Source organism: Candidatus Blochmannia americanus (nom. nud.), assembly GCF_059934915.1.
Window position 1 is genome coordinate 230,686 of sequence record NZ_CP011792.1, and the last position, 230,686, is coordinate 461,371.

199 protein-coding genes, 10 tRNA genes, 1 rRNA gene, 1 other RNA gene and 1 pseudogene (2 of these 212 running past the window's edge) are annotated in these 230,686 nt (G+C 29.1%); 141 read left to right on the forward strand and 71 right to left on the reverse strand.

All coding sequences use genetic code 11. The annotated features are described in order from the left end of the window. Window positions 1–435, forward strand: partial view of a bifunctional chorismate mutase/prephenate dehydrogenase gene (tyrA, locus tag Bamer462_RS00920; protein WP_500837836.1) — the end only. It extends 693 nt beyond the left edge of the window; only the last 435 of its 1,128 coding nucleotides appear in the window; the start codon falls outside the window, past its left edge; the stop codon is at window positions 433–435. A 246-nt stretch (window positions 436–681) separates the two neighbouring features. Here tyrA and Bamer462_RS00925 read toward each other — a convergent pair whose 3' ends face one another. Beyond that, a complete protein-coding gene (locus tag Bamer462_RS00925; RefSeq protein WP_500837837.1) occupies window positions 682–1,623 on the reverse strand; it encodes a prephenate dehydratase domain-containing protein in 942 nt (313 codons plus the stop codon). Between the two features lie 204 nt (window positions 1,624–1,827). Next, window positions 1,828–2,532: an outer membrane protein assembly factor BamD gene (gene bamD / locus Bamer462_RS00930; protein ID WP_500837838.1), complete on the reverse strand. Its 705-nt coding sequence runs from the start codon at window positions 2,530–2,532 to the stop codon at window positions 1,828–1,830. Between the two features lie 121 nt (window positions 2,533–2,653). On the opposite strand from bamD, the gene rluD reads away from it, so the two are divergent. From rluD to Bamer462_RS00950, 4 genes are all read left to right on the forward strand, one after another. After that, a complete protein-coding gene (gene rluD, locus Bamer462_RS00935; RefSeq protein WP_500837839.1) occupies window positions 2,654–3,628 on the forward strand; it encodes a 23S rRNA pseudouridine(1911/1915/1917) synthase RluD in 975 nt (324 codons plus the stop codon). Between the two features lie 290 nt (window positions 3,629–3,918). Next, window positions 3,919–6,492, forward strand: coding sequence for an ATP-dependent chaperone ClpB (clpB, locus tag Bamer462_RS00940; protein WP_500837840.1), 2,574 nt, complete (start codon window positions 3,919–3,921; stop codon window positions 6,490–6,492). Between the two features lie 382 nt (window positions 6,493–6,874). Beyond that, a complete protein-coding gene (gene murB / locus Bamer462_RS00945) occupies window positions 6,875–7,924 on the forward strand; it encodes a UDP-N-acetylmuramate dehydrogenase (RefSeq protein ID WP_500837841.1) in 1,050 nt (349 codons plus the stop codon). A 243-nt stretch (window positions 7,925–8,167) separates the two neighbouring features. Next, window positions 8,168–8,890: a biotin--[acetyl-CoA-carboxylase] ligase gene (locus tag Bamer462_RS00950; RefSeq protein ID WP_500837842.1), complete on the forward strand. Its 723-nt coding sequence runs from the start codon at window positions 8,168–8,170 to the stop codon at window positions 8,888–8,890. Window positions 8,891–8,943: 53 nt separating this feature from the next. Here Bamer462_RS00950 and coaA read toward each other — a convergent pair whose 3' ends face one another. Then, entirely contained in the window at window positions 8,944–9,885 is a 942-nt protein-coding gene (gene coaA / locus Bamer462_RS00955) for a type I pantothenate kinase (protein WP_500837843.1), read from the reverse strand. Between the two features lie 291 nt (window positions 9,886–10,176). Between coaA and Bamer462_RS00960 the strand changes: the two genes are divergently transcribed. From Bamer462_RS00960 to rplQ, 33 genes are all read left to right on the forward strand, one after another. Then, a tRNA-Thr gene (locus Bamer462_RS00960) sits at window positions 10,177–10,249 on the forward strand. A gap of 13 nt (window positions 10,250–10,262) precedes the next feature. Beyond that, window positions 10,263–10,344, forward strand: a tRNA-Tyr gene (locus Bamer462_RS00965). A 68-nt stretch (window positions 10,345–10,412) separates the two neighbouring features. After that, a tRNA-Gly gene (locus tag Bamer462_RS00970) sits at window positions 10,413–10,484 on the forward strand. 25 nt (window positions 10,485–10,509) lie between these two features. After that, a tRNA-Thr gene (locus Bamer462_RS00975) sits at window positions 10,510–10,582 on the forward strand. A 132-nt stretch (window positions 10,583–10,714) separates the two neighbouring features. Beyond that, window positions 10,715–11,185: a bacterioferritin gene (bfr, locus tag Bamer462_RS00980; protein ID WP_500837844.1), complete on the forward strand. Its 471-nt coding sequence runs from the start codon at window positions 10,715–10,717 to the stop codon at window positions 11,183–11,185. Window positions 11,186–11,515: 330 nt separating this feature from the next. Next, on the forward strand, window positions 11,516–11,827 hold the full coding sequence (gene rpsJ, locus Bamer462_RS00985; RefSeq protein ID WP_500836735.1) for a 30S ribosomal protein S10: 312 nt from the start codon (window positions 11,516–11,518) through the stop codon (window positions 11,825–11,827). Window positions 11,828–11,911: 84 nt separating this feature from the next. Continuing rightward, a complete protein-coding gene (gene rplC / locus Bamer462_RS00990) occupies window positions 11,912–12,547 on the forward strand; it encodes a 50S ribosomal protein L3 (protein ID WP_500837845.1) in 636 nt (211 codons plus the stop codon). A 13-nt stretch (window positions 12,548–12,560) separates the two neighbouring features. Beyond that, on the forward strand, window positions 12,561–13,193 hold the full coding sequence (rplD, locus tag Bamer462_RS00995; RefSeq protein ID WP_500837846.1) for a 50S ribosomal protein L4: 633 nt from the start codon (window positions 12,561–12,563) through the stop codon (window positions 13,191–13,193). After that, window positions 13,190–13,492 carry a 50S ribosomal protein L23 gene (gene rplW, locus Bamer462_RS01000; protein WP_500837847.1) on the forward strand — a complete coding sequence of 101 codons (303 nt, stop codon included), beginning with the start codon at window positions 13,190–13,192 and terminating at the stop codon, window positions 13,490–13,492. Before rplD ends, rplW begins: the two co-directional genes overlap by 4 nt. Window positions 13,493–13,515: 23 nt before the next feature. Further along, window positions 13,516–14,340, forward strand: coding sequence for a 50S ribosomal protein L2 (gene rplB / locus Bamer462_RS01005; RefSeq protein WP_500837848.1), 825 nt, complete (start codon window positions 13,516–13,518; stop codon window positions 14,338–14,340). 26 nt (window positions 14,341–14,366) lie between these two features. Beyond that, window positions 14,367–14,648 carry a 30S ribosomal protein S19 gene (rpsS, locus tag Bamer462_RS01010; protein ID WP_500837849.1) on the forward strand — a complete coding sequence of 94 codons (282 nt, stop codon included), beginning with the start codon at window positions 14,367–14,369 and terminating at the stop codon, window positions 14,646–14,648. A 53-nt stretch (window positions 14,649–14,701) separates the two neighbouring features. Further along, complete coding sequence (gene rplV, locus Bamer462_RS01015) at window positions 14,702–15,031, forward strand: 50S ribosomal protein L22 (RefSeq protein WP_500837975.1); 330 nt, start codon at window positions 14,702–14,704, stop codon at window positions 15,029–15,031. 33 nt (window positions 15,032–15,064) lie between these two features. After that, complete coding sequence (gene rpsC, locus Bamer462_RS01020; protein ID WP_500837850.1) at window positions 15,065–15,772, forward strand: 30S ribosomal protein S3; 708 nt, start codon at window positions 15,065–15,067, stop codon at window positions 15,770–15,772. 14 nt (window positions 15,773–15,786) lie between these two features. Next, window positions 15,787–16,188 (forward strand): 50S ribosomal protein L16, encoded by a 402-nt coding sequence (rplP, locus tag Bamer462_RS01025; RefSeq protein WP_500837976.1) that lies wholly within the window; start codon window positions 15,787–15,789, stop codon window positions 16,186–16,188. Next, window positions 16,188–16,394 (forward strand): 50S ribosomal protein L29, encoded by a 207-nt coding sequence (gene rpmC, locus Bamer462_RS01030; protein ID WP_500837851.1) that lies wholly within the window; start codon window positions 16,188–16,190, stop codon window positions 16,392–16,394. Before rplP ends, rpmC begins: the two co-directional genes overlap by 1 nt. A 13-nt stretch (window positions 16,395–16,407) precedes the next feature. Further along, complete coding sequence (gene rpsQ, locus Bamer462_RS01035) at window positions 16,408–16,662, forward strand: 30S ribosomal protein S17 (RefSeq protein ID WP_500837852.1); 255 nt, start codon at window positions 16,408–16,410, stop codon at window positions 16,660–16,662. A 119-nt stretch (window positions 16,663–16,781) separates the two neighbouring features. Next, on the forward strand, window positions 16,782–17,153 hold the full coding sequence (gene rplN, locus Bamer462_RS01040; protein WP_500837853.1) for a 50S ribosomal protein L14: 372 nt from the start codon (window positions 16,782–16,784) through the stop codon (window positions 17,151–17,153). A 15-nt stretch (window positions 17,154–17,168) separates the two neighbouring features. Beyond that, window positions 17,169–17,489: a 50S ribosomal protein L24 gene (gene rplX, locus Bamer462_RS01045; RefSeq protein WP_500837854.1), complete on the forward strand. Its 321-nt coding sequence runs from the start codon at window positions 17,169–17,171 to the stop codon at window positions 17,487–17,489. A gap of 12 nt (window positions 17,490–17,501) precedes the next feature. Continuing rightward, window positions 17,502–18,041 (forward strand): 50S ribosomal protein L5, encoded by a 540-nt coding sequence (rplE, locus tag Bamer462_RS01050; protein ID WP_500837855.1) that lies wholly within the window; start codon window positions 17,502–17,504, stop codon window positions 18,039–18,041. A gap of 32 nt (window positions 18,042–18,073) precedes the next feature. Beyond that, window positions 18,074–18,379 carry a 30S ribosomal protein S14 gene (gene rpsN / locus Bamer462_RS01055; protein WP_500837856.1) on the forward strand — a complete coding sequence of 102 codons (306 nt, stop codon included), beginning with the start codon at window positions 18,074–18,076 and terminating at the stop codon, window positions 18,377–18,379. A gap of 31 nt (window positions 18,380–18,410) precedes the next feature. Further along, the gene (gene rpsH / locus Bamer462_RS01060; RefSeq protein WP_500837857.1) at window positions 18,411–18,806 is read left to right on the forward strand and encodes a 30S ribosomal protein S8; all 396 of its coding nucleotides are present in this window, start codon (window positions 18,411–18,413) and stop codon (window positions 18,804–18,806) included. After that, window positions 18,796–19,356, forward strand: a complete 561-nt coding sequence (gene rplF / locus Bamer462_RS01065) for a 50S ribosomal protein L6 (protein WP_500837858.1) — start codon at window positions 18,796–18,798, stop codon at window positions 19,354–19,356. The genes rpsH and rplF overlap by 11 nt, the downstream gene beginning before the upstream one ends. A 34-nt stretch (window positions 19,357–19,390) precedes the next feature. Continuing rightward, window positions 19,391–19,744, forward strand: coding sequence for a 50S ribosomal protein L18 (rplR, locus tag Bamer462_RS01070; RefSeq protein WP_500837859.1), 354 nt, complete (start codon window positions 19,391–19,393; stop codon window positions 19,742–19,744). 15 nt (window positions 19,745–19,759) lie between these two features. Beyond that, window positions 19,760–20,284: a 30S ribosomal protein S5 gene (rpsE, locus tag Bamer462_RS01075; protein WP_500837860.1), complete on the forward strand. Its 525-nt coding sequence runs from the start codon at window positions 19,760–19,762 to the stop codon at window positions 20,282–20,284. Continuing rightward, entirely contained in the window at window positions 20,268–20,447 is a 180-nt protein-coding gene (gene rpmD / locus Bamer462_RS01080; protein ID WP_500837861.1) for a 50S ribosomal protein L30, read from the forward strand. Before rpsE ends, rpmD begins: the two co-directional genes overlap by 17 nt. A gap of 3 nt (window positions 20,448–20,450) precedes the next feature. Further along, on the forward strand, window positions 20,451–20,894 hold the full coding sequence (rplO, locus tag Bamer462_RS01085; protein ID WP_500837862.1) for a 50S ribosomal protein L15: 444 nt from the start codon (window positions 20,451–20,453) through the stop codon (window positions 20,892–20,894). Between the two features lie 9 nt (window positions 20,895–20,903). Beyond that, a complete protein-coding gene (gene secY, locus Bamer462_RS01090; protein ID WP_500837977.1) occupies window positions 20,904–22,235 on the forward strand; it encodes a preprotein translocase subunit SecY in 1,332 nt (443 codons plus the stop codon). Between the two features lie 41 nt (window positions 22,236–22,276). Continuing rightward, on the forward strand, window positions 22,277–22,393 hold the full coding sequence (gene rpmJ, locus Bamer462_RS01095; RefSeq protein WP_250242145.1) for a 50S ribosomal protein L36: 117 nt from the start codon (window positions 22,277–22,279) through the stop codon (window positions 22,391–22,393). A gap of 45 nt (window positions 22,394–22,438) precedes the next feature. Then, entirely contained in the window at window positions 22,439–22,795 is a 357-nt protein-coding gene (rpsM, locus tag Bamer462_RS01100; RefSeq protein ID WP_500837863.1) for a 30S ribosomal protein S13, read from the forward strand. A gap of 41 nt (window positions 22,796–22,836) precedes the next feature. Beyond that, the gene (gene rpsK / locus Bamer462_RS01105; RefSeq protein ID WP_500837864.1) at window positions 22,837–23,229 is read left to right on the forward strand and encodes a 30S ribosomal protein S11; all 393 of its coding nucleotides are present in this window, start codon (window positions 22,837–22,839) and stop codon (window positions 23,227–23,229) included. A gap of 37 nt (window positions 23,230–23,266) precedes the next feature. Further along, window positions 23,267–23,890 (forward strand): 30S ribosomal protein S4, encoded by a 624-nt coding sequence (gene rpsD / locus Bamer462_RS01110; protein WP_500837865.1) that lies wholly within the window; start codon window positions 23,267–23,269, stop codon window positions 23,888–23,890. A gap of 34 nt (window positions 23,891–23,924) precedes the next feature. Then, the gene (locus Bamer462_RS01115) at window positions 23,925–24,917 is read left to right on the forward strand and encodes a DNA-directed RNA polymerase subunit alpha (RefSeq protein WP_500837978.1); all 993 of its coding nucleotides are present in this window, start codon (window positions 23,925–23,927) and stop codon (window positions 24,915–24,917) included. A gap of 44 nt (window positions 24,918–24,961) precedes the next feature. Continuing rightward, window positions 24,962–25,336 (forward strand): 50S ribosomal protein L17, encoded by a 375-nt coding sequence (gene rplQ / locus Bamer462_RS01120; RefSeq protein WP_500837866.1) that lies wholly within the window; start codon window positions 24,962–24,964, stop codon window positions 25,334–25,336. Window positions 25,337–25,420: 84 nt separating this feature from the next. On the opposite strand, the gene fmt is transcribed toward rplQ, so the two are convergent. Together fmt and def are read right to left on the reverse strand one after the other, a co-directional pair. After that, window positions 25,421–26,386, reverse strand: coding sequence for a methionyl-tRNA formyltransferase (gene fmt / locus Bamer462_RS01125; RefSeq protein WP_500837867.1), 966 nt, complete (start codon window positions 26,384–26,386; stop codon window positions 25,421–25,423). A 32-nt stretch (window positions 26,387–26,418) separates the two neighbouring features. Further along, complete coding sequence (gene def / locus Bamer462_RS01130; protein WP_500837868.1) at window positions 26,419–26,919, reverse strand: peptide deformylase; 501 nt, start codon at window positions 26,917–26,919, stop codon at window positions 26,419–26,421. Window positions 26,920–27,390: 471 nt separating this feature from the next. Here def and tsaC point away from each other — a divergent pair, with 471 nt between their 5' ends. The 3 genes from tsaC (at window position 27,391) to rrf (ending at window position 29,143) form a co-directional block, all read left to right on the forward strand. After that, on the forward strand, window positions 27,391–27,933 hold the full coding sequence (gene tsaC, locus Bamer462_RS01135; protein ID WP_500837869.1) for an L-threonylcarbamoyladenylate synthase type 1 TsaC: 543 nt from the start codon (window positions 27,391–27,393) through the stop codon (window positions 27,931–27,933). 26 nt (window positions 27,934–27,959) lie between these two features. Continuing rightward, a complete protein-coding gene (gene aroE / locus Bamer462_RS01140) occupies window positions 27,960–28,826 on the forward strand; it encodes a shikimate dehydrogenase (RefSeq protein ID WP_500837870.1) in 867 nt (288 codons plus the stop codon). A gap of 201 nt (window positions 28,827–29,027) precedes the next feature. Further along, window positions 29,028–29,143: ribosomal RNA gene (gene rrf / locus Bamer462_RS01145) — 5S ribosomal RNA — on the forward strand. 377 nt (window positions 29,144–29,520) lie between these two features. Here the strand turns inward: rrf and gloB are convergent. Beyond that, window positions 29,521–30,276 (reverse strand): hydroxyacylglutathione hydrolase, encoded by a 756-nt coding sequence (gloB, locus tag Bamer462_RS01150; protein WP_500837871.1) that lies wholly within the window; start codon window positions 30,274–30,276, stop codon window positions 29,521–29,523. Window positions 30,277–30,585: 309 nt separating this feature from the next. Next, on the reverse strand, window positions 30,586–31,041 hold the full coding sequence (gene rnhA, locus Bamer462_RS01155) for a ribonuclease HI (protein ID WP_500837872.1): 456 nt from the start codon (window positions 31,039–31,041) through the stop codon (window positions 30,586–30,588). A 58-nt stretch (window positions 31,042–31,099) separates the two neighbouring features. Here rnhA and dnaQ point away from each other — a divergent pair, with 58 nt between their 5' ends. The 3 genes from dnaQ to Bamer462_RS01170 all read left to right on the forward strand — a co-directional run bounded on the left by dnaQ (window position 31,100) and on the right by Bamer462_RS01170 (window position 32,920). After that, window positions 31,100–31,849, forward strand: a complete 750-nt coding sequence (gene dnaQ, locus Bamer462_RS01160; protein WP_500837873.1) for a DNA polymerase III subunit epsilon — start codon at window positions 31,100–31,102, stop codon at window positions 31,847–31,849. A gap of 222 nt (window positions 31,850–32,071) precedes the next feature. Then, window positions 32,072–32,689, forward strand: a complete 618-nt coding sequence (gene lpcA / locus Bamer462_RS01165; RefSeq protein WP_500837874.1) for a D-sedoheptulose 7-phosphate isomerase — start codon at window positions 32,072–32,074, stop codon at window positions 32,687–32,689. A 157-nt stretch (window positions 32,690–32,846) separates the two neighbouring features. Beyond that, window positions 32,847–32,920: transfer RNA gene (locus Bamer462_RS01170), tRNA-Thr, on the forward strand. A gap of 99 nt (window positions 32,921–33,019) precedes the next feature. Here the strand turns inward: Bamer462_RS01170 and Bamer462_RS01175 are convergent. Then, window positions 33,020–33,622 (reverse strand): peroxiredoxin C, encoded by a 603-nt coding sequence (locus tag Bamer462_RS01175; RefSeq protein WP_500837875.1) that lies wholly within the window; start codon window positions 33,620–33,622, stop codon window positions 33,020–33,022. A gap of 1,342 nt (window positions 33,623–34,964) precedes the next feature. Between Bamer462_RS01175 and tgt the strand changes: the two genes are divergently transcribed. The 8 genes from tgt (at window position 34,965) to Bamer462_RS01215 (ending at window position 42,603) form a co-directional block, all read left to right on the forward strand. Continuing rightward, window positions 34,965–36,071, forward strand: a complete 1,107-nt coding sequence (gene tgt / locus Bamer462_RS01180) for a tRNA guanosine(34) transglycosylase Tgt (RefSeq protein WP_500837876.1) — start codon at window positions 34,965–34,967, stop codon at window positions 36,069–36,071. Window positions 36,072–36,141: 70 nt separating this feature from the next. Then, a complete protein-coding gene (gene yajC, locus Bamer462_RS01185) occupies window positions 36,142–36,489 on the forward strand; it encodes a preprotein translocase subunit YajC (RefSeq protein WP_500837877.1) in 348 nt (115 codons plus the stop codon). 34 nt (window positions 36,490–36,523) lie between these two features. Further along, entirely contained in the window at window positions 36,524–38,383 is a 1,860-nt protein-coding gene (secD, locus tag Bamer462_RS01190; protein WP_500837878.1) for a protein translocase subunit SecD, read from the forward strand. A 56-nt stretch (window positions 38,384–38,439) separates the two neighbouring features. Beyond that, on the forward strand, window positions 38,440–39,375 hold the full coding sequence (gene secF, locus Bamer462_RS01195) for a protein translocase subunit SecF (protein WP_500837879.1): 936 nt from the start codon (window positions 38,440–38,442) through the stop codon (window positions 39,373–39,375). Between the two features lie 471 nt (window positions 39,376–39,846). Next, window positions 39,847–40,989 (forward strand): bifunctional diaminohydroxyphosphoribosylaminopyrimidine deaminase/5-amino-6-(5-phosphoribosylamino)uracil reductase RibD, encoded by a 1,143-nt coding sequence (gene ribD / locus Bamer462_RS01200; RefSeq protein ID WP_500837880.1) that lies wholly within the window; start codon window positions 39,847–39,849, stop codon window positions 40,987–40,989. Between the two features lie 100 nt (window positions 40,990–41,089). After that, the gene (gene ribH / locus Bamer462_RS01205) at window positions 41,090–41,560 is read left to right on the forward strand and encodes a 6,7-dimethyl-8-ribityllumazine synthase (protein WP_500837881.1); all 471 of its coding nucleotides are present in this window, start codon (window positions 41,090–41,092) and stop codon (window positions 41,558–41,560) included. Between the two features lie 31 nt (window positions 41,561–41,591). Further along, entirely contained in the window at window positions 41,592–42,029 is a 438-nt protein-coding gene (gene nusB, locus Bamer462_RS01210; RefSeq protein WP_500837882.1) for a transcription antitermination factor NusB, read from the forward strand. A 100-nt stretch (window positions 42,030–42,129) separates the two neighbouring features. Then, window positions 42,130–42,603 (forward strand): phosphatidylglycerophosphatase A family protein, encoded by a 474-nt coding sequence (locus Bamer462_RS01215; RefSeq protein WP_500837883.1) that lies wholly within the window; start codon window positions 42,130–42,132, stop codon window positions 42,601–42,603. A 24-nt stretch (window positions 42,604–42,627) separates the two neighbouring features. Here the strand turns inward: Bamer462_RS01215 and dxs are convergent, their stop codons facing one another. Both dxs and ispA read right to left on the reverse strand, forming a co-directional pair. Continuing rightward, the gene (gene dxs, locus Bamer462_RS01220) at window positions 42,628–44,445 is read right to left on the reverse strand and encodes a 1-deoxy-D-xylulose-5-phosphate synthase (protein WP_500837884.1); all 1,818 of its coding nucleotides are present in this window, start codon (window positions 44,443–44,445) and stop codon (window positions 42,628–42,630) included. 31 nt (window positions 44,446–44,476) lie between these two features. Further along, a complete protein-coding gene (gene ispA, locus Bamer462_RS01225) occupies window positions 44,477–45,391 on the reverse strand; it encodes a (2E,6E)-farnesyl diphosphate synthase (RefSeq protein ID WP_500837885.1) in 915 nt (304 codons plus the stop codon). 302 nt (window positions 45,392–45,693) lie between these two features. Here ispA and thiI point away from each other — a divergent pair, with 302 nt between their 5' ends. After that, the gene (gene thiI, locus Bamer462_RS01230; protein ID WP_500837886.1) at window positions 45,694–47,148 is read left to right on the forward strand and encodes a tRNA uracil 4-sulfurtransferase ThiI; all 1,455 of its coding nucleotides are present in this window, start codon (window positions 45,694–45,696) and stop codon (window positions 47,146–47,148) included. Between the two features lie 334 nt (window positions 47,149–47,482). On the opposite strand, the gene Bamer462_RS01235 is transcribed toward thiI, so the two are convergent. The 6 genes from Bamer462_RS01235 to cyoA all read right to left on the reverse strand — a co-directional run bounded on the left by Bamer462_RS01235 (window position 47,483) and on the right by cyoA (window position 53,492). Next, window positions 47,483–48,640 (reverse strand): MFS transporter, encoded by a 1,158-nt coding sequence (locus tag Bamer462_RS01235; protein WP_500837887.1) that lies wholly within the window; start codon window positions 48,638–48,640, stop codon window positions 47,483–47,485. A gap of 172 nt (window positions 48,641–48,812) precedes the next feature. Continuing rightward, window positions 48,813–49,682, reverse strand: coding sequence for a heme o synthase (cyoE, locus tag Bamer462_RS01240; protein ID WP_500837888.1), 870 nt, complete (start codon window positions 49,680–49,682; stop codon window positions 48,813–48,815). 18 nt (window positions 49,683–49,700) lie between these two features. Next, window positions 49,701–50,003 carry a cytochrome o ubiquinol oxidase subunit IV gene (gene cyoD / locus Bamer462_RS01245; protein ID WP_500837889.1) on the reverse strand — a complete coding sequence of 101 codons (303 nt, stop codon included), beginning with the start codon at window positions 50,001–50,003 and terminating at the stop codon, window positions 49,701–49,703. 3 nt (window positions 50,004–50,006) lie between these two features. Further along, window positions 50,007–50,588 (reverse strand): cytochrome o ubiquinol oxidase subunit III, encoded by a 582-nt coding sequence (gene cyoC / locus Bamer462_RS01250; protein WP_500837890.1) that lies wholly within the window; start codon window positions 50,586–50,588, stop codon window positions 50,007–50,009. Continuing rightward, on the reverse strand, window positions 50,566–52,533 hold the full coding sequence (gene cyoB, locus Bamer462_RS01255; protein ID WP_500837891.1) for a cytochrome o ubiquinol oxidase subunit I: 1,968 nt from the start codon (window positions 52,531–52,533) through the stop codon (window positions 50,566–50,568). Before cyoB ends, cyoC begins: the two co-directional genes overlap by 23 nt. 74 nt (window positions 52,534–52,607) lie before the next feature. Further along, window positions 52,608–53,492, reverse strand: a complete 885-nt coding sequence (gene cyoA, locus Bamer462_RS01260; RefSeq protein ID WP_500837979.1) for a ubiquinol oxidase subunit II — start codon at window positions 53,490–53,492, stop codon at window positions 52,608–52,610. A gap of 2,120 nt (window positions 53,493–55,612) precedes the next feature. Between cyoA and clpP the strand changes: the two genes are divergently transcribed. Then, on the forward strand, window positions 55,613–56,197 hold the full coding sequence (gene clpP, locus Bamer462_RS01265) for an ATP-dependent Clp endopeptidase proteolytic subunit ClpP (protein ID WP_500837980.1): 585 nt from the start codon (window positions 55,613–55,615) through the stop codon (window positions 56,195–56,197). Window positions 56,198–56,326: 129 nt separating this feature from the next. Further along, window positions 56,327–57,604: an ATP-dependent Clp protease ATP-binding subunit ClpX gene (gene clpX / locus Bamer462_RS01270; protein WP_500837892.1), complete on the forward strand. Its 1,278-nt coding sequence runs from the start codon at window positions 56,327–56,329 to the stop codon at window positions 57,602–57,604. 222 nt (window positions 57,605–57,826) lie between these two features. Here the strand turns inward: clpX and Bamer462_RS01275 are convergent, their stop codons facing one another. The 5 genes from Bamer462_RS01275 to metK all read right to left on the reverse strand — a co-directional run bounded on the left by Bamer462_RS01275 (window position 57,827) and on the right by metK (window position 63,119). Further along, window positions 57,827–58,081: an oxidative damage protection protein gene (locus tag Bamer462_RS01275; protein ID WP_500837893.1), complete on the reverse strand. Its 255-nt coding sequence runs from the start codon at window positions 58,079–58,081 to the stop codon at window positions 57,827–57,829. 67 nt (window positions 58,082–58,148) lie between these two features. After that, entirely contained in the window at window positions 58,149–59,204 is a 1,056-nt protein-coding gene (gene mutY / locus Bamer462_RS01280; protein ID WP_500837894.1) for an A/G-specific adenine glycosylase, read from the reverse strand. A 1,034-nt stretch (window positions 59,205–60,238) separates the two neighbouring features. After that, the gene (gene ruvX / locus Bamer462_RS01285; RefSeq protein WP_500837895.1) at window positions 60,239–60,667 is read right to left on the reverse strand and encodes a Holliday junction resolvase RuvX; all 429 of its coding nucleotides are present in this window, start codon (window positions 60,665–60,667) and stop codon (window positions 60,239–60,241) included. Further along, window positions 60,667–61,254, reverse strand: coding sequence for a YqgE/AlgH family protein (locus Bamer462_RS01290; RefSeq protein ID WP_500837896.1), 588 nt, complete (start codon window positions 61,252–61,254; stop codon window positions 60,667–60,669). The genes ruvX and Bamer462_RS01290 overlap by 1 nt, the downstream gene beginning before the upstream one ends. Before the next feature lie 698 nt (window positions 61,255–61,952). Then, window positions 61,953–63,119, reverse strand: a complete 1,167-nt coding sequence (gene metK, locus Bamer462_RS01295) for a methionine adenosyltransferase (RefSeq protein WP_500837897.1) — start codon at window positions 63,117–63,119, stop codon at window positions 61,953–61,955. 691 nt (window positions 63,120–63,810) lie between these two features. Between metK and speB the strand changes: the two genes are divergently transcribed. The 4 genes from speB to rpiA all read left to right on the forward strand — a co-directional run bounded on the left by speB (window position 63,811) and on the right by rpiA (window position 68,577). Further along, window positions 63,811–64,731 carry an agmatinase gene (gene speB, locus Bamer462_RS01300; protein WP_500837898.1) on the forward strand — a complete coding sequence of 307 codons (921 nt, stop codon included), beginning with the start codon at window positions 63,811–63,813 and terminating at the stop codon, window positions 64,729–64,731. A 479-nt stretch (window positions 64,732–65,210) separates the two neighbouring features. Further along, window positions 65,211–66,389 carry a phosphoglycerate kinase gene (locus Bamer462_RS01305; protein ID WP_500837899.1) on the forward strand — a complete coding sequence of 393 codons (1,179 nt, stop codon included), beginning with the start codon at window positions 65,211–65,213 and terminating at the stop codon, window positions 66,387–66,389. Window positions 66,390–66,499: 110 nt separating this feature from the next. After that, window positions 66,500–67,582, forward strand: a complete 1,083-nt coding sequence (fbaA, locus tag Bamer462_RS01310; protein ID WP_500837900.1) for a class II fructose-bisphosphate aldolase — start codon at window positions 66,500–66,502, stop codon at window positions 67,580–67,582. A gap of 338 nt (window positions 67,583–67,920) precedes the next feature. Beyond that, complete coding sequence (gene rpiA / locus Bamer462_RS01315) at window positions 67,921–68,577, forward strand: ribose-5-phosphate isomerase RpiA (RefSeq protein ID WP_500837901.1); 657 nt, start codon at window positions 67,921–67,923, stop codon at window positions 68,575–68,577. A gap of 223 nt (window positions 68,578–68,800) precedes the next feature. Here rpiA and Bamer462_RS01320 read toward each other — a convergent pair whose 3' ends face one another. Together Bamer462_RS01320 and zapA are read right to left on the reverse strand one after the other, a co-directional pair. Then, complete coding sequence (locus tag Bamer462_RS01320; RefSeq protein WP_500837902.1) at window positions 68,801–69,409, reverse strand: 5-formyltetrahydrofolate cyclo-ligase; 609 nt, start codon at window positions 69,407–69,409, stop codon at window positions 68,801–68,803. A gap of 152 nt (window positions 69,410–69,561) precedes the next feature. Continuing rightward, a complete protein-coding gene (gene zapA / locus Bamer462_RS01325) occupies window positions 69,562–69,906 on the reverse strand; it encodes a cell division protein ZapA (RefSeq protein ID WP_500837903.1) in 345 nt (114 codons plus the stop codon). 914 nt (window positions 69,907–70,820) lie between these two features. On the opposite strand from zapA, the gene ubiH reads away from it, so the two are divergent. Continuing rightward, window positions 70,821–72,011 carry a 2-octaprenyl-6-methoxyphenyl hydroxylase gene (ubiH, locus tag Bamer462_RS01330; protein ID WP_500837904.1) on the forward strand — a complete coding sequence of 397 codons (1,191 nt, stop codon included), beginning with the start codon at window positions 70,821–70,823 and terminating at the stop codon, window positions 72,009–72,011. Window positions 72,012–72,022: 11 nt separating this feature from the next. Then, entirely contained in the window at window positions 72,023–73,258 is a 1,236-nt protein-coding gene (locus tag Bamer462_RS01335) for an FAD-dependent monooxygenase (RefSeq protein WP_500837905.1), read from the forward strand. Window positions 73,259–73,296: 38 nt separating this feature from the next. On the opposite strand, the gene ygfZ is transcribed toward Bamer462_RS01335, so the two are convergent. After that, window positions 73,297–74,301 (reverse strand): tRNA-modifying protein YgfZ, encoded by a 1,005-nt coding sequence (gene ygfZ, locus Bamer462_RS01340; protein WP_500837906.1) that lies wholly within the window; start codon window positions 74,299–74,301, stop codon window positions 73,297–73,299. Between the two features lie 533 nt (window positions 74,302–74,834). Between ygfZ and prfB the strand changes: the two genes are divergently transcribed. From prfB to recC, 6 genes are all read left to right on the forward strand, one after another. Next, a protein-coding gene (prfB, locus tag Bamer462_RS01345) for a peptide chain release factor 2 (RefSeq protein WP_500837907.1) occupies window positions 74,835–75,951 on the forward strand; the annotation gives its coding sequence in 2 pieces (ribosomal slippage) (window positions 74,835–74,888 and window positions 74,890–75,951; 1,116 coding nt in all). Continuing rightward, the gene (gene lysS / locus Bamer462_RS01350) at window positions 75,944–77,470 is read left to right on the forward strand and encodes a lysine--tRNA ligase (protein WP_500837908.1); all 1,527 of its coding nucleotides are present in this window, start codon (window positions 75,944–75,946) and stop codon (window positions 77,468–77,470) included. Before prfB ends, lysS begins: the two co-directional genes overlap by 8 nt. A gap of 186 nt (window positions 77,471–77,656) precedes the next feature. After that, window positions 77,657–78,925, forward strand: a complete 1,269-nt coding sequence (gene lysA / locus Bamer462_RS01355; protein ID WP_500837909.1) for a diaminopimelate decarboxylase — start codon at window positions 77,657–77,659, stop codon at window positions 78,923–78,925. Between the two features lie 633 nt (window positions 78,926–79,558). Beyond that, window positions 79,559–80,035: an RNA pyrophosphohydrolase gene (gene rppH / locus Bamer462_RS01360; RefSeq protein WP_500837910.1), complete on the forward strand. Its 477-nt coding sequence runs from the start codon at window positions 79,559–79,561 to the stop codon at window positions 80,033–80,035. A gap of 194 nt (window positions 80,036–80,229) precedes the next feature. Further along, window positions 80,230–81,075 carry a prolipoprotein diacylglyceryl transferase gene (gene lgt, locus Bamer462_RS01365; RefSeq protein WP_500837911.1) on the forward strand — a complete coding sequence of 282 codons (846 nt, stop codon included), beginning with the start codon at window positions 80,230–80,232 and terminating at the stop codon, window positions 81,073–81,075. 284 nt (window positions 81,076–81,359) lie between these two features. After that, window positions 81,360–84,773: an exodeoxyribonuclease V subunit gamma gene (recC, locus tag Bamer462_RS01370; protein ID WP_500837912.1), complete on the forward strand. Its 3,414-nt coding sequence runs from the start codon at window positions 81,360–81,362 to the stop codon at window positions 84,771–84,773. Between the two features lie 164 nt (window positions 84,774–84,937). Here recC and recD read toward each other — a convergent pair whose 3' ends face one another. The 4 genes from recD to map all read right to left on the reverse strand — a co-directional run bounded on the left by recD (window position 84,938) and on the right by map (window position 93,159). Then, a complete protein-coding gene (gene recD, locus Bamer462_RS01375) occupies window positions 84,938–86,830 on the reverse strand; it encodes an exodeoxyribonuclease V subunit alpha (protein WP_500837913.1) in 1,893 nt (630 codons plus the stop codon). A gap of 349 nt (window positions 86,831–87,179) precedes the next feature. Next, window positions 87,180–90,713 carry an exodeoxyribonuclease V subunit beta gene (gene recB / locus Bamer462_RS01380; RefSeq protein ID WP_500837914.1) on the reverse strand — a complete coding sequence of 1,178 codons (3,534 nt, stop codon included), beginning with the start codon at window positions 90,711–90,713 and terminating at the stop codon, window positions 87,180–87,182. 365 nt (window positions 90,714–91,078) lie between these two features. Next, the gene (gene dapD / locus Bamer462_RS01385) at window positions 91,079–91,900 is read right to left on the reverse strand and encodes a 2,3,4,5-tetrahydropyridine-2,6-dicarboxylate N-succinyltransferase (RefSeq protein ID WP_500837915.1); all 822 of its coding nucleotides are present in this window, start codon (window positions 91,898–91,900) and stop codon (window positions 91,079–91,081) included. Between the two features lie 461 nt (window positions 91,901–92,361). After that, on the reverse strand, window positions 92,362–93,159 hold the full coding sequence (gene map, locus Bamer462_RS01390; RefSeq protein ID WP_500837916.1) for a type I methionyl aminopeptidase: 798 nt from the start codon (window positions 93,157–93,159) through the stop codon (window positions 92,362–92,364). A gap of 320 nt (window positions 93,160–93,479) precedes the next feature. On the opposite strand from map, the gene rpsB reads away from it, so the two are divergent. The 19 genes from rpsB to tilS all read left to right on the forward strand — a co-directional run bounded on the left by rpsB (window position 93,480) and on the right by tilS (window position 114,602). Further along, the gene (gene rpsB, locus Bamer462_RS01395; protein ID WP_500837917.1) at window positions 93,480–94,172 is read left to right on the forward strand and encodes a 30S ribosomal protein S2; all 693 of its coding nucleotides are present in this window, start codon (window positions 93,480–93,482) and stop codon (window positions 94,170–94,172) included. 82 nt (window positions 94,173–94,254) lie between these two features. After that, entirely contained in the window at window positions 94,255–95,073 is an 819-nt protein-coding gene (tsf, locus tag Bamer462_RS01400; RefSeq protein ID WP_500837918.1) for a translation elongation factor Ts, read from the forward strand. Window positions 95,074–95,288: 215 nt separating this feature from the next. Next, window positions 95,289–96,014 carry a UMP kinase gene (gene pyrH / locus Bamer462_RS01405; protein ID WP_500837919.1) on the forward strand — a complete coding sequence of 242 codons (726 nt, stop codon included), beginning with the start codon at window positions 95,289–95,291 and terminating at the stop codon, window positions 96,012–96,014. Between the two features lie 87 nt (window positions 96,015–96,101). Further along, on the forward strand, window positions 96,102–96,668 hold the full coding sequence (gene frr, locus Bamer462_RS01410; protein WP_500837920.1) for a ribosome recycling factor: 567 nt from the start codon (window positions 96,102–96,104) through the stop codon (window positions 96,666–96,668). Window positions 96,669–96,772: 104 nt separating this feature from the next. Next, window positions 96,773–97,966, forward strand: a complete 1,194-nt coding sequence (gene ispC, locus Bamer462_RS01415; protein ID WP_500837921.1) for a 1-deoxy-D-xylulose-5-phosphate reductoisomerase — start codon at window positions 96,773–96,775, stop codon at window positions 97,964–97,966. A gap of 153 nt (window positions 97,967–98,119) precedes the next feature. Further along, window positions 98,120–98,872: a polyprenyl diphosphate synthase gene (gene uppS / locus Bamer462_RS01420; RefSeq protein WP_500837922.1), complete on the forward strand. Its 753-nt coding sequence runs from the start codon at window positions 98,120–98,122 to the stop codon at window positions 98,870–98,872. A gap of 38 nt (window positions 98,873–98,910) precedes the next feature. Next, window positions 98,911–99,771, forward strand: a complete 861-nt coding sequence (locus tag Bamer462_RS01425) for a phosphatidate cytidylyltransferase (RefSeq protein ID WP_500837923.1) — start codon at window positions 98,911–98,913, stop codon at window positions 99,769–99,771. 33 nt (window positions 99,772–99,804) lie between these two features. Continuing rightward, a complete protein-coding gene (gene rseP, locus Bamer462_RS01430; RefSeq protein WP_500837924.1) occupies window positions 99,805–101,178 on the forward strand; it encodes a sigma E protease regulator RseP in 1,374 nt (457 codons plus the stop codon). 42 nt (window positions 101,179–101,220) lie between these two features. Then, window positions 101,221–103,644: an outer membrane protein assembly factor BamA gene (bamA, locus tag Bamer462_RS01435; RefSeq protein ID WP_500837925.1), complete on the forward strand. Its 2,424-nt coding sequence runs from the start codon at window positions 101,221–101,223 to the stop codon at window positions 103,642–103,644. 78 nt (window positions 103,645–103,722) lie between these two features. Next, entirely contained in the window at window positions 103,723–104,223 is a 501-nt protein-coding gene (locus Bamer462_RS01440; RefSeq protein WP_500837926.1) for an OmpH family outer membrane protein, read from the forward strand. A gap of 3 nt (window positions 104,224–104,226) precedes the next feature. Then, a complete protein-coding gene (gene lpxD, locus Bamer462_RS01445) occupies window positions 104,227–105,258 on the forward strand; it encodes a UDP-3-O-(3-hydroxymyristoyl)glucosamine N-acyltransferase (RefSeq protein WP_500837927.1) in 1,032 nt (343 codons plus the stop codon). Window positions 105,259–105,359: 101 nt separating this feature from the next. Further along, entirely contained in the window at window positions 105,360–105,815 is a 456-nt protein-coding gene (fabZ, locus tag Bamer462_RS01450; protein ID WP_500837928.1) for a 3-hydroxyacyl-ACP dehydratase FabZ, read from the forward strand. A 4-nt stretch (window positions 105,816–105,819) separates the two neighbouring features. Then, window positions 105,820–106,608, forward strand: a complete 789-nt coding sequence (gene lpxA / locus Bamer462_RS01455) for an acyl-ACP--UDP-N-acetylglucosamine O-acyltransferase (protein ID WP_500837929.1) — start codon at window positions 105,820–105,822, stop codon at window positions 106,606–106,608. Between the two features lie 8 nt (window positions 106,609–106,616). After that, window positions 106,617–107,768 carry a lipid-A-disaccharide synthase gene (lpxB, locus tag Bamer462_RS01460; protein ID WP_500837981.1) on the forward strand — a complete coding sequence of 384 codons (1,152 nt, stop codon included), beginning with the start codon at window positions 106,617–106,619 and terminating at the stop codon, window positions 107,766–107,768. A gap of 28 nt (window positions 107,769–107,796) precedes the next feature. Beyond that, window positions 107,797–107,919, forward strand: a complete 123-nt coding sequence (locus Bamer462_RS01465; RefSeq protein WP_500837930.1) for a hypothetical protein — start codon at window positions 107,797–107,799, stop codon at window positions 107,917–107,919. Between the two features lie 160 nt (window positions 107,920–108,079). Continuing rightward, the gene (locus Bamer462_RS01470; RefSeq protein ID WP_500837931.1) at window positions 108,080–108,412 is read left to right on the forward strand and encodes a ribonuclease HII; all 333 of its coding nucleotides are present in this window, start codon (window positions 108,080–108,082) and stop codon (window positions 108,410–108,412) included. Window positions 108,413–108,456: 44 nt separating this feature from the next. Continuing rightward, window positions 108,457–111,945, forward strand: a complete 3,489-nt coding sequence (gene dnaE, locus Bamer462_RS01475) for a DNA polymerase III subunit alpha (RefSeq protein WP_500837932.1) — start codon at window positions 108,457–108,459, stop codon at window positions 111,943–111,945. Window positions 111,946–111,963: 18 nt separating this feature from the next. After that, window positions 111,964–112,923 (forward strand): acetyl-CoA carboxylase carboxyl transferase subunit alpha, encoded by a 960-nt coding sequence (accA, locus tag Bamer462_RS01480; RefSeq protein WP_500837933.1) that lies wholly within the window; start codon window positions 111,964–111,966, stop codon window positions 112,921–112,923. 113 nt (window positions 112,924–113,036) lie between these two features. Continuing rightward, window positions 113,037–114,602: a tRNA lysidine(34) synthetase TilS gene (gene tilS / locus Bamer462_RS01485; RefSeq protein WP_500837934.1), complete on the forward strand. Its 1,566-nt coding sequence runs from the start codon at window positions 113,037–113,039 to the stop codon at window positions 114,600–114,602. A gap of 198 nt (window positions 114,603–114,800) precedes the next feature. On the opposite strand, the gene Bamer462_RS01490 is transcribed toward tilS, so the two are convergent. Beyond that, the gene (locus tag Bamer462_RS01490) at window positions 114,801–116,552 is read right to left on the reverse strand and encodes a proline--tRNA ligase (RefSeq protein ID WP_500837935.1); all 1,752 of its coding nucleotides are present in this window, start codon (window positions 116,550–116,552) and stop codon (window positions 114,801–114,803) included. Window positions 116,553–116,930: 378 nt separating this feature from the next. Here Bamer462_RS01490 and gmhB point away from each other — a divergent pair, with 378 nt between their 5' ends. Then, entirely contained in the window at window positions 116,931–117,560 is a 630-nt protein-coding gene (gene gmhB / locus Bamer462_RS01495; protein ID WP_500837936.1) for a D-glycero-beta-D-manno-heptose 1,7-bisphosphate 7-phosphatase, read from the forward strand. A 111-nt stretch (window positions 117,561–117,671) separates the two neighbouring features. Here gmhB and accC read toward each other — a convergent pair whose 3' ends face one another. From accC to aroQ, 3 genes are read right to left on the reverse strand one after another with little or no spacing between them, the layout of a single operon-like run. Beyond that, complete coding sequence (accC, locus tag Bamer462_RS01500; RefSeq protein ID WP_500837937.1) at window positions 117,672–119,027, reverse strand: acetyl-CoA carboxylase biotin carboxylase subunit; 1,356 nt, start codon at window positions 119,025–119,027, stop codon at window positions 117,672–117,674. 10 nt (window positions 119,028–119,037) lie between these two features. Further along, the gene (gene accB, locus Bamer462_RS01505; protein ID WP_500837938.1) at window positions 119,038–119,490 is read right to left on the reverse strand and encodes an acetyl-CoA carboxylase biotin carboxyl carrier protein; all 453 of its coding nucleotides are present in this window, start codon (window positions 119,488–119,490) and stop codon (window positions 119,038–119,040) included. Window positions 119,491–119,506: 16 nt separating this feature from the next. Further along, entirely contained in the window at window positions 119,507–119,971 is a 465-nt protein-coding gene (gene aroQ, locus Bamer462_RS01510) for a type II 3-dehydroquinate dehydratase (RefSeq protein WP_500837939.1), read from the reverse strand. Window positions 119,972–120,596: 625 nt separating this feature from the next. Here aroQ and Bamer462_RS01515 point away from each other — a divergent pair. From Bamer462_RS01515 to adk, 10 genes are all read left to right on the forward strand, one after another. Next, complete coding sequence (locus Bamer462_RS01515) at window positions 120,597–121,640, forward strand: rod shape-determining protein (protein WP_500837940.1); 1,044 nt, start codon at window positions 120,597–120,599, stop codon at window positions 121,638–121,640. A 120-nt stretch (window positions 121,641–121,760) separates the two neighbouring features. After that, window positions 121,761–122,576 (forward strand): rod shape-determining protein MreC, encoded by an 816-nt coding sequence (gene mreC / locus Bamer462_RS01520; protein ID WP_500837941.1) that lies wholly within the window; start codon window positions 121,761–121,763, stop codon window positions 122,574–122,576. A gap of 139 nt (window positions 122,577–122,715) precedes the next feature. After that, complete coding sequence (gene mreD / locus Bamer462_RS01525; protein WP_500837942.1) at window positions 122,716–123,162, forward strand: rod shape-determining protein MreD; 447 nt, start codon at window positions 122,716–122,718, stop codon at window positions 123,160–123,162. A 580-nt stretch (window positions 123,163–123,742) separates the two neighbouring features. Next, window positions 123,743–125,230, forward strand: coding sequence for a metalloprotease TldD (gene tldD / locus Bamer462_RS01530; protein ID WP_500837943.1), 1,488 nt, complete (start codon window positions 123,743–123,745; stop codon window positions 125,228–125,230). 420 nt (window positions 125,231–125,650) lie between these two features. Beyond that, entirely contained in the window at window positions 125,651–126,994 is a 1,344-nt protein-coding gene (gene pmbA / locus Bamer462_RS01535; RefSeq protein ID WP_500837944.1) for a metalloprotease PmbA, read from the forward strand. Between the two features lie 1,340 nt (window positions 126,995–128,334). Further along, entirely contained in the window at window positions 128,335–130,701 is a 2,367-nt protein-coding gene (gene lon / locus Bamer462_RS01540; RefSeq protein ID WP_500837945.1) for an endopeptidase La, read from the forward strand. Between the two features lie 683 nt (window positions 130,702–131,384). Beyond that, window positions 131,385–131,476: signal recognition particle sRNA small type (gene ffs, locus Bamer462_RS01545), an RNA gene on the forward strand. Window positions 131,477–132,463: 987 nt separating this feature from the next. Continuing rightward, the gene (apt, locus tag Bamer462_RS01550) at window positions 132,464–133,015 is read left to right on the forward strand and encodes an adenine phosphoribosyltransferase (protein WP_500837982.1); all 552 of its coding nucleotides are present in this window, start codon (window positions 132,464–132,466) and stop codon (window positions 133,013–133,015) included. Between the two features lie 68 nt (window positions 133,016–133,083). Continuing rightward, complete coding sequence (dnaX, locus tag Bamer462_RS01555; protein ID WP_500837946.1) at window positions 133,084–135,168, forward strand: DNA polymerase III subunit gamma/tau; 2,085 nt, start codon at window positions 133,084–133,086, stop codon at window positions 135,166–135,168. A 720-nt stretch (window positions 135,169–135,888) separates the two neighbouring features. Next, window positions 135,889–136,548, forward strand: a complete 660-nt coding sequence (adk, locus tag Bamer462_RS01560; protein ID WP_500837983.1) for an adenylate kinase — start codon at window positions 135,889–135,891, stop codon at window positions 136,546–136,548. 649 nt (window positions 136,549–137,197) lie between these two features. Here adk and Bamer462_RS01565 read toward each other — a convergent pair. Further along, on the reverse strand, window positions 137,198–137,932 hold the full coding sequence (locus Bamer462_RS01565; protein WP_500837947.1) for a UDP-2,3-diacylglucosamine diphosphatase: 735 nt from the start codon (window positions 137,930–137,932) through the stop codon (window positions 137,198–137,200). Window positions 137,933–138,338: 406 nt separating this feature from the next. On the opposite strand from Bamer462_RS01565, the gene cysS reads away from it, so the two are divergent. Next, complete coding sequence (cysS, locus tag Bamer462_RS01570) at window positions 138,339–139,745, forward strand: cysteine--tRNA ligase (protein WP_500837948.1); 1,407 nt, start codon at window positions 138,339–138,341, stop codon at window positions 139,743–139,745. A gap of 35 nt (window positions 139,746–139,780) precedes the next feature. Here cysS and folD read toward each other — a convergent pair whose 3' ends face one another. Beyond that, on the reverse strand, window positions 139,781–140,641 hold the full coding sequence (folD, locus tag Bamer462_RS01575; protein WP_500837949.1) for a bifunctional methylenetetrahydrofolate dehydrogenase/methenyltetrahydrofolate cyclohydrolase FolD: 861 nt from the start codon (window positions 140,639–140,641) through the stop codon (window positions 139,781–139,783). Window positions 140,642–140,822: 181 nt separating this feature from the next. On the opposite strand from folD, the gene Bamer462_RS01580 reads away from it, so the two are divergent. Then, window positions 140,823–140,896 (forward strand) — tRNA-Arg (locus tag Bamer462_RS01580). Window positions 140,897–141,085: 189 nt separating this feature from the next. After that, the gene (locus Bamer462_RS01585) at window positions 141,086–142,030 is read left to right on the forward strand and encodes a DMT family transporter (RefSeq protein WP_500837950.1); all 945 of its coding nucleotides are present in this window, start codon (window positions 141,086–141,088) and stop codon (window positions 142,028–142,030) included. Window positions 142,031–142,370: 340 nt separating this feature from the next. Here Bamer462_RS01585 and rodA read toward each other — a convergent pair whose 3' ends face one another. The 10 genes from rodA to Bamer462_RS01635 all read right to left on the reverse strand — a co-directional run bounded on the left by rodA (window position 142,371) and on the right by Bamer462_RS01635 (window position 154,886). After that, complete coding sequence (gene rodA, locus Bamer462_RS01590; RefSeq protein ID WP_500837951.1) at window positions 142,371–143,483, reverse strand: rod shape-determining protein RodA; 1,113 nt, start codon at window positions 143,481–143,483, stop codon at window positions 142,371–142,373. Window positions 143,484–143,546: 63 nt separating this feature from the next. Next, entirely contained in the window at window positions 143,547–145,397 is a 1,851-nt protein-coding gene (gene mrdA / locus Bamer462_RS01595) for a peptidoglycan DD-transpeptidase MrdA (RefSeq protein WP_500837984.1), read from the reverse strand. Between the two features lie 119 nt (window positions 145,398–145,516). Next, window positions 145,517–145,834, reverse strand: a complete 318-nt coding sequence (gene rsfS, locus Bamer462_RS01600) for a ribosome silencing factor (protein ID WP_500837952.1) — start codon at window positions 145,832–145,834, stop codon at window positions 145,517–145,519. Between the two features lie 465 nt (window positions 145,835–146,299). After that, window positions 146,300–147,343: a DNA polymerase III subunit delta gene (gene holA / locus Bamer462_RS01605; protein ID WP_500837953.1), complete on the reverse strand. Its 1,044-nt coding sequence runs from the start codon at window positions 147,341–147,343 to the stop codon at window positions 146,300–146,302. Window positions 147,344–147,413: 70 nt separating this feature from the next. Continuing rightward, window positions 147,414–147,914 carry an LPS-assembly lipoprotein LptE gene (locus Bamer462_RS01610; RefSeq protein WP_500837954.1) on the reverse strand — a complete coding sequence of 167 codons (501 nt, stop codon included), beginning with the start codon at window positions 147,912–147,914 and terminating at the stop codon, window positions 147,414–147,416. Window positions 147,915–147,965: 51 nt separating this feature from the next. Beyond that, window positions 147,966–150,581, reverse strand: coding sequence for a leucine--tRNA ligase (gene leuS, locus Bamer462_RS01615; protein ID WP_500837955.1), 2,616 nt, complete (start codon window positions 150,579–150,581; stop codon window positions 147,966–147,968). A gap of 286 nt (window positions 150,582–150,867) precedes the next feature. After that, window positions 150,868–152,403 carry an apolipoprotein N-acyltransferase gene (lnt, locus tag Bamer462_RS01620; RefSeq protein WP_500837956.1) on the reverse strand — a complete coding sequence of 512 codons (1,536 nt, stop codon included), beginning with the start codon at window positions 152,401–152,403 and terminating at the stop codon, window positions 150,868–150,870. Further along, window positions 152,400–153,290 carry a CNNM family magnesium/cobalt transport protein CorC gene (corC, locus tag Bamer462_RS01625; RefSeq protein WP_500837957.1) on the reverse strand — a complete coding sequence of 297 codons (891 nt, stop codon included), beginning with the start codon at window positions 153,288–153,290 and terminating at the stop codon, window positions 152,400–152,402. The genes lnt and corC overlap by 4 nt, the downstream gene beginning before the upstream one ends. Window positions 153,291–153,323: 33 nt before the next feature. Then, on the reverse strand, window positions 153,324–153,797 hold the full coding sequence (ybeY, locus tag Bamer462_RS01630) for an rRNA maturation RNase YbeY (RefSeq protein ID WP_500837958.1): 474 nt from the start codon (window positions 153,795–153,797) through the stop codon (window positions 153,324–153,326). A 3-nt stretch (window positions 153,798–153,800) separates the two neighbouring features. Beyond that, window positions 153,801–154,886 carry a PhoH family protein gene (locus tag Bamer462_RS01635; RefSeq protein ID WP_500837959.1) on the reverse strand — a complete coding sequence of 362 codons (1,086 nt, stop codon included), beginning with the start codon at window positions 154,884–154,886 and terminating at the stop codon, window positions 153,801–153,803. 463 nt (window positions 154,887–155,349) lie between these two features. Between Bamer462_RS01635 and Bamer462_RS01640 the strand changes: the two genes are divergently transcribed. Beyond that, window positions 155,350–156,525: an FAD-dependent monooxygenase gene (locus Bamer462_RS01640; protein ID WP_500837960.1), complete on the forward strand. Its 1,176-nt coding sequence runs from the start codon at window positions 155,350–155,352 to the stop codon at window positions 156,523–156,525. Window positions 156,526–156,807: 282 nt separating this feature from the next. On the opposite strand, the gene Bamer462_RS01645 is transcribed toward Bamer462_RS01640, so the two are convergent. From Bamer462_RS01645 to nagB, 5 genes are all read right to left on the reverse strand, one after another. Then, a tRNA-Gln gene (locus tag Bamer462_RS01645) sits at window positions 156,808–156,879 on the reverse strand. A gap of 76 nt (window positions 156,880–156,955) precedes the next feature. Further along, window positions 156,956–157,037, reverse strand: a tRNA-Leu gene (locus tag Bamer462_RS01650). 24 nt (window positions 157,038–157,061) lie between these two features. Next, window positions 157,062–157,135, reverse strand: a tRNA-Met gene (locus tag Bamer462_RS01655). Between the two features lie 440 nt (window positions 157,136–157,575). After that, window positions 157,576–158,736: an N-acetylglucosamine-6-phosphate deacetylase gene (nagA, locus tag Bamer462_RS01660; RefSeq protein ID WP_500837961.1), complete on the reverse strand. Its 1,161-nt coding sequence runs from the start codon at window positions 158,734–158,736 to the stop codon at window positions 157,576–157,578. 11 nt (window positions 158,737–158,747) lie between these two features. Next, window positions 158,748–159,551: a glucosamine-6-phosphate deaminase gene (nagB, locus tag Bamer462_RS01665; RefSeq protein ID WP_500837962.1), complete on the reverse strand. Its 804-nt coding sequence runs from the start codon at window positions 159,549–159,551 to the stop codon at window positions 158,748–158,750. An 888-nt stretch (window positions 159,552–160,439) separates the two neighbouring features. Between nagB and glnS the strand changes: the two genes are divergently transcribed. Then, the gene (gene glnS, locus Bamer462_RS01670) at window positions 160,440–162,110 is read left to right on the forward strand and encodes a glutamine--tRNA ligase (RefSeq protein WP_500837963.1); all 1,671 of its coding nucleotides are present in this window, start codon (window positions 160,440–160,442) and stop codon (window positions 162,108–162,110) included. A 192-nt stretch (window positions 162,111–162,302) separates the two neighbouring features. Here the strand turns inward: glnS and fldA are convergent, their stop codons facing one another. Both fldA and Bamer462_RS01680 read right to left on the reverse strand, forming a co-directional pair. Beyond that, window positions 162,303–162,824, reverse strand: coding sequence for a flavodoxin FldA (gene fldA / locus Bamer462_RS01675; protein WP_500837964.1), 522 nt, complete (start codon window positions 162,822–162,824; stop codon window positions 162,303–162,305). Between the two features lie 223 nt (window positions 162,825–163,047). Beyond that, on the reverse strand, window positions 163,048–163,812 hold the full coding sequence (locus Bamer462_RS01680) for an alpha/beta fold hydrolase (RefSeq protein ID WP_500837965.1): 765 nt from the start codon (window positions 163,810–163,812) through the stop codon (window positions 163,048–163,050). Window positions 163,813–164,000: 188 nt separating this feature from the next. On the opposite strand from Bamer462_RS01680, the gene Bamer462_RS01685 reads away from it, so the two are divergent. The 15 genes from Bamer462_RS01685 (at window position 164,001) to ybgF (ending at window position 182,888) form a co-directional block, all read left to right on the forward strand. Further along, complete coding sequence (locus tag Bamer462_RS01685) at window positions 164,001–165,659, forward strand: phosphohexomutase domain-containing protein (protein ID WP_500837966.1); 1,659 nt, start codon at window positions 164,001–164,003, stop codon at window positions 165,657–165,659. A gap of 1,106 nt (window positions 165,660–166,765) precedes the next feature. Continuing rightward, window positions 166,766–167,173: a succinate dehydrogenase, cytochrome b556 subunit gene (gene sdhC, locus Bamer462_RS01690; RefSeq protein ID WP_500837409.1), complete on the forward strand. Its 408-nt coding sequence runs from the start codon at window positions 166,766–166,768 to the stop codon at window positions 167,171–167,173. Beyond that, entirely contained in the window at window positions 167,149–167,496 is a 348-nt protein-coding gene (gene sdhD, locus Bamer462_RS01695) for a succinate dehydrogenase, hydrophobic membrane anchor protein (RefSeq protein ID WP_500837410.1), read from the forward strand. Before sdhC ends, sdhD begins: the two co-directional genes overlap by 25 nt. Continuing rightward, on the forward strand, window positions 167,497–169,275 hold the full coding sequence (gene sdhA, locus Bamer462_RS01700) for a succinate dehydrogenase flavoprotein subunit (RefSeq protein ID WP_500837411.1): 1,779 nt from the start codon (window positions 167,497–167,499) through the stop codon (window positions 169,273–169,275). 18 nt (window positions 169,276–169,293) lie between these two features. Continuing rightward, the gene (locus tag Bamer462_RS01705) at window positions 169,294–170,043 is read left to right on the forward strand and encodes a succinate dehydrogenase iron-sulfur subunit (protein ID WP_500837412.1); all 750 of its coding nucleotides are present in this window, start codon (window positions 169,294–169,296) and stop codon (window positions 170,041–170,043) included. A gap of 210 nt (window positions 170,044–170,253) precedes the next feature. Further along, entirely contained in the window at window positions 170,254–173,118 is a 2,865-nt protein-coding gene (locus tag Bamer462_RS01710) for a 2-oxoglutarate dehydrogenase E1 component (protein WP_500837413.1), read from the forward strand. Window positions 173,119–173,142: 24 nt separating this feature from the next. Then, entirely contained in the window at window positions 173,143–174,387 is a 1,245-nt protein-coding gene (gene odhB / locus Bamer462_RS01715) for a 2-oxoglutarate dehydrogenase complex dihydrolipoyllysine-residue succinyltransferase (RefSeq protein ID WP_500837414.1), read from the forward strand. Between the two features lie 123 nt (window positions 174,388–174,510). Next, complete coding sequence (sucC, locus tag Bamer462_RS01720; protein ID WP_500837415.1) at window positions 174,511–175,701, forward strand: ADP-forming succinate--CoA ligase subunit beta; 1,191 nt, start codon at window positions 174,511–174,513, stop codon at window positions 175,699–175,701. Then, window positions 175,685–176,554, forward strand: coding sequence for a succinate--CoA ligase subunit alpha (sucD, locus tag Bamer462_RS01725; protein WP_500837416.1), 870 nt, complete (start codon window positions 175,685–175,687; stop codon window positions 176,552–176,554). The genes sucC and sucD overlap by 17 nt, the downstream gene beginning before the upstream one ends. Window positions 176,555–176,960: 406 nt before the next feature. Next, the gene (tolQ, locus tag Bamer462_RS01730; protein ID WP_500837417.1) at window positions 176,961–177,710 is read left to right on the forward strand and encodes a protein TolQ; all 750 of its coding nucleotides are present in this window, start codon (window positions 176,961–176,963) and stop codon (window positions 177,708–177,710) included. Next, entirely contained in the window at window positions 177,679–178,104 is a 426-nt protein-coding gene (locus Bamer462_RS01735; protein WP_500837418.1) for a biopolymer transporter ExbD, read from the forward strand. Before tolQ ends, Bamer462_RS01735 begins: the two co-directional genes overlap by 32 nt. A gap of 82 nt (window positions 178,105–178,186) precedes the next feature. After that, window positions 178,187–180,067, forward strand: coding sequence for a cell envelope integrity protein TolA (tolA, locus tag Bamer462_RS01740; protein ID WP_500837419.1), 1,881 nt, complete (start codon window positions 178,187–178,189; stop codon window positions 180,065–180,067). A 118-nt stretch (window positions 180,068–180,185) separates the two neighbouring features. Then, the gene (gene tolB, locus Bamer462_RS01745; RefSeq protein WP_500837985.1) at window positions 180,186–181,502 is read left to right on the forward strand and encodes a Tol-Pal system beta propeller repeat protein TolB; all 1,317 of its coding nucleotides are present in this window, start codon (window positions 180,186–180,188) and stop codon (window positions 181,500–181,502) included. 59 nt (window positions 181,503–181,561) lie between these two features. Next, a complete protein-coding gene (gene pal, locus Bamer462_RS01750) occupies window positions 181,562–182,095 on the forward strand; it encodes a peptidoglycan-associated lipoprotein Pal (protein WP_500837420.1) in 534 nt (177 codons plus the stop codon). A gap of 55 nt (window positions 182,096–182,150) precedes the next feature. After that, on the forward strand, window positions 182,151–182,888 hold the full coding sequence (gene ybgF / locus Bamer462_RS01755) for a tol-pal system protein YbgF (protein WP_500837421.1): 738 nt from the start codon (window positions 182,151–182,153) through the stop codon (window positions 182,886–182,888). 102 nt (window positions 182,889–182,990) lie between these two features. On the opposite strand, the gene pgl is transcribed toward ybgF, so the two are convergent. After that, window positions 182,991–183,998, reverse strand: coding sequence for a 6-phosphogluconolactonase (pgl, locus tag Bamer462_RS01760; RefSeq protein ID WP_500837422.1), 1,008 nt, complete (start codon window positions 183,996–183,998; stop codon window positions 182,991–182,993). A gap of 143 nt (window positions 183,999–184,141) precedes the next feature. On the opposite strand from pgl, the gene gpmA reads away from it, so the two are divergent. Beyond that, window positions 184,142–184,840: a 2,3-diphosphoglycerate-dependent phosphoglycerate mutase gene (gpmA, locus tag Bamer462_RS01765; RefSeq protein WP_500837423.1), complete on the forward strand. Its 699-nt coding sequence runs from the start codon at window positions 184,142–184,144 to the stop codon at window positions 184,838–184,840. 180 nt (window positions 184,841–185,020) lie between these two features. Beyond that, window positions 185,021–185,731 carry a Bax inhibitor-1/YccA family protein gene (locus Bamer462_RS01770; protein WP_500837424.1) on the forward strand — a complete coding sequence of 237 codons (711 nt, stop codon included), beginning with the start codon at window positions 185,021–185,023 and terminating at the stop codon, window positions 185,729–185,731. 81 nt (window positions 185,732–185,812) lie between these two features. On the opposite strand, the gene ychF is transcribed toward Bamer462_RS01770, so the two are convergent. From ychF to lolB, 5 genes are all read right to left on the reverse strand, one after another. Further along, entirely contained in the window at window positions 185,813–186,889 is a 1,077-nt protein-coding gene (gene ychF, locus Bamer462_RS01775; protein ID WP_500837425.1) for a redox-regulated ATPase YchF, read from the reverse strand. 71 nt (window positions 186,890–186,960) lie between these two features. Then, complete coding sequence (pth, locus tag Bamer462_RS01780) at window positions 186,961–187,551, reverse strand: aminoacyl-tRNA hydrolase (protein WP_500837426.1); 591 nt, start codon at window positions 187,549–187,551, stop codon at window positions 186,961–186,963. A 268-nt stretch (window positions 187,552–187,819) separates the two neighbouring features. Further along, the gene (locus tag Bamer462_RS01785; protein WP_500837427.1) at window positions 187,820–188,758 is read right to left on the reverse strand and encodes a ribose-phosphate pyrophosphokinase; all 939 of its coding nucleotides are present in this window, start codon (window positions 188,756–188,758) and stop codon (window positions 187,820–187,822) included. Window positions 188,759–188,857: 99 nt separating this feature from the next. Next, window positions 188,858–189,721, reverse strand: a complete 864-nt coding sequence (gene ispE / locus Bamer462_RS01790; protein WP_500837428.1) for a 4-(cytidine 5'-diphospho)-2-C-methyl-D-erythritol kinase — start codon at window positions 189,719–189,721, stop codon at window positions 188,858–188,860. Further along, window positions 189,718–190,332: a lipoprotein insertase outer membrane protein LolB gene (gene lolB / locus Bamer462_RS01795; protein ID WP_500837429.1), complete on the reverse strand. Its 615-nt coding sequence runs from the start codon at window positions 190,330–190,332 to the stop codon at window positions 189,718–189,720. The genes ispE and lolB overlap by 4 nt, the downstream gene beginning before the upstream one ends. Before the next feature lie 624 nt (window positions 190,333–190,956). Here lolB and prfA point away from each other — a divergent pair. The 16 genes and pseudogenes from prfA (at window position 190,957) to Bamer462_RS01875 (ending at window position 209,742) form a co-directional block, all read left to right on the forward strand. After that, entirely contained in the window at window positions 190,957–192,039 is a 1,083-nt protein-coding gene (gene prfA / locus Bamer462_RS01800; protein WP_500837430.1) for a peptide chain release factor 1, read from the forward strand. After that, window positions 192,039–192,875 (forward strand): peptide chain release factor N(5)-glutamine methyltransferase, encoded by an 837-nt coding sequence (gene prmC, locus Bamer462_RS01805; protein ID WP_500837431.1) that lies wholly within the window; start codon window positions 192,039–192,041, stop codon window positions 192,873–192,875. Before prfA ends, prmC begins: the two co-directional genes overlap by 1 nt. A 321-nt stretch (window positions 192,876–193,196) precedes the next feature. Continuing rightward, window positions 193,197–194,030, forward strand: a complete 834-nt coding sequence (gene kdsA / locus Bamer462_RS01810) for a 3-deoxy-8-phosphooctulonate synthase (protein WP_500837432.1) — start codon at window positions 193,197–193,199, stop codon at window positions 194,028–194,030. A gap of 2,023 nt (window positions 194,031–196,053) precedes the next feature. Beyond that, window positions 196,054–197,363: pseudogene (gene thrS, locus Bamer462_RS01815) on the forward strand (threonine--tRNA ligase); the annotation flags it as partial. A gap of 6 nt (window positions 197,364–197,369) precedes the next feature. Beyond that, window positions 197,370–197,909, forward strand: coding sequence for a translation initiation factor IF-3 (gene infC / locus Bamer462_RS01820; protein ID WP_500837986.1), 540 nt, complete (start codon window positions 197,370–197,372; stop codon window positions 197,907–197,909). Between the two features lie 94 nt (window positions 197,910–198,003). Further along, on the forward strand, window positions 198,004–198,201 hold the full coding sequence (gene rpmI, locus Bamer462_RS01825) for a 50S ribosomal protein L35 (protein ID WP_500837433.1): 198 nt from the start codon (window positions 198,004–198,006) through the stop codon (window positions 198,199–198,201). Between the two features lie 76 nt (window positions 198,202–198,277). Further along, window positions 198,278–198,640, forward strand: a complete 363-nt coding sequence (gene rplT, locus Bamer462_RS01830; protein WP_500837434.1) for a 50S ribosomal protein L20 — start codon at window positions 198,278–198,280, stop codon at window positions 198,638–198,640. Between the two features lie 155 nt (window positions 198,641–198,795). Next, window positions 198,796–199,788, forward strand: a complete 993-nt coding sequence (gene pheS, locus Bamer462_RS01835) for a phenylalanine--tRNA ligase subunit alpha (protein WP_500837435.1) — start codon at window positions 198,796–198,798, stop codon at window positions 199,786–199,788. Window positions 199,789–199,803: 15 nt separating this feature from the next. Beyond that, the gene (gene pheT, locus Bamer462_RS01840; RefSeq protein WP_500837436.1) at window positions 199,804–202,197 is read left to right on the forward strand and encodes a phenylalanine--tRNA ligase subunit beta; all 2,394 of its coding nucleotides are present in this window, start codon (window positions 199,804–199,806) and stop codon (window positions 202,195–202,197) included. A gap of 557 nt (window positions 202,198–202,754) precedes the next feature. After that, complete coding sequence (lplA, locus tag Bamer462_RS01845; RefSeq protein ID WP_500837987.1) at window positions 202,755–203,771, forward strand: lipoate--protein ligase; 1,017 nt, start codon at window positions 202,755–202,757, stop codon at window positions 203,769–203,771. 322 nt (window positions 203,772–204,093) lie between these two features. Next, window positions 204,094–204,474, forward strand: a complete 381-nt coding sequence (sufA, locus tag Bamer462_RS01850) for a Fe-S cluster assembly scaffold SufA (protein ID WP_500837437.1) — start codon at window positions 204,094–204,096, stop codon at window positions 204,472–204,474. A 14-nt stretch (window positions 204,475–204,488) separates the two neighbouring features. Then, window positions 204,489–205,985 carry a Fe-S cluster assembly protein SufB gene (sufB, locus tag Bamer462_RS01855; protein ID WP_500837438.1) on the forward strand — a complete coding sequence of 499 codons (1,497 nt, stop codon included), beginning with the start codon at window positions 204,489–204,491 and terminating at the stop codon, window positions 205,983–205,985. Between the two features lie 57 nt (window positions 205,986–206,042). Next, window positions 206,043–206,783, forward strand: coding sequence for a Fe-S cluster assembly ATPase SufC (gene sufC / locus Bamer462_RS01860; RefSeq protein WP_500837988.1), 741 nt, complete (start codon window positions 206,043–206,045; stop codon window positions 206,781–206,783). After that, window positions 206,749–208,053 (forward strand): Fe-S cluster assembly protein SufD, encoded by a 1,305-nt coding sequence (gene sufD / locus Bamer462_RS01865; protein WP_500837439.1) that lies wholly within the window; start codon window positions 206,749–206,751, stop codon window positions 208,051–208,053. The genes sufC and sufD overlap by 35 nt, the downstream gene beginning before the upstream one ends. Before the next feature lie 2 nt (window positions 208,054–208,055). After that, a complete protein-coding gene (sufS, locus tag Bamer462_RS01870; RefSeq protein WP_500837989.1) occupies window positions 208,056–209,279 on the forward strand; it encodes a cysteine desulfurase SufS in 1,224 nt (407 codons plus the stop codon). A gap of 22 nt (window positions 209,280–209,301) precedes the next feature. Further along, window positions 209,302–209,742: a SufE family protein gene (locus tag Bamer462_RS01875; protein WP_500837440.1), complete on the forward strand. Its 441-nt coding sequence runs from the start codon at window positions 209,302–209,304 to the stop codon at window positions 209,740–209,742. Window positions 209,743–209,912: 170 nt separating this feature from the next. On the opposite strand, the gene Bamer462_RS01880 is transcribed toward Bamer462_RS01875, so the two are convergent. Further along, window positions 209,913–210,149 (reverse strand): LPP leucine zipper domain-containing protein, encoded by a 237-nt coding sequence (locus Bamer462_RS01880; protein WP_500837441.1) that lies wholly within the window; start codon window positions 210,147–210,149, stop codon window positions 209,913–209,915. A 288-nt stretch (window positions 210,150–210,437) separates the two neighbouring features. Further along, window positions 210,438–210,511: transfer RNA gene (locus Bamer462_RS01885), tRNA-Val, on the reverse strand. 305 nt (window positions 210,512–210,816) lie between these two features. On the opposite strand from Bamer462_RS01885, the gene Bamer462_RS01890 reads away from it, so the two are divergent. Beyond that, window positions 210,817–211,437, forward strand: coding sequence for a riboflavin synthase subunit alpha (locus tag Bamer462_RS01890; RefSeq protein WP_500837442.1), 621 nt, complete (start codon window positions 210,817–210,819; stop codon window positions 211,435–211,437). A gap of 162 nt (window positions 211,438–211,599) precedes the next feature. Beyond that, complete coding sequence (gene grxD / locus Bamer462_RS01895; protein WP_500837443.1) at window positions 211,600–211,929, forward strand: Grx4 family monothiol glutaredoxin; 330 nt, start codon at window positions 211,600–211,602, stop codon at window positions 211,927–211,929. 164 nt (window positions 211,930–212,093) lie between these two features. Here grxD and rnt read toward each other — a convergent pair whose 3' ends face one another. Then, complete coding sequence (gene rnt, locus Bamer462_RS01900) at window positions 212,094–212,747, reverse strand: ribonuclease T (RefSeq protein WP_500837444.1); 654 nt, start codon at window positions 212,745–212,747, stop codon at window positions 212,094–212,096. Window positions 212,748–213,546: 799 nt separating this feature from the next. Between rnt and slyA the strand changes: the two genes are divergently transcribed. The 3 genes from slyA (at window position 213,547) to tyrS (ending at window position 216,344) form a co-directional block, all read left to right on the forward strand. Next, window positions 213,547–213,981 carry a transcriptional regulator SlyA gene (slyA, locus tag Bamer462_RS01905; protein ID WP_500837445.1) on the forward strand — a complete coding sequence of 145 codons (435 nt, stop codon included), beginning with the start codon at window positions 213,547–213,549 and terminating at the stop codon, window positions 213,979–213,981. A gap of 311 nt (window positions 213,982–214,292) precedes the next feature. Beyond that, window positions 214,293–214,943 carry a pyridoxamine 5'-phosphate oxidase gene (gene pdxH, locus Bamer462_RS01910; protein WP_500837990.1) on the forward strand — a complete coding sequence of 217 codons (651 nt, stop codon included), beginning with the start codon at window positions 214,293–214,295 and terminating at the stop codon, window positions 214,941–214,943. Between the two features lie 117 nt (window positions 214,944–215,060). Further along, the gene (tyrS, locus tag Bamer462_RS01915; protein ID WP_500837446.1) at window positions 215,061–216,344 is read left to right on the forward strand and encodes a tyrosine--tRNA ligase; all 1,284 of its coding nucleotides are present in this window, start codon (window positions 215,061–215,063) and stop codon (window positions 216,342–216,344) included. A 108-nt stretch (window positions 216,345–216,452) separates the two neighbouring features. Here tyrS and nth read toward each other — a convergent pair whose 3' ends face one another. Both nth and fumC read right to left on the reverse strand, forming a co-directional pair. After that, window positions 216,453–217,094 carry an endonuclease III gene (gene nth, locus Bamer462_RS01920; protein WP_500837447.1) on the reverse strand — a complete coding sequence of 214 codons (642 nt, stop codon included), beginning with the start codon at window positions 217,092–217,094 and terminating at the stop codon, window positions 216,453–216,455. A gap of 95 nt (window positions 217,095–217,189) precedes the next feature. Then, window positions 217,190–218,593: a class II fumarate hydratase gene (gene fumC / locus Bamer462_RS01925; protein WP_500837991.1), complete on the reverse strand. Its 1,404-nt coding sequence runs from the start codon at window positions 218,591–218,593 to the stop codon at window positions 217,190–217,192. 237 nt (window positions 218,594–218,830) lie between these two features. Between fumC and Bamer462_RS01930 the strand changes: the two genes are divergently transcribed. Next, window positions 218,831–220,786 carry an inverse autotransporter beta domain-containing protein gene (locus tag Bamer462_RS01930; RefSeq protein WP_500837448.1) on the forward strand — a complete coding sequence of 652 codons (1,956 nt, stop codon included), beginning with the start codon at window positions 218,831–218,833 and terminating at the stop codon, window positions 220,784–220,786. Between the two features lie 83 nt (window positions 220,787–220,869). Here Bamer462_RS01930 and Bamer462_RS01935 read toward each other — a convergent pair whose 3' ends face one another. From Bamer462_RS01935 to serC, 9 genes are all read right to left on the reverse strand, one after another. Next, window positions 220,870–221,481, reverse strand: a complete 612-nt coding sequence (locus Bamer462_RS01935) for a UbiX family flavin prenyltransferase (protein ID WP_500837449.1) — start codon at window positions 221,479–221,481, stop codon at window positions 220,870–220,872. Window positions 221,482–221,853: 372 nt separating this feature from the next. Beyond that, a complete protein-coding gene (kdsB, locus tag Bamer462_RS01940) occupies window positions 221,854–222,624 on the reverse strand; it encodes a 3-deoxy-manno-octulosonate cytidylyltransferase (RefSeq protein WP_500837450.1) in 771 nt (256 codons plus the stop codon). Between the two features lie 10 nt (window positions 222,625–222,634). Next, on the reverse strand, window positions 222,635–222,802 hold the full coding sequence (locus tag Bamer462_RS01945) for a Trm112 family protein (RefSeq protein WP_500837992.1): 168 nt from the start codon (window positions 222,800–222,802) through the stop codon (window positions 222,635–222,637). 200 nt (window positions 222,803–223,002) lie between these two features. After that, a complete protein-coding gene (gene lpxK, locus Bamer462_RS01950; RefSeq protein ID WP_500837451.1) occupies window positions 223,003–224,031 on the reverse strand; it encodes a tetraacyldisaccharide 4'-kinase in 1,029 nt (342 codons plus the stop codon). Next, on the reverse strand, window positions 224,031–225,782 hold the full coding sequence (gene msbA / locus Bamer462_RS01955; RefSeq protein WP_500837452.1) for a lipid A ABC transporter ATP-binding protein/permease MsbA: 1,752 nt from the start codon (window positions 225,780–225,782) through the stop codon (window positions 224,031–224,033). Before msbA ends, lpxK begins: the two co-directional genes overlap by 1 nt. A gap of 570 nt (window positions 225,783–226,352) precedes the next feature. Next, entirely contained in the window at window positions 226,353–228,047 is a 1,695-nt protein-coding gene (gene rpsA, locus Bamer462_RS01960; RefSeq protein WP_500837453.1) for a 30S ribosomal protein S1, read from the reverse strand. A 75-nt stretch (window positions 228,048–228,122) separates the two neighbouring features. After that, entirely contained in the window at window positions 228,123–228,842 is a 720-nt protein-coding gene (gene cmk / locus Bamer462_RS01965) for a (d)CMP kinase (protein WP_500837454.1), read from the reverse strand. Between the two features lie 132 nt (window positions 228,843–228,974). Next, window positions 228,975–230,273: a 3-phosphoshikimate 1-carboxyvinyltransferase gene (aroA, locus tag Bamer462_RS01970; RefSeq protein WP_500837455.1), complete on the reverse strand. Its 1,299-nt coding sequence runs from the start codon at window positions 230,271–230,273 to the stop codon at window positions 228,975–228,977. Window positions 230,274–230,405: 132 nt separating this feature from the next. After that, on the reverse strand, window positions 230,406–230,686 hold the final stretch of the coding sequence (serC, locus tag Bamer462_RS01975) for a 3-phosphoserine/phosphohydroxythreonine transaminase (RefSeq protein ID WP_500837456.1). Its footprint extends 808 nt past the window's final position; only the last 281 of its 1,089 coding nucleotides appear in the window; its start codon lies off the right edge, out of view — the gene reads right to left on this strand; the stop codon is at window positions 230,406–230,408.

Below are 230,686 nucleotides of genomic sequence, written 5' to 3' on the forward strand. Positions count from 1 at the left end.
TTATGGGGCGCAAAGTTACATTGCTGTAATACAATAGAACATGATCAATATATGAGTATTATGCAAGGATTATGTCATTTTATTACCTTTGCAACCGGATATCATTTATCACAAGAAAACATTAATTTAAAGAAAATGTTATCTCTTGCTTCGCCAACATTTAGATTGAAATTAATAACAATAGGGAGATTATTTGCTCAAGATCCTCAATTATATGCAGATATTATTATGACTTCTAAAAATAATCTTATATTAATTAAACGTTATTATAGAAGATTAGGTAGGATTCTGATGTTATTAGAACGAAATAAAAAACAAGAATTTATCGATCATTTTAAAAAAATTCAAAATTGGTTTGGTTTATACACCGATCTTTTTTTTAAAGAAAGTCGTAAAATATTACGTCAAATTAATAATTATAAAAATAATATATAGTATGAATCATGGCCTGAATAGTATTCAGGGTTAATCCGATCATTTTTACAAAATTATGTTTATTTAGATTAAAGAGCGTCTTATATAATATTAATGTTTTTTAAATTTTTCATATTGTTGTGTATATACAAAATTTGTTTTATTTGATATATGCTACTCAGCATATATGCGATCATAATTATCTGTTATTTGATATATTTAACTTAAAAGCGATACATGTACTATCATAATTCAAATAATATTTAATTAAATATTATTAAGATAACGATATAGATCGTTTTTATTATAATTTTTAATTATATTAGCAGTTGGTTTAATCTGATAACAACCTAATATTTTGAATGAGTGAGCAATATTTTGTAATTCTATCAGAATCTGTTGTATGTATGTATCGTTGATATGTGCCATCATTTCAATAATAATAATAACCATGTTTTTTGATGTACTATATGATAAGTAACGTGGTTTTAAATAAGTTGTTTTAATATTGTAAAATTGTAATATTTTTAATATTTCATATAATTTTTCTGATCGTTGCTTAATTGAAAGAATAAGTATAGTTTTTATGGCTACGGAGTTATTGATAATTTCGATATTTTTATTTTTTAACACAATAAATCTGGTCGTGTTGTTATGAGAATTAGATAAATTGTATCTCAATAATGAGCGTAACCCATAGCATTTACCTCCTTGTATACTTCCTAAAGCTGCTAAATTGGATTGATTCAATTTAGATACTGTTTCCATAGCAACTGCGCTGCTTTCGCATAATATGATTTTCCATGTTGAAAAATTTTTTAAAAATTTACTGCATTGTTGGACAGGTTGAGGGTGACTATATATAATCTGAATTTGATTTATATCAGTACAATTATTAACTAAAATACAATGTTTTATGGGAATAGTAATCTCGTCTACTAACAGCAATCGGGTATTTAGTAATAAATCGCATACTTCGTCAATTAATCCAGAATTGGAATTTTCAATGGGAACTACGCCATATTCTGCGCGATGACATTCCACTAAAGTGAAAATATCGTTAAATTTTTGACAACTATATTCAATTATTCGATCAAAATGACGAATATTAGCATACCGTATAGCAGCAATATGAGAATATGAACCTTTAGGACCCAAAAATGCCATATGAACTATAGATTTATAAATTGTAATGAAATTCATTGCCATAATATTTTAATATTTAATATAATATTCGCATGATAATTGCAGTTACTGTAATTTTGATAGCTTTATTGAAATTAATATTTATTTGTATGAATATATATCATAATTTTTATGTATACTATATGATACTTCGTATTAATATGCTTTTAATCATTGCATCTAATATGAAGTTTGCAACGTAGTTACATATTTATAAAGTATATTGAATTAATATATTGGATTAGTAGCGATAATGTGTGTTACTTTTTCAGTTTGGTCCGTCAAGTGTATATTTTGATAAGCATGTTTCATATGATATAGCGCTTTACGAGTTGCTTGAGTATCTGGAAATTGATATAACATTTTTTCTACACGATTTATTACGGATATGTAAGCATCTTTATTAGAATAAAATTTTATAATAGAAAGTTCATATTCGGCTATTCTATTTTTTAAAAAAATTAAACGTTTGTAAGAATCTGCAGAAAATTGGCTATTCGGGTATTTACGTATAAGTTTCACAAAACTATGAAACGCTATGCGTGCATACATTGGATTACGATCAAACCAGTGTATGTTTAGATATTTTATTAATGTTTTATTATCTTCGTCTAAACGCATGTTGATTATACCATGCATATATAATACATAATCGCAATGCTTATGATTAGGATACAATTTAAAAAAATGTTTTATATAATTGTTTGCTAATTTTAAATCATTTAATTTGTAATAGGCATAAATTAAATCTAAATAAATTTGTTGCGGGAAAGGGTCAAATAAATGTAAATTTTTTAAATTTATTAAATCTTGAGTAGCTCCTTTATAATCAGAGTTATATAGTTTGTTTTGAGCGGATTTATAAAGATTATAAGTAGAATAATCTAAAGTATTAATAGAAGCATTGGCATAGGAAAAAATAATGATACTCATGATTAATGTAGTTGTTATATAGTGTTGAATATATTTCATAAAACTTTTATTAATACTCCGCGCAGCATATAAATATATTATAAATATTATTTGAGTTTTTAGTATCTCACTGTATATTAATATGATAACACCTGAATGTTATGTTATAAAGCCTATGATTGTGCCGATCTCTCAATCTGGAAAAAGGCTAGATTGTGTGCTTTCTGAATTATTGCCCAATTATTCACGGTCTAAAATAAAATGTTGGATTCTTTCTAAAAAAGTAAACGTTAATAATCAAATAGTTATTATTCCTAAAAAAAAAATGATAGGCGGTGAATTTATTGAAATAAAAGATATTGTTAATATTAATAATAGCATGATTCCTCAAGATATTCCTCTTGAGATTGTATATGAAGACACTGATATCGTGGTGATAAATAAAGCGAAGAATATGGTAGTTCATCCTGGTGCTGGTAATTATTCAGGTACTATACTAAATGCTTTGTTATATAGATATCCATCTATTATAGAAGTATTGCGAGCCGGTATTGTTCAACGTTTAGATAAAGATACTACCGGGTTAATGGTTGTCGCTAAAAATGTTATTGCATATCATAGTTTATTACAATTATTTAAAGAAAGAAAAATTGTTAGGGAATATGAAGCGGTAGTTCTCGGAAATTTATTTCATAATGAGGGAACAATAAATCAACCAATTCGAAGGCATACTATTCATCGCACCCGCATGACAGTAAACCCTATGGGCAAATCGGCCGTAACTCATTATTTCGTCACAGAATCATTTAAAATGCATACCAGAATTCGTGTGCGCCTTGAAACTGGGAGGACTCATCAAATTCGTGTGCATATGGCTTATATTCATCATCCATTATTAGGGGACCAGAAATACGGCAAATTAATTGACTCTATTAAAGGCGCATCTGATGAACTAAATGATTATTTGCATGTTTTTAATCGCCAAGCATTACATGCGGCTACATTACAATTATATCATCCTATTACTAAAATAAAAATGAAATGGGATATACCTTTGCCACAAGATATATTACACTTAATAAGTGTATTGAGAAAAAATGAAAGATGTTTTAAATAGAATATTGTTATAACGAATATTGTATGTTTTGATAATAATTATTATGAAATATAGCCGATTATTATCATATATTTTGTTATGCATGTAATGTTATAAATTGACTTCGAATAATATATATTGTTTATAAGCCATAATGTGTTATGTATTTAGGTGTATTAAAATATGCTTTATATTTCAATAGTTTTAGATGTTGAATTTTGAGTATTTAATATCCATTATCATCGGATACATATTGATTATGTGTGCTGATTAATATCTTATTTTACTATTATAATAGGAAAATGAATATTATGCGATTAGATCGTTTTACTCATAATTTTCAATTGGTTATTTCTGATGCTCAGTCTATAGCACTTAGAAAAGATAATCAGTTTCTTGAACCTATTCATGTGATGCTTGCTTTTTTAAAAGAAAACAGTGGATCGGTATATCAGATATTGATGCATGCTGGATTTAATGTTTCTCGGCTGACTATATTGGTTGAACAGGCATGTGATTGTTTGCCAAAAGTAGAAGGTGTTGGTGGAGATATTCAATGTTCTTACGATTTAATTAGAATGTTGAATTTATGTGATAAATTAGCGCAAAAATATAATGATACTTTTATTGCATCAGAAATGTTTATTTTAGCAGCTATGGAATCTCGTGGAGAATTGAATGATTTATTAAAAAAATTTGGATTAACTCTAGAAAACATAAAAAAGTCAATAGACTACGTACGTAATGATCGTTCAGTTAATGATCAAAAATCAGAATCCCAACGACAAGCATTGCAAAAATTTACTGTGGATATAACTAAATTTGCAGAACAAGGTAATCTTGATCCTGTTATTGGTCGTGATGAAGAAATTCGTCGCACCATTCAAGTATTACAGAGGCGTACTAAAAATAATCCTGTTCTTATAGGACAACCTGGCGTGGGAAAGACTGCTATCGTAGAAGGATTAGCTCAACGTATTATTAATGGTGAAGTTCCGGAAGGATTGAAAAATAGTCGTATATTAGCTTTAGATATAGGGTCATTATTAGCGGGATCGAAATATAGAGGGGAGTTTGAAGAGCGTTTAAAAAGTGTATTAAATGATGTATCTAAAGAGAATAATAATGTCATTTTGTTTATTGATGAATTACATATTATGGTCGGAGCTGGTAAATCGGATGGAGCAATGGATGCAAGCAATATGTTAAAACCAAGATTAGCTAGGGGTGAATTACATTGCGTAGGAGCAACTACATTTGACGAATATAGTAAATATATTGAAAAGGATGCGGCTTTAGAAAGACGTTTTCAAAAAATATTTGTTGCTGAACCTAGCGTTGAGGATACTATAGCTATTCTGCGTGGATTGAAAGAACGTTATGAATTACACCACAATGTTCATATTACTGATCCAGCAATAGTAGCTTCCGCAATTTTATCACATCGGTATGTTTCTGATCGTCAATTACCAGACAAAGCGATTGATTTGATTGATGAGGCTGCTTCTAGCATTCGTATACAAATAGATTCTAAACCAGAAGAATTAGATAGATTAGAACGACGTATTATGCAGTTGAAATCGGAACAGCAAGCATTAAAAAAGGAATCAGATAATGCTAGTGTGAAACGGTTAGAAGTATTAACTACTGAATTAATGAAAAAAGAACAAGATTATATTTGTCTTGAAAAAGAATGGAAAAATGAAAAAGTTTCGTTATCTAATACTCAAAGTATTAAGTCTGATTTAGAACAAGCAAAAATTTCTATTGATCAAGCGCGTCGTATTGGAGATTTAGCTTATATGTCTGAATTGCAATATGGTAGGATTCCAGAACTAGAAAAAAAGCTTGCTATAATATTAGAATCTAACAAAAAAATACGTCTTTTACGAAATTGTGTTACTGATATAGAAATTGCCTCAGTATTGTCTCGGTGGACTGGTATTCCTGTTTCTCGAATGCTAGCTAGTGAAAAAGATAAATTATTACATATGGAAGATACTTTACATCAATTAGTTGTTGGGCAACATGAAGCAGTAAAAGCAATATCTAATGCTATTCGTCGGAGTCGCTCTGGGTTATCCGATCTTAAACGTCCAATTGGTTCTTTTATGTTTTTAGGGCCCACTGGGGTAGGTAAAACTGAATTATGCAAGGCATTATCTGTATTTTTATTTGATACTAATAACGCAATAGTTCGTATTGATATGTCTGAATTTATGGAGAAACATTCTATATCAAGATTATTAGGAGCTCCTCCTGGTTACATTGGGTATGAATCAGGTGGATATTTGACCGAATCAATACGTCGTCGACCATATTCTGTTATTTTATTAGACGAAATAGAAAAAGCGCATGCGGAAATTTTTAATGTATTATTACAAGTCTTGGATGATGGGAGATTAACAGATGGGCATGGCCGTACGGTAAATTTCAATAATACTGTTATTATTATGACATCTAATTTGGGGTCAGATTTGATTCAAAAACGCTTCGGAGTCATAGATTATCAAGAAGTTAAAATTGTAGTATTAGATATAGTGCATCAACATTTTCGTCCAGAATTTGTTAATAGAATAGATGAAATAGTGGTATTTCATCCTCTGAGCCCTGAAAATCTTATTAAAATTGCTAATATTCAATTACAGTATTTGTGCGATCGTTTAGCAGAAAAAGGATATCTTAATACTCATGTTACTAACAAAGTCTTAGTATTTTTATCAAAAGTTGGTTTCGACCCGATGTATGGTGCGCGACCATTAAAACGTGCTATACAACAATATATTGAAAATCCGTTATCTCAAAAGATAATATCTGGACAATTGTTGCCAGGTAAGAAAATTACTTTAGATATTGCAAATAATACTATCGTCTTTGTTCAATGAAATGAATAGCAAAAATTGCTGAAAATTAAATTATTTAAAGCTTTCAATGCTAATATCTTGAATATTAGCATTGAAAGCTTCATTCATACTCAATATGCTATGCGTGTTACGATTGATTATACTTGTTGTTTTTATGTTACTGATTGATTCAGTATATATCTGAAGTGGGTGCTTCATATCAAAGGTTTATGCATTAAATAATTATTTTTTTATCATCATAAAAAGATAGGTACCGATATTATATAATATTTGAAAAAAATAAAATAGCGCGCATATGTATTTTATTCCTATAATTTGAATTTCTAATGATATGGAAAGATAGAATTCAACATTTGTTATAGGGATATATATCTAATATTTTTTATTAAAAATAAATAAATATATGAAGCATCATATTCGATTAAAATCGTTAAATACTTTTTCAGTGAATGTATTTGCTAACCGTATAGCCACAGTACATAATGAACGTACATTGTTAAAATTTTGGAGAGAAACTTATAATAAAGGTAACTCTGTTCTCATTTTAGGAGAGGGTAGTAATATTTTATTTTTAGCAAATTATACTGGTACAATATTATTAAACAGGATAAAAGGTATTTTTATTACTGAAAATAAAATGGCATGGCAACTCCATGTTGGAGCTGGAGAAAAATGGGATAAATTGGTGGCTTATACTATTAAAAAAAATATACCGGGATTAGAAAATTTAGCATGTATTCCAGGATATGTAGGGGCTGCTCCAATTCAAAACATTGGGGCTTATGGGATTGAGTTATCTCAGGTATGTGAGTACGTAGATGCTATAGACTTATATAATGGAAAAAAAATTCGCTTCACTTGTGCTGAGTGTGATTTCAAATATAGAGATAGTATTTTTAGAAATTGTTTAGAGAGATATGCTATTGTGTTTGTGGGATTGAGATTACGCAAACAGTGGAAACCTATATTAGATTATCATGAATTAACTCATTTAAATAAACGTTATATTACCCCTCGTCAAGTTTTTAATTTCATTAATATGATTAGACGTAAAAAATTACCAGATCCTATTTTAGTAGGGAATGCTGGTAGTTTTTTTAAAAATCCAATAATAGATGCTAAAATAGCGCATTGTTTATTGAAAATTTACCCAAACATGCCTTATTTTTATCAAAAAGATGGAAGAATAAAATTGTCAGCGGGGTGGTTAATAGAATATTGTCAATTAAAAGGTTGTGTTTTTGGGGAGGCATCGGTGCATTCTCAGCAGGCACTAGTATTGATAAATAGCAGGAAAATAGCTACTGGAACTGAAATTGCAGCGCTAGCTCTGTATATATATAATAAGGTTGCAGATCAGTTCAATATTTATTTAGAACCTGAAGTGAGATTAATTGGTAATTACGGAGAAATAGATCCACAAAAACTGTTTACTACATACATAAACAGTTAAATATGTGTATTTTATTTGAAAAAATTAAGTCGGATGCATTTTGAGCGCTTGTTATATTTAACGTAATTTATAAATTAATCTGGGATTATAAGGATTTGATAGGAATCAAAACATAAATATTGATTTATTTTTGGAGATTTGAAAATTTTGTTAAGGTATAATAAAAATTTTAATTTTACCAGATGTTCTTCTGGCTTAAATGAATCTCAGATTTTAGCACAATTATCCTGTCCTCGGATAATTGTGCTACGTGAAATTAATTCAACTAATCAATATATAATAGATAACATTCCATATATAAGACCCGGTGATGCTTGCGTTACAGAATATCAAACACGAGGCAGAGGAAGACGTGATAAAATTTGGGTCACGCCTTTTGGAGAAGGTATTTGTTTATCTATTTATTGGCAATTAAATCAGACTCCCCCAACAATTATTGCATTTAGTTTAATGGTAAGTGTGGTTGTAGCGAGAATATTAAAGAATTTCGGTGTATCTCAGATTAAAGTTAAATGGCCTAATGATTTATATATTCATGGACGAAAATTAGCAGGAATTTTAATTGAAATTATAACAAGAACTAATAGCATGACTCATATAATAATAGGTATTGGTATTAATTTATCTATGCGTACTCATACCACATTAAATGCTAAAATTGGTAGAAACTGGATTGATCTAAAAGATATTGGAGTCATGCTGGATCGAAATATTTTGGTGGCAACACTTGTTAATGTATTGCGTAAGGAATTAAAAGATTTTATGATTTTAGGATTTGCACCGTTTATTTATTATTGGAAGATTTTTGATTGTTTATGTCATAAACGGGTCACATTATTAATTGATGACCGTGAAATATATGATGGTACAGTTATTGGAGTAAACATGCATGGAGCGTTAATAGTAGAGCAGGCAGGTTCAATATGTTATTATTTAGGTGATAATATTTCTGTTTATGTGTCTTGAAACACATAAATTTGTTAAATTTTAGAAAAATATTTTGGATAGATGAATCATTGTTATTTTCTTAATTGAACGTTATTTATTGTGTGATTCACGCCTTTTTTTAAAATTAAATTTGCGCGTTCCCGAGTAGGTAAAATGTTTTCTTGCAAATTGAGTCCATTTATTTTAGTCCATAATTGTGAAGCTATGGACATTACTTTGTTTTTAGATAATTGAGCATAACGATAAAAATAAGAATTAGGGTAAGAAAAAGTAGTGTAACAAAATTTTAAAAATCTATCGATATACCATTCTTGTAGTAAATATTCTGGAGCATCAACATAAATAGAAAAATCAACAAAATCAGAGATAAAAATACAAGGTGAACGATAACAATAATCGTGATGAGTTTGTAGGATATTTAATCCTTCTAAAATAAGAATATCTGGTTTGTAAATTATCTGATGAACATTAGGAACAATATCATATATCATGTGGGAATACACAGGAATTGTTGTTGATTGAACTCCAGATTTAATTTTAGAAATAAAATTCACTAGACTAGTGATATCATAAGATTGGGGAAAACCTTTTTTTTTCATTAAATGGCGTTTCTTTAGTATTTTATTAGAATGTAAGAAACCATCAGTTGTGACTAATTCTACAATACGGTGTTCAGGCCATCTACTAAGTAGTGCTTGCAATACTCTTGCCGTAGTGCTTTTTCCTACGGCAACACTACCAGCAATACCTATAACATATGGTATGTGTTGCGCTTGAGTGCTTAAAAATTGTTTTAAAATATTTTGCCGTCTTATATTTGCACAAATATATAGGTTAATTAATTTAGATAAGGGTAAGTAAATTTCTATTACTTCATTCATAGAAAGATTATTATTTATTTCTCTTAAATTTAGAATTTCTCTCCGAGATAATGTTAATGGTACATTATCTCGGAGAGATGCCCATTCTTTACGATTAAAAGTTAAAAATGGCGGAGATGAAGCATGTAACATATTGTTTTACTATCATAGATAAACGTTTATTTTATAGAACAAATTTCCATATAAATACTGGATCAAAAAAAGGATTTAATTATTATAAATAATAATTATGCATTATAGTAGTAGCGTTATTAAATGAATAATAATTTCTGTGTTATTAAAAAATAATATTAATTTTTTCATATAAATGTTTTGAATAATTTTATTATCTCAAATACAATAGTGTAATAGAAGTTGCGTTTAAACATATATATTATTAATATAAGTTAAGTCGGCATTATTTTTTACATAACGTTGATGTGTGCCGGTGTAGCTCAATAGGAAGAGCAACTGATTTGTAATCAGTAGATCAAAGGTTCGAATCCTTTTGCCGGCATCTATAATTTTTTGATGGGGTTCCCGAGTGGCTAAAGGGAGCAGACTGTAAATCTGTCGTCGTAGACTTCGAAGGTTCAAATCCTTCCCCCATCATTTTTAATCATGCGAAATAAGCGACCTATTGTTTTAAAACATAGGTATTATGCAATTTTTATTATATAGCGGGCATCGTATAATGGCTATTACCTCAACCTTCCAAGTTGATGATGTGGGTTCAATTCCCGCTGTCCGCTTATACAGCAGGGTATGCTGGGCTATGCTGATATAGCTCAGACGGTAGAGCACATCCTTGGTAAGGGTGAGGCCAGCAGTTCGAATCTGCTTATCAGCACAACATATAACCGATTTTTATAAAGGGCGAAAAGCAAGTATGTTTACAGCGATACTGATTTTGATAACAATTTAATTTTTAATTAAAAAAATTAATACATATAAATATGTACAACATAATTTAGGAGATTTTATGAAAGGAGATGATCATATTATTATTCATCTTAATAATTTGTTGAGCGATGAGTTGATCGCTGTAAACCAATATTTTTTACATGCCAAAATTTTTAAAAATTGGGGATTAGAACGTCTTGACAATATAGAGTATCAAGAATGTATGGATGAATTAGATCATGCGGATTTGTACGCAAAACGTATTTTATTTTTAGAAGGCATGCCTACCTTAAGAAAATTTGATCCATTAAATATTAAAAAAAATATTGAAGATATTTTCCGCACTGATCTTAGTTTAGAATATCATAGCATTGACAATTTACGAAAAGGTATTAAATATGCCGATTCAATACAAGACTATATATCTAAAGATATAATGATACAAATTCTTAAAGACGAAGAAAAACATATTGATTTTTTAGAAACAGAACTAAATCTCATGATAAAGATTGGTATGCATAATTATATACAATCTCAGCTGAAAAAATAATCTTGATATCATCTGAATATTATACGTTATTTGTATGGTTTTGATGTTGAGAATTTTTCTGCTAAGCGTGTAAATTTTATTTCAAATTGATCTTGTTTTTTATTTGTTTACTGATACACTCTAGTATAGTGATATTTTTTTACAGAAAATAAGAAAAGTTGATTGGCATATTCGATTACGGAAAGAAAAAGATTTTTACATGTTATAAAGTACCCAAAATAGGAGTGTTTTATCTATTAATTTTGTATTATTCAATTATTAAAAAAATAACATGAAGATTATATGTAAAGTTATTTATGAATTATTAATTTTGGAGTTCTATATTCAAATATGCAGAATCAAAGGATCCGTATTCGTTTAAAAGCATTTGATCATCGGTTGATAGATAAGTCAACCGTAGAGATTGTGGAGACTGCCAAGCGTACTGGGGCGCAAGTACATGGGCCCATTCCATTGCCAACTAAAAAAGAACGATTTACTGTTTTAATTTCTCCGCATGTCAATAAAGACGCAAGAGATCAATATGAGATAAGAACTCATAAACGTTTAATAGATATCGTGGAACCTACTGATAAAACAGTAGATGCTTTAATGCGATTAGATTTAGCGGCGGGAGTAGATGTACAAATTAGTCTTGGTTAATGTAGTAGTACGTAGACTTTAATATACACATAGAGATAAAAAAGAAATTTTTAAGTAAAAACAAGAGGGGTTATATCTGTAATCATGCAAGGTCTAATTGGTCGCAAATTGGGCATGACTCGATTGTTTGATAAAGATGGTGTATCTATTCCTGTAACTATGATTGAAATCATACCGAATCGTGTAACACAAATAAAGAATGTCGAAAGTGATAGATATTGTGCTATTCAAGTCACTACTGGTGTCAAAAATTTTAATCGTATTAACAGACCAACAGCAGGGCATATGATAAAATCAGGAACTGATGCTGGGCGTGGGCTGTGGGAGTTTCGTTGTGCGATTGGAACTAAGGTATTAGTGGGGGATATTATTACTATACAAGTTTTTGAGAATATCAGAAAAGTCGATATTACAGGAATTTCCAAAGGAAAAGGTTTTTCAGGTACAGTAAAACGTTGGAACTTTCATATGCAAGATGCAAGTCATGGTAATTCTCTATCTCATAGAGCTCCTGGGTCTATTGGTCAGAATCAGACTCCTGGTAAAGTCTTCAAAGGTAAGAAAATGGCGGGTCAATTAGGCAATTATAAGGTTACAGTACAAAATTTAGACGTTATTAACGTCGATATAAAACGTAATTTATTATTAATTAAAGGCGCTGTTCCAGGAACAATTGGTGGTAATTTAATTATTAAAAAATCTATTAAAATACAACATTAGAGAGAAAATATAAATGGAATTAGAAGTGAAGGATTTTTCGACAGAAATTAGTGTGTCAGAGTTAATTAAGATTTCTGTATCTGATGAAATTTTTAGGTGCCCTTTTAATCCGGAATTGATACATCAAGTTGTTTCTTCTTATTTGACTAATTCTCGTCAAGGTACTCGGTCTCAAAAAAGTCGATCTGAAGTTTCAGGTTCTAATAAAAAACCTTGGCGTCAAAAAGGTACTGGGCGTGCACGTTCTGGATCAGTGAACAGCCCTATTTGGCGTTCTGGGGGGGTAACATTTGCAGCTAAGCCTAAATTATATAAACAAAAAATAAATAAAAAAATGTATAGAGGGGCAATAAAAAGTATTTTATCTAAATTAGTCAATGATAATCGTCTGTTTTTGATAAGAAATTTATTTATAGAAGAACCAAAAACTAAATTATTATTAAAAAGATTGCATACAATAACATCAAAAAGAAGTATATTGATTTTTACCGATGTTTTGGATAAAAATTTGTTTTTAGCATCACGTAATATTTACAAAATAGAAGTACGTACTGCAACACATATAGATCCAGTAAGTTTAATAAATTTTAATATTACTTTATTTGATGATAGTGTTATCAAAAAAATTGAGCATCAATTGGTATGATTTATCAAGAGCGTTTATTAAAGATATTGCGATCTACGCATATTTCTGAAAAAACATCTATCAAATCAGATCGGCATAATACTGTTGTTTTTAAAGTAGCAAAAGACGCAACTAAAACAGATATTAAAAATGCTGTAAATATGTTGTTTTCTGTAAAAGTAGATACTATAAACACTATAGTAGTCTCAGGAAAATCTAAAGGTAAGGCTAATAAGATTGGTCGTCGTAGTAACTGGAAAAAAGCATATGTTGTTTTAGAAAAAGGCCAAAAAATAGATTTTATTGATAAAGTAGAATAGATAAATACGGAAAATCAAAAGAGATGCCTATTATTAAATGTGATCCGACTTCTCCGGGTAGACGACATGCGAATAAATTAGTTAACTTTGGATTATATAAAGGACATCCCTATTCCTCATTGTTATCTAATAAAAATAATAAATCAGGAGGGCGTAATAATTACGGTCGTATTACTGTGCGTCATATCGGGGGGGGGCATAAAAAACGTTATCGAATACTTGATTTTAAACGCAATAAAGACGGGATTCCAGCTGTAATAAAACGTTTAGAATATGATCCCAATCGTTCGGCAAATATAGCATTGCTGTCATACAGAGATGGGGAGTATCGTTATATTTTAGCTCCAAAAGATATAAAAATAGGAGATGTCATCAGTTCTGGAGTAAACGTTCCAATAAAACCAGGAAATGCTTTGCCTATGAGTAATATTCCAATAGGATCTATTATTCATAATGTAGAAATGAAATTAGGAAAAGGGGGGCAATTAGCGCGCTCTGCAGGATCTTACGTACAAATTGTGGCTCGGGATGGAGGATATATGATACTTCGTTTGCGGTCTGGTGAAATAAGAAAGATTCGTTGTGAATGCCGAGCAACCGTGGGAGAAGTTGGTAATTCTGAGCATATGTTGCGTATGTTAGGTAAAGCTGGTGCTAATAGATGGCGCGGTACTCGTCCTACTGTTCGTGGCACAGCCATGAATCCAATTGATCATCCTCATGGAGGTGGAGAAGGTAAAAATTTCGGGAAACATCCCGTATCTCCTTGGGGAATGCAAACTAAAGGAAAAAAAACACGTAGTAACAAGCGTACAAATAGGTTTATATTGTCTCATCGTAGTAAATAAAATTTGAAAGATTAGGAAGGAAGTTTATGTCGCGTTCTATTAAGAAAGGACCGTTTATTGACCTGCATCTTCTAAAAAAAGTGGAGAAAGCAATAGAAACAGGCGATAAAAAACCTATTAAAACTTGGTCACGGCGATCAACGATATTTCCAAGAATGATCGGGTTAACTGTGTCAGTGCATAACGGACGTCAACACATACCTATATTCATATTAGATGAAATGGTTGGGCATAAATTAGGTGAATTCGCTCCAACTCGCACGTATCGTGGTCATTCGGTTGATAAGAAAATAAAAAAACATTATTAAATAATATAAGATTGTCATCTTAAAATAAGATGTACTATAAAGGATTTTCTGGTATGCAAACAATTGCGAGATGTTGTTATATTCGTTCTTCCGCTCAAAAACTTCGTTTAGTAATTAATACGGTACGAGGAAAAAAAGTATCACAGGCATTGAATATTTTAAAGTATACCAATAAAAAATCCGCTGAATTAGTAAAAAAGACTTTAGAGTCTGCTATTGCTAATGCGGAACATAACGATGGTTCGAATATTAATAACTTAAAAGTTATTAAAATTTTTGTAGATAATGGTCCTACTATTAAAAGAGTTATGCCACGTGCTAAAGGAAGATCAGATAAAATTATGAAACGAACAAGTCATCTTACTATAGTAGTATCTAATTAAAAAAATTAGATTTAAATGGACGGAGTGTTTAAAATGGGTCAAAAGGTACATCCAAATGGTGTGCGTTTGGGTATTACCAAGGCGTGGCATTCTACTTGGTATGCAAATAACAAAGATTTTTCTGATAATTTAGATAGTGATTTTAAGGTACGTCAGTTTTTGATGCAGAAACTTTCAAAAGCTTTAGTATCTCGTATAATTATTGAACGTCCTGCCAAGAGCATAAGAGTAACTGTTTATACAGCTAGGCCTGGTCTTATAATTGGAAAGAAAGGGGAGGATATTGAAAAATTACGTAAAAATATAGCAAAGATTTCTGGTGTTCCAACGCAACTTAATATTGCTGAGGTTCGTAAGCCAGAATTAGATGCTAAGTTGTTAGCTGATAATATTGCATCTCAATTAGAACGTAGAGTAATTTTCAGGCGAGCAATGAAACGTGTCGTTCAAAGCGCTATGCGCTTAGGTGCTAAAGGAATTAAAGTAGAAGTAAGCGGAAGATTAAGCGGAGCTGAGATCGCTCGTACTGAATGGTATAGAGAAGGACGTGTTCCATTACATACTTTGCGTGCTGATATTGATTATAGTTTTGCAGAAGCACATACTACATATGGTGTGATTGGCATTAAAGTATGGATATTTAAAGGTGAAATTTTAGGAGATGTATTACTTAATGCAGGGTATTTATTGGATCAATCGATTAATAATGTTGTCAAAAAAAAACATAAAACTCGCACATAAAGGATAATACGATGTTGCTGCAACCAAAGCGCACAAAGTTTCGTAAAATGCATAAAGGGCGTAACCGAGGAATAAAAGTAAACGACAATATTAGTTTTGGTGAATTTGCTTTAAAAGCTGTTAGTCGCGGACGACTAAAATCTTGTCAAATAGAAGCAGCACGGCGCGCCATAAGTCGTGCTGTAAAGCGTCAAGGAAAAATATGGATTCGTGTATTTCCAGATAAACCTATTACTAAAAAACCTCTCGAGGTACGCATGGGGAAAGGAAAAGGTAACGTGGAATATTGGGTTGCATTAATTCAACCGGGAAAAATATTATATGAAATAAACGGAGTATCGCAAGAGTTGGCATACAATGCTTTTAAATTAGGCGCATCAAAGTTACCTGTAAAAACTACTTTAATAGGAAGATAATGAATAACATTATGAAATCATCAAATCAAAAAAAAAATAATATTGTTACGTCGTTCCCATCAGAATTAATAAATGTGTTACGTGAACATTTTAATTTACGTGTGCAAGCAAAATTAGGTCAGTTAAAGCAGTTGCATTTATTAAAAAAGGTGCGTCGTAATATAGCATCTATCAAAAATTATATATCTAAAAATAAAAAAATATAAAGGAGAGTATTCCATGGGTGATAGGATTCATATCCAATTAGGTCATATAGTTAGCAAAAAAATGAACAAATCTGTTATTATATCCATAGAACGATTGATTAAACATTCAACATATAAAAAATTTATTAAACGTACCACTAAACTGCATGTGCATGATCCTAATAATGAGTCCGATGTTGGGGATCTTGTTGAAGTACAAGAATGTCGTCCTATGTCTAAAACAAAATCTTGGATATTAACTTCTATTATCAAAAAATCAGATTTTTAAAAAAAATAATAATTGTATGAATTAATAACAGATTTTATTAAAAATAACTAATAAATTAAAATATATTACATGCATGTAATATATTAAAATTTAAATTAATTACTATTATGGGGTGTTGTGTGATTCAAGAACGCACTATTTTAAATGTTGCTGATAATTCTGGAGCGCGGTACGCAATGTGTATTAAGGTATTAGGGGGTTCTGGTCGTCGTTATGCAGCTATAGGAGACGTCATTAAAGTTGCTATTAAAGAAGCAGTACCACGTGCTAAAGTGAAAAAAGGCGATGTATTAAAAGCTGTTGTAGTCCGTACAAAAAAAGGTGTACGTCGCTCAGATGGATCTGTTATTAGATTTGATAATAATGCCTGCGTATTGTTAAATGATGCGAATATCCAACCCGTTGGTACTCGTATTTTTGGTCCAGTAACTCGTGAATTACGCAATGAAAAATTTATGAAAATTATTTCTTTAGCTCCTGAAGTACTTTAATGGAGATGATTATATATGGCAGCAGCGAAAATTAAGCGTAACGATGAAGTTATGGTATTAAGTGGAAAAGATAAAGGGAAGAAAGGTATAGTACAGCGTGTTTTTTACGATACCGGTAGAGTTATAGTGACAGGAATAAATTTGGTAAAAAAACACCAAAAACCTATTCCTAATAAAAATCAACCAGGAGGTGTTATTGAAAAAGAAGCATCTATTGATGTATCCAACGTTGCGATATTTAATACTACTTTAAATAAAGTAGATCGTGTAGGATTTAAAATACAAAATGGAAAAAAAGTACGTATTTTTAAGTCTAGTGGGGATATTATCAAATGATCGGAATAGTATATGGCTAACTTATATAATTATTATAAAAATCATATAATAAAGAATTTAATGCATAAATTTCAGTATCAATCTATTATGCAAGTTCCTATAATTAAAAAAATTACTATTAATATGGGAGTTGGTAAATCTGTTATTAATAAAAAGCTTTTGGAAAAAGCAGCGGGAGATTTAATGGTAATTTCAGGGCAAAAACCAGTAATTACTAAAGCACGTAAATCTATTTCTAGTTTTAAAATTCGTCAGGGTCAACCTATTGGTTGCAAGGTAACTTTACGAAGCATGCGCATGTGGGAATTTCTTGAAAGATTTCTCTCTATTGCTATGCCTCGTATTCGCGATTTTCGCGGATTATCTGTTAACTCTTTTGATGGCCATGGTAATTATACTATTGGAATTCGTGAACAAATTATTTTTCCAGAAATTGATTACGATACTGTTGATGATATGCGAGGAATGGACATTACTATCACTACTAGCGCTATTTCTGACGATGAAGCATATGCTTTATTAAGTGATTTTCGCTTTCCATTTAGAAAATAATTGTATTACTTCAAGTAGAAGGAGCGTTGATCATGACTAAAGAATCTATAAAAGCACGTGAAACAAAGCGTTTAAAGTTAGTGAATAAGTATTATGCGCAACGTATTTCTCTTAAAAAAATTATTATTAATCAACGTATTCCTAAAGAGGAGCGTTGGAATGCTGTTTTAAAATTACAAACTTTACCACGTGATTCTAGTCCATCTAGACGACGTAATCGGTGTCGTCATACTGGACGTCCTCACGCTTTTTTAAGAAAATTTGGATTGAGCCGTATGAAGGTACGCGAAGCTGCTATGCGAGGCGAAATACCTGGTTTAAGAAAAGCTAGTTGGTAATTGTAATAATATTTTTATTGCTGGAGTTATAATGAGTATGCAAGATTCGATCGCAGAGATGTTAACAACTATACGTAATGGACAAATTGCTAAAAAAGAAAAAATTTGTATTCCTTCTTCTACAATGAAGGTGGCAATTGTTCATGTATTACTAGAAGAGGGATTCATAAAAAGATATAACATTAAAGATAGCATTAAACCTATTTTAGAAGTATTTTTAAAATATTATCAAAAAAGAAAGCCTGTCATAGATACTATACAGCGCATTAGTCGACCCGGACTACGTATCTATAAAAAGACGAAGGAATTACCTCAGGTAATGTCTGGTATGGGTGTTGTTATAGTTTCTACCTCTAAAGGTGTCATTACAGATAATAAAGCTCGGAAGCTTAATGTTGGTGGGGAGATCATATGTTATGTGTCTTAATACCAAAATATCACCACACCATGTATGTAAAACAATGATTTTTATCCCTAATAAAATAACAATAAAAATTAAAGACCATTGCATTCGTATTACAGGTGAGCTTGGTACGTTGACTTGCATATTACACAAATTGGTTGATGTTCAATTATATGAGACATCAAAACTGTTAGTATATACCGATAGTATTAATGTTAAAAACAAAGCTTTAATAGGAACAACACGAGCATTAATTCATGGTATGATTACTGGTGTTACGATTGGTTTCACTAAGAAATTACAACTCATAGGAATTGGTTATCGTGTGTCTATTCAAGGTAATATTATCAACTTAATCATAGGGTTATCTCATTCTATTAATTATATATTACCTGTAGGAATTACAGCAACATGTCCAAGTTATACCGAGATTGTTTTAACAGGCATGAATAAACAACTTGTTGGTCAGGTTGCAGCAGATTTAAGGGCACTGCGTCCTCCCGAGCCTTTTAAGGGCAAAGGTATTCGTTATATAAATGAGATAGTACATAGTAAAAATGCTAAGAAAAGATGATGATGATTATCAATCATATAGAGAATAATATAATATGAATAAAAAAGATGCTCGTATCAGAAGAGCTATGAAAACACGAAAAAAGTTATGTAAATTAGGTGTTATTAGATTAGTGGTGCATCGGACTTGCCGGCATATTTATGCTCAAGTAATTGCAAAGAATAATTCTGATGTTTTAGTTACAGCTTCTACGACGGAAAAATTAATTTCTAGTCAATTGAAAACAACTAGTAATAAACAAGCTGCAGCCATAGTAGGAAAAATTGTTGCAGAACGTGCAATAAAAAAAGGTATCATAGATGTGTCCTTTGATCGTTCTGGATTTAAATATCATGGTAGGGTAAAGATTTTAGCTGATTGTGCTAGACAAGCTGGGTTAAGCTTTTAAAGCAAGGTAAATGACATGAAATATATCGACAAACAGCCTGGTGAATTGCAAGAAAAATTGATTACGGTAAATCGAGTATCCAAGACGGTAAAAGGTGGTCGTGTGTTTAGTTTTACAGCTCTAACTGTGGTAGGAGATGCAAATGGTCGTGTAGGATTTGGTTACGGTAAGGCTCGTGAAGTTCCTTCAGCAATTCAAAAATCTATGGAAAAAGCGCGTCGTAATATGGTAGTTATTTCTTTATATAAAGGTACTTTACAGCACGCAGTTCAAGGGGTATATACAGGTTCTCGTATTTATATGCAACCCGCTTCCGAAGGGACTGGAATCATTGCTGGAACTACAATGCGTGCGATTTTAGAAGTAGTTGGAATACATAATGTATTAGCAAAGGCTTATGGTTCTACAAATCCGATCAATATAGTACGTGCGACTATGCATGCGTTGCAGAATATGAAATCTCCTGCAATGATTGCAGAAAAACGAGGAAAATCTATTAAAGAAATTTTAGGTTGTTATAATTATGTTAAAAATTATTAAACTTACTCAGATTAAAAGTTCTATTGGGTGTAAACCAAAACATAAGGCAACTTTGCATGGGTTAGGTTTGCGTCATATCAGAAATACTGTTGAAAGAATTGATACGCCTGCCATTCGTGGTATGATTAGATTAATCAATTACATGATCAAAGTGGAGCAGTAAATCATGTATCTTAATACTATTTCTCCGTCTAGAGGAGCTAAGCATTTAAGTAAACGAGTGGGTCGAGGTATAGGATCTGGATTAGGTAAAACAGGGGGTCGTGGGCATAAAGGACAAAAATCTCGTTCTGGAGGGAAGATTCGTCTTGGATTTGAAGGAGGTCAGACTCCTTTATATCGTAGATTACCAAAATTTGGATTTGTATCTCGAAAAGCTATGGTTACTCAAGAAATTAGATTATCTGATCTATCTTGTGTTTCAGATAAAGTAATAGATTTAAATATTTTAAAAACATATAATATTATTAAACATAAAATTAAGTTTGTTAAAATTATAATGTCTGGAGAAATTAAATGTCCTATCACAATAAGTAGCTTATTAGGCATAAGCAAAGGCGCGCGAACTGCAATTCGAGCGATAGGTGGTCAAATAGTAGAGGATAATTAAATTAAAATGATGACAATTACTAATATACGACGACGATCTACATCTACTTTTCAAAGCGTAAAAGGTGGGTTGAACGAATTAAAACGTAGGATTATGTTTGTGATTGGTGCCTTAATTATTTTCCGTATAGGATCATTTATCCCAATCCCGGGGGTGGATTTAATTATTTTAGCAAAAATTCTTGAACAACAACAGGGTACTATTATTGAAATGTTTAATATGTTTTCTGGAGGGTCCTTAAGTCGTGCTTCTATCTTTAGTTTAGGAATCATGCCATATATTTCAGCTTCAATTATTGTGCAATTATTAACCGCAGTACACCCTGTTTTAATAGAAATTAAAAAAGAAGGAGAAAGCGGAAGGAGAGTGATTAATCAATACATTCGCTATGGAACTTTAATACTGGGAATATTGCAGTCGGTAGGCATTGTTACTAGTTTACCTAGTGTGTCGGGGTTAGTGATTAATCCAGGATTTACTTTTTATTGCATAGCAATTATTAGTCTTGTTTGTGGCACTGTTTTTTTAATGTGGTTAGGTGATCAAATTACTAATAGAGGTATAGGAAATGGTATTTCAATTATTATTTTTTCAGGGATAGTTGCTGGGTTGCCACTTGCCATAGGACATACCATAGAACAAGTGCGACAAGATGAATTACATTTCTTTATATTAATTTTAGTTATTTGCCTAGTATTTAGTATTACTTTTTTCGTTGTATTTATGGAGAGAGGACAACGTCGTATTTTAGTGCATTATGCTCAACGTCAGCAAGGTCGTCGTATTTATGCTGCCCAAAGTACACACTTACCACTGAAAGTAAATATGGCTGGTGTTATTCCTGCTATTTTTGCTTCTAGTGTAATCCTGTTCCCAGGCACTGTTGTTTCTTGGTTTAGCAGTAGCACCAGTTGGCAATGGCTAATTATGATTTCTTTGTATCTACAACCAGGTCAACCACTATATATTTTGCTGTATGCAGCAGCAGTTATTTTTTTCTGTTTTTTTTATACATCTTTAGTTTTTAATCCGAGAGAAACAGCTGAAAATTTAAAAAAATCCGGAGCGTTTGTTCCTGGAATTAGACCGGGGGATCAGACTGCTAAATATATTAATAAAATTATGATTCGTTTGACTTTTATTGGCGCAATATATGTTACATTCATTTGCTTAGTACCAGAGTTTATGAGAATTGCAATGAAAGTCCCTTTTTATTTTGGGGGAACATCTTTACTCATTGTAGTTGTAGTAATTATGGATTTCATGGCCCAAATACAAACTTTAATGATGTCTAGTCAATATGAATCTGTGTTGAAAAAAAGCAAATTTAAAACATTTTAATCGTTGATTAAAAATATTATATTTTGCATATAGGGAAAATTATGAAAGTACGTACGTCAGTGAAAAAATTATGTCGTTATTGTGAAATTGTGAAGAGACACAATGTTATTCGTGTAGTTTGTCGTGTAGATCCGAAACATAAACAGAGACAAGGATGATTGTTATTAAACGTAGAATAATTAATTTTTAGGAGTATAAAAATAGTGGTACGTATAGCAGGTGTTAATGTACCTGATCGAAAACATGCCTTTGTTGCTTTAACGTCAATTTATGGCATTGGGAAATCTCGTGCTCGTTTGATTTGTTTGCATATAGGCATAAATGAACATATACAACTTTGTAAGTTATCTGAAATACACATAGATAAATTACGTGATGCGGTTGGTAAATATATTGTAGAAGGGGATTTACGTCGTGAAGTAACTTTAAACATCAAACGTTTGATAGATCTTGGTACTTACCGAGGATTACGTCATCGCCGTAATTTACCAGTACGTGGACAAAGAACGCGAACAAATGCAAGAACCCGTAAGGGGCCTCGTAAATCTATACATAAATAACTTAAGTAATAAATAAAAAAAGAAAGTGTATAAAATATAAAATGATTAAATCATCCAATCTTAGAGCGCGCAGGCGGCTTAAAAAACAAATTTTAGATGGTGTGGCGCACATACATGCATCTTTTAATAATACTATTATTACCATTAGCGATAGGCAAGGTAATACTTTAGGATGGGCTACAGCAGGAGGCTCTGGGTTTCGAGGGTCTCGTAAATCTACACCATTTGCTGCTCAAATAGCGGCAGAACGTTGCGCTGAAATAGTGCAAGAATATGGAATAAAAAATTTAGAAGTTATGGTGAAAGGGCCGGGACCAGGACGAGAATCTGCAGTGCGAGCGTTAAACGCAGTAGGATTCCACATTACTAGCATTACTGATGTTACTCCGATTCCTCATAATGGGTGTCGTCCTTCCAAAAAACGCCGTGTCTAAAGAATATGTATTGGTTATTTTTAAGGAAATAAAGTATATGGCAAAATATTTAGGACCTAAACTTAAACTCAGTCGTCGAGAAGGTACGGACCTTTTTTTAAAATCCGGAATTCGTTCAATCGATTCTAAATGTAAACTTGAACAACCTCCAGGACAGCATAGTATGCGTAAATCTCGGTTTTCAGATTATGGAGTACAGCTACGAGAAAAACAAAAAGTTAGACGCATATATGGAATTTTAGAACGTCAATTCTCTAATTATTATAAGAAAGCTACCCGTATTAAAGGTAATACGGGCGAAAATTTATTAAAATTGCTAGAAAGTAGATTAGATAATATTGTATATCGTATGGGGTTTGGGGCAACACGCGCTGAGGCACGACAGTTAGTTAGCCATAAGTCTGTTGTTGTTGGTAACCATATTGTGAATATAGCTTCATATCAAGTTGTTCCTAATACTGTTATTAAGATACATAGCGGATCACATAAGCAATCCAGGATTCGTGCTTCTTTAGAACTCGCTGAGCAACAAAAAGAAAAATTAGGGTGGATTGAAGTTGATCCTATTAGGCTACAAGGTTTATTTAAACGTTATCCAGAGCGTAATGAATTATCTGCAAATATCGATGAACACTTAATCGTTGAGTTATATTCAAAGTAAGTAAAATTGTAAAATCATGAAAAGAGAGGCAATAATGCAGAGCTCTGTAATAGAATTTTTAAAGCCCCGTTTAGTAGATATTGAACAAATTACTAAAACACATGCTAAAGTTACTTTAGAGCCATTGGAACGAGGATTTGGTCATACATTGGGGAATGCCCTGCGTCGTATCTTACTTTCTTCAATGCCCGGGTATGCTATAACGGAGGTCGAAATTGATGGAGTATTGCATGAGTATAGCACGAAAGAAGGCATACAAGAAGATATTTTAGAAATTTTACTCAACTTAAAGAAATTAGCTATCAGAATTGAAGGAAAAGATCATATTACTTTAATTTTAAAAAAATCTGGTATCGGGCCTGTAGTTGCAAATGATATATCACGTGATAGTAACAGTGTAAAAATTATTACGCCAGAACATATTATATGCCATATAACTGATAAGAATACATCTATTAATATGCGTATTAAAGTACAGCGTGGAAGAGGTTATGTGCCGGCTTCTTCTAGGTTTAATCCTGAATCAGATGTCTTGCCAATTGGTCGATTATTATTAGATGCATGCTATAGCCCGGTAGAAAGAATTTCTTATAATGTAGAAGCTGCTCGTGTTGAACAACGCACAGATTTAGATAAATTAATTATTGATATGGAAACTGATGGCACTATAGAACCAGAAGAAGCAATTAGGCGTGCCGCAACAATTTTGTCTGAACAACTTGAAGCGTTCATTGATTTAAGAGATATACGTCAACCAGAACATAAAGAAGAAAAACCGGAATTTGATCCAATTTTGTTACGTCTTGTTGATGATTTGGAACTTACTGTGCGTTCTGCTAATTGTCTAAAAGCAGAATCTATTCATTATATTGGAGATTTAGTACAACGAACAGAAGTAGAATTATTAAAGACCCCTAATTTAGGAAAAAAATCTTTGACAGAAATAAAGGATGTATTAGCATCTCGTGGATTATCTTTGGGAACACGGTTAGAAAATTGGCCTCCGGAAAGTATTTTAGATAGTTAATATATTTATAACTAACTTAGTATTATAAATTCAGGTAATTTATTATGCGTCATAGAAAAAGTGGTTTTAAATTAAATCGAACCAGTGCTCATCGTAGATCTATGTTTAGAAATATGGTTGTATCATTGACCACTCATCATATTATAAAAACTACGTTGTCTAAAGCTAAAGCACTGCGTCTCGTTATTGAACCGTTGATTACGTGTTGTAAAGTGGATACGATTGCGAATCGTCGTTTAGTTTTTTCTAAAATCAGAAACAATAATATTGTTACAAAATTATTTACACAAATTAGCCCACATTTCTGTAATCGTCCTGGAGGATATACTCGCATACTAAAATGTGGGTTACGTAAAGGAGATAGCGCTCCTATGGCATATATAGAATTAGTAGAACGATCTAAAATTAAAATAGAATAAGAAATATAATAATATTTCTAGTATAGGAGAGGTTATTATAGGGAAGAATAATTAAACTTAGTTAGATAAAATATTGAGTGTATTTTATTTTAGTACAGAGTAGGGCCTGAACCATTCCTTATGCCCATTGATAATATCTCGTATGGATGTTTTCTTTTTTCCTGCAATTTGTAGTATAGTAAGTATTAATATTCCAGAACCAGTACTCACATAAATACCATTTGAATTAATTGTCAATATGGTGCCTGGCAGTACGGGTAATGTCAAATAATTAGGCATATCTGGATTACTAACTTCAGCATCCCATACTTTAATACGATGATTTTTTATTTGAAAATAACTAATTGGCCATGGATTAAAAGCCCGGATACATCGTTCTAGTTGGATAGCTGATAAATTCCAATTAATGCGTGCTTCTTGTTTATCTAATTTATATGCATATGTAGCATAAGTTGAGTCTTGAGATATTGCAGTGTTTATTCCTAATGTAAGTTGATCAAGTACTTGGGATAGCATAGCCGATCCAATATTTGATAATCTATTAGAAAGGGTATAACTGGTATCTTTTGGAAAAATTTTGCAAGGCATAATATGCAGAATATCTCCAGTATCGATACCTACATCCATTTGAATGATGGTTATTCCCGTAATGGAATCACCATGTTCTAATGCACGTTGAATTGGCGCTGGACCGCGCCAACGAGGTAATAATGAACCATGTACGTTAATACAACCTAATCGTGGAATATTTAATATTTCTTGTGGTAGAATAAATCCGTAGGATACAACTACTATTAGATCCACATTAAGTTTTTTTATAATATCAATAATATCCGCAACGGATAAAATATTGGACTGGAAAAAAGATATATTGTGCTTTTTTGATATCTCATATAAAGATAAAGAGGAGTTATACCGAGATAGTTTCATTTCTTGAGAAAAAATTGCTGTTATCTTATGGGTAGACAAGTGAGTCAATGCATGTAAATGCCATGCTGAGAAACTTGTAGTTCCAAAAAAAGCGATACGTAATGATTTCAAGTGTACCATAATATATATATTGAAGAAGAAATTGGGTATTTTTAAAATATTTTAGATAGTTTTTTTATTTTTTTGTGAATTTTTTTAATTTTTAATGGAGATAAATAATCAATAAAAAGTTTACCAAATAAGTGATCTATTTCGTGTTGAATGCAAATTGATAATAGATTGTTTGCCTCCATTTCGAATCTATTACCATTTTGGTCTAACGATTGAATAATGATCCTTTCTGAACGCGGAATAATCTCATGTATTTGGGGAATAGATAGACAACTTTCAGAGATACTGATAGTACCTATTTTTTTTGTAATAACAGGATTAATAAAAACTAAACGTTGTTTGTTTTTCATACATAGGTCTACAACAACAATTTGTTGATGAACATTAACCTGTGTTGCAGCTAGTCCAATACCTTTTTTAAAATACATAGTATCAAACATATCACTTATGATTTGTCTCGTATCATCAGATACCGCAATAACAGGATCAGCAATTATTCTAAGACGTTTATCAGGATAAAGTAATATTTCTAATATTGACATAAAATAAAAAATTATTTAATTAAATTTAAAAAAATTATATATTATTTGATGATTTATGGAAATAGTTAAGATAAAACACGGATATTTTATCTTCATATCAAAAAGGTATTGGAAAAATTATTTGAATTAGATGATATTTTTGATTATCTTTGATTTTTTTTTTTGGAATGTATTGTCTAATGGAATGATTAGATAAATATTTGGTGCGTTTTCAACACACACAAAGTATTGCAAGGATTATCTTACAAAATATTTTTGATATGATAATTTAATCACATTTTTTGATAAAAATAATTGATATATCAAAACTTGAAATATCGTATATTTCATATATGACTTAAAAGTCATATAATCAATAATGTAAAAAATGTTAGTTTTAAATATCGATTTCAGTAAAATAATATTGTATGATGTTTCATCAGATAATTGATTAGATAATGGTTTATGATCAGGATATATCATTTGATAAGCATGAAAAATCTACTGACACAATTATATCAAGGTAAGGTGATTGGTTATCCAACGGAATCAGTGTTTGGATTAGGATGTGATCCTGATAGTAAAAATGCGATATTAACTTTGTTAAAAATCAAAAATAGATCATGGAAAAAAGGTTTAATTTTAATTGCTGCTAGCTATACACAATTGCTGAAGTATATTGATGATAGTTGCTTAAATAAAAAACAACAATCACAAGTTTTTTCTACTTGGCCTGGACCGGTAACGTGGGTGTTCCCAGTAAGAGCTAATAGCCCATATTGGTTAACAGGGCGATTTTGTTCCATAGCAGTACGAATTAGTCATTTTGAACCAGTTCAGCGTCTTTGCTTGGCTTTTGGAAAACCTTTAGTGTCTACTAGCGCAAACGTATCTGGACAACCCCCTGCGCGTACTGTTACAGAAGTATATCAACAATTTGGATATAGTATACCCATCATGAAAGAAGATGTACTCGGAAGACCTAATCCTTCAGAAATTAGAGATGTTATGACTGGAAAATTAATTCGTGGATGATTTTTGTTATTAAGAGAGATAAATAGATGAGTTCTTTTGCTGTTTTTGGTAATCCAATCAAACATAGTAAATCGGCAGAAATTTACGCATTATTTGCAAATGAAATTGGAATATCAAAAAAATATGATCTAAAATTGGCATTACAAGATAACTTTAATTATTTATTATATAATTTTTTTGAATTAGGTGGATTGGGAGCAAATGTCACCTCCCCGTTTAAAGAGAATGCATATTTATTATGCAATCAATTAACTGAACGAGCTGAAATAGCTCGTTCAGTTAATACGATAAAAAAACTAAAAAATGGTATTTTGCTAGGAGATAATACTGATGGTATGGGATTGATTAGTGATTTAAAACGTCTTAATTGGTTAGACAGCAATAATAATATCACCGATAATAAATCTATGATAGCAAATGTTTTATTAATTGGCGCCGGGGGTGCTGCAAAGGGAATTGTTCCTATTTTATCCACTACTATAGCAAAATGTTCTATTCACATAGTGAATAGAACATTCTCTAAAGCACAAGAGTTAACTTCTTATTATCATAAGATAGGATATAAAAATATATCATGTATGCCTTGGAATAGATTATATGGTGATACCAATACATATAGTTTAATTATTAATGCTACAAATAGTAGCATGTGCCATGCTATTCCAGAAATACCATCATCTTTTATTGCTCCTATAACTAAATGTTATGATTTATTTTACCAAAAGCAGGACACATCATTCATAACATGGTGTAAAGAAAACGGATCAGATTATTGTTCAGACGGATTAGGTATGTTAGTAGGGCAAGCGGCTTATGCATTTTTTTTGTGGCATAATTTATTACCTTCTATTGATCCTGTATTAGATCATTTAAGATCTGTACTATATGTGTAAAATTATTTTGATTGTTTTTAAAATAGTAAATGTAGATTATTACATAATACTAAATTTTTAGACATTATTATCTGTAATATATATATATATAGATAGATGAGTTTGATGTTGTTTAAATCTATTTAAATTTGTAAAAAATTAAAATAATATAAAATATTAAATTGATTATTTAATACTATAGTGCTAGTATATAGCGCTATACTTGGCGGCGTTAGCGCGATAGAACCACCTGATTCCATTTCGAACTCAGAAGTGAAATGTCGTAGTACCGATGGTAGTGTGGGGTTTCCTCATGCGAGAGTAGGGGGCTGCCAGGTATTTTACTTTTAATTAATTTTAATAACTAAAATTAAAAAATAATTAAAATAAACAATACGGATGAATTAATTTTTTTTATTACTAATTTAATTGATCATTGTAGTTATAATGAGTATTATGTATATATAAAAACATATTATGTTCGGTCTAAATATACGATAAAGCGTCTCTTATGATATAATTACAGAATTATAAAAGTAATTACGATTGTAATTAAAATTAATATTTATATAAATATAGAATATAAATTGGAATTTTTGATGGTTAATGAGATAAGTTTTATTAAAGTAAAAATATCATTCAGGTAATGACTATTGCCTGGCTCCCTGAGCAACAGGGGGTTAGTAATTATATAATATATGTTAGAACAGAAAAATTAAAACGAATCTTTTTTTTTGCGTAATTCAGAAAAGAATTGCCATTCTTCTTTTATGTCAGGAGATAAATTTAGTGATTTTTTTACATTTAAATTATTGCAACGAAAGAAAGGGTTAACTTGTAGTTCCAAATTTAATGTTGTTGGTACAGTAGGTTGGTTGTGTTTACGTAATTTAATAACATTATTACGATAGTTGATAATAAACTGATCTTGAGGAAAAATAGAAATAGCGAAATTAAGATTAGATAAGGTATATTCGTGTCCTCCAAAAATTAAAGTATTATAAGGAAGATGCTTAATTTTTATAAAAGACGCATACATATGCTGAGAAAGCCCTGAGTGGATTTTACCGCAACCTGCAGAAAATACTGTGTCTCCACAAAACAACCAAGGCTTGCTATAAAAGCCAATATGTCCTGGTGTATGGCCAGGTAAATTAAGAACTTTAAATTTTTTCTGTAATAATGTAAAATCATCTCCTTCTGATATTAAGCAGTTAGAGCCGTTGTTTTTAGTTTCCATAGGACCATAAACAATTGTTTTTGGAAAATGTTGAACCAATGCGCTCACTCCGTTAACATGATCAGCATGATTATGAGTCAATAAAATTGATCGTAATGTCAATTGAAATCTCTTTAAAACATTCATTATTTTTATTGTTTCTCCTGGATCGATAATTATACATTCATTGCTGTGATTATATAGCAGCCAAATATAATTAGTATTTAATGCTGGAATTCTAATGATATTCATGATTAATATCGTCATTTTGTAATAGTTTAAAGTGTTTATTTTAAAATTTTCTTAATAATATGCAATGGATAAAAATTATTATTTAGTACTAAAATTATTTTTTTTTAGATATACATATAGATTAGAGGGGGGTTCAAATAATTGTTGTGACTAGTATTAGCATTACTACATAGCAAAATGTTAGATGTAGCTTGATTTATAAAAATTTGATATAAAGGTTTTATATACTGACATTACTTATATTGATAATATATATATATTTTTTCATATAATAAAATATTAATATTGATTGTGACAATATTATTGTCATTAGTAAAAATCTTCATTTATAGGATGTTTGGCAGCTAGTCGAGCTAATTGATCGCATCGTTCATTATCTGGATGGCCAGTATGGCTTTTTAGCCAATTCCAATGCATAATATTATGAATTTGTATTGCTGTGTCTAGACGTTGCCATAAATCAATATTTTTTACTAATTTTTCTTCAGAGGTTTTCCAATGATGTTTTTTCCATATATGAATCCATTGAGTGATTCCGTGTAATAAATATTGGCTATCAGTATTCAAAGTAATTTGACATGGATTTTTAAGTGATTCTAAGGCAATAATGGCGGCCATCAATTCCATACGATTATTAGTAGTTAATCGGTATCCGAGACTGAATTCTTTCTTATGTTGTTTATATCGTAATATTGCAGCACAACCACCTGGACCTGGGTTGCCAAGACATGAGCCATCCGTGAAAATTTCTATTTTTTTATACATATTATCAGGTATATTATAATGTCAATTAAAACAAGTAGTGTGACACAAATGAGAAGTTATGAGCACTAATATTGTACGGCAAATTGCTTTAGATACTGAAACTACTGGTATGAACAAATTTGGAATTCATTATGAGGGACATAGGGTTATTGAAATTGGTGCGGTAGAAATAATAAACCGTCATTTAACTGGCAAGAACTTCCATGTTTATCTGAAACCAAATCGCACAGTTGATATTGAGGCTTTCCAGGTTCATGGAATTAGCGATCAATTTTTAAAAAACCAACCAGCTTTTTCAGAAGTAGTAAATGAATTTTTAACATTTATTCGTGATAGTGATTTAATTATTCACAACGCTCCGTTTGATTTAGGTTTTCTTAACCAAGAATTACGGATGTATAATGTAAATTCAAAAAAAATAGAATCTTGTTGTACTATAATTGATAGTTTAAGATTAGCTCGCAAAACATTTCCAGGACAACGTAATAATTTAGATGCATTATGCGAACGTTATTTTATTAATAATGATAAACGACGAAATCTACATAGCGCTTTAATTGATGCGCAACTTTTGGCTAATGTATTTTTGTCTATGAGTGGAGGACAGACAAAAATGGAATTCATGGAAATAACGAATAGAAATATGGCAGATAATAAAATTAATAATGTAATACGCTTGAATAGTATGAAATGTATAAATTCAACATCGTTGAAAATCATTTACGCCAATGAACAAGAAAGATTAGCTCATGAAGAATGTTTAGATCATATACAACAGATAAATAAACATTATATATGGCGGAAGTAATGATATATCGGGTGATGATTTTTTTTAAGTTATTTTTTATAAAAAATGATATGGTTATGCGTTTATTTATATAAATATGTTATATTACAGATCAGTTAAGATCTGTAATAAATGTATTTATTATGAATAATTGTTAAATAGATTTATATATTCATATTGTGTCATCACCATGATGATATCCCATATTCTGTATATATTTTTTGTTATTTTGCAGGAGTGATCATGTATCATGATTTAATTTGTAATGAATTTAATGAAACTGTAAAAATGATGGAGATTTTTTCTCGAGAAAAGCACAATATTCATGTAGTTGAATCCTCTGCAAAGATCATTGCTAATATTTTCAAAATAGGAGGAAAAGTGTTGTCTTGTGGCAATGGTGGTTCGCATTGTAATGCTATGCACTTATCGGAAGAATTAACTGGACGTTATAGAAAGAACCGCGTAGGTTATGCAGCAATTGCTATTTCTGATCCGTCATATCTATCATGTGTCAGTAATGATTTTGGATATGAATATGTTTTCTCCCGTTATATTGAGTCTATCGGAAACGAGAAAGATTTGCTTTTTGCTATATCTACTTCTGGGCAATCGACTAATATTTTATATGCTATAGAAGCAGCGTACAAACGAAGTATGAAAATAATTTTTTTAACTGGAGCAAAAAAAGAAAATGAATTTTCTAATTACATAGATATAGAAATTTGTACGCCATATTCAAGTTATCTTGATCATATTCAAGAAATTCATATTAAAATAATCCATGTACTTATTCTGCTCATAGAGAAAGAAATGGCATCTATCCCCGAGAAAATAATGCAAACTAATAATAATATGTAATACTGAATATATATGGTATATAAATAGAAAACGAAATTTGTTATTTGTTTTTTATTATAATCTAAATGGGCTTAAGATCATTAGTGTGTAATAACGACCAAGATAAAAATATCTTTAAAATATGTAAAGATATATTGAAAATATTGTAACTAACTATGCCGATATAGCTCATATGGGTAGAGCAGCGCATTCGTAATGCGAAGGATATAGGTTCAAATCCTATTATCGGCAACAATATGCGATTGAAGAAGACATTTATTTTCTATTTAAGATAGAATTTACGTAAATGAGTTAGTCAGCCAGTAAGACTCATCCTTATAATATTTTATTTTATAATTGCGATGCATGATCTTTTAGATAATTCATCACTCCTGTCTGAGATGCTTCTAGTCCTTTTTTGTTTTTGTTCCATTGCGCGGGACAAAGAAGACCATGCGCTTCATGAAACTGCAATGCGTCTACCATACGAATCATCTCATCAAAATTTCTACCAAAAGGTAGATCATTAACTACTTGATGTCGTATAATTCCTAATTTGTCTATTAAAAAAGAAGCTCGTAAAGCAACTCCTTTATTTGAGTGTTCAATGCCATATTTTTTAATAATTTCACGTTTTATGTCAGAAACCATAACATACTTCAACAACCCAACGCCACCTTGATTTATAGAAATTTGTCTCCAAGCGTTGTGCACGAACACTGAATCTATGGAAATTCCAATAACTTCTACATTTCGTTTCTGAAATTCAACATAACGTTTATCACAAGCAATCAATTCTGATGGGCAAACAAAAGTAAAATCCATAGGCCAAAAAAATATTATTGCTTCTTTTTTATTAATATAACTTAATAAATTAAAATTATCCACAATTTCACCGCTTCCTAATACGGCAGAAGAAGTAAAATCTGGAGCATAACGACTGACTAACACCATATTTGGTTCCTCATTTTTTTGTAATATATTTAAAATATTAACATATTCCATATATAAACAGTCATATTAATGATCAATATTTTTATCTTACTGCTGAAATCAAGTTTATGCAAATAAATACTATGTTAAATTTTTTTTAAATGAAAATAACTACCTGTTTAAATAGGATGATTATAAAATTTTAATTATTTTATCTAAGTTAATAGTTTAATAATTTATTGTATATTTTGTGCAAGTATTATACCTATACATAGTATACTTCGAAAATAAAATTTCATTTTTTATTATTAGCATTCCAATTGTCATGAGTTGTATTGTATGCAATTTATTTGGGTGTTTGTTTTCAGAATAAAATTATAGATTAAAAAATTTAATATTTTTACTGATCTTGATCAAAGATGAAATTTTTGATATTTAGAGTTAAATAAATTTGTGTCAATTACGACAATGTGATGTAAAGGAAATGGATATATATGTATTCAATTCTTTAGATCTTCTAAAAAAATTAGAGCCAGAAGATTTATGGTATTTTTAATGATATTAAAATGATATCAATGAATATTATTCATGTAAATATTGGTTATATTGATATATAAGTACCCATGTAGTTTAATGTTATCGGTAAGTATTTATATATATAATTGATAAATCAATAGGATTAGTATCTGATATATTATTATTAGATAATAAAACACAACATATATATATTAGATAATTACAGCTCGTATCCAGATGCAAATAAATATTTTAACAGCTGAATGATATTTTGGGTAATATTTTATTGGGTAAATTATGTAATGTAAAAAATAATGATTTTTGTAACTTTACATATAGATTTACTAACTTTAAATTAATGTAAATTATCAAAATAAAAATATCATATTACATGAACTAAATATATATAAATATTTATCTTAATTATAGACAATATTCATGAAAATATAAAAAATATACGACCAAATAATTGATTTGTAACAACTATTATAAAATTATTAAATATTGCATCAATGCATATATATGCATCAAAATAGCATAATTATTGCAAATTGTTTTTTAGATGCGTATAAAAATCTGTATTTTATTAATGTATATTAAATATCCTTAACGATATGGTTATTAATTTTTTTATATCAATATTAATTATGTCATAAAAAATATAGATATTGTCATGTATTTATTCAAGATAACAATCTATATTATATAGATATAGATTTACAGTTATGAAAATTATTTTTCATTCATAATATGTATAAACACAAATTAAAATGATAGCAAACTTATAGTTGCTCCTTATTATATTTGTATTTGATGATAAACATATTTATTAAATTGGGATAAAGTTATGCCATTTCAATTATTACAAACAGATGGCGACGCTCGCCTTGGTAAACTTATTTGTAACCGAGGAATAGTAGAGACACCTACTTTTATGCCAGTAGGAACCTATGGATCGATAAAAGCGTTAACCTCAGAAGATATTGAGGGAAGTGGAACGCAAATTATTTTAAGTAATACTTTTCATTTATGGTTACGTCCTGGTTTAAATATCATAAAATTACATGGTAGCTTACATAAATTCATGAATTGGACGGGTCCTATAATTACAGATTCTGGGGGATTTCAGATATTTAGTTTAAGTAAAATGTGTACGGTTACAAGAGAGGGAGTATACTTTAAAAGTCCTATCGATGGTCAGATTGTGTTTTTAACCCCGGAGAAATCCATAGAAATTCAACATGGTTTTCAATCTGATATAGTTATGATATTTGATGAATGTATATCTTATCCTTCCACTTGGAATGATGTAAAAAAATCAGTAAATATATCCTTAAATTGGGCTGAGCGTAGTCGTTTACATTTTAATACATTATATAATTCAAATATGTTGTTTGCTATCATTCAAGGAGGTATGTATGAAGATTTAAGAGATATATCAGCAAAAGAATTAATCAATATTGGTTTTGATGGATATGCGATAGGGGGATTATCAGTAGGTGAACCAAAAAAAGAAATGTATCGTATTTTATCTCATATATGTAAAATAATTCCTAAAAATAAACCACGTTATTTAATGGGTGCCGGAAAACCAGAAGATTTGTTAGAGGCTGTGCGGCAGGGCGTTGATATGTTTGATTGTGTTATACCAACTCGCAATGCTCGTAATGGATATTTGTTTGTTTCTGATGGAATAATTAAAATTCGTAATGCACAATACAAACAAGACATTTCTCCAGTAGATAAAAACTGTGATTGTTATACTTGTCAGAATTATAGTCGTTCGTATTTACATCATTTAGATCGTTGTAAAGAAATTCTTGGTGTGCGTTTAAATACTATTCATAATTTAAGATATTACCAACGTTTAATGGAGGCATTGCGTCAAGCTATAAAAATGAAATCGTTACAAAATTTTATTGATGTCTTTTATAAGCGTGTTGATTGTATGTAACACTAATTTATAAATTTAATATTTTTATATTATACTAGCAACAAAACTATTCTATAAATGGGAAATAGAAATGAATATATTTATTAATGCTGCTTGGGCAAGCGTCAATTCCAATTCTCAAGGTAATCCATATTCCTTAGTAATCATGTTAACAGTATTTGCTGGAATTTTTTATTTTATGATTTTTAGACCGCAACAAAAACGTAATAAAATTCATAAAGAATTATTAAGTTCTATCTCTAAAGGAGATGAAGTTTTAACTAATGGGGGATTAGTGGGTCTTGTAGTTAAAGTTACAGAAACAGGTTATATATTTATTATTCTGAATGAAAAGAATGATGGCAGTGGTAATGAAGTATTAATTAAGCGTGATTGCGTTACTGCTATTTTACCTAAAGGTACTATGAAAGTATTATAATTTATAATTTTTATCTAGTTTGAGATCAAATCTGGTGTTAAATAATTATCCGTTATGGAAGTATCTTGTAGTTATGTTAATATTTATTATTAGCATGATTTATGCTTTGCCAAGTTTATATAGATATCACCCTACAATATACATTACTCAATGTGTTCCAGAAACAGTCCATCAAAAATTTGATAATATTGTGTTATGTCAAATTAAAAAAATATTGGAAAGCGCAGAGATAATTAATAAGTCTATTGCGTTACAATCAGATAAAATTTTGATACAATTTTTGTATGAACAAGATCAACTTCAGGCGTATCAAAAATTATCAACTATTTTTTCAAAAAAATATCAGATTTTCCTTTGTACTACTCCGGCTATACCGCATTGGTTGTCTGTAATAAAAGCTAAGCCTATAAAATTAGGATTAGATTTGTGCGGTGGGATATATTTTATAATACACGTAAATACGGAAACTATATTGGATAAATTACAATCACAATATATTGATTCTTTAAGAACGACTTTATTTGAAAAAAAAATTCCTTATATGACAGTATGTAAAATTGAAAATCACGGAATTGAAATTAATTTTCAAAACTCTAATTATAGAAATAAAGCAATTGCACCATTATCTAAAATAGATAATGATTTAATTTTACATAAGATAGAAACTAACAAACTACATGTGATTTTTTCTGAAAGAAAAAAATACACAATGTGTGAATATGCAATGCAGCAAAACTCTACTATTTTACGTCATCGTATACACCAGTTAGGAATTGCCGATCCATTAGTACAACGTCATGGAACTGATCATATTATTATAGAATTGCCTGGCTTTCAAGATATTGAAAAAGTTAAAGGGATACTTGGTACAACTGCAAGTCTGGAATTTCGATTAATTAATTCAGCAATAAGCGAATTTGAAATAAATAATAATTTAATTCCAGAAGATTCTGAAATAAAATTAAGTAACAATGGATATTTGGTGCCGTTATATAAACGGATAATTTTATCTGGAGATAACATTGTTAATTCTAGTATTAGTTTAGATGAATACAATCGTCCTCAGGTAAATATTACTTTAGATAAAACAGGTAGCACCATAATTTCTAATTTTACTAAAGATAATATTGGCAAATCAATAGCTACTTTATTTGTCGAATACAAAGATAGTGGAAAAAAGGATTTTAAAGGCCATACTATATTCACTAAATATGAACAAGTTATTAATATTGCTACTATTCAATCTCAATTAAGTAATAATTTTCGTATTATTGGTATTAGCAATTTTAATGAAGCGCGTCATCTTGCGTTGTTATTACGTATGGGAACTTTAGTGACACCTATTTATGTTGAAGAAGAACGAGTCATTGGTCCTGTGCTCGGTAAACAAAATATTGAGCAAGGATTTACCGCATGTGCTTTAGGGATATTAACTTCTGTATGTTTTATGATTTTATGGTATCGTTATTTTGGATTAATCGCTAGTGTTGCCCTCATTGCTAATTTAGTACTTATAATCAGTGCAATGTCTGTAATTCCAGGAATAGTATTGACTATGCCAAGTATAGCAGGGATAATATTAACTTTATCTGTAGCTGTAGATGCAAACGTATTAATCAACGAAAGAATTAAAGAGGAAATAAAACAAGGTAAACCAGTACAATATGCGATATATACAGGATATCGCAAAGCACTTACTAGTATTGTAGACGCAAATATTACGACTATTATTACTTCTATTATATTATATTTAATTGGTACAGGACCAATTAAAGGGTTCTCTATTACTACTATTATTGGAGTGGGGACGTCAATGTTTACATCTGTTGTTGGAACTCGCGCTATTGTTAATTTAGTTTATGGAAAAAGACGCATGAGTAAGTTATCTATTTAATTATTTAAGTTTTTAAACTATATATTAATTAATACATTTTAATTAAATTTCTTAAAATGCATAACACTTGTTATAAAATTTATGATTTTCTTGCATGGAAACGCGCAGTATTATTTTTGTCTGTATTTTTATTTTTGATCTCATGCTGTACTGTAATAACTCGTGGTTTTAACTGGGGATTAGAATTTACCGGAGGTATGTTAGTTGAAATTGTTGTAGAAAAAGATATTGATCTTACTAATATTTACAATATTTTAGTTCAATCAGGATTCAAAAAACCTATAGTACACCATTTTGGTTCTTCTCAAAATATAATGATTCAATTACCATTAGATCCTAATGAAAACAAGGGCAATCAAAATATCATTAATAATATCATACATGTCTTAAGACAAGGAATTGTTCAAAATTTTTTTATTAAACAAGTGAATTGGATTGGTCCGAGTGTTAGTAGTAAATTAATAAATACAGGAGTAATAGCTTTATTAGTTGCATTAATATGTATTTTAATCTATATAACGCTTCGTTTTGAATGGAGGTTAGCAACTGGAGTGGTTATATCTTTAATACATGATATAATAATCATTATAGGTGTATTATCTTTACTTTCTACAAAAATAGATTCGACTATTATCGCTGCTTTAATGTCGGCAATCGGTTACTCTATTAATGATAAAATTGTTATTTTTGATAGAATTCGAGAAAATTTTTGTCGTATATCCGGAGTAAAATCTGTAGATATATTTAATATTTCATTGAGTCAAGTACTAAGCAGAACTGTCATAACTTCGGTGACAACTGTTATAGTATTGTTAATATTACTGATTTTCGGGGGGGCTATGTTACGCGGATTTGCAGTAACTTTATTATTTGGTACTATTATTGGCACAGTATCTTCTATATATATAGCCTCTATCTTAGCGTTTCAATTTGGTACTGCACGTGATCATTTTATAAAAATAAATAAACCAAACAAAATATATTATTACTAATATTTATATATTTAGTTAATGAACACTGAAAGTATAATAACATTTTGCAGTTATAGTAGCAATTGGTAGGTGCTGTTGCTTATATAAGTGTGTTTCAAAATACAGTTTATAATACATGTATGATTATATTTTAAATATAAATATAAATTGTATCCGTAATAATGTTATACATGCATTACGCTAAATATATATAAATATAATCATCAATAAAAATTATTATCACAACATATAAACAAGTGTTCTTTAATATATTATCTTGCGATCAAGAATTAGCTGTGATTATTTTATATTATATAAGTATCGCATGTATGATTGTAATCTTAATATTCACTAAATAAATTATAGTATCATGATGTGATTAATAGATTAAAAGAATAGTACTTTCTTAATATTGAATTAAATTATTGTTGTTTTTAATAATAAAAGTCAGTTCATATAAAAATATATTTAGTTTCACTACTTCATGATGCTATGACAGATAATATCATATCACACGACAAAATATTTTTGACACGAGCTTTGCAATTAGCACGGAAAGGACGTTTTACCACAATGCCGAATCCTAATGTAGGGTGTGTTATAGTGCATAATAGTAAAATCGTAGGAGAAGGATATCATATACGAGCTGGAGAAGCGCATGCTGAGATAAATGCTTTGCGTGTTGCTGGAAATTTATCACAAGGAGCAACTGCTTATATTACTTTAGAACCATGCAGTCATTATGGGCGTACTCCTCCTTGTACTACTGCATTGATTAATGCGGGAATTAGACGCGTTGTTGTAGCTATGTTAGATCCTCATTTTTACGCAAGAGGGCGCGGGTTATATGTGCTGAGGCAAGCAGGTATTGAAGTGCATCATCATAACTTGATGTTACCTGAGGCTGAATTGATAAATCAAGGGTTCCTTAAACGCATACGCACTGGATTGCCATGGGTTAAATTAAAATTAGCAGCATCTCTCGATGGTAGAACAGCTATGTCTTCTGGAGAAAGTAAATGGATTACGTCTATTCAATCACGTCAAGATGTACAACATTTCCGCGCAGAAAGTGATGTTATTCTTTCTACTGCTAGTACTGTTTTAGCGGATAATCCAAAATTAAATGTACGTCGGGCATGTTTTTCAAAGAAGATGAAACGTATTTATGCTAATCATCAAATTAGACAACCATTGCGTGTTATTATTGATAGTACAAATAGAATTCTTCCTTCGCATCGTACAGTACGATGCGAAGGAAGAATTCTGCTTGCTCGTTTAAAAAAAGACCATCGAAATTGGCCCCCATCAGTAGAACAATTATTATTATCATCAATTAATTACCATGGCCATTATCAAATTAACTTAAAAGAACTTATGCAGCATCTTGCATGTCGTGAAATTAATAATATTTGGGTAGAAGCAGGAGCTACTTTTTCAGGAATATTACTAGATATTGGATTGGTAGATGAACTTGTTTTATACCAAGCTATAAAATTTTTAGGGTCTGATGCACGACCTTTATGTTTCTTACCAAATATCAAATGTCTTAATGATAGTAAATCTTTTAAGTTAATTGATATAAAAAATATTGGACCAGACATTCGTTTAAGATTAATACCAAAGGATATGTGATATTATTTTATTTATTCAGTGTATTAATGGTATATTACAATATGTTTATCTGTAAATATGAATAGTATAATTATATAGTAGCTAAATAATAAGGATTATCATGAAAGTTATTGAGAGTGATATTACTGCAAATACAGCGAAAATTGCTATTGCTGTTGTTCGGTTTAATCGTTTTGTTAATAATAATTTACTTGAAGGGGCTTTAGATATTTTAAAGAGAATCGGGCATGTACACGATGAAAATATAACTATAATTTGGGTCCCAGGTGCTTATGAATTGCCATTAATCGCAAAGGCATTAGCTGTGAGTCGTAAATATGACGGAATAATAGCCTTAGGCACAGTTATTCGTGGGCTTACTGCTCATTTTGAATTTATCTCAAAAGAATGCAGCTCTGGTTTATCTAATGTTTCTATGGAAAATACCTTACCTATTGGATTCGGATTACTTACTACAGATAATATTAGTCAAGCTATAGAACGTTCAGGTATTAAATCTAACAATAAGGGATCAGATGCTGCTTTGGCTGTTTTAGAAATGATTAATTTATTGAAAATGATTGAAAAATAGTTGTCTTATATAGGTTTATAAAAGGAATGATGTGAAAGAAATTAGTAGAAGACGTGCTCGGGAGTGTGCATTACAAGCGTTGTATTCCTGGCAATTATCTAAAAATAATGCTAAAGAAATAGAGAATTATATTATAACAGAACAAAAGATTCAAGGTTTCAATATTTCCTATTTTCATGAATTATATGTTGGAGTAATAAGTTGTGCTGAAGAACTGGACAAATTAATGATACCATATTTGTCCAGAAGTTTGGAAAAATTAGGTTATATTGAACATTCGGTGTTGCGCATTGCATTATTTGAGCTTACTAAATGTAGTGATATACCATATAAAGTTGCTATTAATGAGGCAATTGAGCTTGTAAAAATTTTTGGGGCTGAGAAAAGCCATACGTTTATTAATGGAGTACTAGATAAAGTAGCTGCTCAAATTTGTGTTCAAAAAAATCATTATACTATTAGTAAATAACATGTTTTTTATAGAATAAAAACTAAATTTAAAAGTGTAATAATTGTTTTTCATTAATTAATAAACTAATAGATGTGTACCAATATTAATATGATTAAATATGATTAAAAATGTGAAATTATCTCGAATATGGTATTTATTTGCTACTGGTTTTGGGTTAGGACCAATTTCTTGGTTACCAGTAGGGACTGCAGCGTCATTATTAGCAATACCAATATGGTGGATATTAATGTATTTATTTTCATATCAGTTTTATTTTTTGTTCTTAATTTTTGCAATAGGGATAGGTATATTTTTTTGCGATCAAGCTAATCAAATAATTGGCGTCCATGATCATAAATCGATTGTATGGGATGAATTTGTTGGAATGTGGACTACATTAATTATAGTACCGATACATAGTTGGTCATGGACAATTATCGCATTTTTTTTATTTAGAATATTAGATATAATAAAACCTTGGCCAATTTCCTGGTGTGATCGTAAAATAAAAGGTGGATTTGGAATTATTATTGATGATGTATTATCAGGAGTTATGTCAGCTTGCATTATTTTAATCTTAATGATTTTATAGCATTAAAACGCTATGCATAGCGTTTTAATGCATCCATTTTATAATTTTTCTATAAATGCCTATACTATCTAATCCAAGATCAGAAAGTATTTCTGATTGTGAACCTTGAGAAATAAAAAAATCGGGTAAACCAATATTTAAAACAGGAATTGATAACTTATTCTTCATGACAAATTCATTTACTCCGCTTCCTGCGCCACCTATTATTGTATTTTCTTCTAATGTAATTAGAACTTGATGATTTTTAGCAAGGTTTTTTATTAATTTTTCATCTAATGGCTTAACAAATCTCATATCTACTAATGTCGCATTTAATTCAGATGCAACATTATAAGCTGACTGCAACAAAGTTCCGAAATTAAGAATAGCGATATAATTGCCTTGACGACGTATCACACCTTTACTTAATGGTAATACATATAATTTGTTTACATTTGAATTGCCAGGCGCAGCATATCCTTTAGGATAACGTACAACACTAGGTCCATATCGATAGCGATATCCTGTATACAACATAAGTTTGCATTCATATGCATCGCTTGGAGTCATGATAATCATATTTGGGATACAACGTAAATATGATAAATCAAAAGCACCTTGATGAGTTTGTCCATCTGCCCCCACAATACCTCCTCGATCGACAGCAAATAGCACGGGTAAATTTTGAATTGCTACATCATGAATTACTTGATCATATGCACGTTGTAAAAATGTTGAGTAAATAGCGACAACAGGTTTATAACCTGCTATAGCTAGTCCAGCGGCAAAAGTCACAGCATGTTGTTCAGCAATCGCAACATCGAAATATTGTTTTGGGTTTTTCTGAGAAAACATACTCATTCCAGAACCTTCTCGCATCGCGGGCGTAATCCCTATAATTTTATTGTCATGAGCTGCAATTTGGCATAACCAATCACCAAAAATTGCAGAATAAGTTGTATTTTTAGGGTTTTCTATAGGTAACGATCCGATTTTAGGGTCAAATTTGGGTACTGCATGCCATTTAATGGGATCTTTTTCCGCAGGTTTATATCCATAACCTTTTTTAGTAATAATATGTAAAAATTGAGGGCCTTTCATATTGCGCATATTTTTTAAAGTATAGACTAATTCTAATACATTATGCCCATTGATAGGTCCAATATAATTAAAACCAAGTTGTGAAAATAATGAACTTGATGCGCTAAAATTTTCAATTTTGTTATTATTATTTAATTTTACAGTGGAATATATTTTTTTTGAAAAAATATGTGCATGATGATTATTTAATGCTCCTACATTTTCTGAAATCGACATTTCATTATCATTTAAAATAATTAATAAATCAGATTTCATAGACCCAGCATGATTCATTGCTTCAAAAGCCATACCAGCAGTTATTGCCCCGTCTCCTATCACGCATACTGTTCGACGTCCTAACATTTCTCGTTCTGCGGCTACTGCTAATCCTAACCCTGCGCTAATAGAAGTAGAAGAATGTCCTACTGATAATACATCGTATTCGCTTTCATCGCGACAAGGGAATGGATGTAATCCATTCCGCTGTCTAATACTAAAAATACGTTCACGTCTCCCCGTAAGAATTTTATGTGGATATGCTTGATGCCCAACGTCCCAAATTAAATAATCAAATGGAGTATTATATACATAATGCAATGCTACAGTCAGTTCGATAGTTCCTAATCCCGACGCAAAATGTCCACTAGATCTGCTAACACTAGTTAAAAGATATAGACGTAATTCATGACATAATGCTATTAAATTATCTTCAGATAATTGTCGTAGTTCTTTGGGAGTATTGATTAAACCTAATAGAGGATATTTATTTAAATTACAGTTCATTTTAAATTTATTTAATATTATATGCGTAATATTAATTGTTATGTGTAATGATATAACGTGAAAATTCGGATAAAGTATTAATGTTGTAACCTAATTTTGAAATGTATTTTAAAGATGTTAGTGACTCACAATATAAATCTTGAGCTTTAGTGCGAGCGGTTCTTAATCCTAATGATTTGGGATAAGTATTTGTATCATCATATTTTGATTGTATACTATGCGTTTTTTTTTCTTTTTTATTATATGCATGTGAAATGTCAATAATGTCGTCTTGTATTTGAAAAGCTAAACCTATAGTTGTGGCGTAATGATCTAGATGTGCTAATACGTCGTAGCTTTTATTTCCAGCGGCTAAAGCTCCAATACGAACCGCAGCTCGGATTAATGAACTTGTTTTATATTGATATATAGTTTCTAATTGTGTGGCTGATATATTTTTATTATTTTTATTGATCAGATCTAAAGACTGTCCTAAGCACATTCCGTTAGCCCCGCTGGCAGAGGCTAATGTAGCTATCATTTTTAAACGATCCCGATCTGGGATGGTTGGCATATGAGCTTCTGTAAGAATAGTAAAAGCCAATGCATGTAGAGCATTTCCTGCTAAAATAGCGATATCTTCACCAAACTTTACATGACAGGCAGGATGGCCTCTGCGCAATTTATCGTTATCCATAACAGGTAAATCGTCATGAATTAAAGAATAAGCATGCATGCATTCAACAGCTGCGGCTGGAGCGTTGAGATTGGACGATCTGATGCCAAATAATTTTCCTGTTTGATAAACTAAAAAAGGCCTCAATCGCTTTCCTCCTAATAAAACGCTATAACGTATTGCTTTCATAAGAAGAGACGTATCCTGTTTGAGAAACATAAACAGATAACGTTTGATAGCGTTATCCACTTGTTTATGACTATTACGTAACTTATTAACAAAATTAATCATAAATTTGGCTTATTACTGTACCATAAAAACAAGGTACTATGTAGTAGTGTGTATTTGAATGACACGCGTACACATCAATGATATTATACGATAAAAATATCCATATGCTATTATAATTATAATTATTTTACAAATTTGTATATTGATTATGTATGTATGATAATACAATATAAACAGTTTATTATGATTTTCACGCATTGACATAAAGAAATTGACTATAAATAGTAATATTTATTTAGTCTAAATAGATATTTAATGCATTGTGGTTTGTCATGCGTTTTGTTAGTGTTTAAAACACGTATATGAAAATAATCATTAAATTTTCACCAGAAATTACAATAAAAAGTCGTACTGTGCGAATTTTTTTCATAAAAATTCTTATTAAAAATATTAGAACTATTTTCAAAAAAAATAATGAATTAGCATCAATTATACGTCATTGGGATTATCTTGAAATAGAATGTAGCAATAACCAAAAAATATATACTATTTTAATGAATGTTCCTGGTATTCATCATTTTTTATTGGTTAAAGAGAATATATTTAATTCTTTGCAAGATATTTATGAAAGAATTATATTTAGCCTGCATCATGATTTTAAATTATCAGGAAAAAGCTTTTGCGTACGAGTTAAACGTCGGGGTAAACATGATTTTACTTCTCAAGAAGCTGAACGTTATCTAGGGAATAAATTATGTCAAAACATAAGTAATCTTAGGGTTAATTTAACAAAACCTGATAATACTGTGAATTTGGAAATTAAGGATAATAAACTTTTTGTGGTTATTAAGCGTTGCGCAGGATTAGGAGGATTGCCGATAGGTACGCAACAAGAGCTTTTATCTTTAATTTCAGGGGGATTTGATTCAGCTGTTGCTAGCTATATGTTAATCCGTCGGGGATGTAAAGTTAATTATTGTTTTTTTAATTTGGGCGGAACTATGCATACTATTGAAGTATGTAGAGTGATATATTTTTTATGGAATAAATTTAGTAGTTCTCATAAAATAAAATTTATTTCTATTGATTTTTCAGAAGTAATTAAAGAGATTATCTCTAAAATAAAAGATAACCAAATAGGAGTAGTGTTAAAACGTATGATGATACGTTCTGCTTCATTGATAGCTAATCGTTGGAGAATTACTGCATTAATAACAGGTGAAGCGCTAGGACAGGTATCTAGTCAAACTTTAAGTAATTTAACATTAATTAATAGCGTATCTGATCGTGTAATATTGCGTCCTTTGATTTCTTATGATAAAGAAAAAATTATCGATTTAGCTCGAAAAATAGGTACTGAAATATATTCAAAATCTGTTCCGGAATACTGCGGAATAATATCAAAAAAATCAACTATAAAAACAACAAAACAACGCATCGAATTAGAAGAAAGTAATTTTGATTTTAATATATTAGATCAAGCAATATCTCAATCTTATGTAATAGACGTACAAGATATTCCAGAAAAAATAATAAATCAACATTTATATGAAGTAGAAACTAAAAAAATATTAAATTGCAATGATATAGTATTAGATATACGTACAGAAATTGAACAAAAAAGAAATCCTCTTTATTTAATTGATATAGAAATAAAAAAAATACCTTTTTATAAGTTGATTGATCAATTTGCTGAATTAGATCCAAACAAAATATATTTGTTGTATTGTGATCATGGCATAATGAGTCGATTACAGGCGATGTATTTATATAAACAAGGATTCCGTAATGTAAAGATTTATCGACCAATACGTTAATGTTATGGTTCTATTATGTTATAAAAAAATATTTTAATAGAAAAATTTTAATTAATAGTGAGCATGTTTAACTTAGTTTAAGAATAAATTATTAATAAAAATATGCTATTTTGTAGTAGAGATTGTAATATTACTTTTAGTATTTTTAATACTAAAAGTAGGTTTTAATTTGTTAATTACAGTTAACATAACCATAAAAAAATTTATGGTGATGATGTAAAAAGAAATAACACAGTTTATTTGATATTTATCATAATATTTTATGTGTTGTATTAGTAATAGTACATGCGATTCTGTTCTGATTATGAATCTAATTCCATCGTATTAAAAATGATTAATGTAGTGTATGGGTGATAACCATACATAATGAAGATATAATTAACGCAAAAAATAGAACCAACCATATTCCTTTTATTTCTAATAAAAATCCGCCTAAAGTTCCTCCGAATCCTACTCCTAAAAATTGACCAATGGAATAAATACTAATGGTAGTGCCTTTGTATTTATTTGGTGATTCTTTACTAATCAAAGTAGGTAATATTGTTTCTATTAAACTGAATGCTATAAAAAATAATTGCATTCCAAATAAAAATATACACAAATGCATATTTGTTAGCATAATTAATTCAGATAAAAATAAAGTATTCATGCAAACAATTAATGTTTTTTTTGCGCAATTTTTACCCTTGGAGTAGACAATATATATTAATACTGTGATTACAGATATTATCATAATAATACTATAAATTTTCCAATGTATACTAAGGGGGAATCCTAAGTTAATTATTGCTTTAGGTAAGGCAAAAAAATTTAACATTAAAATAGTATGTACAAAAAATATCCCAACATTTAATTTTATTAGTTGCGTATGAGTTAGTATTTGTTTAATATTGCGAAATATAATAAATAAATTTTCATTATTTTTTTTAGTATTAGAAGGAATCGGCGGTATAATAATATAGGTTAAAAATATAGCTAATATAGCTAATATAGTAATACTATGAAATAATCCATGTAATCCAAACATATCAGTAATAATTGGACCGAAAATCATAGAAGTAGCAAAAGTTACACCAAAACTCATTCCAATTGAAGCCATAGCTTTTATGTGATGTTGTTCTTGTACTGAATTTAATAATAAAGCTATCAGTGAGCTACTAATAGCCCCTGATCCTTGTAGAGCTCTCCCAATAATAAGCCCCCAAATATTATTGGTAGTTGCCGCTATCTCACTGCCGAGAGCAAATAAAACTAACCCCATGATAATAACAAATTTATAACCAATTTTATCAGACATTAATCCAAACGGTAATTGAAAAATTATCTGCATTAAACCATATATTCCAATAGCTATACCTAGCAAACTACCATTTACTCCTTGTAAGGAAGTAGCGTGAATAGTTAAAACGGGTAGAATCATAAATATTCCGGCCATTCGAAATGCGAATATTATGCTGAGCCCCAGTATAAAATGTAATTCTTTTTTAGTCATGATTTCTTTATAATGTGTAAATATTTTGAAAATATATTGAGTGTACTACCGTACAAGTAATGATTACATGAATATTTTAAATAGAAATTTTTCAATATTTATAAATTTCGTACTATTATTATTCATTTAAATCTGATAATTTCTAAATATAGTGTAATCATAATGATATTGTTTAGACTGAAAATAAAATATGATCTAAGGATAAAAGTAAATTTAAAGATACCACGATGATAATAGATAATAAAAACATTTTCTTTGCCCATAAACTATCATTATTGATTATTTTATAACCATAATATCCCATGTATAACCACCACAAGTTCATAATGCTGATGATTATTAAAAAGATATAACTAGCATACCCCATAGTGGTAAATAATATAGTAGCTATAATAAATCCTATAATATACATAACTATATGGTTTCTAGTCAACTCTACTCCTTTTTTAAAAGGAAAAGTTGGAACGAAAGCTGCTTTGTAGTCATGAAAATTCAAGATAGCGATGGAATAAGAATGCGGAATTTGCCATAAACTAAAAATTATTAATAATATTACAGCTCCTATATCAAATCGATGTGTAGCAGTGCAATATCCAATTACTGGCGGCATCGCTCCTGAAATACTCCCAACTATTGTACTATAAATAGATATGCGTTTCATCCATAAACTATATACACCAACATATATGAATAGCCCTACTGCTGCCAAATATACTGTCAAAAAATTTTTTGTAAGGATCAAAAATACAAAACCAAATATGCCTAAAATTACTGCATATAATATACTTGCGTTTAAAAAGGATTTACTGTGTTTTACTAATACTCTATTTTTAGTTCTTTCCATAACTGCATCAATATCCCGATCAATAATATTATTTAATACACAGCTAGAAGCCATAACTAACGTTATCCCTATAGCCATTTTGATGAATATAGGGTAATGCACATAGTGTCGTGATGCTATTAAAAATCCTCCTATAGAGGACATTAAATTTCCTGCAACAATTCTTGGTTTTATGAGGTATAAAAAATATTTTATCATACAAATCAATTGTCTTGTTTAAATCATCAAATTATGATGTAAATGTGTCATAATCCATATACTGCCCAACACTAAAATAAAAACGATAAATACTGTAAATATTAAAGATATCACGTTCCACGCTTGATGAGATGTGTTTCCTAAATGTAAAAAGAAAATTAAATGAATAAAAATCTGAATTACTGAACAAAATATAATAATATTTATTAATATTTTTTCATTTGTTGTGTTGTATGCGGTCATAAAAAACGGAATAATTGTCAAAATTATAGATAATACAAATCCAATCAAATATGACTTATGTGTATTACTACGTTTCATTAATCATAATACTCCTATTAAATATACCTCGGTAAATACACATATCCATATAATATCGATAAAATGCCAAAATAAGCTTAAACATTGTAGTCGTATGTGGTTGACGTGTGTTAATCCTTCATACACAATGTGGATAATCATTACTGCCATCCAAATGAGACCCGCTATTACGTGTAGACCGTGAGTCCCAACTAAAGTAAAAAATGAAGAAAGAAACGCACTTTGGCATGGATTATTTCCTGATTTAATTAAATGGTAAAATTCATAACTTTCCATACCAATAAAACATAGTCCTAATAAGAAAGTTATTCCTATCCAAATATTTACTTGTTTTGTACATGATTTTTCTGTATATATCATAACTTTACCGTAAGTAAGACTACTTAATAATAAACAAAAAGTTTCTATGAAGACAAACGGTAATTCAAATATGTCCTTACCTGAAGAAAAATCTGCTGTATTGTTATGTAATACTGAATATATTGCAAATAAACTTGCAAATAAAATACAATCACTCATTAGGTATAACCAAAAACCAAATATTGTTTTTGTATTCAAATTATTATGTTGATGTGTTGTTAACATATTCAATTTCTTTAATTTTATCTACTGGTACATAATATTCTGTATCATCATTAAATGTGTGGATAATCCAAGTTGCTATTATTCCAAACATACTGACAATAACAAGCCACCATATATACCAAATCATACCAAATCCAAATGCTAAACTGAAAAAAGATATCAAAATGCCAGAATAAGTATTTTTAGGCATATGTATAGATTGATATTGATTAAGATAAGAGTATATATTTTTGTTGTTTTCTACATACCAAAAAACATCACGATCATCGCTGATTATAGGAATAATCGCAAAATTGTAAAACGGCGGAGGAGAAAAGACAGCCCATTCTAAAGTAGATCCATTCCATGGATTTCCAGTTAAATCTTTATATTCATTGCGATTTATAATACTGATTGTTATTTGGATACATTGACAGATGATACCCAATCCGATTAAGATAGTACCTATCGAAGCTGTTATTAACATTGATGCAAATATCGAATCAATGTTTTGGCTTAATCGACGAGTCATGCCCATGAAACCTAAAATATACAATGGCATAAATGCCACATAAAATCCAATGATCCAAAACCAAAAAGCGCGTTTCCCCCATTGTTCGTTTAAAACATAACCAAAAGCTTTAGGAAACCAATAGGTGGCACCAGCAAAACAACCAAATAATACACCTCCAATGATAACATTGTGGAAATGAGCGATCAGAAATAAACTGTTATGTAATACGAAGTCAGCTCCAGGTACTGCTAATAATACCCCGGTCATCCCTCCGATGGAAAACGTAATGATAAATCCAATGGTCCACAGCATCGAGGAGTTAAAAATAATTTTTCCTCGATACATGGTAAATAACCAGTTAAAGACTTTGACTCCAGTTGGAATAGCGATTATCATAGTCATGATACCAAAAAATGCATTAACATTGGCACCCGCTCCCATAGTAAAAAAATGATGCAGCCATACGCAAAAAGACAATACGGTAATAGCGATAGTAGCCCATACCAAAGAAGTATATCCAAATAATTTCTTTTGTGAAAAAGTGGAAACAATTTCTGAGAATACACCGAATACAGGTAATACTAAAATATATACCTCCGGATGGCCCCAAGCCCAGAATAAATTTATGTACATCATCATATTTCCACCCAAATCGTTAGTAAAAAAATGGGTTCCCAGATAACGATCTAATGTTAATAGGGCAACAGTAACCGTTAAAATCGGAAACGCTGCAATGATTAATGTATTTGTACATAAAGCGGTCCAAGTAAAAACTGGCATTTTCATCATTGATAATCCTGGGGCTCGCATATATAAAATTGTAGTAAAAAAATTTATACCAGTTAAAGTAGTGCCTATTCCGGATATTTGTATACTCCATATCCAATAATCAACACCAACACCAGGACTGTATTCTTTACTGGATAATGGAGGGTACCCCGCCCACCCTGTTTGAGCAAATTCTCCTATTCCTAACGAAAGATTAATTAAAATTACACCTACCATAAACAACCAAAAACTTAGAGAATTCAAAAAAGGAAAAGCGACATCTCTTGCTCCAATTTGTAATGGAACCACTAAATTCATTAATCCCACCACAAATGGAGTAGCCATAAATATAATCATGATTACTCCATGAGCAGTAATTACTTGGTTATAATGATGAGCTGAAAGGAATTCATATGATCCAGAAGAAGATAAAGCTTGTTGCGCTCTCATCATGATTGCATCAGCAAATCCACGTAAAAACATGATACATGAGACTACAATATACATGATGCCGATTTTTTTATGATCTACAGAAGTAAACCATTCATCCCAAAGATATTGCCATTTATTATAATATGTAATGATACCAATAAGCATGATTCCAATAAAAATAATTACGATGATCGTAGACATAATCACTGGATCTTCATATGGAATAGAATGTGTTGTTAGTTTTCCAAACATCACTTTATTATCCTTATATATTTATAATATTTATCAAAAACAATCATACTTATATTAAAACTATAAATTACAAGTTAAACATGTTTTCTTTTTTGATGTGTAAATTTACTAATTACATTATAAAACAGGTTAGGTTGTACGCTAGAAAAATAGATTACTGGGTCATGTTCACTGGGTTGAGCTAATTCTTCATATATTGACATATTATTAAGGTGATAAGATGATTGTTGAGCTTTTTGTATCCATTGCTCAAATTCTTTTTCAGTGTGTGTAGAAACAACAGTAAATTTCATGCCAGAGAATCCTTGACCACTAAAATTAGACGAAATACCTTTGTACTGACCTGCTACGTTGGCTATTAAATGTAGTTCTGTGCGCATTCCAGCCATTGCATAAATTTGTCCGCCTAATTGAGGAATAAAAAAAGAATTCATGACTGAATTAGAAGTGACGTTAAATTTTATTGGCGTATATGCTGGAAAAACAAGTTCATTAATAACTGCTATATTTTGTTTTGGATAGATAAATAGCCATTTCCAATCCAATGATATAACATCAATAATTATTGGTTGCGCAACAGAAGATACAATAGGTTTTTTAGGGTCTAATTTATGAGTGGAATTCCAAGTTAAAGTCCCTAAAAAAATAATTATTACAATAGGAACAGACCATACTATAAATTCTATTTTTTTAGAATTTGTCCAATTAGGACTATATTGTATGTTTTTCGGGTTAGATGCTCTATATTTGATGACAAAAAAAATTGTCATCAAAATTACTGGAACAACTATGCTGAGCATTAGACTGAATGCGGTCAATATCAGTGAACGTTCTTCTATTCCAATTTGACCTTTAGGATGTAACAAAACCAAATCGCTGCATCCATTTAATAAGGTTGCTACACCACACAGTAATAATGAAATATACATCTTTTTATATTTACATGCGCTGAATTTCATGCAACAAATGTTAATACAAGTATAAATTTTAAGTTTTTGAATTGAGCGTCCTATCTCAAACTTCCATCGGTGTGAATAGATTAACATATATCTAAAAAATATTCATAATTATTATTTCTTAATAAATCCTAAATATAGTTAGTATATTCATGTCAAAATCAGTTCTATTTCATAATATGGGATAGAATTGAATATATAATTGTTTTGATGGTTTATTGACATATTTGTGCTGCAAGATGTAATTGATTCTGATTTTTTATATTAAATAATTTAAAATGAATGATTTAGTGTATTATTTGTATGCTTATGTAATTAATACAATATCATGATATTAATGTTTACAACATTATTGAAAACTCGGCAAATTAACAATTGATAGAATATGATTAGGATATGAATAATTATTATTAGATACATATATAATCTTGTATATTTTATTGCTGTTTTAATCTATAAAATTAAGAGAAATAAATTAGATGCACGTAGTTACTGAAAATGTTAAAGGTTTATATAGATAGTGTTGTTGTCATTCTGTTTTAAAATGTTTCGCATGCAACATATTATGTCAGATTGCTTGATATACTTTTCTAAAACTATATATATTCATGAATTTTGCATTGGAAAGTGCTTATTGCTTTTTGTCAATTAAAATTGTAGAGCGATTCTTTGTCCAAAAGTAATGACAACATTGCTGAATTACAATTTTTTGAATTTTATTACCAAAAAAATAAATTTGGTCCGTACACTAACATATATATCTGCGTAATAGTAAATTTCATATATACTATCATGGCAGCGGTATATCTACATATAGCGCTGAAAAGGAAATAATATCATAAATTAAAAACTATGAGTAATAGAGATCACTGAAAATTATATTGATATAATAGATTTTGAAAAGATACACAATACATAATTTTAATTTATGTGCATAAATTGAAATGCAGCAGTGGTCCCAATTAGTATTGGGATGTTGTTGTAATAATTTTTAGAAGTAACTAAATTTTATGTAATTAAAAAAAGAGCTGATCGTAGGAAATTATTTTCATATGGGGATAGTGTTTTATGCGATTATCATATAGAATATTTTAAAGTAAGGTGTATAGATATTGCTATTATTTTAAAAAAGTAGAATTTTGAGGTTTCTAAAATTTAATTAGTATTACATCGAATGCTTTAATTTACACAATAACACAGCAATAGAAATGTGCACATAAAAATTAATGAATATATTTAATACAATTACAATAATATTATTATAAATAAAATCATATATACCATTATAAATGGTATATTATTATAATAATAGTGTTGCTTTTCTTGTTACGTTAATAACGTATGTAGTCAAAAATTTACAACAACAAGTTAAGAAAACGTATAATATCAGTATAACATCCAGATTATAATCATTACCTTTATTTTAATAAAAATTTGATTTTGCAGACTAGTGAACATTATGTGCAAGTTGATTATTATTTAGAGTAATTATTTGGAGAATAAACTGATATTGATGATTTTTATTTTATAAATTATCTAATATATTAGGTATATTTTTTATTATAAAAATAATATGATCGTTATGGAATTTATTTAAAATCTTATTTTAGAGAAGCCAGTCACTAATTTTATTCTAGATTAAATAAAAATTATTGATAAAAACTACATTTGATGAATTAATATATTGTAATTAAATTGCTGTGTATTAGAAATGTTAAATTATAAAGAATATTATTATAAATAATAAATACTTTTTATTTTATTCAATTTTGTTCAATTAACAATTGAACGATTGTTATCAATTTACAATATTTTTAGCATATATTTATTGCATACAACAATCAGTTTATATATTTATATATGATAAAATAAGTTATTCATATTAAAACTTTCTATTATGACTCCTAAATGGCTGACTGATAATGAATTGCTAGAAGATTATAACTTCAAGTAATTACTGTAACTAATTAAATATGATTATTAAATTTAGTTTGAAATTTTTTAAAAATTGTATTATATCAGGGTTTACATCACACTTTTTATGTGATTGATATATAATTAAAGAGGATATAGTGCACGTTATGCAATGTTCAAATAACTTTAAAGCGCCTTATTATCATCGTATGGTGGTGGTTCCAACAGTAATAGAGCAGACAATGCGCGGAGATCGTGTATACGATATATTTTCGTTATTACTAAAAGAAAGAATTATTTTTATGACAGGTATGATTGAAGATAATGTGGCTAATTTGATCGTTGCGCAGATGATGTTTTTGGAATCAGAAAATTCAGAAAAAGACATCCATTTGTACATTAATTCTCCGGGAGGAGTGATAACTGCAGGAATGTCGATATACGATACTATACAATTTATAAAACCTGATGTTAGTACATTTTGCATGGGGCAAGCTGCATCTATGAGTGCTTTTTTGTTAGCCTCTGGTGCTAAAGGTAAACGATTTTGTTTACCAAATGCTCGAATAATGATCCATCAACCATTAGGATTTTTTCAGGGACAAGCTACTGATATTGCTATTCATGCCAGGGAAATATTAAAAATTAAAAGCAATATAAATAAACTTATGGCGCAACATACAGGACAATCTATAGATATAATCAGTAAAGATACAGAACGAGATTGTTTTTTATCTGCTGATGAAGCTATGAAATATGGATTGGTAGATTGTGTATTATCTAAACGAATATAAATGCAGGTCACTGTTTTTTGTTATGATCATTATTTGTAGTCTAATCTATATATGAATTTATGATTTGTTTCTAAAGAGTTTTGTAGTTTGTTTTGTATTGATTAAGCGTAAAAGGAAGGATATGAGACTGTGAACGATAATCATCGAAATCATTCAAAAAATACGTTGTATTGTTCGTTTTGTGGAAAAGACCAGAATCAAGTATTAAAATTAATTGCTGGATTATCAGCCCATATTTGCGATACATGTGTTGGTTTATGTAAGGATATAATTAATCAAGAGCTTAAAGATAAAATTATTAACGAAAAATTAGTTGCATTTCCTACACCTTATGAAATTAAGAATTATTTGGATGATTATGTGATTGGACAAGAACATACTAAAAAAGTACTTGCAGTAGCAGTATATAATCATTATAAACGTTTACGTAGTGAAAAAATATATATAAACAATGGTAGTACAGAATTATTGAAAAGTAATATTTTATTGATCGGTCCTACAGGAAGTGGTAAAACGTTATTAGCAGAAACATTAGCGCGTTTCCTTAATGTACCATTTTCTATATCAGATGCTACTACTTTAACAGAAGCGGGATATGTAGGGGAGGATGTAGAAAACATTGTGCAAAAATTATTGCAACGGTGTAGTTATGACGTGAATAAAGCACAACATGGTATTATTTATATAGATGAGATAGACAAAATTTCCAGAAAATCAGAAAATCCTTCTATTACTCGAGATGTATCTGGAGAAGGGGTGCAACAAGCTTTACTGAAGTTGATCGAGGGTACTACAGCTGCTGTGCCTCCACAAGGAGGTCGTAAACACCCGCAGCAAGAGTTTATACAAGTGGATACTACTAATATTCTTTTTATTTGTGGAGGTACTTTTTTTGGTTTGAATCAACTCATACAACAACGTATTAGTAGTAATAAACGTAAAATTGGGTTTCGGGTTTTAGAAAATAACAATATAACACAAAATGATGCGTGTTCATTATTAACACAAATTGAACCAGAAGATTTAATTAAATTTGGTTTAATTCCTGAGTTTGTTGGTCGACTCCCAATAATTTCTACTTTGGATGAACTGGGGGAGAAAGAATTAATTAAAATCTTAACAGAACCAAAAAATGCTTTGATAAAACAATATGAAATACTATTCCATATAGATGGAGTAAAATTAGAATTTTCTGAACCATCATTGATCGCTATTGCTAAAAATGCTATAAAAAGAAAAATTGGCGCCCGTGGACTCCGGGCGATTTTAGAGAATATGTTATTAGATATAATGTATGAATTACCTTCTCAAAGTAATATAGATAGAGTCATAATTGACGAATCAGTAGTGTTTGGATACTCAAAACCACTATTAATCTATAGCAAACATAAATTAGCTCAATCCTAGGTAGTAGTAGATTAAAATTTTATTTAGTAAGGCATGTAGTACTTGTCGTAAATTGAGAATAATTTATAATAAACCATTTAATTATATGAATGTAGATGTAGAATTTTAAAAAATACATGTGAAGTTGTTAATTATCAATGATAAAACATTATATAACTGTGATTATTTATTAGATTGCAAGTTACAATAATGTATTCTTGCAATAGAATAAGACTCTAGCAATTAATTATCTGTGTATTTAAAATTTTTTCCGAATAGAAAAATTTTCATTTCTTTTTCAAGAATTGAACGATCTGCAATATTTATCATATTTAGTTTGTTTTCATTTATTAAAATAGTTTGTTTGTCTTTCCATAGCATCCATGCAATTTTAGAAATATTTTTATAAATATATTTCCCTAATATTCCTGGATAACATGGGGCATCTAATCCTTCAGCATATTTTTTTAAAAAAACACAATAAATTATTTTGGACATTATTAGCAATCTCTCATTAAAAAAAATTATTTTATAAGCATTTGAGCTCTTTAATATTTTAATTATGTTATGGTTGTAATCTTTGCAATATTATGGAAATTGGTTTAGGCAGTCCAATAATTGGGGGATTCATCAAATCATACCAGACTCCATTTTTTTTGTAATTTAATTTTTTGCTTACATTAATCAATATGGGTTTCATTTCTAAATTAATATTGCTTAATTTATGTTTTAAAGTAGATAAGTTGATACGTGGATTATCATGGATATTGTAATATAATAACCATGTATTTAACATTTTAAGGTTGGAAAATTCAGGAAAACAAAACAACCCTTTCCATATTCCTTGAGATGATCGTCTTTCAAGCCATATCATTTTCATTTGATATTGTTGTAGCAATAAAATTAATAACCAGATAGTTTTGGTAAATAATTTTTTTTGAGGTTTTTTCTTAGGATATTGGTGAACACGTTGAGTTAAGAAAGCACGACAACTTTCTTGAAGAGGGCAGTTTTTGCAGACTGGACATGCGTGAGTGCATATTAATCTCCCAAGATCCATCATAGCTTGATTAAAAATTGCTATTTTTACATCAGGAAGTAGTTGTTTGCTTAACGACCATAGTGTGTTATTTATTTGAGATTTGTTTTCTGATAAATAATAATCAAGAGTATAGTATCTAATTAGTATTCGTTTGATATTACCATCAAGAATAGGATAACGTTGATTTAATGTTAATGATAATATGGCTCCTGCAGTAGATTTTCCAATACCAGGAAAAGAAACAAGTATGTCAAAATCTTTTGGAAAACTACCGAAATAATGATCTACGATAATTTTAGCTGTTTTATGTAGATTTATAGCTCGCGTATAATACCCTAGCCCGCTCCATAAAAATAATACTTCGTCTAATTTTGCTTCTGCTAACTGTTGAATTGTTGGAAATTTTGCGATAAATCGTTTATAATATGCAACTACAGTTTTTACTTGTGTTTGTTGTAGCATGATTTCAGATAACCAAGTAGTATACATTGTTTTATTTAGTTGCCACGGTAAATCTTGTGTTTTATGTTTTTGATACCAAAGTAATATTTTTTTTGAAAAAATCAAATCTTTAGTCATATGATTTATGTACTATTTAAAATATAATTAAACGTAATTTGTATGTTTGTGTTATTAATTTGAATTCTTATTAAAAAAATTTTTAAAATTTAAAAATGATTTAATTTCATGATAAATATCATCCGATGTATTTTAAAAAGTAATTATAGACACTTTAATAAAAATAAAGTTTGAATCTAATTTAATAACCAGTATTCCTATTAGGACAAATTTAATAATCATATTACTTAATAATTACTAAAAACATGGTATTCGTATATCAATGTGTGTGCAGCGATAGTTAATAATTATATATATTTTTTATAAAAATTGTTGGTTATTATCGTAGATATTTATTATAACGAACGCAAATACTAAATTTATTAATGTGGCGTGTGTTGATTGATGCGCAACTAATATAAAGATTGATGTATATTAGTCTTTATAATTCTTAGTTTATTTTATTTATACTGATATTTATTTGAAGGGTAATATACGTAACAAAAATATATTTCTTTAAATATTACTTGTTTCATAATATTAAAATTTACCATATTATATATATGATATAAACTTATTGTATAAATAATACAATATAGTTTTTTAGTTGTAATTAAATTATATAAAAATTAATAAAATTAAATGAAAACGAATGTATTATTATTTTCATGTAATGAATATTTTTTTAGATTTTGTGATTTTATTATTATTTAAAAATTACATTTACTAAAAATGATAATTAGCGCATAGAATCGAAAAATTAATATGTTATGTTTAATCACTTTAATTAACCATATTGATGGTTAAAAACTGGTTAATATTTTTTACAAAAATTTATATATATATATATATATTCCTGCTATTCGTTTAAAAATACAATATATTTTTATTGTATTTTTAAACGTTATTATTTACGATATATTTCATAATGTACAATAAAAAAAATGATTGTTAAAATTTTTATAAATGATGTTATTAATGTAGTTAATGTATGACGGTATACTTAATTATTATTTTTTTTATTTGCATTTATATAGAGGTATTATTTCTTATATTTAAGCCTGATTTAACCAACTTTTTAAAATTACTCCAGCTGCAAGCGCATCGATTTTGATATTTTGTTTAGCGCATGAATAATTATAATAATGTTTAACATAATCTAAACGTGCCTCACTTGTACTAAAACGTTCATCATGCATTTTAACTGTAACAGCAGGAATTTGTTCTTTTAGTTGTTTAGCAAATCTTTTTGCTAAAATAGTAATAGGTTGTTCACTGCCATCTGTATTTAAAGGTAACCCCACTACCAATATCATTGGTTTCCACATATGATAAATATTCTGTATATGGATCCAATTAGGCATACCAGATCTCGACTGTAACACAGTGAGAGGACGTACGGTATAGGTCAATTTTTGACCAACAGCTACCCCTATGTATTTAGTACCAAAATCAAAACCTATAATAATGTTAATATTAGACATTATGCATGACCTGTCTGATTAGTGATATTACAATTACAAATATCGATGCCTAATATTTTCGCAGCTGCGCGCCAACGAGCAATAATAGGAGTATGAAATAAAATTGTTTCATTAGCAGGAGCAGTAAGCCAAGTATTTTCCATCAGTTCATGCTCCAATTGACCTTTAGACCAACCGGAGTAACCAAGAGCTACCAATACATCTTTTGGTTGATTAGGGGTTCCTAAAGTTTCTAAGATGTCTTTAGATGTGGTAATCATAGCTTCTGAAGAAATATTAACACTAGATCCAAAACCTTTTTTGGGGGTGTGTAAAATAAAACCTCGGTCATCCAATAAGGGCCCTCCTGAAAATACTGGATTGTCTAACTTAATAGCTGGATCTCGTATGGGAGATACAACTTTCAGGTTATTTAATATAGTTTCTACCGTACATTGCTCAATTAATTTGTTAATGACAATACCCATAGCACCTGTATCGTTATGCTCACAAATATATACCACTGATTGCTTAAACAATGGATCTCGTAACGTAGGCATAGCTATTAGAAAATGGTTTTGTAAATTTGTTATCTCATGTGTTAGCATAAATTATTTTATCAATCTATTTATTAAAAATACAAAGTTGAAAATCATAGTGAATTATTTTTTTCAATAACCCAGACTTTTATTAGTAATTATTATTACTAATTATTTTTTGCACAAACTTCAATTTACTTTAAGTATTAAGATACTATAAAATCATTATAAAAAGATCTACATATTCTTATTAAATTAACATTTACAATTAATAAATTTTATTTATCTTTTAATTGGGTTTACGATATTTGAAAATCAAAAAAATCAATAATTGATTATATAATTTATTGAAATATAGATTTCAGAGTAACATGTGTTTATATTTTTATTTTAAAAATATTTTGATTAATTATAATGAATATATAAAATATTTAAAGTAATAATCAACATATAAGCACATGGCATGTAATATACTGATATATTGCAAATTACTAATATAAATTTCCAAAGTCAGTCAACTATATGCGATCCAATTTTATTAACCGTATTTTTTATATTTATTACATATTGATTATTTTTATTTAAAAACTATATATATTTTATATAGCAATTATTTTTTTCATAAAAAACATATACATATTGTATATTTACAATTTATTATTGATTTATAATAATTTTGTTTTTCTATGTACCCATTCATCAATTGATCGCATATGACACATTACTAATGTTATTGTATTCTAATTATCAAATAAACGTGTAAAATATCACGCAGATGTAAATTTTAAACCAGCTGCATCACGAAGTAGCTCTGCTTTATCAACCTTTTCCCAAGGAAAACATTCTCGACCAAAATGTCCATAAACAGCCGTTTCTTTATAAATTGGTTGTAATAAATCTAACATAGTGATTAAAGCATAGGGACGAAAATCAAAAAAGTTATTTATTAATTTCATTAAAATATCATGTGAGGTTTTTTCCGTGCCAAAAGTGTCAATACTAATAGAAATAGGAGTTGGTACGCCAATTGCATACGATACTTGAAGTTCGCAACGATCTGCTAACCCAGCTGCTACAATGTTTTTTGCAACATATCTTGCCCCGTAAGCAGCTGACCGATCTACTTTGGATGGATCTTTTCCAGAGAAAGATCCGCCACCATGCCGAGCCATGCCCCCATAAGTATCCACAATAATTTTTCTTCCAGTTAGACCGCAATCGCTAATGGGTCCTCCAATAACAAAACGCCCGCCGGGATTAACAAGAAATTTGGTATCATTAGATAACCATTTTTTAGGTAATACTGGTTTAATAATTTCTTCCATAACAGCTTCTTTTAAATCTGTTAATTTTATATCATAAGTATGTTGAATAGACAACACAACTGCAGTAATGCCAACTATCTTTCCGTTTTCATACGCAACAGTGACTTGACTTTTAGCATCTAATCCTAGCCAAGGCAGTGCTCCGTTTTTTCTCATTTGGGATTTTCTTTTAATTAAACGATGTGCATATGTTATCGGAGCAGGCATTAAAACATTAGTTTCATTAGTAGCGTATCCGAACATTAATCCCTGATCGCCAGCTCCTTGCTCTAACGGGTCGCTATGATTAATACTATGTTGAATCTCCGAAGATTGTTTGTTAATTATACTCAATACCGCGCAAGAATTAGCATCAAATCCCATGTCTGAATGAATATAACCAATATCACGAATGGTATTTCTAGCAATTTCTTCCATATTTACCCAAGCAGTAGTAGTAATTTCTCCACCCATTAATACTATACCTGTCTTAATGTAAGTTTCGCAGGCAACACGAGCTCTTGGATCTTGAGATAAAATGGAATCTAATACAGCATCAGAAATTTGGTCTGCAATTTTATCTGGGTGCCCTGCTGATACAGATTCAGATGTAAATAAATATTGCGACATTTGTTATATCCTTTGTAGTACAAAGTTTAAAACTTGTGATTAGTATATCTAGTATAGATATAGCACATAATATTTGGTTAACCATATGCATGAAATTATCTTATATGGTTGATAAGATACTACAATTTCTTTTTTACATCTAATAATAATTTAAATATTATTAAATTTACAAATATTAGATGTTGATGCAGTATATATGTTATTTATATAAAAGTATCATATTAATTTATTTTTATATATCTATTCATTTTTATTGTTTGTGATGCGTTATCATTGATTTATTAGAATAATTAAAAAATGATTTTTTCAATATTATTTTGTAGATAAATCACCAAATTTTGATAGATATTTAATGCGTATGCAAACTAACATTTTATTTATTATTTTATAATAAGATATCCATGTTTTTTAAAAAAGATTGAATTAAAAATGCGTAAAAACAAATCTTATTTATAAAATAATCATTATAATCTATTGTGTAGATTTAATCATGTATTTTAGTGCAGATTAGTTAGAGTATAATTTTAAAATTTTTAATTTGTAAAGTTTATTTGATATCAGATGTTATATGAAGACTATATAAAAAAATTTAAAAATATTAATTTCTATAAATGTTTTATTTAATTTTTACTTAAACTATATTCTATATATAATAGGTGGAGTTATAATATTAATTTGGCAAGGGAACTACATGCACACTTTAAATTATAAAAATGATAACTCTTTATTTTCAAATGCTTTTGGGTTTTTGCGATTTCCATTAGAATTTGATCCGTATAATAGTAATAGTGATTGGGTCATTACCGGAGTTCCTTTTGACATGGCTACTTCTGGGCGACCAGGAAGTAGATTTGGCCCCATTGCTATTCGACAAGCATCTATTAATTTAGCTTGGGAACGTTTTCGTTGGCCTTGGGGGTTTGATGTACGCAAAAATTTACATGTAGTTGACTGTGGAGATTTAGTGTACGACTCTGGAAATATACAAGACTTTATAAGATCTTTAAAAAATCATGCTGAGAATTTATTAGCTTCTGGAAAAAAAATGTTATCATTTGGGGGTGATCATTATATTACCTTACCTATATTACGTGCATATGCGAAAATTTATGGAAGAATGGCAATGATACATTTTGATGCACATACAGATGATTATGATAGTAACAGCAAATATGATCATGGTGTTATTATATTGCATGCATTTAACGAAGGATTAATAGATCCTGCGCATTTAATACAAATTGGTATTCGAACTGAATATAAGAATAATTTTGGATGCACAGTATTAGATATGGAGTATGTTAATGAAACTAGCATAGACATTATTATAAATAAAATAACGTCAATTGTTAAATCTCTTCCAATATATTTAACTTTTGATATTGATTGTTTAGATCCATCTATAGCGCCTGGTACTGGCACACCAGTAGTTGGAGGGCTATCCAGTTATCGTGCGTTGCAATTAATACGAGGGTTTTGTAAATTAAACATTATAGGTATTGATTTAGTAGAGGTAGCTCCAGTTTACGATTGCGCGCAAATTACGGCTTTAGTGGCTGCTACACTAGGATTAGAAATGCTTTGTACTCAAGTAAATTTAAAGAGGAGTTAAAAATTGCTTTCATATGTTATTTATTACTTAAATGTTTTAATAAATCATACAAAGGCATTACATCGAATTGCAGGATGACGCCGTATTTTCAATACCTGATGCGAGCATCAGGTTAATATTATAATGAAAATATTCATTTGAATGACTATATGATTATAAAACTAAATTTATAAATGATTTATAATATAGACTGTATTAATTGAACCAGCAGCCTTATATTTTCTATAAGACATTACATATTTTCTTATATAAATGTTAATATCACCGGTGTGTCGTAGATGCTTATAGTATATTAATTTTTTAGAGTTTTTCATATTATTCATTAATTGATAAAAACTTAAATTTATTTAAAAAATATATTATCGTTTTAGTTATCAACTAATAAAATAAACTATTGAGCACGATGTATAGGAAAATAAAAGATATCCTTAATTATTAATATATAATTTCTATATCGTTTCACGCAAAAGGTTGTCCATATGACTATGATCAAAATGAGTGATTTGAACCTAATAGATAAACGCATTTTAATTCGTTCTGATTTAAATGTGCCTATTAAAAATGGAATTATTACTTCTAATAGAAAAATTCACGCATCATTACCTACTATTGAATTAGCTTTGAAACAAAGCAAACATGTTATGGTAACTTCTCATTTGGGTCGACCAACGGAAGGCGATTATGATGTGAAATTTTCTTTACAACCTGTGGTTGAATATTTAAAAAAACAATTAATTCATTGCAATATCAAGACAGTACGACTGGTTAAAGATTATTTAGAAGGAGTAAATTGCGCAAACGGAGAATTATTAGTTTTAGAAAACGTACGGTTTAATAAAGGAGAAAAAAAAGATGATGAGATATTATCAAAAAAATATGCTATGTTATGTGATGTATTTATTATGGATGCATTCGGTAGTGCTCATCGCACACAGGCTTCCACGCATGGTATAGGTAAATTTGTTGCTTCAGCTTGTTCTGGACTCTTGCTACAAAAGGAATTAGAAGCTTTAGGCAAGGCATTACATAATCCTATGAGACCAATGGTTGCGATAGTTGGCGGATCTAAGGTATCCACTAAATTGACCGTTTTAGATTCCTTGTCAAAGATTGCAGATTATCTTATAGTAGGAGGAGGTATTGCGAATACTTTTTTAGCAGCTCAAGGCAAAAAAGTAGGTCGATCTTTGTATGAAGAAGAACTTATACCTACAGCAAAGCGTCTTTTAGAGGATTGTGATATACCTATTCTTACTGATGTAAGAGTAAGTACGGAATTTTCTGAAACTGCCCAAGTAACTATGAAAGCTGTAGTCGATATTAAGGATGATGAACAAATTCTTGATTTAGGTGATGAGTCAATTGCTCGAATGTTAGATATTTTAAATTGTGCTAAAACTATTCTTTGGAACGGTCCTATTGGAGTATTTGAATTTCCAAATTTTAGAAAAGGTACAGAGATGATATCTCATGCTATTGCTAAAAGTAATGCGTTTTCTATTGTTGGAGGCGGTGATACTTTAATGGCTATTGATTTATTTAATATTTCTGATCAAATTTCTTATATTTCTACCGGAGGAGGTGCTTTTTTAGAATTTATTGAAGGCAAAACTTTTCCATCGATAAAAATGCTTGAAAAATGTGCTTTGAATCATTAGAAGTGTGCGCGTTATGAATTCACAAGCACTGTGTATGAAGATATATAGGACATGCATTCAAATAATTTTTATATAAATAAATGTATTTATTGATAAATCAAAGAGAATAGATGAATAAGATCCTTAACTCCATAAAACCAGGGGTGGTTACTGGAAATGATGTACAGAAGATGTTTGCTTTTGCAAAAAAAAACAATTTTGCTTTACCAGCAGTAAACTGTATAGGTATGGATTCAATTAATGCCGCATTAGAAGCGGCAGCTAATATGAGGTCTCCAATTATTTTACAGTTTTCCGAAAAAGGATCTGCTTTTATGGCAGGATACGGTTTATCTAATGATAGAGCTAGTTATTCTGCTGCAGTATTAGGAGCTATCTCTGGCAGTTTACATGTACATCATATTTCTAGTCACTATGGTATTCCTGTTATTTTACACACTGATCATTGTACTAAAAAAAATTTACCTTGGATCAATGCTTTATTAGATGTAGGTACAAAGCATTTTTCTGAAACTGGTAATCCATTGTTTTCATCTCATATGATAGATTTATCTGAAGAATCCCTAAAGGAAAATATAGAAATTAGCTCAAAATATTTAAGTCGTATGGATAAATTAAATATGACTTTAGAAATAGAGTTAGGTTGCACTGGAGGGGAAGAAGATGGTATTGATCATTATCATCTAGATCATGCGCTTTTATATACTAACCCAGAAGATATAGCTTATGCTTATGAAAAGTTTCATCTTATCAGCCCGCGTTTCATCATAGCCGCATCATTTGGAAATGTACATGGTGTATATAAGCCAGGAAATGTACGATTAGATCCTCAGATTCTACAGAAATCACAAAAATATGTTTCTGATAAATTTGGATTACCTGATAATTTTTTAAATTTAGTATTTCATGGGGGATCTGGATCTACAGCAGAAGAAATTAAAGAAGCTATTAGTTACGGTGTCGTAAAAATGAACATTGACACTGATATACAGTGGGCGACTTGGGAAGGAATTTTAAAATATTATCAAAATAATAAAAATTATCTTCAAAGCCAATTAGGTAATCCATATGGAAATGAGCAACCAAATAAAAGATTTTATGACCCGCGCGTCTGGATTCGTGCGGGTCAAAAGTCAATGATTAAGTATTTAGAGAATATATTTGCTATCTTAAATGCTGTTAATATTTTGTAAAATGATTATTTCTCCTAAAATAATTTCTAATACATTTAGATGAAATTTGTATACCAATAAAAAATCAGAATTATATTAAGCTAAAATTTGATGCGATATTATTATCATATTTGTAAATAGATTTAATTTAAATTTTTAATTTGTATTGTAAAATATGTTGTGCATAGCATAGTGTACTACGCTATGCAATTATAATAATTATCTTAATGTGTGCTTTTAATTTTTCATGAGGTATTATTTTAATTTATATAAAATAAAAATTATTATCAAGCATCAACAGTGATAGATCAAAATTAATATGCACTAAATATATTATATATATCGTGTATAGGTGCAATATGGTAATGGATGAATTAAAAAAATCAGTAGGTTGGGCGGCTTTAAAATATGTTCAGTCTAGCGGAGTTATAGGAATCGGAACGGGTTCTACTGTTACATATTTTATTGAAGCATTAAACAGTATAAAAGAAAAAATAGAAGGTGTGGTTTCTAGTTCAAATCACTCATCCAATCAATTAAAAAAATTAGGTATTCCTCTATATAATCTTAATAGTTTACACGAATTAGATGTATATGTTGATAGCGCAGATGAAATTGATATGCATATGCAAATGATTAAGGGGGGGGGTGGAGCTTTAACTAAAGAAAAAATTATTGCTGCTGCCGCTAAAAAATTTATTTGTATAGTTGATAGCAGTAAGCAAGTAGATATATTAGGACGAGGACCATTGCCTGTGGAAGTAATTCCTATGGCCCGATCGTTAGTAGCAAGAGAATTAATTCGTTTAGGTGGTTTACCGGAATATCGGCAGAATGTAATTACTGATAATGGTAACAGTATTTTAGATGTATATAATATGAAGATTATACATGCATCGTCATTAGAATCAAAAATTAATAATATTCCAGGAGTAGTAAGTGTTGGTATATTTGCGCAAAGACGAGCAGATATAGTATTAATTGGGACAAAGGAAGGTATTAAAATAATTAAGTAATTATTTTAATATGTTATCGAACAAAGTTGAATGTAAATTCATGTAAAAATCAAAAAATTTTTAAAATTTATAGTTTATCAATATAAATATGTGTATTTTTTTAGCCTGATTATTATAAGAAAAGTCTGATATTACATGGTAATCAGTAAACATTAGTTTTTGAAAATTATAACATTGTTATTTGTATATCAAAAGATATGATCTATTCATTAGAACTAAAATATTAAACAATCAAATGGTAAGATGGGGTGATAATTTCTGGTAATGTTATATCCCATGTTTCTATAGGAAGTAATTGAGTAGGTATTTTTTGAAAATCATATGCTAGGCCTATAGGTACATAACTACCTTGATGTTTCCAATTTTGTAAAGTTTTATCATAAAAACCCCTACCCATACCTAATCGATTGCCATAGGTATCAAATGCAACTAATGGGACAAATATAACATCTAGTTTTTCCATGGGGATCATAGAACTAACATCCTGTTTAGGTTCATATACATTTAGACGATTACATATAAGAGGCGTTGAAAATGTGTATTGCGAAAATAATAAACATTCTGATCCCGAATCAGAATAAGGCAGTATTGGTAAATATACTTGTTTGTTCATAAGTAATAAAGTTCGTATGAGCAAGTTGGTATTTATTTCTCCGTCAAAAGCAATAAATATAGCTACATGTGTTGATGTATATATATGATTTATAGTCATAATTTTATTAGTGATTAATTGGGCTGCTATATATTGTTCTTGAAATGTTACAGAACGACGTATAGTGCGCATATACGTGCGAATAGATTTTCTGTACGATTTTTTATCATTGATATGCATATCAATATACCGTTGGATTAATATAACTTATCTGTGCTTTATTATAATACTCAAATAACATTGAATTATGAGGTTATACCTTATTATTATGGCCAATGATTTTATCATTGTTTAACGTATCCTAAATGTAATACGCTAGAATAATAAGTCTTCTATACGTGTTTAGAACATTCCAGCGATTTGTTAGTGTGCTCGGTAATATGGGTGTGTGCAATTAAAGCTTTGTCGATCGTTTGTTGTAATAATAAAATATGTTGCTTAATGTTAGCTGCGTATTCGCGTGTTTTTAATTTTTCTTGAGTTAATTCATGGCATATATTTAAAGCAACTATAAATACCAATTGTTCAGCATTAGTTACTCTTGTTCTGATTTTTAAATCTTGTAGACGTTGGGTTAAATCTTCTACTGCTTTATTTAACGCATCTTTTTGTTGAGACGGACAATTGATCCGTAACGTTCGACCAAAAATTTGAATATCTATTGGTTGTTCAGGCATATCTCTTTCCTGGTGTTTTAATGATTTATATTTTCAGTGATTATACTGCATCATGATAAATACTATATAATTATATATTACAGAAAAAAGTTTTATTTTGTAAATAAATATTTAATTAAAAAATAATAAGAATTACGTAATTTTTACATGCATTCAGTAACTAATGATGATTATTAAATTTTTAAAAATATTTAAATATAATCTTTTATATAGAAAATAAAAATTAATGTGTGTTAAGCGCAATAAAATTCAAAAATTGAGTATTTTAAAAACTTTATAAAATAGTTTAGTTTATATAGGTTATATATAAATTATGATATCATCTATTTAGATTATTATTTCAACAGATGAATTCAAGAAAAACACTTAATATATATACTACAATATATTAAAGGAGCTATGTAATTGTTGTTATTATGAATAATTTATTAGAACTTTGTTGTAGATTTAAATTTATTATTCATAAGACTTATATCATATATTTATATCATAATATATGTTATGTGATTTTTATATCATCGATTTATGGTTTAAATATATGATATATTACACTAAATTAGTATTATTTTAAATTCAATTTAATGTGTAATATTAGTAATAAATAGTGCATTTTTTATCAAAATATTTAACATAAATATATATGATGTGTTTATATTGTAAAGTTAACTGAACAATATCTTGTATTTAAACAATGTATTAATTATATTACATGATATTTATGTTTAGAGTTGTTTGTTTTTATATACGGTAATATTATGTGTTTTAGTGTAATACCTAAAATACATTATAGATTATGCACAATATATATAGCAATTAATATTGCTCAGATTAAACATGATTATGTTGATTTACATACTATATAATTTTGTTCATATACAAATTTTGTGTTTATATATTTATTTAGATAAGAAATTATGTCTATTATTATAAATGGCGGAGGGATGACAGGCGCAATATTAGCGTTAATGTTATCCAAATTGACTAAAGGAGATTTAGAAATATCCTTAATAGAACAACATTCTCCTGTTTGTTATGATAAAAGATTATCTTTAGATATATATCCTCCTCATGTAATAGCTTTATCCCGAGGTGCTTATTATGAATTGATACGAATTAATATGGATTCAATTTTATCTTCTTGCGCTACTATTATAAAACAAGTAGAGATTAGCGAATATCATAGGTTAAATAAAATATTCATTAATGCTCAAGATTATCAATTGTCAGAATTAGGTTATGTTATTGAATCAAATATTTTTAGAAAGAAGTTATTTGATTTATTATATGATAAATCCACTGTAACTGTATATTGCCCTGCAGCTTTAAAAAAAATTAAACGTGAAAAAAAAAAGAACATAATTATTTTAAACAATGGTCATCAAATAGTTTCAAAATTAATGGTTGCAGCAGATGGCGCTCATTCAATGCTAGCTACTCATTGCGGTATGCAATGGGTTAGATGGGATTATCAACAAATTGCTGTAGTTTCTAAAATTACTACTGAAATACCTCATTGTGGAAGGGCTTTTGAAAAATTTACAGAACATGGACCATTAGCTATATTGCCCATGTCTAATAATTTTAGTTTTTTAATTTGGTGTATTTCTAATGAACAACAAAAAGAAGTATCTACATGGAATAAGTGTAAATTTTCTCAAAAATTACAAAATATATTTGGATGGAAATTAGGAAAAATTTTAAATATAGAAAAGCGATATTTCTACAATCTTTGGTTAACACGCGCGCGGAGCCACATTAGTCATAGATTGGCATTAGTTGGAAATGCAGCGCAAAATTTACATCCTATTGCTGGGCAAGGATTTAATCTTGGATTACGTGATGTTGTAGTGTTATCAAAAATAATTACACAAGCATTATATCAAAATCTAGACATTGGAGAGTATTCTGTGTTAAATACATATCAGAAACTTAGGGATTTTGATCAATATAGAACTATTAAAATTACCGATGGATTAGTACGATTATTTAGTAATCATTATTTACCGTTAAGTATTGTTCGTAATATGGGTTTATTTTTTGTTAGCCACAGTACCTGTTTACAACGTCTTTTAGTAAATGAGATATTAAATTGGAAAACAGATTAAATTTTACTTAAATGTATAACGATATGGAAAGTTTTGATCTATTAATTGTAAATCAAGGAATTTCCGGACTAGCATTAGCCTGTGGATTAAGCGATTGTTTCCGTATTGCAATCATAGAACGTAAGATACATTCGAATATTTCTGAAACAGATCAATGGGATATTGATATATCTTTAATTAATATAACTAGCTCAAAAATACTGCAGTATTTGAAAATTTGGAACCAAAACATATCGCATTTTTCTATTTTATTACACAAATTAGAAATTTTTAAAAAGAATAATACAAAAAAAACTGTTTTTAATTCTGGTTATTTAGGATATCCTGAATTAGGATATATTATAGACAGTTGTTTAATATATCAAGCTTTAATTGATCGTGCACGGAAGTCGAGAAATATTATATTTATAGATTCACATTCACTCGATACAATAAATTATCATGAAGACGCAGCATTTATTACAGTAAATAATAATTATACATTTCAAGCTAAATTAGTAATAGGCGCTGATGGAATTAATTCTTGGGTAAGAGATGCTGCAAATATTTCTTTAATATTTAGAGACACTGAATATTATGGATTAGCTACTATTATTCATACCGAACAAAATCATAAAAATACTCTTCGTTGTGTTATTCATAACGATGGTTTATTAATATTGTTGCCATTAAAAATGGTACATCTTTCTGTTGTTTTTTGGTTATTACCGCCAGATATAGCTAAAAAATATTTATATGTTTCTACTTCCACCCAATCTATTAATTCAGATTTAATTGAAATCTGCAGTATACTTGGTCATTGTGTTATATGTGATAATATAAGGTATAAAATTTTTTTATTAAGGATGCAGTATGCGCATAATTTTACAAATCACCGTTTAGTATTGCTAGGGAACGCTGCATATGCCATATGTCCTTTATTTTTTCAAAATATCAATTCAGATCTGATAGATGCAGCAGTTTTATTACATCATTTGAGGCAACTAAAGGAAAACAACAAAGATATTGGATGCTATGCTTATTTAAAATATTATGAGCGCAACAGAAAATATAGAATCACTAAAAATGCTATGAATATCCCATATATTCATATGTTACTTTATAATAAAAATTACTTTTTTAAATATGTGCAATATTTTATTTTTTATCTTATCAACACTGCGCCTAACTTAAAAATACATATATTACACCGAATTATGGGTTTAGATGATATGCCAAAATGGTTATTACAAGATCATTATGATTAAATAGAAACGTTATAACGTTTAAAAATTATTTCAATTTATTAAGTATCAATAACAATAAAAATGAAGCTATTATTGGTTTGTATATTTGTAATTCTTAACTCCGAAGATTCTAAAACAGATCTATTTAATACTACTTGCATCCATATATTATTTTTTTTAATTTGACAAGATTTTAAAACAATACCAATATTTTTCCAATATTGATTATTGATTTTTAATTCTACTTGATCGCCAGCTGCAGGTAATTTGATATCATGCTTATCATCAATGATGGTACCGATTAACCGAAACAATGCTTGTTTATTACGCCCACGGTATTGAATACGCGCAATAGATTCTTGTCCAATATAACAACCTTTATCAAAACTAATACCTTGTAATGTATCCATATTGACAGCTTGAGGGATAAATACCTCACTAGTTATTGGCTCAATAATCGGATAACCTGCTTCTATATCTAATAATATCCATTGACGACTATCATTAAATTGTATATAAGGTTGTAATTTAATCAACAAGCGATCTAATGTTGATTTTTTATTAATAATTAACAGAAATCGTTCTGTTGGAGAGTTCAAATGAAGAAAAGTGATTTCTTCATCATGAACTATTGTGTGCGTTTTGTTTGGTAGAACTGAAAAAAGCGTGCTTAAATAATTTCTTGCATTTATTCCAGCAATTCCAATAAGTATTGCATTATAATCAGGAGCGATAGTGACGTTAGAAAACACCATATATTTTTTCATTTCAAAAATTTGTTTTTCACATACATTTCTCCGCTCGATGAATCCCATTTCTTGGTTGTTAAGATGGAAAACATACATATTACTGAGCATTTTTCCTTTTGGATTGCAATGTGCTGCAAAACTATGTTTATGTTTATCTAAATTTTTAATATCACAAGTAAGTTGATCGTGTAGATATTGTATAACATCCTGACCATATAATTTGACTAATGTCCATTCCTCTAAGGAGATGAGCGTTAGTGGTAAATCTTGTGAAGGTATAGGAGACTGTCCTGAAAAAATTATACGAGGCAACATCATATTTTTCCTTGTAAGTAAAATAACCTTAAATCAATATTGCATAATATATTTTAAGTAATCTTATTAATTGAATATTTTTAAATACTTCGATACAACAAGATTATATTATTGTTATTAGCATTTAGTATCATAAATTTTATAATTAAATAACTCATCAATTTTATCACTTTATATGATTATTGAGATAATGATCAATATCTAATATATATATGTATACATATATATATTAGATATAAGACAATAACTGATGAAAATACTATTTTATTTATTATATATAATTTGTTTTGCGATATTGCCTTAAATAAAATACATAAAGAAATGCGTAAACATTTTATATTTGTTAGTAACGAATGACACATTCGAATAATGTTTGATTAAAAATTAAATTAAATTATATCACTAATATCAAAAAATACATATTTATGTATGTTATATAAGAATTTTTATCTGATTATACTGTGCGTATATAGAATATAGATAAGATATGAAATAATATGAATACAAACATATATTTGGAGGAATAAAATTTTATGATAGATATTAACTTTACTAAACAGCATATTCAATTTATGTTAAATAGAATATTTAAGTTTAAGGATGATTTTTGACTACAATCTTAAAAAAAAGCATTTAAAAATAATTAACAGTGAACTAAAATCACCTGACATTTGGAAAAATCCTAAAATAGCAAAAATTCTTAGTCAAAAATCCTCTTCTTTAAAAATTTTTATTAATGTTATTGATCAGCTTTATGAAAACTTGGTGGATTTAAACGATTTATTAGGGCTAACGGAAGAATATGACGATGTCTTACGTTTTGAAATTCATAATCAATTAGGTGATTTAGAACGTACATTATATCGATTAGAAAGTAGTCGTATGTTTGTAGGAAAATATGATGATTCCAATTGTTATGTCGATATTCAGTCAGGGTCTGGGGGTATAGAAGCACAAGATTGGGCGGGTATGTTGTTGCGTATGTATTTGCGTTGGATGGATCATAAAGGTTTTATGACTGAGATTACTGAAGAATCGACAGGAGAAGTTACTGGAATAAAATCTACCACTATCCAGGTTATTGGACCTTATGCATATGGTTGGTTACGTACTGAATCCGGTGTACACAGATTAGTGCGCAAAAGTCCTTTTGATTCTGCTAGAAGACGTCATACTTCATTTGCTTCGGTGTTTGTATACCCAGAATTAGATGATAGTATAAATATTCATATTCGCCCGGAAGATTTACGTTGTGATGTCTATCGAGCTTCTGGAGCAGGAGGCCAACATGTTAATCGTACAGAGTCTGCAGTACGTATCACACATATACCAACAAATATCGTTACTCAATGTCAAAGTGATAGGTCGCAACATAAAAACAAAAATCAAGCAATGAAACAATTAAGAGCTAAATTATATGAACTTGAATTACAGAAGAAAAATTATGAAAAAAAAATAAGAGAAAACAATAAGGTAAATATTACTTGGGGTAATCAAATACGATCTTATATTTTAGATAATTCTAGAGTTAAAGATTTACGTACTGGTTTTGAAAAACGTAATATCAAAGCTGTGTTAGATGGAGATCTGGATGATTTTATAAAAATTAGTATCAAAAAAAATACTTTAAGCGAGACTTATAATGATTAAATATGCATATTCAAAGGTTCAATCATATCAAAAATTTAACATCGATGATGATTTACATATTCGACGCAAAAAACTATCACAACTCCGTGAAAAAGGTATGGCATTTCCAAATGATTTTCGTCGTGATTCTATTTCTAAACAATTGCGTAAAAAATACACTCATAAATCTAATATAGAACTAAAAAAACTAAATATTGAAGTAAGCGTAGCGGGGCGCATAATAAGTCAACGTATTATGGGAAAAGCATCTTTTATAACTTTACAAGATATTGAGGGTTGTATTCAATTATATATTACTGCTAATTCATTAGCAACAAATTTATATGAGGAAAGTCTAAAACAATGGGATGTAGGTGATATCTTAGGAGCGCGTGGTACATTATTTAAAACACGTACTGAGGAATTATCAATACATTGTAAAGAAATTCGATTATTGACTAAATCGTTACGCCCATTACCAGATAAATTTCATGGGTTGAATAATCAAGAAACGAAATATCGTCAAAGATATTTGGATTTAATTATCAATGAACATACAAGAGAAACATTTAAAATACGTTCTTTAGTTATTTCTGAAATACGTCAATTTATGAAAAATAATAATTTCATAGAAGTAGAGACACCAATGATGCATACAATTGCAGGAGGAGCTATAGCGAATCCTTTCATTACCCATCATAATAAATTGGGAATAAATATGTACTTGCGTATCGCTCCAGAATTATATCTAAAAAAACTAGTGATAGGTGGTTTTGAACGAATATTTGAAATTAATCGTAGTTTTCGTAATGAAGGAATATCTTCCTATCATAATCCTGAGTTTACAATGATGGAAGTATATATGGCTTATGCTGACTATCGTGACATAATCGTTTTAGTACAAGATTTATTACGTTCAGTAACACAGCGAGTATTAGGTAGCAGTATTATACGTTATGGAAGTTATACATTAAATTTTAAACATCCTTTTACTCAAATAAGTATAAAAGAGGCTATTTTTTATTATTTACCAGAAACTAAATCGCAAAATATAGACGATATATATACTGCTATTTCTGTTGCAAAATCACTTGGTATTAAAGTTAAAAATTGTTGGACTTTGAACAAAATACATATGGTTATTTTTGAAGAGGCGGTGGAAAAAAAAATAATTCAACCAACTTGTGTGACTTCTTATCCGATTGAAATATCTCCATTAGCACGTCGTAGCGATAATAATTTTAAGTGCGCTGATCGTTTTGAGCTTTTTATTGCTGGGAGAGAAATAGGAAATGGTTTTTCGGAATTAAATGATCCAGAAGATCAAAAAGAACGGTTTTTAAAGCAAATAGATGAAAAAAAAGATAAAAAAAATAATAATGTTTGTATAAATTATGACGAAGATTATTTAATTGCATTAGAATATGGACTGCCTCCAACGGCAGGAGTTGGAATAGGAATTGATCGTTTAATAATGTTGCTAACTGACAAACATACTATTCGTGACGTAATTTTATTTCCTACACTTCGTCCAAAATAAAATTTTTTTATATTTTTTAGTATACTTGGAAAATTACTACGATACTTTAATAAATATTAAAAACTAATATTAGTGATGATTTTTAAAATAACACAAATCTATATTGATAATTTTAATTATATATTACTGGTAATATTTAAAATATTTTGATATTAAGATATATCTTAATAAAAATAGGAATGTAGTATGACGCATGATATTTTTACTCAAACACATACTTTTATCTACGAAAATTTAAAACAATTACATCAAAAATATAAAGGTCCAGTATGGGTATATGACGCATCGGTTATAATTAATCGTATTTCACAATTACAACAGTTTGATGTTATACGATACGCTCAAAAATCTTGCTCTAATATTCATATTTTACGGTTAATGCATAACCATGGTGTGAAAGTAGATGCTGTTTCTTTAGGAGAAATTGAACGAGCATTATTAGCTGGGTTTAAAGCAGGAATACAAAGTAATGAAATAGTTTTCACTGCTGATATTTTAGAAGAAGAAACGTTGTTAAGAATATCAGAATTAAATATTATTGTTAATGCCGGGTCGATAGATATGTTAGAACAATTAGGTTCTCATTCTCCTGGACATAAAATATGGTTACGTATTAATCCTGGATTTGGAAACGGATATACTCAAAAAACTAATACCGGAGGAGAAAATAGTAAACATGGTATTTGGCATGAAGATATACCAACAGCTTTATCTTATGTTCGTCATTATGGTCTACAATTAATCGGGTTACATATGCATATTGGTTCTGGAGTACGGTATGATCACTTATCTAAAGTATGTAATGCAATGGTCCAACAAATTTTGAAATACAAGATAGATATACAGGTTATTTCTGCTGGAGGAGGGTTAACAATACCGTATCAACATAATGATATAATTTTAGACGTTAATCATTATTTTCACTTGTGGAATGACGCTCGAAAATATATAGGCCATTATTTAGATCATGTAGTAAGATTAGAAATAGAACCCGGTCGCTTTCTTGTAGCTGAGTCAGGAATATTAATCACACAAATTAGAGCGGTAAAAAACATGGGTCGTCGTCATTTTATATTAATAGATGCAGGATATAATGATTTAATGCGCCCAGTAATGTATGGTAGTTACCATCATATTTCATTAGTGCCAGGAGATAATCGAAGCATTACTTTAGAGACATTATGCGATACTGTTGTTGGTGGTCCATTATGTGAATCTGGGGATGTTTTTACACAACATATAAGTGGAACAATATTAACACGCAAATTACCGTGTTCAGCAAAAGTAGGAGATTATTTAATATTCCATGATACTGGGGCATATGGCGCTTCTATGTCTTCTAATTATAATACTCGTCCGTTATTACCGGAGGTTTTGTTTGAAAATGGACAAATTCGCCAAATTCGTCGAAAACAGAAATTAGAAGATTTATTTATGTTAGAAACAACAGAATAATTTTCTGTTAACAAAAGCGTTTTAAAATTATTAAATATCATTTAAATGCATAAATGTGGTTTTATATAAATTATAAGATCAGGTATAACCCATATTCAATGCCTCAAAATTTTTGATTAAATAGAATAAATGCTCTAAACATGTTGTTAATTTTGTTTTTCATCTTATTGATATATAATTGTTTATTGTATTGCTTTTTAATCAATAAAAAATAAATGACTATGAATTGAATAATATATCTTAATTTAAATATATATTAATGATTGTTTATAACAATTACATATCGCGATATTATGATCACAGTTTTTTATAAAATATTTTATCGATATTTATTTTAAATGGAAACAGTACTCAATTAGAATTTCATTCTAATTGAGTACTTCTATACGAGTCGTTAATTAGTTGCATGTATAAGATCAGAATAAAAATTCTTGAATTAAGTGCAATAACAATATAACATGTGATATGTATATTCGATTATAAATAAGTAGATATATACATATACAATTGTTATATATTTTTATGACAATGCAGCAATACCAATTATATTTGATATCCATATAACGGAATCGTTATGTTTGTTATAAATATTTACAATTTAATGAAATATTTCAATAAGACTGAGGAAATTTGGTGATTGATAATAACGGTTACCGATTAAACGTAGGAATCGTGTTATGTAATACTAGTCAACAAGTATTATGGGCTAGGAGATATAAGAAACATTACTGTTGGCAATTTCCTCAGGGCGGAATTAACATTGGGGAAACTCCTGAACAAGCTATGTATAGGGAATTATTTGAAGAAATAGGATTAGATTATCAAGATGTACGTGTTTTATCTTCAACACGATACTGGATACATTATAGGTTGCCTAAGCAGTTAATTCGTTGGAAAATTAGACCAATTTGTTTTGGGCAAAAACAAAAGTGGTTTTTATTGCAACTTTTGTCTAAAGATACTCGAATTAACATGAGAAGTAATGAATTTTATACATTTGATAGTTGGCAGTGGGTTAGTTTATGGTATCCTATACGCCGAGTTGTATTTTTTAAACGGAATGTATATAGAAAAGTTATGCAGGAATTTGTTGATGTGATAATGTCCTAGGTGGTGTTATTATACAAAATGGTAAGACAAGGTAATGTCACGTATGTTTGATCAGAAAATTTAATTGATTTGACATTGAAGACATCATATGTCAGCGTAGTCGATAAATTAAACTATTTGTTTTAGTGCAGCGATAGTGTCATGATTATAAATTAATTATAATGATGTATATATTTTTAGAATGATATCTCCGTATGCAGTATATGTATTGTCATACATGTAACCCCGTAATTTTCTCAATAGGACCTATTTCGATACATTGGTATGGTGTGATGTATGGATTGGGATTCATGTATGCCATGTGGTCATTATCGTATCGTGTACGTCATTCTAATAGTATTTTATGGACTTATAAAGATGTGGAACATTTATTATGTTTATGTTTTTTCGGTGTTTTATTAGGCGGCCGTATTGGATATGTATTATTTTATCAGTGGTCTTTTTTTTCTAAAAATTTATTGTGGATCTTTAGAATATGGGAAGGAGGTATGTCATTTCATGGTGGATTAATAGGTGTAATTATATCAATTAAATGGTTTTCTTATATAAAACATCAGTCTTTTTTTCAAATATCGGATTTTGTTATTCCAGCAGTACCGTTTGGAATAGGTCTTGGTAGATTAGGAAATTTTATTAATGGAGAACTATGGGGTCGAATAGCTATCGATACTCCCTGGGCTATGTTGTTTCCTAATTCCGTGTATCAAGATTTATTAATCTTACCATATTATCCTCAATGGCAATCATTATTTGATAATTATGGTATGTTACCGCGTCATCCATCTCAATTATATGAAATGTTTTTAGAGGGAATAATATTATCTATTATCATAAGTAGGTTCATTCGTAAACCACATCCTGTAGGTAGCGTGTCTGGTTTATTTCTTATTTGTTATGGTATATTTCGTATTATAGTAGAATTTTTTCGTCAGCCTGATAGTCATTTAGGATTAATTGGTAATATAGCTACTATGGGTCAGATTTTATCGTGTCCTATGATTATATTAGGAATGATTATAGTTTATGTATCTTATAGATAATTTCATGTGCTACTATATAGTTGTTTTTAATATTACATTTATGTGTGTCTATCATTTCTCATGTATATAATTAGTGAAAATAGTAATAGGTAATAATTAAAAATTAAATTAAGAATTTCAATGGAAAATAATAATTATTATTTATTTTTTCTGTTAAATATTACATGTTTAGGATATGTATGTCATTTTAATTTGATAAGTATAATTTAAAATTTATGCATGATTCAATATATGTATTGGATTGATAAAAATATGTCTTATTTATTTGAATATTTTATTAAACAATGTTTACTATTTATCATTCCAATCAAGTGAATCCATTTAAAAAACTGTTAATCGGCATTATGTCAGATAAGTTGCTGCCTGATCCAATGCAATCTGAAATAATATTAACAGAACATAGCATTATAGATCAATGGATACAAATCGAATTAGCCAATCACTTTGGCATTGCATGCAATATCAGATTTATGACTTTAATGTCTTTCATACAACATATTTCTAATAAAATAGAACCCAATAATTCTATTATGAACAATTTTTCTCATTCTGTTATGTATTGGAAATTCATGGAAATATTATCTCAAACGCAGGTAATAGAAAGCTGTTCTATTATAAAAAAATATTTACATAATGATGTTAATCAACAAAAAATAAGTCAATTTTCTGAACAACTTGCTAATTTATTTAGCCAATATTTAATATATCGACCAGATTGGTTAGATAGCTGGCAATCTAATGAAATGATAAATTATTTAGATGACACGCATCAAATTTGGCAATCAAAAATATGGCGTATTTTTTTGGAAAAGACACGGTGTCATCTACAAGAATCAAATAATAATAATAATAGTGTAAATCCTTTGCAACGTTGTATCTATTTTTTAAAAAATATTCAAAAAATAAACTGTTGTGATTTACCAAGTAGAATATTTATTGTAGGGATGACATCTATACCCCCTATGTATTGGAATATATTGAAATTGTTGAGTTACCACATTGATATTTATTTATGGTTTATAAATCCCTGTTATCATAATTTGAGTAATATGTTTCATCAAAATCCGTATGTTATTGGACAACAAAAAAATCAATCATATAATGATAATGTATTGGGATTATCTTCGTCTGTTGTTATTTATCCTACTGGTTATAATAATGTCATTAATATAAGTCATCCTTTACTAAATTCATGGGGTAATATTGCTTATAATACTTTATCTTTATTTACTCAATTAAAAGATAAAATTGAACTAAAGTCTTTTATTATTCCTCAACATGATTCTGTACTTCACATTGTACAAAAAAACATTTTAGAATTTAATAATCATGCAGCAAATGAAACAGTTCATTACAATACTGTAATGTTTAAAAATAATCAACGACATGTATTAGTACCAGAAGATCAATCAATTACTTGTCATGTTTGCCATAGTATCCAACGAGAAGTAGAAGTATTGCATGATAATTTATTATCAATGATGCAAGATGATCCGTTGTTGTCGCCAGGAGATATTATAGTTATGGTAGCTGATATACATCCTTATATACCAGCTATTCAAACTATATTTAATAACATACAAGGCCGTCGTTTACCATTTTCTATTACAATAGATAACGACAAGAAAAGTACGCATCCGATTATTTCAGCTTTTATTAATATACTGAATATACCGTCTAGTCGATTTACTTCTGAAGAGATTTTATCGTTATTGACAGTATCATCTATTGCATCTCGGTTTAACATGAATAAAGAATCAGTTGAATTATTACGTCAATGGACTATTAAATCTGGTGTTAGATGGGGTCTTGATAATGTTACTATGCATAATTTTAATTTACCTATTACTAATCAAAATACTTGGGATTTTGGATTTAACCGTATGCTAGTGGGTTATGCTATAAAAAATCAACATGATATCTGGTATAAAATTTTGCCGTATGATGGCATAACAAGTAGGGAGCATATTAATATTTTGGGTCAATTGGGAGAATTTTTAAAAATATTAAAAAAATGGAGAGATCGGTTTAATCACTTTTATACATTGCCAGAATGGAGATCTTATTTTAAAGAAATAATTGAAGATTTTTTTTATTATGATTATTTAGATTCGGAAAACAGCAAAATTTTGATTTTTTTAAAAAATTGCTGCAGAGATATATTAGAATCGGGCATACAATCACAGTATACTCAGAGTATCAGTATAAAAGCGTTACGAGATAAATTATGTTATAGATTAACTCAAGATATTACAGTGTACCGATTTTTGCCAAATGTAATTAATTTTTGTGATATTGCTTCAATTTTATGTATTCCTTGTAAAATAGTGTGTTTTTTAGGTATGAACGATAATAAATTTCCTCGCTATAGAATATTACCAGACTTTAACTTAATGGTTAAAAATCCACGTATAAATGACGACGATATACAGGAAAAAGATTGTTATTCATTTTTGTTAGCATTCTTATTGGCTCAAGAACGGATATACATTAGTTTTATTGGGCGATCAATTTACGATAACACCATGAACTATCCTTCTAGATTAATTAATGAACTGTGTGAATACATTGCTTTTAATTTTTATTTAAAAGAACATAAAAATGCAGAAATAGACATTAACATCAAATATGTACGTCAGCGTTTGTATCAATGGCATCATCCGTTTCCTTTTTCTCCTGGGAATTTTAGTTCTAGTAATAAAAACAAACAAAGTTTCGCTGAGGAATGGATACCTAAAACAAATATTAATATAAATAATTCTCTATCAATCTATCCGAATTTTAACACTCCATTGTCCCAATATCCTATAAAAACAATAATATTTCAAGATTTATATAATTTTTATCGCCATCCGGTACGCATGTGGTTTCAAAAACGTTTAAATGTATATTTTGATTTAAATATATTAAGTTCATCGAATGATGAACCTTTTTTTGTAGACGGATTAAATCATTATGAGTTAAATATAAAATTGATCGATTATTTAATCCATAATAAAAAAACTGATGAATTATATCATAATGCACGTGCTTCAGGAATTTTACCTTATGGTGCATTTGGAAAATTATATTGGATTACACAAGAAAAAAAAATGACAATATTAGCGAATCAAATAAAAACATATCATTGTATTGATACATATAATCTAGATGTTTCTTTAGTATTTGATACAATTGACTTAACCGGACAATTAATTACGGTTCAAAAAAACGGATTGATACGTTGGAAACCTCAACATCTTTCTATGAAAGATGTATTATTATTATGGTTAGAACATATAACATATTGTTCTATGGGCGGAAAGGGCGATAGTCGATTATTTGGTATTGATGATATATGGCATTTTCCTAACTTACCAAAACTATATGCAAAAAGGTTATTATTAACTTTAGTATTAGGTTATTGTGTTGGTATAAATACGCCCATATTATTATTATATCAGTCCGGAGGGGCTTGGATGAATCATGTGTTTAACTGGAATACTAGAACAATATCCTCAGATCCGTTTTGTCGACAAGAAGCACGTCAAAAACTCGTCCAAGTTTGGAGAGGTACTAAATATTCTTTTTTCAAAGAGAGTCATGACCCGTATCTACGTAAACTGATTACATGTGATTTAAGTGAAGAAAATATTATTAAAATTATTGAAACTGCAGAACATTACTTTTTTAACGCAATGCAATATAGAATAATGTAAAGAATTTAAAACGTTTGATATAAAAAGCAATAAATGTTGAAACCATTAAAAAGTTTTAATTATATGAATATATATATGATATATATCATTATCACATTAAGATATTGAAAGTATCCAACACAAAAAATTTTAGTTCGTTGAACCATATATAATACAATACACTATCACACATATTTTTTTATTTTGTCATATAACCCGCTGTAACGTTGCGTGATAAGGGAGATACTGCGTATTATTACATGATCTGAGGCGTATAGAGACAGACATTGACGAGCTCTAGTGACAGCAGTATAGAATAACTCTCGTGTTAGTATTGGTGTGTGTTTATTAGGCAATACTATCGCGACATGTTGAAATTCAGACCCTTGCGCTTTGTGTATAGTCATAGCAAAACAAGTTTCATATTCTGGTAATTGATAGATTTGTACAACTTTTATAGTACCTTGCATTAAAAGAAAATGCGCAGACAGTTTATTTTTATCATTTAATAGCAACACCCCGACATCTCCATTATACAACCCTAATGATGCTTTATTGCGCAAAATGATAATGGGTCTGCCTATATAATTACCAGAATTATCTAATTGAATCAATCCTTTTTCACTTAATATTTGCTCAATATAATAATTAAGTCTTATTACTCCGAATGGACCATCACGTAACGCACATAATACTCGATAATAATTAAAAATTTCTAAAATTTTTGTTGTCAATATTTTAGCGCGTTGTAATTTTTGCAAATAGTTGGAATATGTCATTGCACAATTAATGATCATAGTGATATAGCTTTCCTTTTCTATAAAATATTTATAGCATAAATCTTTGTATACTTTTGAGTGTAATAATGATAACGCACGATTATAATCTCCTGAATTTATAGCATTAGCTAGTTGGTTAATCCCTGAACTTTCATGAAATCGATAATTTTTCCTGAGTATACATGTGCCGTCAATAATGTTATTATAATGATAATGCGCAGATGATTTAGAAGGAGATATTAAAGGTAATGTGTAACCCGTAACATCAATAAGTTCTTGGTAACGTTTATGAGAATAATTAAAATTAGCAAATTGGCATACATCTTTAAATATAGACCCAGGTTCTACCGAACATAATTGATGTTGATCACCAAAGAGAATAACTTTTGTTTGAGGTGAAAGTATCAAAGCTAATTGAGCTAACATAGACAAACTGACCATTGAAGCTTCATCAATTACCAAGAGGTCTAAATGTATAAGATTTAAATTATTGTATTGAAAGTGTTTCTTATATAATCGTGCTCCCAATAAATTATGTAGAGTAGTTGCTTTTTCTGGTAAATTAGATAAAAAAGACTTTTCTAATTGTGGAATATTATTTATTGTGGTTTTAAAAGATTCAGTTAGAAGAGCTGCTGCTTTTCCTGTTGGAGCAGTGATCTTGATATTTAGGTTACTATTGTTGCTACATAGTAGCAGTGCCGCTACTATTTTAGCTATAATCGATGTTTTTCCAGTACCAGGTCCTCCAGAGATTAATACTCTTTGGTGTGTTATTCCTATAGCAGTAGCTATTTTATGCCAATCAATTTCTGTATAAATTATAGGAAACAATTGATTTAATACATAAATTATTTTTTCTTTTTGAAAAATATTTGATTGATATTTATGATTAAAAAATTGTGCAACTATACATTCATCTTCCCACATGTGGCGTAAATACAAACGTTTGTTTTCTAATACTAATGGGGTGATCTGCGACCCATTGCTAACTGAAGGACAAGACATCAATAATTCTTGCCAATCGGCTACAGATATTTGTCCTATTTTTTTACATACTGCATACGTTAATTCTGGATAATGTCTTTGAAATAATTTATCAGGAGTAAGTAAACATAGAGGTAAACAAATGTGACCAGATCTAATACTAGCACTTAAGGTCGCGCTAGCCAATATTAATGCTTCTTTTATGTTATATTGATTATCATCAGAAATAGGTAGAGTCATTACATCTGCAAATTGTACATCTAATGTATGCCATAGTCCTAGTTTTACCATCTTTTTTGCGATATCTTTCATATAAAAAAATTTTTACAGTTTAATAATGTTATATATATATATATATATATATATATATATATATATATATATATATTCAAATCATGAGAAACACATGCATTACTTTTAGTTGAAAACAAGTAATCATGATTTTTAAATTTCATTTTGATAATTTATGCATATGTGTATATATTTTCAATATAGGTAATTTATTTTATTATCATTGTATGTAATTTATTGTGTTGTATTATTCAATAATAAATAAGTATGTTAATTTTAATACATTACATCATATTTGTGTTGTGTATTAAAAATATATTTTTTTGTTTTATAAAATAATCTCCATATTCTATATTTAATGATATTTAGGTTATTTTTGAGAAAATAAATTATCTAATTTGTTAACGAATGTCGATAATGGACGAAAGAAATAAATCCCATTACTACATGGTGTTCCATCCATACCTCGTATAAATAAATAATATATTCCCCCAAAGTCTTTCTCATACTTATAGGATATGAGTCTATTGCGTAAAAACCGATGCAGTGCTAAAGTATAAATTTGATATTGCAATGCATAATGATGTGTAATCATTTCTTGCACTATCTTGGGATAAACATAAGAATCATTATTTTTTCCTAGCCAATTGGTTTTATAATCTAACAAATAATATCTATGATTCCAACGAAAGACCAAATCAATGAATCCTTGCAACATGCCTTGTATATCCAAAAAAGTAAGCGATGAAGATTGAAGTGATAGGGGATCATATTTTTTACATAAAATATTTAATTCTTGTGATTTTAAATAGGGTTTAATAGGTAAATAAAATTTAATCTCAGTTTTCTTATTTTTAGGAATTATTTGCGCAAGACTTAAATTATCCTTGTTAAGTGGTGTATTAAGTACTATATATATCCATTCTCGAATGACAAACCCCCAAATAGGATCAATGTTGTATCTTGTCATGTGTGCGTATAACCATTTCATATCTACAAGTTTTCTAAAATCTAAAACTTGGAAGATACTGTGAAAAAAATTTCCACATACTTTTCCTTTAGGGAAAGTATGTGATGTTAATGGGGCATCATTTTCTTGATTCTGAATGTTTTCGCTAATGTCTAATTGTTTTTTGAAATCTAAACGTGTTATAATATCAGTATGTTTTAGCGTGCTAAAACTTGTTATACTCCATGGAGTAATATTGACTGATGTTTTATTCCATTTTCTTGCAGATAAAAATTGATTAGATGTAATGAATAAATCAGGATACAAGAGTGTATTAGACTTCGGAATAATACGAAAAGAAATATCACCATTTGAATTAATGCTTAGTTTTTTTAAATGTTGTCTTAATGTTTCTCCATTTCCAGAAGTTTTTTTTTGGATTAAATATCCCAAAGCGCTTCGATGTACGTCACTGGTATTAGATTTTTTTTTATATCGGCGTACTATTGGACCAATACCTATAGAACAATGATAAATACTACGAGTTACTGCTACATATAATAGTCTTAAATCTTCCGATAAACGTTCTTCATCTGACAATATTAAATCAGATTCTGATGTATTAAAATTTAAATGGGTTTCGTACGTTCCCCTATCATGGAAAACAGGATTTTTTTTATAATTAAAATTTGCTGCAAATGGTAAAAATGTTAATGGAAATTCTAATCCTTTGGATTTATGTATTGTACTAATTTTTATTAATTGATGATTATTACTTAATCGTAGGGTGTGATCAGATATTTTTGTGTTTTTTGGTTGTGTTGTTTTGAATATTAACCATTCCATGAGTGCATGTTCATCTTGTAGTTGTTTTGAAGCATTTTGTAGCAATTCACCTAAATGTAAAATATTTATTAAACTAATTTCACCTGTTTGTATAGATAATAACTTTTCTGGTACTTTATAATAAAAAATTATTTTCTGTATCATCAGATATACACCTTGTTTTTTCCAAACGGAATAGTATTCAGAAAATTCTTCAAGTATTTGTTCCCATTTAGATTCATTATTATGAATACTTTCAATATCAGTTGCATTTAAACCAAAAAAAATAGTTGTTAAGGCAGTACAAATTGTGTGCTGGTTTGGAAATAAGATTGCACGCAATAATAATGATAATTCATAAGATTCTATTGTTTCAAAAATATTTTTGTGATTCGATAAAAATATTGTTGATATGTTTACTTTGAATAAAGCAGAACGAATAAGCGATGCTTCTTCATGATTTCGTACTAGTACAGTTATATCTGATATTTCTAGTTTTCTCCTATGTTTTTCATCTTCTAACCAAGCTGTCCCATTACGTATCTCATGCAATAAATTATGCAAAATACTGGCACATTCTTTCGCCATTGCTTGTTTATAGTCATTTATTGTAACTATATCATCGGGATGTAACCAAAAACACATAGCTGGTTGCAATTGATTATTTATCAGAAACCGATACATATTGTTTCGGGTAGCAGCTACTGATGGAATAAAAGGAATATCTTCAAAAATAAATGGATTAGAAACTGATTGGAACAATTGATTAATAGCATTAACTATACTTGGTGATGAACGCCAATTAATATTAAGGTTATATTTATTGAATATTGTTCGACGTATTTTCATATACGCGAATATATCAGCACCACGAAAAGCATAAATTGATTGTTTAGGATCTCCTATTAAAATAAGGCCATTTTTTGAATAATTATTATATAGTGTATGGAAAATTTTAAATTGTTGCCAATCTGTATCTTGGAATTCATCAATAATCGTTACCGGATAACATGTTCGTATGATATGTGCTAATCTATTTTCTTTATTTTTAGTTAAATTGTAAGCTAATACATCAATAAGGTCGTTAAATGTAATTTCTGATCTTAAATGCTGGGTGTTGTTTAAACTTTTACGTACACCATTTATTGCCATATCAAATATTAGTGTTTTAAATAATAATGACCAGTGATATAATTTTTCTATTAAGTCGAACAAAGTATATATACGATCAGATTTTTGATTATTATGTATATTTAGTGTTGTTGTTCTAAAACGTTTCAGATCGTTTGGCGTAGTATGATCAATTGTTGGTTGGTCAACCCATTGATTAATTTTATGTATCCAACGTATTAAGTTTTTTTTATTATATATTTTGTGATTAATATCATAAGAATTGATAGTAGTAATTATATTATATTTATTTTCATGCCATTGTTTTTTAATATTATTGATGCAATTAATTATCTGATCGTAATAAGTTACGATATTTTTTTTTTCTGTATGTATACTGTAATCATCAGGATTAAATTTAGGTTGATATATATAAGGAAGAATATCATTTAAAAGAGTGGTTGGATCTTTCCAATATTCTTGAATTAAGCTGACTATGTTTAATGGAAGTGAATAGAAATTCTGTCTCCAAAAATCATTACATACTTGTTGATATAATGTTGTTTCATAATCAATGATATTTGTATTAAATAACATGTTTAATTCAATTGTATTGTGATTTAAAATGTTTTGACAAAAACCATGGATAGTAAATATAGATGCTTGATTTATTTTTTTTTCTGCTTCAAACAACTGATTTATGGCTAGATCTATATTATGTATTTGTAATAATAATTTAGAAAATAAAAAATTATTACTATATCCACGTATACAATCTAATCGAAATTGATGAATATTCTCTCTTATACGAGAGCGTAGTTCTTGTGTCGCAGATTTATTAAAAGTTACTACGAGTATTTCTTTTACAGTTAAAGGGCGGGAAAAATCTTTTTTGCTCCCTACACATAATAATAATCTCAGATAAATTATTATAAGAGTATATGTCTTACCAGTTCCTGCTGACGCTTCGATTAAATTAATTCCATATAAAGGTAATTCTAAAACATTTAAGTTGTACATGTTATTATATATAGAGATATATACATTCGATTAAAAATATAAAAATAATACAATATTTTATTAAAAACTATATTTTTATCGTTTTATGTGTTTAATAATATGTAAAAACGATACGATAATAGTACTAAAATATTATCTACTATAAAAATAAGGCATTAGTTTTCTTGGAGTAATAAAAATATGTCTTTATGAATTACTTGTGCAATTAACCATTATTAATCAAATTTACATATATCAATTAAATGAATGAGAATGCAATTTCTTTACATAATAAGTATAAACAATATTTATGATAATAATAATATTAAAATAAAAAAATTAAACATCCTGTAAAATAAGATGCTTGATACAAGTGTATAAATATTTTATATGTCTCGCAATAAATCATTTATTTTAACTTTGTCTTTGGTTTTAGAATCGACTTTTTTAACTATTACCGCGCAGTACGTGTTGATACGACCATCTTTAGATGGCAGACTTCCTGGAATTACAACTGAACCAGCTGGTACACGTCCATAATATATATTACCGCTGTCACGATCATATATTTTAGTACTTTGACCGATAAACACTCCCATAGAAATAACAGCACCTTTTTCAACGATTACGCCTTCTACAATTTCAGAACGAGATCCAATAAAACAATTATCTTCAATGATAGTTGGATTAGTTTGAATCGGTTCTAAGACTCCTCCAATTCCAACGCCTCCAGATAAATGAACATATTTTCCAATTTGTGCGCAAGATCCAACTGTGGCCCAGGTATCGATCATTGTCCCCACATCGATATAAGCACCAATATTGATGTAGGAAGGCATAATTACTGTGTTAGAAGCAATATAAGCCCCGTAACGTATAGTAGCTGGGGGAATTATACGCAATTTTTTATTTTTAAAACGCGCGGCATCCCATTGGGAAAACTTCATAGGAAATTTATCAAAAAAACGTCCATTTCCCCAGGTTATTAATTGATTGTCCATAGTATAAAACGAAAGCATAATTGCTTTTTTTAGCCATTGGTGCGTAATCCATGTGTTATTAATTTTTTCTGATATACGTAATGTTCCATTATCTAATCCATCCATGATTTCGTTAATAGCATTATTGACGGTGGGGTTAATGTTATTCTGTGAAATATATTCTTTTTTTTCAAAGGCACTTTCTATTATTTTTTGTAACTGATTCATGTGTTTCATATCCATAATATATAATTTATTTAAGATTTTATTTTTATTAATTTTAAAATAATTTTTTGTTTAGGTAAACATTATAAATTTGCACTTAAAATTTTACGACTATGAATGTATTTCCGAATCACAAATCGATATCTATATAAAGGTATATAATATTAATATCCTAAGATAAAACTTACTTATACGGACTGGTATGCACTGATAACCAATTATCATTCTAATAAATTAATACTATCACGTTAATAACTGACTCCTATCCTCCATGAGATAAGTAGCAGTATGTGAATAAGTAATGTATTTTTTAAGCAATAGCTATTTTAATGCATTTAAATAAAAATAATAAATATCATAATTTGTATTTTTATATAGAAAAATTTGTAATTTTGTATTAATGAAAATATATTTTTAATATGTTTTAAAACATATTAAAAATATATTAACAATGTAAGTATAATCTATTGATTGTAGTGAGAAATAGTTGCTGGCAAAGACTCATCAAAACGCAGGGTTAATACTTCACACCCGGTTTTTGTAATAGCAATAGTATGTTCGTATTGTGCAGATAAATTGTGATCTTTTGTTCTTACTGTCCATCCGTCATTTTCAGTATAAATATGGCGGGTACCTGCGTTGATCATAGGCTCTATTGTTAACGTCATACCAGATTTTAATATAACACCTTCATCATTAGTATCGTAGTGTAATACATGGGGAGCTTCATGAAAAAATTTTCCAATTCCATGTCCACAATATTCTCTTACTATTGAAAAATTATGTTCTTCAACAAATTTTTGAATGACTCGACCTATTTCTCTTAAACGTATTCCTGGTCTAATCATACGAATTGCTAAATAAAGACTTTCTTGAGTTATTCGACATAATCGATATCCTAATTCTGTCGATTGACCAACGATAAACATTTTAGAAGTATCAGCATATAATCCATCTTTAATTACTGTAATATCAATATTTATAATATCACCTTCTTTTAATTTATGAGAATCATTTGGAATGCCATGGCACACTACATCGTTAATTGAGGTGCAAATAGATTTAGGAAAACCGTGATAACCAAGAGGAGCAGAAACAGCATGCTTTATTTGTGTAATATAATTATGACAAATAATATCTAACTCTCCAGTACTAATACCAGGTTTTACATGCGATTCTATCATTTCTAATACTTCTGCAGCTAACTTTCCAGCAATGCGCATTTTTGCAATGTCTGTAAGTGTTTTAATAATAATTTTCATAATATATTATAATTTTTAAATGATGAACACATAATATTTTAATGTATCACCTATATGATATTGTGTATAGATTAATTTATTGACTTAAAAAAAATAAATTATGTAAATATTAATCTATCTGTATTCATTATTAGTAAATAATTATATACTTTTGGAAAATATATGTTAATCATTTCTCTGTTTTAATCTATTGTATTAAATACCCTTTATATCTAATTTATTAAAATTATTATAATATATATCATATGACTATCTATATTTAAATATCAATAACTATTAAAATTATAAGTAATCTATTTAATGATCAATCGAGGTGTATAATGGAAAAACTTTCTATACGTGACATGTTGCAGGCTGGTGTCCATTTTGGACACCAAACTCGTTATTGGAATCCTAAAATGAAACCTTTTATCTTTGGCGTGCGAAATAAAATACATATCATTGACTTAGAAACAACTATCTTAATGTTCAAACAAGCTTTAATTGAATTAAATAAAATTGCTTCATTAAAGGGTAAAATTTTATTTGTGGGCACCAAACGCGCAGCTAGTGAAGCGGTAAAAAAAACAGCATTGGCCTGTAATCAATTTTTTGTTAATAACCGTTGGTTAGGCGGAATGTTAACCAATTGGAAAACAGTACGCCAATCCATAAAACGTTTAAAAGATTTAGAAACTCAATCTCAAGATGGTACTTTTCAGAAATTAACTAAAAAAGAAGCATTGATCTTGAATCGAGAACTTATTAATCTGGAAAATAGTTTGGGAGGCATTAAAAATATGGGTGGACTTCCAGATGCAATTTTTGTTGTTGGCGCGACACATGAAGATATTGCAATAAAAGAAGCAAACAGTTTAGGAATCCCGGTTTTTGCAATAGTTGATACCAACTCTAACCCAGATGGAATAGATTTTGTTATTCCAGGCAACGATGATGCTGTACGCGCGATTAATTTATATTTAAATATCATATCTAATGTCATGCATGCGAATGGCATCCAATTCTCAACATAATTACTGTACAATAGTAATTATGTTGAGAATTAAATATATAAAATCGTATTCCTTATATATATTTTTAATATGATGATATCTTATGAAAGAAAAAATAATTAATATTAATAATGATTTAATTAAAGAATTACGTAAACGTACTAGCATTGGTGTTGTAGAATGTAAACAAGCTTTAATTAAAGCTGATGGAAATTTGGAATTAGCTATAGATAACATGAGGAAATCCGGGTTAAAAACTGTTTATAGAAAATCCGGACGTTCAACATCATCAGGTCTAATCATAGTAGAAATCACATCTAATGAACAGTATGGTTTCATATTAGAAATAAATTGTGAAACTGATTTCGTAGCTAAAGATAGTACTTTTCAAGAGTTCGCCAAAGCTGTTACTATTACAGCATTAAATGAACAGATCAGTAATATTGATATACTAAAAACTAGATTTGAAGAACAACGTTCTAATTTAATTTCAAAAGTTGGGGAAAATATCAATATCCGAAGGCTTGTTGCATTACAGGGTGATTGTTTAGGATGTTATGTGCATAGATCAAAAATTGGTGTGCTAGTAACTGCTAGTGGTAATGTAACTGGAAACTTAATAAAACATATTGCTATGCATATTGCAGCTAAACACCCTAAGTATCTTAATGTAAATGATGTTCCAGAAGATGTAATAATTCGTGAAAATCATATTCAAATGGATATTGCTATGAAATCTGGAAAATCATACGAAATCTCAAAAAAAATAACCGAAGGACGCATGAATAAATTTATAAATGATATTGTATTAACAAAACAAAACTTCATAATGGACGTTAACAAAACAATAGAACAGTTATTGACTGAGCATTACATTAGAATTAATAATTTTGCTCGCTTTGAACTAGGTGAAGATATGTAAATTAATATTTTATATTATTACATGAATCTTTAATCACCTCACATAGATCATTGTTAGTTTTTTTTGAAATAGTGTTTTTATTTTTTTAACAATAAAAACTGTACTGATTATATTTGGTTAAATTGGAATAATTATTGACATGTATATTATACTTTAATACTTAACTAAGTTATTATTTGCTTCTATTTATGCCGTTTTTGTGAGGAATGTAATTAATGGTAACTCACACGAAACCAATTTATCGGCGTATTGTACTTAAAATAAGCGGAGAAGCTCTACAAGGCACCGAAGGTTTTGGGATCGATGCTACTGTATTAAACCGAATGGTTGTAGAAGTTAAAGAACTAGTTAATATAGGTGTGCAGATAGGTATAGTTATGGGAGGTGGTAACTTATTTCGTGGCACTGGATTAGTTAAAGCTGGTATGAATCGTATAGTCGGAGACCACATGGGTATGTTGGCCACTATAATGAATGGATTAGCTATGAGGAGCGCATTGCACCGCGCTTATGTTCATTCTCGTTTGATGTCAGCTATTCCATTAAATGGGGTATGTGATCATTATAATTGGATAAAAGCTATTAATTTACTATCTAATAATTGGGTAGTAATTTTTGCAGCCGGAACTGGAAATCCTTTGTTTACTACTGATTCTGCAGCTTGTTTACGGGGCATTGAAATTAAAGCAGATGTAGTACTTAAAGCTACTAAAGTAGATGGTGTGTTTTCTACTGATCCAATCCAACATCCTGACGCTACGCTATATGAACAATTAAGCTATCAGGATGTATTAGAGCGTGAGTTGAAAGTTATGGATTTAACAGCATTTACGTTAGCACGAGAACATAATTTACCAATACGTATATTTAATATTAATAAGTTTGGGGCATTAAAAAGAATAATAATGGGATATAAAGAAGGGACTTTAATAACTAAATAATTTAAGAAATTTCAATGTTTAAAATGAATACGTAAAAATACATAAATTAACTTTTTAATTTAGAAATATAAAGCCGAGGTATATGATGTGGTTAATAAAATTAATAATATTCAGACAAATTTAGAAATACATATGAAAAAATGCATTGAAAACTTTAAAACGAATATAAATAGTATTCATATAGGTCGTATTTCTCCAAATATGTTAAATGGTATTCGAGTAAACTACTATGGAATATCAACTCCATTGTCTCAATTATCTAATGCTACAATAGAAAATTCGCGCACATTAGCTATTACGGTTTTTGATCATAAAATGATCAAATCAACAGAAAGAGCTATTTTTATGTCTGATTTAGGATTAATTCCTGTGTCTTATGGAAATATTATTCGGGTTACATTACCGTTATTAACCGAAGAGCGCCGTCATACTTTAATAAAAATGGTACGTGCTGAATCAGAAAAAAGTAAAATAGCCGTGAGAAATGTACGTCGTATTGCTAATGATAAAACCAAAATTTTACTTAAAAACAAAGAAATTAATGAAGATGAAGAGCATTTTTTTCAAAATGAAATTCAAAAATTAACTAATATTTGGATAAAAGAAATTGATTCTATTTTAATAGAAAAAGAATCAGAATTAATGAGTTTTTGATATTAAATTATACACTAATAGATGTTTGTTTATGTACGCACTAGTCATAAACAAAATAAATTTAATTTTATTTTACATTTAAATGAGTACTTTAACTTATACATATGCGATTTTTAACAATTTTGGGTAGTACCGGATCCATTGGGAAAGCTACTCTTTCCGTAATACAACAACATACTGATAAATTTTGTGTATATGCATTAGTTGCTAAAAATAATGTTTCTTTAATGACGGAACAATGTGTAACAATGAATCCTAAATATGCATGCATGATATGTGAAGATGCCGCGAGAGTATTGAAAAAAAATTTAATCACAGCTGGGAAATATGATATTGAAGTATTATCTGGCGTAATACATGCCTGTGAATTAGCAGCAATTGATGATGTTGATATGGTTATGTCCGCGATAGTGGGAATTGCTGGATTACAGCCTACCTTTTCTGCATTACGTGCTGGTAAGACAATATTGTTGGCAAATAAAGAAACTTTAGTTACTTGTGGCAAATTGTTTATGCAAGAAGCTAAATGCTATCGTTCCCAAATCTTGCCTATCGATAGTGAACATAATGCAATTTTTCAAAATTTACCCCTAACATGCCAGAAGAATTTGGGACATATTTCTTTAGCTGAATGCGGTATATCTCGTATTGTGCTAACAGCATCCGGAGGAATTTTTTTTAAAATACCACAAGAAAAATTAACCACAATAACACCAGATCAAGCTTGTGTTCATCCTAATTGGTCCATGGGGCGTAAGATATCAGTAGATTCCGCTACCATGATGAATAAAGGATTAGAATATATTGAAGCACGTCATTTATTTAATGCCACACCTAATGAGATAGAACTTGTATTACATCCTCAGTCTATTGTTCATGCTATGGTATACTACAAAGATGGTAATGTGTTAGCACATTTAGCTCCTCCAGATATGAGAATTCCTATCACGCATGCAATGGCTTATCCTAATAGAATTGAATTACAAATTTTATCTAATATAAACATACACTGCCTTAACAAATTATACTTTGATCAATTAGATACTCGAAGTTATCCTTGCTTACAATTAGCAATAGATGCTGATAATTGTAGTCAAGCAGCGACTATTATTTTAAACGCAGCAAATGAAATTGCCGTAGAAGCATTTTTACATAGAATAATTTCTTTCACCGCAATTCCTGATGTTATTCGCCGTGTACTTGATGCAATAAATGTAGATGATCCTAATGATGTAGAAAGTATTTTATATATTGATCAAAAAGCTCGTGACAAAGCAAGATCTATATGTGTTACATAATAAATAATGTTATTTGCAATAAATTATCACGTTATTATATGTGTAGTATAAAATTTGTAATGAAATTTCATTAATTTGTAATTATGTTAGTAATTATTATAAATAATACTTTTTCCTTAATATAAAGGTATTTAATTTGGAAAATAAATAAGTGTGATATTATCTCAACATAATCAAGATCTTGGCGCTTTTTCATCTAATTTATTACCCCGCCATGTCGCTATCATCATGGATGGTAATGGCCGTTGGGCAAGAACACGAGGAAAGTTACGTATTGTTGGGCATCAAGCCGGGTTTAACGCGGTCCGACGTGCTGTTCATTTTGCTATTAATTATAGATTTGATGCGTTGACTTTATTTGCATTTAGCAGCGAAAATTGGAAACGTCCCGATAAAGAGATTGATTCTCTGATGCAATTATTTTCTCATGCACTAAATAATGAAATAGATGTACTACATAAGTACAACATTAAACTAAGAATCATAGGAGATATTAATCGATTTTCTGCTGAATTACAAAAAAATATACGCAGTTCTGAAAAATTAACTTCTAACAATACTGGACTTACGCTTAATATTGCTGCAAATTATGGAGGCCGATGGGATATTGTCCAAGGAGTAAAACAACTTGCTACGCAAGTGCAGAAAGGAATATTAAGTCCTAACCAAATTGATGAAGATGCTCTGTGCCAATGCGTTTGTATGAATGAATTAGCTCCGGTAGATTTGGTAATTCGAACAGGAGGTGAACATCGTATTAGCAATTTTTTGTTGTGGCAAATAGCGTATGCTGAATTATTTTTTACAGATGTATTATGGCCCGATTTCAATGATATCATATTTAAAAGGGCGCTTAATACTTTTGTGAAACGAGAGCGTCGATTTGGGAATAGTGCCTCTACTTAATTTAAGTACTATAAAATGCACAAATAAAGAGAAAATATGTGTTAATCAATCGTTTAATTAGTATGTTTACCCTAATCCCTATTACTGTTTTTATGTTATTTTTATTGCCTATCGTACAATTTTCAATTTTTTTATCTATCATTTGTTTAATTAGTGCATGGGAATGGGGCAAAATGCATCATTTTTCCCTTTATATACATCGCGTGTGGATATGCGTTATATTTGGATTATTGTGTATTACGATGATGACCGTTGGATCACAAAACTATTTATATTGCAAAAATTGGCGTATTTTTTGGTATATTTTCAGTAGTGTTAGTATAGTATGGTGGGGGTTAGCATTTTTGTTAATATTATTTTATCCTAACTCTGCTATTTTTTGGAAAAAATCTAATACATTGCATTTTTTTTTCGGAATATTAATAATTTTACCATTTTTTTGGGGGATTTTAACGTTGCTCCAACTGCATCATATCAATGATGACATTATGGGAACATGGTGTGTACTATATATTGTAACATTAGTTTGGGTTAATGATTCGAGCGCATATATTATCGGCAAGATAATAGGGCGACATAAGTTGCTAGAAAATGTATCTCCTAAAAAAACTTGGGAGGGATGTATTGGAGGTATGTTAATCGCAACAGGAATTTCATGGTTATGCATAAAATATATACCTGTAAACATTATAAGTCCATTAGTTATATTTATTTATTCTATAATCGCAATTATCACTTCTATAATAGGAGATTTAACCGAAAGCATGTTTAAGCGAGAAGCTGGGATTAAGGATAGCGGGAATTTAATTCCTGGGCATGGAGGAATTTTAGATCGTATAGACAGCTTAGTTGCTGCAGTGCCTATTTTTGCTTGTCTGGTATTATTAAGTTTATATTAATATCTTTATTATAGGATAAAATTCATAAAAATCATGTTATTACATTTTATTTGGAATTTAACTGCATTTATCCTTGCATTAGGAATACTTATTACAGTCCACGAATGTGGACATTTTATAGCCGCGCGTTTTTTAAAAGTAAAAGTGGAGCGATTTTCTATAGGATTTGGCCCTGTTTTATGGAGTTGGCGTGATTCACATGATACTGAATACGTGATTTCTGTTATTCTTTTTGGAGGATATGTTAAATTATTTAGCACTCGTGAACAAATAATATCTTGCGATCAAGAATATGATAACTCATTTGAGTGTCAACGGATTTGGAAAAAAAGTATTATTGTAATCTCAGGACCTATTTTTAATTTTATTTTTTCTATTCTATCATATGCTTTAGTTTTTATGGTAGGCGTGCCTGTTCACAAGCCCATAATCCATGCTGTGATACCTAATTCTATTATTGCTCAATCGAATATACCATCTGGTGTAGAAATTAAATCAATTAATAATATTCAGACTCATGATTGGGATGCGGTACGTTGGGAAATTTTTAATAGCATAGGTAAAGAAAAAATTATTATTTCTACGGCGACAATGAATAGTACATGTATGCAAACTTATATCATTAATTTATCTCATAACTGGTTTAATCAATTTGTTAATAACAAGGATCCAATAATAGCATTGGGTATCATTCCTTTTAACACACATGTATCATTAGTATTATCAGAAATAAAATCTGATTCTGCTGCACAACGAGCTGGTTTTAAAATTGGAGATAAAATAATTTCAATTGACGATCAATTGATACATGATTGGGAGTTGTTTATTAAAATTATTAAAAGTAATCCAGAAAAAACTTTTAAAATTACTGTAGAAAGGAAAAATAAAATATTAAATTTAAATTTAACGCCAAGTAAAAAATATTTAATTTATCCCGATAAATCGGAAGGAGTGATAGGTGTTTTACCGCAGATTATTTATATTCCGCCAGAATCTCATACAATCCGTCAGTATGAATTACATCTAGCTATACTGCAAGCTTTCAAAAAAACATGGAAATTAGTATATCTAACAAGCAATACATTATTTAAATTAATTACCGGAGATATTAGGATAAACCATCTTGGTGGTCCAATTTCAATAGCTCAAGGAGCAGGTGAATCGGCTCAATCTGGATTAATTTATTATCTCATGTTTTTATCTTTGATCAGCATCAATTTAGGCATTGTTAATTTATTACCTTTACCAGCATTAGATGGTGGGCACTTATTGTTTTTCATAATAGAAAAAATGCAAGGAAAATCAATATCAAAAGAAATACAGAGTGTTGGTTATATCATTGGGTCTATTATGCTTACGTTAATAATGTGTTTAGCGCTTTTCAATGATATATCTAGATTATGGTAATTATTGAATTTAAATTAAAAATATAAAAATAATAATGATGAGATGAAAAAAATATTTATAGCATTCTTATTAATGATTAGTGATATAGCATACAGCGCTGATGTCATTATAAATAAAATTTTTTTTAACGGTTTAAAAAGAATTGCTTTAGATACAGTATTGTTTAATTTACCTTTGAAAATTGGAGCTGTTATCAGTGATGAAGATGTTGCTAATAGCATTAAGACATTATTTGAGACAGGATATTTTGAAGAAATCACAATATCTAACAACGAAAAGGGAATTATTATAATTCAAGTGAAAGAACGCCCAGTGATTGATAATATTAGTTTTCGTGGAAATAAAATAATTAAAGAAGATGTAATAAAAAAAACATTAAATTTTAAAAAAATCGAATCAGGTGAACCATTTAATGAATGTTCTATTTTTGAAGTAAAACGAGAATTGGATAATTTGTATCATAATTTTGGTAAATTTACAGCTACAACTAGGATTGTAGTTATTCCTTTATCAAGAAATCGTGTTAATTTGAAAATAACATTTACTGAAGGTAAAACTGCTAAAGTACAACAAATCAATATTTTTGGTAATCATGTATTTCATGAAAAACAATTATTATCACAATTTAAGTTGTATAGAAAAATTAAATGGGGGAAGATATTATCTCATCGGCAATATCTAAAACAAAAGTTATTTCACGATTTAGATACATTACGTAATTTTTATTTAAATCATGGGTACGCTAAGTTTCATATTGATGAAACACAAATTGATTTAACATCAGATAAAAAATATATTCATCTTTCTTTATATATTACTGAAGGCATGCAATATTCGTTTGATTCTGCAGCATTGCATGGAAATGCCTCAGATTATTTCCCTAATATTATGGAATATATTAAAGTTTCTCCCGGGGAATTGTATAGTAGCGATAAAATTCAAAAAATAGAATACAACATACGATATATGTTAAGTAAATATGGTTACATTCATCCTATCGTATCAATAGGATCTGATATAAATGACAAAAACAAAACAGTAAAATTATATGTATATGTTGATATAGGGCATCATTTTTATGTACGTGAAATACGCCTGGAAGGTAATAATATTACTAAAGATAAGGTAATTCGAAGAGAAATACATCACTTAGAACACACACAATTAGATTATACCCGTATTATTCAGGACCAAGATCGGCTTAGACGTCTTTGTTATTTTAAAACTGTAAATGCTCAAATTAAATATGTACCAGATAGTATCAATCAAATTGATGTTATTTATAAAGTTCAAGAACGTAATACTGGTAATTTGAATTTGAGCGTTGGATTTGGAACAGAGAGCGGTATAAATTTACAGTTCGGAATGTACCAAGAAAATGTGTTAGGTTCTGGCAATTCTATATCTGTTGCTAGCACTAAAAATCATTATCAAACTTATGCTGAAATATCAGCTGTAAAACCTTATTGTAGTACTAATAATATTAGTATAGGTGGAAAAGTATTTTTTAATGACTTAAATGCTAATAGTACGGGTTTATCAGATTATAATTTGAAAAATTACGGTATTAACATTAATTGTGCATATCCAATTATTGAATACAATACGTTAAATATAGGTTTAAATTACATATCTAATTATTTAAGTAAAATAGCTCCTCAAGTGGCAATATGGCGTTATCTAGAATCTACTAGTATGTATTCAAAAATGTTGATTAATAATAAATTTTTTAGCAATGCTGTTAATTTTCATGCGAATGATTTTTTATTAATTTCAGGTTGGACTTTTGATAACTTGGATCATGTTTATTTTCCTACACATGGCGTACATGTTAATGTGTCAAGCATATTGTCATTACCGGGATCTAATAATCAATATTATAAAATCATAATTAATAATACCAATTATATACCTTTAGATCGACATTATAATTGGATATTAATGAATTCTGTATATGTTGGTTGTTCTGGAAGCATGTATAAAGGAGAAAGTCCTTTTTATGATAATTTCTATGCTGGCGGTATTGGAACAATACGTGGATTTAGATTAAATAGCATAGGACCAAAAGCTGCTTATTATCATTGTAATTATTCTGACCAAAACTATGCCGCATGCGCGATAAAAAACTCTCAAGATGCTGTTGGAGGAAATGCAATGACTCTTTTTAAAACCGAATTAATCGTTCCTATTACATGTTTTAATGTACAAAATTATGATATTGCACGTATTTCTCTTTTTTTAGACACAGGTACTGTATGGGATACTTTTTGGAAAAATACTGAAGCAACACAAGCAGCTGGTATTATAGATTATAGTATTTCGAGTAATATTCGAATATCTAGTGGTGTGGCATTGAAATGGATATCTCCGATCGGACCAGTAATTTTTTCTTATTCAAAATTAATCAAAAAATATCTCGGAGATGTGGAAGAACCATTTCAATTTAGTATCGGAAAAACATGGTAAATTTAGATGCTATATAGGAATAATAAATATTTTATTAAAATAATACATTTCATATTTTATTAAATTAAGAGGTTTACAGTGAAAAAGTGGACATATCTATTAAGCATAGTTATTTGGTTAATACAAGTTAACCCTGTTGAAGCTGCAGATAAAATTGCGATAGTTAATATTTCTAATATCTTTCAACAATCTTCACAACGTGCAAAAATAATTAAACAACTTGAATATGAATTTAAAGATCGTGCTACTGAATTAGAAAATATGGAGCATGACTTACAAATGAAAATACAAACATTACAACGAGATGGCGCTGCTATGAAGGCTATAGAGCGTAGTGAATTAGAAAAATCACTAATAAATCAACGTGAAATTTTTTCTAACAAAGCTAAAGAATTTCAACAGGACAATCATTCACGTCAAACAGAAGAAAGAGATAAAATTTTGAACATAATTTATAATGTAGTAACGAATGTTGCTAATAGAGAAAATTATGACATAGTAATTGATACTAATGCTATAGTGTATCATAGTTCTCATATTACAGATATTACTAATTCTGTAATGAAACAAGTTGGATAAGTTATGATCGCAATGCGACTAGCTGATTTAGCGAAACAGTTAGATGCTAAATTATATGGCGATGAAAATATTATTATTACTGGCATTGCTTCTATACATAATGCACGTACAGGACATATTACTTTTTTAAAGGATCAGCGATTACTAAATCAACTAAGTTCTTGCTGTGCTTCAGCAGTAATATTATCTAAAAATAATTTAATTTTATGCAAGGTTGCCGCATTAGTAGTGCAAGACCCTCATATTGCATATGTTAAAACAGCGCAATTAATGGATCCTACTCCTAAATCAGTAAAAAATATCGCATCTGGAGCAATAATTGCCCCAGATGCGATATTAGGTCAAAGAGTGGGAATTGGTGCTAATGCGGTTATAGAATCTGGAGTGATTTTAGGTGATGATGTAATAATCGGTTCTGGTAGTTTTATAGGAAAAAAGACAAAAATTGGCACAGGTACGCGGTTATGGGCTAATGTTACTATATGTCATGAAGTAGAAATTGGCGAATTTTGTTTAATACAATCTGGAACTGTAATTGGGTCTGATGGATTTGGATATATTAATGACGGTGGTGTTTGGATAAAGATCCCTCACTTAGGAACAGTAAAAATTGGAGATAATGTTGAAATAGGTGCTTGCACTACTGTTGATCGAGGAACTTTAGATGATACTAAAATTGAAAACGGAGTGATTATTGATAATCAGTGCCAAATCGCACACAACGTCACCATTGGTGCGCATACTGCAATAGCAGGTGGTGTGATCATGGCGGGCAGTTTAACTATAGGTCGGTATTGTATGATAGGCGGGGCTAGTGTGATTAACGGGCATATAAATATTTGTGATAGAGTTACGGTAACTGGAATGGGTATGGTAGTTAAATCGATAACACAGCCCGGTGTTTACTCATCAGGGTTTCCTGTTCAACCCAATACAGTATGGTGGAAAACTGCTGCATTAATCACACGGATTAGTAGTATAAATAAACGTATAAAAACTATAGAACAAAAATTAAAAAAAATACTGTGCCTATAATTTTTAAGATAATTAGGGCAGTTTATTCTTCATCCTGTTAGGATGAACAGGATACATGTTATTGATATGGCTTATATTATCTTAAACAGGAATAGAAAATCTTGATTACTGATACTTGTGTTTTGCATATTGAGGAAGTTTTAGAACTGTTACCGCATCGATTTCCTTTTTTGCTAGTTGATCGCGTACTAAATTTTGAAAAAGGAAAATTTTTAAGAGCGGTAAAGAATGTATCTTTTAATGAACCATTTTTCCAAGGTCATTTTCCAGGTAAACCTATTTTTCCTGGAGTATTAATTTTAGAGGCTATGGCTCAAGCTACAGGTATTTTAGCCTTCAAAAGTGCAGGTAAATTAGCCCCAGGTGAATTATATTATTTTGCTGCTATTGATGCAGCACGATTCAAGCGCCCAGTCCAACCTGGAGATCAAATGATACTTGACGTTGAATTTGTAAAAGAAAGACGTGGTATTGCGCGCTTTAAAGGAGTAGCTACAGTAAATAAAGAAATGGCTTGCGAAGCATCAATGATGTGCGCCCGTAGAAAGGAAATTTAAACTGATGATTCATCAATCTGCCATTATACATCCTAGTTCTATAATAGAACAAGGTGCTATCATTCACGATAACGTATATATCGGGCCATTTTGTTTTATTGGTGCACAGGTTGAAATAGGGGCTAGAACTTTATTAAAATCTCATATTGTAATTAATGGTATTACTCAAATTGGTGAAGATAATCAAATTTATCAATTTGCTTCTCTTGGTGAAGTAAATCAAGATTTGAAATATGCAAAAGAATCTACACGCATAGAAATTGGTCATTATAATAAAATTAGAGAAAGTGTCACGATTCATCGTGGTACTATACAAGGAAAACAGGTTACTAAAATAGGAAATAGCAATTTATTTATGATTAATGTACATATTGCGCATGATTGCATAATAGGAGATCATTGTGTTATGGCTAATAACGTGACCTTAGGTGGACATGTAAGAGTAGATAATCACACTATTATTGGAGGAATGACCGCAATTCATCAATTTTGTCTTATTGGAACGCATGTTATGATTGGAGGATGTTCCGGAGTAGTTCAAGATATTCCACCTTTTATAATAGCCCAAGGAAATCATGCGATACCTTTTGGATTAAACATCGAAGGTTTAAAGCGACGAGGTTTTAATCGTTCAGCTGTACACGCTATTCGAGATGCTTATAAAATTTTATATCGTAGCAATAAAACTGTTGAATCAGCTAAAGTAGCTTTAAAAGTATTAGCAAAAGAACATCCAATTATCAATGAATTTGTAGATTTTTTAATACGCTCTCAAAGAGGAATTATTCGTTAAAAATGTCTATGAATAATCGTACTATTATTATAGGTATAGTAGCTGGAGAAGCTTCTGGAGATATTTTAGGAGCAGGATTAATCCGTGCATTAAAAAAATACCTAAAAAAAGTATGTTTTTTCGGAATTGGCGGTCCTTATATGCAATCTGAAAATATGAAGTCTTGGTATAATATAGAAGAATTATCAGTTATGGGTTTTGCTGAAATCATTGTGAAATTACCACGATTATTATATATTCGTAGAAATTTAGTTCGTAGATTTTTTAATTTAAAACCTGATGTTTTTATTGGTATAGATTCTCCAGATTTTAATATTTCATTAGAAAATCGTCTGAAAAAGCGTGGAATTCGTACGATTCATTATGTTAGCCCATCAGTATGGGCATGGAGAAAAAAGCGTATTTTTGCGCTTAAAAAAGCTACTGATAATATTTTGGTGATCTTACCGTTTGAAAAAAAAATATACGATTACTTCAATATACCATGTCAATTTATTGGGCATTCATTAGCAGATCAAATACCAATTAATCCAGATAAAGCTTCTGCTCGTCGAAAATTAGGTATTCCGAATGATGTATATTGTTTAGCGATATTACCAGGTAGTAGAATCAGGGAAATTAAAATGTTAGCTCATGATTTTTTAGTATGTGCTGAATTATTAAAAAATAACTTTCCTGATCTTGAGATTTTAATACCTTTAACTAATCAGACTTCCATAAAACAATTTACTGGTATTGTATCAACATCGGTTAAATATCGTATACTGAATAATCAATCGGCATGGGAAATAATGATGGCAGCAGATGTTGCGTTGGTGACTGCTGGCACAGCAACTTTAGAATGCATGTTGGTCAAATGTCCGATGGTTGTAGCTTATCGCATGCATCCTTTAACATTTATGTTAGCTAAGAATTTAGTAAATATTTCATGGATATCATTACCTAATTTATTAGCAGGTCATGAATTGGTAAAAGAATTTATTCAAAATGATTGTCGTCCTGAAAATTTAGCACGTACACTAACTGATTTACTAAATGATGATAATAATCAACATATTATAGTATTGCAAAAAAAATTTAGACAATTGCATTATAGCATTAAATGTAATGCAGATGAGCAAGCAGCCCATGCAGTCCTAAGGTTAATCAGATTACAGTGATATTATTCAGTACATAGGTATGAATTTTATGATATATCCAAAAAATTATTTATTAAAAAAATTTAAATTAATTGCGGGAGTAGATGAGGCAGGATGTGGAGTATTAGTCAGCTCAGTAGTTGCTGCTGCAGTGATATTACACCCAATATAACCAATTCCTGGGTTAGCTGATTCCAGACAAGACACTAACTCAAAATAAACGATTTAATCTATATCAAAATATTACTACAAAAGTAGTAGCTTAGGGAATTGGATATGCTGATGTTACAGAAATTGACCGCTTTAATATTTTTCAAGTTCGGTTATTAGCAATGAAACGAGCGGTATACAGTTTATCTGTTAAACCAGATTTAATTTTAATATATAGAAGTCATTCCCCAATATTTACAGAAATACTTTGCCAATGTTTTAGTAAAGGGGATGCTCGAATAGCGATTAAAAGCGCAGATTCTATTATTGCAAAAATCACATGTGATCAAAATATGATCATATTAGATACACAATATCCAAAATATGGATTTGCTTGTAACAAAGGGTATCCTACTTCTTTTCACCTAGAGCAACTAACATTATACAGCCCTATTTCGCATCATCGAAATAGTTTTACTCCTATAAAGTATATAATTTCTGATCTTAATAGATGATTCTGTATTATAATATATATATCATCAATTATAACCTCTTAATTATGAAAACACCACATTTTATTCATTTACACGTACATAGTGATTACTCTATGATTGATGGGTTAGGTACAGTAGATAAACTGATAAAAAGAGCAGCATTTCTTAAAATGTCCATGTTAGCTCTTACTGATTTTAATAATTTGTTTGGATTTATTAAATTTTATGATGCTGCTTATAAAGCAGGAATCAAACCAATTATTGGAGCAGATTTTTTAGTGCAAGACGTTACTATCAGCAAAAAACCTAGCGAGATAACATGCTTAGTGGCTGACAAGCAAGGTTATTATCACTTAATTATGTTAATTTCAAAAGCGTATAAAAATAAGCATAATAATATTATACCCATGATTCAACGCCGTTGGCTTATAGAATACAATAAAGGTTTAATTGTACTTTCTGGAGGACGTAACGGGGACGTCGGCAGATATTTATTAAAAGATGAAAAATCAAAGATAGAACAATGTTTGTGTTTTTATTCAAAATATTTTCCAAATAGATATTATTTAGAATTGATACGAACTGGGCGTCAACATGAGGAATCTTATTTACAATTAGCAATAGAATTGTCAAAAATAAAAGGATTACCAACAGTAGCTACCAACGATGTACGTTTCATTAATAAAAAAGATTTTTTAGCGCATGAAATTCGTGTAGCTATACATGATGGTACTACGCTAAATCATGCTCAACAATTATGCAGGTATAGCTCACAACAATTTATGAAAAGTGAACAGGAAATGTGCGAGTTATTTGCTGATATACCAGAATCTTTAGTAAATAGTGTAGAAATTGCTTATAGATGTAATCTTACTATTGATTTAGGTGGATCTTTTTTACCGCAATTTCCTACTGGATGTATGTCTTCTAAAGATTTTCTTATTACACATGCAAAGAAAGGATTAGAAGAGCGATTAACTGTTTTATTTCCAAAGATTGAAGAACGTCTTATTAAACGAAAACCATATGATTTACGATTAAAACATGAATTACAAGTAATTAATAACATGAATTTTCCTAGTTATTTTTTGATAGTTATGGAATTTATTAATTGGGCTAAAAATAATGATATTCCGGTTGGCCCCGGAAGAGGTTCCGGTGCTAGTTCACTGGTGGCTTATGCATTGAAAATTACAGAACTTGATCCGTTAAAATTTGATTTATTGTTTGAACGTTTTCTTAACCCGGAGCGTATATCTATGCCTGATTTAGATATTGATTTTTGCATGGAACATCGTGATTTAGTAATCGACCATGTCTCTGAAACTTACGGATCAGATGCTGTATCTCAAATTATTACATTTGGAACTATGGCGGCTAAAGCAGTAATTCGCGATGTAGGACGTGCATTAGGTCATCCTTATATACTTATTAATCGTATCGCTAAATTAATTCCATCAGAACCAGGAATAACATTAGAAAAAGCTTTTTCTATAGAACCTCAACTTAAATTACTTTATAAAAATGATGAGGATATTACAGTATTAATCGATATGGCTCGTCAATTAGAAGGTATTGTAAGAAATGTTAGTAAACATGCAGGAGGAGTAGTAATTGCGCCTATGAAAATTACTGATTTTTCTCCCTTATATTATGATAATGATAGTATTCATTCAATGACTCAATTTGATAAAGATGATATTGAACGCATTGGTTTAATAAAATTTGATTTTCTTGGCTTACGTACTTTGACGACTATTAATCGTGCATTAAAAATGATTAATAATGCACACCTTAAAAACGGTCTCCCTATTATTGATGTACACTCTATATCATTACATGATCAAAAAAGCTTTCATATACTTCGATCTTCGGAAACTACTGCAGTTTTTCAATTAGAATCACGTGGTATAAAAGAATTAATTAAACGTTTAAAACCAGATTGTTTTGAGGATTTGATTGCATTAATTGCATTATTTCGTCCTGGACCGTTACAATCAGGTATGGTAGATAACTTCATTAATAGAAAACATGGTTATGAAACTATTTCTTATCCTGATGTTAAATGGCAGCACGAATCCTTATGTCCAGTATTAGAATCAACGTATGGAATCATTCTATATCAAGAGCAAGTAATGCAAATAGCGCAAGTACTGGCAGGTTATACACTCGGACAGGCAGATATATTAAGGCGTGCTATTGGTAAAAAAAAACCAGAAGACATGGCTAAACAACGCTCTTTTTTCAATTTAGGTGCTATAAAAAATGGTATCGATACTACATTGTCAATGAAGATTTTCGATCTTGTAGAAAAATTTGCTGGTTATGGTTTTAATAAATCTCATTCTGCCGCATATGCGTTAATATCTTATCAAACATTATGGTTAAAAGCACACTATCCTTCTGAATTTATGGCAGCTGCATTAAGTTCTGATATGGATAATTTAAGTAAAGTAGCGTATTTAATAGGCGAGTGTAAAAAAATGAAACTTATAGTTTCACCGCCAAATATCAATACTAGCCAATATCATTTTTACGTCAATACAAATAAAGAGATTGTTTACGGATTCGGAGCTATCAAAGGAATAGGTAAAGCTTCTATAGAAGCTATAGTAGCATCTCGTAACAAAGATGGTAACTTTAGAGAATTATTTGATTTCTGTATTCGTATCGATAGTACAAAAATCAATCATCACATAATTGAAAAATTAATTTTTTCTGGAGCCTGTGATTCATTTGGAAAACATCGTTCAGAATTAATGGCATTACTTAATGATACGATAAAGCGTGCTAATCAACACATTACAAATAAATATACCAAACAATCAGATATATTCGAAATGCACTTAGATACGTGTATTATTTCAGCATCTGACCGCAATCATACTGTATCACGGTGGTCTAATCAACTTTTATTAGAAAAAGAAAAAGAAATTCTTGGATTGTATTTAACCAATCATCCTACTGAGCAATATATAAAAAAAATTAAACATTGCATACCCAATATCGTTAAAATAAAAGATGTTATGCTAGAAAAAAATGATACAATGATACACATTTTCGGCGTGATTATATCGTGGCGAGTAAAATTAAGTAAACGAGGTAAACATGTTGTGTTTTGTATTTTAGAGGATTGTTCTGGTCGATTAGAAATAGTGATATTTGAGAAATTGCTTAATAAATATCAATATTGTTTAAAAGAAAATAATTGCTTACTTGTTACAGGCGTAATTAATATCGATAAAATACGTGGTAATTATAAAGTGATTGTACGAGAATTAAAAGATATAAACGATATCCATAAAAAACATGCACATAGTTTATCTATTGTATTAAACGATATACAAGTTGATAATCAATTATTAACTAATATTCGTTTTTTTTTAGAAGAAAATCAACATGGAACTTTACCAGTGTATTTTTTTTATCAAAAAAATGGCATGCAAATCAAATTACGTTGTGGGAAAAAATGGTATATTACTCTGACTGATCGGTTACTGACTAATCTACGTAGTCTTGTTGGAGATGCACAAGTAAAATTAGAATTACATTAATTTAATAATGGGAATTGTATGGGTTTAAATTTTCTTGATTTTGAAAAACCTATCTTAGATTTAGAAGAAAAAATTAATTCTTTAACATCAGTAGTGTGTTTAGATAAGAAGTCAGAAACAAATATTGACGAAGAAATTCATCGTCTTCGTTCGAAAAGCATTAATCTTATTCACAAAATTTTTTCTAATTTGAATGCTTGGCAAATTGCTCAATTGGCACGACATCCTGGACGTCCGTACACCTTAGATTATATAGAACGTATATTTAGTGATTTTGACGAATTATCCGGTGATCGAGTATATGCTGATGATAAAGCTATTGTAGGAGGAATAGCTCGACTTAATTCCCGTCCAGTCATGATTATTGGGCATCAGAAAGGGCGTGATACTAAAGAAAAAATTAAACGAAATTTTGGTATGCCTGCGCCAGAAGGGTATCGGAAAGCATTACGTCTTATGAAAATGGCAGAACGATTTAAAATACCACTTATTACTTTTATAGATACCCCAGGAGCTTATCCTGGGGTAGGTGCAGAAAAGCGTGGACAATCTGCAGCGATCGCTAAAAATTTACGTACAATGTCCATGTTAAAAATACCAATTATATGTACTGTAATAGGAGAAGGTGGGTCCGGAGGGGCGTTAGCCATAAGTGTTGGAGATAAAGTTAATATGTTGGAGTATAGTACATATTCTGTAATTTCTCCAGAAGGATGCGCATCGATTTTGTGGAAAAATGTTAAAAAGGCTCCTATTGCTGCTGAAGCAATGGGTATTACTGCTTTTCGGCTGAAAAAACTAAAACTAATTGATAGTGTGATTGCTGAACCGTTAGGAGGGGCACATAGAGATATATTGACTACATCCATGTCATTAAAAGCTCAATTATTATTAGATTTAACAGAATTAGATTCTTTCGATGAAAACGAATTATTAAATAGGAGATATCACAGATTAATGCATTATGGGTATTGTTAATTTTACAATAAAATATATTACTTTTTTTAAAAATAATTGATATGGTGTAAATGGTGTATGTTTTGAATAAAATATAAAATACTTATATACACACATTATTATAATATAAAATCATGATGATTTTATATTATCCTGTTACTAACAATATGATTAGAATTAATATGTTGCCAGAAAGTTGTGATTTATATCATAAAGTAATGCTTTGTCTTGTTGGATATAAAAAATTACTGTTGTCTTATAGTGGTGGGCTTGATTCTACAGTACTATTAGATATCCTCACAACATTAAGAAGTAGCGTGAATCATTTAATATCATCTCCATTAATTTTAAGGGCAGTTTATGTACATCACGGCCTTAGTAATTGCGCTGATCAATGGGCTAATCATTGTTTTGATCAATGTAAAATACGAGATATACCTTTTGCAGTAGTCCGTGTTAATTGTTATAACACAGGAAATAAGCGACGTAATGTAGAAGCATTGGCCCGAAAGCTTCGTTATAAGAAATTATATAATTATTTAGATGCGGAAGAAATACTTCTAACCGCGCATCACATGGATGATCAAGTAGAAAGTTTATTCTTGGCTTTAAAAAGAGGAAGTGGTCCAGCTGGACTAGCTGGAATGAATAAAGATGTACTGTATAATAATAAATATAGGCTGTTAAGGCCTTTATTAGATTGTTCTCGTAAACAATTAGAAATATATGCTCATAAAAAAAATCTGACTTGGATTGAAGATGATACGAATACAGATATTCGTTTTGATCGTAATTTTTTACGCATAAAAATTTTACCCTCAATGTACCTACGTTGGCCTTGTTTTAATAAAGTAGTCGCGCGTACTGCACAGATATGCAGAGATCAAGAAAATTTATTAAATGAATTTTTGTCAGAATCATTAAGAAAATTAATTGATATATCCGATGGATCTTTATTATTTAGACCGTTATTCCAATACAGCATACCAAAAAGACAAGCTTTATTACGTCGTTGGTTAGTTAATTTTTCTATAAAAATGCCTTCTTATCAACTTATAAATCGTATTTGGCAGGAAGTAGTATTGAGCCGGAAAGATGCTATTCCAATATTGCAATTGGACAAATGCCTATGTCGTCGTTTCCGTGAAAAATTGTATATTTTACCTATAAACATGAAATTTGCTTTAAATAAAATCAAATTATCATGGGAAACAATATATAATGCAATTATGCTGCCATATAATTTAGGAATGTTAATATATCAGCCATTAAGTATTAATGAATCCTTATCTAAGGATGCGTTAGCTCCGCATTTAAACATAAAATTTTATTTAAATATTTCTTATAATTTTTTTGAAAAATCTAGAAAGGTATTAACACATTGTTTTGTTAGGCCTCCAAAATCTGATGAAAAAATGTCAATTATTTTGGGGAATGTAGATGGATTATTATATGTTTTCGGTAGAAAACATGGGCGACGTTTAAAAAAAATTTGGCAAGAATTAGGAGTCCCTCCGTGGCTAAGAAGCCGAATTCCTTTACTTTTTTATAATAATACATTGATTACTGCTATAGGGATATTCATTACCCAAAATGGCAAGATTAGAAATCAAGAAGACATATTATGGAAAATATCTTGGTTACAAGATGTTGTATCTTATAAAATATTTAAAAATAGCATTCACTATCATTTGGAATAATTCTTTTGTTTTTCATTAAGAACTATATAAAGCATTATTTTGAAAAGAATAACATATAAAACTTATTTATTTTTAATGCAAATCTGATATAAACTCAATCAATATGATCATTAAATATATATCTTTTATATATCATTAATAATTTTAATATTATGTAAAAAATTAATTTTATTCTTCATTAAATGCCGCATCCTCTTTTCATGAAGACGTAATTTTTGTAGACAAATATTGTATTAATGTTTCAAGTTTAATTCTTTTTATTTCATTTTTTTTACGATGTCTATATTCTACTTCTTGGTTAGATAAATTACGATCACTTACAATAAGAACATGTGGTATTCCGATCAAATCTATGTCTGCGAACATTGTACCCGGATATTCCTTACGGTCATCAATTAATATATCTATTCCTATAATAGATAGAAGTTGTTTATAAATTTTTTCTGTAATACTTCTGACATTAAGAGAACGATACATATTAATTGGTATAATAGCTAATTTGAACGGGGCAATCACATCTGGCCATATAATGCCATTTTTATCATGATTTTGTTCAATGATCGCAGCAACAATACGAGTAATACCTATACCATAACAACCCATTTCTATTATATAATTATGATTATTGTTTTTTTGTATATAATTATTACTTAAGTTTGAGTATTTTTGCCCTAATTGGAATATATGTCCTATTTCAACACAATTATGAATTGATAGGACATCTTTCTTATTAAGAGGATGAGAATTACGATGTAATACTTCATGTAAATCTGCCACTTTTGGAAGTGGTATATCACGATTCCAATTAACACCAAAAAAATATTTGCCACTTATACTAGATCCAGCAACAAAGTCATTCATTGAAGCTACATTGTAATCTACAATCAATGGTATGGATAAATTAATAGGACCTAATAAATTGGGTTGCGCTCCAGTAAGTGCTTGAATTTTTTTTGGATCTATGCAAAATAAGGGAGTGTATATTTGTGGAATCATCGCAATTTTTTTTAAACTAATCTGATGATCAGCCCGAATTACTAATCCTAATAGAGAATAAGAATTATGTATATTTTTATTATTAGCGCGTACGATTATTGTTTTTACAACTTGATGTATAGATAAATTAAATTTCTTGATTAATTCTTCTATGGATGTAACGTAGGGAGCTGCGGTCAATCGCATGGTTTCTATAGCTATCTTTGGTTGTATTTTAATAGGAGTAGTATCATGAGTATGATTCAATAACTTGAAGTTATTTGAATTATTACCAAGTATTACTGGAACTGCAATATTATCTTCGCCATTTTTAGAATATGCTTGAAATTCATGAGATAGGACTCCTCCAATTCTACCTGGTTCAGCTTGAACAACACAAAAATTTAATCCAATACGATTAAAAATAATATGATATATGTCATACATATTGTTATATGTGTTTTGAAGAGATTTTTGGTTTGTATGAAAGGAATATCCATCTTTCATAATGAATTCTCTAGCGCGCATTATTCCAGATCGAGGACGTGCTTCATCACGATATTTAGTATGAATTTGATACACAGTTAACGGAAACTGTTTATATAATGTTGTTTCTTTGCAAATAATCTCAGAAACCATTTCTTCATGAGTTGGTCCTAATACAAATTCTTGATTATTTCGATTTTTAAAACGTAATAATTCTTCACCATATTCTGTCCAACGACCACTTTTTTTCCATAATTTTGCAGGTTGAACTATTGGCATAGATATTTCAATCGCACCGATTTTATTCATTTCTTCTCTAATAATGTTTTCAATTTTTCGTAATACACGTAGTCCAGTTGGCAACCAACTATAAAGACCAGATGAAACTTGACGAATTAAACCGGCCCGTAGCATTAGTTGATGACTAATTGTTTTACAATTCTTAGGTGCCTCTTTGAGAGTAGCTAATAAATATTGACTGGTGCGCATATTATTGCCTATTATAAAAGATGTATTAGTAGTAACGATTAAAAATTTTTTTGTTTAATATATATTGATAAATTAAATTTTTTACGTGTAATATTGTACTGCATACATAGTATGCATTGATATTTTTTATATGATAATAGATCATTATAATCTAATTTATTATTTATATACATAATATAATGTTTTTTTATAAAATTTTCCTATTTTATAAGAAACGTTAATAGTCTGTGATAATAGTATATTTGTATATGGTGTATTTTTAATTAATACAAAATTAGTGATTAGTGCTACTGTTATGCAATACAATAAATTTTGTTATTAACGTTATTTTTATTATAATCAAATAAATATTTATAATTACAAGAACAAATGTAAGTTATGAGCGCGTATAATGCTATATTTATAGATCGGGATGGTACGATTAATATCGATAAGAACTATGTTCATAGCATTGATAATTTTTTTTTCATTGATAATGTTATAGATGCAATGATAACTTTAAAGAAAATGAATTTTTTTTTGATTATAGTTACTAATCAATCTGGAATAGCACGAGGTTTATTTACTCAGTATGAATTTTTATTATTAACTCAGTGGATGGTTTCTTATTTAGGATTACATCATGTGTATATAGATGCTGTTTATTTTTGTCCGCATCATATACAAGGAACAGTGAAACAATTTCAACGAGCCTGTTTATGTCGGAAACCTAAACCAGGGATGCTTTTGGATGCGAAAAAACGTTTTAATATTAATATGACTACTTCTTATATGGTAGGAGATACTGAAAACGATATGTTAGCAGGTCAATCAGCAGGCGTTGGAACGAAAGTACTAGTATGTAGTGGTAAAAAAATAACAAAAAAAACTAAAAATACAGCAAACTGGATTATAGAAAGTTTAGCATTATTGCCAAAGATGATTGGCGCACATAATCATAAAAACGTATATAAATGTTCCGTAATTTTTTTATTTTTGATGCTTTATTTTGTTAATTTGATAATATGAATGATGTTTTTATCATCAAAGGTTAGATGTATATGTATATATATTAATTGAATGATAATAGTTTTCAAGATACATAATTCTCGAATTATGTATCTATATTGTCTATATTATCTATATATTGAGTGTATTTTCTAAATAGTGAATGTTAATTTTGTTACCTTTTTGAAAAATTTTGTCAGTAATAATTTTCAATTGTAAATCAATGTTGGTATTGATTCCGTCAATAATTAATTCGGATAATGCGTTTTTCATGCGAGCAATAGCTATATCGCGCGTTGCTCCAAAACAAATTAATTTTCCTATCATCGCGTCATAATAAGGTGGAACTGAATATCCAGAATAAATATGCGATTCCCAACGCACACCTAATCCCCCAGGAGCATGAAATCTGGTAATACGTCCTGAACTAGGTATAAAATTATGAGAGTCTTCAGCATTAATACGACATTCTATAGCATGTCCTTCAGATTTAACTAAATCTTGTGTAATATCCAAGGTATACCCAGAAGAAATTCTTAGTTGTTCCCTAACGAGATCTATTCCGGTAACCATTTCTGTAATCGGATGTTCTACTTGAATACGAGTATTCATTTCTATGAAAAAGAATTCGTTATTTTCATATAAAAATTCAAATGTACCTACTCCCCGATATCCAATGTTATAACAAATCTTTACACAACTCTCCCCTATATGTTGTCGTATTTCAGAGCTAATACCTAATGCAGGGGTCTCTTCTACTATTTTTTGGTGTCTCCTTTGTATCGAACAATCACGTTCCGTCAAATAAATTATATTTCCTTTCCCATCAGATAAAACTTGTATTTCTATATGTCTTGGATTTTTTAAGTATTGTTCTATATAAATAGAATCATTATTAAATATGTTTTTTGCTTCTGATCGAATCATTCGTATAGCGTCTTGTAAATCTGATTCTTTTTTTACTACACACATACCACGTCCTCCTCCTCCATGAGCGGATTTTATAATGATTGGGTAATTAATGCGTAAATTTTGATGTGAAAAATTACAAAAGTCATTATTTATATTTTTATTTAGTTCATAATCCCAACCTGGCACAGGTGTGATACCTGATTCTTTCATAATAGCTATAGCAGATATTTTATTTCCCATTAAACGAATAGTTTCTGAACATGGCCCAATAAAAATAAAACCAGAACGTTCTACTTGTTCTGCAAAATCAGCATCTTCTGATAAAAATCCATATCCAGGATGTATTCCTGATGATCCAGTAATTTCTGCAGCTGAAATAATAGCCGGAATATTTAAATAACTATGTATTGCAGGAGGAGGTCCAATGCAAACAGTTTCATCAGCTAAAAGCACGTGTTTTAAATCACGATCTATGGTTGAATATACGGCCACTGTCTTTATTCCTAATTCTTTACATGCACGCAAAATACGTAATGCTATTTCCCCTCGATTTGCAATGACAATTTTTTCTAGCATTTTGTTCTCGTTATTCGATGATAATTAATGGTTCGTTAAACTCAACTGGTTGACCATTTTTAAGAAAAATTGATTTTATTGTGCCTGATTTATCTGATTGAATTTGATTCATAACTTTCATGGCTTCAATAATGCACAAAGTATCTCCAATCTCGATTTTTTGACCGATTGATATAAATGGTTTAGCATCTGCACTAGGAGTTAGATAAAAAATACCTACCATTGGGGAACGTATAATATGTCCTCCGTTTATTAATTTGGGATTTTCATATTGTGTTTCTGTATTTGAAATACATACAGGTATTTCTGATGATTTTGTTATAGGCAAACGTGTTGAAGAAGATGATTGTTTAGATGCAGAACGAGTAATGCGTACTATTTTATTTCCCTCAGAAATTTCTAATTTAGAAATGTTAGATTCTTCAATTAATGTAATTAATTTTTTTATTTTACGAATATCCATAGCAACAACCTATGTTTTATCTATTATTTATTAATTTTTCGGATAAATATTTATGTGCCATGTGTAAAGCACAATGATATCCGTGTACTCCAAATCCACAAATAATACCAAAAGCGATATCAGACAAATATGAACGATGTCTAAATTTTTCTCTTATATATGTATTAGAAAGGTGAATTTCGATAAAAGGAATGTTTACAGCTAAAAACGCATCTCTCAATGCTATGCTAGTATGAGTAAAAGCTGCAGGGTTAATTATAATAAAGTCCGTATTATTGCGATTTTCATGCACACAGTCTATTAATTCATGTTCTGCATTGGATTGAAAGTGATCCATATGCATACCTAAAGATTTAGATGTTTTATATAAGTGTGTTATAATGTTAGATAACGTTTCGTTGCCATATATGTGTGGTTCACGTGTTCCTAATAAATTTAAGTTAGGCCCATTTATCAATAAAATACGAAATGTATTTATCATGACATTTAAATATCTCCCCCAAATTTAACATACAGTATTTTATCATAATTCATATATGTTATTGTATTATATTTAATTTTAATGCGCGTTATCTGTATGATATAACAATGAAAAGCTTTTGTTGTTCATGATATTTTTTATGAAAACATTTTTATTAAATGATTATATAATATATATATATTTACTGTTTTATAATTAAAAACCAATTATACTAATAAATACATTATTATATGTTAAAAAAAAAATTTTTATCAATCAAAATAATTTTGATATCATTATTAATGTAATAAATATTTCTTCTTTTAATATCGTTATTATAATAACAAATCATATTGCTTTCAATATGTGCGTGTAGAAGCGATCTTATTACAAATATAGTAAGTCTATAGAATAATATTTTTACTATTGTAAATATTATTCAGTATAATTACATGTTACTTACAAAATAAGTATTTGAATATGGGTAATGTCTTCATGTTATATTGGATAATGCGCAATACTTATATACAGCAACTTAAAAGTACAAATCAATGATATTGTCTGATTATTTTGTTTTATCATTCTGGGGGAGGCTTCAGACGAATGGATAATTTAGAAAAAATTAATAATATTGTCTTAAATTATTATGTTTAAAAAATTCCGTGGTATATTTTCTAGTGATTTGTCTATTGATCTTGGTACTGCCAATACTCTTATCTATTTGAAAGGACAAGGTATTGTTTTAAATGAACCTTCTGTTGTTGCTATTAGACAGGATCGAGGAGGGATGCCTAAAAGTGTCGCTGCCGTTGGATACGCAGCGAAACAGATGTTAGGACGTACCCCCGGTAATATTGCGGCTATTCGTCCCATGAAAGATGGGGTAATAGCTGATTTTTTTATTACTGAAAAAATGTTGCAACATTTTATTAAGCAAGTGCACAGTAATAGTTTCATGAAACCCAGTCCTAGAGTATTAGTGTGTGTTCCAGTAGGCGCTACACAGGTTGAACGTAGGGCTATACGTGAATCTGCGCAAGGAGCAGGGGCGCGTGAGGTTTTTTTAATAGAAGAACCCATGGCGGCAGCTATTGGTGCAGGTTTACCGGTATCGGAAGCTACTGGTTCAATGGTAGTAGATATTGGCGGTGGCACTACTGAAGTAGCAGTAATTTCACTCAACGGAGTGGTGTATTCATCATCCGTTAGGATTGGAGGCGACCGTTTTGATGAAGCTATTATTAGTTATGTGCGGCGCCATTATGGTTCCTTAATTGGAGAAGTGACTTCAGAAAGAATCAAACATACTATAGGTTCTGCATATTTAGATGATGAACTTCGTGAAATAACAGTGCGTGGACGAAATTTAGCAGAAGGAATACCACGAAGTTTTGTATTAAACAATAGCGAAATTTTAGAAGCATTACAAGAACCGTTAACTGGAATCGTCAGTGCAGTAATGGCAGCATTAGAGCAATGTCCTCCTGAGTTAGCATCTGATATTTCGGAATATGGCATGATATTAACTGGAGGGGGAGCGTTATTAAGAAACATTGATCGTTTATTGGTAAAAGAAACTAGCATTCCTGTATCAATCGCAGAGGACCCGCTTACTTGTGTTGCACGGGGTGGCGGTAAGGCTCTTGATATGATTGACGTACATGGCCGAGATCTGTTTAGTGAAGAGTGATTTTCTTTAAAAACGCTACAGATAATTATATATTTTATTTAAAAATTACGTAAATTAAAATGTATTCTTTTTATAACATACATTAATGAATGCTGATAAGCTCAAGGTGCTTTCTTGTCTATGTGTAGCGGTGTGAGTAAATTTCTTCATTTAGAGTCACGTTTATTTTTAGCGATAATAATTTCTATTATTATAATTATTGCTGATGGTAAATTCAACATATTCTCTCAATTACGGAGTTATATAGGAAATTCTGTTTATTTATTTTATTATTTATGTGATAGACCGTGCTATATATTCAATTATACTTTAAAAGTATTAAAAGGGTACAACAAATTGTTGTCAGAAAATAATAAATTAAGTCAAGAATTATTTTTGAAAAACAGTGAATTATTATTAATGGATCAATATAAACAAGAAAATTGCGAGTTACTTTCGTTACTTAATTCCCCTTTGGGCTACAACAAACGCAAATTGATTGCTAGAATTCTTTTTGTTAATGCAGATTCATATAGTAATAAAGTTATTATAAATCAAGGAAAGCATAACGATGTTTACGTTGGTCAACCAGTTATTACTGATGCGGGAATAATAGGACAAGTAATTTCTATTAATACACTCGGCAGTCGTGTTATGTTAATTTGTGACCCTGAGCATGCTTTACCTGTGCAAATAAAGCGTAACAATATGCGTTTTATTTTAATGGGTTGCGGATATAATGCAGATTTACGCGCAGAATATCCAGGCTATTTAGATGTACGTGTCGGAGATATATTGGTAACGTCTGGGTTAGACGGTCGTTTCCCGGAAGGATATCCAGCAGCTATAGTATCTAATATAATGGTAGATCCAGAACAAGATTGTACCGTCATTCAAGCACATCCAACGGGTAAATTACAATGTTTATATTATGCGGTATTAATTTGGGAAAAGTAGCGAATTAAATATCAAAAATATTTTATTTGTTACTCATTATTCAAATAATTATACATGTGATAATATCATGACATATAAAATAATGAAATAAAATTAATTTGAAAGAATGTATAATAAATTCTATAGTTATAAACTGTGGATGGTATATACTTCGTTTGTGATTGCGCTGATATTGCAAATTATTCCCGTATATCCACGAATACAGGGTATTCAACCATCTTGGATAATGATGTTGTTAGTGCATTGGATTATAATACTCCCAAATCAGGTAAACATAGGCACCGGATTTATTTTGGGGTTAGTAATAGATATCGTATTAGGTACTACTTTAGGGATACATTCTTTGTCCTTAAGTATACTTGCGTATCTAGCAATACGAAATATTCATTTTTTTAGATATCTGCTTATTTGGCAACAATCTTTTGTTATTATGTTTTTTTCATTTATTAATCACAGTATTATTTTTTTAGTAAAATTTTTAATGACTGAAATTTTATGTGCACCAGAAATATTTTGGAATTGTTTATTAGATGCTGGATCGTGGCCATTTGTGGTTTTTTTAATGCATAAAATTCATCGAAACTGATCCATAACCTGGATGATTTTTAAAAATGTTAAAAGTGTTATTGATATTATATAATTGTTTCGATTTAATGAATGTAAATTTATTGAATTATATAAATTAATCACTATTAATAATAGTATTTGGATGACGTTCTAATTAATATTAGTGGCAATTAACATCACTTATTTATTATAAATAACGTAGGTTTTAAGAATTAATAAATACAAATCTTTAATTGATCTAACGAATTACACGCGTAATTTTGTTAAATTATTAATTAATATAGGCATATATTCGTGTTATATATTGTTAATAACAAATAATAAGATTACAATAAGATTGTCTAATTTGCTGTAAAGTGCGCTAAACTAAATTAGTGCGTTTTAGATGATTTTAAAATATTTCAAATTAATATAATATGGACATATTATGATATTTCAACATGAAACGTGTCTAAAAAATTGAATTAAACTTATAAGATTTTTTTAAATGTATATTTAAGGAAGTTCTATACATAAATTTCTTGAGAGTATATATATTAATGATATTAATAAATTATATATACTTAATGTGTTAATATCATAGTGTAAATAGAGGTTATATGAACTTAGATTCTGTTACTGAACAATTGCTCACACCTAATAAGTTACAACATAAGGATCTTTTATGTTTATTAGATATGACAGAAAAATTCCAAGTAGATTATGCAGATCTTTATTTTCAATCATGTTTTCATGAAACATGGATTCTTGAGGATAGCATAGTAAGATCTGGATCTTACACCATAGATCAAGGCGCTGGTGTACGAGTAATTACAGGTGAACAAACTGGATTTGCTTACACTGATCAATTAACTCTAGACGCGTTAGTACGTAGTATGACTGCCGCAACCAGCATTACAAACGAACGTCATTGTAATACAACTGTTGTTGGATTCAGGAACAATAATAAACATGTCTGTTCTTCTCATCAATATTCCTCCTCTTATCCTCCAGCATATTCCTATATAAATCCATTGTTTAGTGTATCTAAAGAAGAAAAAATTGAGTTATTAATGAGGATAGATAAAGTAGCACGCGCTGCTGATTCTAGAGTACAAAAAGTTAATGTTAATTTATCAGGTGTTTATGAACAAATTTTAGTAGCAGCTACAGATGATACTTTTGTTGCAGATATCCGACCACTAGTGCGTTTATCTATATTAGTACAAGTAGAGCAACACGGAAAAAGAGAGCAAGGAATGAGTGGTGGGGGTGGACGATTTGGATATGATTTTTTTTTCAATTCTATCACAGAAGGGGAAATGCGCGTTGATTATTGGGCTAAGAATGCTGTTCGAATGAGTTTGATGAATCTTGAATCTATAGCAGCGCCAGCAGGAACTATGACAGTAGTGTTAGGATCAGGTTGGCCTGGTATTTTGTTGCATGAAGCAGTAGGTCATGGGTTAGAGGGGGATTTTAACAGGCGAGGTAGTTCGATATTTTTTAACAAAATTGGAAAAGTAGTAGCTTCCGAATTATGCACAATAGTAGATGATGCCACACTACAGGGATCACGCGGATCATTGACTATTGATGATGAGGGAATGCCCGGTCAATATAATATTTTAATTCAAAATGGCATCCTACAAGGATACATGCAAGATAAATTAAATGCTAAGCTAATGGGATGTACTTCAACAGGCAATGGTAGACGAGAATCTTATGCCTCTTTGCCTATGCCACGTATGACTAATACTTACATGTTAGCAGGTCAATCGACGCCAGAAGAAATTATTAATAGTGTGGATTACGGAGTATACGCTTCAAATTTTAGCGGAGGTCAAGTAGATATTACATCGGGTAAATTTGTTTTCTCTGCATCTGAAGCGTTTTTAATCGAAAAAGGTCGTGTGACTAAATCTATAAAAGGAGCTACCTTAATAGGATCAGGAATTGAAATAATGCAAAGTATTTCTATGGTTGGTAATGACTTATCTTTAGATTCAGGAATAGGGACATGCATAAAAAATGGTCAAAATATACCAGTTGGGGTTGGTCAACCAACAATAAAATTAAACAATATTATTGTTGGAGGCACTGATTAATTCAGTTGTATGTATCGTACAATGTAATTAAGTGCTAAAATTAATAGTTTTTTAAATATTATATTTATAAATATAATATGTATATGCAGTAAATATCTATATCACATATAGCCCGTAAATATTAATTAGTTTATATATTTACATTAAGAATAAGCGTGTATTCTGCAAAATTGTTATTTAGGCTAATTTTTACATATCGAGATAGATTAATTTTAATGATATTGCCTGTACTCATATGACTAGTTACTTAAACAGTGCGTGTATGAAATTTTATTAAGGAAAGCTTTAATTAATTTAAATAAATTTATGTTAATAATATAATTATGAACATAAAGTAATATCGATCGTTGATATTTATCAATCCAATTTATACTGGATCAGTCTGTGTTTGATTAGTAATTTTTATTATAGAGGCATGGTATGGATGTAATACATAATGTGATGCAACAATGTAATTTTTTAGAAAATATTGTAAACCAGGCATTAAATTTAGCGTATACATGTTTAAATGAAGTAGAAGTTTCAGTGGTTAAAACTACAGGAATTACAGTTAGCACTCGTTATGGAAAACTTGAGAGTGTAGAATTTAATAATCGTGGTGTCTTAGAGATAACCATATTTCATCAACATCGAAAAGGTAATGCTCTTTCTAATGATTTACATGATAAAGAAGCAATATTGAGAACTGTTGAAGCTGCAGTGAATATAGCATCTTATACTTCTCCAGACCCATATGCTGGTATTGCTGATAAAGAATTATTAGCGTTCAATTCCATGAATCTTGATTTATTTCATCCTATTCATTTAGATACTAAATTAGGCATGACTTTAGCATCTACAGCAGAAGAAATAGCATTAAAATATGATAAACGTATAATTTCTACTGAAGGTGGTAGATTTAACAGTTATTTTACTACTAGGGTGTTTGGGAATAGTCATGGTATGTTACAAAGTTATAGCAGTAGTCAACATTCCTTATGTTGTGGCGTAGTTGCTTCAAGTAATGGGATTATGGAACAAAATTATGCATATACATTAAGTCGTTTATTTAATGATTTACGTTCACCAGAATGGGTTGGACAAGAGTGCGCTCGGAGAGCACTAGCTCATTTAAATCCAAAAAAAATAAAAACAATGGAAGCTCCAGTGTTGTTTTCAGCTGAAGTAGCTACAAGTTTATTCCATCATTTAGCCAGCGCTATTCATGGAGATAATGTATTCCGTAAATCTACTTTTTTATTAAATGATTTAAAACAAAAAATCTTTCCTTCGTGGATATCAATTAAAGAAAATCCGCATATATTGAAAGGATTGGGCTCAGCTCCATTTGATAGCGAGGGAGTACAAACATTATATCGTACTATTGTAGAAGATGGTGTGTTAAATAGTTGGATTTTGAATAGTTATTCTGCGCGTAAAATAGGACTAAAAAACACTGGGCATGCCGATGGTATTTATAATTGGTATATTAGTTATAGAAATTTGAGTTTTATGGAATTAATAAAGAATATGTATCGCGGACTTATTGTTACTAGTGTAATGGGTCAAGGAGTTAGTATTACTACCGGAGATTATTCGCGCGGAGCAGCTGGTTTTTGGGTAGAAAACGGTAGTATTCAACACCCAGTCAATGAAATTGCCATTGCTGGAAATTTAAAAGAAATGTTTTATAATATTGATTCCATTGGATGTGATATTGAAACGCGCGGGCATATCCATTGTGGATCCGTTTTAATATCTTCTATGAAGATTGCAGGACTCTAAAATTACAATAAGAAGTGGATTTTTATAAATTAATTTTTTTTAAATAACAATAATCTATTATTATGTATATGCATACATAATAATAGATTATTGTCTTCAATAGTAATGAATGTTTATGATGTTATAATATAAAAAATAGATTTTAATTCCATATTAAAATGTATATAACAAATTATTTTATAGTATCAATGAGTTAATAAATTATAACTTTTATCAATTTACATCATTTTACTCGTGTATAATCATTGTGATTAAAGCATTTATATATAATACGTTATTAGCTCATAAATTGTTATATCAATGAATTCATATTCATTGTATAGATAATATTTAGAAGTATTTTAAAATAAAAAAAACGTTAATATTAACATTAATATTCTACCAATTTAGGTTAGTAATCAATATAATAATATTATATTAATGTAAAAAATAATTATTTATTTATTATTTAATTATAAGAATTGCACTGCAAATGTTAATTATGCAGTAGTTTTCTGTTATTGTATATTATGCAGAAAAATTGTCGTTTTCTTTCTGTAAAAGATGAATCATTACGTTAACCTGCCCTCAATTTTAATCGAGGGCAGGTTAAATATCAAAACATATTTTTAGAAATAAAAAATATGTCATGAATTAAATATTACTACATTTTTTTAACCATCAATTTTTGAAAATTTATTGTATAAATAGCCATATGTAAAATCGTGGATAATAAATATCGTTATATAACTCAGGTTTTAAATTACATTTATATAGTTAAATAAACTATTATTTTAAGTATTTTTTTTAAAATAAATTATTGATTAATTCTCGTGAAACTACTATATTTGAAATTTCAATCAAAATACTATTGAAGTTTATATTTCAATTAGATTATATAAATAAATAGTATTTATTATTTTAGCGATTTATTTTAATTGATAAATAAAAATTTATTATTTATGAAATAATAATTAATTAAACCTAAATATATATAAATACTATATATTATATTATTATGTTTGTAATAGTAAAAATGATTATCTCTAAAAATTTAAATGGTTGATAGCTTTATTTAAATATTTAAAATAATAAGTATATTTAAATATAAAAAATAATTTTTAGTCAAGGTTTTATTTATTCAAAAGATAGATTTTTTTGAAATCATTATCATTTAATAAATATTAAATGATAAATAAATTTACTAATAAATAATTATTTATTTTTCTTTTATAATATTCAACGTTGAATATAATTAATTTGTCCCCATATCTTTAAATATCTGATTACTAAAAAAAATGACACATCTGAATATTGCAAATGTTATAATCTGACAAGCTGCAACCAAGAGAGATAGCTCTATGAATACTGAGCAACCTGAGCGCATAGAAATCCCTGTATTACCTCTGCGCGATGTAGTGGTGTATCCGCACATGGTGATTCCGTTATTCGTTGGCCGGGACAAGTCAATTAAGTGTCTTGAATCTGCTATGAATAGTGATAAGAAAATAATGTTGGTCGCTCAAAAAGAAGCATCAACTGATGATCCAAGTATTAATGACCTTTTTTTAGTTGGAACGATATCTATAATATTACAGATGCTTAAATTACCCGATGGTACAGTGAAAGTATTAGTAGAGGGAGTAATACGAGCCCGTATTATTGAATTGACAGATACCGGAAACCATTTTCAAGCTCATGCAAATTCTTTTTCTCATCCTAAAGAATTAAACGAACGAGAACAAGAAGTTTTAATGCGTGCTGTTGTAAATCAATTTGAAGGATATATTAAACTTAATAAAAAAATACCTTCTGAAGTGTTAACATCGTTAAATAATATTGATGATGCAGATCGTCTTGCTGATACTATCGCTGCTCATATGCCATTTAAATTAAATGATAAACAGTCTATTTTAGAAATGTCAAATGTTACAGAACGATTAGAATATTTAATAGCTATGATGGAATCAGAAATTGAATTATTGCAAGTTGAAAGAAGTATTCGTAATCGTGTAAAAAAACAAATGGAAAAAAGTCAACGTGAATATTATTTAAATGAACAAATGAAAGCCATACAAAAAGAGTTGGGAGAATTAGATGATGTTATAGATGAAAATGAATCTCTTAAACGTAAGATAGAAGCAACGAAAATGACTAAAGAAGCTCGAAATAAAGTAGAATCTGAGTGGCAAAAATTAAAAATGATGTCTCCTATGTCTGCTGAAGCTACTGTGGTTCGTGGATATATTGATTGGATATTATCAGTGCCTTGGCATACCCGAAGTAAAATGAAAAAAGATTTACTTAAAGCTCAAGAAAGTTTGGATAGGGACCATTATGGATTAGAGCGTGTTAAAGATCGTATTTTAGAATATTTAGCGGTACAAAATAGAATCAATAAAATTAAAGGACCTATTTTATGTTTAGTAGGTCCACCTGGGGTAGGCAAAACATCACTTGGACAATCTATTGCCAAGGCTACTGGGCGTAAGTATATACGTATGGCTTTAGGTGGTATGCGTGATGAAGCTGAAATTAGAGGGCATCGTCGTACTTATATTGGATCTATGCCTGGGAAATTGATACAAAAGATGTCTAAAGTTGGAGTAAGAAATCCGTTATTCCTTTTAGATGAAATAGATAAAATGTCTTTAGATATGCGAGGAGATCCAGCGGCTGCTTTGCTAGAAGTGTTAGATCCAGAACAAAATACTGCTTTTAATGATCATTATTTAGAAATAGATTATGATTTATCTGATGTTATGTTTGTAGCTACTTCTAATTCAATGGATATTCCGAGTCCTTTATTAGATCGTATGGAAGTGATACGTTTATCTGGTTATACTGAAGATGAAAAATTAAATATAGCACGACAGCATTTATGTACTAAACAAGTAGAGCGTAATGCATTAAAGCCAGGAGAACTAACAATTCAAGATGATGCTTTAATAGGTATAATTAGGCATTACACACGGGAAGCTGGAGTACGTAATTTAGAACGCGAAATTTCTAAGTTATGCCGTAAAACAGTAAAAATGCTATTAATGAACAAAAAAATCAGACATATAATTATTGGTACAAATAACTTAAAAGATTTTCTTGGTGTGCAACGTTATGATTGTACTCACGCGGATCAAGAAAATCGTGTTGGTCAGGTTACTGGTTTAGCTTGGACTGAAGTAGGAGGAGATCTTTTAACTATTGAAACTGCCTGTGTTCCTGGAAAAGGAAAATTAACTTATACTGGTTCTTTAGGTGAAGTTATGCAAGAATCTATTCAAGCTGCATTAACTGTAGTACGAGCACGCGCAAATAAACTAGGTATTAATACTGATTTTTATGAAAAAAAAGACATTCATGTACATGTGCCAGAAGGGGCTACACCAAAAGATGGGCCGAGCGCTGGAATCGCTATGTGCACTGCTTTGGTTTCTTGTTTAACGGGAAATTCTGTTAAGGCTAGTGTGGCTATGACAGGAGAGATAACTTTAAGGGGCCAGATATTGCCTATTGGTGGATTAAAAGAAAAATTATTAGCAGCGCATCGAGGAGGTATTAAAACAGTATTAATACCATATGAAAATAAACGTGACTTAGAAGATATGCCTGCGATTGTAGTAAATAATTTGGATATTCATCCAGTAAAACAAATAGACGAAGTTTTGATATTAGCGCTGCAAAATATTCCGTTTAATTCTGAAATAACATCTAACGTATCATTAGTATGATGATATTTAATATTTGTTCTGGGATAAATGGACCAGAAAGGTGTAAACATGTACTTTGATCATTACATCACTATATATATATATAAATTTAAGAGATATATAGAAGATAATTAAAAAAATAGAGAACTTTTGTTTTTTATAAAATTATTAAAAATTTTAAGTGTTGTTACTGATTTCATTATAAATGACTACACGAATAGAATAGTTCTATAAATAGAATTGATTCTTTTGAACAACGTTGCTGTATTTTGTTGCATTATTCTGATCCTTTTCATTGAAAAAACTATTTTATATGTAACTATTGTTACATATAGATGAATAATGTATAGTTTTAATAAACTATATATTAAAGAAACTGTGTTTATTGTATATTGATAATGAGAATAGTAGTAATTACATAACATATATAAAAATATATGAAGTAATTACATGTTTTATTTTAAACGAAAGAAATATTAATATCTAAAATATTACAGATTGCTTTTATCTATATAAAATACCTCAGTGTTTAATTCTGAAAGACATTAAATAATTAAGTTTAATATTTAATAAATAGTAAACTATATAATTACAAATATAAAGAATATGTTTTAGATTAATTTTGAATTTTTGTTCAAATGGAATGCTTAATTATTACTTGAAAAATTTAAAACAATCATGGATAATCCCTTGGAAGGGGTGCTATCAAATTATTTATTTAATTTTTTTCAAAACCGGTCAGATCTGGAAAGAAGCAGCCGTATGAAACGAGTTACGATGGGTTTTGTTTAGCACCCTAAAAAAGGATTTTTATTTTGTATGTTTCTTATATCTTAATTTAAGGTGTTGTGTAATTTACATATGATATTGAAATATCATCAATTTTTAAAAAGAAGATATATCTACCAATGTTAGATATATCTGATCTTCTGTTATAGCGTTTATTGCAATCTATTTTAATAAGGTTGCAATAAAAATCAAAAATTTAAAAAATAATCATTACATAATGATTATTTTTGTTTTTTATTTATGTTTTTGCGGTTTTAGTTTGCATTTTTTTAAATAAAATAGGTGTTTAATTTTTTCATCATTTTAACGAAATAGACAAATTAATTTTTTAAAATCCATAATTTTTTATATTTAGTGTATATATATATTCAATATAAATAAAATATTCACGTGAGTATCTCTTAATTAAATGAATAGAGTATCTAATTAAGAGATATGTCTTACGGGAATAGTAGATATATTTTGATAAATAAATCATATTTAATTTGTTAATGATATGTGAAATTTATTCATATTTAATAATGATTATTATATCAATATATCATATTAGTTTTTTGTTACTACGTATTATAAATTGCAAAATAAAGATATTATGTTTAGCTAGTAATAGCTAGGTATATATGTTCGTAATATACTATATTGAAAATACTTCATGTAACAAATTTATAATTATATATAATAAATTCATATATACTGTATTTTTTATATTAATTAAATTAATAATAATATTATAAAAGTATTTGCTGATTGAATAATCATATAATCAATATATATATGCACATATATATTGATATTAATTTTTTATATTAAAATAAAAATAGAATTTTTAAAAATATGAATATTGTAGAGCATATTATAAATACTATATTTTTGATTAAAATATAATATATTTTAATCATCAAATTAGTCTGATGAAATTTATCGAACAGATAATTTTTATATATCTGTGTATGTAGATCGAATTAAGTCAAAAATTTATATTTGGAAAAATATGATGAATGTTATAGATCAACAATTAGAATTGATCAAGCAAAGTATTAAATTTGTACCTAATTATCCAAAACAGGGCATTTTGTTTCGCGATATCACCGCATTATTAAAAAATCCTCAGGCATATTCAGCAAGCATTGCTCTTTTAGCTGACCATTATAGAAATTGTGAACTTACTAAAATAGTAGGTATAGAAGCTAGAGGATTCTTATTTAGCGCGCCATTAGCATTAATATTAAAATTAGGTTTTATTCCGGCTCGTAAATCAGGAAGATTACCACGTGATGCCATCAGTGAACCATATATTTTAGAATATGACAGTGGATGTCTGGAAATACATACCGATTCTATTACTTCAAGCGATAAAGTTTTAATTGTAGATGATTTATTAGCAACAGGTGGAACAATTGCGGCAACAGTCAAATTAATTAGACGATTGGGAGGAGAAGTAAAACATGCTGGATTTATAATAGATTTAGAAAATTTAGGTGGTAAGTCATTATTAAAAAGCATAGGAATAAACTCTTACAGTTTGGTAATTTTTTCCGATCATTGAAAATATATTTAATAAATTAATAAGATTCATTTTTCTATTTATAAAAATTATTATGTGAGTTATAAATTATGAACTATCAAGTACTTGCCCGTAAATGGCGTCCAAAAAAATTTTCTGATATAATAGGGCAGGAGCATATCATCCAATCGTTTAAACATAGTTTTGCATTAAATAAAATTCACCACGCTTATATATTAGTTGGCACGAGAGGAGTGGGGAAAACTACTATGGCCCGATTATTAGCAAAAGGACTAAATTGTGCAAAAGGAGCAACATATGCTATGTGTTGTAAATGTGATAACTGTCAAGATATCGAATTAGGTTGTTTTATTGATCTTATTGAAATAGATGCGGCATCACGCACCAAAGTAGAAGATACTAGGGAATTTTTAGATAATGTGCAATACATGCCATCTCGAGGTCGCTTTAAGGTATACATTATAGACGAAGTACATATGTTATCACGTCATAGTTTTAATGCTTTATTGAAAACATTAGAGGAGCCACCTGATCATGTTAAATTTATTTTAATCACTACTGAATATCAAAAACTACCGGAAACTATACTATCTCGATGTTTACAATTCTACTTAAAACCTTTAGATATTGCTCAAATTATAACTCAATTAATGTTTATTTTTAACAAAGAAAACATAAAAATAGAACCTTCTGCTGTAGAATCATTAGCTTATGCATCAAAAGGAAGTATGCGTGATGCTTTGAGTTTATCAGAACAAGCCATTGTTCTAGGAAATAATGAGATAACTGATAATGTCATTAATAATATGTTTGGTACATCAAATATTGATCACCCATTATCTTTAATTGAAAGCCTGATTGATGGAAATATACATAATATTATGTGCCAAATTGAAAATTTGGCTAATTTAGGAATTAACTGGGATTACGTTTTAAGTGAAATCATTACTATTTTTCAAAAAATAGCTATAGGTCAATTTATATCAAATTCTATAAAAAAAGAAGATAATAATATAATACAACATATCGACCAACGTATACATAAACTAAAAAATCGTATTACTCCAGAAAATATACAATTATATTATCAAATATTTTTGTTAGGTCGACGAGAATTACCTTTTGTTCCTAATCATCGTATGGGTATAGAAATGATCATGCTACGTGCATTAGCTTTTTGCCCTGATATGAATACGCCAAATCAAAAAAATGATAATAATAAGAGTGTAGATTTAAAAGTTACATGTTCAAATAACAGCCCTATAATTGATCAAAATAATAAACAACATATTGTTACTGATCTTTTTCAATCAACGCATCATGACCAAGATAACAATATATCAGATAAAAAAAAACCAAAAAATATCAGTAATATATTGAGCTTAAATTTAAAAACATCTGAATTATGTTCAGATGATATTAAATTTAAATCAAAAATTTCAATGGCCTCTTCTAATATTAATATCACGGATTCTACTTCTAAAATACTAGAAGCTCGATCAAAGTTATTGCAATATAAAAAATTTAATAAATTAAATATAACAGAAAACAAATCAAATTTAGTTTTAGAATCTCAAAAAAAAATAAAAAGTATATTAGAACGATTCGCCAATATTAACACAAAAATATCGAGAAATAATTTTAATTCTGTCCATATGATAAGTGAAAATTTATCAGAACACTTAAAATCTAATAAGAATAATAATGATATAAAAGATTTGTATAAAAACCATCAAAATATGTCTAATTTTATAAAAGGGATACTTCAACAAGCAATGAAAAACGATTTGTGGATATCACAAATATATCGATTATCATTGCCAAAGTCAGCAAAAGAATTCGTTATGAATGCATGGAAAGAAAACATTTCTTCAGATGAAATCTGCTTACATATTCGGTCTAATTACCAATATTTAAATTCCTCAGAACTATATAATACAATACAAGAGTCACTTAGTAAGAATATAGGCATACCAATAAAATTACATATAAAAAAAGATGACAATTATGAAATAAAGACACCAATGGAATATCTTAATATCTTATATAAAGAAAAAATATCTTCAATACAAGAAGAATTTTCAAGTGATCCACACGTCAAAATGATTAAAACTTTTTTTGACGCTGAAATAGATGAAAATGGGATTGAGTTAAACGCTTTAACATCAGAATAAAAATTTGTATAAGTAAATAAATAAACGCACTAACTTTAAATTATACTTAAATCAGATATAACGAATCTTAAAATTAATATTTAATTGTAAGTTTAAAAAAATTTAAATTTTATTATTGTTATTGATATTATAATTGATACCATGGTTTTATTGTCGTTTAATTATTATTTTGTACATTTGATTATTAAAATTTAAATTTAAAAAAAATATTAGAAATAGAATCAGCTTATAACTAAGCATTGAAAAGATACATAACGTTTAATTTATTAAACTGGTTGTCAACATTAATTATTATTCACAATAATTCCGCTAAGAATTATTGGGTAAATGAATATATTGAATAAAAAATGGATTTAGAACATGCATAAATATGTTTGATTTACTAAATATATTTATTGTTTTTTTTAACTTAATTGTCGAGAGTTTTTAATAAAATAAAAAAAATAATAATATATTTTATATATTTTTTTGATAAATATAAGAAGGTTATAGAAATATCATTCCCATAACCTAAAGTAATTAGTCAATAAACTATAAAAATTGTATTTTTAATTTCAATTATGATAAAATTGGTGTTCTTGTAAAAAAAGATGAATATAAATTTGACTTTATGATCACATGTTTAGATAAACGTTACTGATTTCACATGAAAAATGATATTTAATATGTGGTGAATATTATTCATTAATGTTTATATGATTTTATTGAGAATGAAATTTGATACGCATTTTATTTTTAGGTCCACCTGGATCTGGCAAGGGGACCCAAGCTCATCTTATAACGAACAAGTATAACATCCCTAATATTTCTACAGGTGTGATGTTACGTAAGGATCTAACTAGAAGTTTATACAAATCTCATGAAATTAGGAAAAATATGATCAGTGTCATGCATACTGGTGCTTTAGTAAATGATGCATTTGTGGTGCAATTAATTAATGCGCGTATTAAACAAGATGATTGCCGTAATGGATTTTTATTAGATGGATTTCCTAGAACAATTCTACAAGCAAAATCTATGAAACAAAATAAAATTTTTATAAACTATATTGTAGAATTTGTTGTATCAGATTCTGTAATTATTGATCGTATTACAGGTAGGCGTATACACATAGATTCTGGTAGAACGTATCATATTAAATTTAATCCGCCTAAAAATTATGGATTTGATGATGTAACTGGGGATGTGTTAACGACTCGAACAGATGATCATGAAGAAGTTATACGTAAAAGATTAAAAAATTATTATACACATACTACACCAGTATTAGATTACTATCAACAAGAATCAAGAGATAAAAAAGTGCAATATTTTTCTGTTGACGGAAATCGTGAGATTCTTGAAATTTATAATGAATTAATTAGTATTATTAATGAATAATTTGCACCTAGAATTGCATTCTAGTTTCATTAATATACTGCATGTTGACAACATGCAGTATATTAATGAATTTTTTATATGTTTGTTGGTTTTGTTTGGTTAATTTTTGCGTGGTATGCAAGGTGTTTTATAATATTTATTTGATTACGAATAGCCAATTAATTATATAAAAATGTTATGTAATAAATACAACAGTTAATGCTGTTATAAAATAATGATTTATATACAAAAACAGAACAAACAAATATTATATATTTATTGGTTAAATATATAATATCAATATATTATTGTTATAATTAGTATAGTTGCTAAATATTGAAATATCACAAACGAAACGTTATGATAAAAAAATTGTTAATACGATTGTATTCAAATATTTATTAGTAATGGAAATTAATCTTATATATATATATATATATATATTACAATGATCATGATAAGAAGCAAATAGTCTTTAAATACAAGATATTTGCATTTGTGTATGTATATTAAAGAATGATAAGGACATCATGTAGTTTTGAATATTATTTTTAAAAGATCATGAATGTTAAATTGCAGTATTATATATTTTATTACACAAATCTACATCTAATATATGTAGGCAATCAATAGTAAATTAAAAGTAGAATTTAATTTTTAATTGTTTTGTTTAGTGCAAAAATTCTGTAAATAATATATTATTATTTTCTTCGTTTATCTCTATAATTGAACCGTTTTTATCCCAACATCCTAACACCATTATTCTGAAAACATCTTTTTTAGATCTATAAATTTTATGAATTGCTGGTTGATGAGTATGCCCATGAATCATAATATCTGCATGATTCTGAATTAATATATCGGTAGCTATTTTTAAATTAATATTTAATTTTTTTTTTGATTTATATTTTTTATGTTGTATACAATATGAACGTATAAAGCTAAATATTTGTAAACGCACAGATAATGGCAATGATAAAAATAACCGTTGCAATACAATATGATGTAAACATTTTCTAAATAATTGATATGAATTATCATTAACACAGAGAGTATCTCCATGTAAAATGATTATTTTTTTTCCTGAAGCTAATTTTAGAACTTGTTTTGAAGACAACAACGTCATGCCACAGGCATTAGCATACTCTTTACCTAATAAAAAATCATGATTTCCATGAATAAAATAACAAGAAATTTTTTTTTGATTTAAAGCTTTTAAAGCTTTAGCAATATTAATATGTAACTGATTAAAGTCATCATCTCCTAACCAGATGTCAAATAAGTCTCCTAAAATGTAAAGAGCTTGAGCACGTATTGCACGATAGTTTAAAAAATGCAAAAATCTATCAGTAATATCTGGAGATTGCATACATAAATGAATATCTGAAATAAATAAAATAGACATACATTAATTAAAATATTAGTTATTGTTACATTTTTGATGTTTTAATATTAAAACTATTCAATTAAAAATTGAAAAATTAAATAACAAATTTATTTAATAAAACTAAATCTTATATTAACAAAAATACTTGTATGAATAAAGATCACGTTATATGTAAATTATGTTTGTATATCAGTTATGTTGATGATTATCGATTACAATTATATTCAATATGATAATAACTATTATCATATATTTATCATTAACATAACATATACCGTGTTGTACATGAATATTGTTGTTTCTAACATTAAATTGACTACTGGATTATATATAAGATTATTTTAAATATTATTTTAAGACTTTGTAAGCTATGAGTATTTACACATTAAATGCTAACACAATCTACATTGTGGAATAAATTAAAATGCTTAAAATTTTTAATACTTTAACAAGAAAAAAAGAAAAATTTATACCTATTGTTGCTGGTACAATTAAAATATATGTTTGTGGCGCTACTGTTTATGATTTATGCCATCTTGGTCATGCTAGAACATTTATAGTATTCGATAGTATTATTCGTTATTTACGTCATTGTGGATATCAAGTAGATTACGTTCGAAACATTACAGATATAGATGATAAAATTATAAAAAGAGCTTACGAAAATAATGAAACTACTACGCAATTAACTAATCGTATGATTCAAGAAATGCATCTAGATTTAGATGCATTAAATATATTACGTCCAAATTACGAACCCAAAGTAACTGAACATATTGAGATAATTATTAAATTTATTTATCTATTAATTAAAAAAAATCACGCATATATTGCCTCTAATGGGGATATAATGTTTTCTGTAAAAACTATGCGTAATTACGGTATATTATCCAATCAAAAAAATTCATCTGAAATATGTAATATCTTAAAAACATCAAACATAAAAAAAAATCCTATAGATTTTGTGCTTTGGAAAACATCTAAACCAGGTGAGCCTTGTTGGTTATCTCCATGGGGCAAGGGGCGTCCAGGATGGCATATTGAATGTTCTGCTATGAATTATTCTATTTTTGGTGCCCAATTAGATATTCATGGTGGAGGATCAGATTTAATTTTTCCACACCATGATAACGAAATTGCTCAATCTGTTTGTGCTAATGATACCCCTTATGCTAATATATGGATGCATTCTGGCATGTTACTATTAGATTATGAAAAAATGTCAAAATCATTAAATAATTTTTTTACAATACGTGATATTTTAAAAAACTACGATCCTGAAACAGTAAGGTATTTTTTATTGTCTGCTCATTATCGCAGTCAACTAAAATATAATGATAATAATCTTAGAAATGCACAAGCTTCTTTGAAGAGACTTTATATCGCTTTAAGAGATACTGATCCTGTAATTAAACCTAATGGGGGGGAATATTTTATATCGAAATTTATCTCTAAAATGAATGACGATTTCAATACACCAGCAGCATATTCGGTATTATTTGAAATGGCACATAGATTAAATTATTTAAAAATCAAACGTCATTCGCTTACTCAAGGTATAGCTGCTACTTTAAGATATTTAGCGAATACGATCGGATTATTATATCAAAATCCAGAGATTTTTTTAAAACAAACAGTGTTAAAAAATAATAAAAATTGTCATTTTGAAAAAATTCAAAAATTAATTCAACGCCGTGAAGTTGCACGTAAAAATAATCGATGGGAATTAGCAGATAAAATACGAAAAACACTAATTGTTATGGGGATAACATTAGAAGATGGTCCTTCAGGTGTAACAAAATGGCATTGCAATGATGTATATAAAAAATAATTAATAAAATGAGAAATAAATAGCAATAATTATCATTATCTCGTCAAATGATGATTGTTATAAGCCTGTAAAGTATTTTGAATCAGCGTAGCTACCGTCATTGGACCTACCCCACCTGGAACAGGTGTAATATATGCAGCTCGCTCATAAGCACTAGAAAAATGAACATCTCCTACTATATTTCCGTTATTTAAGCGATTAATACCCACGTCTATTACTATAGCTCCTCGTTTTATCCAACTACCAGGAATAAAATTTGCTTGACCTACTGCTACGATTAATAAATCAGCATTTTCAATATAAATTTTCAAATTCTGAGTAAAACGATGAGTAATAGATACAGTACACCCCGCTAATAATAATTCCATCATCATAGGACGACCCACAATGTTTGATGCTCCCACTATGACAGCATGTAATACAAACATATCTATATTATACCATTCTAACAAAGTTATAATACCTCGAGAGGTACAAGGACGTAATACAGGAGATCGTTGGCATAAACGCCCAACGTTATAAGGATGAAACCCATCTACGTCTTTGTCAGGAGTAATATGCTCTAAAACATCTATGTTATTTAATTTATTTGGTAATGGCAATTGAATTAAAATACCATCTACACATTTATCGTTATTTAAGATTTCAATTAATTGAAAAATTTCATTTTCAGTTGTTGTAATAGGTAAAGTATAAAGAAACGAAACAAAACCAACTTGTTCGCATGCTTTTTTCTTATTAGTTACATATATTTTGGAAATTGGATTATGACCTATTAAGATCATAGCTAATCCTGGGGGACGTTTTCCAGAATTCATATTGCTCAGTACTTGTTTAGCTACTTTTTGTTTTATTTCTTCAGAAATATATTTACCATCCATTACTTTAGCGATCATTTCAAACATATCCAATAAATTTGTATTAATATAATGATGTTATTTTTTTTAATATATATTACTATTCATTCTGAATTGTATACTTTCTTTTAAATAGCTGTTTTCTTAAAAATAAGATATTTGATTTAATTAGATATCTTAAAAAAAGAATTATATGATTTAGTAAAATATATAGAGTAATGCGCTCTTAACTCAATCGGATAGAGTAATAGCCTTCTAAGCTATAAGTTATAGGTTCGAATCCTATAGGGCGCATTATTGCACATAAATACTCATAATATATTAGTTAAATTAATGTAAATAAATGAGTCTTAATTAAGTAAATCATATAACACTGTTTTATTAAAATGTGTATACTCAATAAGATATACTTTTGATTTAATCATAATAGATTTCTACTAAATAATAGTATCGAGTATATTTCATTAGTATAGTAAAAATATCATGATATTAGGAATTGTTTTTGCTGTAATTTCGGGATTATTATGGGGATTAATATTTATTGGTCCTTTATTAATACCAGAATATCCTAGTGTATTACAGGCATCTGGTCGTTATATTGCATTTGGATTAATCTCGTTACCTTTATCATGGTATGATAGAGCACGTTTACGTAAATTGTTACTAAAAGATTGGCTAGAAGCAGTAAAATTAGTTTTAGCAGGTCATTTAATATATTATACTTGTTTAACAAGCGCCATCCAACGAGTTGGGGCTCCTATTTCGACTGCTATTATTGGAACATTGCCTTTAATGTTAACTATCATGACACATATTATTTCTCGTAATGAACAAAAATTACCAAACCATATTGTGTTGATATCATTATGTTTAATGGGGGCAGGTTTATTATGTGTAAACATTTCTGAATTGAAATCTGAATTTTCCATATTTAGCACATGGCAATATGTAAGTGGAATAATTTTAGCAATTATTTCTGTTTTATGTTGGGCATGGTATGCATTAAGAAATGCGTATTGGTTAAAAACACATCCATATAATAAACCTATGACTTGGGCTAATGCACAAGGAATAGTTACATTGCCGTTGTCATGCTTTGTTTATATTTTTGTGTGTATTATTTGTTACTCAGATCTTATTCAAGATGAATTCGTATTGCCCTTTGGTCCCAGACCGATTTTTTTTATTTTGTTAATGTTATCAATTGGATTTTGTTGTTCCTGGTTAGGCACATTTTTTTGGAATGAGGCCAGTCGCAGATTACCAACAACATTAATAGGCTCATTAATTGTGGTAGAAACTGTAGCAGGTTTAATATATTCGTTTATACATCGACAATTATGGCCATCTCCTTTAATTTTAATTGGAATATTTTTGTTAATTTCTGGAGTTACATGTATTATGCAAATTCGTAGGAATATATACTAAAGTAATTTTTTATAAATTAAAAACTATTAACTTTTCAATAAAAATATTTAATAAAAAAAATTTTTATATTTGTGTTCAATTGTATTGAATAGAAGATTGGGTTCATGCTGATCAAACAAATTATAATAAATTATATGAAATATTTTTAAAATATAAAATAGTTAGTCTATTTATTATTTAATAATAATAATGTCATAAATTTTTCTTACTTTATTATATTTTTACCTAGTTTATATTGCAATATAAACTAGGTAAATTTTAATGTTTGACGTACATATAGTAATATAAGTGAACAAATATATGTATAATATTGTTGTTAATTATATTGCTTTTTGAAAATTTATAAAATTTTAGAAATCATTTTTTTATGCCCATTCATTGACATAACAATTCCAAATCCTATCATTAATACTAATAAAGACGAACCACCATAACTGATTAATGGCAATGGAATACCTACGACTGGCAGTAAACCGCTAACCATGCTAATATTTACAAAAATATGCATGAATAATGTCAACATAAAACTACCAATAATTAGTCGTCCAAACATATGTTGTGTGTTGACAGCAATAAGAAGTCCACGTAGTATAATCCCTAAATATAACAACAATAATGTTAATATCCCTAAAAATCCTAGTTCTTCTCCTATCACTGAAAAAATAAAATCAGTATGACGTTCTGGTAAAAATTCTAGTTGTGACTGTGTTCCATGTAGCCATCCTTTTCCAGTTAAACCACCTGAACCTATAGCAATTTTTGATTGAATAATGTGATATCCAGAGCCTAATGGATCAATTTCTGGATGTAATAACATCGTTATTCTAGATCTTTGGTATTCATGCATACAAAAAAACCAAAATATGGGAGCAAACAGAATTATTGATAATACTGTAAATATAATAAATTTCCAACTAATTCCAGATAAAAATAACACAAAAAACCCAGAACTAATTGTTAGAATTGCTGTACCTAAATCTGGTTGAGATAACATAAGCACAGTAGGAGTTATAGTTAATAATAGAGCTATGCCAACATTTTTTAAGGATGGGGGATGTTGTCCTTTTTCAACATAATATGCTACCATAAGCAGAACAGAGATTTTAACTACTTCTGAAGGTTGAAATCGTATTATACCAAAATCTAACCAACGTTGAGCTCCTTTGCTAATTTGACCAATTATATTAACTAATATTAGTAATATAAGGCATAAAAAATATATGTAAGGCGTCCAGAATTTGTAAATTTTGGGCGGAATCTGCGCTAAAAAAAACATTAATAATAAACCCCCTATAACCTGAAATATTTTTATTCGTATCATTTCAAAATTTTGACCACATGCGCTCCACATTATGAATACGCCATATAATAATAAAAAAATGATCATCAGAAATAATATTAAATCAATATGGTATTTATTACATAATGAATTTTGTCTGATAATATGATTCATAAATACATCACGATAATTAATGAGATAATAAAATAAATAAAAATAATCTAATTAAATATTTATTTATTGCAATAAAACGTAATCAAATATTTTTCTTGTAATTGTCCCGATTGATACTCCAAACGCGGCGTTTTCTAAAATTATTACCACAGCTACTGTAGGATTTTCATATGGAGCAAAAGCAGTCATCAATTTATGGTCTCTAAGATATTCGGAAATTTTATTTGGATCATAGTTTCGGTTTTTTTTTAATCTGAATAATTGTGCCGTACCAGACTTCGCCGCTGCCTTATATGAAGCGCCATAAAAACTGCTACTTACTGTGCCATTTGGTCGATTGGCTGCTCCGAACATCCCGTCTTTAGCAATTTTCCATACATTTGATTTTGGATCACCTACTTGATTATATTCCGTTTGATGATATGGAATATAATCTTTTTCCAATAAAATACTATCAAGCAAATGTGGAATACGCACATTACCATCATTAATTAAAGTAATTAAAGCTTTAGACATTTGTACAGGAGTAGCAGTCCAATATCCTTGTCCGATTCCTACTGGAATCGTATCTCCTTGATACCATGGTTTTTTAAATTTTTGTATTTTCCATTCTTTAGTTGGCATAACACCAGTTAGCTCTTCAAATAAATCGATACCAGTATATTTACCATATCCAAATTTATTCATCCATTCTGATAAATTATCTATTCCCATTTTATGGGCTATTTGATAGAAAAAAGTATCAGAAGATTCTTCAAGGGCTTTCGTAATATTTAATTCTCCATGCCCCCACGGTTTCCAATCACGAAAACATTTTTCTGAACCAGGTAATTGCCACCAGCCAGGATCAAAAAATAAAAAGTTTTTATGAATTACACCTAATATTAAAGCAGATACAGAAATATAAGGTTTTACCGTAGATGCGGGAGGGTATATCCCTTGAGTAGCACGATTAAGCAAAGGGCAATTATTATCTTTCAACAAAATATTATATTCTTCATGAGAAATACCATCGACAAATAAATTTGGATTATAACTAGGATGCGAAATTAAAGCTTGAATTCCTCCGTTTCTTGGGTCAATCACTATCACAGAAGATCGGTTTCCTATTAATAGTTTTATAATGTATTGTTGTAAGTTTAAATCTAGTGTTAGAATAATGTTCTTGCCTGGTATTGGAGGTTTTTTATATAATTCTCTAATAATTTTTCCGCGATTATTTATTTCTACAGCTCCGTAACCTGGTGTACCATGTAAAATATTTTCGTAATAGCGTTCAATTCCTAGTTTTCCTATGTTGGGAGCTGCTATATATTTACCTAAAATACCTTGTTTATTTAATCGTTTTATATCCTCTCTATTAATTTTAGAAACATATCCAATAACATGAGTTAAATCAGATCCATAAGGATAATAACGACGTTGATATCCTTTCATTGTCACTCCAGAAAATTTAAATCTATTTACAGCAAAACGAGCTTGTTGCTCTTCTGTTAAATCAATTTTAATAGGTAATGAAACGAATTGGGCAGAACGTTTTCGCACTGTTTCAAAACGGGCTATATCGTGATCGCTTAAATTTAATAATAATTTTAATTCATGAATTGTTCGGCTTAAATTAGTTGTATTTTCTGGTATTATTTCTAATTGATAAATAGTGCGATTTAATGCTAAAGCAATTCCATTGCGATCATAAATAATCCCTCTTTTAGGTGGGATAGGAATAATTTTAATACGATTTTCGTTAGAACGAGTAGCATACATATTAAAATGAACTATTTGTATTTGGTATAAATGAATAAATAAAACACCAATGATCAATACAACAAAAATGCATGAGATTGTTATACGACGAGCAAACAACAATGATTCAGCTGAATAATTATGAAAAATTTGATAATCATGTAACTTCATGTAATCAAAATTCATTTATATCTGGTAATAATAATCGATATAAATAACTATGTGCTTATTTAATTAATAAATTGTGTTCATAATATGAACGTACATTTAAATGGATACTTTTATTTATATCAGCTCCAAAGTTTTTCTAATTCATATAATTTACGAATCTCTTTTTGCATTACATGTATAACTAAATCACCTAAATCAACTAATACCCATTCACCAATATTCATACCTTCTGAGCCATAAGGTTTTAAACCTATACTCTGGGTTTTACGTAATATATCCTGAGATATAGAAATTACATGACGATTAGATTTGCCAGTGCAAATGATCATAATATCTGTAATATTAGTTTTTCCATGCATATGGAAACACATAACATCTTGTCCCTGTATATTATTGATAATATTAATTACGAATTCCTTTAGAGTATCGAGTTGCACAATTAAATGACCAGGTATATATAGTTTTTTATTGTATTTATACGCATTAATGTATGGTATTTGATTAAATAATACAATAATTATCTTATTAATTTTTAACTTTTTAAAATAAACATAAATAATTATATAGGTATTGTCTATATTAATATAGAACAATTATTGAATCTATATTCGCTGTATATTTTATTATTTTCTTAAAATTAAATAGATATAATAGGACTTTAAATAATGTAATTTTACAAAATTATGTACAATACTATATTGTAATAATAAAAAACCAAAAATTATTTTTTTATACATCGGTGTAATAAAGTAAATCTATTATAAATTTTTTGTTGTTCACTATTTTTTGAAGACATAAGAGTATATTTGATATATTACTTATGTGTAATAACAATTATTTTAGATTATCTAAAAAATGAGATTTATAAAATTTTATTTATAGAATATGGATAAAATATTAAATCAAAAATTATTATTAAGTATATTTTTTTCATTATAACATAATATGAGTGATAACAGTTCAAAGCTTGATCTTGATGAAATAATATAATTTTTTTTATATATTAATTCTATTTGAGATAGTAAACCTACTGCTTGGTTTAATTGGTATAGACTAAGTCGTTTTACCGCTTTAGAAAGTAACATGCAATGATATTTTTTGTAGATTTTATATTGTTTTAATAAATTAAATAATGATTTTCCTTGTGCCATATTATATTTTATGTTAGTTATCATTAGTACTTCGGATCTAATTTTTCGTAATAATATTTCTAAATCAACACCTGTATGTTCTAGTTGTTTCAAAATACGGTCAGCACGTTGTCTGTTTCCTATTAAAATTGCTTCTATCCAATGATAGATATTAAAACATGCTGAATCAGTCACTATTTTTTTGACACGTAAAAAATTTAAATTTCCATCAGGATAGATTAAAGATAAATTTTGTAATATTTGATTTAATAATGTTAAATTGCCTTCATAATAATAACATAATAGCTGACAAGCTAAATTTTCTATAACAAGATTCATATGTTTAGCTTTATTTTCTATCCATGCTATTAAGCGTGTGTGTGTAGGAGTATTGCAATTAACGAATATTCCTATATTACTAAAATGTTTCAACCAAATATAAATATTGTTTTTATTTATTTGATTTGATTCACAAATGTATAAAATTAATATTAGATCATCATAAAGCAGTGAGAATAATGAAGGCACGTTTTTCGTAAAATAAGCAATAGGATAGTTTTTAGGAAACCTTAATGACAATATTTTTTGTTTTGCAAATAAGCTTGAAATTTTAAATAAATTAAATATATCTTTCCAGTCAGAATATGTATCTAATTCTAGATTAACAGATTCGTTAAAGTTTAGCATTTTAGCTCTATTCATAATGTTCAGATAACTATCTTGCAAAAGATAAGAATCATTTCCTAATAATAAATAAACAGATTTTAGTTCTTTTTTTAATTCTGTATGCAGCTGTTCTGGGTATATCCAAATCATGATATATTTTAATGATAAAATGGGAGGTTTATGTTAAATATAAAAAATAATTTTTTATAATATATTTTAATTAAAAATCTTCATATTGCAAAAATAATTGATACATAAGTTGGTGAGCTGCATCTCGATACATTTCGTTACGCATATTATTTTCTTGTGTATCATTGAATAAAGCTTTTTCGGGATTTCTTATAAAAGAACGATGCACATGAATATTAATGGGACAACAACTTTTATTTGGTATGAACAAATTAGTTTTCATATATAATATTAATTGATACTCAGCTTCTTTTCCGTTCTGAAAGACAGAAGCGGTTATGTGTTTTTCCGAAGCGCTGATGATCTGTAAAACAGGGATTTGTATCTCTCTTTTACATGAATTATCATCCACATTTAAATCATTAAAAATATCAATATGATTTGCATACAACTCATGTATTATAGCTTGAGTTATTGAGCCAAATGGATCATAACTACATAATGCTATAGATTTTATATCATTAGTTGTTCGTAATTTTTTCTCTGTTATATCTGTATATAATTGATAATTACAATTTGTAAAGATAAACATAGTTACAATTATTAAAAAAAAATATTTTTTTGTATCAGAAATATCCAACATTTATTTTGTGATGATATTGATCACTTTATTTGGAATGTAAATTATATTGCTTATTTTTTTTCCAATTAAATATTTATTTAAAATTCCCTCTTTTTCTAATAATTTATAAACTATATTTTTTTCACTATTTAATGGGGCAAAAATTTTATGTCGCATCTTCCCGTTAATTTGCGCTAGGACAAGCGTTTTTTTGCATTGTATTGCTTGTGTATCTACAGTAGGCCATATTACATTATCAATATCTTTTGAACCCCCTAAAGCTTTCCATAAAATAAAGCTAATATGCGGAGTAAACGGATATAGTAATCGTACTATTACTAATAAAGCTTCTTGTAACACTGCCCTATCTTGCGTGCTTTTTTTAGGAGCATTGTATAATGTATTGACTAATTTCATAATAGCAGCTAAAGCAGTGTTGAATGCTTGTCTACGATCAATGTCATCAGTAACTTTTTCTATAGTTTTATGTATATTATATCGAAGAAGTTTTTGTGTGTGATTAAGCATGAAAACACGTAATGTATCCACAGGTCCATTTTGGGTGTGTTGATATACTAAGTTCCAAACACGTCTAAGAAAACGCTGAGCGCCTTCTAGGCCAGATGTTTTCCATTCTAATGTTGCTTCAATCGGAGCAGCAAACATTATAAAAAAACGCACTGCATCTGCTCCATATTTTTTAATAATTATATTTGGATCAATCCCATTATTTTTTGATTTTGACATTTTACACATTCCGGCATAAATTAAATCATGTCCATTTTTATCAGTAGCTTTCACAATGTGCCCCATCCTATCGCGTTTTATTTCAACATCAGTTGGATCTACCCACATACGTTGATTGTTAGGAGATAGGTAATAAAAAGAATCTGTTAAAACCATGCCTTGGCATAATAAACGTATTGTAGGTTCATCAGAGTTGACTAGTCCCTCATCACGCATTAGTTTGTGATAAAAACGAAAATATAATAAATGCATGATGGCATGTTCGATTCCACCTATATATTGATCAATTGGTAACCAATAATTAGCTGCATGCTTATTTAACATGGCCTCATCATAATGAGGGCAAGTATAACGAGCGTAATACCAAGAAGATTCCATAAAAGTATCAAAAGTATCAGTATCACGAATAGCTTTTTCCCCTTTATAAGTGGTTTGCATCCAATTAGGATACATTTTTAAAGAACTATTAACATATTCACCACTGTTATTCTGTATGGTTGGTATATTTGTTGGAAGAATTACAGGTATTTGATCCAAAGGTACTGGCTTGACTACGTTGTGTTGTAATGTTACCATAGGAATTGGAACCCCCCAATAGCGTTGACGCGAAATACACCAGTCTTTTAAGCGATAATTTATTTTGTATTGAGCTACTCCGCGTGTAATTAATACCTTAGCTATAGCATTAGATGCCATGCAAGAACTCAAACCATCAAATTCATCAGAGTTAAATAATATTCCACCATGAGTGGTCATTGCTTTCATCACAACTCTTGATTCGGTTTCGTCCAGATTCTTTATAACAGGTTTTATTGGTAGATTATATTTACGAGCAAATTCCCAATCTTGTTGATTATGAGCCGGAACTGATATAGCCGCTCCTATTCCATCAGATTCCATAGGTATTACAAAATTAGCGACCCAAATTGGCAATTTACTATTAGTAATCGGATGTATGGCATAAGTATTAGTCGGTCTTCCTCTTTTTTCAATACATAAAATGTTATTTTTGTTTAATTTAGTATAGCAATTATTATATTTTTGTATAAAATCAGCTAAATTTAGATCGATTTCTGCTGATTTTAATGCTATTGGATGATCCATAGATACTACTAAATAAGTAATTCCCATAAAAATATCTAATCGTGTTACATATATCATTAATGTATCATTGGAATTTTCAATTTTAAAAGTAACATTCACACCTTTTGAACGTCCGATCCAATTGCGTTGCATGATTTTTACTTGTTCAGGCCAATGTTTTAATTGATCTAATCCATATAATAATTGATCTGCATAATTAGTAATTTTTATAAACCATTGAGGAATTTTTTTATATTTTATACGAGTATGACAACGCCAACAGCAATTGTTAATAACTTGCTCATTAGCTAAAACTGTTTTATGATATGAGCACCAATTTACTGATGCAGTTTTTTTATATACTAAACCTTTTTTATATAATATGGTAAAAAACCATTGTTCCCATCGATAGTATTGTGACTGACAAGTTATAATTTCTCTACTCCAATCATAAGCAAAACCTAATGATTTTAATTGGGTTTTCATATAATTGATGTTGGATCGTGTCCAGGTTGCAGGGTCTGTATTATTTGTAATTGCAGCGTGTTCTGCAGGTAATCCAAAAGCATCCCAACCTATAGGTTGTAGTACATTTTTCCCAAGCATACGTTGGTATCGTGAAATTACATCTCCAATTGTGTAATTACGCACATGCCCCATATGCAAATTTCCAGATGGATATGGAATCATAGATAAGCAATAATATTTTTCTTTATTACTATCTTCTGTTACTGAAAAAGTTTTATTTTTATACCAATATTTTTGAATAATGCTTTCAATTTCGTTTGGATAATATGATTTATTCATAATAATTTCACGATTAAAATAAAAATCATTAATTAGTAATTTAAAAACTTTAGTTAATTATAAATATCAATGTTTTTTTAAATAAAATTATTTTTATAAAAAATAAAATCATCAATTATGAAATAGCACACGTATATTATTAATAATACTTAATTAATTTTTTATTGTTTTTTTAATAAGATACACGATTTCTATTCACTGAATAACATGAGTATAACATATAATGTTAAAGATTGTGTGTAATTGAATTTCAAGTATTTTGAGGATGAATAAAAATTTTTATAAATTATATATAATTTTTGCATTTGAAAATTAAAATAACATATGTAGCAATACCCCAAAACAACCAATATCCAAATTTCGCATATGGTGTCAAACCTGTTGTTGGAATAACTTTTTCACTAAGTACTGCAGAAATAAATTGAGGCAATTGCGCTTGCAGAGAACCATCTGCGTTAACAATTGCAGTAATTCCGTTATTAGTGCTGCATAATAAAGGCCTGCCTAATTCCAAAGCCCGCATACGAGCCATTTGAAAATATTGCCATGGTCCGATGGAGCGACCAAACCATGCATTATTTGCGACAGTTAATAAAAAATCAGTATCAGGTTTAAAATTATCACGTATTTGTTTACCGAAAATTATTTCGTAACAAATAGCAGCAGTCATTTTTATGCACGACGCAGTCAATTGTGGTTGAAAGTAACAACCTTTTTGCATAAAAGGTACAGGCAGATTAAAAAAATTCAACAGTGGTTTAAAAAATTCTTGAAATGGAAACCTTTCGGAATATAGTACTAAATGGTGTTTATCATACCGATTATAATTTGGATATTTATAAGGTTCAGATTCTCCAATTACTATAACACTGTTATAGTAATGATAATAATCTTTAGCATAACGTATTCCAATAATACCAGTGATCAAATTCGTTTGATATTTTCTGAATTGATGATCTAGTAATGTTAAAATATCATTATAATCCATTTCATTTCCTGGAATGGCTGATTCTGGCCAAATAATTATTTTAGTTTTCCCAAGCAAGGGAAAGGTATGATTTATATATGTCTGTAGTATTTTTTTTACATAATTAGGGTTCCATTTGATATGTTGATCAATATTACCTTGTACTAAAGAGACATGAACAGCGCGTTGTGGTTGAAAATAATACCATTGTATCCATGTTAAAGGCCATAAGAATAATAGTATTCCTAAGGATACGATAGTTGATGACAGTTGTACCCTTTTAATTGATACAGCTAATAATCCACTAATTAAGATAAGAATAAATGTAATACCTTCTACTCCAAAAATAGGGGCGATCCCTTTGAGGGGGCCATCGATTTGACTATACCCAAATTGCAACCATGGAAATCCGGTGAAGATATATCCTCTGATATAATCGATAATTAACCATAATACTGGCGCAATACCTACCGCAAACCATATAGTTGTATATGATTGAAGTATCGCTAATAAACCAGAAAATAATACAGGAAATAATATTAAATATAATACTAAAAAAATAATCAATGAAATGTTGATATAACTATGTATATTACTAAATTGATCTATACTGATATAGATCCATTGTAATCCACTACCAAAAAATCCAACCCCCCAAAAAAATGTATGGCATACAGCCTGTTTCCATGTAGAATCTAAAATTGTCTTCAATAAAATAGTTAAGGAAATAATACTAGCTGGCCAAAAATTATATGGAGAAAACCCTAAAATACCGAATGCTCCAGATAATAATAATACTATGAAAGACCAAAAATATTGTTTACATATATAATATGTATTAATAATAACACTCATATCTGCAGATTATTTTTTTCAGGTATATATAATGAATTTTTAGGAATTTGCACAAGTAATTGTATAATACGGTGATTATCTGTAAGTATAACTTTAAATTTATAACCTAGAATATCGATAGATTCTCCATTTACAGGCAAATGCCCAAGAGATTGCATAATAAATCCACCAATAGTATCTATTTCTTCATTATAAAAACAGGTATTAAACATTTGATTAAAATCTATAACAGGAGTTAATGCGTTAACAATAAAAGTATGTTGACTTATTCGACAAATATTACAACTATCTTTGTTATCATATTCATCTTCAATTTCACCAACAATTAATTCTAATATGTCTTCAATGGTAATTAACCCAGACATTCCTCCAAATTCATCTATCACAATAGCCATGTGACAGCGTTGTAGACGGAATTCTTGCAACATTCTATCAACGCCTTTATGCTCCGGTACTACCATTGCTGGACGTAAAATTTTATCAATGCTACATAACTGAGATTTTTTTAATATAAATGGTAATAAATCTTTCGCAATTAAAACACCTTTAATTTTATCTTGATTGCCATGTAATACTGGGAATCGAGAATGAGCAGATTCTATAATAATATTAAGTTGTTCATCCCAAGACTGAGTATTTTTTAAAAAAGTAATTTGTGCTCTAGGAACCATAACATCTCTAACTTTTTGATCAACAATATCCATAACTCCTTCTAACATATCCCGAGTATCTGAATCTATCAAAGAATTTTGTTCAAAATCACGTATTAAATTTAATAAGTCATTACGATTTTTAGGGCTACTATGAAAGAGATGATGCAATATGAAAGTAAAAAAACTTTTTTTACGAATAGAATTAACATCCTCCTCTGAATTATTATCACTCATAATATTATTTATTATATCTCATAGAGATTTGCATTATCTATGCGCAATGTAACAACACGTTCCATATCCGCATTGTTGAAGTATACTTATTTCTACTCGTTTCATTAACATGGCTTCTTTATTGAGAATATGATCATATCCTAACAAGTGCAATGAACCATGGATTATCATATGAGCCCAATGTGATTCAGAAGGTACATTTTTTTGTGTAGATTCATATTCTATAACTTGGCGGCAAAGTACTATGTCCCCAAGCAATGATGATTTAATTCCTAATGGTGGTATAAAAGGAAACGATAAAACATTAGTGGGGCAATTTTTTTTTAAATAATACCAATTTAAATAACGCATTTCTTTTACATCTACTATGCGGATGGTTAATTCTATTTTTTTTTTATATACAGAAAATATACTACACACCCACGACTGCAACATTTTTCGATTAGGCAATCCGTGTGCATTTTTACATGCTAATTGTAAATCAATAATCATATGATTATTTTTCATCAATTAATCCTGTTTATAATGATAATTATTATCGTTACTATTTTTTTCTTTATGATTTGATTGATAATTATGTTTATATTGATCCTGATATATATTTAAAAGATTTTTATCTGTATCCCATGCTTCGTAAGCATCTATTATGCGACTTACTATTGCATGACGTACCGAATCTTCTTTAGTAAAAAAATTAAAACTAATATCTTTGATCACAGGTAATACTTTAAGGGCATGTGTTAATCCAGATACTTGATTAGGCGGTAAATCGATTTGGGTAATATCTCCAGTAATAATTACTGTAGAACGAAATCCAGTACGTGTTAAAAACATCTTCATTTGAGTAATAGTCGTATTTTGACTTTCATCAAGAATAATGATAGAATCTTCTAGTGTGCGTCCGCGCATATAAGCTAATGGAGCTACTTCTATTATGTTTTTTTGTATCAATTGCTCTACTTTTTCATGCCCAAGTATGTTAAATAAGGCGTCATATAATGGGCGTACATAAGGATCAGATTTCTGATTAAGATCGCCCGGTAAAAAACCCAATTTCTCTCCAGCTTCAATAGCTGGGCGAGTTAAAACAATATGTTTATTTTTTTGACGTTCTAACAAATCTATTGCAGCAGCTATTGCTAGATATGTTTTTCCAGTTCCTGAAGGTCCAATTCCAAAAGTGATATCATGATTGAAAATATTAAAAATATATTGTGCTTGATTTTCTGTGCGAGGTTTTATTGTTCCATGTTTTGTTTCAATTTGTATACTAGTATTACAAATATTTTTTGTGTATCTTGATTGGTTTTGCGAAATTTGGATTTGTTTAATTTTTAAATATACCTGCTCTGGATTAATGTCATGAATCGTGCCGCATTCAGTTTTTGTATCTGAATATAAAGATATCAAAGCGTTAGTAGCAGTATTCACAGATAATGATGTTCCAATTAACTTAAAAAAATTATCTCGTCTGTTGATAGTAATGCCCAATTGAGATTCTAATTGTTTTAAATTATCGTCGAAAGGCCCGCATAGACTTATTAAACGTTTATTATTTGCTGGTTTTAATTTAATTTTTTTAGTTTCTAAATTCAAATATACCTCTAATAACTTGGAAGAAAAATAGTCAATAATATCTTTACATTTCAGTAAATAATGGTGCTAAAATTTAAATATGATTTTTTTAAAATAAACAACATTTGCACTTATAGTCTTAACAATTCAAAATATCCGATTTTTTTTAAGCGTATGTTTTAAATTTTTAAAAAAATAATAAAATAAAATATTTTGATATGATAAATTCAACAATTAATAAAAATTAATTAAGTTGTTGATATAATCACATAATATATTTGAGGTTAAAACATATACAATCATATGTCAAGGGCATATGATTGCAATTAAATCCATAAATTTTTTTAATATTTGTTAAAACATATAATTTTTTATATGTTATATGTTTATTTTTAATGATTAATATTTACTTACATGAGATTTTCTCATTATTAAAATTAATGCGCGTATGTAGAACAACCTTTATTTTGAATTATAAAATATTATGAATAAATTATTTTGTGACGTATTAATATTTGGCGCTGGTATAATAGGCTCGTCTTTAGCATTACGTCTTTCTCAATCTGGGATTAAAGTAATCATAGTAGATCATAAATATCCTATTCCAATTAAAAAAAAACCGCATATTCGAGTAGCCGCGATTAATTATGCGTCGGTAGAATTTCTGAAACAAATTAATATATGGAAAAAAATTCCTTCTAATTTTTGTGTTCCATATCATCAGTTAGAAGTATGGGAGTGGCAATCATCAAAAGTAATTTTTCATGCCATATCTGTAGGTGTATCTAAAATGGGGTGCATTATCGAAAATAACCGTTTACAAACAATACTGTGGGAAAATTTCGTGCACCTTAAAACAATAACATTATATTGTCCGTCTATGTTTATCTCCATACATTATGATAATTTCTCTTGGCGATGCATTCTTGATAATGGCGTTGTAGTTATTAGTCGTTTATTAATAGGCGCTGATGGGATTTATTCTCAGATCCGAAAAAAATTAGGAATCGGAGTAATGGGTTGGAAATATCATCAATGCTGTATGTTGCTCACTATTAAAACAGAAAAATGCAAAGACGGAACAATTTGGCAAATATTTACCCCTTATGGCCCTGTAGGTTTTATACCTCTATATAATCATTGGGGATCATTAATGTGGTACAACACTCCTGATCGTGTTCAAAGGTTAAAACGACTACCTACAGCAATGCTAGAAAAAGAAATTGAAAATAATTTTCGACAACAATTAGGGCAAGTTAGGCTGCATAATATGGATGTAATTCCATTGATTCGTCAATGTGCTTACAGCTATATAACCCCAGGAGGAGCATTAGTTGGTGATGCTGCGCATTCCTTGCATCCTTTAGCAGGGCAAGGAATAAATCTAGGACTTCGTGATGTTATCAGCTTATCGCGATTATTGATTAATTCACGCGTTTTTGATGAACATTCGAGTATTTCAGAAGTTTTAATCTCCTATCAAAATAGTCGTAAGTATGATTCTTTTCTAATGCAATCATGCATAGATTGGTTATATATTATCTTCCATAATAATTATTTACCACTAAAGATAGCAAGAAATATTGCATTTATGGCGATTGAGCGTTCTTGTTATTTAAAAAAACAGATCCTAAAATATGCTTTAGGTATATATAGATAACATTGATATTCAATATGATCTTTATATCGTCATTATGCGTTGTTAAATATAGTGCGTATATTTAATGTATTGTTAAATTTAATTACTAAATAAATATTTATATTTGTATTGCTATCTTAGTGTAACTATAAAGGTAAAAGATTGTTTTTTTTATTTATAACTTATATGATTAATCAATCATCTCTAATTTCTATTAGAAATAAATCGTTTTCATTTCAAATACAAAACCCACCTCATATTTGTTGATTAATTTTTATAATAATTTAATCAGATCATTACCTACTGGGGCACCAGGATTCGAACCTGGGAATGGCGGGATCAAAACCCGCTGCCTTACCGTTTGGCTATGCCCCATTATTATCATGAAATATATTCACTTATACTTTAATTCGTTATATTTGTGTGTTTATGTGCTATCTAACAAATAACATACGGGAGGCGAGATTTGAACTCGCATACCTCTCAGTATCAGATCCTAATTCTGATGCGTCTGCCTATTTCGCCACTCCCGCGTGCTATTTGATTGATTATATAAATAGCTACGACGGGATTTGAACCTGTGACCTCAGCATTATGAGTGCTGCGCTCTAACCGCCTGAGCTACGTAGCCAATATTTGTATGTGTGATATGCTCCAGTTATACGTCTAAATAGATAAACTTATTGTTGCATTATGCAGCAATTATCAGATATCCGTCAACTTTCTTTTATGTTTATCTAAATAGATAATTTTTTTAATTATTGTACAGCCTTATGATTTTTATTTTTACAATGTAAAATTGTATAATTTATTTTTTGTAATCGTACCTATATATGCAATCGCAATCTGATGGATCACAAATAAAAATAAGAATCGGGACTGCCATAACATGTATTATGGCAACTATTTTATATAACAATCTAATTTTATTTAAATACAATAAAGTAACAGTCAACTGTAGTAATTAAAACTAAAATTTCCGTTTAATATGAAAATACTTATTAATACAATGAAGCATGTAATTACGATAAATATTTATTTTATAGTATGTTTATTTTTAATATAGATAAATTATACAAATGATGTATTAATTATTTTCCCATTGACAATGGTTTTTTTTATTTGATAATTTTTATCAAAAACAGTCAAATTTGCAATTTTATTTATTTCTAAACTACCTAAGTAATGGGCTACTCCTATAGCTTTCGCTGGATATAAGGTAGCCATGCGTATAGCTTCATCTAATGGTATGCTGGCGTGTTGAACGCTATTTTTTATCGCTTGTATCATTGTTAAAGTCGATCCACCAAGCACACCTTTACTGTCTACACATTTATGGTTTCGATGATATATCGTTTTATTAGAAAAAACAAAATGATATATCATCTTATTAGATCCTGCAGGACTAGTAGCATCAGTTACTAAAATTAAATGATCCCTTTTAATCTTTTTAGCATATCTGATATTAGCCCAATGCACATGAAAACCATCTGCTATAATACTACAATATATTTCTGGTGCATCAAAAATAGCCCCAATAACACCAGGTTCACGAGCAGTTAATGGAGGCATGGCATTAAATAAATGAGTTCCAAAACTAACACCATATGAAAAACTAAATTGTGTTTGTTTATAAGTAGCATTAGAATGTCCAATTGCAATATAAATCCCTGATTCTTGTAAGTTTTTAATAAACGTCATATCTAACTGTTCAGGGGCAAGAGTTATTTTTTTGATAATGTCACTATTATCACATAGATAATTTATCAATTCTTTTGTTGGTAAACGAATCAATACAGGGTTATGTATACCCTTTTTTATAGGATTTAGAAATGGTCCTTCTAGATGTAATCCTAAAGCTTTATTTTTATTTTTAGATAAAAAAATTCGCATGATTTCGATAGCTCGTTGCATTAAAGTATCACTACTAGTAATTAATGTTGGAAGAAAACTAGTGCAACCTGAAAGTTGATTGGTTACCTGCATTGTATTTAATGTACGTATCGATATATCATTGATACGATCATTGAATTGCACGCCTCCACATCCGTTAACTTGTAAATCTATAAATCCAGGTGTTAATAAACATCCTGATAGATCGTATACATCTATATTTTTAGGTAATTTATTAATCAAGCAAATGGATTTGATAATATTATTAGAGACTATAAGTGCGTGATTATGAAGAATTTCCTTGCCAGTATATATTGTACTATTAATTAAAGCATACATATTTTAAAGTATTACACTGTGACTTCATGATTATTTATTTCTAATTCTTGAAAATACCTAACTGTTTTTGTTTTTAACTCCATAGTTGATAACTCATCACATATTAATATCGATTTAGGATGCAACTGCAAACAACTAATGGCCCACATGTGATTAACGCTACCTTCAACTGCTGCCCGTACTGCTACTGCTTTATCTCGTCCAGTTGCTATTATTATGATTTCTCGTGATTCCAATAATGTAGCGATCCCGATAGTTAATGCAGATTTAGGGACAGAATCAATATTATTATCAAAAAATTTAGCATTCGATACGCGAGTTTCTTTACTTAAGTTTTGAATTCTGGTGCGAGATGCTAAAGAAGAACCAGGCTCATTAAAAGCAAGGTGCCCATCACTGCCAACTCCCCCTATTAACAAATGCATACCTCCATATAATTTTATTTTTTCTTCATATCGTTTACATTCATCTTCAACATTATTGGTATTCCCATGTAAAACGTAAACATTTTCTTTAGGGATATCAACATGATTAATAAAATTTGTATGTATAAAAGCATGATAACTTTTTGGATTTTCAGAAGATAAACCTAAATATTCATCCATAGTAAATATTACTACATATTTAAAACTTACTTGACTAGAATGATACATTGCTATAATATTCTCATAAGTTTTTATCGGAGTTTTACCTGTGGGTAGGCCTAGAACAAATGGGTTATCAATAGTAGGGTGGAAAGAATTAATACGGTAAACAACGTAATGCGCGACCCATTGAGCAATTTGATCGGAGGTGTTTAAAAAAATAACTCTCATATGGGATCCTTGTCTAATTAGATGAAAATAAATCTACTAACAGCGTTATAAAACTAAGTAAAATACTGAATGATTATACACATATACTTAGTGATATGTGTAATTTAATATTTTTCTCAAAAGTTAAACATAAAAAGTGTCCGAGCGTATCATTGTAAATAATGGTAAATTACTGCTAGAGAATTGCATTTCCACTACGAAATATTTAACCGATATAAATCGGTAATTATAAAATAATACATATACGACTACAAATTAATTTGTTACAATTTTCTTCTAACCTTCTAAATACAATGTTTTATATTTATAAAAACATGCGATATGTTGAATTTTAATATAATTGTAAATACTATGCTATAACCATTGCGTTTAATCAATATTTATATTTATTTACATAAAAACATTATTTTATCAAAAATAAAAAAATTAAAACGGGGCACATTATATCAGATGTAGTATAGTTTACAACAACAAATTAAGATTTATATATTTTTAAATCTTCATATATATATAACATTATAATTCCTATGGTTCTAAAATATGACATATTTCGTATATATAATATATATGCTATGTTTTTTATAAAAACACATCTTAATTATAAAAAAAGTTTATTGTTATTTTGATTTATATTGTGTTTATTATCGCATAATATATGTTATTTAAAATAATAATTACTACAATGTTACATATTTTGAACATTGTTTAGTATTATAATATTAACATATTATGAAATAGCGCATGATAATTTCAAAATAAGTTGATATTTTTAAAATTTGTTTATATTTATTATGCCATGATTACAGCATGGTATTATCATTTCAATAATAGGAATGTAATATCTACATATTCATAATGATTATATGTATTTATATAAAGGATAAATAAATGAAGGTTCCTATGAATTATCGACTTAATTTTATTCATCATATTATTAATAAAGATTTAGAATCAAGAAAATATACTGATGTGCGCACACGATTTCCTCCAGAACCTAATGGATATTTACATATCGGGCACGCTAAAGCTATTTGTCTTAATTTTAGTATTGCTCAATACTATCATGGTCAATGTAATTTACGGTTTGATGATACCAATCCAGAAAAAGAACATACAGAATATGTAGAGGCTATTAAGTATGATATCCAATGGCTTGGTTTTATGTGGCATGGAGATGTGCGTTATTCATCGGATTATGTTGAAGAATTGTATAATTATGCTATTGAATTGATTAAAAAGGGATTAGCATACGTAGATGAATTATCCATAGATGAGATTAGAAAATATCGTGGTACATTAACACATCCTGGAAAAAACAGTCCCTATCGATCTCGCAGTATTAAAGAAAATTTAATTTATTTTTATAAAATGCGAGATGGGGGCTTTTCAGAAGGCGGTGCTTGTTTACGTGCTAAAATTAATATGTCTTCTTCTTCCATAATAATGAGAGATCCAGTATTATACCGTATTAAATATACCCCGCATCATCGTATTGGAAAGAATTGGTGTATTTATCCAACATATGATTTTTGCCATTGTATTTCAGATGCAATAGAAGGTGTTACTCATTCCTTATGTACTTTAGAATTTCAAGATAATCGTGTTTTATATAATTGGATATTGAATAATATTGATATAAATACGCATCCTACTCAATACGAGTTTTCTCGTCTTAATTTAGAATATGTAATTACATCTAAGCGTAAACTTAATATATTAGTTACAAAAAATATAGTTGATGGATGGGACGATCCTCGTATGCCCACTATTTCTGGGTTACGACGTAGAGGATATACGGCCAGATCAATTCGTGAGTTTTGTCGTCGTATTAGCATCAGTAAACAAGAAAGTCAAATAAAATTGTCACTTTTAGAATCATGTATTCGTGAAGATTTAAATAAACATGCACCACGACTTATGGCTGTAATTAATCCGATAAAAATTATTATTAACAATTTACCTGAAGGATATGAGGAAAAAATTGAAATGCCGAATCATCCACATAACTCTGATATGGGAGTTCGTCATGTAATTTTTAGTCAAGAAATTTTTATTGATCGTTTTGATTTTTGTGAAATATTAAATGATAATAATGAATATCATAAATTAACCGTAGGAAAAGAGATACGACTAAGATATGCTTATGTCATAAAAGCAAAAAATATTGAAAAAGATAGTAACGGGAATATCATTTGTATTCATTGTAGTTATGATCCATATACTTTACATAAAAATCCGATAGATGGAAGAAAAATTAACGGAGTTATCCATTGGGTGTCAGCTACAAGAAATATAGCTGCTGAATTCCGTTTATATGATAAATTGTTTACCCATCCTAATCCTTTTATTACAGATAATTTGTTAGATAATGTTAATCCTAGATCTCTAATAACTTATCAAGGCGTTGTTGAAGAGAGCATCATTCGATCTTATAATCTTGGTCCCTATCAAATTGAACGAGAAGGATATTTCATTATAGATAATCACCATTCTAAAAAATCTTGTGTAATATTTAACAGAACAGTAACTCTAAAAAAAAATCTAAACACTACTAAATAAACAAATGTACATTACTATAAAAGTTATTTTTTTAATGATCCTTTTTAGTGGTTACATCATAAAAAATTGGGGGTATGCAATGCAAACTTATTCACACACCACCATATATGGTGGTTTTTTAGAGTTAATTTGTAATAATCTTCATCGTTTTTATGGCTCATAGGAGCAATAACAGTATTATTTTAATTATTATTAATTAATATTCATCTCATTACGAATTTGGTTAACCCAATGCTGGACACGAGTTGCAGTCATTTCAGGTTGACGATCTTCATCGATAGCTAATCCTACAAACTTATCTGTGCCAATTAAACTTTTTGACGTATCAAAATGATAACCAGATGCAGACCATAATCCTGCAACAACAGCTCCATTTTTTAAAATAATATCATATAAGATACTCATTGCATCACAAAAATATTCTGCATAATCTTCTTGATCTCCACAACCAAATATTGCTACCTTTTTACCAGAGAAATTGATATTTCTCAATATAGGTAAAAAAGCATCCCAATCACATTGTGGTTCTCCGTAATACCAGGTAGGAATTCCAAATAATAAATTATCATAACTTTCTACATCTTCTTTAGAACTCGTAGCTATATCGAAAACATCTGCAATACTCTGTCCTAATTGCGTTCGAATCATTTTAGCAAGTTTTTCAGTATTACCTGTATCACTGCTAAAAAAAATACCCACTAACGCTGCTTTCATAGTATCGTAACCTTACATTTATATCACAAAAATTATATTTTGTTGATAACAAAATATATCCAATTTCACATTATTATCATTGTGTAATACTATCACAATTTTTTATTGTAGCATTGATACAATGCCTAATCAATTCGATAATCGTTAATATTATTCGTTTAAAATAACATAAACTGTTAAAGAAAAGATACAATAAGAAACTTATAATATATGTTGATCGAAATTAATATATGATAAATTCATTAATTACGCTTAATACATATCTAGCATTATCCCAATGTACCCAATGCCCTGCATTAGGTACAATACGAATGTATGCTTTAGGAAATTGATGATAGATATCATGTAAATAACGATCATCAAGATATGAAGATAATGCCCCCTTAATAAATAATGCCGGACCCCACCAGGTTTGATATGTGTCCCAATCACTGATATGAATATAATTACTTCTAATAGAAGAAAAGTTAAAAATCCAAGATCCTTGACGAAAGGATTTTAATAAAAACAATATTAATGGGTAATTAATACAACATTGCTGCATAAGATGTACAGCTTCGCTTCTATTTTTTACTCCAGATGTATTAACACGTTCAATTGCTCGAAAAACATTATCATGATTATGTATATTATATTGTGTTGGAGCCATATCAATAACTATTATTTTCTTTATACGCTGAGCTGCTAGCATGCATAATTTCATTGCAACTTTACCGCCCATTGAATAACCAATAACTATACATTTTTTTATTAATAATTGATCTAGCAAATCTAAAATGTCTTTAGCCATTGCAGAATAAGTCATACAGCACTCATGAGGGGAACGACCATGATTACGTAAATCAACTTGCACGACGCAGCAATATTGTATTAAACTTTCAGCAATTATTCCAAGATTACTAAGATCACCAAAAAGTCCATGTATTATTATTACCGGAATTCTTTGGCATGTAGAATTAGATATTCGTAATCTATAATTAAGCTGCATATAACATATTACTCTATGACATAGAAATGATATTTCAAAGAAATTAATGCGATGTAATTATCAAGATATATTTTAGTATATCTCTGTATAGCAAAGACACAAAAAAAATCAATACATCAGTAGATTTGACAAATAGGTATCATAATATTTTTAAATTGTACAGAATAATTAGTTTAGGAGGGCTTTATATGAAAAATCATGTTCGTTCTGGCCAAGTTGCATCACAGAATGAAATTATTGATATATCTCGATTAATAACACAATATTATACTTTATCCCCAGATCCAAGTAGTAATGCTCATAATGTTGTATTTGGTACGTCAGGTCATCGTGGTAGTTCTCAGAGATATAGTTTCAACGAAGCGCATGTATTAGCAATTAGTCAAGCAATTGCACAAGTGCGAGCACAACAAGGCATAACTGGTCCATGTTATATCGGAAAAGATACACATGTACTTTCTGAACCAGCGTTCAGATCTGTACTTGAAGTATTAGCGGCTAATTTTGTTGATGTTATTGTTCAAAAAAACAATGGTTATACTCCAACTCCTGTTATTTCTCATGCTATAACTCAGTATAATAAAAATCATCATGATAATCATTCAAAAAAAGCTGATGGTATCGTCATCACATCTTCTCATAATCCACCTGAAGATGGTGGAATAAAATATAATTCAATATATGGAGGTCCAGCTTCTATTAATACAACTTGTGCAATTGAACAAACCGCTAATAAATTTTTAGCCAATAATTTAAAAAATGTACATCGCATGACGTTAAATAACGCGTGGAAAAGTGGTTATATACATACGCAAGATTTTATTCAAAATTATGTAAAAAAATTATCTACAATAATTGATATGCAAGCCATAAAAACATCTGGTTTAAAACTAAAAGTACATCCTTTGAGTGGCTCAAGTATAGATTATTGGCAAAATATTGCTCAATGTTATCAATTAGATTTGAATTTAATCAGTGAAGAAATTGATAAAACTTTTAGTTTTATACACCTTGATTATGATGGGTGTATCCGAATAGATTGCTCTTCTGAATTCGCAATGACCGGAATATTAAAATCATATGATCATTGTGATTTACTGTTAGTTAATGACCCGGATTGTGATAGACATGGAATTATTACCCCTGTTGGGTTAATAAAACCTAATCATTATCTTATAATAGCAACGAATTATCTTTTTAACAATCGCCCGTTATGGCGTAATCGTTCACTATCTATAGGAAAAACTTATGTGTCTAGTATTATGATAAATCGTGTAGCATACAATCTCAATCGTCATTTATCAGAAGTACCAGTAGGTTTTAAATGGTTTGTGCAAGGATTATTTAATAGTCGTTTTGGTTTTGCAGGAGAAGAAAGCGCAGGAGCATCTTTTTTAGATTTTTATTGTTCTCCATGGTCTACTGATAAAGATGGTTTGATTATGTGTCTATTAGCAGCTGAAATAATTGCTACTAGTAATCAATCGTTACAACAGTATTATGACCGATTACTTCAAAATTTGAATATATCTAGTTATCATCGTATTCAATTACCTATTAATTACACACAAAAATCCCTTATTTCCAATACATTGTTTAATAAGATTAGTATGACAGAATTAGCAGATGATCCTATTATTGGAATATTAAATATGGTTCCATTAAGAGATCAAATATTTATGGATGATATAAAAATCATCACACCCAATGGGTGGGTCGCGTGTCGTTTATCAGGTACTGAGCTAGTATATAAAATTTATTGCGAAAGCTTTTTAAATCTTACTCATAGAAAAAAAATTGAAAAGGAAATAATAGGTATCATCAACGCTATAATAAAGACATCTTAACGCAAAAATATGTAATAATAAATGACAGCCGGGGATTGTCAAATCGTTACACTTATGAGTCTTTATGATCATTTCACAGAACTTTATATGCAATTTATTTCATATACATGAATAAAAATTCATTCTTTATTATATATATTGTTATGTATGAGATGGTATGTATTTATATTTTTTTATGATGCTCGTGATTATGAAATGAAATTTATATTTATTGTTCTGGAGTGGAAATTTGATTATATTACTATAAGTACTACTTATTAACATAAGTAATATATTAATATTGTATAATAGATTGTATGTATTAAAGAATACTAAAGTCATGTTTTTAACATATAACTTTTTAACTCATACTTTGATGGGAGTATAGCTTTTTTATTGTTATATATATATTTGCCCTTGTAACAATCGTTGTTTTACAAATAAAAAATTTTTTTAAATCTGTAAAAAAGTACATATATAACATTAAAAATCGCAAATAAAACATCCAAAATCTCTTTTTTACTTGTTTCTTATTAAAGTAAATAGATTAATTTTCAGCAAGAAGTAAAATATTGATTTTTTAAAAAAGAATATGTTTAAAATACAAAATTCTTATTATTTAAATATCATACTTTTCGTTGATAGTATGATATTTAAATAATATTTTCAGTTGCAATGATAATTAAATTAATTGATAAAAGGTTAATAGTATTAATTCAACTAACGCCAGGATAACGTAAAAATGTAGAAAATTTCAATAATTTGATATTAATATATCATTAATATGCGTTCATTATTTTTCATATTATTTTGTGTATGATAAAAACAAAACTTTATAATTTAACCTGTCTCATAATTGCTTAAATATGTTTTTCTGAAAAATTATAAACACTGAATCAATTTCAAATTTTATCATATTATTAAATTGTTAATAATATGCAGGATGCGGTATTACATATAATTTAATCATTTGTTATAATATTAATAGAATTAACGTAATTTGAATATATCAAATACAACAAATTATTTTTGTATGATGAATTATCTTGTGTTTATGATGTTTTTAAGACGTACAACACATTATTTGCAAACATATGTTTACTATTATGTAACTTAAGAGTGTTTATATGATCAAAGAAAATAACAGACCAATATATTTAAATATTAAAGCTATGCGATTTCCTATTACTGCTATTGCTTCTATTTTACATAGAATATCCGGAATTTTATTATTCATAACGATTGGCCCGATTCTTTGGGTATTAAAACTGTCTTTATCTTCCAATAATGAATTTTGTAAAATTCGTAGTTTTTTATTAATGAATCATTATATTTTCCAGTTTTTGTTTTGGATGATCACAATTATACTTAGTTATCATATAGTTGCTGGTATCCGTCAGATTTTAATGGATTTTGGGTGTATAAGCCAAACGTTACTAATAGGAAAAATTAGTGCAAAAGTTGTATTTATGTTGATTATTTTATTGTCTGTTTTCAGTGGAATTTTAATATGGTATCCATTAAATCAATCTTGAAATATCATGGAGTATATGAATGGTTGCTGGTGCGAGTTTCTGCTATTTGGATGCTGATATACATCATATATATCTCTATTTTTATTATTTTTGATAACGCCTTGTCTTATGATAAATGGTATGATTTTTTTAGTAATAAAGTTACTAAAATATTTAGCATCATAGCTCTATTGTCTGCTTTAAGTCATACTTGGATAGGAGTTAGACACGTATTGGAAGATTATATAAAACTACCTGCATTGAAGCAATTTGGCATATGGATAGTTGGTCTCACATTATTCATATATTTATTGTTCGGAATGATTATTATTTGGAGTGTATAGATGTATCATATACCAGTTAAGGAATTTTTTTCTGTTGTTATTGGAGCTGGCGGCGCGGGTATGCGCGTTGCACTGCAGGTTTCTAAAATGGGGTTTTCTTGCGCCTTAATATCTAAAGTTTTTCCTACTCGCTCACATACAGTATCTGCTCAAGGAGGGATTACGGTTGCTCTTGGCAATAATCATGAAGATGATTGGCAATGGCATATGTATGATACTGTAAAAGGATCTGATTACATAGGAGACCAAGATGCTATCGAATACATGTGTAAAACAGGGCCTAAAGCAGTGTTAGAATTAGAACATATGGGGTTACCATTTTCTAGGTTAAAAAATGGTCGAATTTATCAACGTCCATTTGGAGGACAAACTTTATATTATGGAAAAAAACAAGCGGCACGTACTGCTGCAGCCGCTGATCGTACCGGACATGCGTTGTTACATACTTTATACCAACAAAACTTAAGACATAAAACAACTATATTTTCAGAATGGTATGCATTAGATTTAGTAAAAAATCAAGACGGAAGGATACTTGGTTGTATTGCTTTTTCTATTGAAACAGGAGAATTAATATATTTTAAAGCACGTGCTACAGTGCTTGCAACTGGAGGAGGAGGACGTATTTTTCAATCTACTACTAATGCTCATATAAATACCGGTGATGGCATTGGTATGGCGTTACGTGCGGGTATTCCTGCCCAAGATATGGAAATGTGGCAATTTCATCCTACCGGTATAGCTGGTATTGGAATTTTAGTAAGCGAAGGATGTCGTGGAGAAGGAGGATATCTTTTAAATATTACAGGAGAAAGATTTATGGAACGATATGCTCCTAATGCAAAAGATTTAGCTGGGCGGGATGTAGTAGCTCGAGCAATTATGCTAGAAATTCAAGAAGGTCGAGGTTATTCAGGTGCATGTGGTCCACATGTTAAACTAAAGATAGATCATTTAGGAAAAGAGTTATTAGAGTTACGATTACCTGGTATTATAGAATTAGTACGTACTTTTTCTCATATAGATCCTATAAAAGAGTTAATTCCAGTATTTCCTACCTGTCATTATATGATGGGCGGTATTCCAACAACAGTACATGGAGAAGTAATTATCGTACATAATGGAGGCGTAGAGAAGACAGTGCCCGGTTTATTTGCAGTTGGAGAAACTGCTTGTGTATCAGTACACGGAGCTAATCGGCTTGGTGGAAATTCTTTATTAGATTTAATCGTATTTGGTCGTGCTATAGGAGCATATATACCAACGTATTTATCAGAAGAAGAATGGCCGGTTCGTGGTCCTAGTGATTCTGATATAGAAATATCATTAGCCCGTTATATTCGATGGAATAATAATAAATCGGGCGCAAAAGAAGATCCAGCTATAATACGTCAGGATTTGCAATTGTGTATGCAAAATAATTTTTCTGTTTTTAGAGAAGAGCAAAAAATGTTAAAAGGATTGAAAGAACTCAAAGAAATACGTAAACGATTAAATTACGCTACTTTGTCAGATAAATCTCGTATCTTTAATACACAACGCATTGAATGTTTAGAATTAGATAATTTATTAGAAACTGCTTATGTCACAGCTATGGCTGCTATTTTTAGAACTGAAAGCAGAGGAGCTCACAGCCGTTATGATTTTCCCATTCGTGACGATAAAAATTGGTTATGCCATACTCTTTATTTGCCAAAAAATGACATTATGATTCGTCGTAATATAAATATGGAGCCAAAATCCCGTCCTCCTTTTCCTCCAAAAACTCGTGTATATTAAAAAAATGAGGTTTTAAGTATGCAAATTAAATTTTCTATTTATCGTTATCATCCTGAAGTTGATAAAAATTCTTGTATGAAAAATTATACACTTAATCTATCACATCTAAAACATGCGACATTATTAGATGCTTTAATTAAATTAAAAGAACAAGATCCAACTTTAACATTTCGGCGTTCCTGTAGAGAAGGAGTATGTGGTTCTGACGGAATGAACATAAATGGGAAAAATAGCTTAGCATGTATTACTTCATTAACAGATTTATATGATAACAATCATCAGAATGTAATAGTAGTACGACCATTGCCTGGATTTCCAATAATCCGTGATTTAGTAGTAGATATGAGTCAATTTTATCTTCAGTATGAAAAGATACAGCCGTTTTTAATGAATAACTATACTAATCAATCATCTCATCAGTTGCCTCATGAATATTTACAATCTCCAGAAGAACGCGCTAAATTAGATGGATCCTATGAATGCATATTATGTGCATGTTGCTCTAGTTCTTGTCCTTCTTTTTGGTGGAATCCGGATAAATTTATTGGTCCTGCTGGATTGTTGACTTTATATCGTTTTTTAATGGACAGTCGTGATACTAAGAATCAAGAGCGACTGAAGAATTTACAAGATTCTTTTAGTATTTTTCGTTGTCATAATATTATGAATTGCGTTAGTGTATGTCCTAAGAAATTAAATCCAGCTAAAGCTATAGGTCATATTAAGCGAATATTAGCAAAAGATGTCATAGGTATACATAATATTTAAGATAAAAGCCATAATTTTTGGAAATATAATTTGAAATAATATACAAACAACAGAACAGATTGATGAAATTTTAGTATATGTTTATGTATGACTATAATAGTTGATAAAATTAGAAATTAATTATTTACAATATAGTAAAAATATTGAATTAGTTATTTAGGATTGGTTATTTAAAAAAAATTAAATGTAATAAAATACAAGGATTTCATAATGTATAGTGATACACTGAAAAATTGGTTAAATTCTTCTTATTTAGTAAAAAATAATCAAACTTATGTAGAACAAATTTATAAGGATTTTTTAAAAAATCCTAATGCTATAGATCCGAGTTGGATTGAAGTTTTTAAACAATTATCTTTAAAAAAAAATCATGAACATCAATCTTCTGATGATTTTAAAAATAGTGTGTACTCTCCTCAGTTAACACACAACATCAGACTTAATACGTCATATGTAGATACTGAAATTTACAGTCATGTTGTTTATATACAGATATTGCAATTAATAAATTCTTTCAGAGCATATGGGCATCAGCATGCAACATTAGATCCTTTGCAGCTATGGAAGAGCCATACATCTAAAAATTGTCTTTTAGACTTAGAGAGTTATAACTTTACTTTGCAAAATTTCAAAAAAAAATTTGATGTGGTTTGTTTTGGAATAAATAAAGAATCAATGACCTTATTGGAAATATATGAATTTCTTAAAAAAACTTACTGCGGGCCCATAGGTATTGAATACCTGCACATTCTTGATATAAATACAATGCTGTGGATTCAAAACAATTTTGAATCCACAGCAGGAGTGTTTAATCTTAATTCTGAAGAGAAGAAACAGTGTCTTCAAGAAATAGTAGCAGCAGAAGGGATAGAACGCTATTTAGGGACAAAATTTCCAGGGGTTAAGAGATTTTCATTAGAAGGCAGTGATGTTTTAATTCCTATGTTAAAAGAAATTATACGTTATTCCGTGAATCATCATAATATTAAAGAAATATTTTTAGGCATGGCCCACCGAGGGCGGTTAAATGTTTTAATTAATATTTTAGGTAAAAACCCTCAAGATTTATTTAACGAATTTTCTAATAAGCACCATATCCCCTGTGGTAGTGGCGATGTAAAATATCATCAGGGATTTTATTCAGATGTTTCAATTAATGGAAAGATCATACATTTATCTTTGTTATGCAATCCTTCTCATCTCGAAATCGTCAGTCCGGTAGTCATGGGATGTGCTCGAGCTCGGATTGATCAATTGTTAAAAAAAACGATTCATCATGATGAAAAAGAATGTAATGTAGTACTCCCAATCATAATACACGGAGATGCAGCAATTAGCGCACAAGGAATCGTTCAAGAAACTTTTAATATGTCCAAAACTCATGCTTATGATGTAGGAGGTACAGTTCATATTGTTATTAATAATCAAGTAGGATTTACAACATCTAATATTTACGATATGCGATCTACGCGATATTGTACAGATATTGCAAAAATGATACAAGCTCCTATATTCCATGTTAACGCAGATAACGTAGACGCAGTAGTTTATGTTACTCGCATCGCATTAAATTTTCGAAGAACGTTTAAACGTGATGTAATAATTGATTTGATATGTTACCGTAGACATGGACACAATGAAGCCGATGAACCGAGTGTCACTCAGCCTCTGATGTATAAAAAAATTCGTAATCATCCAACATTACTAAATATTTATTCTAATATTTTAAGTGATAATGATATTGTAAGTACAGATGAAAATTATAAAATGATTAATACATATCGTGAAAAATTAGATAAAGAATGTTGTATTCTACATACGTGGCAACCAGTTCATATTCGATCCGACTTACATACAAATAAACTACATGAAAATAAAAATGCTCTGCATTTTAATACAATCAATATTCAATACTTAAAAGATCTAGCTTTTCGTATCAATGATATTCCATCAAGCATCACTATGCATTCTAGAGTAAAAAAAATTTACCGTGAAAGAATAGAAATGGCTTTAGGCAATAAATTATTTGATTGGGGAGCAGCAGAGGTGCTAGCATACGCGACTTTGTTAGATCAAGGAATTTCTATCCGTTTGTCTGGAGAAGATTCTGCAAGAGGAACATTTTTCCATAGACATGCTGTGATATATGATCAAGATAATGGCAGGAAATATACTCCTTTAACACATCTTAATACAAAAGAAAATGAACAAGGGTCTTTTTTTATCTGGGATTCGGTATTATCTGAAGAAGCAGCTTTAGCGTTTGAATATGGTTATGCAACTTTAGCAAAAAATATGTTAGTTATCTGGGAAGGACAATTTGGAGATTTTTCTAATGGCGCTCAAATTGTTATTGACCAATTCATTAGTTCTAGTGAACAAAAATGGGGCCAATTGTGCGGTTTGGTAATGCTTTTGCCTCATGGATATGAGGGGCAAGGACCGGAACATTCTTCTTCTCGCATAGAACGATATCTACAATTATGTGCTGAACAGAATATACACGTCTGTATACCTTCTACCCCGGGCCAGATATACCATATATTACGTCAGCAAGGAATATGTAACGTTGATGTTAAAAAACCATTAGTTATTATATCACCAAAATCTTTATTAAGACATCCTATGGTAACTAGTTCATTAGAAAATTTAGTATATGGATCATTCGAAGTCGTGTTAAATGAAATAGACGATAATATTATTTCCAGTCAAATCAATCGTGTGATAGTATGTTCTGGAAAGGTATATTATGACTTGTTAAGTCAACGACGTAAAAATAAACAGTATAATATAGCCATTATTCGTATTGAGCAATTATATCCTTTTCCTTATGCAAGTATACAGGCCATTTTCGTTTCTTATTCGAATGTACAAGATTTTGTTTGGTGTCAAGAGGAGCCTAAAAATCAAGGAGCTTGGTATTACATCCAACATTGTTTTCATAATATAATACCTGAAAATATTACATTAAATTATATAGGACGTCCTGATTCTGCTGCACCTGCGGTAGGATATTTTTCAGTACATCAACAACAACAAAAAAAATTAATTGACGATGCATTAAATCTAAATTAGTTTTTTTTAAAAAAAGGATATAAAATGAGTAGTATAGACATTTTGGTTCCGAGTTTACCCGAATCGGTTGCAGACGCTACTGTTGCTGCTTGGCATAAAAAAGCAGGAGATAAAGTTATACAAGATGATATTTTGCTTGAAATAGAAACAGACAAGATTATGTTAGAAGTTCCTGCTCCAAATACAGGAATATTAGAATCAATTTTAGAACAAGAAGGATCAATAGTGGTATCTGGACAAATTTTAGGGCGTTTGAACACCGATTATGTCATTTCTAAAGAAGATGCACAACAAATGTTTCAAAATCAACAATCTATTACATCAGTAGTATCTCAAGAGCATATTATTTCCCAAAGCAACGATAATCACAACATTTTAACTCCGTCTATTCGTAAATTAATAACAGAACATAATTTACAACCACAGAACATTCAAGGCAGCGGAATGAAAGGGCGTCTAACTCGTCAAGATGTAGAAGCACATATTCATACTACAAAACAATTACACTACACCGATCAAAAAAATCATGTAGATGTAGACCATCATCACATAAAAAAAACAAAAAATGATCGTAAGGAAACGCGCATTTTAATGAATCGATTACGAAAAAAAATTTCAGAACGCTTATTGGCTGTCACTAATACTACAGCTATGTTGACTACTTTTAATGAAGTAAACATGCAACCTATTATAGTATTGCGGAAAAAATATGGAGAATTATTTGAAAAACGTTATGGAATTAAGTTAGGACTAATGTCTTTTTATGTCAAAGCAGTCTTAGAAGGTTTAAGATATTTTCCTGAAATTAATGCATCCATTGATGGAGAAGAAATAGTATATTATAATTATTTTGATGTAAGCATTGCGGTATCAACGGTACGTGGTTTAATTACACCAGTGTTACGAGATGTTGATACATTAAGTGTATCTGATATTGAGAAAAATATAAAATATTTAGCCGAAAAAGGGAGAGATGGGAAACTAACACTTGATGAGTTAAGTGGAGGTAATTTTACTATTACTAATGGTGGAATTTTTGGATCGTTAATGTCTACTCCTATTATTAATCCCCCACAAAGCGCCATTCTTGGAATGCATGCAATAAAAGATCGACCTGTGGCGCAAGATGGCCAGGTAATAATATTACCTATGATGTATTTAGCGCTGTCATACGATCATAGATTAATTGATGGAAAAGATTCGGTAAGTTTTTTAGTATATATTAAGGAGTTGTTAGAGGATCCAGTACGCTTGTTTTTAGAAATTTAATATCTCTATATATACAATAAATAGTATATTTTATATTTATATATTTTTTAATAAATTAGTATTATTATTAAATTCAATTATTATATTAATCTTCAAAAGTTACAATACGTATGGTCATACATTATGAATTTACATGAATATCAAGCAAAAAAACTAATGGTAAAATATAATTTACCCGTTTTAACAGGTTTTGTATGTGCTAATATAAATGATTTAGAACATTATATTGCATCAAATAACATAGGTTGCGGCCCGTGGATAGCAAAATGTCAAATTCAATCAGGAGGTCGTGGGAAATCAGGAGGGGTGTGTATTGTCCATTCTAGAACAGATATATTATCCTTTGCTAATAAATGGTTTGGTAATAGATTGGTGACGTATCAAACGGCCGACACTGGAGAATTAGTACATGCTATTTTAATAGAACCAGCTGTTAAAGTTATTCAGGAATTTTATTTAAGTATACTAGTTGACAGAGATAAGTCCCAAATAATATGTATGGCTTCTACACAAGGTGGTATGAATATTGAAATTACAGGACAAAAAACACCTACTCTTATTCATAAGAGTATTATCAATCCTTTGGTAGGAATATATCCTTATCAAGGACGGATATTAGCATGTAAGTTAGGTTTATCTGGAGTTAAAATCAATCAGTTTGCTAAAATTATTATTAATGCAACACATATGCTACTGGAAAAAGATTTAACGTTAATTGAAATTAACCCATTGGCTATTACTGATAATGATCACTTTTGTTGTTTAGATGCTAAAATTATTGTAGATCGTAATGCCATATTTAGACAATCAGAACTATTTAGTATATGTGCGATAAATAAAACAAACAATGCATTACCTAATAATCAATGGCCTTCTATCAACTATATTCCTTTAGAGGGAGATATTGGTTGCATGGTCAATGGAGCTGGGCTAGCGATGGCTACTATGGATGTAATGAAATCGTTAGGTGGGATTCCTGCTAATTTTTTAGATATTGGAGGAGGTGCTAGCAAAGAATGTATTCTTTCAGCTTTTTACATGATTTTAAAAAATACTAAAGTAAAAGCGATACTTGTAAATATTTTTGGAGGCATTATATGTTGTGATTTAATTGCTGAATGCATTATTACCGCATTGTCTACATATAATACGATGCATATTCCTGTTGTAGTGCGATTAGCGGGTAATAATGCTACATTAGGTTCTAATAGACTAATTAATAGCAAACTTAATATCGTTGTCACTGATAATTTAACTTATGCAATTCAACAAATTATAACTGCGGTGAAATTAAAAAATGTCAATTTTGGTTAATAAAGATACAAAAATAATTTGTCAAGGATTCACTGGTAAGCATGCCAGTTTTCATTCTCAACAAGCATTAAATTATGGTACGAAAATAGTAGGTGGAGTGACCCCGGGAAAAGGAGGCAGCACCCATCTTGGATTGCCAATATTTAATACTGTTAATGAAGCAATAAGCAATACTGATGCGACAACTTCTATTATTTATGTGCCTGCTCCTGTTTGCAAGGATGCGGTTTTAGAATCAATCCATGCAGGTATTAAATTAATTGTTTGTATTACTGAAGGTATTCCGATATTGGATATGTTGTTAATAAAACAACAATTAAAAAAGCATAAAACATGTATGATTGGACCAAATTGTCCAGGAATTATTACTCCAGGTCAGTGTAAACTTGGAATAATGCCGACTGATATTCATAACCCAGGTTGCGTGGGAATTGTATCTAGGTCAGGTACTTTAACATATGAAGTAGTAAAGCAAACAACCGATGTTGGATTAGGTCAGTCCACATGTGTTGGTATTGGGGGTGATCCAATACTTGGTTCTGATTTTATTGATATAATATCATTATTTGAACAAGATCCTCAAACATCATTAATAGTAATGATTGGTGAAATAGGAGGTAGATCTGAAGAAAAAGCAGCTACGTATATTAATAAATATGTTAGAAAACCAGTAGTTGCATATATTGCGGGAGCTACTGCTCCTAAAGGGAAGCGTATGGGACATGCAGGAGCAATTATTTCTGGAATTGGTAGCACCGCTCGTGAAAAATGTGAAATTTTATCTAAATCAGGAGTACATGTCGTAAGTAACTTTATTAATGTTGGTCAATACATCAAAACCATTGATGCGTGATAATAAAAAATAACATATTTATATTTATATTTGTTTATGCGTATAAATGTATATATGCATGTTTATTTTTGATAAATAATATCAATCACTATACAAGCGTAACAATCAATTAAACATGATGATGAGCTTTTATTACATTCTCTTTTTGGGAATGTAATTAGTTTTTATTTTTTTATTTCACATTTTTTATAAAAAATGTGAGTATATTTTTATTATAAAATAATCTTAAAATCTGCATTTATATTTAGTAATTTATTTTTACAAAAGATCATATTTTTTCAATTATTATATATACATAATCATAATATTTTAGGAATTATATTGTTTTATATGAAAAATAAATATTTTTACAACAATTAAAATCATACATAGGCTTTTTTATATAACATAAAAATTAATAATTAGTATGAATATCTTTGATTTATTTTTAGAAACAAACATTTTAGTTCAAATTAGTGTCTTTGTACTAATTGGATTTTCTGTCTTATCATGGAGTATTATTTTGCATCGTGTTTTAGTTATTAATTCTGCTCAAAGTAAATTAAAAGCATTTAAAAACGAGTTTTGGTCCGGAATAGATTTGTCTAGTCTATATCAAAAATCTTTAGCTCGTTGTAATCAATTAAATGGAGCTGAAAAAATTTTTTACGTAGGTTTTAAAGAATTCTCTAAGTTATATCAAACGAAACATTGTTCGACTGAAACAATAATTTCCAGAACTCTGGACAATATGCATACTGCAATACATATAGAGTTAAAGTCATTAGAAGATTATATTACGTTAATAGGTACAATAGGATCTATAAGTCCATATATTGGATTATTTGGAACCGTATTAGGAATTATACATGTCTTCATCGATTTAGGTAAAACAATTACTACTAATCAGGTTGCTACTCAGATGATGCATTTACAAATCATTGCTCCAGGTATTGCTGAATCATTGATTTCCACAGCCATTGGTTTATTTGTAGCTATTCCAGCAGTGATGGCATTTAATTATTTAACTACACAAATAAACAATATAGATCAAAATTATAATAACTTTATAGAAGAATTTATTACAATTCTATATCATCATATTTTTTTCAATATTGATTTTATGTTAAACAAGGACAATCAATATGAAGAGAAAACATATAAGACGCACGATTAATTCTGATATTAATATTATACCGTTTCTAGATATATTATTGGTCCTTTTAATGATGTTTATGATAATCCCGTCTAAATTTATCCAAAGTTTTGAGGTAAATCTTCCAAATAGTGAAGTTACGACAAATATTATTAATAATGAAAAATTTATAATTACCATTGAAATTTTAGGACTGGGATTTTATAATCTTATTATTAATGATAAACACGCAGGGAAAATGCAGTTGCATCAAATTTCAGCAGAAGTGAGTCATCAGGTACGCACTATTCCTAGTATAACATGTCTGATAGCTGCTTCTAAAACTACAGAATATGATGAAATAATTAAGGTATTAAACTTGTTGAATAGCATAGGCATACAGTCAATTGGAATGATAACGAATCCTTCTATTTAAATATATAATGACACTCTTATAAAATTAGATGATCTTATTAAATTTATTTAATAGATATTATAAAAAATTTAAATTCTCTGTTGTGATATCCATCATTATACATGTGATTTTTTGCGTATTGCTATACCAGCACATAATAACAAAAAAACAAAAATATGCTACCAATAATGTTAATAATAAAAACTCAATCAATACTTTTATCCAAAATTCTCATCCAAAAATAAAAAATAGCAACAATCCAGATCCATCAGATCGATTCAACATCACAGAAACACAAGGTCAATTGGGAAAGGCAACGGCATCTCATTCCCTTAAGAAAAAGCAACACCCCGATCCATCAGATCGATTCAACATCACAGAAACACAAGGTCAATTGGGAAAGGCAACGGCATCTCATTCCCTTAAGAAAAAGCAACACCCCGATCCATCAGATCGATTCAACATCACAGAAACACAAGGTCAATTGGGAAAGGCAACGGCATCTCATTCCCTTAAGAAAAAGCAACACCCCGATCCATCAGATCGATTCAACATCACAGAAACACAAGGTCAATTGGGAAAGGCAACGGCATCTCATTCCCTTAAGAAAAAGCAACACCCCGATCCATCAGATCGATTCAACATCACAGAAACACAAGGTCAATTGGGAAAGGCAACGGCATCTCATTCCCTTAAGAAAAAGCAACACCCCGATCCATCAGATCGATTCAACATCACAGAAACACAAGGTCAATTGGGAAAGGCAACGGCATCTCATTCCCTTAAGAAAAAGCAACACCCCGATCCATCAGATCGATTCAACATCACAGAAACACAAGGTCAATTGGGAAAGGCAACGGCATCTCATTCCCTTAAGAAAAAGCAACACCCCGATCCATCAGATCGATTCAACATCACAGAAACACAAGGTCAATTGGGAAAGGCAACGGCATCTCATTCCCTTAAGAAAAAGCAACACCCCGATCCATCAGATCGATTCAACATCACAGAAACACAAGGTCAATTGGGAAAGGCAACGGCATCTCATTCCCTTAAGAAAAAGCAACACCCCGATCCATCAGATCGATTCAACATCACAGAAACACAAGGTCAATTGGGAAAGGCAACGGCATCTCATTCCCTTAAGAAAAAGCAACACCCCGATCCATCAGATCGATTCAACATCACAGAAACACAAGGTCAATTGGGAAAGGCAACGGCATCTCATTCCCTTAAGAAAAAGCAACACCCCGATCCATCAGATCGATTCAACATCACAGAAACACAAGGTCAATTGGGAAAGGCAACGGCATCTCATTCCCTTAAGAAAAAGCAACACCCCGATCCATCAGATCGATTCAACATCACAGAAACACAAGGTCAATTGGGAAAGGCAACGGCATCTCATTCCCTTAAGAAAAAGCAACACCCCGATCCATCAGATCGATTCAACATCACAGAAACACAAGGTCAATTGGGAAAGGCAACGGCATCTCATTCCCTTAAGAAAAAGCAACATCAGAATGATACAGAAAAAAATACACTAATACACGATGAATTAAATTACACAGCTCATAATTCTAATGAACTAAATAATTTATTAAATACATTAATTAATAAAAAAAATCCTATAGAAAATAACAAAAAATTGAAGTTAAATCTCACGACACAGAAAAATAGCAATCACGGTAATATTTTAAACAATGCGATCAAAAACAGTGAAATTAACGCATATAAACGTGTCATCAGTGAATCGATTCAACAAAAATTTTATAATGCTTCTCATTATGTCGGTAAACAATGTGTTCTGCGCATCAAATTAGCGCCCGATGGTATGTTATTGTCAGTGACTCCTATATCCGGGGACATCCCCCTATGTCAGGCAGCAGTTATAGCCGCTAAATTAGCAAACATTCCTACACCCCCAAATGCAGATATTTATGAAATATTTAAAAACACAACATTAAATTTTTCTCCTCAATAAACAAAATATTTACACATTTATAAAATAATAATATATTAGTTATTAGATAATTTATTTGTTATGACAAAATCTTTTAATATATTTAATGATTAAAAAAATTAATAAACTATCAAATTGGTTGCAAAAAATATTCCCATTAATATTATTTATTTTATGTTTGTGGAAACCTGTATTGCTTGCAGATATGCATATTGAAATTACATGTGGAATAAACACTGCACATCCTATTGCCATAATACCTTTTACATGCGTTAATAATCAATATCATAAACTAACATCAGTTGAAGATATAGCATCAATCATAGCTTCCGATTTACGTAATAGTAGCAAATTTAATACTGTACCCGTAGAATATTTGCCACATAAGCCTACTAAAGTATCCGATGTGATCCCAACTTTTTGGGAAAAATTAGGTATCAATGTTATTGCATTAGGCACAATACATATAAATTATGATGAAAGTTGTGTTATTTCATATCATTTAATAGACACCTCCAAAAATCCTGCGTTGATAATCTTAGAAAATCAATACTCAGTAGAAAAAAAATGGCTACGCTATGTAGCCCATACTATAAGTAATGAAATTTTTGAAAAATTAACTGGTATAAAAGGTGTATTTTGTACCCGTATTGCTTATGTATTACGTATTAATAATGATAAATATCCCTATGAGTTATATATTTCTGACTATGATGGTCATAATCAAATTTCGATTTGTCGATCAACAGAACCATTAATGTCTCCAGCTTGGTCACCAGACGGTAAAAAAATTGCTTATGTTACTTTTGCTTCCGGGCGCTCAGAATTAGTTGTTCAAACATTAAGTACTGGATCTATTAATAACATTATTAATTTTCCAAATCATAATGGGGCTCCTGCTTTTTCTCCTGATTGCAAAAAATTAGCTTTTGCTTTATCTAAAACAGGTAGTTTAAATTTATATATTATGGATTTAGAGTCAGGAGAAATTAAACAATTAACTAAAAATAGAAATAATAATACTGAGCCTAGTTGGTTTCCAGACAGTCAAAACATAGCTTATACCTCTGATCAGGGAGGCAGACCACAAATATATAAAATTAATGTTAATACTGCTGATATTCAAAGATTATCTTGGCTGCATACTAGTAACCAAAACCCCAATGTTAGTTCAGATGGGTCATTTATAATGATGGTGAATAGACATCTAGGAAAACAAAATATTGCTAAATTGAATTTATTAACTGGGAAAGAAGAGATATTAACAGATACATTGTTAGCTGATACTCCCAGTATAGCACCCAACAATACTATGGTATTATATAGTAGTATTAAAGATTTAAAAACAACATCTAATTTGGAATTAATATCTGTTGATGGGAATTTTAGAGCTCATATTAAAGGGAGTCACGGTGATATAAGGTTTCCAACTTGGTCTACATTATGTTCAGAATAAAACACATAGCTATTTTCATTACGGCAACAATTAAAAAATAATGAATAATGGATGTATATATGAAATTAAACAATTTTTTTAAACAATTAGCGTTTGTAATGACTATGAGTGTAGTAATTAATGCATGCTCTTCGTTTTCAAAATGCAATAACACTACTACTCACAGCCATGAAAACATTAAATTAGATCATTTTGAACATACTGGCCCACGCAGTAATAAAATACTCGACGAACAAATGCAATCAAAAACACAAGAATTGAAATCTAGTAATGTTATTTATTTTTCTTTAGATAATTATGATATTTCTTCTCATTTTTTTTATGTGTTAAATATTCATGCTAATTTTTTATATAATAATCCATTATATCATATTAAAATTGAAGGTCATGCAGATGAACGTGGTACTCCGGAATATAATATTGCATTAGGTGAACGTCGAGCTAATTCTGTCAAATTATATCTCCAAAGTAAGGGTGTATTATCTGAACAAATGTTAACTGTATCTTATGGGAAAGAAAGACCCGCTGTATTAGGTCAAGACGAAGCAGCTTATGCTAAAAATAGACGTGTTGTATTAATATATGAATATTGATTATATAATAAAATTTATATTATTTTTATTTAAATTCAACATAATTGTTATCGTGATGCTTAAGTTTCCTAATGTTGCATATTATAATACTGTATGCGCTAAAGGTATAAATTATAACATAGACAACAATCAACGTATTAATCAATTACATCAAATATACGATGCACACAGTCAATGTTTGATTCAAATGCAACAACAATTGACTGAAAATCAACAAGATATCGATATATTACGTGGACACATTCAAGATTTGCAACGTCACCTATCAGAAATCATAAATAACCAAACAAAATTATCTCAATACATCAATAATACTGCAAATAAATATAACAATACATATCATTCTGTTAATACTTCTGATAAGTTATGCGTTAACTCAAACATTAAAAAAAATCAAGAAAATAATAACTCAAAGATAATTGATGTAGATGCTGTTTATAAAAAAGCAGTATCGTTAGTATTGGAAAAAAAACAATATAATCAAGCAATAGAGGCTTTTCAAAGTTTTATAAAAAATTATCCAGAGTCAATTTATCAAGCTAATTCTCATTATTGGTTAGGACAACTTTATTATAATAAAGGCAATAAAAATAATGCTTCTTATCATTTTGCTTTTGTTGTAAAAAATTACCCTAAATCATTAAAGGCATCAGACGCATTATTAAAAATTGGTATTATTATGCAAGAAACAGAACAGAAAGATAAAGCTAAGATAATATATAAACAAGTAGGTAAATTATATCCTAACAGTGATGCGGCAAAACAAGCGCAAAAACGTCTGATACATTTATAATAATAAATTATTGTTTGAAATTAATTCTTTTCTATTTTTCATATATGAAATTTACGAATTATATATTATGATATTATATGAAAATTTATCTATTTATATTAACTAATATAGTGGTATTATGTTTACCCACATAGGACCCTGTCCTGATGGATAACGAGCCAATATCGTTAATTTTCCATTATCAGAATCAATTGTATATAAAGAGATATAATTTGATTTTTGACCTGCAACAACTATAAATCTTCCTTGATAATCAATTGCAAATCCGCGCGGCTGTTCTTCAGTCAACTGATAACTAATAAATTTTAATTTTTTTGTTTTTTTAGATATTTCTAAACAACTAATAATATTAGCAGCTCTATCAGAACAATATAACCAACGCCCATTAGGAGTGATATGTATATCAGCCGCCCAAAATCGTTTAGCATTGATATTTTTTGGAATTATACTTATTGTTTGAACAATACTTGGCATTTTTATAAAATTATCATATTGAATGACGTCAACAGTGCTTGTTAATTCATTAATTACATATGCGTAATAATTAAAATTGTTAAAAACCATATGACGTGGACCAGAACCAATATTAGCATTAATAACACATGGATTAAATGGGGTTAGCATGCCAGATGGATTTATGTTAAATAATCTAATAGAATGTTCCTGTAAACAAGGAACCCAAAGTAGTTTTTTGTATTTATCTATATTAGCAGAATGACAACCTAATAGACCTTCTATAATTTGTATAGGCCGCCCAATAACTTTTTCTGACATACTTATAGGAATCACATTTATTGTGTGATTCCTATAAGATGTACAATATAAAAATGCTCCCTTTACGTCGCAAATTAAATAAGTAGGACTACTGCGTATCGCAATAGTCTTATCTTCTGTTAATAATCCTATTTGATTTATGCGATAGGCAGTAATACCGAAATTGGGGCGTATTCCAACATATAAAAATTGTTTATTAGGATGCACAGCCATAGGGTGGCCACATCCCGGGGTATCTATCACCTGAATTAATTCTAATAATCCACGGATATTATCTAATTTCCAGACATAAATTTGTTTGCTTTCCGGGCTTGCTACATAAATGACTTGTATCATATATTTATTTATTTTTTACAACTCGTTATATTAACAATTTAAGTTTATTTCAGTACTACCTATACATAATTAAATAGCCAACTTAAAATAAATAGTGTATATATAACTTATATAGTTGTAAATAAAAAATAAGAGAATAAATTATGAATATGACTAAACTTGTTCTAATAAGACATGGAGAAAGCCAATGGAACAAAGAAAACCGATTTACTGGATGGGTCGATGTAGATTTATCAGATCAAGGACGCGCCGAGGCGCAATGCGCCGGTCAAATATTAAAAAAATATGGATTTTTTTTTAACTACGGATATACTTCGGTATTAAAACGAGCAATTCATACTTTATGGATTATACTAGATCAATTAGACCAAGCATGGTTGCCAATAGAAAAATCTTGGAGGCTCAATGAACGTCATTATGGAGCGTTACAAGGATTAAATAAAGATGAAGCTGTAAAAAAATATGGCTACGAAACAGTACAAAGATGGCGTCGTAGTTTTGATATTATTCCTCCAAATATTTGCGAAGATAGTCAATTTATTGTAACGAATGATAATCGTTATGATAATATTAAGACTGATGAGTTACCTAATAGTGAAAGTTTAGCGTTAACTTTAGAAAGGGTAGTCCCGTATTGGAACGATTTTATAATGCCTCATATTAAAAACAATAAAACTATTATTATTGTGGCCCATGGTAATTCTATACGTGCTATTATAAAATTTCTGAATCACTTAAGTGATTCAGAAATATTTCAAATTAACGTGCCGACGGGTGTTCCATTAGTATATGAATTTGATCAGGATGTGCATCCTATTCAACATTATTATTTAAATGATTAATAAATAATATTTATTATATTTAATATCATGTAATTTACATAATATTAAATATTTATTATTTTTTGAATTTTTATCTTTATTCTACAAATAAAGATAAAAACATTTTGTTGCTTATATCGTTTATTTAGGATATAATGAGCGAAAGGTATTTTATTTTAATTATTTTTGAGGGTGGTAAGTATGGATCGTTTTCCCCGTTTTCAAAACGCAGTATCAGAACGAGTTAATAACGCAATACAACCGTATATCTTGCAGGTGTTTGGTTGGATGTCTTGCGGGCTATTATTAACTGCTTTTGTTGCTTGGTATGCTTCTCAAACCCCAGCGATACTGCAATTATTATTTTCTAATCAGATAATATTTTTTAGCTTAGTTATCGGTCAATTAGCATTAGTCTTCGTTCTTTCTGGTATGGTAACACGATTAAGCGGTTCTTTAGCAACTACATTATTTATGCTGTATTCAATGCTCACTGGTTTAACTTTATCTAGTATATTTATATTATATACTACATCGTCTATATCTAGCGCATTCGTAGTGACATCTGGTATGTTTGGTATCATGACACTATACGGGTATACTACTAAACGAGATTTAAGTAGTTTTGGTAATTTGTTATTCATGGCGCTAATTGGTATGGTATTGGCTTCTATAGTCAATTTATGGTTAAAAAATACAGCTTTAATGTGGCTCATTACGTACGTTGGTGTTATTATATTCGTTGGGTTAACTGCATATGATACTCAAAAACTAAAATCTATAGGCGCTTCTTTATCTATAGATAATCAAGATCAATTTCGTAAATACTCAATTATAGGGGCATTGACTTTATATCTAGATTTCATTAATTTATTTTTAATGATAGTCCGTATTTTTGGAAATCGCCGTTAATTCTAGACTATAATATTTATATTTCCTCATAATATAAGCCAGATAATCCGGAACCGAATTATCTGGCTTATATTATGATTATTAAATTTTAAATAGAAATTTCAATATATTTCCATCCTCCACACAATAATCTTTACCTGCATAACGTATTTTCCTAGCTTTTTTAACGCCTAATTCTCCATTATATGCGATAAAATCGTTGAACTTAATAACTTGAACACGAATAAAACCTTTTTTAAAATCGCTATGTACTTTTTTAGCAGCTTCCAATGCAGTCGTTCCATCTGCATATATCCAAGCACGTGTCATATTCAAATTAATAGTAAAAAAGGTACATAAATTTAATACAGAAAAAATAGCATGAACTATATCATATAATATACCTTTTTGCTGTTTCTTAGCTGTTTTAACGTAAAAATTTTTATTTTTCAATAAAGATAATGTCGCGCAACATGAAATTAATGGCATGTTTTCATTAGATGAAATAATACGTAATTTCTCCACATAGATATTATTGGTAATAGGTTTTTCATCGATATTAGCAATGTAAATAATTGGTTTAATAGTTAAAAAATTAAACTTTTTAATATTCATTTTTTCTATTTTAGAAAAATATATTTTTCTTAAAGGAATTCCTTCATATAAATAATCCAAACATTTTTTTAATATAGATAACTGTTGTTCAATATTTTCATCAATAAGCTTATGTTTTTTTTGTAAAGTGTAAATACTTTGTTTACATTGTAAAACATCAAATAATATAAGTTCAGTATTAATAATACTCACATCTCTACAGGGGTCTATATCATTAAAAATATGAACAGTTTGATTATCATTAAAGCAACGTACCACATGACACAATACTTGTGTCGTTCGAATATGATTTAAAACTTGAGCGCCCATACCAATGCCTTGAGCAGCTCCTTTTATCAAACCAGCAAGATCTATAAATTTGATCGTACTATGTGCTGTTGTATGTGATGGAACGATATCTGTTAACTGATATATACGTATATCAGGTACATAAACCATAGATGTATTAGGTTGGATAGTACAAAAAGGAAAATTAGCTATTTTCACAGATACATTAGTTAATACACTAAATAAAGTTGATTTACCCACATTCGGTAAACCAATAATACCGCAATCAATTTGCATCACAATTCTTTAATAATTCAAATATATATGTGCATATATATATATTAAAAATTAAATATTTTTTTTATAAACTAAAAATCAGGCTTATAAGAGTGTAATTGGTTCATAACTTTGATAAATTTTTCATTAACTATACTTTCAGTATGTAGTATCGCTTCATTAATAACATTGTTAATTTTAACTTTCTCATAAATCGTTGGTGTATTTAAAACAAAATCAATTACTTTACTTTTGTTACCAGGATGACCTATTCCAATACGTAAACGATAAAAATTGTATTTATTATTAAGTCTAATAATAATATCTTTTAATCCATGATGACTATCATTATTTTTTTTGCCTAATTTAATACGTATTACGCCAGGAAGTAGATCGAGATCATCATGTGCTATCAATATTTCTTTTGGAGATAATTGATAAAAATTAACACATTTAGATATTGAAATCCCATTATTGTTCATATACGAATTTGGTATTAATAAATATACAATATTGTTTTCTAATTGTAATTGCCCAATATATCCACATAATTTATTATTTCTGTTTAGTGTTATTCTAAACCGTTTTGCTAAAAACTCAACATATTTGGACCCGAGATTATGTCTAGTATTAAAATAACGCGTTCCAATATTACCTAATCCAGCGATAAGTTTAATAGTCATTAAACACACACAAACCATTACACGGTTTCTTAAATTAAAAATTTAATTAATAAAAATATTTTTATGATACACATATTCTTATTTAAGAAATAAATATGTTTAAATTAATTTAATGTTTTTCATAAAAAATATGTCTTAATATTATACCAATGTTTGTTTTTATAAATTAATAATTTTCTACCATTAGAAATAGTAATAAAACGAATTAAAATCAATAACATATAATTGATGTATATACGAGTATTTTGAATTTATGTAACATAATCTTTTAATGTTCAAACATAGCAGAAATTGATTCTTCATTGCTGATACGTCGAATTGTTTCAGCAAGCATACCAGATAAAGTCAATACACGCACATTGGATAAAGATTTTATTTTCGGTTTTAACGGAATAGTATCACAAACGATAATTTCATCAATCATAGAATTTTGAATATTTTCATAAGCATCACCGGAAAAAATTGGATGAGTAATATACGCAAATACTCGATGCGCTCCTCTTTCTTTTAAAACATCTGCAGCTTTGCACAATGTTCCTCCAGTATCAATCATATCATCTACTAATATACAATCACGGTTACATACATCTCCGATAATATGCATAACCTGAGAAATATTAGCACGAGATCTTCGTTTATCAATAATTGCCATATCAGTATCATTAAGTAATTTTGCGATAGCACGAGCACGAATTACTCCTCCAATATCCGGAGATACTACGATAGGATTATTAAGATTTTGTTGTGTCATATCTTCTAATAAAATTGGGCTTCCAAAAACATTATCTACGGGTACATCAAAAAAACCCTGTATTTGCTCAGCATGTAAATCTACTGTTAGAATACGATCTACCCCTACGCTAGATAAAAAATTTGCTACAACTCTAGAAGTAATAGGTACTCTAGCAGATCGAACTCGCCTATCTTGACGGGCATAGCCAAAATAAGGAATTACAGCGGTAATTCTAGCGGCTGATGCGCGTCTTAATGCATCAACCATAACAATCAATTCCATTAAATTATCATTTGTTGGAGCGCAAGTAGATTGAATAATAAACACATCTCCACCGCGTACGTTCTCATTAATTTGCACGCTTACTTCTCCATCACTAAAACGACCAACAGAAGCTTTACCAAGATTAATATATAATCTATCAGCAATACGCCGAGCTAGTTCTGGAATAGCATTACCAGTAAAAAGTTTCATATTAGAAACATCTCATAATTTTATAAACATTTTCAGTACTTGTATAACTTAGTATGATAATACTGATTATCAATATTTATTGACATATAAATTATAATATCAATATAATATATTTAATAATTTTTGATGTAATGGGGATAAGTTTGTTCCTCGTGTTACAATACTTTTAATCCACGTTGGAAGATAACTTTGAACCTGATATGCAAGATATTCATTATTAAATTCTGAAAAAATACAAGAACCTGTTCCTGTAAGTCGTGCTAATGCAAATCGTGATAAATACGTAAAATACATCTTTATTTCAGGAAATATCTCTTTTACAATTTCTTCGAAATCATTATGAAACGACACAGATAGTAATTCTCTCATTGAACGATACGGAGAATAGCAATGATTTTTTAATTCGTGAATTCTAAAAATCCACTCAGTACTGATGTTAATAGGCGGTATAAGAATAAGATACCATTTTTCAGGTACAAAAATTGGTGATAACACGTTACCAATGCCTTCGGCGAATGCTGAATGTCCGTATATGAATATTGGCACATCGGCTCCTAACATCAAACCTAAATGCATTAAAGCGTTTTTATTCAAGTAACAGCGCCATTGTTGATTTAAAACTAATAATACAGTCGCAGCATTAGAAGAAGCACCTCCTAAACCCGACCCAATAGGCAATATTTTATTCACAATAATATCAGCACCAAGCATTGGTTTTGTGTTTGGCCAACAATAATGTTGCAATAATTTCGCCGCCTGTATAATTAAATTATTACGATACATTAGCTTATCCATAGCGCTAAATAATCGAATCTTACCACTATTTGTTATGGCTATATTGATAGTATCGCCATGTTCAATAAATTGAAATAATGTCTGTAAATGATGGTACCCATCTACACGACGTCCAGTTATATATAAAAATAAATTTAGTTTTCCAGGAGAAGGCCAGTGATCGTTCATTGTATATTCCAGTTATTTATTATTAACTTAACATGATGTTGATCGCAATACGCTTCCAAGACTTTAGGTAGAATTAATATACTATTAGTATGATAATGACGATAATATATGAGTATATTTTTATTGTTATAAATATAATGTATATAATGCAAACAACCGATAGAGTTCAAATGATATTCTACATTTCTACCAGGCAATCCGATGATCCAATGTTGTAATTGTTTCAAGAAATAGTTAATATCCATAAACCATTTTTTCATTTCATTTTTAAAATCATCATTTTGATGGATTATATCACTTACAATATAAACAACTCCATTTTCTACAGATATAGAAATTATGAATAACCCGAAAACATTAAATAATTTTATGTAATAATTATTATTATTGCGAGTACAAATAAATCTAAAATGCATTTTTTTTTGATCATGAAGTGTACAAATAATAGTACCTTGTGCTTTGTAATGAAATATTTGGGATATTAATCTTTTATGATTATTCCACATACATACTAATTGATCATCATACAATCCAAAATTATGGCGATGAACACAAGAAATACAAATAAAAATTGCTATACTAAATAATCGAAAACATGTATCTGGATACATTTGAATATTAATTTTTAAAAAGTTTTTATGTAGAAAATATAAATTTTATTTGTTGTATTTGTATTAACATTACATTTTAAGTATAACTGTATACCAGTTAATCAATAAAAAAAATAAAATTTTTAATTGCGTAAATACTTATAAAATTTATTGTTTAAAATTTAACTAAATAAAAATGTACAAATGTTTTTGCTTAATTTTTAAATTTCAATATTTAATTTTTTATTATTCGTATAATAAATAATATTTAAGTATTACGTTGTTCATGGAGTCATTGATATGATTTTAATAATTTTTAATTTCATACACAAATGCCCCTTCCTGAATGATTAGTGTAAAAATTATTTAATGATAGATAAGCATCGCCTTACATATTGATATCTTTTAAAAAAATAAAAAAAATTAAATTATTTTATAAAAATAAAAATATGTGATATTATTCCGGTGTGTTAGTATTTTAATGTCACTCATTATCAATACACAATATTTATTAAGATATAAATAATTTAAAAACGTTTTTCAAAAAAATATAAATTTCAGCTATATTAATAGTTATTAATGTCATAAATTTTTTTAAACAAATAGAATTTATCTCGCTTTAAGATAAAATATAATAATATACATATGAATCCGGTTATTATCAAACAACTGATAACTTTACAGGAACGTTTTAATGTATTAGAAAAATTACTCAGTCAACCTAATGTCATCTGTGATAAAAAACGTTTTTGTGTATTATCTAAAGAACACGCGCGATTATCTGAAATAGTAGTGTGTTTTAAACATTGGTTAGATATAAAACAAAAAATAATTAACACAAAAGAAATGCTCGCGGATATAGATATGTATGACATCGCGCAAGATGAACTAAAAACATTCTATTTACATCAGCATGATCTTGAACAGCACTTGAAAATATTACTATTACCTATGGATCCTAATGATACATTAGGTTGTTTCATTGAACTACGAGCTGGAACTGGTGGAAAAGAAGCAGCAATTTTTGCAGGAGAATTATTTCGAATGTATGTTCGTTATGTAGAGGTGCGTCGATGGAAAATAGAAATTATCAATATCACTTATGGGGAATCTGGTGGTTATAAAGAAATTATTGCTAAAATTCCTTATAAGGGCGCATATAGTCTGTTAAAATTTGAATCCGGAGGACATCGGGTACAAAGAATACCACATACTGAATCTCAAGGTCGAATTCATACCTCTACTTGCACGATCGCTGTAATTCCAGAAATACCAGATATTGAATTACCTAACATTGAGCCTCATGAGTTAAGAATTGATACTTTTCGGTCATCAGGAGCAGGAGGGCAACATGTAAATACTACCGATTCAGCAATTCGTATAACCCATATACCGAGCGGATTAGTTGTGGAATGCCAAGATGAACGTTCACAACACAAAAATAAGGCTAAAGCATTATCAGTTCTGGGATCTAGATTGCATGCTATTGAAATAAAACGTCGACAAAAAGAAGTGTCCTATACTCGACGTAACTTATTAGGTACCGGAGATCGTTCTGATCGAATTCGTACATATAATTTTCAACAAGGTCGTATTACTGATCATCGTATTTCTTTTACATCATATAAATTAAATGACATAATGAACGGAGAGTTAGATATTTTGATACAACCAATCGTTAATCAACATCAATCTGATCAACTTAATAAATTATTAGAGTTAGAATAATGACATGGAATCAATGGTTACATTGGGCCAGTTTAAAATTAAATAAATCTATAAGCCCAAAAAGAGATGCAGAAATCATTTTAGGACAGGTCACTAAAAAATCTCGTACTCAATTATTAGCGTTTGGAGAATCATTGTTAGAACATGATGCCATTATTCAATTTAAATCTTTAATTTACCGCAGAAAAAAAGGAGAACCTATAGCTTATTTAATTGGTTCAAAGGAATTTTGGTCCTTAAACCTTCAAGTTGCACCGGGCACATTTATCCCAAGGCCAGATACTGAATGCTTAGTCAGTCATGTATTCGATTTGTTACGAGTGTCTCGATTAAATGTTTTAGATTTAGGAACTGGAGTAGGTACAATAGCTTTAGCGCTTGCATCAGAACGACCAAACTGGAATATTACAGGAGTGGAGTGTCAGAAAGAAGCATTATTTCTTGCTCACAGAAATAAACTTTTACTTAATTTTAAAAATGTAAAATTTATATATGGCGATTGGTTTAAATATTTAATAGGAAAAAAATTTAATCTTATTGTTAGTAATCCACCATATATCAATAAACGTGATTCGTGTTTACAATCTAGTGATATAACTTTTGAACCTAAAAATGCACTGATATCAGCGCAATCAGGATTAGCAGACTTGACAATAATTTGTAAATATTCCATTCAACATTTGCGCCAAAATGGATGGCTAGTTTTGGAACATGGATGGAATCAGGGAAATTATATGCGTGCGTTGTTTTTTAGATTTGGATTTACTCATGTCCAAACAATACGCGATTACCATCACTATGAACGTGTAACATATGGAAAATGGCAATATCATTAAAAATTTTACATGGGAATTAATATATATCTAGCTGTTAGAATAATACCATTTCAAGTAACTAAATCAAAAATAAACAAGCACACATCATGACTTAAATTATCGGAAAATAAGACATTTGTGTTAATAATAGATTAAATTTATTTTTTGTATGAATATTAAGACTTACCTATTTTTCTCTTTTATATGATAATTAGTTACAATATTAAATGAAAAAGTTAATTATAATTAATGTCCATATTTCATAAATATATATGGTAAATATTTTATGATAAAAACTACAGTTTTTATATATTTGGAATAAAAATATTTGGAAATAAATAGATGCAACAATTGATAGTTAATATTGTCGATATAAAAGTATCAAACAATTTTCCGTTCGTATTATTTGGGGGAATGAACGTTTTGGAATCACGGGATATAGCCATAAAGGTTTGCGAACATTTTGTTAATGTAACTCATAAGCTAAATATACCTCATATATTTAAAGCATCCTTTGATAAAGCAAATCGTTCATCAATTGACTCGTATCGTGGACCAGGATTAGAAGAAGGTTTGCGTTTACTTCAAGAATTACAGGAAATATTTGGAGTTAAGCTTATGACTGATATACATGAAGTTTATCAGGTAAAAGCTGTATCAGAAGTAGTAGATATACTACAGATTCCTGCTTTTTTAGCTCGTCAAACTGATTTAGTCACATCTATTGCTCAGACTGGAATGCCGATTAATATAAAAAAACCTCAGTATATGAGTCCGACACAAATCGTGCATGTTATTAATAAGTGTCATTCGGTTAGAAATAAAAAAATAATTTTATGTGAACGAGGAACTTTGTTTGGTTATGATAACTTAGTAGTAGATGTGCTCGGGATTAACATCATGAAACGTGTTTCTGGAGGTTACCCAATCATAGTAGATGTTACACATGCTTTACAAAGACGCGAGCCACTCAGTCCTATTTCAGGAGGAAGAAACATGCAAATTTATGATATAGCTAGAGCTAGCATTGCAGTAGGTATTGCTGGATTATTTCTGGAGGCGCATCCAAATCCAAATCATGCTAAGTGTGATGGGTCTTCTGCATTACCTTTACATCAATTAGAACATTTTCTAAAACAAATGAAAACCATCGATGAACTAATCAAATCTTTTTAAAAATTGCATACTTGTCATGTGGACTAATAAGAATAAAAATATTCTAATTTAAAATTTTTATTACAAATAATGGGTCCATGTTTTTTTTGTAATTTATATAAATATATTAAATTCGTTTAATTTTAATATGCTCAAAATATCTAAAATTATAAATTTAAATGTTAAGATTGTATTTGTTTAAAAAATTTTTAATAAATATAAAATACTACCGCCTATAGTAATAATAATATAAAAGTATATATTTAATTTTAGTAAAAAATTTTCATTATTTCGTATAGTCAAAACAAATATTTGACATTTTTGAAAATTAAATTTTATGACAATCGATATTGATCGATAAATTGAAAAATATAATTGTAAAAACTATTTATAAAAAATCTATCCAAATTGTTATAAAATAATACTCACTAATATTAGAATTTTTAGATATCTCATGATTCTATAATCATTTAAAACATTTATCATTATATAGATTTTAACTTTTTATAAATACGCATATGGCGCGGTAATGATAATTATTAACGAATGATTTATATAGTGCATATATATGGTTACGTATTATATATAAGTATATTTAATTTTAAATAAAAACCATACTAATAACATTAAATAATTCTTTTATATCAGTTGATATATTAACTATTATCATGCTTTCAATGTAATATTGAATAAAAATTACGATAATATAAAATATATACTAGTTGTTATAAACGTTTTTATTAAAAAAAACAATCATGCGTTCTATTTTGAAAAAGATTGAAATTATATTAAATTTTTAGTATTTTTTTATATTAACAAACAATGTTAATAGAAAGATCACAGATCTTAAATATTAAACTTATTTAATAATTAGTTATTAAATTTATCGATAATTAAAAAAAATCAATAATCTTTATAAACTTAAAATAATAAGCATCACAAATTCACTAAAAATAAATTGATCAAATACAAAATAAAATCACTGATCATAGCAAGTTTCAGTATTTAATATAATGTGAAAAAAAATAGTTAACATTTAAATAGAACCGCATATACTTATTGTGATAAATATATATGTATTAATTAAAAAAAATTATACTGTCATAAGTAATTAATTTAAAAAATACCAGTTGAATTAAATACAGTTTTTAGCGCTTTATATTTTTCATACACAGTAATTCTATGATAGAATGTTTAAATATTATCGTATGATACAATAAATTTGTTATGATCACTAGATGCTCTGTGTAATCTTATACAGAGCATCTGTTGTTCAATTTTAGAATTCATATATTATCCTATTTTTAAATAGGATAATATATGAATATAATAAAATATTTAATATTCAATTATTTTATATCGTATGTAATACGATATAAAATTTAAAAAGATAAACTTCAAAATTAATATATTACATGATAAATAATCATATAAGATATTAATAATATAGAAGAGGAATCGTTAATGCTTGTTATCACTTTAAAAAAAGTTTCGCAATATTAATATAATTAATTCTATATCTTTTTGTAATTTTCTAGAGATACAGATTTAGATTTACCTGAAAATTATATAGCCGCATAAATCAATAGACAGCTTGTTGATATTATTGATTTAATATATCATAATTCAACATCAGAGTGATCAACTCTCAGTTGCTAATATAGAACAACATAGGGACGCTTCATGTCCAAGTGAATTTAATTAGGGTATTGAGAATAATGTTGGGTCCAGTGACAAAAACAGTATTGTATTATGATGTGGATTTCGATTATCGTTTTATAAAAATAACCTGATGATTCTATAAAAACACATGATACTATTTGTCAACAACAATTAAAAAAGATTATAAAAACATTATTTGGAATAAATCTAATTTATTTGTTGTTTGTTAAACTGTATACAGTTTAATTTTAAATAAGAATATTAATTCTACTTCATATATTGGAATGTACTCTTATGCCAGATGTGTATCTAGATTCTATATGCTAACATCAGTTTGTTGAAATTTTTAGATAACATGAGAATTTCTCTATATCATTGATTCGGAAACGATAAAAATAAAAGATCACAACATATTTCTGGTTTCGATAACACCAAAAAAAATAACAATATATAGCCCATAAAAATATGTTACAAACACTTAAAAAAAATGATCATCGTAATCTTGCGAAACAGTTACATCTGTATCATACACAACAAGATGCTCCTGGTATGATATTTTGGCATCAAAATGGATGGGTTTTGTTGCAAGAATTAAAAAAATTTATACGTACACAACTTAAAATATATAAATACCAAGAAGTTAAAAGCCCTATTATGATTAATCATATTTTATGGAAGAAAACAGGTCACTGGGATAATTATCACGCACATATATTTACTACTTCTTCTGAAAATCATGAGTATTGTATTAAACCAATGAATTGTCCAGGACATATTCAAATTTTTAATCAAGACGTTAAGTCGTACAAAGATTTACCTTATCGTGTGGCTGAATTTGGAAATTGTCATAGAAATGAATCATCTGGATCTTTACATGGATTAATGAGAACACGAGAATTTACACAAGATGATGGTCATATTTTTTGTGCAAAAACACAAATATTCGATGAATTAAATCACTGTATTAAAATGATGTATGATGTATATAATATATTTGGTTTTAAAAAAATTTTAGTAAAATTATCCACTCGTCCAGAAAAAAGAATTGGCACAAATTCAGTATGGGATGAATCGGAACAACATTTATCTGCCGTACTTCAACACAATAATATTTCATTTCAATATCAACCGAATGATGGCGCATTTTATGGTCCCAAAATAGAATTTACTTTGCTTGATTCTTTAGATAGAGCTTGGCAATGTGGTACAATACAATTAGATTTTTCTTTACCAAATTTGCTCCATGCGTATTATGTTGACCATCGCAATAGTCGTGTAGCTCCCGTGATGATTCATAGAGCAATCCTGGGCTCTATGGAACGTTTTATTGGTATAATGACAGAAGAATACGCAGGATTTTTCCCAACATGGTTAGCCCCAATTCAAGTTGTTCTGATGAATATCACTGATCAACAATCCGAGTATGTTTCTATTATAGAAAAAAAACTAATAAATAAAAAAATAAGAACAAAAGTAGACTTGAGAAATGAAAAAATAGGATTTAAAATTCGTCATTATACCTTACAACGTATACCTTATATGTTAATTTGTGGAAATAAAGAAATAACTCAAAATACAGTAGCCATACGCACTTATCGAGGCAAAGTATTAAAAAATTGCAATATTGATATATTTATAAAAAAATTACTATATGAGATTCATAATTACAGTCTTAATCAAATGGAGGAATAACATATTATTAAATTCGTAAAAAAAATACAATCAATACGATTAAATCGTATTAATAGAGAAATTAGTGCCAAAAAAATCCGTCTAACTGGGGTAGATGGCAAACAAATTGGCGTAGTTAGTTTGTACGACGCGCTTAAGCAATCTGAAGATATTGGTCTTGATTTAGTTGAAGTAAGTCCTAATTCTGATCCACCTGTTTGTAGGATTATGAACTATGGTAAATTTTTATATGAAAAGAATAAATCTACAAAAGAACAAAAGAAAAAACAGAAGGTGATTCATGTTAAAGAAATAAAATTCAGACCAGGTACTGATGAAGGAGATTATCAAATCAAATTACGTAATTTAATTAAATTTATTAACGAAGGGGATAAGGTCAAAATAACACTACGATTTAGAGGAGGAGAATTAGTGCATCACCAGCTTGGTACAAAAATGTTATATCGAATACGTCATGAATTATATGACTTAACAACAGTAGAATTTTTTCCCAATAAAATTGAAGGACGACAAATGACTATGATTTTAGCGCCAAAAAAGAAATAATAGATCATCTATCTAATAAAATCAGATAGATGATCTGCTGTTTAAATCTTAGTGTTAAGAACATACAATTAAGAAAGATTATTGAGGCTAATGTATGCCTAAAATTAAAACACTCCAAGCAGCTAGCAAACGATTTAAAATAACAGCTTTAGGAAAATATAAATATAAACGTGCTCATATGAGGCATATTTTAACAAAAAAATCTACAAAACATAAACGTCATTTGCGTAAAAAATCTGTAATTCCTAAAATCTATTTATCTAGAATTATGAAATATTTACCATATATATAAAAATCAATATTGTTGTACTTATTGATATAATCTTAAACATCAAGCTATCGGTTACATCATTAGGAGAATAATATATATGACACGCGTAAAAAATAGTGTAGTAGCACGCGCTCGCCATAAAAAAATATTAAAAAAAGCTGCAGGTTATTATGGCGCAAGGTCTCGCACTTATCGTGTTGCCTATCAATCAGTCATAAAATCTGGACAATATTCCTATCGTGATCGCCGTCAGAAAAAGCGTTTATTTCGTCGATTGTGGATTAATCGCATCAATGCTGCATCACGTGAATATGGTATTTCTTATAATTATTTTATCAATGGATTAAGTAAATCTGATGTTTGTATCAACAGAAAAATGCTGTCTGAGATAGCTATTTTCGATAAGAAAACTTTCTCTGCTTTAATAGACAAATCAAAAATTACTCTAAAACACGCATGATCTACTTAATTACAAATAATAAATTTATGATATTAATACTTCAAGAATTGGTATTAATAAGAATTATGCGCTAATACAATTACTTAAATTTTATTTCATACACATAAGATTGTGTATGAAGTTAATAAAAATAGTATATATACTCAGGAATATTTATGTCATTAGATCTCGTAAACAGCCTAATTATGCAAGCAAAAACAGATATTATACAATCTAATAATATAGATGTTTTAAAAGCAGTACGTATTAAATTTTTAGGAAAAAAAGGATATTTAAATCAACAAATTAAGAATCTTGATCAGGTCTCATTAGATATGAGACCTAAATTAAGAGCAACTATTAATCAAGCTAAAAAAGAGATATACGCATTATTCATTGAACAAGAAAATATTTTAAGATCAAAAAATATAAAAAATACCTTAATTACTGAGATATTAGATGTTACTTTACCAGGGCGTTTATCAGAAATAGGCACACATCATCCAATAACGAGTACTATAAAACGTATGAAACGTTTTTTTAGTGTTTTAGGGTTTTCTACGATACATGGGCCAGAAATTGAAAACGATTATTTTAATTTTGACGCTCTGAATATTCCCGTATATCACCCTTCTAGAGATGAACACGATACCTTTTGGTTTGACGAAAAACGTTTACTGCGTACACATACTTCTGGTATTCAAATACGTACTATGACTAATAAAAATCCTCCAATTCGTACTATTTCTTTTGGTCGAGTATATCGTAAAGACTACGATCACAATCACACACCTATGTTTCATCAAATGGAAGGTTTAATGATCGATTTAAACATCAATTTTGGTCATCTAAAAACAATATTATATGATTTTTTGTATAGTTTTTTTGAAAAAAACATCACTTTGCGTTTCAGACCATCTTATTTTCCGTTTACAGAACCATCTGCAGAAATAGATGTAATGGAACAGAAAACTGGAAATTGGTTAGAACTTTTGGGATGTGGTATGGTACATCCTAAAATATTACGTCACGTTGGTATTAATACAGAAAAATTTTCGGGGTTCGCCTTTGGAATAGGAATAGAGCGACTTACAATGCTACTATACAATATTGATGACATACGAATTTTTTTTAAAAATGATTTGCAATTTCTTGATCAATTTAAGTAACATAGAGATATTTAAATGAAATTTAGTGAAATGTGGATACGAGAATGGATAAATCCACCTATCAGTAGCATTGAATTAGTTGATCAATTAACCATGGCTGGATTTAAAGTTAGTGCATTAAAACCTGTTTCTAACATTTTTTATGGAGTGGTTATTGGTGAAATTGTAGAGTGTGAAATACATCCTAATTTTCGTAATATATGGATAATAAAAGTCAATAACGGTAGTAACAAATTACTAAATATTGTTTGTAACGCTTCTAATTGCCGTAAGAATATTCGAATAGTTGTCGCTAATGTAGGAGCAGTATTACCAAATGGATATAAAGTTAAATTAAGTACTATACGAGGAAAACAATCAGAAGGAATATTATGTGATTTTTCAACATTAGGAATAGTTAATCATACAATGGGTATAATTGAATTACCCACAGATGCACCTATTGGGGAAAACTTTTACAACTATTTACGTCTGAACGATAATATCATTGAAATTAATATCACTCCTAACCGGGGAGATTGTCTTAGTATAATCGGTATTTCTAGAGAAATAGCAGCCATAAATCATCTAAAACTAAAAAAAATAAAAATACATGCAATTACACCAACAATTCATGATGTCATTCCTATTTCCATTGAAGTTCCAGATGCATGTCCACAATTTTTAGGAAGAATTTTGAAAAATATTCATGTTACCGCCCCCACACCCTTATGGATATCAGAAAAATTACGTCGTTGTGGAATCTGTCCAATTAACATTGTAATAGATATTGCTAATTATGTGTTATTGGAATTAGGACATCCGATCCATGTTTTTGACTATGAGAAAATCGATGGAAATATAATACGTATACGTTCTTCTCAAATCGGAGAAATTCTGACATTATCTCATGGTAATAAAAATTTGAAACTCTTGCCAAATACAATAATTATTTCTGATTGCAAAAAGCCATTATCAATAGCTGGAACAGTTATTCCTAATCAATATTCTGTTTGTTCTAAAACTCGGCATATAATATTACAATCTGCTTTTTTTACTCCATCCACTATTGCAAGTCAGTCTATGTTATATCACATACATGATCTTTCTTCCTTTCGTTACACTCGGGGAGTTGACCCGAATATATCTAGATTAGCTTTAGATCGTATCACATCATTATTACTTAACAATTGCGGCGGCTGTCCTGGTCCAATAATAAATATGACTAATAAAAATATATTACAAAAACCAAGTAATATTATATTAAAACGCGCTAAATTAAATAAAATCCTTGGATTTCATATTGTAGATCAAGAAATCACACATATTTTAAAACGGCTTGGTTTTCAAACGGAATTTTCAGATAACAGTTGGAAAGTACTGATACCAACTTGGCGTTTTGATATTTCTATAGAAGAAAATCTAATAGCAGAAATAATACGTATTTATGGATATAACAATATTCCTCATATTTTGATTCGTGCAAACTTGACTACAAATTATAGTCATACATCAACTATATCATTATCAAAAATAAAAAATCTATTAATCAATCGTGGTTACCAAGAAATAATAACATATAGTTTTGTAAACCCTAACACCCAAAAATTATTACATCCACAACAAGAACCATTAATTTTAAAAAATCCAATCACATTAGACATGTCTGCTATGCGATTATCTTTATGGTCTGGATTAATCAAAGTTATGATATATAATCAAAACAGACAACAAAATCAAATTAAATTATTTGAAAGCGGTATATGTTTTATTCCAAAAAAAACTGCTGAAAATCAAGTGAATCAAAATTTTATGATAGCTGGAATACGATCTGGATTCAGATTTAATGAACACTGGGATCTAACAGCATACCCTATAGATTTTTATGATATAAAAGGAGATGTAGAAGCATTGTTGAATATAACTAATAAATTAAGCTGTATTAAATTCAAAAAATATTCTCACCCCGCATTGCATTTGGGTCAAAGCGCAGCAATTTATTTAAACGATATACGTGTTGGATATATTGGACTCATTCATCCTACTATACAAATACAATTAAATTTACGTTCCCCAGTATTAGTCTTCGAACTATCATGGAATATGATATCTAAATCTAAACTATCTAAAATTACTGCTATTTCTAAATTTCCTAAAAATTGCCGTGATATTTCCATAGTAGTACCAGACAAGGTTTCTGCAGAATCTATTATTACTGAATGTAAAAAAATTGCCGATACAGATCAATTAGTTGCAATTAAATTATCTGATGTTTATAAGGGGCAAAGCATCGCCAAAGGTTTTAAAAGTTTTACTATTAAATTATTTTTGCAAAGTAAAACCCATACCTTAAAAGAAGAAGAGATTTCTGATATCGTTAATAAATGTTCGATGATTTTGAAGGAACGTTTTCATGGCATCTTAAGATAAAAAGATAAATATTATCATATATAAGATTTTATTAAAGAGCTATTGAAGTAATCACAAATAAATAAGATATTTTAAATTTATATAATATATAAATTATTTAATTCTTTTAATTACATAATCTTCGAGAATGAAACACTTCATATGCTACTATTTAAGCACGCATATAAATAATGAATATCTGATATAATTGTATTTATTTGATAGAAATACCCTTATTTTTTCAAATGTATTAAATAAAACACAAAATTTATCTAAAGAAAAATATTTAATTATTTTATATGTACAAAATAAAATTTGACATCATAATTATAATTAAAAGTACATTATTTTAATATTAAATAATAATAATAATAAAATTATATGCATTATAAATGATTAATCATTTATAATGCATATAATTACAAATTTAAAAACATATATAATAATTTATTTCTAATACTGATAATTTAATAAAAAATAATTTAAAGTTACTATTATTAATGATAGTATAATATTGAATTTTATATATGAGATTTATATCTCAAATGTTTAATCCTGATAGAGGAGAAAGAAGAGCTATGTATTCTTTGCGTGTATTATTATCTGACTCTTATGATCCATGGTTTAATTTATCACTTGAAGAATATATTTTTCAAAATATACCTAAAAATCAATCTATATTATTTTTATGGAGAAATCAAAACACAGTAGTTATAGGACGCGCACAAAATGCATGGAAAGAATGTAATACTCGCCGCATGGAACGAGATGGAATCAGATTAGTTAGACGAAGTAGTGGAGGCGGTGCCGTGTTTCATGATTTAGGTAATACTTGTTTTACTTTCATTTCTACTCAAAAAGATTATGATAAAAGTTTATCCACCAATATAGTTTTGAATGGATTAAGCCATATTGGCATTAAAAGTGTCGTTTCTGGGCGAAATGATATTGTCATACACACAGCAAATGGGATACGTAAAATTAGCGGATCTGCATATCGTGAAACATCTGGGCGTAAATTTCATCACGGAACATTACTTCTACACGTTGATATTGATAAACTTTCTTATTATCTTAATCCGGATTTTAAAAAGCTAGAAACTAAAGGAATCACTTCTATTCGATCACGAGTTACTAATTTAAATGAACTAAAACCTGGCATTGATCATCAAGAAGTATGCTATGGATTAATGGAAGCATTTTTTCAGTATTATGGAATGAGAGTAAAACCGGAAATATTATCTATGGATAATTTCCTTAATGTGCCAATATTTATTGAGCAATTAAAAAAACAACGTGATTGGAATTGGAATTTTGGTAGCGCTCCCGCATTTACACATCAATTAGATACCCGTTTTAATTGGGGTAACGTAACATTACATTTCGATATAGAACGTGGAATAATTAATCGTAGTCATATTTTTACTGACAGTTTAGAACCAGATCCTTTGGAAATATTAGCAAAAAAATTAGTAGGTATACCATATAACTATAAAAACATCTTATATTGTTGTAAAGAATGGATAAAAGATTGGCCTCAATATGAAAAAGAACTATCAGAAGTCTCTGATTGGTTAGTTAAAAAAATATCATAAATAATAAAAGCAACAATATATCAGACCTATCTTTAATACGTAGTTTATTAGACATAATACTACGCTAAATTTCGATACTCATTATACATAATGAGTAAATATTTAATATCTATTGCGCTATAGCGCAATAGATATTAAATTGGAAAATTTATGAAAATTATAATATATAATATGATTAAAAATTAACGTTTCCATTATACTATAGTATAAATAAAACCATATAATATGTGCATATTTTTACGTTTGTAAATATTTAATGCAATATAAATAATTAAATATTTATTCTAGTGAAATATTGCATGATAAATTAAGGGAATTTATCATGAAAAAAAATACTAAACAAAATACACATTATATATCCAAAAGGCATACTTCTTGGAATGGTTTAACCCTAACTGATTCAGCAGTACAACAAATTATTCATTTAATAAATAAAAATCCTAACATACTAGGATTAAAAATAACCATAAAAAAATCAGGATGCGCAGGATTTACATATCTTATGGATAAAGTTACATCATTAGATGATAATCACTTAACTTATGAACGTAACGGAGCTAAATTATTCGTGCCATTACACATAATGCCATTTATTGATGGAACTGAATTAGATTATGTACAAGAAGGATTAAATCATATGTTTAAATTTAATAATCCTCAAGCTCAATATTCCTGTGGGTGCGGTGAAAGTTTTGGAATTTAAAAACAGGTATTATTATGATACGCGACAATTCTAACATATATGATGTTAATAAAAATTTTGCAAAAAATGATGATTCATATTATAAGGAGGGGTTTTTTACCAAATTAAGCAATGAAGAGCTTCAACAAGGTATTAATGAAAATGTAATACATGCCATTTCAAAAAAAAGATCAGAACCAAAATGGATGTTAGAATTTAGGCTCTCAGGTTACCATGCTTGGTGTAATATGCGAGAACCACATTGGTTAAAAGGAAATTATAAGCCACTCGATTATAACTCTTATAGTTATTTTTCTGCTCCAGCATGTACAATTGATAAAATAAATCAAAAAACACAAGAAAATACAAATATTACTTCAAATAAATCAAAATATTTAACCAAAGAAGTAGAAAATACCTTTAATAAATTAGGTATACCAGTACATGAAACAGGAAATGTAGCGGTTGATGCTATCTTTGACTCAGTTTCTGTATCTACTACGTTCCGAGCTACTTTATTAAAAAAAGGTATTATTTTTTGTTCATTTCATGACGCTATTCGCGATTATCCAAATTTAGTACGTCAATATTTAGGAACTGTAGTGTCATTTAAAGACAATTTTTTTGCCGCACTTAATGCTGCGGTTGTATCTGATGGTACATTTATATATATTCCAAAAAATGTACGTTGTCCTATGGAACTTTCAACTTACTTCCGAATGAATTCTAAAAAAACTGGGCAATTTGAACGTACTATTTTAATTGCAGATACAGGTAGTTATGTAAGTTATATTGAAGGATGTTCAGCTCCAATAAACAATAATTACCAACTTCATGCAGCAGTTGTAGAAGTTATTGTACTAAAAGATGCTCAAGTAAAATACTCAACAGTACAAAACTGGTTTTCTGGCAATCAACATTTTCAGGGTGGAATTTTTAATTTCGTTACTAAGAGAGCACTATGTGCTGGAGAAAATTCTAAAATGTCTTGGACTCAATCTGAATCTGGCTCTGCTATCACTTGGAAATATCCAAGTGTAATTTTGAAAGGAAAAAATTCTATTGGAGAATTTTTTTCAGTTGCTATTACCAATGGTATACAGCAAGCAGATACCGGAACGAAAATGATTCATATTGGAGAAAATACACGTTCGACTATTATTTCTAAAGGAATTGCTCTTGGAACCAGTCAAAATACTTATCGAGGATTAGTTAAGATTATGAAAAATGCTTCAAATTCACGTAATTTTACACAATGTGACTCAATGTTAATAGGCAATAAATGTGGTTCCCATACATTTCCTATCATTGAATCACACAATAATAGTACACAGTTAGAACATGAAGCTACAACTTCACGAATCAGTGATAATCAACTATTCTATTGTAGACAACGTGGGATTAATGAAGATGATGCCATTTCTATGATTGTCAATGGATTTTGCAAAGACGTATTTTCTAAGTTACCTTTAGAATTTTCTGTAGAAGCACAAAAATTATTAGCAATTACTTTAGAACATAGTGTTGGATAAAATTTATGCTTCAAGTACTTTCAATAAAGCATAGCCATTCAAAAAGGAGAAATCATGATGTTATCAATAAAAAATTTGAATGTCAGTGTAAGAAATATATCTATTCTGAAAAAGTTAAATTTAGAAATCAACCCCGGCGAAATACATATTATTATGGGACCTAATGGATCGGGAAAAAGTACGTTATCCGCTGTATTATCCGGTCAACAAGATTATGTTGTTACTGATGGGAAAATATTATTTAAAAATAAAAATTTATTACTTCTGAAACCAGAAGAACGCGCTGGCGAAGGAATTTTTGTAGCATTTCAACACCCAGTAGATATTCCAGGAATTAGCAATCAATTATTTTTATACAGCGCTGTTAATGCTATACGTAAATATAGACATCAACCTCTTATGGATCGATTTGATTTTATCCAACTTATTCAAAAAAATATGACATTATTAAAAATGCCTGATGATCTTTTGACCCGACCAGTAAATGTTGGATTTTCTGGAGGCGAAAAAAAACGTAACGATATTCTTCAAATGATGATGTTAGAACCATTGTTGTGTATTCTTGACGAAACAGATTCTGGCTTAGATATCGATGCAGTAAAAATTGTTTATAATGGTCTTAATTTATTAAGTGATAAAACACGTTCTTTTATCATTATCACACATTACCAAAGAATTTTAGAATATATTAAACCTGATTATGTGCATATATTACACAAAGGGCGTATTATGATATCTGGTAATATCTCTTTGGTCAAAAAACTTGAGGAAAAAGGCTATGGTTGGTTGTCTGGATAATAAAAATCGAGTATTAAATGAATGGTATGGATTATTTAAAAAGAAACATAATATTAACTCAAGTTCAACACATAAATATTGGGAACGTATTAAAATACTCGGATTACCAAGTATTAAAAATGATAATTGGAAATATACCTCACTTGAGGAATTTTTAACCCACCATTTTGAATTCTCTGAAAATAATGAATTGCACACTTCTCAATATAAAAAATTAGGATTCCCTATAGATTCTTATCGATTAATATTTATTAACGGTCTATTTTCACCTAAATTAAGCGATAAAAATATCGATCCATGGATAGTTAAAATCAATCGTAACCCCAACCGTCATGACATGACTAATCCCATTCAACCAGAAATATTTTTATATTTAACTGAATATTTAAGTGATGCAACAATACATATAAATTTACCTGCACAAAAAATAACAAAAAAACCATTATATTTACTATATATTAATGAAGGATCTGATATAAAAAATAAATTAGTTACATCACATTATCATCATCATCTTGACATTGGAGATGATTCTAATGCATGTGTTATAGAACATTTTGTTAGTATTAATCAAAATGCTCATTTTAGTGGCGCACGTATGTCTATGAAAATAGGAAATCAATCTAAATTAGATCATATTAAATTAATATTTGAAAATCATGCAAGCTATCATATAGCACATAATGATATTAATGTAGGGCAATCCTCAAATGTAAACAGCAATATCTTGGTGATTCTTGGGCCTAAATTCACATGTCATCAAACTAGCGCTCAAATCAATCACCAAGGATCATCTTTATCGTTAAATAGTTTAGTTTTTTTATCGCGACAAGACATTGGAGATATACGTACTTATTTAGAACATAATAATCAGGAGTTTGCATCGAGTAGACAATTGCATAAAATAATTGCATGTAATTGCAGTACCGGTATATTTAATGGGTTAATAAAAGTAAATCCGGGTTCCATAAAAACTGATGGAAAAATGATAAGTAATAATTTATTATTAAACAAAGATGCTACTATTAATAGCATCCCTAAACTTGAAATTTACTCTGACGACGTGAAATGCAGTCATGGAGCAACAATAGGACAAATTGATACTGATCATTTATTTTATTTAAGCACACGTGGTATTCCAAAAAAAGATGCCTTAAAAATACTTATTCAGGCCTTTGCCATTGAAATTACGGAATCTATTGCAAACACTGTATTACAGAATATTGTATTGGCCAGAATTAATCAAGCCTTAATAGGAATCAAAATATGACGATAATTTATCCTATAGAAAAAATTAGATCTGATTTTCCTATATTAAGCCGCACTGTAAATCAACATCCTCTTACTTATCTTGATAGTGCTGCATCCGCTCAAAAACCTAATGTTGTCATAGATTCACAAACTAACTATTATCGTAATGAATATGCTGCCGTACACCGAGGTATTCATACGTTGAGCACTAAATCTACTAATCAAATGGAAAAAATACGCCTGCATATAGCTAATTTTATTAATGCATCTAGAGAAGAAATCGTTTTTGTTAAAAGTACTACGGAAGCTATTAATTTAATTGTTAACAGTTGGGGGGCTAATTTTATAAATTATGGAGATAATATTATCATTAGTGAAATGGAACACCATGCTAATATTATTCCTTGGCAAATGTTAGCAAAACATAAAAAAATTATATTACGTTATGTACCACTCACTCCTAATGGTACATTAGATATCTCCAGTTTATCGAAACTTTTAGATCATCGTACTCGATTTTTATCGATATCACATATGTCTAATATTTTAGGCACGATTAATCCATTAACAGAAATAATCAATATAGCTCGAAAAAAAAGCAATGCTTTGATATTAATAGACGGAGCGCAGGGCATTGTACATCAAGTAGTAGATGTACGAAAGTTGGATTGTGATTTTTATGTATTTTCTGGGCATAAAATATATGGGCCTTCCGGTACTGGCATTATGTATGGGAAAAAAGAATTACTTCAAAAAATGCCCCCATGGATAGTAGGAGGAGGAATAGTTCAGAATGTAAGTTTAATTCATGGCACAACATTTGTTGACGCTCCTTGGAAATTTGAGTCAGGCTCTCCCAATATTAGTGGTATCATAGGGTTAGGTAATGCTATCGAATACGTCCAAGCAATAGGTATGAATAAAATTTATGATTATGAAGATCAACTAATGCATTATGCTGTAGATACACTGAAAAAAATTCCGGATCTGATGTTATACGGACCAAATACACGAGTTGGTATTATTGCTTTTAATTTGGGAATACACCACTCATATGACGTTGGGATGTTATTAAATCAATATGGTATTGCTATACGTACAGGACATCATTGCGCAATGCCCACTATGAATTATTTTGCAGTACCAGGTATGTGTCGTGCATCATTAGCAATGTATACAAACACAGAAGATATTGATCGTTTAGCACGTGGCCTGATGAGAGTACAACATTTACTAAACCAATAATAATATTAATACTGAAAAGACGATGGTAAATTTTCCAACAAAAACTCAATTATTGCGAAACTTCTTTAGTTGTATTAATTGGGAAGAAAAATACATATATATCATTGATCTTGGAAAATTATTACCTAAATTTCCAGAAAGTATGCGAACACAACAATATTTAATTTCTGGATGTCAAAGCCAGACATGGATTGCCTTGACTACTTCTACTGCCATAGCGGCTCCTAACGATTTAATAGAATTATATGGATATAGTGACTCTTCTATTGTCAAAGGAATTATCAGTATAATATTCAGTTTATATCAAGGATTAAGTTTAAAAGAAGCCACTAATACTGACGTTAAACCTTTTTTAATAAATCAATTGCAATTAAAGCATAACCTGACTATATCACGGTCCCAAGGGATATACTTGATACTAGATTCTATACACCTTCAAGCTAATACACTATATAAATTATAGTATCTTTATTCTATATACTTACTCTATGTAGAATTGATATTCGTTATTTCTCATCTTTAACAGTATATTTGATTACTATATTCTTTATGATCATTAGTTCTAATAATTAAGTAAATTGCTGTTTTATAGAAACTTCTATATATTCTTTATATATATATATTTATCTATCATTACTTATGATAAGAATTAATTTGATTATCAATACGTTGATTAGCTCGTGCTGCTTCATTTTTATTTTTCTCTATTTCTGGGCGCAAAGTATCGATATCATTACTTATTTGATCAATTCTTTCATTTAAATCATGAACTTCAGAAGATAATTCTTTCATTTTAGTCGTGCTTGCACAACTAACTAATACAAAAGAACTGAAAATCATTGCAAAACATGTTAATCTATTATTGTTCATTTTTTGATGCTCCCCTATATTAAACGCATTCTGATTACATTTAAATCATATAAAGTTACATATTAATACATAATCAATCATTTTATTGGTTCTTTACATGAACACACTGCCGTACCATATTTATTACATTAAATAGATTATACCGCCAATATTCTGATCGCTTATATAGCAATAAAACTTAGTTGTATTAAATCTAATATACAAGATAACCTTGAGACCTCATTTTTTATTTATACACAAAATTTTATACTACAATTTTATTCGATACCTGATATATACCGCAATTAATGCGTTCTAATGGACTTGAACCATCGACCTCTACCATGTCAAGGTAGTGCTCTAACCAACTGAGCTAAGAACGCACAATGATACAATGATCATATATCTGTTATTTATTTGAATTTCTACTAATATGTATTATTTATTTTCTCTTTTTAAATTTTAAAAAATTTTTCATTAAAAATAAATAACAAAACACCTAATTTATATCAGAATACCCGTAATTTTATCATACATCAAATGTTGTTAAAATGGCTTGTTTCATAAAATTCAGGTTTTTTATCATAATAATTGCAATCTTTTAAAGTTGTATTTAATATAAAAGAAGTATATGTTATATTTACATTTAAATATGATTTAACATAATACAAAATAGTATTTGAAGAATATGTTTTCAGGTATTATACAAGCTGTTGTTCCTGTGCATACAATTTATGAGGCAACTAATTTCAGAACTTGTATAGTTTTACTACCCATACATCTGCTTTCAAATTTAAAAATTGGTTGTTCTATATCAAATAATGGATGTTGCTTAACAGTTATTGCTATTAAATATAATTTAGTCACTTATCATGTGATACATGAAACATTAAAATCGACTAATATGGGCATATTAAAATTAGGAGATTTAATTAATATCGAAAGATCGTTAAGTTATCATTCTGAAGTTGGTGGACATTTAATGACAGGTCATATTGATTGTACTGGAAAAATAAAAAAAATAATTATCTCAAAAAACAATAGAATAATATGGTTTAGTATAAAAAAAAAATGCTTTCAAAAATATATTTTACCAAGAGGATCAATTGGCGTAGACGGGGTAAGTCTGACAGTAAGCAAAATCATTAATAATTATATACGTGTTTGTTTAACTCCATATACTGTAACACAAACAACATTTGGATGTAAACAGATAGGCGACATAGTAAATATTGAAATTGACATTATCACAAAATCTGTTATAAACGGTGTTGAGAGAACGTTTTCGATTGTTAATGTCAAAAAATAATATAATTTTTGTTATAAATATAAAATATATACACATGAATTGTGTATATACTAAATTGATAAGATTTTATGTAGGGTATCGAATTTTTTAATTTAAATTAACATAAATAAATTTAAATAATTTAAATTTATTAAATATAATTTAACTTTTAACATGAAAAATATGAACAATACAATAGAAAAAATTAAAAATCAAATAGAAGAAAATCCTATTATTTTATACATGAAAGGTACTCCTAATTCTCCTAAATGTGGTTTTTCATCAAGAGCTGCACAAATGTTATCTATTTGTATAGAATCATTTTTTTACATCGATGTATTGGTTCATGCAGATATTAGACAGGCGTTACCAACATTTTCTAATTGGCCTACCTTCCCTCAATTATGGGTAGAAGGGAAATTAATAGGAGGGTCTGATATTATCACTAATATGAGTCGTAATGGAAAGCTAAAAGTTTTAATTGACCAGGTTAAAATAAGACATAATTTGTAATTAAATATATTTTTTGTTTTAGAAATAGGTGCGGTGCACATATAATATAGTATTTATTTAATTTACATAAATATTAAAAAAAATAAATAAAAATATATTTTTTCTATGAGTTATGTACTTAACCATAACAGGAAGAACTATAAATTGATGAAAATTGATATTTATTAAGGCCCATTGCGACAATCAGGTAACGGCCAACCACCGAGTCTCTTCCATCTATTTACCAATTCACAAAATAACATTGCAGTTCGTTCAGTATCATATAATGCAGAATGTGCTTTGTTTTTATCAAAAAAAACGCCCGCACGCGCACACGCCCTAGCTAATACAGTTTGACCGAATACTAATCCGCTTAAGGTTGCAGTATCGAACATAACAAAAGGATGGAATGGATTATTTTTCATAAAACTTGTACGTTTTACTGCTGCCATTAAAAAACTATGATCAAAAGACGCATTATGCGCTACAATAATGGCACGATTACATTCTTGAGTTTCAATACCTTGATGCACCATTTTGAAGATTTTATTTAATGCCTCTTCTTCTGTCACTGCAATTCGTAAAGGATTACTCAAATCAATGCCATTAAATGCTAAGGATTCTGGTTGAATAACAGCGCCCGGAAATGACTGAATATGGAAATTAAGAGCATCATCGACACCCAACCACCCATATTCATCCATTTTAAGTGTAACAACAGCAATTTCTAGTAAAGCGTCGGTATCAGCATTAATACCCGCTGTCTCTACATCAACTACAACTGGATAAAATCCACGAAAGCGCGCTCGAAGAGTATTTTGATCATCTTTACAAATCATATGTCTTATAAAATATATTACATTATATAAACAATTCATATTACCACAAATTTTAATATATTTTCATAATTTATTGTGTGAAAATTATGATTAATTTTTCTTGTAAAATCATGAAAATCATGTTTTCAAAATAGTGTATTTGATGATACAAAAATGTAATTTATATAATGCATCTTTAGTTAAAATATTTATCAATTTTAAGATCACCACATACATTAACATTTGTTATCAATAGATATTGATATAAATAATTTTTAATTAATTAGAAAATTTAATCTTTAATACTAAAAAATATTGCAACATAATAACAAACTACAGTAATTTATTTTTACTCTCACATATGTAAAAAAGTACGTCTGTTTGTTGACATAAAAATAATGCACAATACCAATTTTTTAAAACATCATGCACCTCTTAATAATTCAAATTACCGTGCGTAATTATTAATCCAACGTGGATAATCAAACATAATTAATTTTTTAAATAATTATTAATAATCACATATTTTTACTTATTTCACATAAATATGAATTATTTAAAAAATTATTTTTAGTACAAGTATTAAAAATAATTTACATACAATAATAAATGTATGTTATACTTTAATGAGTTGAATTATACATAATAATGCATCTAATTGATAAACTATGATTACAATCATGCATTGTAATATTTTATATTACAATAGATATTGTAAATACGATTGTCGTTATAATAAAAAATTTATAAATTATCATCTAATTATTTAGAACAAATAACGTATTTAAATGAAACAGACTTAATTATAAGGAAAGAAAAATTGGAATCACCACTCGGATCAGATTTAGCACGTCTTGTAAGAATATGGCGCGCTTTAATTGATCACCGTTTAAAACCTTTAAAGCTTACACAAACACATTGGATTACATTGCATAATATTTGTAAATTACCTCCAGAACAATCTCAAATACAATTAGCAAAAGCTATAGGAATAGAACAACCATCTCTAGTGCGAACACTTGATCAACTTGAAGAAAAAGCGTTAATTATCAGACACATTTGTGTTAATGATCGACGAGCTAAGCAGATAAAATTAACTGAAAACGCTGGACCTGTTATTAATGAAGTAAATCGTGTTATTTCTACCACTAGAAATGAAATTTTTAATGAAATTAGTCATGAAGAAATTATTTTTCTAAATAGAATTATTTCTAAATTAGAAAAAAATATTATAAATTTACATAATAAAAGTTAACAATCTTCAATAATTAGAAGTATGTACCGTCAAATCAGACAAAATAAATTTATACGTATTATTTTTAGAATCTCATATAAGAAGACATATATATCAATCAATCAACTTAAAACATCATAATTAATCAATTTTATCATAATGAGCCTTCCGTTAAATTTATATAGTTATACCTTAATATAATTAAGGTATAACTATATAAATCAATAAAATTATTGTTTTTATTTTTTATGATATTGCTATTTATTTTTGTTAAGTAATAACATATTTTTATGTTATTATATTTTGTGACGATTAATATGACGAAATATTTTATGCTAGTAAAAAAAACTGACATTTCAAACATTAGGCGAGAATACACATCTGGACAGTTACACCTATCAGATTTAACTCACCAACCTATTCAATTATTTGAAGTATGGTTATATCAAGCTTGTTTTTCAAAAATATCTGATCCCACTGCGATGTGTTTAGCTACAGTTGATAATACTGGTCAACCTTATCAACGTATAGTGTTATTAAAAAATTTTACTAATAAAGAAATGATATTTTATACGAATCTTAGTAGTCGTAAAGCTATGCATTTAGCCAATAATCCAAAAGTTAGTTTATGTTTTCTTTGGAGTATTATAGATAAACAAGTGATAATAACAGGAAGTGTTAATAAACTTTCAGAAAAAGAAGTTTTAACACATTTTTATACACGTCCAAAAGATAATCAAATTAGTACATGGGTATCCAATCAATCTAAAGTTATCTCCTCTAAAGATATATTAGAAAACAAATTTTTAGAGTTTAAAAAAAATTATTTATACAAAAAAATACCGTTTCCTGAATTTTGGGGTGGATACAAAATCAATATAAATAGTATGGAATTCTGGCAGGGTGGAAAACATCGTTTACATGACCGGTTTATATATCAACGATATAAACATACATGGTATATTTATCGTCTATCTCCTTAATCACAGCTAAAAATTCAATAATTTATATATTAGAAATAACACAACTAAATTAATACTATAGCATCGGCTCTATATATATAAAACTCTTGATTGCTTTACTCAAACTATATTATCTATATGAATAATAAAAATTTTAATATAATACAACATTTATGTGCACGTGATTTGATAGCACAAATTACAAATAAAGAAGCATTAATTAAAATATTAAGATCAGAATCAATAACTTTATATTGTGGATTTGATCCAACATCTGATAGCTTGCATATAGGGCACTTGTTACCACTGTTATGTTTAAGAAAATTTCAAACATCTGGACATCGTCCTATAATTTTGTTAGGAGGGGGTACTGGATTGATTGGAGATCCAAGTTTTAAAAGTTCAGAACGAAAACTTAATTTAATTCACACGACACAAAAATGGGTGGAAAAAATTAAACATCAGGTGTCTTTATTCCTGGATTTTTCTTGTAATCAACACTCGAAAGCTTATATAGTTAATAACTATGATTGGTTATCTTCTATATCGCTCTTAACTTTTTTAAGAGATATTGGTAAATTTTTTTCTGTAAATAAAATGATAAATAAAGACGCTATAAAAAAACGATTACAACAAAATAATGATGGAATTTCTTATACTGAATTTTCCTATAATTTATTACAAAGTTATGATTTTGCTTATTTGTATAAAAATTATAACGCAATACTCCAAATTGGAGGTTCCGATCAATGGGGTAATATTGTGTCAGGTATTGATTTAGTGCGTCGAATATATAAAAAAACCATTTATGGGCTTACTGTACCTTTACTTACTAAATCTGATAATACTAAATTTGGAAAAACAGAAAAACATACAATATGGTTAGATTCAAAAAAAACTAGTCCTTATAAATTTTATCAGCATTGGATTAATTCTTCCGATAAAGAAGTATATCATTTACTTAAATCCTTTACCAACATCGATATGGATACAATTAATATATTAGAAAAAAAGGATAATATTAGTAATACAAAACCAAAAGCTCAGACTATCTTAGCAGAAGAAATGACCCGATTAGTTCACGGCAAGGAAGGATTAAAAAGCGCTCAAAAAATTACCAACAATCTCTTTACAGGACAAATATATAAATTAACTTTAAATGATTTCGACCAATTATTTCAGGATGGCGTACCGACTGTTCTCCTTAAATCAGGTATTACATTGCAACAAGCATTAGTAGAATCTAAATTAGCATCTTCTCGAACACAAGCGCGAGAACTAATTGCATCCAATGGCATCACTATAAATTTAAAAAAACAATCAAAAACTGAATATATTTTATCTGCCATTGACAGGTTGTATGATCGTTATACGTTATTAAAACGCGGAAAAAAACACTATTGTTTAATCAAATGGGAATAAGTTATTGCATAACAACACATTAATACACAATTAATTTATATTTTAATAATATATGATAGATATCATATATCTTATATACCATGTCAAATATTAATTTAATCTATCATTTTATGATAAAAATTGATTTTTTTCTTTAAATTCACACAGATCTTTGATCACACAAACACGACAATTTGGATGTTTGGCTCTACAGACATTTCTGCCATGTAATACTAACCACTTATGACAATTATTTTTAAATTCTTTAGGAACAACTGACAGCAACTTATTTTCTACAGATAAAACATTATTTCCTATTGCAAAACCACTGCGATTACAAAATCTAAATACATGTGTATCCACTGCGATTGTAGGCCAACCGAAAATTAAATTTAAAATAATATTAGCAGTTTTACGTCCAACTCCAGGTAAAGATTCTAGTTCAATGCGACTTGAAGGAATTTTATTATTGTACTTTGTAATTAACAAACAACAAGTATCAATAATATTTTTAGCTTTAGTATTAGATAAACCAATAGATTTAATATAATTTTTGATCCCATCTATACCAAGAGATAACATACTTTTTGGTGTATTAGCTACTTTAAATAAATTTTTTGTTACTTTGTTAACTTGGGTATCTCTTGTTTGAGCCGAAAGCAATACTGCAATCAATAACTCAAATTCCGATCGATAAATCAATTCAATGACTGGATGAGTATTATTCTCTCGTAATTTACACAAAATTTGATATCGTTTAATACGATTCATTGATAACACTTCATTCTTTTTGATAATATTTTATCTGCATCATCCGTATACTTCCGTTGGTTAAATCAATCCATATTACTATTTGTAATAACTATTTATAACATTTCTGAAGAGTTAATCATATTTTCTGGACAAACCCATTTGTCAAATTGTTGCTCATTTACATAACCTAATTGCAATGCAGATTCTTTTAAACTTAACCCTTCTAAATACGCTTTTTTAGCAATTTCTGCTGATTTATCATATCCAATATAAGGACTTAACGCGGTAACCAACATAAATGAACTATCAAGTAATTTTTTAATTCGTTGATGGTTGGGTTGAATTCCTGCAACACAATATTTGTGAAAGCTTTCGATGCCATCTGATAGTAAACGCACCGATTGTAAGAAATTATATATAATCAATGGCTTATATACGTTTAATTGAAAATGTCCAGATGCACCACCAATATTTATGCTAACATCATTACCCATAATTTGAGAACACAACATAGTCATAGACTCACATTGAGTTGGATTAACTTTTCCGGGCATAATTGAGCTACCTGGTTCATTTTCAGGAATAATTAATTCTCCTATACCGCATCTAGGACCAGAAGACAATAAACGCACATCATTAGCAATTTTAGTCATAGAAACAGCTAAACCCTTTAAGGATCCATGACTATGTACCAATGCATCACATGTTGATAATGATTCAAATTTATTTGGTGCACTCACAAAATCACATTTAGTAAAAAGTGATAATACATCAGCAACACGGCCGGCATATTGTGGATGAGTATTAAGGCCTGTACCTACTGCTGTACCCCCTAATGCCAGTTCACGTAAATGAGGCATAGTGGTTTTTATATGGTCTATGTTATGTTCCAACATAGATACCCAAGCAGAAATTTCTTGTCCTAATGTCAACGGAGTAGCATCTTGAAGATGAGTTCGCCCAATTTTAATAACATTATTAAATTCAACAGATTTATCAAACAAAGTTTTTTTTAACATCTTAATTTTAGGTATCAATTCTTCATTTAAATCAACTACTGCTGCAATATGCATTGCGCTGGGAAAAACATCATTCGAACTTTGACTTTTATTAACATGATCATTTGGATGAATAAATATCCTGCTTGCGCTTCGTGTACTGCTTAATAATTTATTAGCTCGATTCGCTAAAACTTCATTCATATTCATATTGCTTTGAGTTCCAGATCCAGTTTGCCAAACTGATATTGGAAACTCGCCCTTATGCATTCCAGATAACACTTCATCTGCTGCTTGAATAATTGCTTGAGCTCGTGCATAATCTAACATTTTTAGATCATAATTTACCTGTGCTGCTGCACGCTTAATTTGTGCTAATGCTTTGATTAAAGAAAAAGGAATCTTTTCATCAGAAATTTTAAAATATTTTAACGCACGTTGTGTTTGCGCTCCCCATAATCGATTATTTGGCACTAAAACTGTACCCATAGTGTCCTTTTCAATACGCATTTCCATGATGAGAACCTTAATTATAATAAAAAAATTGATTTATTTTATTAATGATAAAAAATATAATCGATTATATACTATAAATTTAATGCATGATATAATGCAAAAATTAATTGTTATTTAAAATAGTAATTATATAACTTGTAATTTCGTATATATCTATTACTGCTTTAAAACAATAAAAACTAAATACAACGTATTCTATATTAGATGTAATATTTTCATATATTAATAAAAAAATTGCACATGCCGATATTTATTATATTAGGAATAATACTTCAGATATTCATACATAACGACGTTGCTTGGTGTCATACGCCAAGTAATCGTATGGTATTTAATGTCAGTAACAATAATATATTTCAAGGTGATTTACATAAACAAGAAATGAAGCTATATTCCTATAATCATTCTCCCTATACATTGAATAAATTGCGCGCCCATGCATATAATTATAAATCTCCATTTTCTTCTACTTACACATCTAAAATACAATTACAAAATGATGCGATAAACGTATTTCACTCATTTCATACGCAACAAAGCAAATATCAAAAAAGTTTATCTTTTATGCAATTAGGAATACGCAATATTTTATCAGAACATGTTTTTAATTTTGGAGGAGGGACAAGATATTTAGTTAACGATAAATATGCTATTGGATATAATACTTTTTATCTTTGTCCTATGTCTAACGCCAATCAAAATTCCCAACCATCCGCGATTAATATTGGTGTAGAATATTGGTTGAAAAATACATCATTTATGCTAAATAACTATTATAATTTAGATAATGTTTTTATTTCCACTAAAACATCATTGAAAAAATATAATATACACTGTCCCAGAAGTGGTTATCAACTACACATCCAAACCAAATTTCCGCACTTTTCTGAATTTACTGGAAAAATAAAATTAGAACAATTTATTTATGATAAAAAATATAAAAATTGTTCTGATAAAAAAAATAATGATCATTGTTTATCCTTAGATCTACATTATCAACCCATACCTATATTAGGTTTTAGCATAAGTAACATTTTTATAAATAAAAAATATAATAATACTATTTGCCAGGTATTAATAGATTACCAATTTGGTACTCCTCTTATAAAACAAATGAGTTGTATAAATAAACAAAATAAATCAATACTGAACAATCTTGATACTATCATACAACCATTTATACCTGATTTCATTCAATGTCATGATTATATTATGCTTAATAAAGATAATCATGTTAAATCACTTCAATCCACTCAAAAAATAACAGGTTATCCTGGTGAAGTTAAAATCATTACAATCGATAATAGCAATGATAAATCTGTATTATGGGATTTTCAATTATTGCAAAATCAAGGAGGAAATGTCGTTATGATAACAAATAATACTTATGCGATCTATTTCCCTAACCATCTTATTACACAAGAAGACAAAATTTTAATTTCATATATTACTGATTCAATGAAAACCTCTCAGGATCAAAAAAAACAAAATATACATATATTAGTAAAAGATTTTGCACAACAAAAATTTTTAAATACACACAAACCTGATGTTTCTGATATTGATGTAAATAATGACTCCGGAATTAATATTACAGAAAATACAACTGAACATCCAGTGTTAACTTGTAACGATGATGATGATTATCATAGTATAAAAAATAGTACTACATTAACCTTAGATGGGGTTACACAGCACCATAATGTACACGATGACAATGCGGCAACAATAAAAAAGACACAAAATACTACAGCAAAAGCTGATTGTTCATATTCAGATCCCCCTCCTCCCCCTCCGATGCCTCTTCCTTTTTTAGAAAAAGAGCCAGCATCAGAACTGAACGATGCACTGTTATCGTCCTGTTCTTCCGGATCTCTTTTAGATCAGCAAATGAATTCTGAAAGAACCGAAAATAAAAGCACATATGATGCTTTTACTAAACATTCTAAAATTGAATCAAACCAAAATGATGATTTATCGTATCGTTTGTTTCTACATAAACAAACTAAATTTGCTGATTTAGGTACTACAGAACATATCAATAAGCTCGAACATGCTATAAATGAACGAAAAAAAACTAAACATTTTAGCGATATGGAAAAAATGTTTATTAAATTAAATCTTCAAAAATCTTCGTCGTCTGCATCTGTTAGTGAAGATTATGCTACTGATGATAGCAACGATGATAGTTTTTAGCTCATAAATAAAAAGTAATATCTTTCTAAACACAGATAAGATTTTAAGTTACCAAATTAATTCTTCCTGTAATTTAAAAAAATCTAATCATCAATAACTAAATTATCGTGATGTTGATGCTTAATTCCAAGCCAAGTAGAAGAAATACTAGTATTGATTCCAAATAAATTTAAAGCTCTCACTACAGTATGATAAACGATATCATCTATAGTTTCAGGATGTATATAATACGCTGGAACAGGAGGCATAATCACTGCGCCAAATTCTGTTAACTTAACCATTGTGCGTAAATGTCCCAGATGTAATGGAGTTTCTCTGACCATTAATACTAATTTACGCTTTTCTTTTAACATTACATCTGCAACTCGACCAAGCAATGACGATGTCATTCCTGTACTAATTTCTGACATCGTCTTAATAGAGCATGGAGCAATTAACATACCTAACGTTGGAAATGATCCGCTAGCAACTGACGCTCCAATATCTTGTGGAAAATGCACAACATCTGCTAATTTATATATAGCTTGTTTGTTCATCTTTAACTCTTGTTGTAATATAATTAGCCCATTTCGAGTAACAATCAAATGAGATTCTATATTCATAGCGCATTTTTTTAATATAGCTAATGCTCGGATTCCGTAAATTCCACCAGATGCCCCTGATATTCCCACAACTAAACGTAATTGTTGCTTCATAATTATTTTTACGTCCCCCAAGTTAACATAAATAATCAATACACTTATTTATAATGTTTTAGTACCATGAGATGGTATCTCATGGTACTAAAACATTTATTTATGCTATAATGCTATAACTAATAGAAAAAATATTATATATATTTCACAAATTTTAAAGTGCTTATAATAAGAACAGATACCATCATTATGAATATAACAATCATAATAATCTCCAAATTATATATTAATAATATAAACATAGTATAAAAAATATATAAATTACTTAAATTATATTATATACTGACTTTAATAAGTAATTAAATAATTTATAGTATAAGTGATAAAAATATTATCTTCTGGAATCATATATAATTTATATATAAGTAATTATTATTTATTTTTTTCAAATAAAACATTTGCACATCTTAATGCTTCTGGAGTATCTACGCTAATATTAAACACATCATCAATTACAGATACATGTATTTTTTCTCCATGCCATAGTACTCGAAGCTGCTCAAGCTGTTCCAATTGTTCCAATGGACTTTTAGTCCATGCAATATAACGATGCAGAAACTTAACTTGATACGAATAAATACCAATGTGGCGTAACAACATTCTAGGCAATCTATTATCTAGAAGATTATCAGAGCATCCTTGATTCCATGGAATCAAGGAACGAGAAAAATAAAGAGCATGATTATACGTATTTATAACAACTTTAACCACATTGTAATCAAATGCCTCTTTTAAAGAATTTAGTGGTGTTGCCAATGTAACCATGCTAGTAGTAGGGTTAACCGCACACAAAGTACTGGCTAACTGACGAATCATAATAGATGACAGCAAGGGTTCATCTCCTTGAAGATGCACAATAATCTGATTGTCTGAGAATTTATAATTAGTAGCTATTTCTGAAAGACGTTCAGTACCTGACTGATGAGTAGCCCGAGTTAAACATACCTCGCCTTTAGATTTTTCTGATTCGATTGCTCGAGCTATACGAGCGCTATCAGTAGCAATTATTACTTTATCAGCACCAGAATCTAAAGCATTTTCCATAACACGAACAATCATAGGTTTGCCATGAATATCTGCCAAAGCTTTTCCAGGAAAACGTCTTGAAAAAAATCGGACAGGTATAATTACTACAAAATTCATATTCTACCTTTTATAGTATAAAACTACGTGCATCTTTCTTTAAAAGAACTGGGATTCCTTTTCTTATTGGGAAAGCTAAATTATCAATATTACAAATTAGTTCTTTTTTTTCTAAATCCAAAAATAATTTTGAATAACATACAGGACACACTATTATCTTTAATAACTGATATTTCATCATAATACCACTAAATCGGTAAACATTAATTTTAATACACATTAACACAATAAAAGCATATAATCTTCTCAATATAGAAGATGTTTAATTATTTAAATAAATTATTTTACTAAAAAATAATTGTTTTACATATATATATATGTAAATATATGTAGAAATATTTTTTCCACACTTTCTATATGAAAATGTATGCTATTGTCTTAATACGTCGAATTGCTCTGCGTGTCAAATTTCAAATCCTTATAATATCTAATTTTATCTTCCACTGCGCACAATAAATTATTCGTATCCATTTTATTGATTTTCACTTCTATATGCACATACCACCAGTTATCATGAGCAAAATCTAGACATTTAATAGCATCTTTTTCAGTCATTAATAATATCTCATCTTTTTTAACGAGAGATGCTAACATTTTTTCAGAATATATATGATGGTCAGAAAATGCAATGGATTTGATAGGAGTAATACCATAACTTTGTAAAGTATTAAAAAACTGAGCAGGATGTCCAATTCCTGCTATAGCTACAACATTATCTGAAAAATTAAGAGGTCTGTGTTCTCCTGTCAAGATATTTATTACAGTACTAGGATATAATTGCATTAATACTTCCCCAGATTGTATTCTTTTTCCTGATCCATTTGCAATAACTGCTTGCACTTCATGAAGTCTATTAATACGTTCACGCATGGGACCTGCTGGTAATAAATAACCATTTCCAAATCGGAATGAACTATTAATTATTACCCATTCTATATCTCTGAAAAGCGCATAATGTTGTAATCCATCATCACTGATGATAAGATCTAGTTTTTGTATCTTCAATAATGCAGCTACCGCATCAGCACGTTTCGGAGAAACAGCTACTAATACTCCGGTACGTTTCCAAATCAACATAGGCTCATCGCCACACTCATTACTATGAGTATTTGTATTAATAATAATCGGATAGTTCCTAGATCTACCTTTGTAACCTCTTGAAACTACCCCAACCTGCCAATCACGATATTTTAGCTGTTCTATTAACCACAATACCATCGGAGTTTTTCCATTCCCTCCTATTGTTAAATTGCCAATAATTACTATTGGCACCGAAAATTTATATACTTTACGCCATCCATATCGATAACTAATACGATTCAATGTACTTACTAAACCATATAACCAAGAGAATGGCAGCAGAAATAAATAACAAAACGATGATCTAAACCAAATATAAGTAAACATTAAGAAAATTGTAACTTATATAACTGAGCATAAATCCCTTGTTGCTGTATTAAAACTTCATGTACACCACGTTCTATAATATAACCATTTTCAATCACCAATATTTCATCTGCGTTTTCAACAGTAGACAAACGATGAGCTACTACCAATGATGTTCTATTTTTTTTTAATATTTCAAGCGATTTGTGAATAACATATTCTGATGCAGAATCCAAAGCAGAAGTAGCTTCATCAAAAACTAAAACCGGGCAATCCCTTAATAAAGCACGTGCAATAGCAATACGCTGACGTTGACCGCTAGATAATAGTATTCCATTTTCTCCTATAATAGTATCTAATCCATTTTTCATGTTAGAAATAAAATCCATAGCACTTGCCATATGAGCTGCAGTTTCGATGGATTCTCTAGAATAAAAATTTCTGCGTGCATATGCGATATTATTTGCAATAGTATCATTAAACAAATGAACATTTTGAGATACTACAGCGACTTGATTACGCAAAGAAGAGAGTTTATAATTATTTAAATTAAAACCATCAAGCAATATACGTCCCTTGTTTATATCATAAAAACGAGTTAATAAATTTACGATAGTAGATTTTCCAGCACCAGATCGGCCTACTAGAGCCACAGTTTTTCCTGCTTCAACAGTAAAAGTAATTTTAGAAAGCGATGGTGTATTCTTTTCAGGATAAAAAAAAGTAACATTATCGAAAACAATATGTCCCTTTACTCGTTTAATATCTAATACGCCTTGATCTTTTTCTGTTTCCAAATCTAAAATAGCAAATAAAGTTTGACAAGCCGCCATTCCTCGTTGAAATTGAGCGCTAACATTAGTCAAAGACTTTAATGGTTTCATCAAAACTATCATGGATGAAAAAATAACAGTAATAGTTCCAGCAGTAAGCATTTCCATAACACTTGGAATACTCGCAGCATACAACACAAACGCTAATGCTAATGACGCAACAAATTGAATTAATGGATCAAAAATAGATGAAGTTTGAACCATCTTCATACTTTGTTGTCTCATACGATTACTTACGCAATTAAATCTATCTTTTTCTGTATGTTGGCCTCCAAATATTAATACTTCTTTATGTCCTTGCAGCATTTGTTCAGCACTGTTGGTTAATTGACCCATAGTACTCTGCATTTTTTTACTGATTAATCTGAATCTATGAGAAACAAGTTTAATAGTGATCGATACTATTGGAGCAATTAGTACTAAAATTAATGATAACTGCCAACTATAATAAAACATCATTATACATAAACCAATAATAGATGCTCCCTCTCGAATAACAGTGACTAATGCCCCAGAAGAAGAAGAAGCAACTTGATCAGCATCATAAGTAATTCTAGACACTAATGTACCAGTAGATTGTGTTACAAAAAATGAAACCGGCATATTCATAATATGTTTAAATAACGCACGTCTCATCTGCATTACTACTTTTCCAGATACCCAAGATATACAATAAGTAGACGCAAAACCACTAAAACCGCGAATACCCATTAATCCCACTAAAGCTAATGGCATCCACACAAACACATCTTTATTAGCTCGTCCAAAACCATCATCAAGCAAAGGTTTTAACAACGCTAACATCAGTGCATCACTTGTTGCATTTAAAATCAAAGTAATAGACGCAACGACTAAACCTACTCTAAAGGGAAAAATTATTGGCCAGAGACGACGAAAAGTTTGCCAAGTAGAAAAATTATTTTTATTGTGCTGCGACATTTATGTCCCTGCAGTCAGAATTTATTTGATACCAAGCATAAAAGTAAATCTCTATCAACACAACCATGGAATACAGAATATTAAAACTTACTAATATTCGTTCAAAATTTTACAACATATATTGTGATAAAAAATAAAAATTAATACATCTATATACAAATACCATTTTTTAATATAAATAATCATATTTTTAATTTTTAATATATTCTTTTAATGATATTAAAAGACATGAACTGAATTTACGATAACTTCAATAATCATACAACATTTATTATACATATTATTTTATTCATTTAATATCAACCAAATAATTTATTTATCTAAAATAAATATATAATTAACGATATAATCCTGCTTGTTCAAAAAAAATGCACTAACCTCATTGCATCTAATGTAATACAACAAAATTGTAACTATCAACCAATACAGCCATACGCTTTGTCTTATTATAAAAAAACTTCTTCTTAAAAAAATTATTCTCATTTATTCTGCGGTTTATTGCTTATATTTAAGTAACTGTAACACATTAATAGATTAATATATATATACAAAAATTATTTAATAAAATAACTACTCATTTTTAGTGGCTGCTTTAAATGCTTCAACCATGACACTAGAAAAATTTTTTTCTTTCTCTTTTTTATGATTATCAACGATATTCATATCTGATTGTTGCATTGGATCATATATGTTACATTCAGATAAATTTATGATTCTATTTTTACGATCTACCCCATCTAATATTGCTTCTACGTCATTACCTATATGTAATGACGTATATATTTGTTGATTAGCAGATTTATTATGTGATATATTATGAGTATATAGATACCCAATTACAGTGTTATCACTTAATGTGATAGTTGCCCCTCCCTTCTCATCTACGGAAATGATTCTTCCAGATACTATGCTTCCTTTTTTATGAGTAGATAAATATATATTTAAAGGATCTTCTGTTAACTGTTTTATACCTAAAGAAATACGTTCACGTTCTGCATCTACTTGCAGCACCACAGCCATTATTTCATCGCCCTTTGTATATTTATTCATAGCTTCTTCATTAGATAAATACCAAGAAATATCAGAAAGATGAACTAAACCATCGATACCTCCTTCTAATCCTATAAAAATACCAAAATCAGTAATCGATTTTATACTTCCCATAACTCGGTCGCCTCGATTATACATATCTGCAAATTTCTGCCATGGATTAATTTTACATTGTTTTAATCCTAAAGAAATTCTTCGACGTTCTTTATCGATATCTAATACCATTACTTCAACAGATTCCCCCACTGTAACTACTTTAGAAGGATGGATATTTTTATTAGTCCAATCCATCTCAGATACATGCACTAATCCTTCTATTCCATCTTCAATTTCAATAAAACACCCATAGTCAGTTAAATTAGTTACTTTTCCTATCAATTTACTCCCTTCTGCATGACGTTGAACAACAGCTGCCCATGGATCTTCCTCTAACTGCTTGAGACCTAAAGATACACGAATACGCTCTCGGTCAAATTTTAACACCTTAACAATAATTTCATCTCCAATATTTACTATATCGCTAGGATGTTTGACACGTTTCCATGCCATATCAGTAATATGTAACAAACCATCTACACCTCCTAAATCAATAAAAGCACCATAGTCAGTTAAATTTTTCACTACCCCTTTAATTGCTATCCCTTCATGTAATTTATTTAATAATTGATCGCGTTCAACACTATTTTCGGATTCTATTACGGCACGACGAGATACTACAACATTATTACGCTTATGATCTAATTTAATTACTTTAAATTCAAATACTTGCCCCTCTAAACATGAAGTATCACGTATTGGTTTCACATCTACTAAAGAACCAGGTAAAAAAGCACGTACACCATTTAGTTCAACAGTAAATCCTCCCTTTACTTTTCCATTAATAATACCTGTAACAGTAGTCGTTTCTTGATATGCCTGCTCTAATGATAACCAAGATTCATAGCGTTTTGCCTTTTCACGAGATAATACGGTCTCTCCAAATCCATCTTCTACTGCATCCAATGTGACATCAACATAATCGCCAACTGAAACCTCTAATTCTCCTTGAGAATTATAAAACTGATCAATAGGAATAGAGGATTCTGATTTTAATCCTGCATCGACTAACACAATATCTTTAAAAATAGCAACAACAACTCCACGCACAATGGATCCAGGACAAGTTTCTATTTTTTTTAAAGATTCTTCAAATAGCTGAGCAAATGATTCTGTCATTTTTATAATCTTCAATTTTTAATTAACGTCCATCATATTTCCATGCTTGATGGGGTTATAACAAACATCTCATAACTATCCTTGATTATGAGTAATATTATATAGCACTCTTGATGAGAATACTAGACTCTCTCTAATATACATAAGTACTTTAGATTTTACTTCTTCTGCAGATAAATAGGTCGAATCTAATATTAATGAACCAATCGCAGGAGTTAACGGCGCTGATCTTCGGTTATAATCACGATCGTCTCGTTCTTTTATTTGTGATAATATAAACTTAAAATTAACATTAAAATTTTTTTTCTGCAACTGATGTAATCTACGACGTCTTCTTTCCTTAAAAGAAGCATAAAGAAAAATTTTTAATTCTGCATTAGGAAATACTACCGTTCCCATATCACGTCCATCCGCAACAAGCCCTGGGCGTTGACAAAATGTACGTTGATATGTCAATAAATTCTTACGTACTTGTGAAAAAATAGCAATTTTAGATGCATAATTTCCTATAGTTTCCGTATAGATATCTTTTCTAACATCTTTGCCATTAAATAATACAAAAAAACTATTTTTATCATTTATAAAAGTTATTTTAATCGCATCGGTCAGTAAAGATACCTTTTTCTCATTATTAATATCAATTTTATTTTCTAAAGCTACTAAAGCTAAAACCCGGTAAATAATTCCTGAATCCAATATATTCCATCCAAGAATTCGTGCTAATCTCTTAGATAAAGTTCCTTTACCTACTCCACTGGGGCCATCAATAGTAATAACTGGAAATATATCACTCACAAATCATCTCCTTGTAGCACGCGGTTCTTATTGTACAATGATAATATCTAATTATTTTAACAAAATTCAATCATCATACACTTTCATACATACAATGTATATTATATTGTATGCCACACAGTATATTAAATCTTACCGGAAAACACTAATACCAGATAATTGTGTGAAAAAATCTGGAAAAGTTTTATAAGTACATTTAGGATTATTAATTATAATTGAAACATCTGATAAAGCTACCAACGAAAAACACATCGCTATACGATGATCATCATAAGTATTAATATAAGCTGATTCTATTTTGATTGGAGGAGTAATTTTTAAATAATCATAACCCTCTACTATATCTGCTCCTGTTTTTCGTAACTCAGTAGCCATTGCGCTCAACCGATCACTTTCTTTCATTCTCCAATTATAAATATTACGTAATATCGTAGACCCATGATGCACAAATAATGCGGTAGTAGCAAGAGTCATGGCTGCATCAGGAATGTCATTAACATCTAAATCAACAGGATTAAGATTAGCTCCACGAGTACATTCTATATAATCATCACCCCACGCAATCCTTGCCCCCATTCTTTCTAATATGTTAGCAAAATAAATATCTCCTTGTTTGCTATGCTTCCCAACTCCTATAACTCGAACAGTACCTCCCCGAATAGCTGATGCTGCTAAAAAATAAGAAGCACTCGAAGCATCTCCTTCCACTGAATAATATCCAGGTGATTGATATGCCGTATTTCCTGTGCAATAAAAAATACGGTAATTTTCATGTTTTATGTGGATACCAAAAATTTTCATAAGAGATAAGGTAATATCAATATATGGTCTTGATACCAACGTTCCATGCACTTTAATAAGAGTATCCTTAGGGGCTAATGGAGCCATCATCAGCATAGATGATAAAAATTGACTAGAAATATTACCTTGAATATAAATTTCACCTCCATCATACCCTCCATATAACCGTACCGGAGGATAATTATCACATTCCATGTACTCAATATGCGCTCCTCCTTGTTTTAAGGCATCTACTAAATGTAAAATAGGCCTCTCTTTCATACGAGGATAACCAGTAAGTATAACATTTTGAGTCTTTACAGACAATGCTGCGATGAGAGGTCTCATAACAGTCCCAGCATTACCTAAAGATAAAATTAATTGATTATGGTTTTTCGATTGAAGCGCACCACCCACACCATTAATTTCACAAGTTTTTCTATCACTTGAAAGACAATATTCTATCCCTAAATCACGTAAGGCACCCAACATGAAACGTACATCATCGCTATCCAACAAATTAGTTAAATGAGTAATGCCTACGGATTGAGCTGCTAATAATAATGCTCGATTTGATATACTTTTTGACCCAGGAAGATAGATAGTTCCCTGTATTTTTTTTATAGGAGCTAATTTGATAAAATCATTCACTTTTTCACCAACTTTTTATACAAAATAAAACTAATTTTAAAAATTAATAGTTCACTAATCACTTTATAATAATAGTATATGATCATATTCAATGTTTAATTCATACATATGGAATATCATTACATATCTAATTTAGCGGTATTTTTCAGAAAACAATTGCATAAATCTCACTAATTTGAGTACACCTTCTAATGTCATGGCATTATATAAAGATGCCCGTATACCTCCGACTATTTTATGTCCCTTCAAACCATACAACCCAAAACATATTGATTCTTTTAAAAAAAGATTATTTAATTGATTGTTTTTTAAAAAAAAGGGTATATTCATATATGAACGATTAGATAAATTAACATTATTATAATAAAATTTACTGGAATCAATAGTATTATATAGAATTGATGATTTTTCTT

What these genes read in the sequence shown, in the direction of transcription:
- Bamer462_RS00925 (WP_500837837.1), bottom strand. Translation starts at nt 1,623, where the DNA reads ATGGCAATGAATTTCATTACAATTTATAAATCTATAGTTCATATGGCA.
- bamD (WP_500837838.1), bottom strand. Translation starts at nt 2,532, where the DNA reads ATGAGTATCATTATTTTTTCCTATGCCAATGCTTCTATTAATACTTTA.
- rluD (WP_500837839.1), top strand. Translation starts at nt 2,654, where the DNA reads ATGATAACACCTGAATGTTATGTTATAAAGCCTATGATTGTGCCGATC.
- clpB (WP_500837840.1), top strand. Translation starts at nt 3,919, where the DNA reads ATGCGATTAGATCGTTTTACTCATAATTTTCAATTGGTTATTTCTGAT.
- murB (WP_500837841.1), top strand. Translation starts at nt 6,875, where the DNA reads ATGAAGCATCATATTCGATTAAAATCGTTAAATACTTTTTCAGTGAAT.
- coaA (WP_500837843.1), bottom strand. Translation starts at nt 9,885, where the DNA reads ATGTTACATGCTTCATCTCCGCCATTTTTAACTTTTAATCGTAAAGAA.
- bfr (WP_500837844.1), top strand. Translation starts at nt 10,715, where the DNA reads ATGAAAGGAGATGATCATATTATTATTCATCTTAATAATTTGTTGAGC.
- rpsJ (WP_500836735.1), top strand. Translation starts at nt 11,516, where the DNA reads ATGCAGAATCAAAGGATCCGTATTCGTTTAAAAGCATTTGATCATCGG.
- rplC (WP_500837845.1), top strand. Translation starts at nt 11,912, where the DNA reads ATGCAAGGTCTAATTGGTCGCAAATTGGGCATGACTCGATTGTTTGAT.
- rplD (WP_500837846.1), top strand. Translation starts at nt 12,561, where the DNA reads ATGGAATTAGAAGTGAAGGATTTTTCGACAGAAATTAGTGTGTCAGAG.
- rplW (WP_500837847.1), top strand. Translation starts at nt 13,190, where the DNA reads ATGATTTATCAAGAGCGTTTATTAAAGATATTGCGATCTACGCATATT.
- rplB (WP_500837848.1), top strand. Translation starts at nt 13,516, where the DNA reads ATGCCTATTATTAAATGTGATCCGACTTCTCCGGGTAGACGACATGCG.
- rpsS (WP_500837849.1), top strand. Translation starts at nt 14,367, where the DNA reads ATGTCGCGTTCTATTAAGAAAGGACCGTTTATTGACCTGCATCTTCTA.
- rplV (WP_500837975.1), top strand. Translation starts at nt 14,702, where the DNA reads ATGCAAACAATTGCGAGATGTTGTTATATTCGTTCTTCCGCTCAAAAA.
- rpsC (WP_500837850.1), top strand. Translation starts at nt 15,065, where the DNA reads ATGGGTCAAAAGGTACATCCAAATGGTGTGCGTTTGGGTATTACCAAG.
- rpmC (WP_500837851.1), top strand. Translation starts at nt 16,188, where the DNA reads ATGAATAACATTATGAAATCATCAAATCAAAAAAAAAATAATATTGTT.
- rpsQ (WP_500837852.1), top strand. Translation starts at nt 16,408, where the DNA reads ATGGGTGATAGGATTCATATCCAATTAGGTCATATAGTTAGCAAAAAA.
- rplX (WP_500837854.1), top strand. Translation starts at nt 17,169, where the DNA reads ATGGCAGCAGCGAAAATTAAGCGTAACGATGAAGTTATGGTATTAAGT.
- rplE (WP_500837855.1), top strand. Translation starts at nt 17,502, where the DNA reads ATGGCTAACTTATATAATTATTATAAAAATCATATAATAAAGAATTTA.
- rpsN (WP_500837856.1), top strand. Translation starts at nt 18,074, where the DNA reads ATGACTAAAGAATCTATAAAAGCACGTGAAACAAAGCGTTTAAAGTTA.
- rpsH (WP_500837857.1), top strand. Translation starts at nt 18,411, where the DNA reads ATGAGTATGCAAGATTCGATCGCAGAGATGTTAACAACTATACGTAAT.
- rplF (WP_500837858.1), top strand. Translation starts at nt 18,796, where the DNA reads ATGTGTCTTAATACCAAAATATCACCACACCATGTATGTAAAACAATG.
- rplR (WP_500837859.1), top strand. Translation starts at nt 19,391, where the DNA reads ATGAATAAAAAAGATGCTCGTATCAGAAGAGCTATGAAAACACGAAAA.
- rpsE (WP_500837860.1), top strand. Translation starts at nt 19,760, where the DNA reads ATGAAATATATCGACAAACAGCCTGGTGAATTGCAAGAAAAATTGATT.
- rpmD (WP_500837861.1), top strand. Translation starts at nt 20,268, where the DNA reads ATGTTAAAAATTATTAAACTTACTCAGATTAAAAGTTCTATTGGGTGT.
- rplO (WP_500837862.1), top strand. Translation starts at nt 20,451, where the DNA reads ATGTATCTTAATACTATTTCTCCGTCTAGAGGAGCTAAGCATTTAAGT.
- secY (WP_500837977.1), top strand. Translation starts at nt 20,904, where the DNA reads ATGACAATTACTAATATACGACGACGATCTACATCTACTTTTCAAAGC.
- rpmJ (WP_250242145.1), top strand. Translation starts at nt 22,277, where the DNA reads ATGAAAGTACGTACGTCAGTGAAAAAATTATGTCGTTATTGTGAAATT.
- rpsK (WP_500837864.1), top strand. Translation starts at nt 22,837, where the DNA reads ATGATTAAATCATCCAATCTTAGAGCGCGCAGGCGGCTTAAAAAACAA.
- rpsD (WP_500837865.1), top strand. Translation starts at nt 23,267, where the DNA reads ATGGCAAAATATTTAGGACCTAAACTTAAACTCAGTCGTCGAGAAGGT.
- Bamer462_RS01115 (WP_500837978.1), top strand. Translation starts at nt 23,925, where the DNA reads ATGCAGAGCTCTGTAATAGAATTTTTAAAGCCCCGTTTAGTAGATATT.
- rplQ (WP_500837866.1), top strand. Translation starts at nt 24,962, where the DNA reads ATGCGTCATAGAAAAAGTGGTTTTAAATTAAATCGAACCAGTGCTCAT.
- fmt (WP_500837867.1), bottom strand. Translation starts at nt 26,386, where the DNA reads ATGGTACACTTGAAATCATTACGTATCGCTTTTTTTGGAACTACAAGT.
- def (WP_500837868.1), bottom strand. Translation starts at nt 26,919, where the DNA reads ATGTCAATATTAGAAATATTACTTTATCCTGATAAACGTCTTAGAATA.
- tsaC (WP_500837869.1), top strand. Translation starts at nt 27,391, where the DNA reads ATGAAAAATCTACTGACACAATTATATCAAGGTAAGGTGATTGGTTAT.
- aroE (WP_500837870.1), top strand. Translation starts at nt 27,960, where the DNA reads ATGAGTTCTTTTGCTGTTTTTGGTAATCCAATCAAACATAGTAAATCG.
- gloB (WP_500837871.1), bottom strand. Translation starts at nt 30,276, where the DNA reads ATGAATATCATTAGAATTCCAGCATTAAATACTAATTATATTTGGCTG.
- rnhA (WP_500837872.1), bottom strand. Translation starts at nt 31,041, where the DNA reads ATGTATAAAAAAATAGAAATTTTCACGGATGGCTCATGTCTTGGCAAC.
- dnaQ (WP_500837873.1), top strand. Translation starts at nt 31,100, where the DNA reads ATGAGCACTAATATTGTACGGCAAATTGCTTTAGATACTGAAACTACT.
- lpcA (WP_500837874.1), top strand. Translation starts at nt 32,072, where the DNA reads ATGTATCATGATTTAATTTGTAATGAATTTAATGAAACTGTAAAAATG.
- Bamer462_RS01175 (WP_500837875.1), bottom strand. Translation starts at nt 33,622, where the DNA reads ATGGTGTTAGTCAGTCGTTATGCTCCAGATTTTACTTCTTCTGCCGTA.
- tgt (WP_500837876.1), top strand. Translation starts at nt 34,965, where the DNA reads ATGCCATTTCAATTATTACAAACAGATGGCGACGCTCGCCTTGGTAAA.
- yajC (WP_500837877.1), top strand. Translation starts at nt 36,142, where the DNA reads ATGAATATATTTATTAATGCTGCTTGGGCAAGCGTCAATTCCAATTCT.
- secF (WP_500837879.1), top strand. Translation starts at nt 38,440, where the DNA reads ATGCATAACACTTGTTATAAAATTTATGATTTTCTTGCATGGAAACGC.
- ribD (WP_500837880.1), top strand. Translation starts at nt 39,847, where the DNA reads ATGACAGATAATATCATATCACACGACAAAATATTTTTGACACGAGCT.
- ribH (WP_500837881.1), top strand. Translation starts at nt 41,090, where the DNA reads ATGAAAGTTATTGAGAGTGATATTACTGCAAATACAGCGAAAATTGCT.
- Bamer462_RS01215 (WP_500837883.1), top strand. Translation starts at nt 42,130, where the DNA reads ATGATTAAAAATGTGAAATTATCTCGAATATGGTATTTATTTGCTACT.
- dxs (WP_500837884.1), bottom strand. Translation starts at nt 44,445, where the DNA reads ATGAACTGTAATTTAAATAAATATCCTCTATTAGGTTTAATCAATACT.
- ispA (WP_500837885.1), bottom strand. Translation starts at nt 45,391, where the DNA reads ATGATTAATTTTGTTAATAAGTTACGTAATAGTCATAAACAAGTGGAT.
- thiI (WP_500837886.1), top strand. Translation starts at nt 45,694, where the DNA reads ATGAAAATAATCATTAAATTTTCACCAGAAATTACAATAAAAAGTCGT.
- Bamer462_RS01235 (WP_500837887.1), bottom strand. Translation starts at nt 48,640, where the DNA reads ATGACTAAAAAAGAATTACATTTTATACTGGGGCTCAGCATAATATTC.
- cyoE (WP_500837888.1), bottom strand. Translation starts at nt 49,682, where the DNA reads ATGATAAAATATTTTTTATACCTCATAAAACCAAGAATTGTTGCAGGA.
- cyoD (WP_500837889.1), bottom strand. Translation starts at nt 50,003, where the DNA reads ATGAAACGTAGTAATACACATAAGTCATATTTGATTGGATTTGTATTA.
- cyoC (WP_500837890.1), bottom strand. Translation starts at nt 50,588, where the DNA reads ATGTTAACAACACATCAACATAATAATTTGAATACAAAAACAATATTT.
- cyoB (WP_500837891.1), bottom strand. Translation starts at nt 52,533, where the DNA reads ATGTTTGGAAAACTAACAACACATTCTATTCCATATGAAGATCCAGTG.
- cyoA (WP_500837979.1), bottom strand. Translation starts at nt 53,492, where the DNA reads ATGAAATTCAGCGCATGTAAATATAAAAAGATGTATATTTCATTATTA.
- clpP (WP_500837980.1), top strand. Translation starts at nt 55,613, where the DNA reads ATGGTGGTGGTTCCAACAGTAATAGAGCAGACAATGCGCGGAGATCGT.
- Bamer462_RS01275 (WP_500837893.1), bottom strand. Translation starts at nt 58,081, where the DNA reads ATGTCCAAAATAATTTATTGTGTTTTTTTAAAAAAATATGCTGAAGGA.
- mutY (WP_500837894.1), bottom strand. Translation starts at nt 59,204, where the DNA reads ATGACTAAAGATTTGATTTTTTCAAAAAAAATATTACTTTGGTATCAA.
- ruvX (WP_500837895.1), bottom strand. Translation starts at nt 60,667, where the DNA reads ATGTCTAATATTAACATTATTATAGGTTTTGATTTTGGTACTAAATAC.
- Bamer462_RS01290 (WP_500837896.1), bottom strand. Translation starts at nt 61,254, where the DNA reads ATGCTAACACATGAGATAACAAATTTACAAAACCATTTTCTAATAGCT.
- metK (WP_500837897.1), bottom strand. Translation starts at nt 63,119, where the DNA reads ATGTCGCAATATTTATTTACATCTGAATCTGTATCAGCAGGGCACCCA.
- speB (WP_500837898.1), top strand. Translation starts at nt 63,811, where the DNA reads ATGCACACTTTAAATTATAAAAATGATAACTCTTTATTTTCAAATGCT.
- Bamer462_RS01305 (WP_500837899.1), top strand. Translation starts at nt 65,211, where the DNA reads ATGACTATGATCAAAATGAGTGATTTGAACCTAATAGATAAACGCATT.
- fbaA (WP_500837900.1), top strand. Translation starts at nt 66,500, where the DNA reads ATGAATAAGATCCTTAACTCCATAAAACCAGGGGTGGTTACTGGAAAT.
- rpiA (WP_500837901.1), top strand. Translation starts at nt 67,921, where the DNA reads ATGGTAATGGATGAATTAAAAAAATCAGTAGGTTGGGCGGCTTTAAAA.
- Bamer462_RS01320 (WP_500837902.1), bottom strand. Translation starts at nt 69,409, where the DNA reads ATGCATATCAATGATAAAAAATCGTACAGAAAATCTATTCGCACGTAT.
- zapA (WP_500837903.1), bottom strand. Translation starts at nt 69,906, where the DNA reads ATGCCTGAACAACCAATAGATATTCAAATTTTTGGTCGAACGTTACGG.
- ubiH (WP_500837904.1), top strand. Translation starts at nt 70,821, where the DNA reads ATGTCTATTATTATAAATGGCGGAGGGATGACAGGCGCAATATTAGCG.
- Bamer462_RS01335 (WP_500837905.1), top strand. Translation starts at nt 72,023, where the DNA reads ATGTATAACGATATGGAAAGTTTTGATCTATTAATTGTAAATCAAGGA.
- ygfZ (WP_500837906.1), bottom strand. Translation starts at nt 74,301, where the DNA reads ATGTTGCCTCGTATAATTTTTTCAGGACAGTCTCCTATACCTTCACAA.
- lysS (WP_500837908.1), top strand. Translation starts at nt 75,944, where the DNA reads ATGATTAAATATGCATATTCAAAGGTTCAATCATATCAAAAATTTAAC.
- lysA (WP_500837909.1), top strand. Translation starts at nt 77,657, where the DNA reads ATGACGCATGATATTTTTACTCAAACACATACTTTTATCTACGAAAAT.
- lgt (WP_500837911.1), top strand. Translation starts at nt 80,230, where the DNA reads ATGCAGTATATGTATTGTCATACATGTAACCCCGTAATTTTCTCAATA.
- recC (WP_500837912.1), top strand. Translation starts at nt 81,360, where the DNA reads ATGTTTACTATTTATCATTCCAATCAAGTGAATCCATTTAAAAAACTG.
- recD (WP_500837913.1), bottom strand. Translation starts at nt 86,830, where the DNA reads ATGAAAGATATCGCAAAAAAGATGGTAAAACTAGGACTATGGCATACA.
- recB (WP_500837914.1), bottom strand. Translation starts at nt 90,713, where the DNA reads ATGTACAACTTAAATGTTTTAGAATTACCTTTATATGGAATTAATTTA.
- dapD (WP_500837915.1), bottom strand. Translation starts at nt 91,900, where the DNA reads ATGAATCAGTTACAAAAAATAATAGAAAGTGCCTTTGAAAAAAAAGAA.
- map (WP_500837916.1), bottom strand. Translation starts at nt 93,159, where the DNA reads ATGAAAATTATTATTAAAACACTTACAGACATTGCAAAAATGCGCATT.
- rpsB (WP_500837917.1), top strand. Translation starts at nt 93,480, where the DNA reads ATGGAAAAACTTTCTATACGTGACATGTTGCAGGCTGGTGTCCATTTT.
- tsf (WP_500837918.1), top strand. Translation starts at nt 94,255, where the DNA reads ATGAAAGAAAAAATAATTAATATTAATAATGATTTAATTAAAGAATTA.
- pyrH (WP_500837919.1), top strand. Translation starts at nt 95,289, where the DNA reads ATGGTAACTCACACGAAACCAATTTATCGGCGTATTGTACTTAAAATA.
- ispC (WP_500837921.1), top strand. Translation starts at nt 96,773, where the DNA reads ATGCGATTTTTAACAATTTTGGGTAGTACCGGATCCATTGGGAAAGCT.
- rseP (WP_500837924.1), top strand. Translation starts at nt 99,805, where the DNA reads ATGTTATTACATTTTATTTGGAATTTAACTGCATTTATCCTTGCATTA.
- bamA (WP_500837925.1), top strand. Translation starts at nt 101,221, where the DNA reads ATGAAAAAAATATTTATAGCATTCTTATTAATGATTAGTGATATAGCA.
- lpxD (WP_500837927.1), top strand. Translation starts at nt 104,227, where the DNA reads ATGATCGCAATGCGACTAGCTGATTTAGCGAAACAGTTAGATGCTAAA.
- lpxA (WP_500837929.1), top strand. Translation starts at nt 105,820, where the DNA reads ATGATTCATCAATCTGCCATTATACATCCTAGTTCTATAATAGAACAA.
- lpxB (WP_500837981.1), top strand. Translation starts at nt 106,617, where the DNA reads ATGAATAATCGTACTATTATTATAGGTATAGTAGCTGGAGAAGCTTCT.
- Bamer462_RS01465 (WP_500837930.1), top strand. Translation starts at nt 107,797, where the DNA reads ATGATATATCCAAAAAATTATTTATTAAAAAAATTTAAATTAATTGCG.
- Bamer462_RS01470 (WP_500837931.1), top strand. Translation starts at nt 108,080, where the DNA reads ATGAAACGAGCGGTATACAGTTTATCTGTTAAACCAGATTTAATTTTA.
- dnaE (WP_500837932.1), top strand. Translation starts at nt 108,457, where the DNA reads ATGAAAACACCACATTTTATTCATTTACACGTACATAGTGATTACTCT.
- accA (WP_500837933.1), top strand. Translation starts at nt 111,964, where the DNA reads ATGGGTTTAAATTTTCTTGATTTTGAAAAACCTATCTTAGATTTAGAA.
- tilS (WP_500837934.1), top strand. Translation starts at nt 113,037, where the DNA reads ATGATGATTTTATATTATCCTGTTACTAACAATATGATTAGAATTAAT.
- Bamer462_RS01490 (WP_500837935.1), bottom strand. Translation starts at nt 116,552, where the DNA reads ATGCGCACCAGTCAATATTTATTAGCTACTCTCAAAGAGGCACCTAAG.
- gmhB (WP_500837936.1), top strand. Translation starts at nt 116,931, where the DNA reads ATGAGCGCGTATAATGCTATATTTATAGATCGGGATGGTACGATTAAT.
- accC (WP_500837937.1), bottom strand. Translation starts at nt 119,027, where the DNA reads ATGCTAGAAAAAATTGTCATTGCAAATCGAGGGGAAATAGCATTACGT.
- accB (WP_500837938.1), bottom strand. Translation starts at nt 119,490, where the DNA reads ATGGATATTCGTAAAATAAAAAAATTAATTACATTAATTGAAGAATCT.
- aroQ (WP_500837939.1), bottom strand. Translation starts at nt 119,971, where the DNA reads ATGATAAATACATTTCGTATTTTATTGATAAATGGGCCTAACTTAAAT.
- Bamer462_RS01515 (WP_500837940.1), top strand. Translation starts at nt 120,597, where the DNA reads ATGTTTAAAAAATTCCGTGGTATATTTTCTAGTGATTTGTCTATTGAT.
- mreC (WP_500837941.1), top strand. Translation starts at nt 121,761, where the DNA reads ATGTGTAGCGGTGTGAGTAAATTTCTTCATTTAGAGTCACGTTTATTT.
- mreD (WP_500837942.1), top strand. Translation starts at nt 122,716, where the DNA reads ATGGTATATACTTCGTTTGTGATTGCGCTGATATTGCAAATTATTCCC.
- tldD (WP_500837943.1), top strand. Translation starts at nt 123,743, where the DNA reads ATGAACTTAGATTCTGTTACTGAACAATTGCTCACACCTAATAAGTTA.
- pmbA (WP_500837944.1), top strand. Translation starts at nt 125,651, where the DNA reads ATGGATGTAATACATAATGTGATGCAACAATGTAATTTTTTAGAAAAT.
- lon (WP_500837945.1), top strand. Translation starts at nt 128,335, where the DNA reads ATGAATACTGAGCAACCTGAGCGCATAGAAATCCCTGTATTACCTCTG.
- apt (WP_500837982.1), top strand. Translation starts at nt 132,464, where the DNA reads ATGAATGTTATAGATCAACAATTAGAATTGATCAAGCAAAGTATTAAA.
- dnaX (WP_500837946.1), top strand. Translation starts at nt 133,084, where the DNA reads ATGAACTATCAAGTACTTGCCCGTAAATGGCGTCCAAAAAAATTTTCT.
- Bamer462_RS01565 (WP_500837947.1), bottom strand. Translation starts at nt 137,932, where the DNA reads ATGTCTATTTTATTTATTTCAGATATTCATTTATGTATGCAATCTCCA.
- cysS (WP_500837948.1), top strand. Translation starts at nt 138,339, where the DNA reads ATGCTTAAAATTTTTAATACTTTAACAAGAAAAAAAGAAAAATTTATA.
- folD (WP_500837949.1), bottom strand. Translation starts at nt 140,641, where the DNA reads ATGATCGCTAAAGTAATGGATGGTAAATATATTTCTGAAGAAATAAAA.
- Bamer462_RS01585 (WP_500837950.1), top strand. Translation starts at nt 141,086, where the DNA reads ATGATATTAGGAATTGTTTTTGCTGTAATTTCGGGATTATTATGGGGA.
- rodA (WP_500837951.1), bottom strand. Translation starts at nt 143,483, where the DNA reads ATGAATCATATTATCAGACAAAATTCATTATGTAATAAATACCATATT.
- mrdA (WP_500837984.1), bottom strand. Translation starts at nt 145,397, where the DNA reads ATGAAGTTACATGATTATCAAATTTTTCATAATTATTCAGCTGAATCA.
- holA (WP_500837953.1), bottom strand. Translation starts at nt 147,343, where the DNA reads ATGATTTGGATATACCCAGAACAGCTGCATACAGAATTAAAAAAAGAA.
- Bamer462_RS01610 (WP_500837954.1), bottom strand. Translation starts at nt 147,914, where the DNA reads ATGTTTATCTTTACAAATTGTAATTATCAATTATATACAGATATAACA.
- leuS (WP_500837955.1), bottom strand. Translation starts at nt 150,581, where the DNA reads ATGAATAAATCATATTATCCAAACGAAATTGAAAGCATTATTCAAAAA.
- lnt (WP_500837956.1), bottom strand. Translation starts at nt 152,403, where the DNA reads ATGAGTGTTATTATTAATACATATTATATATGTAAACAATATTTTTGG.
- corC (WP_500837957.1), bottom strand. Translation starts at nt 153,290, where the DNA reads ATGAGTGATAATAATTCAGAGGAGGATGTTAATTCTATTCGTAAAAAA.
- ybeY (WP_500837958.1), bottom strand. Translation starts at nt 153,797, where the DNA reads ATGAAAAATAATCATATGATTATTGATTTACAATTAGCATGTAAAAAT.
- Bamer462_RS01640 (WP_500837960.1), top strand. Translation starts at nt 155,350, where the DNA reads ATGAATAAATTATTTTGTGACGTATTAATATTTGGCGCTGGTATAATA.
- nagA (WP_500837961.1), bottom strand. Translation starts at nt 158,736, where the DNA reads ATGTATGCTTTAATTAATAGTACAATATATACTGGCAAGGAAATTCTT.
- nagB (WP_500837962.1), bottom strand. Translation starts at nt 159,551, where the DNA reads ATGAGAGTTATTTTTTTAAACACCTCCGATCAAATTGCTCAATGGGTC.
- glnS (WP_500837963.1), top strand. Translation starts at nt 160,440, where the DNA reads ATGAAGGTTCCTATGAATTATCGACTTAATTTTATTCATCATATTATT.
- fldA (WP_500837964.1), bottom strand. Translation starts at nt 162,824, where the DNA reads ATGAAAGCAGCGTTAGTGGGTATTTTTTTTAGCAGTGATACAGGTAAT.
- Bamer462_RS01680 (WP_500837965.1), bottom strand. Translation starts at nt 163,812, where the DNA reads ATGCAGCTTAATTATAGATTACGAATATCTAATTCTACATGCCAAAGA.
- Bamer462_RS01685 (WP_500837966.1), top strand. Translation starts at nt 164,001, where the DNA reads ATGAAAAATCATGTTCGTTCTGGCCAAGTTGCATCACAGAATGAAATT.
- sdhC (WP_500837409.1), top strand. Translation starts at nt 166,766, where the DNA reads ATGATCAAAGAAAATAACAGACCAATATATTTAAATATTAAAGCTATG.
- sdhD (WP_500837410.1), top strand. Translation starts at nt 167,149, where the DNA reads ATGGTATCCATTAAATCAATCTTGAAATATCATGGAGTATATGAATGG.
- sdhA (WP_500837411.1), top strand. Translation starts at nt 167,497, where the DNA reads ATGTATCATATACCAGTTAAGGAATTTTTTTCTGTTGTTATTGGAGCT.
- Bamer462_RS01705 (WP_500837412.1), top strand. Translation starts at nt 169,294, where the DNA reads ATGCAAATTAAATTTTCTATTTATCGTTATCATCCTGAAGTTGATAAA.
- Bamer462_RS01710 (WP_500837413.1), top strand. Translation starts at nt 170,254, where the DNA reads ATGTATAGTGATACACTGAAAAATTGGTTAAATTCTTCTTATTTAGTA.
- odhB (WP_500837414.1), top strand. Translation starts at nt 173,143, where the DNA reads ATGAGTAGTATAGACATTTTGGTTCCGAGTTTACCCGAATCGGTTGCA.
- sucC (WP_500837415.1), top strand. Translation starts at nt 174,511, where the DNA reads ATGAATTTACATGAATATCAAGCAAAAAAACTAATGGTAAAATATAAT.
- sucD (WP_500837416.1), top strand. Translation starts at nt 175,685, where the DNA reads ATGTCAATTTTGGTTAATAAAGATACAAAAATAATTTGTCAAGGATTC.
- tolQ (WP_500837417.1), top strand. Translation starts at nt 176,961, where the DNA reads ATGAATATCTTTGATTTATTTTTAGAAACAAACATTTTAGTTCAAATT.
- Bamer462_RS01735 (WP_500837418.1), top strand. Translation starts at nt 177,679, where the DNA reads ATGAAGAGAAAACATATAAGACGCACGATTAATTCTGATATTAATATT.
- pal (WP_500837420.1), top strand. Translation starts at nt 181,562, where the DNA reads ATGAAATTAAACAATTTTTTTAAACAATTAGCGTTTGTAATGACTATG.
- ybgF (WP_500837421.1), top strand. Translation starts at nt 182,151, where the DNA reads ATGCTTAAGTTTCCTAATGTTGCATATTATAATACTGTATGCGCTAAA.
- pgl (WP_500837422.1), bottom strand. Translation starts at nt 183,998, where the DNA reads ATGATACAAGTCATTTATGTAGCAAGCCCGGAAAGCAAACAAATTTAT.
- gpmA (WP_500837423.1), top strand. Translation starts at nt 184,142, where the DNA reads ATGAATATGACTAAACTTGTTCTAATAAGACATGGAGAAAGCCAATGG.
- Bamer462_RS01770 (WP_500837424.1), top strand. Translation starts at nt 185,021, where the DNA reads ATGGATCGTTTTCCCCGTTTTCAAAACGCAGTATCAGAACGAGTTAAT.
- ychF (WP_500837425.1), bottom strand. Translation starts at nt 186,889, where the DNA reads ATGCAAATTGATTGCGGTATTATTGGTTTACCGAATGTGGGTAAATCA.
- pth (WP_500837426.1), bottom strand. Translation starts at nt 187,551, where the DNA reads ATGACTATTAAACTTATCGCTGGATTAGGTAATATTGGAACGCGTTAT.
- Bamer462_RS01785 (WP_500837427.1), bottom strand. Translation starts at nt 188,758, where the DNA reads ATGAAACTTTTTACTGGTAATGCTATTCCAGAACTAGCTCGGCGTATT.
- ispE (WP_500837428.1), bottom strand. Translation starts at nt 189,721, where the DNA reads ATGAACGATCACTGGCCTTCTCCTGGAAAACTAAATTTATTTTTATAT.
- lolB (WP_500837429.1), bottom strand. Translation starts at nt 190,332, where the DNA reads ATGTATCCAGATACATGTTTTCGATTATTTAGTATAGCAATTTTTATT.
- prfA (WP_500837430.1), top strand. Translation starts at nt 190,957, where the DNA reads ATGAATCCGGTTATTATCAAACAACTGATAACTTTACAGGAACGTTTT.
- prmC (WP_500837431.1), top strand. Translation starts at nt 192,039, where the DNA reads ATGACATGGAATCAATGGTTACATTGGGCCAGTTTAAAATTAAATAAA.
- kdsA (WP_500837432.1), top strand. Translation starts at nt 193,197, where the DNA reads ATGCAACAATTGATAGTTAATATTGTCGATATAAAAGTATCAAACAAT.
- rpmI (WP_500837433.1), top strand. Translation starts at nt 198,004, where the DNA reads ATGCCTAAAATTAAAACACTCCAAGCAGCTAGCAAACGATTTAAAATA.
- rplT (WP_500837434.1), top strand. Translation starts at nt 198,278, where the DNA reads ATGACACGCGTAAAAAATAGTGTAGTAGCACGCGCTCGCCATAAAAAA.
- pheS (WP_500837435.1), top strand. Translation starts at nt 198,796, where the DNA reads ATGTCATTAGATCTCGTAAACAGCCTAATTATGCAAGCAAAAACAGAT.
- pheT (WP_500837436.1), top strand. Translation starts at nt 199,804, where the DNA reads ATGAAATTTAGTGAAATGTGGATACGAGAATGGATAAATCCACCTATC.
- lplA (WP_500837987.1), top strand. Translation starts at nt 202,755, where the DNA reads ATGTATTCTTTGCGTGTATTATTATCTGACTCTTATGATCCATGGTTT.
- sufA (WP_500837437.1), top strand. Translation starts at nt 204,094, where the DNA reads ATGAAAAAAAATACTAAACAAAATACACATTATATATCCAAAAGGCAT.
- sufB (WP_500837438.1), top strand. Translation starts at nt 204,489, where the DNA reads ATGATACGCGACAATTCTAACATATATGATGTTAATAAAAATTTTGCA.
- sufC (WP_500837988.1), top strand. Translation starts at nt 206,043, where the DNA reads ATGTTATCAATAAAAAATTTGAATGTCAGTGTAAGAAATATATCTATT.
- Bamer462_RS01875 (WP_500837440.1), top strand. Translation starts at nt 209,302, where the DNA reads ATGGTAAATTTTCCAACAAAAACTCAATTATTGCGAAACTTCTTTAGT.
- Bamer462_RS01880 (WP_500837441.1), bottom strand. Translation starts at nt 210,149, where the DNA reads ATGAACAATAATAGATTAACATGTTTTGCAATGATTTTCAGTTCTTTT.
- Bamer462_RS01890 (WP_500837442.1), top strand. Translation starts at nt 210,817, where the DNA reads ATGTTTTCAGGTATTATACAAGCTGTTGTTCCTGTGCATACAATTTAT.
- grxD (WP_500837443.1), top strand. Translation starts at nt 211,600, where the DNA reads ATGAACAATACAATAGAAAAAATTAAAAATCAAATAGAAGAAAATCCT.
- rnt (WP_500837444.1), bottom strand. Translation starts at nt 212,747, where the DNA reads ATGATTTGTAAAGATGATCAAAATACTCTTCGAGCGCGCTTTCGTGGA.
- pdxH (WP_500837990.1), top strand. Translation starts at nt 214,293, where the DNA reads ATGCTAGTAAAAAAAACTGACATTTCAAACATTAGGCGAGAATACACA.
- tyrS (WP_500837446.1), top strand. Translation starts at nt 215,061, where the DNA reads ATGAATAATAAAAATTTTAATATAATACAACATTTATGTGCACGTGAT.
- nth (WP_500837447.1), bottom strand. Translation starts at nt 217,094, where the DNA reads ATGAATCGTATTAAACGATATCAAATTTTGTGTAAATTACGAGAGAAT.
- Bamer462_RS01930 (WP_500837448.1), top strand. Translation starts at nt 218,831, where the DNA reads ATGCCGATATTTATTATATTAGGAATAATACTTCAGATATTCATACAT.
- Bamer462_RS01935 (WP_500837449.1), bottom strand. Translation starts at nt 221,481, where the DNA reads ATGAAGCAACAATTACGTTTAGTTGTGGGAATATCAGGGGCATCTGGT.
- kdsB (WP_500837450.1), bottom strand. Translation starts at nt 222,624, where the DNA reads ATGAATTTTGTAGTAATTATACCTGTCCGATTTTTTTCAAGACGTTTT.
- Bamer462_RS01945 (WP_500837992.1), bottom strand. Translation starts at nt 222,802, where the DNA reads ATGAAATATCAGTTATTAAAGATAATAGTGTGTCCTGTATGTTATTCA.
- lpxK (WP_500837451.1), bottom strand. Translation starts at nt 224,031, where the DNA reads ATGTTTACTTATATTTGGTTTAGATCATCGTTTTGTTATTTATTTCTG.
- msbA (WP_500837452.1), bottom strand. Translation starts at nt 225,782, where the DNA reads ATGTCGCAGCACAATAAAAATAATTTTTCTACTTGGCAAACTTTTCGT.
- rpsA (WP_500837453.1), bottom strand. Translation starts at nt 228,047, where the DNA reads ATGACAGAATCATTTGCTCAGCTATTTGAAGAATCTTTAAAAAAAATA.